The organism is Pseudomonas sp. DP-17 (assembly GCF_022380625.1).
GTDB classification, from domain to species: Bacteria; Pseudomonadota; Gammaproteobacteria; order Pseudomonadales; family Pseudomonadaceae; genus Pseudomonas; species Pseudomonas nitroreducens_A.
In genome coordinates this window covers 1-229009 of sequence record NZ_JAKSXG010000013.1, presented here as the reverse complement: position 1 = coordinate 229009, position 229009 = coordinate 1, and the positions used below count along the sequence as shown (strand labels likewise).

The following is a 229009-nucleotide window of genomic DNA, read 5'->3' as shown; positions in this document are numbered from 1 at the left end:
GGTACGTTGGCGCCGATATTGAAAACGAAGGCTTCGATAGGGCCGATGTCGCGCTCGATGGTTTCCACCAGCTCGACCACGGCCTCTTCCTTGCGCGCATCCGAGGCGTAGCCAAAGGCCTCGCCGCCTTCGGCGCGGATCTGCTCCACCAGCGGCTGCAGCTTGTCCGCCGAGCGCCGGGTGACGCAGGCGACGTAGCCTTCACGGGCGAAGCGGCGGGCGATGGCGCCGCCGGTGGCATCGCCGGCGCCGATGACCAGGACGACTTTCTTGTTCGACATTCTCGTTTCCTCCGCGGGGGGCGCTAAAGTTGGTAAACGGTCGTTAGGTAAACGGACGTTATGTTACTCTTGGCTTCATCGTCAACCGCTTCACCGGAGTCGCCCCGATGCGCTACTCAGCCACCCACAAGGAAGAAACCCGTCAGCGCCTGCTCGACAGCAGCAGCGCGCTCGCCAAGCAGGGCGGCTTCGCCAACTCTGGTGTGGACGGGTTGATGAAGGCGGTGGGCTTGTCCGGCGGGGCGTTCTACAACCACTTCGGCTCGAAGGACGAGCTGTTCGCCGCCATCGTCGAGCGCGAATTGCAGCAGAGCGTCGAACGCCTCGCCGCCAAGGGCAGGGTGCTCGACCGCGCGCGCCTGGAGCGCGCCCTGAAGCGCTACCTGAACATCACCCATGTTCAGGATGCCGGCGCCGGTTGCGCGATTCCGGCACTGGGTGCGGAGATCGCTCGCGCCGACGAGTCCGTCCGGCAGAGCGCGGAGGATGCGCTGGTGGACTTGCAGCAGGCCTGGGCCGGGGTGCTGGGTTCGTCGGAGGACGCCTGGGCCCTGCTGGCGCAATGTGTAGGTGCGCTGGTGGTGGCGCGGATGGTTGCCAGTGAGAAAACGCAGAAGGCGATCATCGAGTCGAGCCGGGGCTTCCTGCTGCGGCATCTCGACGAAAAATAGACAGCGCGCCCTGGGCAATCCCGTAGGGTGCATAACCGGGCACGGGTTATCCGCCGCGGATAACGCCATAGGCATTATGCGCCCTGCGGGTTAAATCCCGCGGATGGCGAGGTCGGCGCCGAGCAGGAGCAGCCCGCCGAAGAAGCAGCGGCGGAACGCCAGCGGGCTGATCCGCGAACGCAGCCAGGTGCCCAGGTACATGCCCGCCAGTGCTGGCAGAAGCGCCAGCAGCGACAGGCCCAGCACGTCCGCCTGCAGCAGCGAGCCGTGCTGACTGAGGGTGATCGCCAGGGCCAGCGTCGAGACGGTGAAGGACAGTCCCAGCGCCTGCACCAGGTCATCCTTCTCCAGCCCCAGGGCCTGCAGGAAGGGCACGGCGGGAATCACGAAGACGCCGGTCACGGCGGTGACGCCGCCGGTGATCACCCCGATCAGCGGCGACAGCCAGCGCTCATGCCGCGGCGCCACGCTGAAGCGCTGGTTCGACAGCCCCAGCAGTGCATAGAGGATCAGCGCGACGCCCAGCAGCGGCGTGGCCGCCAGCCAGTTTGCCCCTGCCAGCAACCAGCCCACCGCCAGCGTTCCGACGACGATGCCCACGAGCATCCCCCACAACCGCTTGAGTAGTCCGAGAAAGCGCGGGCCGGCAGCCAGTTGCCAGATGTTGGTGACGGTGGAGGGCACGACGAGAATGGCAGCCGCCTGCATCGGCGACATAACCAGCCCGAGCAGCCCGACGGCCACCGTGGGCAGGCCGAGCCCCACCACGCCCTTCACCAGGCCGGCGAGGAGGAAGGTGAGGACGATCAGTTCGAGGTGCTGGGGGAGGGCGTCGAACATGGCCGGGCCTTATTGAAAGCAAGGTCGGCAGGATACGAGGGTTTGAAAGCCATGGGGAAGCGCGGGGCTCTTGTAGGAGCGAGCTAGCTCGCGAACAAACCCCGCTGCGGGGCCGGGTTCGCGAGCAAGCTCGCTCCTACAGAAAAGCGGAGCGTACGGTGCCGGTTCAGATATTGGCCACCGGCTGATACGCCTTCGGCTTGAAGTACAGCGTCTCTCCACGGGCAAGGCCGGTCAGGCTGTCGTGGTCCTTCACCACTTCGGCCTCGATCAGCTCGTCCTGGCCGTCGACCTTGAGGGTCACCCGGGTGATCGCGCCCAGCGGGCGGATGTCGCGGACTTCGGCGGCGCGGTGTTCGGCCACTTCCGAGCGCGACAGCGAGACCTCGTGCGGGCGGAACAGCACGTGCTCGTCTCCGCCGATGTGCAGACGGTTGGAGTCGCCGAGGAAGTGGTAGACGAAGTCGCTGGCCGGGTTCTCGTAGACCTCGCCCGGCGAACCGATCTGCTCGATCACGCCCTTGTTCATCACCACGATGCGGTCGGCGACTTCCATCGCTTCTTCCTGGTCGTGGGTGACGAAAACGGAGGTCAGGTTGATCTCCTCGTGCAGGCGCGCCAGCCAGCGGCGCAGTTCCTTGCGCACCTTGGCGTCGAGGGCGCCGAAGGGTTCGTCGAGGAGCAGGATCTTCGGCTCCACCGCCAGGGCGCGGGCCAGGGCGATACGCTGGCGCTGGCCGCCGGAGAGCTGTTCCGGATAGCGGTCGGACAGCCAGTCCAGCTGCACCATGTTCAGCAGTTCGTGGACCTTCTCGGCGATGCGCGACTCACTCGGACGCTCCTTTTTCGGCTTCATGCGCAGGCCGAAGGCGACGTTGTCGAACACCGTCATGTGGCGGAACAGCGCGTAGTGCTGGAACACGAAACCGACATTGCGATCGCGCACGTCGTGCTGCGAGACGTCCTCGCCGTGGAACACGATGTTGCCGGCGTCCGGGGTTTCCAGGCCGGCGATGATGCGCAGCAGGGTGGTCTTGCCGCAGCCGGACGGGCCGAGCAGGGCGACCAGCTCGCCGCTGTGGATGTCGAGGTTGATGTCGTTCAGCGCCTTGAAGGCGTTGAAGTTCTTGCTGACGTTACGGATCTCGATGCTCATGGCGTGGCTCTCACTTATTCATCGTCAGCTTTGACTTTGGCGCGGGTCAGGCGGGACTCGCTCCACTGCTTGAGCAGCAGGATGACCAGGGCCATCAGCAGCAGCAGGGTGGCGACGCTGAAAGCGGCGACGTGGTTGTATTCGTTGTAGAGGATTTCGACGTGCAGCGGCAGGGTGTTGGTGACGCCGCGGATGTGTCCGGAGACCACCGACACCGCACCGAATTCGCCCATGGCGCGCGCGGTGCACAGCACCACGCCGTAGATCAGGCCCCATTTGATGTTCGGCAGGGTCACGTGCCAGAACATCTGCCAGCCGTTGGCGCCGAGCAGGCGCGCGGCTTCCTCTTCCTGCGTGCCCTGTTCCTGCATCAGCGGGATCAGCTCGCGGGCGACGAAGGGGAAGGTGACGAAGAGGGTGGCCAGGACGATGCCGGGCACAGCGAAGACGATCTGGATGTCGTGGTCGCTCAACCACTCGCCGAAGTAGCCCTGGGCGCCGAACAGCAGCACGTAGATCAAACCGGCGATCACCGGCGAGACCGAGAACGGCAGGTCGATCAGGGTGACCAGGATGCTCTTGCCGGGGAACTCGAACTTGGTCACGCACCAGGCGGCGGCGACGCCGAACACCAGGTTCAGCGGCACCGAGATACCCACGGCGATCAGCGTCAGCTTCAGCGCGGCCAGTGCGTCGGGTTCCAGGATGGCTTCGAAGAAGGTGCCGAAGCCCTGCTTCAGTGCCTCGCTCAGCACCACGAACAGCGGCAGCAGCAGGAACAGGGCGAAGGCCAGCCAGGCCAGTGCGATCAGGGCGCGGCGGCCCCAGACATTACCCCGGCGAGCAGCGTTGGCAGCGGCCGCGGCGGAAAGGCTTGCGGTACTCATGGCGCGCTCCTCAGGGCGTTTCGATGCGGCGTTGCAGCAGGTTGATCAGCAGCAGCAGGACGAAGGCGACCACCAGCATCAGCACGCCGATGGCGGTGGCGCCGGTGTAGTCGTACTGGTCCAGCTTGACCATGATCAGCAGCGGCAGGATCTCGGTCTTCATCGGCATGTTGCCGGCAATGAAGATCACCGAGCCGTACTCGCCGACGCCGCGGGCGAAGGCCAGGGCGAAACCGGTCAGCCAGGCGGGGAGCAACGCCGGCAGGAGTACATGGCGGAAAACCTGCAGCGGCTTGGCGCCCAGGCAGGCGGCGGCTTCCTCCACTTCACGCGGGATGTCCGCCAGCACCGGCTGTACCGTTCGCACCACGAAGGGCAGCACCACGAAGGTCAGCGCCAGGGTGATGCCCAGCGGGGTGTAGGCGATCTTCAGGCCGATCTCGGTGGCGAAGCGGCCGACCAGGCCATTGGGCGCGTACAGCGCGGTGAGCGCGATGCCGGCCACGGCGGTGGGCAGGGCGAAGGGCAGGTCGATCATCGCGTCGATGATCTTGCGCCCCGGGAAGCGGTAGCGCACCAGCACCCAGGCCAGCAGGGTGCCGATCACGCCGTTGATCAGGGCGGCGATCAGCGCGGTGCCGAAGCTCAGCTTGAGCGCGGCGATGACGCGCGGCGCGGTGATGATGGTCCAGAACTGATCCCAGGAGAGCTGGGTCGTCTTGAGGAACATGGCCCCCAGCGGAATCAGCACCAACAGGCTGAGATACACCAGGGTGTAGCCCAGAGTCAGCCCGAAGCCGGGTATGACCGGGGAGATGCGTCGCGACATTGTCTGTCCTTTCTATGAACGCGTTGAGCCCCCGCCATGGGGCGAGGGTTTTTCGTTCCGTGCGGGCTGTGCACCGGCCCGCACGGATCGGGTCGCCCGGCGCAAGGCCGGGCGGATGGCGCATTACTGCGCCTGGTAGATCTTGTCGAAGATGCCGCCATCGTTGAAGAACTTGGGCTGCGCGACTTTCCAGCCGCCGAAGTCCTTGTCGATGGTCACCAGGTTGAGTTTCGGGAACTGATTGGCGAACTCGGCAGCGACCTTGGCATCACGCGGGCGATAGAAGTTCTGCGCGGCGATGCGCTGGCCTTCTTCGCTGTACAGGTACTTCAGGTATTCCTCGGCGACCTTGCGGGTGCCTTTCTTGTCGACGGTCTTGTCGACCACGGCCACCGGCGGCTCGGCGAGGATGGACACGGACGGGACGACGATCTCGAAGTTCTCGCCGCCCTGTTCCTTCTTGGCCAGGAAGGCTTCGTTCTCCCAGGCCAGCAGCACGTCGCCAATGTTGTTGTTGACGAAGGTGATGGTCGAACCGCGGGCGCCAGTGTCCAGAACCGGCACGTGCTTGTACAGGTTCTGCACGTATTCCTGGGCTTTATCTTCGCTGCCGTATTGCTTCTTCGCCCAGGCCCAGGCGGCCAGGAAGTTCCAGCGGGCGCCGCCGGAGGTTTTCGGGTTCGGGGTGATGACTTCCACGCCCTGCTTGGTCAGGTCACCCCAGTCCTTGATGCCCTTGGGGTTGCCCTTGCGCACCAGGAACACGATGGTCGAGGTGTAGGGGGTGCTGTTGTCGGGCAGGCGGGCCTGCCAGTCGGCGGGCAGCAGCTTGCCCAGCTTGTTCAGTTCGTCGATGTCGCCGGCCAGGGCCAGGGTCACCACGTCGGCCTTCAGGCCGTCGATCACGGCGCGGGCCTGTTTGCCCGAGCCACCGTGGGATTGCTGCACGGTCAGGTCGTCGCCGCCCTGGGCCTTCCAGTGCTTGATGAAGGCGGCGTTGTAGGCCTGGTACAGCTCGCGGGTCGGGTCGTAGGAAACGTTCAGCAGTTGGGTCGCGGCGGAGACGGGGCCAGCGATCAAGGCGCTGGCCAGGGCGGCCAGGGCGAAACGGCGGATGGACATGTGCAGCTCCTGAAAAAATGCAGTTCTTTATGTTTGTTTGGCAGGGTCTTTCGGGGGAGGGGCGTTGTCAGCCGCGCATTCGTGGCTGACAGCTGCAGTACCGGTGGGGCAGTTCGGTCATGACGACGCTCCGGGTGTCCAGTCGGTCCGCCCGGGCTCAGGCAGGTTTGCCGGGGGTCTGTTGCAGGCGGAATTTTTCCTTGCGCTCGATCTGCACCACCTGGCCGTTGTGCACGGTGATCTCGACGGCGCCGAAACGCAGGCCACGCAGGGCGCTCTGCACTTCGCGCAGGATGTTGGCTTCGTCCTGGCCGTCCAGGCTACGGAGGGTTGCGCTCATGGGTATCTGCTCCTAATGGGTTGACCACCGGCCGATTCACCAACGGCGCGTGCGGTGTGAGCGCATCTTAGGCAGGAGCTGGATATTCTTAAAAATATTGTTTAAGAATTTTTATATATCCGAAAGTTTTTAGCGCGATTTCAAGCGGTGCCGCGCGGCAATTGCGCCAGCAGAACCTCAGCCGGCTGCGGCATGCCGTACCAGTAACCCTGGCCGAAGTCGCAGGCGTGGGTGAGGAGGAAGGCGGCCTGGTCGGGCCGTTCGATGCCCTCGGCGACTACCTGCAGGCCCATGCTCTGGCCCAGGGCGATCACCGCGCAGGCGATGGCGGCATCGTCGGATTCGTCCGGCAGGCCGGCGACGAAGCCCTGGTCGATCTTCAGCTTGTGCACCGGCATGCGCTTGAGGCGCATCAGCGAGGAATAGCCGGTGCCGAAGTCGTCGATGGACAGGTGCACGCCCAGCAGGCGCAGCTGGCAGAGCAGCTCCAGGGCCTGGACGAAGTTTTCCATCACCGCGCTTTCGGTGACTTCCAGCTCCAGGTGGTGCGGTTCCAGGCCGCTCTGCTCCAGGGCCAGGGCGACACGTTCCTCCAATCCGCCGCGGCCGAAGAGGCGGCTGGAGACGTTCACCGCGATGAAGTCGAGGGTGACGCCCGCGTCCAGCCACTGGCGCATCTGTCGACAGGCCTGCTCCAGCACCCAGGCGTCGATGGCGGTGATCAGGCCGCTTTGCTCGGCGACCGGGATGAACTCGCCGGGCGCGATCAGCCCTCTCTGCGGATGCTGCCAGCGCACCAGTGATTCGACGCCGACCATGCGGCCCGAGGCCAGGTCGTGCACGGGCTGGAAGTACAGGCGCAGTTCGTCGTGGTCCAGCGCGTGGCGCAGGGCGGATTCCACCTGTACGTGGGAGCGTGCGCGGGCGGTCAGCTCGGGGGTATAGAAGGCGTAGAGGTTGCGCCCGCTGGCCTTGGCCTGGAACAGCGCTGCGTCGGCGTGCTGCATCAGGTGGTCGACGTTGCGCGCATCCTCGGGGAACAGGCTGACGCCCAGGCTCACCGACATGTAGATGGTCTGCTCGTTGACCTCGAAGGGCGCGCTCATCGCTTCCAGCAGGCGCTGGGCGAGACTGCTGGCGTGGTGCGGTTGATGGCTTTCGAGAACCACGGCGAACTCGTCCCCGCCCAGCCGCGCCAGGGAACAGCGTTCGTCCAGGCAACCTTGCAGGCGGTCGGCCACGGCGCGGATCAGCAGGTCGCCGATGGTGTGGCCGAGGCTGTCGTTGATGTGCTTGAAGTGGTCGAGATCGATGCTCAGCAGCGCACCGCCGCCCTGTTCGCGTTCGGCGCGGGCCAAGGCCTGTTCGATGCGCTCGCGCAGCAACAGGCGGTTGGGCAGGCCGGTCAGCGGGTCGTGGTGCGCGAGAAAATCCAGTTCGTGCTGCGAACGCTTGAGGCTGCTGAGGTCGGAAAACACCGCGACGTAGTGGGTCAGTTCTCCCTCGTCATTACGCACGGCGCGGATGTGCTGCCATTGCGGGTACACCTCGCCGCTCTTGCGGCGGTTCCATATCTCGCCGCTCCACACGCCGTTCTCGTGCAAGGCGACCCACATGCGTTGATAGAAGGCATCGTCCTGGCGGCCGGACTTGAGCAGCGACGGCAGCCCGCCCAGCACCTCCTGGGCGCTGTAGCCGGTGATGCGCGAGAAGGACGGGTTGGTATGCACGATGATGCCCTGCGCGTCGGTCACCAGCAGGCCTTCCTGGGTGGCCTCGAACACGGCGGCGGCCTGGCGCAGATGGTCTTCATTGCTGCGCTGGTGGGTGATGTCGCGGTTGACGCCGGTCAAGCGCAACGGCTGACCGTCTTCGGCGCGGGTCAGGCGGCCGCTGCTGCGGACCCAGCGGTAGCTGCCATCGCCATGGCGAATGCGGTAGACGCATTCCAGGCGGGTGCGCAGGCCCTGGATGCAGTCCTGGTGCAGGGCGAGGACCCGCGCGCGGTCTTCCGGATGCAGGCGGTTTTCCCACAGCAGCAGGTCATCGCTCAGGTGCTCCAGGGGCAGGCCGAGCAGGTCGGCGTAACCGGGGGAGTAATGCACACGCTGGGTTTCCAGGTCCCAATCCCAGATCCCATCTTCCACAACCGCGAAAGCACGGCTCAGGCGCTGCTCTTTATCGGCCAGCGCGGCGAAGGCGGCGCGCTGCTGGCGGAAGTGCCGCCAGAGCAGGATGAACAGGACGACGAAGGTGACGACGAGGAACCCATACTTTTTCAGCTCCATGGCCCGCGCCAGCGAAGCGGGGTCGTGCAGGACATTTTGTAACCATTGGTCACTCAGCCAGACCCACAGGGAGGCGGCAACCAGGTAAACAAGACTGATGCGCAAGGCGCTGTGGCGTGGATTCATGCGGTAGTGAATTGTATTTATTGGCTGTGCTGTATAAAAAATGGCCAACTGGCCCCGTTCGTATCTAAAAGACCGGATGGTATTCCGGACCCGCTTGGTGATAATGCGGCAGTCCTTTCCCGGTAAGGCACGCCCAGCCGGGCGCAGTCCTCCATCCCTTCCGAGGTACAGTATCGTCTATGTGGTACAACGGTTTCCTTGACCTGTCGCCGTGGCAATTGGTGGCGGTCACCCTGGTCCTGACCCATATCACCATCGTCAGCGTCACAGTCTATCTGCACCGCTACTCGGCGCACCGGGCACTCGATCTGCACCCGGCGCTGCAGCACTTCTTCCGCTTCTGGCTGTGGATGACCACCGCCATGAACACCCGCGAGTGGACCGCCATCCACCGCAAGCACCACGCCAAATGCGAGACCGCCGAAGACCCTCACAGCCCGGTGTTCAAAGGCCTGGGCACCGTGCTGCGCACCGGCGCCGAGCTGTATCGCAAGGAGGCGGAGAACCCCGACACCCTGCGTATCTACGGCAAGAACTGCCCGGAAGACTGGATCGAGCGCAACGTCTATTCGCGCTACCCCATCGGCGGCATCGTGCTGATGGCGATCATCGACCTCGCCCTGTTCGGTGTGCTCGGCATGACCGTCTGGGCTGTGCAGATGATGTGGATCCCCGTGTGGGCCGCCGGCGTTATCAACGGTCTGGGCCACGCTGTCGGCTACCGCAACTTCGAGTGCCGCGACGCCGCGACCAATCTCGTGCCCTGGGGCATCCTGATAGGCGGTGAAGAACTGCACAACAACCACCACACCTACCCGAACTCGGCGAAGCTGTCGGTGAAGAAGTGGGAGTTCGACCTGGGCTGGGCCTGGATCAAGGTGTTCAGCTTCCTGCGTCTGGCCAAGGTTGCCCGCATCGCGCCTATCGCGCACCGCGTGGAAGGCAAGGGCAGCCTGGACATGGATACCGCCATGGCGATCCTCAACAACCGTTTCCAGATCATGGCCCAGTACCGCAAGCTGGTGATCGGCCCGCTGGTGAAGCAGGAGGTGGCCAAGGCCGACGAGTCGGTGCGCCATCTGTTCCGCCGCGCCAAGCGTCTGCTGTCGCGTGAAACCAGCCTGCTGGAAGAGCGCCATCATGCGCGCATCCAGGACCTGCTCGCGCAGAGCCAGTCGTTGCAGGTGATCTACGAGAAGCGCCTGGCTCTGCAGCAGATCTGGGTAAAAACCAGCGCCAACGGCCACGACATGCTTGCCGCGATCAAGCAGTGGGTACACGAGGCGGAAGCCAGCGGCATCCAGTCCCTGCGCGAGTTCGCCGAGCAACTGAAGACCTACTCCCTGCGTCCGGCCGTCTGAACGACGGAAATGTCCTGGGACGTTGAGAGATGTTTCTCAGAAAAGCCCGCCGTTCGGCGGGCTTTTCGTTTAATTTGCAGCAGGCAAGCGAAGTTTGCGGTCATAGCCCCGGTCAATGAGCGGGAGGACGCTGATACATGGATGAGAATAAATTGCCGGCCGATCAGGAAGAGGCCTTGCTGGCGCTGCTGCACAGTCGCGCCGAAGTCACGCGCCTGAAGGAGCGCGAACAGCTTTTCAGCGCGCTGCTGGCCAGCGTGAACGCAGTGCTTTGGGCCTTTGACTGGCAGTCCCAGCGCATGGTCTACGTCAGCCCGGCGTACGAGCGCATCTTCGGCCGCTCCGCCGCGCTGCTGCTGGCGGACTACAACGAGTGGCGCAACTGCATCTACCCCGATGATCTGGATTACGCCCAGAGCACCCTGCAGGAAGTGCTCGAGCGCGGCGCCATCGAGCAGCGCGAATACCGCATCCTGCGGGCCGACGGAGAAGTGCGCTGGCTCAGCGACAAGTGCTTCGTCAGCCAGCACAGCGACGCCGGCCTGCCACTGATGATCGTTGGCATCGCCGAGGACATCACCGACAAGAAGCATCTGGAAACCGAGCTGCATCGCCTGGCCACCACCGACGTGCTGACCCAGAGCAGCAACCGCCGCTACTTCTTCGACAGCGCCGAGCAGGCCTTCCGCGACTGCAAGGCCACCTCCACGCCGCTGGCCTTCCTTCTGCTGGACGTCGACGACTTCAAGAAGATCAACGACCTCTACGGCCACCAGGTCGGTGACGTGGTTCTGCAGCGCATCGCCCAGAGCGGCGCCGGTGCGCTGCGTCGCGGCGATCTGTTCGGCCGTATCGGCGGCGAGGAATTTGCCGTGCTGTTGCCCGGCTGCGACGAGAACATGGCGCGGCAGATCGGCGAGCGTCTGCAGCGGGAGGTGCAGCGTCTGCGCTTCAACGAGGCCGAGCATTTCTTCAGCGTCACCATCAGCCAGGGGCTGACGTTGCTACAGCCGGATGACCAGAATCTCTCCGCACTCTACAGCCGGGCCGACGCCGCGCTGTATCAGGCAAAGCGCACCGGCAAGGACCGCATTGTTCAGGGATGAAACACTCGGCCGGACGTCAGCGGCATCATTAATCCTTTCTGATTAATACCTTTGGCGCAGATGCGTGGCGGTCTGTTTCTGCTGTCAAAAGGCCTGTGTCGGGATTATGACGCTTTATAAATCAATGACTTAAATTCCTTGAATTGCCTTCTGTCGGAATCCTGACGTAGGAGCGCTTCCTACGTTGACATGCCTTTGTCCCCCCCACTATTACTATTCACATAGCAATATCGTGTGGTGTCTGGATGAGACACCTCAGGGAGCAGTCGCACGAGCAGTGTGTCACGGAAGATTCTGCCACCTCTTCTTCCTGTCACTTTCCTATCGCTGCCTGACAACTTCCGTCAGCATCTCGCTGCGGGAGCGCGATGGATTTTTGCTTTTTGTTTTTCCAGATTTTCGGAACTTGGCCGAAGGGCGGTAGCTTTGCCCAGCGAAAAGTAAAGGCCACTCCAGGGACGAACAGTTGATTGTCGTTAATTGAATCGGGTCAGTTCGAACTCGGGCGGTAGCCTTGTCTTCGAAAATCGCCAATGGCCCGGTGCAGAGCATCTCCTGGACTGGAGTGAGTGACGATGGCCGCTGGATTGATGGAAAACGACGGAACTTCGCGTGCCGTCGAAAGAAGCCAAAAGAGCAGCGCTTCCCGGCTGGGAAGTGTTTCGCTGGTGAAACTGTGTGAGCATGATGCTAATCCCCAAGGTATTAATAAAAAGCTTAGTTTAATTGCCGCCGTTAGTTCGAAAATTTGTTATGCCAGTGCTTCAAGCCATAGAGCAGTGTGTAACAAAACTGAACTTTTCAACGAATTTAACCTGCGTCAGACGCTGTTTGTTTCATCGCTGAAACAGCAACTTCCACCTGCTGCGGAAGTTCATCTGCAGGCGTTCGCACTCCCTTCCGAACTGACTCCCACGATCTTCCCAAGGAAGGTCCGTGCGAGCGCGGCGACCCCGCGAGTGACGGAATCCCGGCGCGAACGCCGCCGCCCTGCCGGTCGACCGCGCCGGTATCACGAGAGCCGCGCGCCGCGCCGCGCTGGGAGTCAAGGCTGATGGCCGAGCAATCACTTCGTTCGAACTATGCCTGTGTGGTCGGCGGCGCCGGCCCCGCAGGCATGGGCTTCCTGTTCAACGCCTACAAAACCGGTGCCCTGGCGAGCCTCGCGCGCGACGGCCTGCTGGTCGTGGACGCGGCACTGGCGGTCGGTCGTGGCCGGCTGGGGGACTATCACATCACTGCCAATTCGGTGGGCGATGTGTTCCTCGATTGCCTGCGCGATCCGGCGTTGCTTCCGATCTTCGCGCCCCTGGCGCACTCCTCGGCGTTCCGCGCCCTGCAGAACGACCCTCACGGCGCGCCGATGCTCACCCAGGTGGGTGAACTGCTGGCGCACGCTTCGACGCTGTTCATGCGCTACGTCACCGAGCACCTGGGTGTCGAAGTGGCGCTGGGGACGCGCATCGAGAAGATCACCGCACAGGACGACGGCAGCTTCCAGCTGGCGTTGCGCAGTGGTTCCCATGGCGTGCAGATCGACGCGGGGACTCTGGTGATGAACCTGGGTGGCCGGCAGAACCGCGAATACCTCAACTGGAGCCTGGCCGAACAGGACCTGCACCTGTCCCACGACGGCCCCACGGTCTACTCCTCCGATGCGCTGCTGAGCCTGAACCCCGCCGAGCTGGTGGAGCTGTTCGGCGACCGGGTCACTCCGGGCTGCCGCTTCACCGTGGTCGGCGGCTCCCACAGTGCCTTCTCGATCCTCGACAACCTCGCCTGCGCCCTGGATTGCCTGGGCCTGGAACAGATCACCCTGCTGCACCGCGCGCCGATCCGGCTGTTCTTCGAAAGCGTCGAGGAAGCCCGCGCAGCCGGTTACGGGGTGGACGAGGGCATGGACGTCTGCCCGGTTTCCGGCCGGGTGAACCGCTCCGGCGGCCTGCGCTACCGCGCCCACCAGGTCGGCACCGACGTGCTGTCCAAAGGGCTCGTCAGCGGCACGCGGGTGAAGGTCGAGCTGCTTTGCCTGGAAGACCGCTCGCCCGCTGTGCGCGAGCGCCTGGAGCAGTGCTGCAGCGAGGACGGCGTGATGGTCCAGGCCATCGGTTACCAGCCGTGCCTGCCGGCCCTGCGCCGCTCCAATGGGGAGCCGCTGCAGGTGCGCGAGAGCAAGGGCGGGCTGGATTCCGACGCCGCCGGCTGCCTGCGCGACCACATCGGCCGGCCGATTCCCGGCCTCTACAGCTTCGGCCTGGGCTCCGGCCTTGCGGCCAACCCGATGCTGGGCAGCGAGCGCTCGTTCGACAGCCGCATCTATGGCGTCTGGCAGTTCCACCACGACGCCAGCGGCCGGGTCATCGAGGCCATCCAGGAGCACTTGGCGAGCCGTGCGGCACAGCCCGCTCAACCCCTGGACATCGGCAGCGACGACGCTCCCTTCGCGCTATCGGCGCTGGGCTGAGCGGCGCCTGCGCCGGACCTGAATCCATAGACGGACTTTCCATCCAACAGAGGGATGCGACCGTGATCAATGTGACCAAGACCTACCTGGGCAACCTGGACAAGTTCAAGGCCTACGTGGAACAGATCTATGCCTCCGGCTGGATCACCAACCACGGCCCTTTCGTCACGGAGTTGGAAGAGCGCCTGCAGGACTACTTCGGCGTTCGCCATGTGATTCTCACCAACAACGGCACCATTGCCCTGCAGGTGGCCTATCGGGCCCTGGGCGTCACCGGCAGTGCCGTCACCACCCCCTTCAGCTTCGTTGCCACCAGCAGCACGCTGCAGTGGGAGAGCATCCGCCCGCGCTTCGCCGACATCGATGCGCGGACCTGGAACCTCGACCCTGCGCGCATCGAAGCCAGCCTTGCGCCGGATACCACCGCCATCGTCGCCACCCACGTGTTCGGTAATCCCTGTGCGGTGGAGGAGATTCAGGCGGTGGCCCAGCGCAACCGGTTGAAAGTGATCTATGACGGCGCGCACGCCTTCGGTTCGCGCTACCGCGACCGTTCGGTACTGGCCTGGGGAGACGCCACCACCCTGAGCTTCCACGCCACCAAGCTGTTCCACACCATCGAGGGCGGCGCCATCGTCACCTCCGATGACGACCTGGCGAAGCAGATCCGCCTGATGTGCAACTTCGGCATCGCCGGGGTCGACCAGATCGTCGGCCTGGGGATCAACGCCAAGCTCAACGAGTTCTCCGCCGCCATGGGCCTGTGCGTGCTCGACGATATCGACAGCATCCTCGCCCAGCGCGAGGAGATCGCCGCCCGCTACACCGCCGCGCTCAGCGGCTACTACGACCTGCAGGCCAGCGAAAGCTACGCGCGGCTGAACAACAGCTACTACCCCATCGGCCTGCGCGACGAAGCCCAGGTGCTGCGCGTGCGCACCGCGCTGAACGAGATCGGGGTCAACCCGCGGCGATACTTCTACCCGTCGCTGGACACCCTCGATTACCTCGCTCCCCAGGTGCCGCAAGTGCTGTCCCGCGAGCTGAGCCAGCGCATCCTCTGCCTGCCGCTGTATCCGGGCCTGCCCCAGGAGATCCAGCGCGCGGTGATCGAAGTGCTGCTGCTGGAAAGCGGCCGCGTCGCCGTCGCGGTGTAAGGGGACGATCATGCGTACCGCACGCTCGCTGTCGATGGTCCGCAATACCCTGCTCAATTACGCAGGGCAGGCGTACGCCATTGTCATCGGCATCCTGATCCAGCCGTTCTACCTCGGTCACCTCGGGGCTGAGGCCTACGGCCTGATCGGCTTCTTCGCGGTGCTGCAGAGCTGGTTGCTGCTGCTGGATGTCGGCCTGTCGCCCGCGCTGGTGCGCCAGGTCGCCCATGGCCGCGGCGCCGACGGCGAAGGTCAGGGCCAGGCGCGCCTGCTGCGCTCCTTCGAACTGATCCTGCTGCCGCTGACCCTCCTCAGCAGCCTCGCGGTGTGGGGCGCAAGCACCTGGATCGCCGGGCAGTGGCTCAACGTGCAGCAACTCTCGCCCCAGCTGGTGGCGCAATGCATCAGCCTGATGGGCCTGCTGGTGGCGCTGCGGCTGTACGCCACCCTGTACCGCAGTGCGCTGCAGGGCCAGGAGCTGCACGGCTTCATCAACGCGGTGAACGTGTTCATCACCACCCTGCGCTACTTCGGTGGCCTGCTGCTGGTGGCGCAGGTCAGCCAGGACCCGCTGGTGTTCTTCCAGTTCCAGGTCGCGGTGTCGCTGATCGAGGCGCTGCTGCTGGGCGGCAAGGCCTACCTGTGGATGGACGTGCGCCTGCTGACGCGCTTCTGCTGGAACACGGTGCGCCCGGTGCTGCCCTTCGCCCTGGGCATGTCCCTCACCTCGTGCCTGTGGATCGTGCTCACCCAGCTGGACAAGGTCCTGCTGTCGAATCTGCTGCCGCTGCAGCAGTACGGTTATTTCTCCCTGGTGGCGCTGATTTCCGGCGGCATCCTCACGCTGGTCAATCCGCTGGCGCAATCGCTGCTGCCGCGCATGACCATGCTGGTCGCCGAACAACGCCACGAAGACATGCAGCAGCTCTACCTCAAGGCGAACCGTTTCGTCTGTGTGCTGCTGTTCCCGATGGTTGCGGTAATCGCCGCTCATGGTCACGACCTGGTCCTGGCCTGGAGCGGCGATACCGTGGCCGCCAGCTGGTGCCGGCCGATCCTGGCCTGGTACGTACTCGGCTCAGGCCTGCTGGCGGTGGCCAGCTTCCAGTTCTACCTGCAGTACGCCCATGGCCAGTTGCGCATGCATGTCTGGTACAGCGTCGTCTCCACGCTGGTGACCGTGCCGCTGGTGGTCGCCAGCGCCTACCTCTACGGCGTGCTCGGCGTGGCGCTGTGCTGGTTCGGCCTGCGCCTGGTGTCGTTCCTGGTCTGGCCGGCGATCGTGCACCGCACCTTCGCCCCCGGCCTGCACGGCACCTGGATGCGCGACACCCTGCAGATCGCTGCGCTCAGCGCCGCCGGCCTGCTGTTGAGCGAACCCTTCTATGCGCTGCTGGCCCGCTCCGGCGAGCGCCTGTGGCTGCTGGCCGCGCTGGCCGTGTGCGGCCTGATCACCCTGTTCCTCGTGGGCGCGGGCTCTGCCCCGGCTTTGCTGCGCCTGTTCAAACCGTCCCACAAGCCGAGTGTCTAGACATGGATATCCGCTCCGAGCTGCAGATCCTTTCCAACTGGCCGGAAGACCCGAAGCCCCTGCTGAGCATCGTCTGCCTGGCCTACAACCAGGTGAACTACATCGGCCGCACGCTGGACAGCTTCCTCGAGCAGGTCACCGATTTCCGCTTCGAAGTGCTGGTCAACGATGACGCCTCCAACGACGGCACCAGCGAGCTGATCGCCGACTACGCGGCGCGCTACCCGCACATCATCAAGCCGATCTTCCACAAGGAAAACCAGTACTCCAAGGGTGTCTCCCATGGCCTGCCGGTGTTCCGCAAGTGCCGTGGCCGCTACATCGCCTACTGCGAGGGCGACGATTTCTGGACCGACCCGCGCAAGCTGCAGATCCAGGTCGACTTCCTGGAGAACAACCCGGACTACGTGATCACCTACCACGACGCCTACACCTACAACGAAGACGGCGTGATCAAGCCTCGGCAGCTCACCGGCAAGTACCGCCGCGATGCCAGCCGCCTGGACCTGCAGAAGGCCCGGCCGATCTCCACGCTGACCACCTGCTTTCGCAACGTTCTCACCGAGATGCCCGAGGAGCTGCGCACCACGCGCATGGTCGACCTGTGCTGGTGGTCGCTGCTGGGCGCCTTCGGCAAGGGCAGGTTCATCGAGGAAATCCGCCCCGCCGCCTACCGCGTGCACAAGGGCGGGATCTTCTCCATGCAGGCCGATCGCGTGCAGCAGCAGATGACCCTGCACACCTATTACTGCCTGTCGCGCTACTACCAGCGCCTGGGCAATCAGGAACTCAACGAGTACTTCCTGATGCAGGTCTGCCGGCTGTCCATGGCGGCCGTCTCGCCCATGCGCAAGGTGCAGGCCTTCCTGATGTTGATCGGCAACCACGGCGCCAACCTGCTCAAGCGGCTGAACCCGATTCAGGCGCGCTGAGCCGCGCCACCTCAATGGAGGATGGAAGTCCATGAGTGTCATGCCCCGCTCGTCCCTGGAAACGCTCCAGGACACCCGCATCGACGTTGCCGGCCTGCTGCGCCTGCTGTTCGATCACAAGAAGATGATCATTGCCGTCACCGGGCTGTTCGCGGTGCTCGGGCTCTTCTATGCGGTGGTCGCCACGCCGATCTACGTCTCCGGCGCGATGATCCAGATCGAGCAGAAGAAGAACGGCCTGAACGGCACGCCGGAGGTGATCAATCGCCCCGACTCGGTGTCGATCGCCGCCACCGAGATCGAACTGCTGAAATCCCGCGCCGTGCTGGGCAGGGCGGTCGAGCTGCTGAAGCTCGACATCATCGCCAAGCCCAGGCGCATGCCGCTGATCGGTGACTACCTGGCGCGGCACTACAAGCCCGAGGCCGGGCAGACGCTGGCCGCGCCATGGCTGGGCATGGGCGCCTACGGCTGGGGTGGCGAGCAGATCAAGGTGTTCTCCCTCGACGTGCCGGAGGAATATTTGGGCGAGCCGCTGACCCTGGTGGCCGATGGTGGTGACGCCTATCACCTGCTCAACGCCGACGACCAGTTGATCCTGCGTGGCGAGCTGAAGAAGCCGGTGATGGATAACGGCTTCAGCATCGAGGTCGACGAGCTGGTGGCGCGCCCTGGCACCGAGTTCATCGTGGCGAAGAACCGCCTGCTGACCACCACCCTGAACTACCAGAAGCTGCTCAAGGTGGCCGAGGCCGGCAAGGACTCCGGGATCATCTACATGACCCTGGAGGACCCCAACCCGCAACAGGCCGACCGCATTCTCGACAAGATCAGCCATCTCTATGTGCTGCAGAACGTCGAGCGCAGTTCCGCCGAAGCTTCGCAGCGCCTGCAGTTCCTCCGCTCGCAACTGCCGGTGGTGCGCATGGACCTGGAGAAGGCCGAAGCCGCCTACAACGCCTACCAGACCACCGCCAAGTCCGCCGACATCAGCGTCGAGACGCGCGGCGTGCTGGACCAGGTGGTGGGGATCGACAACCAGCTCTCCGAACTCAGGCTCAAGCGCGCCGAGTACGACCGCCTCTACACGCCGTCGCACCCGCTGTACCAGGCGCTGAACAAGCAGATGGGCAGCCTGGAGGACCGCAAGGCGCAACTGCAGAAACGCATCCAGACCCTGCCGGCCACCCAGCAGGAACTGCTGCGCCTGTCCCGTGACATGCAGGTCACCCGGCAGACCTACACCAGCCTGCTGAACAAGGCCCAGGAGCAGGACATCATCCGCGCCGGCACCATCGGCAACGTGCGGGTGATCGACACCGCCCAGGCCAACGTCGAGCAACCGGCCAAGCCCATGCGCAAGGTCATCGTGCTGCTCGCCACCCTGCTCGGCTTCTGCGTCGCGCTGGGCATCCTGTTCCTGCGCCAGGCCTTCTACCGTGGCGTGGAGAACCCCGAGGCGATCGAACAGCTGGGCCTCTCGGTACTTGCCGCGGTTCCCTACTCGCGGCAACAGGAGCGCCTGGAGAAGGAGCGCAAGGGCGACATCCTCGGCCACACGCCCAAGCTGCTGGCCGCATCCGCCCCGGGCGACCTGGCCAACGAGGCGATCCGCAGCCTGCGCACCAACCTGCATTTCGCCCTGCTCGAAGCGCGCAACAACGTGGTGATGCTCACCAGCCCGGCGCCGGGCGCCGGCAAGTCGTTCATCTCCAGCAACCTGGCGGCCATCGTTGCGCAAACGGGCCTGCGGACCCTGCTGATCGACGCCGACATGCGCAAGGGCTACCTGCACCGCGTGTTCGGGCTGACGCCGCGCCATGGCCTGTCCGATGCGCTGAGTTCGCACCGCCCGCTCAGCGAAGTGATCCTGCCCACCGAGGTGCCGGAGCTGGACTTCATCTCCTGCGGCTTCGCCGCGCCCAACCCGTCCGAGCTGCTGATGCACGACAACTTCGCCCAGCTGCTGCGCGATGCCTCAGCGATGTACGACCTGGTGATAGTCGACACCCCGCCGGTGCTGGCGGTGACCGACGCCGCCCTGGTCGGCCGGCTGTGCGGCATCAGCCTGCTGGTGACGCGTTTCGGCCAGAGCCCGGCGAGCGAGATCGACACCGCCCGCCGGCGCCTGGGGCAGAGCGGCATCCACCTGCAGGGCGCGATCCTCAATGGCGTGAAGCGCAAGGCCTCGACCGCGGCGTACGACTACGGCGCGTACGCCTACCGCTACGACGCCAAGGACTGAGCAGGAAATCTAGGGAAGGGATGCAGCCATGGTTCATATCGTCAGCCTCATGCAGCCGTACTTGTTCCCCTACCTGGGGTACTTCCAGCTGATCGCCGCGAGCAGTCTGTTCATTCTCGGCGACAGCCTGCAGTACACCCGGCGCGGCTGGATCAATCGCAATCGCCTGCTGGTCGGCGGGAAGATCTGGCAGTTCAGCTTCCCCCTGGAACAGGGTTCGCAGACCCAGGCGATCAACGAGCGAAGGCTGAGCGTGGAAATGCGCCTCTCCAACCAGCGTCTGCTGCACACCATCCGCCATGCGTACCACCGCGCCCCCTGCTACGGGCAGGTGATGCCGCTGCTGGAGGAGATTCTCGAACACCCCGAGCGCAACCTGTCGCACTTCGCCGAGCATTCGATCCGCCGCATCTGCCACTACCTGGGCATCGACACGCCCATGGCGCGGGTCTCCGAGCTGGACCTGGCCGAGGATATCGGCCGCGACCAGCGCCTGATCGAAGCGGTGAAGCAGGCGGGCGGCGACGTCTACCTCAATCCCGAAGGCGGCCGTCACCTGTATTCGCCCGCGGTGTTCCAGGCCCACGGGGTGGACCTGCAGTTCCTGCGCATGGACGAGCTGAGCTACCCGCAGTTCAGCCCGGATTTCGTCCCGAGCCTGTCGATCATCGACGTGCTGATGTTCAACCCACCGGACGAGATGCAGCGGCTGCTGGGCCGCTACACGCTGGAGCGGCCCGCTCCCTCGTCGGATCTGCTTGGGGAGTACGAGTCATGAGTGCCGTTTCCGCCGTAGATGCCGCGCAGTACCGCTGGTACCTGATCCAGACCAAGCCGCACCAGGAACTGCGCGCCGAGCAGAACCTCGGCCGCCAGGGCTTCTCCTGCTATCGCCCGATGGTCAAGCAGGGCAGCCGGTCGCAACCGCTGTTTCCCGGCTACCTGTTCATCCGCCTCGATCAGCAGCACGACAACTGGTTCCCGATCCGCTCCACCCGCGGCGTGGCGCGCATCGTCAGCTTCGGCGCGCAGCCGCTGGCGGTGGGTGACGAGTTGGTGGAGGGCATCCGCCTGCGCCTGGCGGCGATGCCCGAACGGCCATCCAGTGGCTTCCACCAGGGCCAGGTGGTGCGCGTGAAGTGCGCTGGCGAATGCGAGGTGGAGGCCATCTTCCTCTGCGACGACGGCGCCGAGCGTGCGCTGATCCTGCTCAACCTGCTGCAACGCGAACAACGCATCCGGGTCCCGCTCAGCCAGCTCTCGGCAGTGGGCGGCAATGAAGGCTGGCGCGCCTGAGGCACCAGGCGTTCACAGGGCCAAGTACAAGGAGGAGTGGCGAGATGACTGGATCGACCGTGCTGGTGACGCTGACCTATGGCGATCGCCTGCAATACCTGGAAGAACTGCTGGCCCGCGCCTTCCGCGAGCCGGAAATCACCCGCGCCATCGTCGTCAGCAATGCCTCGGTGGCGGAGCTGGACCAGTTGTTCCGACTCTGGCCCAACCGCGTGCAGGTCATCGAACTGGACAGCAACACCGGCTCGGCCAACGGCTACGCGGTGGGCATCGAAGCTGCGCTGAATACCGGCTGCGACTTCATCTGGCTGATGGATGACGACAACGCGCCGACGCCGGGATCGTTCCCGCTCCTCAAGCAGCGCCTGATCGATTGCGCCTTGCGCCACGGCGCCGACAACACTGCCGTGCTGGGCTTTCGCCCCACCCACCAGGCCGATGTCGTCTCCGGCGTGCCGACCCGCTTCATCGCGCCGCCGCGCTCCAGCTACTTCGGATTCCACGTCCGCCAGCTGCCCTACAAGCTCTGGCGACGCACGCCCTGGGGCAGGCCGAAGCCGCGCCCCGTGCAGCCGCTGCTGGAGCTGCCGTTCGCCTATTACGGCGGCCTGCTCGGGCATGCCGACCTGTTCCGCCGCATCGGCCTGCCACGCCGCGACCTGGTGCTCTACGCCGACGACACCGAGTACACCTTCCGCATCGGCGCCCTGGGTGGCCACCTCTACCTGGTGCCCGAGGCGGGACTGGACGACCTGGAGAACTCCTGGAACATCAAGGCGCGCACTTCCAACATCTACGAGACCTACCTGCTCGGCAGCTCCGACCTGCGTGCCTACTACGCCGCGCGCAACCAGGCCTGGTTCGACAAGAACCTGTGGGTCACCTCGCCGCTGATGTACCGCTTCAACCGCTGGGTGTTCATCCGTCTGCTGCACTTCTTCGCCCGCCGCCATCAGCGCGAAAGCCGCCTGGCCCTGCTGCTGCAGGCGATCCGCGATGGCGAGGCCGGCGCACTGGGCATGAACCGGACCTACCCACTATGAGAGTGCTGCTGCTCAACACCCTCTACGCCCCGCACATCGGGGGCGGGACGGAAGTCATGCTGCAACACATGGCCGAGGGCCTGCGCGCTCGCGGCCATGAGGTCCGGGTGCTCTGCACCGGGCCGGAGGCCGGTTTGCAGCGTGAGACGCTGGACGGTATTGCGGTGCTGCGCGCTGGCGTGCGCAACCTTTATTGGCCATTCGACGGCAAGCGCTACGGCGCGCTGAAGCGCCTCGCCTGGCATGCGCTGGACCGCTACAACGCCGGCATGCGCAACGTGCTGGCCAAGGTGCTGCGTGAAGTCGAACCGGACGTGGTGGTCTGCCACAACCTGTCGGGCTGGTCGATCTCCGCGTGGGATGCGATCCACGCCGCCGGCCTGCCCATCGTGCAGATCCTCCACGACCAGTACCTGACCTGCCCGCGCGGCGTGCGCTTCCACAAAGGCCGCCACTGCGAGCAGCAATGCGCCCCCTGCGCGCTGCTGCGGCGATCCCATGCGGCGGCCTCGCGCGAGGTCGATGCAGTAGTCGGTGTCAGTCGCTACCAGCTCAATGCGCTGCTCGAAGCCGGGTATTTCACCGGCAGCCAAGCCCATGTCGTCTACAACGGTACTCCGATGGTGGATGCGCCCATTGCACCATCAGCCACCGGGCATCGTCCGCTGCGCTTCGGCTTCATCGGCGCGCTGACGCCGAACAAGGGCGTGGAATGGTTGATCGAGCAGTTCCAGGCGCGCGGCGAGGATGCCTCGCTACTGATCGCCGGCCGTGGCGACCCGGACTACGTGAACCAGCTCAAGAGCCTTGCCGACCCGCAGCGCGTGCACTTTGTCGGCTATCGCAAGGCGGCCGAGTTCTTCGGCGAGATCGACGTCGCGGTGGTGCCCAGCCTGTCGCCGGAATCCTTCGGCCTGGTGGCGCTGGAAGCCTGCGCCCATCACCTGCCGGTAATCGCCTCGCGCATGGGCGGCCTGAGCGAAATCGTCCAGGACGAAATCAACGGCCTGCTCTGCTCGCCGGAGCAGAGCGCCTCGCTGGGCGATGCCATTGCCCGCCTGGTGCAGGACCCGGCGCTGCGCCTGCGCCTGGCCGGGCGCGCCCATGACGTCGTGGCGCCGATGCTCAGCGTGCAACGGATGCTCGACGAGTACGAAACCATCCTTCGCCACACCCTGCATACCCGCGGAGTCCAGCATGGAAATGCAATCCCCGTATCCACGCTTTGAGCTCGACCGCCGGGTGACCTTCGATCGCTCCCTGCTGGCGCTCGGGGTGCTGGTGGCGTTGCTGCTGGTGGAAACCTTCAATGGCGCGTTGCGCTTCTATACCGACCAGGCCGGCCTATCGGCCATCGTCTACCTGCCCAAGGTGGCCTGCGTCGTCGCGGTGGCCTGGGAATTGTTCACCCGCCCGCAGCAACGTGGCCTGTGGTTGCTGCTGATCCTCGCAGCGGCCTCGCTGCTGCTCGGCCGGCTGCATGGCGCCGAGTTCAAGAGTGGCTTCTTCTCGGTTTTCATCTACGCGCCACTGCTGTTCGGCCTGCTCTGCGGCCCCTACCTGGAAATGCACCGCAAGGCGCTGGGCTGGTTCATCTTCTTCTGCCTGATCGCATCCCTGCTGGGCATCGCCCTGGACCTGACCATCAACGTGCCGTGGAAGGGCTACACCTACTCCATGGGCGGCGTCGAGATCAGCGGCAACCGCTCCTGGAGCGCCTACGGCCTGGACCGCATCGCCGGTTTCTCGCGGATGTCCTCGAGCCTGGCGATGATGCTGGCGATCTTCAGCCTGTACCTGGGCTCGTTCCGCCTGGCGTTGCCGGTGCGCGGGCTGATCTACCTGATCGCGCTGGTGGGCATAGTGCTCACCACCAACAAGTCTTCCGCCGGCGCCTTCTTCTTCGCCCTGATGGTGATGAGCATCAGCCGCCAGCGCCTGCTGTTCCTGATCGCCTCGCTGCTGGTGGTACTCGGTGCGTTGCTGCTGCCGCTGTACGGCCTGTATTCGCATGTCGACCCGTACCTGGCCAGCGCCACCGGGGATAATCTGATGGGTTCGATGGTGGATCGCCTGGTCAACACCTGGCCGAACCTGATCAAGGTGATGGACTACAACGGCTGGATCTACACCGGCGCCGGGCTGGGCATGACCGGCAGCGCCTACGCAGCCTTCCCGATCTTCGGCGTCGAGCAACTGGCGGTGGCGGACAACTCGCTGCTCTACCTCTGGTGCCTGTTCGGCGTGGCCGGGGTTGCGCTCTACCTGCTGGCGGTGCCGATGCTGATGCGCCTGCAGCGCCAACCTGGCCGCGAAGCCCGCGCGCTGCTCGGCATCGCCTACTGCATCCTGCTCATCGGCTGGACCAGCGACGTGCTCGAGTCGCCGATCCCCAGCCTGTTCCTCGGTCTGGCCATCGGCCGCGCCCTGCGCCTGCCGGGCGAGACCGCGCCGCAACCGGCGCCGCGCACCCTGCGCCTGCAAGGCGGCATGCTCAGCCTGCTGGCCTGTGCGCTACTGCTCGGCGGCGTGCTGCAATCGCCGCCCGGAATGGCCAAGGAAGCGCCGGTGGAGAACCTCGGCCCGGCGGAATTCATCGTCGGCGCCAGCACCCACCAGAATATCCGCGCGGGCAACCGCGACGGCATCAATCGCCTGGCCCGCGAGGCCGGCATCCTGTCGTTCCGCGACGATGCCTACTGGTCCAGCGTCGAACGCGAGCGCGGCGTCCTGTCCATCGACGCCGCCTGGCGCGCACAACTGCGCAGCACCCGCAGCTTGGGGATAGATACGTTGCTGATCCTGGGCAACGAGAACCAGTTCTACGGCAACGCCAAGCCGCGCGACGATGCCTCCCGCGAGGGCTACCTGCGTTACGTGCGCTACGTGGCGCGCAGCTTCAAGGGACAGGTCGCCTTCTACGAAGTGTGGAACGAGTGGGACTCGGAAAACGCCACCGACAAGGACTTCAGCGACGACTACCTGACCCTGGTGCGCGCGGCCGCCAAGGTGATCCGCGAGGAAGACCCGCAGGCCAGGGTGCTCGCCGGCGCCGTCACCCTCAAGGGCATCCGCCAGGGCTTCGCCGAGCGCCTCGTTGCGGGCGGCGCTCTGGATGTCGTCGACGGCATCTCGCTGCACCCCTCGGTGTACTGCGAGGGCGAGATGTCCACTCCCGAAGGCTGGCTGAACTGGTTCCAGGGCGTGAACCGGAAGCTGGAAACCGCTGCCGGCAAACCGGTCCCGCTGTACTTCACCGAGTTCAGCTGGCCGGCCCACGAAGGCGATTGCGGCATCAGCCGCGAACGCCAGGCCGCCTACCTGGCTCGCGCCTATGTGCTTGTGCGCAGCCTGCCGAACGTGAAGGGCGCCTGGTGGTACGACCTGGTGGATGACGGCATCGACCGCACGGACATGGAGCACAACTTCGGCCTGCTCACCGCCAGTGGCCAGCCCAAGCCCGCCTACCACGCAATGGCCAGCATCGCCGACATCATCGGCCGCTACCGCTTCGTCGGCCGCGTGCCGAACGAGGACCCGAACGTCTACCTGCTGCGCTTCGCCAAGGCCAGCGAGGAAATCCTGGTGGCCTGGACCCTGGGCCACGAGCAGACCCTGAATATCACCAGCAAGCCCGGCAGCAGCGACACCCTCTGGCGCCTGGACGCCGTCGAGGGAATAGCCCGCCGCGACGGCCGGCCGGTGCCCTGGCAGTGCCCCGCAGGCGGTGGTGACTGCCAGGCCGATATCCGCATCGACGCCTCGCCCACCCTGGTGCGCAGTGCGTCGGCCCCGCAACTGTCGTTGCGCTGATTCCTGCGCGGAGAACCCGTCATGATCATCATCAATGCGCGTTTCCTCACCCAGGAGGTGAGCGGTGTCCAGCGCTTCGCCGAGCAGATCTCGCTGTCGCTGGCACGGCTGCGCAGCGACCTGCGTTTCGTCGCGCCACCCGGTGAAATCCTCCGCCCGGACATCGCCCACCAGCTGAACGTCGAGCAGATCGGCCAGCGCAGCGGGCACCTCTGGGAGCAGGTCGACCTGCCGCTGTGGCTGGCCCGTCACGGCCGGCCGCTGCTGGTTTCGCTGTGCAGCACGGCGCCGCTGGCCTATTCGAAACAGCTGGTGACGCACCACGACATCACCTACGTGCGCCATCCGCAAAGCTTCTCCTGGAAGTTCCGCGCGCTGTACCGCGTGATGATCCCGCTGATGCTGCGCCGCTCGCTGGCGCAGGTGACGGTCAGCGAGTTCTCCCGCCAGGAGATCGCCACGCACTACGGCATCGACCCCCAGGGCATCCACGTGATCGCCAATGCGGTGTCCGCCGAGTTCTGCACCGGCCTGGAGCCGACGTTGCTCGAGCGTCCCTACGTGCTGGCGGTGTCCTCGCCAGCCGCGCACAAGAACTTCGCCCGGCTGATCGAAGCCTTCCGCCTGCTCGACGACCTCGATGTGGAGCTGCGCATCGTTGGCGCCGCCAACCGCAGCTTCGTCGACGCGCAAATGCAGCAGAGCGGGCAGGGCGACCGCGTGCGCTGGCTGGGCCGGCTGGACGATGACCAACTGATCGAGCAGTACCGCAACGCCGCCGTTTTTGCCTTCCCGTCACTGTACGAAGGCTTCGGCATTCCGCCGCTCGAAGCGCAGGCCTGCGGCTGCCCGGTGGTGGCCGCCAGCAGCGCCTCTATCCCCGAGGTGCTGGGCAACTCGGTGCTGTATTTCGACCCACTGGATCCGCCGGGCATGGCCAAGGCCCTGCGCCGCGTGCTGCTCGACCACAAGTTGCGCGCGGACCTGCGCCGGCTGGGGCAGGAGAACGTGCTGCGTTACTCCTGGGATATCTCCGCACTGAGGCTCTCCAGCCTGATCGACAGCTTTCTGATGGAGCGCTCGGACTACCCGGCGCGTTTCGACGCCAAACAGATCGCCAAGCAAGGAGGCAGATCATGAAGGGCATCATCCTCGCCGGAGGCTCCGGCACGCGACTGCATCCCATCACCCTGGGCGTATCCAAGCAGCTGCTGCCGATCTACGACAAGCCGATGATCTACTACCCGCTGTCGGTGCTGATGCTCGCCGGCATCGACGACATCCTGCTCATCTGCACGCCCACCGACCTGCCGAACTTCCGCGCGCTGCTGGGTGACGGCGAACAGTTCGGGGTGCATCTGGAATACGCCGTGCAGCCCTCGCCCGATGGCCTGGCGCAGGCCTTCCTGATCGGTGCCCGGTTCATCGGCGACGACTCGGTGTGCCTGGTGCTGGGCGACAACATCTTCTACGGCCAGGGCTTCACCGAAACCCTGCGCGAGGCCGCCGCACGCACCCGTGGCGCCACCGTGTTCGGCTATCAGGTGGCCGATCCCGCACGCTTTGGCGTGGTCGAGTTCGATGCCAACGGCCGCGTGCTTTCCATCGAGGAAAAGCCCCGCGTTCCGCGCTCGAACTACGCCGTCACCGGCTTGTATTTCTACGACAACCGAGTGGTGGAAATGGCCCGCCGAATCCGCCCCTCGGCCCGCGGCGAGCTGGAAATCACCGACATCAACAACCTTTACCTGGAGCTGGGCGAACTGCACGTGAGCCTGCTCGGCCGTGGGTTCGCCTGGCTGGACACCGGCACCCACGAGTCGCTGATGGAAGCCGGCCATTTCGTGCAGACCATCGAGGAGCGCCAGGGACTGAAGGTCGCCTGCCTGGAGGAAATCGCCTTCCAGCAGGGCTGGCTCAGCGAGACGCTGCTGGCGCTGCAGGCCGAACGCCTGAGCAAGACCGGCTATGGCCGCTACCTGCAGCAACTGCTGCTGGACAAGCGGTAGTGAACCCGCACCCGGCGAGCCCGAGGAAGGCTGGCCGGCGCTGCGCCCGATAACGGACTGCGATGCAGCGGCGCCAGGAGCGGCGCCGGCAGTCGTGAGGTCATCATGCCCAACAAGACGAAAGGAATCCTGCGTGCGCACCAGTCGCTGATCTCGCTGGCGCACCGTTTGAGCGACATCCTGGTGATCGTGCTCACCGGAGTCGTACTGCTCAGCGCCGGCAGCGGCGTGCTGGACGCTCAACTCTGGGTCTCGGTGCTGCTCTGCGTGATGCTGTTCCACTGGCTCGGCGAGTTGAACCAGCTCTACGGGTCGTGGCGCGGCGAGTCGCTGCTGCGCGAGTCACTGAGCGTCACCCTCTACTGGTCGCTGGCGTTCTTCGCCGTGCTGCTGCTGGATATCTCCCTGCGCCACGTGGAGCTGGAAGAACCCCGGCGACTGGGCTGGTTCGCCGTGGCGCTGCTGATCATGGGCGGCTACCGCCTGGCCATCCGCATGCTGCTGCGCGTCGCCCGCCGCCACGGCTTCAACAGCCGCAACGTGGCCATCTACGGCACCGGCGAAGTCGGCGCAAGGCTGGCCGAGACCATCCTCGCCGCGCCCTGGATGGGCCTGCGCCTGATCGGCTTCTACGACGACCGCCCGCGGCAGATGGAGCTGGGCGAACGGGTGCCGGTGAAAGGCGATCGCCTGGCGCTGATCGAGGCCGCCCGTTCCGGGCAGATCGACAAGGTCTACCTGACCCTGCCGCTGTCCCGCGAGCCGCTGCTCAACGAGCTGATCCGCGAACTGTCCGACACCACGGTGTCGGTCTACCTGATCCCCGACCTGTTCATGTTCGACCTGCTGCACGCGCGCAGCGAAAGCATCAACGGGCTGGCCACCATCAGCATCTTCGATACGCCCATGGACGGCCCCAACGCCGTGCTCAAGCGCATCGAGGACGTGGTGCTGGCCTCGCTGATCCTGCTGCTGATCGCCGTGCCCATGCTGCTGATCGCGATTGCCGTGAAGCTCACCTCGCGCGGGCCGGTGCTGTTCCGCCAGACCCGCTACGGCATGGATGGCCGGCCCATCCGCGTCTGGAAATTCCGCAGCATGACGGTGATGGAAGACGGCGACGCCGTCATCCAGGCCTCGCGCAACGATTGCCGCATCACCCCGCTGGGCGCCTTTTTGCGGCGCACCTCGCTGGATGAATTGCCACAGTTCTTCAACGTCTTGCTCGGCGACATGTCCGTGGTCGGCCCACGCCCCCACGCCGTGGCGCACAACGAGCAATACCGGCGTCAGGTCAGCCGTTACATGCTGCGTCACAAGGTCAAGCCAGGCATCACCGGCTGGGCCCAGGTGAACGGCTGGCGTGGCGAAACAGACACCCTGGAGAAGATGCAGAAGCGCATCGAGTTCGACCTGGACTACATCGAGAACTGGTCCGTCTGGTGGGACCTGAAGATCGTCCTGCTGACCCTGTTCAAGGGTTTCGTACACCGCAATGCCTATTGAGTTTTCACACAAGCTTCAAGGAAGGATTGCCATGAAAAACCTGCTCGCTTTCAGCTTTGTAGTCGGCAGTCTGGCGCTACAAGGCTGCGTGTTCTCCCCCGGTCAGCACATGACGGATTCCGATATCCAACGCGAGGCACAGAAGGAGGGAATGAACATCACCCTCGTGCCCATCACGCCCCAGGTGCTGCAACGCCAGGAGGCCGCGTTCGCCGCCAGGCCCGGCGTACCTGCGGAGTTGCTCAACTACCGTCCGCCCCAGGAGGACTACGTGATCGGCGGCGGCGACGTGCTGCTGGTGACCGTCTGGGATCACCCGGAACTGACCAGCCCCGGCTCGACCCAGCAGATGGAAGCCAACGGCCGCGTGGTCGGCGCCGACGGCAACATCTTCTTCCCTTACGCCGGCGTGGTGCGGGCCGAAGGGCAGACCCCGGCGCAATTGCGCTCGAGCCTGGCCCGGCGGCTGGCGAACAAGGGCATAGTCGACCCGCAGGTGGACGTCACCGTGTTGCGCTATGCGAGCCAGTTCGTAGTGCTTTCCGGCGCCTTCCAGAATGGCGGCCAGGTCGAGCTGAACAACACGCCCACCACCCTGGTGCAGGCAGTCAGCAAGGCCGGTGTGATTACCGGTGAAGCGGACCTTTCCGGGCTGACGCTCAAGCGTGATGGCCGCGAATACGTGCTCGACGTCGACGCGCTGAACCGCTCCGGTTCGACCCTGAGCGGCATCTACCTGAAGAAGGGTGACCAGATCCACCTGCCCTACAACGACCGCAAGAAAGTCTATGTGGTCGGCGAGGTGGAGCGCCCGCAAGTGGTCACCTATCGCACCACCGGCCTTTCACTGCTGGAAGTACTCGGCAATGCCGGCGGCCTGGCTCCGGAAACCTCCGATGGCGACTCGGTCTACGTGATCCGTGGCAACCCGGAACCAGTCGCCGGCACTGCGCCGGGTACCTTCCAGGCGCAGGTCTTCCACCTGGAAGCCAAGCGCCCGACGGCCTATGCCCTGGCCAAGGAATTCGCCATGCAGCCGCAGGACGTGGTGTTCATCGGACCAGCCAACATCACCCGTTGGAACCGCTTCATCAGCCAGCTGCTGCCGTCGGCCAACTTCATCGGCACCAGCGCCGCGGTCGGCGGCAACTGATCGTGGCCTGCACGCTTCAGCACTGCCCGCTGTAATCGGGAATTTTCCCACGGCGGCGGGTGGATCGCTGGAATCGACTCCGCGCCGGATGGTGGCCATTATCGCCGCCATCGGGTGCAGGGACGCACCACTCCTTGGTGGACTCCACTCCACCGCTCTCCTTTGGGGCCTTCCCCTAGCACAGGGCCCCGAACCCGCCGGCGTTGCAGCGCCGGCGGGTTTTTTTTGCCCGGCATTCGGCAGCGCAGGCCGAGCCCCGGCGCAGTTTCTTACCTGTCAGCCTTTTCATACGAACTAGGTACCTCCTCAGGGAGGCGGCGTCTGACATCCAGCGTGCTACCATATATTCCTAAAAGAACTTACATAGTAATAATTAATTCTTTTTTGCTTTATCGAGCTTCTTTTATCGTGGCCCCCAGCGCTGAGTGACAGCGAAGGGGGTGGCGGTTATCCGCCAGCGAGTGGGGAGCTCGTGGCGGTTTTCCGCTGACTTTTTCTGAAGGAAATTGCTTGCAGATCGTTCCGAGTGTCGGAATGGCGGGGTGTCAGGCAGATAAGGCCGGTTGGCCTGGGGATTGCCTAGCCACTGGGGCATGCCCAGCGCATCGCCACAACAACAAGACACGAGATCCGATCCATGCCATTCCATTCTGCTGCTGCCCTCCCGCCTGCTTGCCTGCGCTCGATCCCCGTTTAGGGGAGCGCCGATACACCACCGAATTACTGCATGCCGAGCGTGCCTGACACGCCATGGCCGCTGCTTGGCCGTTCGGTCGGCTCCGCTGGAGTCAGTGGTCGTCTTGAATGGCCTGCTTTCCAAGATCAATAAAATGGGGAAATTCCAATGAAACGCCGCACTCTCACGCCATCGAGCCTCGCGCTCGCCATCGCTGCCGCAGGCCTCGCGCAATCCGCCGTTGCCGGTGGGTTCATCGAAGACAGCAAGGCCAACCTGACCCTGCGCAACTTCTACATCAATACCGACAACCGCAACGGCACCGCCGAGCCGAGCAAGCAGGAAGAATGGGGCCAGGGCTTCCTGCTCAACTACACCTCCGGCTTCACCGAAGGCACCGTCGGTTTCGGCGTCGATGCCCTGGGCCTGCTGGGCGTGCGCCTGGACAGCGGCAAGGGCACCCACTACAACCCGAACAGCACCAACTACGCTGGCACCGTGTTCCCCACCGATGGCGACGGCCGTGCCGTGGATGACTTTGCCCACCTGGGCGCCACCGGCAAGGTGAAGGTGTCCAACACCCTGCTGCAATACGGCACCCTGCTGCCCAAGCTGCCGGTCGTGACCTACAACGACGGTCGCCTGCTGCCGCAGACCTTCGAGGGCGGCCAGGTCACCTCCAACGAGTTCAAGGACCTGACCCTGCTCGGCGGCCAACTGGAGCATGCCAAGGGCCGTAACTCGAGCAACAACGAAGGCCTGTCGATCGCTGGCGCCAACAACGCCCAGACCGGCAAGTTCGTCAACAAGTTCTACTACGGCGGCGCCGACTACAAGCTGACCAAGGACCTGACGCTGCAGTACTACTACGGCAACCTGCAGGACTTCTACAAACAGCACTTCCTCGGTCTGCAACACAACTGGGCCATCGGCCCGGGCGTGCTGAAGAGCGACCTGCGCTACTTCCACAGCAGCGACGACGGCAAGAACGGCCACGACTCGAGCTACTACACCAGCGGTTACTACGGCGGCAACACCCTCAAGGGTGAAGTCGACAACCGCGCCTGGAGCGGCCTGTTCACCTACACCGTCAGCGGCCACAGCTTCGGCGCGGGCTACCAGCAGCTCAGCGGCAACAGCGACTTCCCGTTCATCAACAACGGCGACGGCGCCACGGCCTACCTGATCACCGACGTACAGATCGGCAAGTTCCTGCGCGCCGGCGAGCGCACCTGGCAGGTTCGCTACGCCTACGACTTCGCCCAGGCCGGTCTGCCGGGCCTGACCTTCCAGACGCTCTATCTGCGCGGCGACAACATCGACACCGCCCAGGGCGACAAGAGCGAGTGGGAGCGTGACATCTCCCTGGCCTACGTGATCCCGGACGGCACCTTCAAGGGCCTGGGCTTCACCTGGAAGAACGCGGCGCTGCGCAGTGGCCTGCCAGCCGCTTCCGCTGGCAATCCGGGCACTCCGACCCAGCGCGACCAGGACGAGAACCGCCTGATCGTCAGCTACACCATCCCGCTGCTGTAATTTCCCCGGCTGAAAAGAAGCCGCCGTCCTCGCAGGAGGCGGCGGCTTTTTCGTTGTGCCTGGATGCGCAACCGGAGTGCCATTTCGGTTGAAAATTCCGGCCCTCGCTCGGTGTTCTTCCGCCAGCAATCGGAGACTTCCTATTCACTTCCATGGCATGTCGTGCCCTGCCGGAAAGCCAAGCGTGAGGCTGGTCAAAGATTGCGCAACAGACCTCTTGCCGCTGGCCTATCCGCCCTGCACGCCGGAGCCATGCACTTATCGTGGCGCCGGTCGCGCGGACCGGTGGGAGAAGCCTCGAGCAGGCTTTCCGGTGAGGGTGAGTGAAATGCGCGTCGCTCGGGAGCATCTCGCTGGACGAGGACCCGGCCGGCGCCGCAATGACAAGGCGGCGTAGATCGCCCCGTCGGGTTCCTCTCCGTCACTCCTTCCCATGGTCGTCGTGACCAACATTGCCGTCATCCCTGCCGGGCGCCCTGTGCCGCTGGCCCGATGACGCACTCACGAACCTGTCATGGGGAACCGCTATGCATTGCCGCAAACTCAAACATTCGGGCCTGGCCGTGGCCATCGCTGCCGCCGGCCTGGCCCAGGTCGCCCTGGCCGACGGCTTCATCGAAGACAGCAAGGCCAGCCTCGGCCTGCGCAACTTCTACATCAACCAGGACAACCGCAACGGCTCGGCGGCGCCGAGCAAACAAGAGGAGTGGGGGCAGGGCTTCCTGCTCAACTACGCCTCCGGCTTCACCCAGGGCACTGTCGGTTTCGGCGTCGATGCGCTGGGCCTGCTGGGCGTCAAGCTCGACAGTGGCAAGGGCAAGCACTACAACCCGGACAGCAGCAACCTGGGTGGCATAGCCTTCCCCACTGACAGCCATGGCCGCGCGGTGGACGACTTCGCCAGCCTGGGGCTGACCGGCAAGGCCAAGGTCTCGCAGACCGAATTGCGCTACGGCACGTTGCAGCCCAAGCTGCCGGTGGTGACCTACAACGACGGTCGCCTGCTGCCGCAGACCTTCAGTGGCGGCCAGGTCACTTCCAACGAGTTCAAGGACCTGACCTTCGTCGCCGGCCAGCTGGAGCACATGAAGGGGCGCAACTCGAGCAACTCCGACCAGGGGCTGTCGATCGCCGGGGCGAATGCCGGCGGCAAGTCGCAGTACGCCCAGTACACCAACAAGTTCTACTACGGCGGTGCCGACTACAAGCTGGGCAAGGACACCACGCTGCAGTACTACTACGGCAACCTGAAGGACTTCTACAAGCAGCACTTCCTCGGTCTCCAGCACAACTGGGAGATCGGCGAGGGTGTGCTCAAGAGCGACCTGCGCTACTTCCACAGCAGCAGCGACGGCAAGAACGGCAGCCACGACCCGTCCTACTACACCACCGGCTACTACGGTAACGGCCTGACCCGTGGCAAGGTCGACAACCAGGCGTTCAGCGGCCTGTTCACCTATACCATCAAGGGTCACAGCATCAGTGCCGGGCACCAGGTGCTCAAGGGCGACAGTGACTTCCCGTTCATCAACGACGGCGACGGGGCTTCTTCCTACCTGAGTACCGATGTGCAGATCGGCAAGTTCCAGCATGCCGGCGAGCGCACCTGGCAGGTTCGATACGGCTATGACTTCGCGGCGCTGGGCCTGCCGGGCCTGAACTTCCAGACCATCTACCTGCGCGGCGACAACATCGATACCGCCTACGGTGACAAGACCGAGTGGGAGCGCGACATCAGCCTGGGCTACACCATCCAGGACGGTCCGCTGAAGAACCTGGGCTTCGCCTGGAAGAACGCGTCCCTGCGCAGTGGTCTGCCGGCGTCGGCCACGCCGGGTTCCGCCACGCAGCGCGACCAGGACGAGAACCGCCTGATCGTCAGCTACAGCATTCCGCTGCTGTAACCCTGCAGGGTTTCCCTCCGCAACATGAAAAGGCCGTCGCTCCTTCCGGGGCGACGGCCTTTTTACTCGCTTCAGCGAATCAGCGCTTTTGCGGCGCCGGCTGCTGCTGGGTGATGCAGTGGATGTTGCCGCCACCCAGGAGAATCTCCCGGCCGGGCACCATGACGATCTCGTGCTCGGGGAAGATGCGCTTGAGGGTCGCCTCGGCTTCGGCGTCCGCCGGGTCGTCGAAGCGCGGGGCGATGATGCCGCCGTTGACGATCAGGAAGTTGACGTAGGAGCCGGCCAGGCGGATCGACGGATCGCGCGGCTGGGTGCCGATCACCAGGTCGATGCCTTCGCACTCGGCTTCGGTGGCATGGATCGGGCCGGGGATGACGATCTTGTGCACGGTCAGCTGGCGGCCCTTGGCGTCACGGGCGGTTTCCAGCACGCGCATGGCGGCCTGGCAGCGCTCGTAGTTCGGATCGTTGACGTCGTCGGTCCAGGCCAGCAGTACTTCGCCGGGGCGCACGTAGCAGCAGAAGTTGTCGACGTGGCCGTCGGTCTCGTCGTTGAACAGGCCGTCCGGCAGCCAGATCACGGTGTCGATGGCCAGGTGCTCGCGCAGCACGGCCTCGATTTCCTCGCGGCTCATGTGCGGGTTGCGGTTGTGGTTGAGCAGGCATTCCTCGGTGGTGATCAGGGTGCCTTCGCCGTCCACGTGGATGGAGCCGCCTTCCAGCACGAAGCCTTCGGTGCGGTAGCCGTCGCAGCGCTCGATGCCGAGGATCTTGCTCGCCACCTGGTCGTCGCGGTGCCAGGGGAAGTACAGGCCGCCTTCCAGGCCACCCCAGGCGTTGAAGGTCCAGTCCACGCCGCGCACATCGCCCTGGTCGTTGATGACGAAGGTCGGGCCGGTGTCGCGCACCCAGGCATCGTCATTGCTGATCTCCACCACGCGGATGTTGGCCGCGTCGGCCAGCTGCGCGCGGGCGTTCTCGTACTGGCCGGCGGAAACGCCGACGGTCACCGGCTCGAAGCGGGCGATGGCGCGGGCCACGGCGCTGAAGGCGGCCTGCGCGGGCTTGCCGCCCAGGCGCCAGTTGTCCGGACGCTCGGGCCAGACCATCCAGGTCTGGGTCTGGGGTTCCCATTCCGCAGGCATGCGGAAGCCATCGGCGCGGGGAGTGCTGGTCAGCGTGGTCATGGGGCGGTCCTTGAGGGTTGCTTCGCAGGATGGGGCGCACGCGGATACTTATCGATGGGTATCGCTGCGCTCCTCCCATCCTACGCAATGGGTTGTGTCATTCGAGGGGGCGTCGCCGTCGAGTGCCGCGAGCGGCCAGTATAGGTCGCTCGGCAAGGCTCCGCGGCGATACGTCCACAGGTAGGAGCGTTTATAGCCGATAAAAATCGGTTTATGAAGTGCGAAATTGAAATATTTCGCCCTGCTATCCGGATTTTTATCGGATAAAAATCGATTATTTAAGGGGCGTTGGCCGTTTTGGCAGGCAGGGCGGCAGGTACAGCGAGAGGTAGGCGTCAATCACCCGCATGCCTTCTTCGGCCAGGCGCTCGGTGATTTTCCCGTGGCGTTGCACGGAGAGGGCGTAGACGCGGTCGCCCAGTTCGATGGCCAGGCTGAAGACCTCGAGGTCCTGCGGCAGGGGCGGCAGCTCGAAGTGGCGCTCGAACAGCTGGCGCATCGCCGCGCCCAGTTGCACGTCGTGCTGGCTGTCGGCCTGGGTGACTTCGGCGAGGCCGTGGCTGGCGAGGATCAGCTGCCGCGCGGCGGCGTCCTCGGCATATACGGCCAGGGTGCGCTGCTCCACCAGCCGTGCGAGGTCGCGCCAGTCGCGCAGGGCGGCGTGGTCGACGGGTTGCTCCAGGCAGGCGCGGAAGGCGGCGTGAACGTCGCTGGTCAGGCCCTGCAGCAGGGCCGGCACGCTGGGGAAGAAGTGGTAGACGGATGAGGGTGGGATCTCCGCGCGCTCGGCCACCGCGTAGATCGACAGGCCCGCCGCGCCGCTCTCGGCCAGCAGGGAGCGGGCAGCCTGGAGGATCACGTTGATGCGTGCCTGGCTGCTGGCGCGGGGCTTGCGGGTGGGAGAGGGTGCGGGCATGACGACCTCCGGAGCTGGGCGGCTATTGGACGCCAGCTCCGGGGCGCTCGGCAAGTCAGCTGCCGCCGGCGCGCAGCTTGCCCCAGACCTCGGTGATCACGGGTGCGGTCTTCTCCGGTGCGGTTTCCAGGGCGAACAGGCGGCGCTTGGTCTCCTGGTCCGGATAGAGGCCCGGCTGGTCGCGCAGGGCGGCGTCGAGGAACTGTGCCGAATCCTTGTTGCCGTTGGGGTACAGGGTGGCGGCGGTGATCTGCGCGGCGACCTTGGGTTGCATCAGGTAGTCGATGAACTTGAGTGCGAGGTCGGAGTGTTCGGCGCTGGCGGGGATCACCAGGTTGTCGATGAACAGCACCGAGCCCTCCTGCGGCACCACGAAGCGCACCGGCTGGCCGGCATTGGCCGCGCCGAGGGCGTCGCCGACCCAGGCCATGGCGACGCAGAGCTTGCCGCTGTTGAGGTCCTGGATGTAACGCTCGCTGTCGATGTAGCGCAGGTTCGGGCGCAGTTCGGCCAGCACCTCGCCGGCACGGCGGATCTGCGACGGGGCGCTGCGGGCGAAGTTGCGACCCTGGTAGTTCATCAGCACGGAGAAGGCTTCGTCCGGGGCGTCCAGCAGACTCATGCCGCAGGCCTTCAGGCGCTGGCTCTGCTGCGGGTCGAACATGACGCTCCAGCTGTCGGGCAGCTTGCCGCCGTAGGCCTTCTCCGCTTCGGGTTCGTTGATTGCCAGGCCCACGGCACCCCACAGGTAGGGCACGGCGTGCTGGTTGTTGGGGTCCACGGCGGCCAGCTTGCTCAGCAGCTGGGTGTCGAGGTGGCTGCGGTTGGGCAGCTTGCTGAAGTCCAGCGCCTGGATGCGCTTGTCGCGGATCAGCGCCGGCAGGTCGTTGTGCGAAGGTACCGCGACATCGATCTTCTCACCGCTCTCCAGGGCCTTCTTGACCTCTTCGGCGGTGCTGTAGGTCGTGTACTCGACCCGGATGCCGGTGTCCTTCTCGAAGTCCTTGAGCACTTCGGGAGCGATGTAGTCATTCCAGTTGTAGACGCGGATGACCTGGTCGGCCCAGGCGGACAGCGGGCACAACAGCATCAGAATCAAAGCGTACAGGCGTGGCATTGGCGATCTCCCTGAATGAACCACGTAATCAGCGGATGCGGCAGTCATTCGCCGCTCGATAGCGCGACAACAAAGACACGGCAGACGCGACGGACGCCCGGGCGGGCGGATGGAGCATCGCGGGCAGGCGGGTGCGGCGGCATGGATCGCTCTGGCGCCCCTCCTCGCCGTCACGATGTCGCTGTCCCCGGATGTGCCAGAGGCACAAGAAAACGCCGGCACAGGGCCGGCGTTTCGTTTACCACTTATACGGTGTGCAAGTACCAGTTGTACTCGAGGTCGGAGATCGAATACTCGAACTCCTGCATCTCATGCTCCTTGCACGCGACGAAGATGTCGATGTACTCGGGGCTGATGTACTTGTTCATCACGTCGCTGTCGTCCAGCTCGCGCAGGGCATCGCGCAGGTTGTTCGGCAGGCTCTGTTCCAGCTGCTCGTAGGCGTTGCCTTCGATCGGCGCGCCCGGCTCGACCTTATTGGTCAGGCCGTGGTGGATGCCTGCCAGTACCGCCGAGAGCAGCAGGTACGGGTTGGCATCGGCACCGGCGACGCGGTGTTCCAGGCGCACCGCTTCCGGAGTGCCGGTGGGTACGCGCAGCGCGACGGTACGGTTGTCCAGGCCCCAGCTCGGTGCGTTCGGCACGAAGAAGGCCGAACCGAAACGGCGGTACGAGTTGACGTTCGGGCAGAGGAACGCCATCGACGCCGGCAGGGTCTCCAGCACACCGCCGATCGCGTGGCGCAACGCGGCGTTCTGCTCGGGATCCTCGCTGGTGAAGATGTTCTTGCCGTCCTTGTCGAGCAGCGAGACGTGGACGTGCAGACCATTGCCAGCCTGACCCGGGTAGGGCTTGGCCATGAAGGTCGAGTCCATCTCGTGGTCGTAGGCGACGTTCTTGATCAGGCGCTTGAGCAGGACCGCGTAGTCGCAGGCCTTCAGGGCGTCGTCAACGTGGTGCATGTTGACTTCGAACTGGGCCGGGGCGCTTTCCTTGACGATGGCGTCGGCCGGGATGCCCTGGGCGCGGGCGCCGTCGATGATGTCCTGCAGGCAGTCGGCGTACTCGTCGAGGTCGTCGATGGAGTAGACCTGGACCGATTGCGGACGCTTGCCGGAAATCGGCGAGCGCGGCGGCTGCGGGCGGCCGTTCACGTTCTCCTGGTCGATCAGGTAGAACTCCAGCTCGAAGGCCGCGACGATGGTCAGGCCGATGTCGGTGAACTTCTGCACGACTTGGCGCAGCACTTCACGCGGGTCGGCGAAGAACGGCGTGCGTTCTTCCATCTCGTGCATGGTCATCAGCAGCTGCGCGGTGGGGCGCTTCTGCCAGGGTTCCATGGAGAGAGTATTGGGGATTGGGAAGCAGACGCGATCCGCGTCGCCAATGTCCAGGCCGAGGCCGGTGCTTTCTACCGTGGAGCCGGTGATGTCGAGAGCGAAGAGAGAGGCGGGGAGGTTGATGCCTTTCTCATAGACTTTGGGCAGGTTGGTGCGTTCGATGCGCTTGCCGCGGACCACACCATTCATGTCTGCAATAAGGAGGTCGACGAATTGGACCTCGGGGTGTTCCTTCAGGAACTCACTCGCTTCTTCGAGCGACACGGCACTCTGGGGTACCGACATGATGTAACACCTTTATTGTTAAAAATTTCAATCATTCGAAAGCTGAGGTGTGAGTCAATCCGAATTGGCAAGGGTTGTCAATGTCGCACCAAAGTGGGGCGCACCAGTCCTGATGGGCCGTTTTTGGGGCGTTTCGGGCCGCTTTTGTTAAGCGGAGAGCCTTTGTTGGCGGGCTGTTCAGTGGGGCGTGTTTGATTTTTTACATGGCTATTGTGTAAAAAAATGAACAAGGCTAAGCTCGGCCTCAAGCCCATAACACTTACAAACACGGGTGTCCCATGTCTCGCCTGCCGTTAATCGGCGTGTCCGCCTGCCTCAAGCAGATCGGTTCCAAACCCTACCATGTTGCTGGCGACAAATACCTCAGAGCTGTGATCTCAGGGGCCTCGGGCATTCCGTTGATCATTCCCTCCCTGGGCGATGCGATCGACCAGGAAGACATGCTGGCCGCGTTCGACGGTCTGCTCTTCACAGGCTCGGCGTCGAACGTGGAGCCTCATCATTATAGTGGCTCCGCAAGCGAAGCCGGCACTGCTCATGATTCCGCACGCGACAGTACGACGCTGCCGCTGATCCGCCGCGCAGTCTCGGCCGGAATTCCGGTGCTGGGCATCTGCCGCGGCTTCCAGGAAATGAACGTCGCCTTCGGCGGCTCGCTGCACCAGAAGGTGCACGAGGCCCCGGGCTTCATGGATCACCGCGAACCCGCGGGTGAGCCGATCGAAATCCAATATGGGCTGCGGCACGTCGTCGATGTGCAGCCGGGCGGCGTTTTCGCCGGTATCGGGCTACCCTCGCAGTTCCAGGTCAACTCTATTCACGGCCAGGGCGTTGATCGTCTGGCGCCCGGCCTTCGTGTAGAAGCTCTGGCGCCTGACGGGTTGGTTGAAGCCTTCTCCGTCGAAGGTGCGGCCTTCGCCGTCGGGGTGCAGTGGCACCCGGAATGGCAGGTCGAAACGAACCCCAACTATCTCGCTATCTTCCAGGCATTCGGCAAAGCCTGCAGCAAGAGGGCGGGGAACCGCTGAGTCCGGCGTTGGGGCCGGGCTCTCAAACCCTGAGGTCTTTATGACTAGCACGTTAGACCAGCTGAGCAGCTGGTTGAAGGAACGCAAGATCACCGAAGTGGAATGCATGATCGCCGACCTGACCGGGATTGCCCGGGGCAAGATCGCGCCGACCGCAAAATTCCTCAACGAGAAGGGCATGCGCCTGCCGGAGAGCGTTCTCCTCCAGACCGTGACCGGTGATTACGTCGAGGACGACATCTATTACGACCTGCTGGACCCGGCCGACATCGATATGGTCTGCCGCCCGGACGAGAATGCCGTATTCCTCGTCCCCTGGGCCATCGAGCCGACCGCGATGGTCATCCACGATACCTACGACAAGCTGGGCAACCCCATCGAGCTGTCGCCGCGCAACGTCCTCAAGCGCGTGCTCAAGCTGTACGCCGACAAGGGCTGGAGGCCCATCGTGGCGCCGGAGATGGAGTTCTACCTGACCAAGCGCAGCGACGATCCCGACTACCCGCTGCAGGCTCCCATCGGCCGCTCCGGTCGCCAGGAGACCGGCCGCCAATCCTTCTCCATCGACGCGGCGAACGAATTCGACCCGCTGTTCGAGGACATGTACGACTGGTGCGAACTGCAGGGCCTGGATCTGGACACCCTGATCCATGAAGAAGGCACCGCGCAGATGGAAATCAACTTCCGTCACGGCGATGCCCTGGACCTGGCCGACCAGATCGTGGTGTTCAAGCGCACCATGCGCGAGGCCGCGCTCAAGCACAACGTGGCGGCCACCTTCATGGCCAAGCCGATGACCGGCGAGCCGGGCAGTGCCATGCACCTGCACCAGAGCATCGTCGACATCAAGACAGGCAAGAACATCTTCTCCAACGCCGATGGCAGCATGAGCGAGCTGTTCCTGCACCACATCGGCGGCCTGCAGAAGCTGATCCCCGAGGCGCTGCCGCTGTTCGCCCCGAACGTCAACTCGTTCCGCCGCTTCCTGCCCGATACCTCGGCGCCGGTGAACGTGGAGTGGGGCGAGGAGAACCGCACCGTGGGCCTGCGCGTACCGGACTCCACCCCGGACAACCGCCGCGTGGAGAACCGCCTGGCCGGTGCCGACGCCAACCCCTATCTGGCCCTGGCCGCGAGCCTGCTGTGTGGCTACATCGGCATGGTCGAAGGTTTCAAACCCAGTGCCCAGGTCAAGGGCCGTGGCTACGAACGGCGTAACCTGCGCCTGCCGCTGACCATCGAGGCCGCACTGGAGTGCATGGAAGGCAGCAAGACCCTGGAGAAATACCTGGGCGACAAGTTCATCCGAGGCTACGTCGCGGTAAAGCGCGCCGAGCACGAGAACTTCAAGCGAGTAATCAGTTCCTGGGAGCGTGAGTTCCTCCTGCTTTCTGTCTGATCGGCGTGGGGTCCGGCGCGTGGCCGGGCCCCGTGTTTCTTAGAAAAGAGGTTTTATCAAGATGACTAACCAGACCAGCGCCAACACCCAACACTGGCAGGCGCTCAGCCGCGATCACCACCTGGCTCCGTTCACCGACTACAAGCAGCTGAACGAGAAGGGTGCGCGCATCATCACCAAGGCCGAAGGCGTGTACCTGTGGGACAGCGAGGGCAACAAGATCCTCGACGGCATGGCTGGCCTGTGGTGCGTGAACGTCGGCTACGGTCGCAAGGAACTGGCTGAAGTCGCCTACAAGCAGATGCAGGAACTGCCCTACTACAACCTGTTCTTCCAGACCGCCCACCCGCCGGTGCTGGAGCTGTCCAAGGCGATCGCCGATATCGCCCCCGAGGGCATGAACCACGTGTTCTTCACCGGTTCGGGCTCGGAATCCAACGACACTGTGCTGCGCATGGTCCGCCACTACTGGACCATCAAGGGTCAGCCGCAGAAGAAAGTCGTCATCGGCCGCTGGAACGGCTACCACGGCTCCACCGTCGCCGGCGTCAGCCTGGGCGGCATGAAGGCGCTGCACGAGCAGGGCGACCTGCCGATCCCCGGCATCGAGCACATCGCCCAGCCCTACTGGTTCGGCGAGGGCGGCGACATGGACCCGGAAGAGTTCGGCGTCTGGGCGGCCGAGCAACTGGAGAAGAAGATCCTCGAAGTCGGCGAAGACAAGGTCGCCGCCTTCATCGCCGAGCCCCTGCAGGGCGCCGGCGGCGTGATCATTCCGCCGAAAACCTACTGGCCGAAGATCCGCGAGATCCTCGCCAAGTACGACATCCTGTTCATCGCCGACGAAGTCATCTGCGGCTTCGGCCGTACCGGCGAATGGTTCGGTAGCCAGTACTTCGGCAACGCCCCGGACCTGATGCCGATCGCCAAGGGATTGACCAGCGGCTACGTCCCCATGGGCGGCGTGATCGTTCGCGACGAGATCGTCCATACCCTGAATGAGGGTGGGGAGTTCTACCACGGCTTCACTTACTCTGGTCACCCGGTGGCCGCCGCGGTGGCGCTGGAGAACATCCGCATCCTGCGCGAAGAGAAGATCGTCGAGAAGGTGAAGGCCGAAACGGCACCGTATTTGCAGCAGCGCTGGCAAGAGCTGGCCGACCATCCCCTGGTGGGCGAAGCCCGCGGGGTAGGCCTGGTGGCAGCACTGGAGCTGGTGAAGAACAAGAAGACCCGCGAGCGCTTCGAAGGCAAGGGTGTCGGGATGCTGTGCCGCGAGCACTGCTTCCGCAACGGTCTGATCATGCGCGCGGTAGGAGACACTATGATTATCTCGCCGCCGCTGGTGATCGAGAAATCGCAGATCGATGACCTGATCACCCTGGCGCGCAAGTGCCTCGATCAAACCGCCGCAGCCGTTCTGTCTTGAGTCTTTCACCGGACCTTTGACAGACTGCGCCTGTGCGTTGGCCAGGCTCACCGGGTGGTGACGGAAGGAGATGTCCACGCCACCCGGAACATCAAGAAAAACAACTGGAGCTACCCGCATGTTCAAGACCTTCGGCAAATCCCTGCTCGCTGTAACGCTGGCAGGCGCTGTGGCTGGTATGGCGCAGGCAGATGACAAGGTGCTGCACGTTTACAACTGGTCGGACTACATCGCGCCGGACACGGTCGACAAGTTCACCAAGGAAACCGGAATCAAGGTCGTCTACGACGTCTACGACAGCAACGAAGTGCTGGAAGCCAAGCTGCTGGCTGGCAAGTCGGGCTACGACATCGTGGTGCCGTCCAACTCCTTCCTGGCCAAGCAGATCAAGGCGGGCGTGTACCAGCCGCTGGACAAGTCCAAGCTGCCGAACTGGAAGAACCTCAACCCCGACCTGATGAAGACCCTGGAAATCAGCGACCCGGGTAACCAGTACGCCATCCCTTACCTGTGGGGCACCATCGGCATCGGCTACAACCCGGACAAGGTCAAGGCCGCGCTGGGCGACAACGCCCCGGTGGATTCCTGGGACCTGGTGTTCAAGCCGGAAAACATCCAGAAGCTGAAGGCGTGTGGCGTGAGCTTCCTCGACTCGCCGACCGAGATGATCCCGGCCGCCCTGCACTACCTGGGCTACAAGCCCGATAGCCAGGACCCGAAAGAGCTGAAGGAAGCCGAAGCGCTATTCCTGAAGATCCGTCCGTACATCTCCTACTTCCACTCCTCCAAGTACATCTCCGACATCGCCAACGGCAACATCTGCGTGGCCATCGGTTACTCGGGCGACGTGTACCAGGCCAAGGCCCGCGCTGAAGAAGCCAAGAACAAGGTCACCGTGAACTACAACATTCCCAAGGAAGGTGCCGGCGCGTTCTTCGACACCGTCGCCATTCCGAAGGATGCCGAGAACTCCGAAGCCGCGCTCAAGTGGGTCAACTTCCTCCTCGAGCCGAAGGTCATCGCCGAGATCAGCGATACCGTGTCCTACCCGAACGGCAACGCCGCCGCGACCCCGCTGGTGAGCGAGGCCATTCGCAAGGACCCGGGCATCTACCCGACCGACGAAGTGATGAAGAAGCTGTACGCCTTCCCGGACCTGCCGGCGAAGACCCAGCGTCTGATGACCCGCAGCTGGACCACCATCAAGTCCGGCAAGTAATCGGGTAGTCGCTGCCGCCTGGCGCGGCAGCAGATGGTCCGGGCAAGCGGCGGGGGAGTGCGCTCCCTCGCCCGCTACCGGCAGCAACAAACAGCTTCCATCGGTGGAATGGCTGCGCAAGCCCCCGGCGCTCTCGTGCTGATGGAGGGTTCGGCGCTATCCACGGACCGGCCGTCGAAACCCCGGCAGCAACCGACTGAAGTCGCAATAAACAACGAGAGGACTCACGTGTGCGTATTCCCTTCCGCAGAACCCTGATCGCTGCAGTCTCCGTCCTCGGCCTGGCTTCGCAGGTTCAGGCGCAGGAGACCGTCCACATCTACAACTGGTCGGACTACATCGGTGAAACCACCCTCGCCGATTTCGAGAAGGAAACCGGGATCAAGCCGGTCTACGACGTCTTCGACTCCAACGAAACCCTGGAAGGCAAGCTGCTGGCCGGTCGCACCGGCTATGACGTGGTCGTGCCGTCCAACCACTTCCTCGGTCGCCAGATCAAGGCCGGCGCGTTCCAGAAGCTGGACAAGAGCCAGCTGCCGAACTCGTCGAACCTCGATGCGCACCTGATGAAGCAGCTCGAGGCGAATGACCCGGGCAACCTGTACGGCGTGCCGTACCTGTGGGGCACCAACGGCATCGGCTACAACGTCGAGAAGGTCAAGGCCGTGCTGGGTGTCGACAAGATCGATTCGTGGGCTGTCCTCTTCGAGCCCGAGAACATGAAGAAGCTCAGCCAGTGCGGCGTCGCCTTCCTCGATTCGGGCGACGAGATGATGCCGGCTGTGCTCAAGTACCTGGGGCTGGACCCCAACAGCACCAACCCGGAGGACTACAAGAAGGTGGAAGACAAGCTGATGGCGGTGCGTCCGTACGTCACCTACTTCCATTCCTCCAAATACATTTCCGACCTGGCCAACGGCAACATCTGTGTCGCGGCCGGTTTCTCCGGTGACGTATTCCAGGCCGCCAACCGCGCCAAGGAAGCCGGCAAGGGCGTGAACATCGCCTACGCCATTCCCAAGGAAGGCGCCAACCTCTGGTTCGACATCCTCGCGATCCCGAAGGACGCCTCCAACCCGAAGGCGGCCCACGCGTTCATCAACTACCTGCTCAAGCCCGAAGTGATCGCCAAGGTCAGCGATTACGTCGGTTACGCCAACCCGAACCCCAAGGCTGGCGAATTCATGGATGAGTCCGTGCGCAACAATCCTGAGGTGTACCCACCCCAGGAGGTTCTCGACAAACTCTTCGTGCAGCATGAGCTGCCGCCGAAGGTCCTGCGCCTCATGACCCGTTCCTGGACCAAGATCAAATCGGGCAAGTAAGACGGGTTTCCCCCCATCCGTCCGCGCGGGCACGGAGCGTCGCGGAGCCCCTCGAAAGGCTCCGTGGCGCACGTAAACTGCGCCAGCCCTGAGTAATACCAAGCATGCCCGGCCGCGGGGGCCGGGCCTCTATGATTTGGGAGTTGTGGTAATGGCAATAGCCTCCGGTGCCTACAAGAAAGCCTTGAGTGGCGACCAGAAGCCGAAAGAGGTTCTGGTAAAAATCGACCGGGTCAGCAAGCAGTTCGATGAAACGCTGGCAGTGGACAGCGTGACGCTGGACATCAAGAAGGGCGAAATCTTCGCCCTGCTCGGTGGTTCGGGTTCGGGCAAGTCGACCCTGCTTCGCATGCTGGCTGGTTTCGAGCGTCCCACTGAAGGTCGCATCTTCCTCGATGGCCAGGACATTACCGACCTGCCGCCCTATGAGCGGCCGATCAACATGATGTTCCAGTCCTACGCCCTGTTCCCCCACATGAGCGTGGCGCAGAACATCGCCTTCGGCCTGAAGCAGGACGGCCTGCCCAAGGCGGAAATCGACAAGATCGTCGACGAGATGCTCAAGCTCGTGCAGATGACCCAGTATGCCAAGCGCAAGCCGCACCAGCTCTCCGGCGGCCAGCGTCAGCGCGTGGCCCTGGCCCGCTCCCTGGCCAAGCGTCCGAAGCTGCTGCTGCTCGACGAACCCATGGGCGCACTGGACAAGAAACTGCGTTCGCAGATGCAGCTGGAACTGGTGGAGATCATCGAGCGCGTGGGCGTGACCTGCGTGATGGTGACCCACGACCAGGAAGAGGCCATGACCATGGCCCAGCGCATCGCCATCATGCACCTGGGTTGCATCGAGCAGATCGGCAGCCCGATGGACATCTACGAGACCCCGGCCAGCCGCCTGATCTGCGAGTTCATCGGCAACGTCAACCTGTTCGACGGCGAGATCGTCGAGGACCTGCAGGACCACGCGGTGATTGCCTGCCCGCAGCTGGAAAACCCGATCTACATCGGCCACGGCATCAGCACCCGTGCCGAGAACAAGCGCATCACCTACGCGCTGCGTCCGGAAAAGGTCATGGTCAGCGCGCAGAAGCCGGAAAACCTCGAGCACGAAGGCTTCAACGTCGCCCAGGGCACGGTCCACGACATCGCCTACCTGGGCGGTCACTCGGTGTACTACATCAAGCTGGCCTCCGGCTTCATCGTCCAGGCCTTCATGGCCAACGCCGAGCGCCACGTCGCTCGCCCGACCTGGGACCAGCCGGTTTACATCAGCTGGTACGACGACAGCGGTGTGGTACTGCAATCATGAACATCAGCAAATCGCTCATGAAACGCCTGCCGAACGGCCGGCATGCCGTGATCGGTGTGCCGTTCTTCTGGCTGTTCCTGTTCTTCCTGCTGCCCTTCGCCATCGTGCTGAAGATCAGTCTGGCGGCAGCGGACGTGGCCATTCCGCCGTATACCGAGGTGTTCCAGTACGCCGACCAGACGCTCCAGGTCGTGATGAACCTGGGCAACTACCTGATGCTGACGGACGACCCGCTCTACATCGACGCCTACCTGGGCTCGCTGAAGATGGCGGCGATCAGCACCTTCCTGTGCCTGCTCATCGGATACCCGATGGCCTATGCCATCGCCCGCGCCAGCAAGGAAATGCAGACCGTCCTGCTGCTGCTGATCATGATGCCGACCTGGACGGCGATCCTGATCCGCGTGTACGCCTGGATGGGCATCCTGTCCAACAACGGCCTGCTCAACAGCTTCCTGATGTGGCTGGGCATCATCAACGAGCCGCTGACGATCCTGAACACCAACTTCGCGGTGTACATCGGCATCGTCTACTCGTACCTGCCCTTCATGGTCATGCCGCTCTACGCCAACCTGGTGAAGCACGACATGAGCCTGCTGGAAGCCGCGTCCGACCTCGGTGCGCGCAGCTTCACCAGCTTCTGGAAGATCACTGTCCCGCTGTCCAAGAACGGCATCATCGCCGGCTGCATGCTGGTGTTCATCCCGGCGGTGGGCGAGTTCGTGATCCCGGAACTGCTCGGCGGCCCCGAGACGCTGATGATCGGCAAGGTGCTGTGGCAGGAGTTCTTCAACAACCGTGACTGGCCGGTGGCGTCTGCCCTTGCCGTGGTGATGCTGCTGATCCTGATCGTGCCCATCATCCTCTTTAACAAGAACCAGGCTAAAGAGCTGGAGGGCAAGGTATGAACAAGCGTTGGTCGTTCTCCAACATTATGCTGGTGTTGGGCCTGCTCTTCATCTACGTGCCGATGATCATCCTGGTCATCTACTCCTTCAACGGCTCCAAACTGGTGACCGTGTGGGGCGGCTGGTCGGTGAAGTGGTACGTCGGCCTGCTGGACAACCAGCAACTGGTCGGTTCGGTGTTCCGCTCGCTGGAGATCGCCTGCTACACCGCGGTCTCCTCGGTGGCCCTGGGCACCCTGGCTGCTTTCGTGCTGACGCGCATCCCGCGCTTCCGTGGCCGCACGCTGTTCGGCGGCATGGTCACCGCGCCGCTGGTCATGCCCGAGGTGATCACCGGTCTGTCGCTGCTGCTGCTGTTCGTCGCCATGGCCCAGCTGATCGGCTGGCCGCAGGAGCGCGGCATCGTGACCATCTGGATCGCCCACACCAGCTTCTGCTCGTCCTACGTGGCGGTCGTGGTGTCGGCGCGCCTGCGCGAGCTGGACCTGTCCATCGAGGAAGCGGCCATGGACCTGGGCGCCAAGCCCTGGAAAGTGTTCATGCTGATCACCATCCCGATGATCGCCCCGTCGCTGGCGGCGGGCGGCATGATGTCCTTCGCGCTGTCGCTGGATGACCTGGTACTGGCCAGCTTCGTGTCCGGTCCTGGCTCCACCACCCTGCCGATGGAAGTGTTCTCCGCCGTGCGTCTGGGCGTGAAGCCGGAGATCAACGCCGTCGCCAGCCTGATCCTGCTGACCGTCTCGCTGTTCACCTTCTTCGCCTGGTACTTCACCCGTCAGGCCGAGGAACGACGCAAGCGCGCGATCCAGGAGGCCATGGAGTCCAACGCGACCGATTGGCAGAAGGGTTCGGCAGCCACCGCCTGACGCCGTCTTGTCGGCCGGTAGTATCCGGCGATTGTCGAACCACGGGCCACCTTCGGGTGGCCCGTGCTTTTTGCTCACACGTTATTCCGAAGTGCTTGGAAACTCGGGATTAATCGGAAAAATCCGTGGGTCGCAAAGACTCGCTCCCGGACGATTGCCAACTACGCTTGAAGTGTTCGGATGCGTTGTCCGGTCACCCCCCGAACCAGGACCGGGCCGCGTAGCCGGCAAACTACCAGTGACGCCTTATGGCACTCCGTGCGGGAGACGGCGCCCAATACAACACCCCGATCGTTATCCCTTGGGGAAATAACGCGCCAGGGAGCTTCGGCATCTCCCGCAGCACTCTTCTACAACGCACCAATGAAAAACCCCGCAGGAGCGGGGGTTTTTCATTTCTGCTGATTCTTGTCGAGGACGCTTCAGCGACGTACGGGAATCAGCCGCAGGACGCCCCTGGTGTTGGCTTTCACCTCGTTGTCGTCGTAGTGCTGGGGCAAGTACTGGCCTTCGATGTAGGCCTCTGCCTGGTCGTCATAGTGCTTGTCGAAAGGCACGCCGCTCTGGCCCACCGGGTTGATGCCCAGGCTATGGGCCGGGTCGGCGAAATCGATCAGGCGACGGGTCGACGGGCCGTAGACCACCTGCCAGGGCGCCGGGCCGACGCGGTGCGACAGGTTGTTGGGCACCTCGTGGCCGCCAGGAGCGGCGAACGGGCCGACATTGAAGAGGCGGTCCAGCGGCTTCTGCTGGCCCAGCGGGTGGCCATGGGTGAGGGTGTGCGCCTTGCCCCATTGCCACTGCTTCGAGTCCTGGCCGAGGGTGGCACGCAAGTGCGCCAGGCTGTCCTTCCAGGCGGCCTTGACGGTATCGGCGCGGGTCTCCTTCTGCGGCGTCTTGCGGTTGTCCCACCAGGGCGAATTCTCGTCGGCGGCCAAGCGCGGCAGGGCCACGTCGAGCACGCGGGTGGACAACAGGTTGTCGAAAAAGGCGTCGCCCATCTCGTCGCGCATGGCGCCGTCGGCGACCTGGTAGAGGAACTGGTTGAACACGGTGGCGGTCACCGAGTCCAGCGGATGGTCGCCCTGCCAGTTGGCCAGGCTCTCCACCAGTGCCTTCTCTTCGTCGGTTGCGGCGGCTTCGCGCAGGATCGGCAACAGCGGCTTGAGGAAGCGCGGGCCATAGCCGGTGGCGGTGTCCAGTTGCAGCGCCTGGCTGTTCTGCAGGTCCCACTTCACGGAAGTGTCGGACAGGCGCTTGTTCAACTGCTGACCGCGATCGGGCAGGTTGTAGTAACCGGGCACCGGGCGACCATTGGCCGGCACCGGCTGGAAGTTGGCAGAGACGATGTAGCCGCGCGCCGGGTTCTCTTCCTGCGGGTTTTCGCTGAAGGGATAGAAGCCGCTCTTGTCGGCCTGGCCGCTGGCGCCGTCGAGCAGGAAGTTCGGGTTGACCCCGTCCGGGCGCACCGGCAGCTGCGCCGAGGCCCACCAGCCGATATCACCCCGGGCATTGGCCCAGACCACGTTGAGGCCTGGCGACTGGATCTTCGAGGCCGCCGTGCGTGCCTTGGCCAGGGTGTCGGCGCGGTTCAGCTCGTAAAAGGCGTCGAGGATCGGGTTCCGGGTTTCCAGGAAGGCCCACCACATGGATACCGGCGTCTTGCCCGAGGCGGTGCCCAGCGCATCGTTGACCAGCGGGCCATGGGGCGAGCTGCGCAGGGTGATCTTCACCGGCGCCTCGCCCTTCACCGCGATGCTCTGCTCCTCGCTCTTGAGGTCCACCCACTGGCCGTGATACCAGACCTGGTTGGGGTTGTCCGGGTTGACCTTCTCGGCGACCAGGTCGACATCGTCGTTCTGGAACATGGTCAGGCTCCAGCCGAACTGCAGGTTGTGGCCGAGCGAGGCGAAGGGGTTGAGCGCCTGGTAGTGGCCGTACAGCTCGAAGCCCGGCGCGCTGGCCTGCATCTCGTACCACACCGCCGGCACGGCAAAGCGGATGTGCGGGTCGCCCGCCAGCAGCGGCTTGCCGCTCCTGGTGCGGCTACCGGAAACGGCCCAGGCGTTGCTGCCCTCGAACTGCGGCAGGCCGGCCTTTTCCAGTGCGGCGTGGCTCAGGCGGGCGATGGCGCTCAGGTCCTGCCAGTCGGCGGCGGCCAGCGCCTTGGGAGTCATCACGCCTTCGGGGTGCCAGTCGAGGTCGAAGACCTTCAGGTAGTCCGCGCCCAGCTCGTCGCGCACGTAGGTCAGCACCGGCTCGGTGCGGAAGGCGGCGGCGAAGCTGTAGGCCATGTAGCCGGCGACGCTGACGGTGTCCTCGGGCGTGAACGGGCGCTTGGCAATGCCGAGGACGTCGAACTCCACCGGACGCGGATGGCTGTCCTGGAACTGGTTGACGCCATCGAGGTAGGCGACCAGCGCCTTCCAGGCCGGGGAATTCTTGTCCTGCCTGGCGACGTATTCGGCGGCGTGGTCGCGGATGCGCAGGCTGCGGAACATGCGGTCGGTGTCCACCAGCTTGGGCCCGAGCACCTCGGCCAGCTCGCCGCGGGACAGGCGCCGCAGGATTTCCATCTGGAACAGGCGGTCCTGGGCGTGGACATAGCCGATCGCCCGGTACATGTCCTCCTCGCTGCCGGCCTTGATGTGCGGCACGCCGCGCTCGTCGTAGCGAACCGTGACTTCGCTGGCGAGGCCGGCCAGGGGCAATTGTCCGTCGCGTACCGGCTGCTTGCCGTGCAGGTACCAGCCGCCAGCGGCCGTTGCAGCGGCGATGACGACAGCGAGGACAGTCAAAGTGCGTTTCATGCGGCAACTCCTTGTTGTTATGGGGCGATTCTGCAGTGGTTGCCGCTCGCCGCTCATTGACCAAACATCTCTCGGCTGGAATTCTCTGGTCAATCCCAGGAGTGACCATGGCCGCCCCCGAGCTGAATTTTCCCGATACCCCGGCGCTGACCCAGTCAGCCACCCTGCGCCGCCAGCTGTACGAGGCGCTCTCGGTGCTGGGCTTCGACCCCACCGACATCTATCGCCAGGCCTTGCAGAAGGTGCGGCTTCCGCCGCCGGCGCAGAGCGGTCGCCTGGTGCACGACGACGCCCCCTTGTTCTGGACGACGCTTGACGAGATTACCGGTGACGCCGACATCGGCCTGCACCTGGGAGAGGCGATGAAGCCGCGCCTGCTGGATGTGGTCGGCTACCTGCTGATGGCCAGCAGCGACCTGCGCGAGGCGCTGCACAGCTTCCTGCGCTTCCAGCACATCCTCTCCGGCGGCTTTGCCGCGCAGATGCGCGAGGAGGGCGAGCAGGTCCGGCTGATCCTCGACCTCAACTACCTGGGCAGCAGCAACCTGCGTCAGCAGATGGAGTGCCTGATGCTGCTGTTCCTCAAGCTGCTGGCGCTGATCACCGACGACGAGTTCCGTGTCCAGGCCATCGAGTTCCGCCATCCGCAGCCGCGCCGTTTGAGCGAGCACCGACGGCTGTTCGGCCTGGCGCCGAGCTTCGGCAGGCCCAATGATGCGCTGCTGTTCGACCGCGCCCTGCTGGCCAGGCCGTCTCGCACCGGCAACCCGGTACTCCATCGTTTGCTCACCGAGCACGCGCGCGAGCAGCTGGGCACGTTGGACGAGAACGACCTGCTCAATCGCCTGCGCTACCTGATCGCAATCCGGCTGGGGGAGGGAGAGTGCACCCTGCAAAGCTGTGCGCGCGAATTGGGTGTGCGCGCCGGGCTGCTGCAGCGCAACCTGGCAAGCCGGGCGCAGACGTTCAGGGAAGTGCGCGAGGAGGTCCGCCGGCAGCGCGCCGCGCAGTTGCTGGAGCAGGGCGAGGCGATACGCGAGGTAGCGCGGGCCTGTGGTTTTGCCGAGTTGTCGCCGTTCTATCGGGCATTCAGGCGCTGGTACTCGATGCCGCCCGAGCGCTATCGCCAGCGTCTGCAGGGCGGCACCGAAGGCTGAGGGTTATTCGGCCAGCGGGATCTCGCGGCTCACTTCCAGCAGCGCCATGGCGTCGAGCTGGTCCTCGATCTGCAGGAAGCGCAGGGCGCGCTGTGGAGAGACTTCCTTGGCGATGCGCTTGAGGTACTTCTCCTTGAGGTCCTGACGGTCGTCCTGCAGCTCCAGCACCTGCTTCTGCAACTTGGCCGCGTCGTCGTTGCTTACCGAGCCGGTGTTATAGCTGTTGGCGTAGTCGATGATGATCGCCAGGGTCTGCTTGCTCAGCTTGTCCGCCTCGGTGCGGTAGCTGTTGTAGATAGGCCAGAACTTCTCGGTTTCCTGCGGGGTGAGCTTCATGTTGGCTTCGACGATGCGCTTGCGCTTGTAGTCGATGTCGGCGATGCGGTTGTTGATGGCCTGCTTGTGTTGCTCCATCACCTGTTTGCTGTTGGGCGCATCTTCGGCGTGGGCGGCCAGGGGCAGGACAAACCCGGTGGAGAGGGCGGCGCAGAAGGCGAGGGCGGAATGAAGACGCATGCGAAAAGCTCCTTGGTAGCGAGCGGCCCTTCATGGGCCGGCGAACCAAGTGTAGTCACGGATTGGCCTTCGTCTTCGTTGATGCAACTCAGTGCTTCGCACCATCCCAGGGGCAATAGCAGCCCACCGCCAGGGTGTGGGTCGCATTCACGTGGCGGCCTTGCACCAGGGCGTCGAGGATTGGTTCGATGAAACTGTTGCCCGAGGTGCACACCGCACCCTCGCTGTAGGGGCCGAAGTAGGCCAGCTTGCCCTGGGCGTCCCAGATCGCCACCGCAGGGCTGGCCGGCAGTTGTTCGGCGCCGGGCAGGGAGTCCAGCGTACGCATGGCGTTCAGCGTGTCGGGCAGATGGCCGCGGGTGCCAGGCTTTTGCACGGCGAAGAACTCCACGCCCTGCGGTCCGAAGCGCTGGATCAGCTCGCCCAGGTGCTGCTGGTTGCCGACGTTGCAGGGGCAGGCCGGATCCCAGAAGTGCACAAGGCGGATCTTGCCTGGGCCGGCCAGTTGGGCCGGCAGCATCAGGTGGTCGCCGGAAAACAGCTGCGGCTGGTGGCTGAAGGGGCGGATGAAACGGTTCTCGTACCACCAGTAGGTGGCGAGCAGCGCGCCCAGGCAGAGCGCGGCGATCAGCCAGGTGAGCAGCGGTTTTCGGCGTGAGGGCATGGCGGCGACCAGTGACAGAGTCGGTAAGATAGCCGACAAGCTTGCCACGGGGGCGGGCGCGGCAGAATATCCGGCTGCTGCACGCGCTCCTTTCGTCACCCGCCTGCCAGAAGCGAAACGCCCATGCCTGAAGCCTTCCAGCCCGATCTGCTGCGCACCCTGCTGCGACCTCTGACCGCAGAGGCGAACGAGGTCGGCATCGCGCTGTACCAGCATTTCTACGGCCTGGACCTGCACAGCCGGCATCCGGGCCTGCAGAGCCGCCTGGGCACCTTCGAGGCCGGCGGCTACCAGATTGCCGCGCAGTACTGGCGGCCGGTGCTGGCGCGCGGCACCCTCGTGCTGCTGCACGGCTATTACGACCACATGGGCCTGTACCGCCACGTGATCGACTGGGCGCTGGGCATGAACTTCGCAGTGCTTGCCTGCGACCTGCCGGGGCATGGGCTTTCCGGTGGCGCTGCAGCCAGCATCGGTGACTTCGCCGAATACCAGGTGGTGCTCGGCGCGCTGCTGGAACAGGCCCAAGCGCTGGACCTGCCGCAACCCTGGCACCTGTGTGGCCAGAGCACCGGCGGGGCGATCCTGCTGGACTACCTGCTCACCGGCGCGCCGCGCCCGGAACTGGGTCGCACCATCCTGCTGGCGCCGCTGGTGCGGCCGCGGGCCTGGGGTTGGTCGAAGTTCAGCTACCAGATGCTGCGGCCCTTCGTCGACTCGATCCCACGGCGCTTCAGCGAGAACTCCAACGACACCGAATTCCTCGCCTTCCTGCGCGACCGCGATCCGCTGCAGCCGAAGATCCTGCCCACGGCCTGGGTCGGCGCACTGGCGCGCTGGATTCCGCGCATCGAGGCGGCCGGGCACGGCGCGCAGAGCCTGCTGGTGGTGCAGGGCGACGCCGACGAGACGGTGGACTGGCGCTACAACCTGAAGGTGCTGGAAGAGAAGTTCGAGAAGATCGAATGCCTGCTGCTGACGGGCGCGCGGCACCACCTGGCGAACGAGAGCGAGACGCTGCGCAGGCGTTATTTTGATTTTCTCAGTGAGCGGATGGCTTAGCGGGGGTGAGGCGGGGGAGGGAACCAGTGTGGTCGAGGGTGTGTCCTTCACTCCTTGCGCCATGATCCTCAGGCGCCACCCTCTGTACAGCGGGTGCCATTCTAAGTGCAGAGGTTCTCGGAGTGGTCCGCATGCCGTGTAGGCTCTTTCCCATCACTGTCCGTTGTTCGACACTGCTAAGCCCGCCTTGAGGGCCGCCAGGGCAGCGCGGTAGTAATCGCGGCCAGCCGGCGACTCGCTGAAGTCGGCGAACTGGCCCAGCTCGGCATCGCTCAGGCCGCGATAGACATAGAGCAGGGTGTTGTCGAGATCGGCGCCGATCTGGCTCATCAGCTTCTGCCGCTGGCCTTCGAGCATGCCCTGGGCGCTACCACCGCCGAGCAGGCCGGGGAGCATCTGGCTCAGGCTGTCGGCGGCCACGCTGGCCAGCGCCAGGCTGACTTCGGCGCCGGCTTCGCGGGCGGGCAGAATCTGGCTCAGGCGATGGATGATCTGCTTGCGCGCCTCGCTGGCCTGCTGGCGCGGCAGGCCATTGGCGTACTTCTGCAATTGGTCGCTGCGCGTGGCCAGGGTTTCGGCGCCGGCAACCTTGCGGCCCAGGGGGGATTCGAAGAAGTTCACCGCCGCGGTGCTGTCCGGCAGGTTCTGGCGCAGGCCGTTCAAGGCGCGCTGGTCGATGTCGGCGGGGGCGAAGCGCTGGTTGCTGTTGTCCACCAGCGTCTGGTACAGCGCCGGCGGCAGGTTGCCCTGGTAGCGCTTCTGCGCCGCGTGCAGGGCGTCATTGAAGTGTGCTCGCTGTTCCGGCCAGCCGGCGGCCTGGTACAGGCGCTGGTAGTTGTCGGCCAGGGCAGGCATGCCCAGTACAAGAAGGGTGAGGGCCAGCAGTACGCGCATTGCAACTCCTTTTGGGCGGCAGGGTTCGCTCGCCGGGGACTATTGTCGGCAAGGCTTGCCCCGCTTGTCGAGACACTGGCGCCGGACGTTACAATGCGCCATGTATTTCGACGCCCATTCTCCCTCCATGCAAGGCCCCCTTCTGCAACGCATCGTTGACGACCTCGCCGAGAAGGGCTGGTCGCAGCAGGATGCCTTCCTTCCCGACGCCCTGGTCGCCCAGTTGGCGACGGAGTGTCGTGAGCGCGACGCGGCCGGCAAGCTGGCCTCCGCCGCCATCGGCCGGGGCGAGGGGCAGGCCGTGCGCGAAGGCGTTCGCGGCGACCGCATCCAGTGGCTCGAGCGCGGCCAGTCCGAGGCCTGCGACCTCTACCTGGGGGCGCTGGACGCGCTGCGCCTGCAGGTCAATCGCTCGCTGTACCTGGGCCTGGAAGACTTCGAGGGACACTTTGCGCTCTATCCGCCGGGGGCGTTCTACCAGAAGCACCTGGACCGTTTCCGCGACGATGACCGACGCGCCCTCTCCGCGGTGTTCTATCTCAACCGTGACTGGCCGGTGACCCAGGGCGGCGAGCTGCGGATGTACCTGCCCGACGAACGGACGCTGGACCTGCCGCCGTTGGCCGGCCGGCTGGTGGTGTTCCTCTCCGCCGAGTTCCCCCACGAAGTGCTGCCGGCCAGCCACGAGCGCCTGTCGCTCACCGGCTGGTTCCGCCGCCGCGGTGATGCCCCGCTCTGAGCTGTCAGTGCCCCCAGATCTTCAGTGTGCCGCTGATGTCCTGGATGTCGCGGACTTCGATGCTTCCCAGCTTTCCGCCGCCCACGTAGAGATCGCCGGCCACGCGCAGGCGGATGGTCTGCGACGGCAGCCCGCTGGCATTGAGCTGCTGGTTGATGGTGGTCAGGTCGGGCAGGGTCAGCGCCAGTTGCTGCTGGCCGCCGGCACCCTGCACCACGTCCACCTGCAGGGTCGGCTGCTCGATGCCGAAGATCGGCAGGCTCAGGCCCAACTGCGCGGGCCCGTAAGGCAGGCCGCCGCCACGTCCGTCGGGGCAGTCGCCGGCGCTCACGCAGCCGTTGTCGATGAACACGTTGCGCAGCGAGACACTGCCGCCGTCATCCTTCCACTCCACGCTGTCCATACGTGCCAGCACGTCGGCGCGGATGCTGATGCCGTCCTGGCCGGTGACAGCGCCCAGGCGCTCATTGTCCAGCGCCTGGAGCTCGGCAAAGGCGAAGGGCAGGTAGGACAGCGCGGCAAAGGTGGCGGTGCAGAGCAGGATGCGGGGCATGACGGAGGCTCCATGGCGATTGGCCGATGCGCGAGTCTGGGTGGCGGCCCGTCGCGCAGCCAGTGCCGGGCGGCTGTTCCCGTCGAAGGTTGTGCCCAGGCAGGCACCGACGACCGGTACGCCGCTCAAGAACCCGACTTTCGGCAGGCCGGAAACCTGTTGCGACAGACGCGCCGATGAAAGTTGCGTTACCCGGCGTGACCGGAAAACGGCGAGCGGCTAGTCTGTCCCCTTCCAAAAGGGAGTGATTCGCCCATGCAGAAGGTTCTCGTCAGCCGCTGCCTGCTTGGCCATCGCGTTCGCTACGATGGCGGCGCGCACGGGCCGTTCGACCTGCTATCGCGCTGGCTGGACCAGGGGCGGGTGGTCGCGCTGTGTCCGGAAGTCGCCGGCGGCCTGCCGACGCCCCGCGCTCCGGCGGAGATCCCCGGCGGCCAGGGCATGGCGGTGCTGGAGCGGGCGCGCCCGGTGATGACGGTGGAGGGCGAGGATGTCAGCGACGCCTTCCTGCTCGGCGCCGAGGAAGCCATGGCGCTGGTGCGCCGCCACGACATCCGCCTGGCGGTGCTCAAGGCGCGCAGCCCTTCCTGCGGCAACCGCGAGAACTACGACGGCAGCTTCAGTGGCCGGAAGGTCGCGGGCGAAGGCGTCACTGCCGCTGCCCTCAAGCGCATGGGCGTGCTGGTGTTCAGCGAGGAAGAGCTGGATGCCGCCGCCGTCTGTCTGGCCGGGCTGGAAGCCGGAGGCTAGAGCGGCCGCCGACACTCGAAGATGCACTATTTTCCTTGAGCCTTGCGTCCTGGCGCCTATGCTTGTGCGTTCCATGCGGAACGGCGAGACCGGCCTGAGCGGGCCCTTCGCCTTTTCGATTTCCATGTAGAAGGAGAAGAACATGAGAACCCTGCTGCCTTGCCTGGGCCTTGCCGCGCTGCTCGCCGGCACCTCTGCCGTTGCCGCCGATATCCCACGCACCCCGGCTCCGGAAGGCGCGAAGGTGTACTTCATCGAGCCGGCCGACGGCGCCACGGTGGACAAGACCTTCACCGTCAAATTCGGTCTCAAGGGCATGGGCGTCGCGCCGGCCGGCGTGGATTCGCCGGCCACCGGCCACCACCACCTGCTGATCGACCTCAAGGAGCAGCCGGCGATGAATATGCCGCTGCCCATGACCGAACAGATCAAGCACTTCGGCAAGGGGCAGACCGAGACCCAGGTGACCCTGCCACCGGGCAAGCACACCCTGCAACTGCTGGTGGGTGACAAGAACCACGTACCGTTCGACCCGCCGGTGGAGTCGCAGCAGATCACCGTCAACGTCAAATGACGGGAGAACGCTTCAACGGCGGGCTGACATACGCGTAGGAGCGGACTCTGTCCGCGATAGGTTCGCCACGCGCCGGATACCGATCGCGGACGAAGTCCGCTCCTACGTGGCGTTGAACTCCGTGCGATTGAAACGAAAAAAGGAGGCCCGAAGGCCTCCTTTTTTCTTACCACGGGCAGCGCTTAGAACAGCACGCGGCTGCGGATGGTGCCGTTCACGTGCTGCAGCTTCTCCAGCGCCAGGTCCGAGTACTCGGCGTCGACGTCGATCACCACGTAGCCGACCTTGTCGTTGGTCTGCAGGTACTGGCCGGAGATGTTGATGCCGTTGTCGGCGAACACCTTGTTGATTTCGCTCATCACACCCGGGATGTTCTCGTGGATGTGCAGCAGGCGGTGCTTGCCCGGGTGCGACGGCAGGGCCACTTCCGGGAAGTTGACCGAGGACACCGAGGTACCGTTGTCGCTGTACTTGACCAGCTTCTCGGCCACTTCCAGGCCGATGTTGGCCTGGGCTTCGGCGGTGGAACCGCCGATGTGCGGGGTCAGGATCACGCGATCCAGGCCGCGCAGCGGGCTTTCGAACTCGTCGTCGTTGGACTTGGGCTCGACCGGGAATACGTCGATGGCGGCGCCGATCAGGTGCTCGTCCTTGATCGCGGCGGCCAGGTGGTCCAGTTCGACCACGGTGCCACGGGCGGCGTTGATCAGGATGCCGCCCTTCTTGATGGCGCGGATTTCCTTCTCGCCGATCATCCACTGGGTGGACGGCAGCTCCGGCACGTGCAGCGAGACGATGTCGGACATGCCGAGCAGCTCGTGCAGGTTGCCGACCTGCTGGGCGTTACCCAGCGGCAGCTTGGTCACGGTGTCGTAGAAGAACACCTGCATGCCCAGTGCTTCGGCCAGGACCGAGAGCTGGGTGCCGATCGAGCCGTAGCCGACGATGCCCAGCTTCTTGCCGCGGATCTCGAAGGAGTTGGCGGCGGACTTGATCCAGCCGCCGCGGTGGCAGGAAGCGTTCTTCTCCGGAATGCCGCGCAGCAGCAGGATGGCCTCGGCCAGCACCAGTTCGGCCACCGAACGGGTATTGGAATAAGGCGCGTTGAACACGGCGATGCCGCGCTCGCGGGCTGCGTTCAGGTCGACCTGGTTGGTGCCGATGCAGAAGCAACCCACGGCGATCAGCTTCTTGGCAGCGTCGAAGACTTCTTCGGTCAGCTGGGTGCGGGAGCGGATACCGATGAAGTGGGCATCGGCAATCTTTTCCTTCAGCTCGTCACCGGACAGAGCGGTCTTGAGGTACTCGATGTTGGAGTAGCCGGCCGCCTTGAGGGTGTCGACGGCGTTCTGGTGCACGCCTTCAAGGAGAAGGAATTTGATCTTGCTCTTGTCGAGAGAAGTCTTGCTCATCTGCTTTGAACCTGTAGTCCCGGGATGTGGCGAGAAATTGAACAGCTCAGGCCGGACCGGCCGGTGCCAGGCTTGGCGCCAGGTGGCGATCTGCGTGGGGTGCGTATGCTAGCATGTTCTCCCTTTTCCTTGCCCGGTTGCGACCTGAGCTGTTCTCAGGACGACCATGAACCATTTGAGAGTTCCTCCAATGACCCGCGACGCCCTGATCGAATCGCTCAAGCCCCTGCTGGATGCCGGGAAGCTGCTGACAGACGCCGATTCCCTCGACACCTACGGCAAGGATTGGACCAAGCATTTTGCCCCGGCGCCCCTGGCGATCGCCTTCCCCAAGAGCACCGAGCAGGTCCAGGCCATCGTCCGCTGGGCCAATGAGCACAAGGTCGCGCTGGTTCCATCCGGTGGTCGTACCGGCCTGTCCGCCGCCGCTGTCGCGGCCAACGGCGAAGTGGTCGTGGCTTTCGACTACATGAACAAGGTGCTGGAATTCAACGAGTTCGATCGCACCGTGGTCTGCCAGCCGGGCGTGATCACCAAGCAGCTGCAGACCTTCGCCGAAGAGCACGGCCTTTACTATCCGGTGGACTTCGCATCTTCCGGTTCCAGCCAGATCGGCGGCAACATCGGCACCAATGCCGGCGGGATCAAGGTCATTCGCTACGGCATGACCCGCAACTGGGTGGCCGGTCTGAAGGTCGTCACCGGCAAGGGCGACCTGCTGGAGCTGAACAAGGACCTGATCAAGAACGCCACCGGCTACGACCTGCGCCAGCTGTTCATCGGCGCCGAAGGCACCCTGGGCTTCGTGGTCGAGGCCACCATGCGCCTGGAGCGCCAGCCGAAGAACCTCACCGCGATGGTCCTGGGGACCCCGGACTTCGATTCGATCATGCCGGTGCTGCACGCCTTCCAGAACAAGCTGGACCTGACCGCCTTCGAGTTCTTCTCCGACAAGGCCCTGGCCAAGATCATGGCCCGTGGCGACGTGCCGCCGGCCTTCGAGACCGACTGCCCGTTCTATGCCCTGCTGGAATTCGAGGCGAGCACCGAGGAAGTGGCCAACGAGGCGCTGGCGACTTTCGAACATTGTGTAGAGCAGGGCTGGGTCCTCGATGGCGTGATGAGCCAGAGCGAGCAGCAGCTGCAGAACCTGTGGAAGCTGCGCGAGTACATCTCCGAGACCATCTCCCACTGGACGCCGTACAAGAACGACATCTCCGTCACCGTCGGCAAGGTCCCGGCCTTCCTCAAGGACATCGACGACATCGTCGCGGCCAACTACCCCGATTTCGAAGTGGTCTGGTTCGGCCACATCGGCGATGGCAACCTGCACCTGAATATCCTCAAGCCCGAGAATCTGACCAAGGACGAGTTCTTCGCCAAGTGCGCGACCGTCAACAAGTGGGTCTTCGAGACCGTGCAGAAGTACAACGGCTCCATCTCCGCCGAACACGGCGTGGGCATGACCAAGCGCGACTACCTGGGGTACTCTCGCTCGGAGGCTGAAATCGGCTACATGAAGGCGGTCAAGGCGGTGTTCGACCCGAACGGGATCATGAACCCTGGCAAGATCTTCGCCGAGTAAGTCGCGTCATCCAGAAGGGCCGGCACTTGGGATAGAGGGGCCGGCCCTTTGCACATCAGCGTCACGGGAAGTGGCGCGTGCGCCGGCAGGATGCGGGCAACCGCGAGGGATCACGTGCCCCGCGCGGATCATCTCTTCCATGCGTTCAGGAGTCGGTCATGAGTTACCAGCACCAGTATGTCGATGGCACCCCGATCCATTTCACCCTGGGCAAGGTGGTCTGTGTCGGCCGCAACTACGCGGAGCACGCCAAGGAGCTGAACAACCCGGTACCGACCGAGCCGCTGCTGTTCATCAAGCCGGGCTCCTGCACCGTGTCGCAGGCCGGTGGTTTCTCCATCCCCGAGGACCGTGGCTCGGTGCACTACGAGGCGGAAATCGCCGTGCTGATCGGCAAGCCGCTCTCGCGCAAGCCGAGCGCCGAGGAGGTGCTGGACGCCATTTCCGGCTACGCCCCGGCCCTGGACCTGACCCTGCGCGACGTGCAGGCCAGGCTGAAGGAAAAGGGCCTGCCCTGGGAGCTGGCCAAGTCCTTCGACGGCGCCTTCGTGCTGGCGCCCTTCGTCAGCGCCGACCATTTCCCGGACCCGACCGACATCGGCATCCGTCTGGTGATCGACGGCGAAGTCCGCCAGGACGGCAACAGCCGTGACATGCTCAATCCCATCGTGCCGCTGATCCAGCACATCTGCGGGCACTTCTCGCTGCAGCCGGGCGACGTGGTCTCCACCGGCACTCCGGTCGGCGTCGGCCCGCTCAAGAGCGGCAGTGAGGTGGTGCTGGAACTTCCCGGCGCCAGCCGATTCGAAAGCCGCGTGCTTTAACACCGTTGTCCCGCCGAAGGCCGCCGTTTGTGCGGCCTTCGCTTGTTGCGGGGCACCTCGCCGTGCTGACCAACAAGAGTCGTCATGACCATGTCCATTCTTCGCCCTCGCTGGCTGCTGCTGGCCCTGCTGTTCATCCTGGTGGTGCTCGGCTACCTGACGTCCCGCTTCCACTGGGATGACCGCGCCCGCCTCTGGTTGCGCGAGCAGGACACCAGCGCCCAGGCCCGCTCGGAAAGCGTCTGGCTGCCCGGCTACCGCGCGGTAATCCAGGCCAAGCCGCTCAAGGGTGGCCTCGAGGGGCAGGAGACCTCCGACCTGGCCTACAACCCGGTGACCCGCACCCTGTTCACCGTCACCGGAAAGAAACCGCTGCTGGCCGAGCTGTCGCTCACCGGTGACGTTCTGCGGGTGATCCGCCTGCTGGGCATGTCCAACCCGGAAGGCGTGGCGGTGCTGGAGAACGGCAATATCGCCGTGACCGACGAGCGCCAGAATTCCCTGACCATCTTCCAGGTCGACCCGCAGACCCGAGAGCTGAGCACCGCGAAGCTGTCCAGCTTCGACCTCGGCCCACGTGGCAAGAAGAACAAGGGTATCGAAGGGATCGCCTGGGACCCGCGTCAACATCGCCTGGTGCTTGGGCAGGAGCGCGACCCGCTGGCGCTCTTCAGTCTCGCCAGCAACGGCGGTCCACATCTGAGCGGAGCCCTGCAGCCGCTGCCCAGCGACCTGCTGATGACCAATGTCTCGGCGCTGAGCATCGACCCGCGCACCGGGCACACCCTGGTGCTGTCGGCGGAGTCGCACCTGCTGCTGGAGCTGGACGAGAAAGGCGAGCCGATCAGCTTCATCAGCCTGCTCGGCGGACTCAACGGCCTGGAGAACCGCATCCCGCGCGCCGAGGGCGTGGCCATCGACGAGCAGGGGACCATCTACATGGTGAGCGAGCCGGACCTGTTCTACGTGTTCAAGCGCGAGGCGGAGCCTCCCAAGGCGGATTGATCTGGAGCGGGGGCAGAAATGTTCGGTGGCTTTAAGGTTGGGTTAAGTCCGGATTCAGGCTGATTTCAGTCATCGGTCCTAAGCTGACCCCATCGAAAACGCCGCAGGAGGCACCTACATGAAACTGACTCACCTTCCGCTGATCGCCGCCGTTGGCCTGTTCTCCACCGTCACCTTCGCCGCTGGCGGCTATACCGGCCCGGGCAGCGATGCCCAGCCCGCCGCTGCTGCCGCCGGCCAGATCACCACGGTGAAAAAGGCCCAGGCCGCCGCCGATGACACCAAGGTCGTGCTCGAAGGCACCATCACCAAGCGTATCAGCAGCGAGCACTACGAGTTCAAGGACGCCACCGGCAGCATCCAGGTCGAGATCGACAACGACGATTGGCCGGCCGGCACCTCGGTTTCCGAGAACACCAAGGTTCGTCTGACCGGTGAGGTCGACCACCACAAGGTCAAGCCCACCGACATCGATGTGGACCGCGTGGAAATCCTCCAGTAATCGCGCGCCAACGAAAAAGCCGCGCCGGGAATCCCCCTCCCCGGCGCGGCTTTTTGCATTTACTGGACGGCGTTGATTCGCTGGAAGACGCTCCGCCGCCTCTCCCTAAAGGGAGAGGGGACTGAGTGGCATCAAGCGAAACTCCGAGATGAGCTGCAGCGCCGAACGGCTCCCTCTCCCTTCGGAGCGGGGCGCGCAGCCAGGGCTGGGGAGAGGGGCTCTCAGGCCCGCGGCAAGGGCTCAGGCGTTCGATCCCACAGCACCTCAACCGATGCTTTCAAACCCCTGCAGCACGTTGATCGCGTTGATACCGATCTCTTCCACCGCGTAACCGCCTTCCATCACGAACAGGGTCGGCAGGCCCAGCTTGCCGATGGCCTCGCCCATGCGCAGGTAGTCCGGGCTGTCCAGCTTGAACTGGGAGATCGGGTCTTCCTTGTAGGTGTCCACGCCCAGCGAGACGATCAGCACGTCGGGCTTGTACGCCGAGATCTGCCGGATCGCCGCCTGCAGTGCCAGGCTCCACACCGACCAGTCGCTGCCCGAGGCCAGCGGATAGTTGAAGTTGAAGCCTTCGCCCACGCCCTGGCCCTTCTCGTCGGCGTAGCCGAGGAAGTACGGGTACTCGAAGCGCGGGTCGCCGTGGATCGAGGTGAACAGCACGTCGGCGCGGTCGTAGAAGATGTCCTGGGTGCCGTTGCCGTGGTGGTAGTCGACGTCGAGGATGGCCACGCGGTTGGCGCCCTGGTCGAGGATCGACTGGGCGGCGATGGCCGCGTTGTTGAAGAAGCAGTAGCCGCCCATGAAGTCCGCCGAGGCGTGGTGGCCCGGCGGGCGGCACAGCGAGAACACCGAGCGCGCGCCCTTGGCCAGTTCGGCCTGGCCGGTCATCGCTACGTTCACCGAGCTGAGCACCGCCTGCCAGGTGCCGGCGGTGATTGGCGCACCGGCGTCCAGGCTGTAGTAGCCCAGGCGGCCGTCGATGCTGTCGGGCTCCTTCTGCCGCAGGCGGCGGGTCGGCCAGCAGATCGGCAGCATGTCGTGGGTCCGGCCGGTGGCCAGCCAGTCGCGCCAGGCATGCTGCAGGAACCGCACGAAGCCTTCGCTGTGCACCCTCAGGATGGGTTCCAGGCCGAAATCGCGCGGGGCCTGGATGTCGCCCAGTTTCACCGCCTTGGCCCGGTCCAGCACCATGTCGGCACGGCTGGGCTTTTCGAAGCAGGGGGTGAATTGGCCGCCGATCAGCTCATGCTGACCGTGGTGCAAGCGATGGTCGTCGGTGTAGATCGTCAACATCACGCGCTCCTGAGGGCGCCTCCGGGCGCCCGTTGGGTTCTGGATAGCTCTGCCGTCAGGCGTTTTCCTCGAAATTCACAGTCGGCGCCTTGCGACGGAAGCCGCCGGTATGCACCGCCAGGTAGGCGAAGCCGACCGCGAACCAGCTCAGGCCGACGACCAGCGTCAGCTGCGAGAGGCTGGTCCACAGCCACAGGGTCAGGCACAGGCCGATGAACGGGATGGCTCCGTACAGCAGGACGTTCTTCGCCCCGCGGCGGCGCTCGACGCCCAGGTAGGTGCGGATCACCGCCAGGTTGACCACGGAGAAGGCCACCAGCGCGCCGAAGCTGATCATCGATGCGAGGGTGGTCAGGTCCAGCACGATGGCCAGCAGGGACACGGCGGAGACCACCAGGATCGCCACCACCGGGGTCTGGAAACGTGCGTGCAGGACGCCGAACAGGCTACGCGGCAGGATGCCGTCACGGCCCATGGTGAAGATGATGCGCGACACCGAGGCCTGGGACGCCAGCGCCGAGCCGATGCAGCCGGCGATGTAGGCGGAGGTGAAGAAGTTGCCGAGGAACTGGCCACCGGCCTTGAGCATCACCTCGTTGGCCGCCGAGTCGGCGTTCTGGAACACGCTGCCGGGGAACACCAGCTGGCTGATGATCGCCAGCAGGGTGAACATCAGGCCGGCGATCACGGTGGTGATGATGATCGCGCGGGGGATGTCACGGCGCGCGTCGCGGGTTTCCTCGGCCATGGTCGAGACCGCGTCGAAGCCCAGGAACGACAGGCACAGCACCGCGGCGCCGGCCATCAGCGGGGCGAAGCCGGGCTGGCTGCCATCACCGACGAAGGGCAGGCTGAAGTCGATCGCCGCGCCGCCGGACAGTGTCTTGATCGACATGACCACGAACACCACGATGAACACCAGTTGCGCGCCGACTATGACGTTGCTCATGCCGGCGACCTGGCTGATGCCGACCACGTTGAGCACGGTGACCAGGGCGATGGAGGCGACCACGAACATCCAGGCCGGGATTTCCGGGAAGGCGATGTTCATGAACAGGCCGATGAGCAGGTAGTTGATCATCGGCAGGAACAGGTAATCGAGCAGCAGCGACCAGCCGGACAGGAAGCCGACCACGGGGCCGAAGCTCAGGCTGGTGTAGGAGTATGCGGAGCCGGAGATCGGGTACTTGCGCACCATGAAGCTGTAGGAGGCTGCGGTGAACAGCATCGCCAGCAGGGTGATCAGGTAGGCGGTGGCGGTACGGCCGCCGGTCATCTCGGTGACCACGCCGTAAGTGGTGAACATGGTCAGCGGGACCATGTAGACCAGGCCGAAGAAGACCAGGGCGGGGAGGCCCAGGACGCGTTTCAGGCGGGCGTCGGCGCTGGCCGGGGTGCCCTGTCGGGTGATCTGTGGAGTGCTCTTTGGAGTAGGCGCAGTACTGGCGCTGTGTTGGCTGGCCATGGGGATTCCTCGCGATTTTATGGTTGTCGTGCGGGCGGGCGGCGTTCGGTGGCCGTCCTGATGTCGTCGGCTTGCGGCTCAGCCGCAGCGCTGACGACGCGCGAGGAATGAGGGTGTTTTCTGCAGGGTGACGCAAAAGCTGGTCATGGGCGTTCTCGGGGCATTTGTTCTTGTGGATAACGCGCTCGCGTTCCCTCGGGATTTCCCTGCGCCATCTGTGATGGTGCAAGGGCTGGCCGCCTTTCCAGCCGCTCCCTGCGCGAGCCGCCCGACTCTAGCAACCGAGGGTGCCGGGCAGAACCCTGCAAAGGGTCAAAAAGGGATCGAAATGGCCAAACTGGCTGTCAGGGTCACCCGGCGCGCACCGCCGCGCCGGGTGACCTCTCGGTCATTTCTTCAGCTTGGTCCAGACCTTGGAGCGCAGCTGCAGGGCCTTGGGCGAGCAGAGCTTGAAGGGCTTCAGGCGATCCAGCTTGTCCGCCGGGGTGTTGATCGCCGGGTCGTCGAACAGCTCCTTGTCCATGAACTTGTCCGAGCCTTCGATCGCGTTGTTGTACTTGGCGAAGTTGGAGGCCAGGGCGATGTTCTCAGGCTGCATCATCCAGTTCAGGAAGGCATGGGCCTCCTTGATGTTGGTGGCGTCCTTGGGAATGGTCAGGTTGTCGATGAACAGGCGCACGCCTTCCTTGGGATAGACGTAGACCAGGCTGGCGCGCTGGGCGTGGGCGCGGTGGAAGGCGCCGTTCCATTGCTGGTGCATGGAGACTTCGCCGGCGGCCATGCGTTCGATGGTGCCGTCGCTGTTGTACATGGCCAGCATGGGTTTCTGCTTGAGCAGCAGGTCCTGGATCTTCGCCGCCTCTTTCGGGTCCTCGGTGCACTCGTCGACGCCCAGGTAATAGGACGCCGGGGCGTACAGCTCCTCGATGGAGTTGAGCGCGACGACCTTGCCTTTCAGCTCCGCCGGCGGCTCGAAGAACGGTTTCCAGCTTTCATCCAGCTTGCCGCCGGGGACCTTGGCGCTGTCGTAGCTGTAGCCGGTGGTGCCCCACAGATAGGGCACGGAGTAGTCGTGGCCCGGGTCGTAGGTCAGGGTCTTGAACTTGTCCTTCAGGTTGGCCAGGTTCGGCAGCTGCGACTTGTCGAGCTTCTGCAGCAGGCCTTCCTTGACGAAGATCTCGATGAAGCTGTCCGACGGCACGACCACGTCATAGGCGCCGCCACCGGCTTTCAGCTTGGCCAGCAGGGTTTCGTTGCTGTCGTAGGAGTCGAGGGTGGCGTGGATGCCGGTGTCCTTCTCGAACTTCTTCAGCAGTTCCGGCGGGAAGTAGTCGGACCAGTTGGCGAAGTGCAGGGTGCCTTCTGCGTGGGCGCTGCCGGCCAGCAGCAGGCTGGCGGCGACGAGCGCGCGGGCGATGGGGGTACGGCGGAATTTCATCGGTGAAGCTCCTTGCAATGTTGTTTTGTTTGGCGGCAGGAGGTCAGCGGCGACGCTGGCCGACGTAGTACGACAACGCAACGAACGCGATGGAAATCAACAGTATTATTGAAGATATGGCGTTGATCTTCGGGGAAATCCCCATTCGGATGGAGCTGAAGATGTACACCGGCAGGGTGGTGGCTCCGGCACCGGCGACGAAGTAGGTGATGACGAAGTCGTCCATCGAGATGATGAACGCCAGCATCGCCCCGGACACGATCCCCGGCGTCAGCAGGGGGAAGGTCACCTTCCAGAAGGTCTTCCACGGCGAGGCATAGAGGTCCGCCGCCGCTTCCGCCAGCCGTGGGTCCATGCCTTCGAGGCGGGCGCGGATCGGCAGGTAGGCGAAGGGAATGCAGAACACGATGTGCGCCAGCAGGATGGTGAACAGCGACAGCTTCAGGCCGATGAAGGCGAAGAACATCAGGGTCGCCACGGCGGTGACGATCTCCGGCACCAGCAGCGGCAGGCCCAGCACACCGCTCATCAGCGTCTGCCCACGGAACGAGCGACCGCGCATGCCCAGCGCGGCGAGCGTGGCCAGGGTAGTGGCAACCACGGTGGCCAGGGTGGCGACGATCAGCGAGTTCTTCGCCGCGCGCAGGATCTCCGGGTCATCCGCGACGACCGAGTACCACTTCAGGCTGAAGCTTTCCCACAGCGTGGCTGACTGGCCGCTGTTGAAGCTCAGCACCACCAGCACGAAGATCGGGATGTAGAGGAAGGCGAAGAACAGCCAGGCGGCGGGCCGGACCCCGGTGAAGCGCCAGAGCGGGTTGGCCGACTTCATGGATGACCTCCCGACGCGCCCTGTTTGAACCGCATGCTGTAGATCATCATCGCCAGCAGCACGAAGGCCAGCAGGGCGAAGGACAGCGCCGCGCCGAACGGCCAGTTGTGCGCCGTGCCGAACTGCAGCTGGATCAGGTTGCCGATCATCAGCGACTTACCGCCTCCAAGCAGCTCGGGAATGATGTAGCTGCCCAGCGAGGGGATGAACACCAGGATGCAGCCGGCGACGATGCCGGGCATGGCCAGCGGGATGATGATCCGCTTGAGCGCCTTCCAGCGGTTGGCGCCCAGGTCGAAGGCCGCTTCCACCAGGCGCCAGTCCATCTTCTCAAGGCTCGTGTAGATGGGCAGGACCATGAACGGCAGGTAGGTGTAGAGCAGGCCGATGATCACCGCGTTGTCGGTGTAGAGAATGCCCAGCGAGGCGTCGGAAAAGCCCAGCCCGTGCAGCCCTTCGTCGATCAGCCCGCCGTTGCGCAGCAGCAGCATCCAGGCATAGACCCGCACCAGCAGGTTGGTCCAGAACGGCACCGTGACCAGGAACAGCAGCAGGTTGCGCCGGCGTTCGTCCTGCAGCGCCAGGTACAGCGCGGTGGGGAAGCCGATCAGCACGCAGCCCAGGGTGGTCAGGATCGACAGCCAGAACGAGCGCTGGAAGATGCCCAGGTAGTCGGCGTTGAACGACAGGCTGTCGTCCAGGTCGCGCTCCCAGAGGAAGTTGATATAGGCCTCGACGGTGTGCTGGCCCCACTTCACGCCGCCATAGTCGCCCGGTGCCTGGATCGACACGGCGAACATGATGCCCAGCGGCAGGACCAGGAACACGATCAGCATGATCATCGCCGGGCTGGTCAGGGCCAGGCGATTGAACAGGGATCTGCGTTCCGCTTGTGCGCGCAGTGTACTCATTCGGCCAGCACCCGGATGGCGGTGGCGGGAACGCGGACCCGCACCCGCGCGCCGGGCGCGTGGGTGGAAAGGGCGCCGTCGCGGTTCTGCTGACGGACCCGGAAGCCGCCTTGACCGGCGACATTGAGGTGGTACACGGTGTCGGTGCCGACGTAGACGATGTTCTCGACTACGCCTTCGAGCTGGCCGTCCTGCGCGAGCTCGGTGCGTTCGGGGCGGATCGCCAGGGTTACCTTGCCAGGCAGGGTGGTGGCGGCCGGCAGCAACTGGCCGTCGGGCAGGCGCACGCTGTCGCCGCTGGATTCCCCTTCGAGGAAGTTGGTCTCGCCGATGAAGTCGGCCACCAGGCGGTTGACCGGTGCCTCGTAGATCTCGGTGGGGGTGCCGATCTGCATGACCTTGCCGCGACTCATCACCGCGATGCGGTCGGACATGGTCAGGGCTTCTTCCTGGTCGTGGGTGACGAAGATGAAGGTGATACCGGTCTCGTGCTGCAGGCGCTTGAGCTCGATCTGCATTTCCTTGCGCAGCTTCAGGTCCAGCGCGGAAAGCGATTCGTCGAGCAGCAGCACCTTGGGCCGGCTGGCCAGGGCGCGGGCCAGGGCGATGCGCTGTTGCTGGCCGCCGGAGAGCTGGTCGGCGCGGCGCTTGCCGACGTCGGGCAGGCGCACCAGGTCGAGCATCTTCTGCACGGTGGCGTCGATGTCGCTGCGTTGCTTGCCCTGCATTTCCAGGCCGAAGGCGATGTTCTGGGCTACGGTCATGTGCGGGAACAGGGCGTAGCTCTGGAAGACGGTATTGACCGGGCGCTTGAAGGGCGGAAGGCCTTCCATCGCGTCGCCATACAGGCGAATGCTGCCGGAGGAGGGTTGTTCGAAGCCGGCGATCAGTCGCAGCAAGGTGGTCTTGCCGCAGCCGGAGGGGCCGAGGAGGGTGAAGAATTCGTTGGCGCGGATTTCCAGTGACACGTCGTCCAGGGCCTTGAGGCCTTGTCCGGGTGTACCGAACTCCATGCATATCCGCTCGATGGTGATCGCGCTGGTCATGCTCGTACCATGCAGTTAAGCAGTTGTTATTGTTGAGGTTTTACGGTTTCTAGGACCGTTTCACCTAGCTGCGGATTGATAATGACCAAGCGGCCCGATGCGCAGAACGATAGATCAGGCCAATAAGGGATAAATCAGGCCAAGTTGAAAATGCACTCTGACATGCTGGATTTCGGGCGTCAGCGGATTGCTGTGCTGGACGATCTGGGGGCGTGGAGGTGGTGAGAAACAATGGGTGTGGCAGGTTGCACGATGGGTGGAGCCTAGGCGATACCCATGCTGGCGGTGCCGGGCTGATGGGTATCGCTTCGCTCCACGCCATCCTACGAGGCGGGCTGGGCATCAGCCTCGGTACAAGCTCGGACTCGCCCCGCTCCAGCGCTGGAAGGCATGCCGGAAGCTGGCCGTCTCGCTGTAGCCCAGCTGTTCGGCAATCAGGTAGATCGGCAGGTCTGTGTCCTTGAGCAGCTGCCGTGCGCGGTCGAAGCGCACCTCGTCGAGCACCTGCTGATAACTGGTGTTCTGCTGCTGCAAATGCCGCCGCAGGGTACGGGTGGAGCGGTGCAGGTGGCGCGCCACGCTGTCCAGGCTGGCGGTGGCCGGCAGGTGACTGGCCAGGTGCTGGCGCAACTGGTCGATCACATCGCCACGGGCGCTGAGCATCCCGCTCATGCGCAGGCACTGCTGCACGCCGTTGTGGCAACTGACAGGGTCGGCCAGTGGCAGCGGCCGGTCCAGCAGCGCCGGGCTGAAGCACAGGGCGCTGGTGGGGGCGCCGAAATCCACCGGGCAGCCCAGGCGCTCGGTGTAGGTCTCCGCATGCAGCGGCGGCCGGTAAGCCAGCAGCAGGCGCCGAGGACGTACCGACTCGCCGAGCAGGTCGCGGATCACCGTCAGCAGCGAGGTCAGGCACAGCTCGGTGTTGAACACGGTCAGCTCCGGCGCGTAGCGGTAGCCGTCGGCGGTCAGGTGGACTTCGTCGCCCTGCGGCGTCAGCGCCAGGCGGAAGTAGGTGCCGAGCAGCTCGGGAAAGGACAGCGCCAGTTGCAGCGCATCGCGCAGGGTGCGGCTGGCGAGCATGCTGTAGCCGAGGATGCCGTACGCCGAGACGTGCATGCGCAGGCCGAGGTAGAGGCCCAGTGCCGGATCGTGGTGGCAGTTGAGTGCGTTGGCAAAGACCCGCAGTTCCTGCGCGTGGGTGATCAGCTTTTCCGGCGTCAGCAGGTCCGCCTCGCCGATGCCGCTGCCTTCCAGCAGCTTAGGGCGCGATACGCCGGCGTGGTGCAGCACCTCGGTCGCCAGCACCACGGTGTGCAGGGTCGCCTGCTGGCGTTGTTCGGGGAGCAGGTGCTGGGCCATCTGTATGCCTCTTACGAAAGGTCTGCCGACGGTCTTGCGCTAACCTGACTCTAGCCTGCCGGCAGTTCCAGGTGACCTTTAAGCTTGGCTTCAGGCGCTGCTGTCACTCTGCCACGCCACTCCCCCGTTCGAGTCTTCCATGCGCCAACTGCTCAAACCCCGCCGTCTTTTCCTGCTCCTGGCACTGCTGGCCCTGGCCGCTCTGCTTGCGCTGGGCCAGAGCTTCCGGGTCTACGAGCGCGCCTGGTTCAAGCTCAATGAATGGCTGCACGCCGCCGAGTGGCAGGAAAAGTCCATCTGGCTGCCCGACTACCGCGTGGTGCTGGAGGCCCAGCCGATCGAGGGACTGGATGACGACGTCTCGGCGCTGACCTACGACCCGGACCGCCAGACCCTGTTCACGGTGACCAACCAGCGTCCGCAGATCATCGAGCTGTCGCTGGAGGGCAAAGTGCTGCGCAAGATCGATCTGCATGGCTTCGGCGACACCGAGGCCATCGAGTACATCAGTCGCAATGTCTATGTGATCACCGATGAAACCCACCAGCGGCTGATCCGTGTGGAATTGCGCGATGACACCCGGGAGCTGCACGTCGAAGACGCCCAGCAACTCGCCCTGGCGCTGGGGCGTGGCGGCAACAGCGGTTTCGAAGGGCTGGCCTATGATTCGGTGGGCAAGCGCCTGTTTGTCGCCAAAGAGCGCAAGCCGGTGCATATCTACGAAGTGCGCGGCTTCCCCTACGAGCAGACGGAGCAGCCCATTGCCGTCCATGTCGTGGAAGACCTGCAGCACAACCGCAACCTGTTCGTCCGCGACCTTTCCAGCCTGCAGTACGACGAGCGCAGCGGGCACCTGCTGGCTCTGTCCGACGAGTCGCGGCTGGTACTCGAGCTGAGCGCCGATGGTGAGCCGATCAGCTCCCTCTCGCTGTTGCGCGGGATGCAGGGATTGCGGCGCAGCGTGCCGCAGGCCGAAGGCATTGCAATGGACGACCAGGGCACTTTGTACGTGGTCAGTGAACCGAATCTCTTTTATGTCTTCCGAAAGTCGCCGTCATTGGAGTCTCAGTAACAAAGGAGATACAGTGGCCGCCTTCCGAATCCTAAGTAGTGGCGTTGAGCCGGGATTGGGCCATGAATGTCATTCAAGAGGCGCTGATCAATCGGCGTCTGAAAAAATCCCTCGCCGGGCATCAGTGCCGCCTCGCCGGTGGCATCAAGTCACTGCGTGACGGTGCGCGCCTGTCGTTGGAGCCGGGCGTGAAGATCGGCAAGGCGAAGATCTACTCCACCGACCTGGAAATCGGCGCCTACACCGATATCGTCAGCGGCAGCGAGTTTCGCCACGTCTCGCGCATCGGACGCTATTGCTCGATCGCCACCGAAGTGGTGATCGGCCAGGCGCGCCAATCGCACCCCATCGACTGGCTGACCACCCATCACTTCGCTTCCAACCCCAGATTGATCAACCGCCCGATCAAGCGCGACCACCCCTACCGCCCGGTGGTGATCGGCCATGACGTGTGGATCGGCCGCGACGTGCTGATCCTCGACGGCGTCAAGATTGGTACAGGGGCCATCATTGGCGCGCAGTCGCTGGTGAACAGCGATGTACCGCCCTACGCCATCGTTGCCGGGACGCCGGCGCGGGTGATTCGCTATCGCTTCGAGCCGGAGGTCATCGAAGGCCTGTTGGCCAGTCGCTGGTGGGACTTGCCGCTGGACGTCCTGGGCGAGCTTCCGCTGGATGATCCACAAGCCTGTCTGGTGGCCCTGGAAAAAATAACACCGCCAGCGGCTGTTCGTCCGCGACGTCTGCAGATTGCTTCGGAGCCCTTCCGACTTCGAGTGATGCCGGCGGAGCCGGCTCAGTCCGCGTCGCTGACCGATGCCTCCGACACATGACGCCAGGCAGTTGCCGCTGAAGCAGGCCGGCGAGCCCGATTACGGCCCGCTGCACAAGAAGCGCGAGACGCCCCGGAGGGCGCCTCGCTCAGCATCGATCAGAACTGCCACTGCACGCCGAGGGAGTAGGACGCCTGGCTGCCTTCGCTGTGGGCGAAGCGCGAGTTGGCCTCGGCGAACACGCCCAACTGCTCGGTGACTGCCAGCAGGGCGCCGGCCTGGGCGCGCCCGAAGTCCTTGTCCACGTCGCCCAGGTCAGCGTTACGGGTGCGGCCATCGCCCAGGGCGGTCAGCGCGATATCGTCCAGGCGGCCGTCTGCCAGTTCCTTCACCCAGCGCACGCTGGCATAGGGCTGCACGGCCATGCGGTTGCCCAGCGGCAGCTCGCCGCGCAGGCCCCAGCCGAGGCTGGCTTCTACCGAATCGTAGTCCTGCTTCTCATAGCCCAGCGCAGTACGCAGGTCGTCGTCCTCGTTGAAATCGTCGATCTTGTAGTGCACGTAGTCCAGCCCGCCTTGCGGCCCGGTCTTGATGCCGGCGATGTCGAAGTCATAGCCGCCGTCGACCCGTGCGCCCCAGAACCAGGCGTTGGTATCGCCGTCGATGCGCTGGTCGAGCAGCACCGGGCCGTTCTTCGCCTTCAGGTACACCGAACGCTTGCCGTCGAAGTCGGCATAGCCTGCGCTCAGCTCGCCGCCCAGCCAGACCGGACCGCCATCGTTGAGCAGGCCGTAGAGACCCAGCTGCCAGGTTTCCGCTTCCAGGCGGGCGCTGTGGTCCAGGTTGTCGCGGCTGCGCTGGAAGCTCAGGCTGCCGCCGACGGTCACGGCCTCGCTGGCGCGATAGTCGCCCAGCAGGTTGACACCGGCGCGGTGCGAGCGCGGGTCTCCGGGCATGTCGAAGCCGCTTTCGGGGGTGGTTTCGCCTTCGACGCCGACGGCACCGTCGAAGCTGCCGACTGGGCGGGAAGTGCCCAGCAGCGTCAGCCACCGGCGGTCGTGCAGGCGGGTCAGGGCCAGGTGCTGGCGCTGCAGCTGGTCTTCCATCTGCCGGGCCATGGCGCCACCGGAGGCGGTGGACGCGAGCAGGTCGGCGTTGGTCAGCTCCAGCACCAGTCGCGTGAGCAAGCGGGAGAAGTCGCGCAGACGCTGGTCGATGCGCTCCTGGCCGAAGGCGCCGGTGAGGACCTGCTCGTTGTCCAGGGTCGGGTTGTGCCAGGTGGCACCGCCGGGAATGGCGGGGTTGTCGGTCTGCACATAGCCATCCAGGTCGCCCAGCTCCCAGTTGGTGGCCTCGATGAACAGCACCGGGACGTTCAGCCCTTCGAAGCTTTCGCCGTCGCTGCAGCATCCGGTGCCGGCGGGATATTCCTCGTTCAGGCCAGGGTTGGTGAACAGCGGAATCTTCAGTTCCTGGGCGATGCGCAGGAGCTGGTCGCGGTAGGCGCCCAGTGCGGGGTTGTCGACGCTGTTGAAGCCGGCGTGGGCGTACATCCTGTCGCCGGTAATGAGACTGTCGAGGTTGATCATGCCCAGCAGGTTGCTGCGCTGCTCGTCGCTCAGGGAGGCGACGTAGGCGCGCGAACCGCGCAGGCCTTCCTCTTCGGCGCCGAAACCGACCACTTCCAGGCCGTTCTCCAGGGCGATGCCGCCCAGGTTGCGGGCGATCTCCGTCAGCACGGCGGCGCCCGAGCCGTTATCGTCCAGGCCCTGCAGTGTGGGGCGGCCGTAGTAGGTGTCGTAGTGGGCGCCCAGCACCACGTACTGGCCACTGCTGCCCGGAGCGCTGGCGATGACGTTCTGCGAGCTGCGGTTGCCGGCCCAGGTGAAGTCCTGGACCTGCGTCTGGTAGCCGAAGCCCAGGCGCGACTGCATCAGCGCGGTGGCGCCGGCGAAGCTGGCGGTACCGCGGTAACGGCCGGGGTAATCGTTGATCAGGGTGTCGAGGGTATCCCCGGCGTATTCCCCGTATTCGTAGGCATTGGCGTCGATCGCCCGCGCAGCGCAGCCCAGGCTGACCGCAACGGCTAAGGGTTTGAACACGGCACTTTCCTCTGTGTCGATTGGAATCGCATCGGTCTTCGATGCGTGCGGCGGAGGAAAGCAGGATGTGGACCGGTTCGCCGGAGATGGGCGGAATTTGACGCTTCAGTATCCGAGGGTGTCGCGCCACTGTAACAATAGCGATACACGACCGGCGGATAGGCCGGCCGTGAAAGGCCTGCGCGCGGGGGCGCTCACCAAGTCAGTGCGTTATCAGGTGTCGTCGCTGATCGGCGCTTCGGGTGCATAGCGTTTTACCGCTGTCACCCCGGCGTCGGCGGTGGCCTTGCTGGCGTACATCTGGCTCTGCCCGACGACCTGGCCGTTGCTGGCCTTGAGCACGAAGTAATGCTTGCCGTTGCTGGCGACCTTGATCTCGAAGGCGCCCTCGCGCTGGGAGTTGCTGCGCACTGACTCGATGCCGCCCACGGCCGAAGGCTTGGCCTTGTAGAGCTCGCTGGTCAGGACGATCTCGCCATTGCTGGCGTGGAGGTTGAAGAGGAACTGGCCATCACTGGCCTTCTTCAGATGATACTTGGCGGCCATGCTGCATCTCCTTGCGGAAGGACTCGGTCATCCCAGCGTAGACGGCAGCAGGCGCTCTGGAAGGCGCCATCCGGCGGATGGCGCCTCGCGGGCTCAGACCTTGAGCGTCTTCACGCCTTCAGCGGTGCCCAGCAGCAGCAAATCAGCCGGGCGTGCTGCGAACAGGCCGTTGGTGACCACGCCGACGATGTTGTTGATGGCTTCTTCCAGTTGCACCGGGCTGTCGATGCGCAGGTTGTGCACGTCGAGGATGATGTTGCCGTTGTCGGTCAGCACGCCCTCGCGGTACACCGGGTCGCCGCCCAGCTTCACCAGCTGGCGCGCCACGTGGCTGCGGGCCATGGGGATGACTTCCACCGGCAGCGGGAAGCCGCCGAGGATCGGCACCAGCTTGCTGGCGTCGGCAATGCAGATGAACTGCTTGGCGACCGCCGCGACGATCTTCTCGCGGGTCAGCGCCGCGCCGCCGCCCTTGATCAGCTCCAGGCGCTCGTTGGTCTCGTCGGCGCCATCGACATAGAACTCCAGCTCGCTGACGGTGTTCAGGTCGTAGACCGGGATGCCGTGGCCCTTCAGGCGCTGGGCAGTGGCTTCGGAGCTGGCCACGGCGCCGTCGAACTCGGCCTTGTGCTTGGCCAGCAGGTCGATGAAGAAGTTGGCGGTGGAGCCGGTGCCCACGCCGACGATGCTCTTGCTGTCGAGGTGCGGAAGGATGTGGTCGACGGCGGCCTGGGCCACTGCCTGCTTGAGCTGATCCTGGTTCATGGCGAAGGGTCTTCTTACCTGGCTGGGCGCGAAAGCGCCGGGGAATAGTCGAGAGGGCGGATTATAGCGGCCCGGGGCGCGCCGGTGTTGCGCCGCCGGGCAACTGTTACGGTCATCTGCGCGCGGATTGTTCGGTGGCCCGCGCCGCGCCCGCTGGAGTAGACTCGCGGTTCCTCGAAAAGCCGCCGATATAGCCCTTCCGATGCTCGAACACTACGTCAAGAAGATCCTCACCTCGCGTGTCTACGACGTTGCCGTGGAAACGCCCCTGCAGCCCGCCCGCCAGCTCTCCGAGCGCCTGGGCAACCAGGTTCTGCTCAAACGCGAAGACCTGCAGCCGGTGTTTTCCTTCAAGATTCGCGGCGCCTACAACAAGCTGGCGCAGCTGAGCCCGGAAGAACTCGCCCGCGGCGTCGTCACCGCCTCCGCCGGCAACCATGCCCAGGGCGTGGCGCTGGCCGCCCGCGAGCTGGGCATCAAGGCCACCATCGTGATGCCGCGCACCACGCCGGAGCTCAAGGTCCAGGGCGTGCGCGCCCGTGGCGGCAAGGCCGTGCTGCACGGCGATGCCTTCCCCGACGCGCTGGCGCATTCGCTGAAGCTGGTGGAAGAGAAGGGCTACGTCTACATCCACCCCTACGACGATCCGGACGTGATCGCCGGCCAGGGCACCGTGGCGATGGAAATCCTCCGCCAGAATCCGGGCCGCATCGACGCGATCTTCGTGCCGGTCGGCGGCGGCGGCCTGATCGCCGGCATCGCCGCCTACGTCAAATACCTGCGCCCGGAGATCAAGGTCATCGGCGTCGAGCCGGACGACTCCAATTGTCTGCAGGCCGCCATGGCTGCCGGCGAGCGCGTGGTGCTCGGCCAGGTCGGGCTGTTCGCCGACGGCGTCGCCGTGGCACAGATCGGCAAGCACAACTTCGAGTTGTGCAAGGACTACGTCGACGAGGTGATCACCGTCAGCACTGACGAGATCTGCGCGGCGATCAAGGACATCTACGACGACACCCGTTCGATCACCGAACCTGCCGGCGCGCTGGCGGTGGCCGGGATCAAGCGGTACGTCGAGCGCGAAGGCGTGAAGGGCGAGACCCTGGTCGCCATCGATTCGGGCGCCAACATCAACTTCGACCGCCTGCGCCACGTGGCCGAGCGTGCGGAGCTGGGCGAGAAGCGCGAAGCGATCATCGCCGTGACCATCCCCGAGCGCCCGGGCAGCTTCAAGGCCTTCTGCGAGGCCATCGGCAAGCGCCAGATCACCGAGTTCAACTACCGCTACAACACCGACAGCGAGGCGCACATCTTCGTTGGCGTGCAGACGCATCCGGAAAACGACCCGCGCGCGGCGCTGGTGCAGCAGCTGCAGGACCAGGGCTTCCCGGTGCTGGACCTGACCGACAACGAGCTCGCCAAACTGCACATCCGCCACATGGTCGGCGGCCATTCGCCGCGCGTTTCCGGCGAGCAGGTGTTCCGCTTCGAGTTCCCCGAGCGCCCCGGGGCGCTGTTCAACTTCCTCAACCGCCTGGGCGGCCGCTGGAACATCACCCTGTTCCACTACCGCAACCACGGCGCCGCCGACGGTCGCGTAGTCGCGGGCCTGCAGGTGCCGGAAGAAGAGCGTCACCTGGTGGCGGCCGCGCTGGAAGAGATCGGCTACCCCTACTGGGACGAGACGGACAACCCGGCTTACCGCCTGTTCCTCGGCTGAGGACCAGGCCGGGGCGGCGCGACTGCTGCTAGGCTTGTCGCATCGCCGCCTTCTTCACAGGGAATTGAAATGGAAAGCCTGCAGACCTTGCGCATCCTCCACGGCATCGCCGCCGTGCTGCCCTTCCTCGCCATCATCGGCCTGGCCTGGTACGGCTGGCGCAGCTGGCGTGGCGGTGACGCCGGGGTGATCGCCAAGGCGCTGCAGCGCATCGGCCTGATCGGCTGGGTGCTGGTCGCCGGCAGCGTCGCCAGCCTTCCGGTCAGCGGCTATCGCATGGTGCAGACCCTCGGCTGGCCACTGGGCCAGACCTGGTTACTGGGCAGCGCCTGCCTGCTGATCGTCGCGACGATCTTCTGGCTGCTGTTCACCACCCGCCTGTGGCGCATCCGCGACCTGGCGCTGGCGGCGCAGGGCAGCGGCGAACCGATTGCTGCCGGTGCGGCGCGGCAGTGGAAGGTCGGCCTGGCCTTCTTCGCGCTGGCGCTGCTGTGCGTGATCGCCATCCTGGTGCTGATGATCGGCAAACCGGTGTGATGCCCGCCGCGTGAACCTCTACCTGCTGCTCAAGACCCTGCACATCCTGTCTTCCACGCTGCTGTTCGGTACCGGGCTGGGTTCGGCCTACTACAGCTGGCGCGCCTGGCGCAGCGGCAACCTGGAAGCCATCCGCATCACCTTTCGCCACCTGGTCACCGCCGACTGGCTGTTCATCGCCACCACGGCGGTGTTCCAGCCGCTGAGTGGCATCGCCATGGCGCACATGGCCGGCTGGCCGCTGGATTCGGGCTGGTTGCTGTGGAGTCTGGGGCTTTATGTGTTCGCGGGCGCCTGCTGGCTGCCGGTGGTCTGGCTGCAGATCCGCGTGCGGAACATGGCTGAGGCCGCGCACCGGGAAGGCGCTGCGTTGCCGCCACGAGCCTTCCTCTATATGCGCTGGTGGTTCGCCCTGGGTTGGCCGGCGTTCCTGGCCTTCCTGGCGATCTTCTACCTGATGGTCAACAAGGGCTTCTGACGGCTCAGCGCAGGCTGATCACCGGCCAGCCGCGCTCAAGGGCGACGGCGCGCAGGGTGTCGTCGGGGTCCACCGCTACCGGGTTGGATACTCGTTCCAGCAGCGGCAGGTCGTTGCGCGAGTCGCTGTAGAAGTAGGCGTCGTCCAGCTTCAGGCCGGTCTCTTCGAGCCAGCGGTCGAGGCGGGTCACCTTGCCGCCCTGGAAGCAGGGCACGTCGAAGGTGCGGCCGGTGTAGAGGCCGTTGTCCATCTCACATTCCGTGGCGATCAGGGTTTCCACGCCCAGGCGTTCGGCGATCGGCCCGGTGACGAAGCGGTTGGTGGCGGTGATGATCACCAGCTTGTCGCCGGCGTCGCGGTGCTCGGCCAGCAGCGCCTCGCCCTTGGCCAGGACGATGGGCTCGATCACTTCCTCCATGAACTGGCGGTGCCAGATGGCCAGCTGCTCCAGGCTGTTGCGGCTCAGGATCGCCTGGGTGAAGGCCTGGTAGGCGAATACGTCGAGGGTGCCGGCCATGTAGTCGGCATAGAAGGCATCGTTGCGCGCCTGGTACTCGCCAGCATCCACCAGCCCCCGCTGGCACAGCCATTCGCCCCAGCTGTGGTCGCTGTCGCCAGCCAGGAGGGTGTTGTCGAGATCGAAGAGAGCCAGTCGCACGATGGATTACCGCCAGTTGCCAATACGGAAAAGTCGCCTAGAGTAACGGCTTTTGCCCACCTGGCACAGGACGCCGAAGCCCGCGTTGCCGCTGTCACAAGCTTTGTGGAACAATGCGGGCACACGCGATTTCGAGGATGTACCGCCGTGATCGATCCCGATGGTTTTCGCCCCAATGTCGGCATCATCCTTTGCAACGATGTCGGACAGGTATTGTGGGCACGGCGCATCAACCAGGAAGCCTGGCAATTTCCCCAGGGCGGCATCAACGCCCGCGAAACCCCTGAGGAAGCGCTGTACCGCGAACTGAACGAAGAAGTCGGCCTGGAAGAGCAGGACGTCAAGATCCTCGCCTGTACCCGGGGCTGGCTGCGTTACCGCCTGCCGCAACGCCTGGTGCGTACCAACAGCCAGCCGCTGTGCATCGGGCAGAAACAGAAGTGGTTCCTTCTACGCCTGACCGGCGAGGAAAGCCGGGTGCGCATGGATGTGACCGGCAAACCCGAATTCGACGGCTGGAAATGGGTGAGCTACTGGTACCCGCTGGGCCAGGTCGTGACCTTCAAGCGCGAGGTCTACCGCCGGGCACTGAAGGAATTGGCACCGCGCCTCCTGGCGCGCGACTAGCACGAAGTTCAAGGAGTTAGACCCCCACGCCATGCTCAACACGCTGCGTAAGATCGTCCAGGAAGTGAACTCCGCCAAGGACCTCAAGGCGGCGCTGGGCATCATCGTGCAGCGCGTGAAGGAGGCGATGGGCACCCAGGTGTGCTCGGTCTACCTGCTGGACCCGGAGAGCAACCGCTTCGTGCTGATGGCCACCGAGGGCCTGAACAAGCGCTCCATCGGCAAGGTCAGCATGGCGCCCAACGAGGGCCTGGTCGGCCTGGTCGGCACCCGCGAGGAGCCGCTGAACCTCGAGAACGCCTCCGAACACCCCCGTTACCGCTACTTCGCCGAGACCGGCGAGGAACGCTACGCCTCCTTCCTCGGCGCGCCGATCATCCACCACCGCCGGGTGATGGGCGTTCTGGTCGTGCAGCAGAAGGAGAAGCGCCAGTTCGACGAGGGCGAGGAAGCCTTCCTCGTCACCATGAGCGCGCAGCTCGCCGGTGTTATCGCCCACGCCGAAGCCACCGGCTCGATCCGCGGACTGGGCAAGATGGGCAAGGGCATCAGCGAAGCCAAGTTCGTCGGCGTCCCCGGCGCGCCCGGCGTGGCCGTGGGCAAGGCCGTGGTGGTCCTGCCGCCGGCTGATCTCGAAGTGGTCCCGGACAAACCCATCGACGACGTCGAGGCCGAGGTCGAGCGCTTCAAGCAGGCGCTGGAATCGGTCCGCGAAGACATGCGCAACCTCTCCAGCAAGCTGGCCACCCAGCTGCGCAAGGAAGAGAGGGCGCTGTTCGACGTCTACCTGATGATGCTCGATGACGCTTCCATCGGCCTCGAAGTCAAACGCATCATCCGCACCGGCCAGTGGGCACAGGGCGCCCTGCGCCAGGTGGTCATGGAGCACGTGCAGCGCTTCGAACTGATGGACGACGCCTACCTGCGCGAGCGCGCATCGGACGTCAAGGATATCGGCCGGCGCATCCTGGCCTATCTCCAGGAAGAGCGTAAGCAGTCGCTGACCTACCCCGACCAGACCATCATCGTCAGCGAGGAGCTGTCGCCGGCCATGCTCGGCGAAGTGCCCGAAGGCAAGCTGGTGGGCCTGATCTCGGTGCTCGGCTCGGGCAACTCCCACGTCGCCATCCTCGCCCGCGCCATGGGTATCCCCACGGTGATGGGCGCGGTCGACCTGCCGTATTCCAAGGTCGACGGCATCGACCTGATCGTCGACGGCTACCACGGCGAGATCTATACCAACCCCTCGCCGCAGCTGGTCAAGCAGTACGGCGAAGTGGTCGCCGAAGAGAAGGAACTGAGCAAGGGCCTGGCCGCGCTGCGCGAGCTGCCCTGCGAGACGCTGGACGGCCATCGCATGCCACTGTGGGTCAACACCGGCCTGCTGGCGGACGTGGCGCGCGCCCAGGAACGCGGCGCCGAGGGTGTCGGGCTGTACCGCACCGAAGTGCCGTTCATGATCAACGACCGCTTCCCCAGCGAGAAGGAGCAGCTCGCCATCTACCGCGAGCAGCTCTCCGCCTTCCACCCGCTGCCGGTGACCATGCGCACCCTGGACATCGGCGGCGACAAGGCGCTGTCCTACTTCCCGATCAAGGAAGACAACCCCTTCCTCGGCTGGCGCGGTATCCGCGTCACCCTTGACCACCCGGAAATCTTCCTGGTGCAGACCCGCGCCATGCTCAAGGCCAGTGAAGGCCTGGACAACCTGCGCATCCTGCTGCCGATGATCTCCGGCACCCACGAGCTGGAAGAGGCGCTGCACCTGATCCACCGCGCCTGGGGCGAGGTGCGCGACGAAGGCGTCGACATCCCCATGCCGCCGATCGGCATGATGGTGGAGATCCCCGCGGCCGTGTACCAGACCCGCGAACTGGCGCGCCAGGTGGACTTCCTCTCGGTCGGTTCCAACGACCTGACCCAGTACCTGCTGGCGGTGGACCGCAACAACCCGCGGGTTGCCGATCTCTACGACTACCTGCACCCGGCCGTGCTGCAGGCGTTGAAGAAGGTGGTCGACGACTCCCACGCCGAAGGCAAGCCGGTGAGCATTTGCGGAGAAATGGCCGGTGATCCGGCTGCCGCCGTGCTGTTGATGGCCATGGGCTTCGATTCGCTCTCGATGAACGCCACCAACTTGCCTAAGGTTAAATGGCTGCTGCGCCAGATGACCTTGTCCAAGGCTCGCGAACTGCTCGGCCAACTGATGACCTTCGACAACCCGCAGGTCATCCACAGTTCGCTGCACCTGGCTCTGCGCAACCTGGGGCTGGGCCGTGTGATCAACCCGGCGGCGACCATCCAGGCCTGACGCTGCAGCAGCCCCTGGCGAAAGACCCCTGACGGATACGTGCATCACTGCAGGGCGGATGAAGAATCAAGGCTGGAAAACCGGCCGGGACGCAGCTTATGGAAAAGCTCGACCAAAATCCCTGCACACAAACCAGCGACAGCGCCCGTACCCTGCGCTATGCCCTGAGCATCGTCAGCGATGGCATCTGGGACTGGGACATCCGCACCAATCACGTCACCCGCAGTCCGGGCTGGTACGCCATGCTGGGCTATGACCCGGGCAGTCTTCCGGAAAATGTCATCACCTGGCACGAGATCATTCATCCCGATGATTTCGAACGGGTCATGTTCGCCTTCGATGCCTATGTGCAAGGTCGCAGCGGCGTCTACCGCGAGGAGTACCGCTGCCGCTGCCAGGATGGCAATTATCTGTGGGTCAGCGACCACGGGCGCTTCTTCGAATTCGACGCCGATGGCAAACCGACGCGGATGATCGGCGCGCACCGCAACATCCATGAGCGCAAGCTCGCGGAACTGGCATTGCAGGAAAAGAACCACGAACTGCACCAGCTCAACCTGAGCCTGGAGTACCTGGTGCTGCAGCGCACCGAGGCCTTGCGCCAGGCCAACCAGGCGCTGGCCGAGCAGGCTGCCGTCGCCCAGCGCCTGGCCGAGATCGATCCGCTGACGCAGATCGCCAACCGTCGGCGCTTCGAGCAGCAGATGCACGCCGAATGGCAGCGCCTGCAGCGCCATGGCCATGGTTGCTCACTGATGATGTTCGACCTGGACCACTTCAAGCGCATCAATGACAGTCTCGGCCATCAGGCCGGCGATCGCGTGCTGGTGGCGGTCGCCGAAGTGGTGCGGCGGCGCCTGCGCGAGGAGGACTGCTTCGCCCGCTGGGGCGGCGAGGAATTCATCGTGCTGCTGCCGGAAACCACCGGCGAAGCGGCGCGGGAGCTCGCCGAACGGCTGCGCCTGAGCCTGCGCCGGGCGGATGTTTCCCTGCCGACGCAACTCACCGCCAGCTTCTCGGTGACCCAGATGCAGCCCGGCGAAGACCTGATGGTGATGATGCGCCGGCTGGATGACGCGCTGTACCGTGCCAAGCGCCAGCGCGACTGCATCGTCGTCTGCTAGAGGGTCAGGGCAACCTCGCCCAGCCGCGCGCCGCTGGGGCCGAAACTGTGCTCCAGCAGGTCGCGGCGGCCGTCGTCGTGGACGATCAGCGCGGTGCTGGCGCGGGTGCCGTAGGTTGGGCTGGCGATGAACACGCTTGAGAGCAGGCGCTCGGTGGCCAGGCCGACGCCGGTTTCCGGCAGCTCCGCATCATCGGGCTGGCGGTTGTCTGCCAGCAATCCGACCAGTGTGCGGGTGTCAGGCCTGTCGAGCGCGGTTTCCAGCGCACTGCGCGCACGGGTCAGCTTGGGCCAGGGGGTGTTCAGCGCGGCATTGGACAGCCCGTGCACACCCGGCGCCACTGCCACCGGCGGACCGACGCGCGGGTTGAAGTAGCAGAGTTGCGCACTGTCGCCTACCAGCAGGTTGAAGCCGCTGTAGTCCGAAGCGCGGCGGGCGACCTGCTGCAGGTACTCCAGCGGTGATTGGCGGCCCTGCAGGTAAGCCGCCACCAGCTCGCCGCGGGAGCGCGGGCCCAGCGGTTGGCCGGGGTCGCGCACGTTGGTCAGGGCGGCGAAGCGGCCCTCCGGCGCCACGCCCAGCCAGGTGCCGCCGGCCTCCAGGTCACGGCCGGCGTAAAGGCCTGGGTATTCTTCCCAGGCCGCCAGCGGCAGGGCCGGGCGGGCGTAGAATTCATCGCGGTTGGCCGCGACGATCAGGGGCGTGGCGTGGCCGGGACGCCAGGCGAAGACGATCAGGCACATGGGGCGAACTCCGTAGTGTGCCCGCAGTCTATCAACATCCGCCGAAGACCCGGAGTGGCTGGAGCGCCCCGGAGCCTTCGGCTACCATGCCCGCTTTATTGGCCGAGGTTGCCCATGGAGTTCGTGCTCTACCTGGTGCTTGGCGCCTGCGCTGGCGTGCTCGCCGGCCTGTTCGGCGTCGGCGGCGGGTTGATTATCGTCCCGGCGCTGGTGTTCAGTTTCACCGCCCATGGCTTCTCACCCGATGTGCTGACCCAGATGGCGGTGGGCACTTCGCTGGCAACCATCATCTTCACCTCGATCAACTCGATCCGCGAACATCACCGCCGTGGCGCCGTGCTCTGGCCGGTATTTGCCTGGATGACCGTCGGCATTCTGGTCGGCGGCGCGCTGGGCGCGGTCACCGCGTCGAAGATCCAGGGGCCGGTGCTGCAGAAGATCATCGGCAGCTTCGCCATCCTGGTGTCGATCCAGATGGCGCTGGGCCTGCAGCCCAGGGGCGAGCGAGGGCTTCCCGGGCGGTTCGGCCTGGGCGTTGCTGGCGGTGTGGTGGGCTGGGCGTCGGCGATCTTCGGCATCGGCGGCGGCTCGCTGACCGTGCCTTTCCTGTCCTGGCGGGGCGTCTCCATGCAACAGGCGGTTGCGACTTCCTCGGCTTGCGGCCTGCCGATTGCCATCGCCGGCGCGATATCCTTCGTCGCGGTCGGCTGGCACAACGAAAAACTGCCGGAGCTGAGCCTGGGTTTCGTCTACCTCCCGGCACTGGTGGGCATTGCCGTCACCAGCATGTTCTTTGCCCGCATCGGGGCGCGGCTGGCGCATCGCCTGCCGGCGAAAGTCCTGAAGCGTTTGTTCGCCCTGCTGCTGTTCAGCGTGGGCTTGAGTTTCCTGATCTGATTCCTGCTAGGAGAAGCGGATGCTGCCTTATCCACAGATCGACCCGGTTGCCTTGTCGCTCGGGCCGCTGAAAATCCACTGGTACGGCCTGATGTACCTGATCGGCATCGGCGGCGCCTGGCTGCTGGCGTCGCGCAGGCTGAAGGATTTCGACCCGACCTGGACCAAGGAGAAGCTCTCCGACCTGGTGTTCTGGGTGGCCTGCGGCGTGGTCCTTGGCGGTCGCCTGGGCTACGTGCTGTTCTATAACCTGGACGAGTACATCGCCAATCCGACGCTGATCTTCGAGGTGTGGAAGGGCGGCATGTCGTTCCACGGTGGCCTGATCGGCGTGATGCTGGCCACCTGGTGGTTCGGCAAGCGCAACAACAAGAGCTTCTTCCAGCTGATGGATCTGATCGCGCCGCTGGTGCCGATCGGCCTGGGCGCCGGGCGCATCGGCAACTTCATCAACGGCGAGCTGTGGGGCAAGGTGACCGACGTGCCCTGGGCGATGGTCTTCCCCACCGGCGGCCCTGAGCCGCGCCACCCGTCGCAGCTGTACCAGTTCGCGCTGGAAGGCGTGGCGCTGTTCGTGGTGCTCTGGCTGTTCACCCGCAAGCCACGCCCGACGGCCTCGGTGTCCGGCCTGTTCGTGCTGTGCTACGGCATCTTCCGCTTCATCGTCGAGTTCGTCCGCGTGCCGGATGCCCAGTTGGGCTACCTGGCGTGGGGCTGGCTGACCATGGGCCAGGTGCTGTGCGTGCCGATGGTCCTGGGCGGTATCGGGCTGATGGTCTGGGCCTACCGCCGCGCCCCGGTGCAGCCGGCCGCGAGCTGAGCATCGCCTTAACAAAAAAGCCCGCCGAATGGCGGGCTTTTTTGTCAAGGCGGAAAATCCGTTGCCATCGACTGCTAAGCGACCGGCTCCACGATCAGCAGCACGCCATCCTGCCCGATCACCCGCACCGGCGCGCCTGCCGGCAAATCCGGCCCGCTGACCAGCCAGACGCTGTCGCCGACGCGAATCTTGCCGCGACCGCCGACGATGCCGTCGTGCAGGGCGAACTGCCGGCCGACCAGCTCGCTGCCGCGGCGGTTGAGGCTGGAGGGGGCGGCCTGGCGCTTGTTGAGGCGCTGGTGGTTCCACCAGTACAGCGCGGTGAGGATCGCCAGCACGCCGAAGGCCAGGCACTGCCAGACCCAGTCCAGACCCGGCACGAGGAAGGAGAGCACGCCGGTCAGCGCGGCGGCGATACCGATCCACAGCAGGTAGCCGCCGGCGCCGAAGATTTCCAGGATCAGCAGGACGATGCCCAGGCCCAGCCAGTCCCAGAAACCGAGGTTCTGGAGAAAGGCGGCCATCAGCTGCGGCCCTTGGTTTCGCCGAAGGTAGCCTTGACGATCTCGCCGATGCCGCCGACCGCGCCGATCACCTGGCTGGCTTCCAGCGGCATCAGCACGATCTTGCTGTTGTTGGAGCTGGCCAGCTGGCCGAGGGCGTCGACGTACTTCTGTGCGACGAAGTAGTTGATCGCCTGCACGTTGCCGCTGGCGATGGCTTCGGAGACCACCTGGGTCGCCTTGGCCTCGGCCTCGGCCTGGCGCTCGCGGGCTTCGGATTCGAGGAAAGCCGACTGGCGCAGGCCCTCGGCTTCGAGGATCTGTGCCTGCTTCTTGCCCTCGGCGGTGAGGATTTCAGCGGCGCGGCGGCCTTCGGCTTCGAGGATCTGCGCACGCTTCAAGCGCTCGGCCTTCATCTGGCTGGCCATGGCTTCCACCAGGTCGGCCGGCGGGCTGATGTCCTTGATCTCGATGCGGGTGACCTTCAGGCCCCAGGGCGCAGTGGCCTCGTCGACGGTGCGCAGCAGGCGTTCGTTGATCGCGTCGCGCTGGCTGAGCATGTGGTCCAGCTCCATGGAGCCGAGCACGGTGCGGATGTTGGTCATCACCAGGTTGCGCACGGCGTTTTCCAGCCCGCTCACTTCATAGGCCGCCTGCGCCGCGTCGACCACCTGGAAGAAGCACACGGCGTCGATCTGCACGATGGCGTTGTCGGCGCTGATGGCCTCCTGCGGCGGCACGTCGAGCACGCGCTCCATCATGTTGATCTTCTGGCCGACGCGATCCACCACCGGGATGATGATGCTCAGGCCCGGCTTCAGGGTGACGGTGTAGCGGCCGAAGCGCTCGATGGTCCATTCGTAGCCCTGGGGCACGACCTTGAACCCCATGAGGACGATAACGATGGCGAGAATGACGAAGAGCAGGGCGACGCTGCCGATTTCCATGCAAAGGACTCCTTGTCTGGCGTGGATAGGGGAGAATCGAGTGTAACCGGCACGCCAGGCTGGCATGCAGGAAAGTGCAGCAGTCGCCCGGCGACTTTTCTCAAGCGACTGACGGGCGGCTTACTTCTGCTCGCTTTGCGGCGTCACCCTCAGCACTTCCTCGATGGTCGTCAGGCCGGCCGCGACCTTCTGCGCACCGGACAGCCGCAGGCTGCGCATGCCTTCCTTGAAGGCCTGGCGGCGCAGCGGGATGAGGTCGGTGTCGGCGGTGATCAGCTCCTTCAGCGATTCGCTCAGCAGCATGATCTCGTAGACCCCGGCACGTCCCCGATAGCCAGTGTCGCGGCACTCCAGGCAACCCACCGCCTGGTGCGCGCCGGTGGGCAGCGGGGCGTTCCACGGGCGGGTGACTTCCTGCCAGTCCTCCTCGCGCAGCTCCATCGGCGCCTTGCAGTGCGGGCACAGGGTGCGCACCAGGCGCTGGGCCATGACGCCGAGCACGGTGGCGCGGATCAGGTAATAGGGCACGCCCAGTTCCAGCAGGCGGGTGATGGCAGTGGGCGAGTCGTTGGTGTGCAGGGTGGACAGCACCAGGTGGCCGGTGAGCGCCGCCTGGATCGCCATCTCGGCGGTCTCCAGGTCTCGGATCTCGCCGACCATGATGATGTCCGGGTCCTGGCGCAGCAGGGCGCGTACGCCGCTGGCGAAGGTCAGGTCGATGTTGTGCTGCACCTGCATCTGGTTGAACGAGGGCTCGATCATCTCGATCGGGTCCTCGATGGTGCAGAGGTTCACCTCGTCGGTCGCCAGCTGTTTGAGCGTGGTGTAGAGCGTGGTGGTCTTGCCCGAACCCGTGGGGCCGGTGACGAGGATGATGCCGTTTGGCTGGCTGGTCATGCTCTCCCAGCGGCGCAGGTCGTCGGGAGAGAAGCCGAGTTGGTCGAAGGACTTGAGCAGTACCTCCGGGTCGAAGATGCGCATCACCATCTTCTCGCCGAAAGCCGTTGGCAGGGTCGACAGGCGCAGCTCCACCTCGGCGCCTTCCGGGGTCTTGGTCTTCACCCGGCCGTCCTGCGGCTTGCGCTTCTCGGCAACGTTCATGCGGCCCAGGGATTTCAGGCGGCTGACCACCGCCATGGTGACCTGCGGCGGAAACTGATAGACGTTGTGCAGCACGCCGTCGATACGAAAGCGCACCGTGCCCTGCTCGCGGCGCGGCTCGATGTGGATGTCGCTGGCGCGCTGCTGGAAGGCGTACTGGAACAGCCAGTCGACGATGGTGACGATGTGCGCATCGTTGGCATCGGGCTCCTGGTCGGTTGCGCCCAGGTTGAGCAACTGTTCGAAGTTGCCGACGCCGCTGATCTTCTGGTCCTTGGCGGTGGCGCCGCTGACCGATTTGGCCAGGCGGTAGAACTCCACGGTGAAGCGCTGGATGTCCACCGGGTTGGCCACCACGCGCTTGATCGGACGCTTGAGCACATGGGTGAGGTTGCTCTCCCAGGCGTGCACGAAGGGCTGCGCGCTGGCGATGGTGACCTCGTCCGGGCTCACCGCCACCGCGAGGATCTGGTGGCGCTGGGCGAAGGCGTAGGACATCAGCGGCGTCAGTGCGGCGACGTCGATCTTCAGCGGGTCGATGCGCTGGTAGGGCTGGCCGGAGAAGTCCGCCAGCCAGTGCACCAGGGTCTCCAGGTCCAGCTTGCGCCCCGGCCGCTGGCGGTCTTCCACCTGCTGCGCGGCGAGGAATTCCAGCGGGTGCTGCTGGTTCTTCACCGCGCTGCGGCGGATCGCCAGGCACTGTTCCGCGTCGTTCTGGTCGACGCGGCCCTGGGTGACCAGCTCGCGCAGGATATCGCCCAGGTCGAGCAGGCGATCCTGGGCGGATGGGGCAAAGACGGACATGCGGACTCCTGTTGGTCGTGGCGGGAGCGGCTTAGCTGCAGGAGCGAGCAGGCTCGCTCCTGCAGAGAGCGGTGACGCGCCGCTCTACTGAAGGTTATTTCAAAAGCGCCTTCCACGGCTTGAGGGTCAGCACAGTATGGGCCTGGGCGGCGAGGGCATCCAGGCGCCCCTCGGCGTCGGGAGTGACGAGCAGCTCCTGCAGCTTGGCCAGTTCGCCGTACAGGCGGTCGGTTTCCGGCAGCTCCAGCACGCCGCGCGCCAGGCGCAGCCAGACCAGCATGCGCTGCAGTCGCGGCAGCTGGTCGGCGAGCACTTCGGGCAGTTGCTGGGCGCGTTGCAGCGGCATGGCCTGGGCCTCTTCGGCCAGGGTGCGTTGCAGCCACTTGCCGACGGCGGAGCCGCCGAGGCGGTTGGCGCGGTCGTTGCGCTCGAGGGTCCAGGCCTTGCCCAGCAGCCAGCGCGAGGTGCTCAGGGAGAACTGACCCCAACGCACGTTGGCCAGTTCCTCAAGGAAGGCGGCGGGCATCTGCTGGCGCACGGCATCGTCGTGGCGACCCTGTTCGATGCGCGGCTGCCAGTCGGCGATCAACGCGTCGAGGGCTGCGCGCAGCTCGCGGGTGCTGGCGCGCGGCACGGCCTGGCCGAGGCTGCCGAGCAGGGCGCGCAGGTCGACCAGCTGCTGCAGCCAGCTTTCCAGCAGGCTCCAGTGGCCGTTGAAGCGGTACTGCTCGGCCAGGCGCTGGCTGCTGCCCAGGAGCGACCAGGACAGTGCGGCGAAGGCGCCGTCCAGCGGGGTTTCGTGCAGCAGCTTCTGGGTGTCGGGCTGGATGCTGTAGCTGGCCGGGTCGAACAGGCGGTAGCCGCGCTCGGCCTTGCTGATGTCGCAGGGCATCAGCGCCAGGTCCGCGGCCAGTTCGATGGCCAGTTCCAGCAGCGCCTCGGGCTCGCCCTGGCGCAGTTCCAGTTCCAGCTCGCAGATTTCTTCTTCCTGCTTGCCGGCGACGACCTTGCCCAGGTCCAGCGCGGCCTCGATCACCACCTTGGCCTTGCCGCGGCCCCAGGCGATCTCGGCGCGCTGGCGGGTGAAGTCGGTGCTGAAGATCGGCTTCAGGCTCTTCTTGTCCAGGTCGGCCAGGGCGGCCGGCCAGCACTGGTCGTCGAGCTTCTTCAGGTCGAGCTTGTTCTTCTCCAGGTACCAGTCCCACTCGTTGCGCTCGGACAGGCCTGCCACGCTCTGGCCACGGGTCTTCAGGGTCTGGATGAACTGCTCGCCGTCCTTGCGCATGCGCAGCGCCACACGGGCGCGGGCCAGGTCGCGGGCGGGAGTGTCGTAGTACTGGTTGAACAGCTCGCGGGGCTCCCAGCCGGATTTATTGCGCTTCTTCAGCGCCGGGTGCTCGCGCAGTGCTTCGAGGGTCTCGCGACTGGCGCGCAGTTTGATTTCGGTTTCTTTCTGCATGGCGGGGTCCGGTTCAGAGCGGTCGCGCCCGGTTCTTCGAGCGGCCTTGCGGGGGGCAAGGCGACGGGCGCAAAAAAAGACGTCAGAGCCATGCAGTTTACAGGACTTCGGCGTTCCTGCCGGGCGCCGCGAGGTTTTACCGCGCCGCGGCATGGTCCATAGTGGGGATAAATCTTCCGGAGGACGCCATGCCGTTGCCGCCGCTCAAACAACGCTTCGCACAGTTGATCGCGAGCCCGTCCGTCAGTTGCACCCAGCCGGCCCTGGACCAGTCCAACCGCCCGGTGATCGAGCTGCTGGGCAACTGGCTGGTGGACCTGGGCTTCGCCTGCGAGATGCAGCCGGTGTCGCCGGGCAAGTTCAACCTGGTCGCCACCCTGGGCAGCGGCCCCGGCGGCCTGGTGCTGGCCGGGCACACCGATACCGTGCCCTACGACGAAGCCTTGTGGAAAAGCGACCCGCTGGGGTTGACCGAGCGCGACGGGCGCTGGTTCGGCCTGGGCTCCTGCGACATGAAGGGCTTCTTCGCCCTCGTCATCGAAGCCCTGCTGCCACTGCTGGAGCAGCCGTTCAAGCAGCCGCTGATCGTCCTCGCCACCTGCGACGAGGAAAGCTCCATGGCCGGCGCGCGCGCCCTGGCCGAGGCGGGGCGGCCGCTGGGCCGTGCGGCGGTGATCGGCGAGCCGACCAATCTCAAGCCGATCCGCCTGCACAAGGGCGTGATGATGGAGCGCATCGACATTCTCGGGCAGAGCGGCCATTCCTCCGACCCGAGCCTTGGGCGCAGCGCGCTGGAGGCGATGCAGGCGGTGATGGGCGAGTTGCAGGGCCTGCGCAGCCAATGGCAGCAGGAATTCAACAACCCGCAGTTCAGCGTGCCGCAGCCGACCCTGAACCTGGGGTGCATCCACGGCGGCGACAACCCCAACCGCATCTGCGGCCAGTGCGCGCTGGAGTTCGACCTGCGCCCGCTGCCGGGCATGGCTCCGGAGGCTCTGCGCCAGGCCATTCGCGAGCGGCTCAGGCCCATCGCCGAACGCCACGCGGTGAAGATCGACTACGCGCCGTTGTTCCCCGCCGTGCCGCCCTTCGAGGAACCGGAACAGAGCGAACTGGTGCGGCTGGCCGAAAGTCTGACCGGGCACACGGCACAAGCGGTAGCCTTTGGCACCGAAGCACCGTATCTTCAGCAGCTCGGCTGCCAGACCCTGGTGCTGGGCCCCGGCGATATCGCCTGCGCCCACCAGCCGGACGAACACCTCGAGCTCGACCGCATCGAGCCCTGCGTGGACCTGCTGCGCGGACTGATCCGTCATTACTGTCTGTAAGACGGTTCCTGACGTCGGATACTGTTGATGAAGAGTTGCCTGTAGAGCGCCCCCGACAACGGGCCCGACCTATCCCAGAGGAGAAACCTGTCGATGTTCCTGCGACGACGATAACCGCGCCGCCCCTGGCCGTGCTCCGGCCGCATCCGACAGATTTCCGCCCACTCGAACGACAGGCTTTTCAAGCAATGCACGACTACGTCAACTGGCTGCGCCACGCCTCGCCCTACATCAACTCGCACCGGGACTGCACCTTCGTGGTGATGCTCCCCGGCGAGGGCGTCGAAGACCCCAATTTCGGCAATATCGTCCACGACCTGGTGCTGCTGCACAGCCTGGGCGTGCGCCTGGTGCTGGTCCATGGTTCGCGCCCGCAGATCGAGGCGCGCCTGGCCTCCCACGGGCTGGCGCCGCGCTTCCACCGTGGCCTGCGGGTTACCGATGCGCCGACCCTGGATTGCGTGATCGATGCCGTCGGCAGCCTGCGCATTTCCATCGAGGCGCGCCTGTCCATGGACATGGCCGCCTCGCCCATGCAGGGCTCGCGCCTGCGAGTGACTGCCGGCAACTTCGTCACTGCGCGGCCGATCGGTGTGGTCGACGGCATCGACTACCACCACACCGGCGAAGTGCGGCGAATCGACCGCAAGGGCATCAACCGCCAGCTCGACGAGCGCAGCATCGTGCTGCTCTCGCCGCTGGGCTATTCGCCCACCGGTGAAATCTTCAACCTCGCCTGCGAGGACGTGGCCATGCGCGCGGCCATCGACCTGGGCGCGGACAAGCTGATCCTGTATGGAGCCGAGCGCGGCCTGATGGACGACGCCGGCAAGCTGGTGCGCGAGCTGCGCCCGCAGCAGGTGCCGGCGCACCTGGAACGCCTGGGAGCGAGCTACCAGGGCGAGCTGCTGGATGCGGCTGCCCAGGCCTGCCGTGCGGGTGTACGCCGCAGCCATATCGTCAGCTACACCGAAGACGGTTCGCTGCTCAGCGAACTCTTCACCCGCACCGGCAACGGCACGCTGGTGGCCCAGGAGCAATTCGAACAGCTGCGCGAAGCCGGCATCGAGGACGTGGGCGGGTTGCTGGAACTGATCCGTCCGCTGGAGGAGCAGGGCATCCTGGTGCGCCGTTCCCGCGAGGTGCTGGAACGCGAGATCGAGCAGTTCAGCATCGTCGAACGCGAAGGGCTGATCATCGCCTGCGCGGCGCTCTATCCCATCGCCGATTCGGACTCGGGCGAGCTGGCTTGCCTGGCGGTGAACCCGGAGTATCGCCATGGCGGACGCGGTGACGACCTGCTGGAACGCATCGAGCAGCGCGCGCGCAACCTCGGCCTGAAGACGCTCTACGTCCTCACCACCCGTACCGCCCACTGGTTCCGCGAACGCGGTTTCCAGCCCAGCAGCGTAGAGCGCCTGCCGGCGGCGCGGGCGTCGCTGTACAACTACCAGCGTAATTCGCAGGTGTTCGAGAAGAGCCTCTGATCAGCTTTTCGCCTGCAGCCTCACCGAGTGCCTGATCTGCACATTCAGCGGCAGGGTCTTGCGGGGTAGTGCCGGGGCCCGGTGTTGGCGCAGCCGTTCGCTGCCATCGAGCCAACCGGCTTCCCAGCTGGCGGCGAGGACGTCATGAGCGGGGCGGCGGGGCTGGCGCTCGAGCAGCGCTTCCAGATAGCCCTGCTGGTAGGCGGTCTCCAGTTGCTGGAGAGTCCAGGGAGATGAAGGGGAAGACATGCATCGCTTTCCTGAGGCTTGCGCGGATCGCGCCGGCCGTGCCGGTCGCGATCCGCAGGGAGGAAGATTTTCTCCCTGTCCTCAGAGGATGCCGATCAGAACTCTATGAGCTGCGTGTCAGCGATTTCTTGCAGCGTCAGACGCTGATCAAGCCCAGGATGCTCGCCTGGTAGGCAGCAACGAAGGTGTCGAAGTCGCCTTCGGGCTGCTTCTCCAGTTCTGCCTGTTCAGCCAGTGATTGGCTGGCCATGCCTTCGAAGCGCGCCTGCTCCTCAGCCGACAGCGGTTCGCTGTGCAGCGTTTCGGCGTGCTGTCGGCTGTAGCGCAGGGCGAAGGCTTCGAAGCTCTCGCCACGCTCGCGCATTTCCGCCAGGACCTTCGCCGAAGGCGTCAGGTCCGAATCGGCCACCTTGGCGCGCTGCTCGGCCAGGCTCTGTGCGTGCAGGCTGCTGCCGTTGGCACGGTCGAGCAGGTCGATGATCGGCGCGATGGCGTCGAGCAGGGCACCTGCCCAGTCCTTCATCTCGACCGGCTGGCCGCCGCGCTCCAGTTTCAGGCCCGGGCGGCGACCTTCCTTGACCACCTTGAGGAAGTTGCTGGTGGCCGAGCCGCACTCGCAACCGCCCAGCGGCGGGCTGTCGGAGAGTGCGCAGTAGAGCAGGAAGGCATCGAGGAAGCGGGCCTCGGTGACGTCGATGCCCAGCGGCAGGAAGGGATTGATGTCCAGGCAACGCGCTTCGACGTACTGCACGCCACGGGCCATCAGCGCCTGGATCGGGCGCTCGCCGGTATAGGTGACGCGTTTGGGGCGGATGCTCGAGTAGTACTCGTTCTCGATCTGCAGGATGTTGGTGTTGAGCTGCACCCACTCGCCATCGACCTTGGTGCCGACCTTCTCGTACGGCGCGTACGGCGTGCTCACTGCGCGGCGCAGGCTGTCGATGTAGCTGTCCAGGTCGTTGTAGCAGGGCGTCAGGCCGGCCTGGGCGTTGTTCTGGTAGCCCAGGTCGCTCATGCGCAGGCTGGTGGCGTAGGGCAGGTAGAGGGTGTGCTCGTCGAAGGCTTCCAGGCCGTGCGGGCGACCGCGCAGGAAGCCGGCGTCCAGGGCAGGCGATGCGCCGAACAGGTACATCAGCAGCCAGCTGTAGCGGCGGAAGTTGCGGATCATCGCGATGTAGCGGTGCGACTGGAAGTCCCGCGCGCTCTTCTCGCTGCCTTCCTCCTGGCGCAACAGCTCCCAGAGGCCCTCGGGCAGGGAGAAGTTGTAGTGGATACCGGCGATGCACTGCATGGTCTTGCCGTAGCGCAGCGCCAGGCCCTTGCGGTAGACGTATTTCAGGCGGCCGATATGCGAGCTGCCGTAGCGGGCGATCGGGATGGTCTCTTCATCCGGCAGCTCGCAGGGCATGGACGGGCTCCACAGGTATTCGCCGTCGAGCTTGCCGCTGGCGAAACGGTGGATTTCACCCAGCTCGTCCAGGGTCTTCTCGACGCTGGTGGAGGTCGGGGTGATGAACTCCAGCAGCGACTCGGAGTAGTCGGTGGTGATCTGCGGGTTGGTCAGCGCCGAGCCCAGGGCACGCGGGTGCGGGGTCAGGGCGAGCTTGCCGCGTTCATCGACGCGCAGGCATTCGCGCTCGATACCGTGCAGGCACTGGGTGAGCAGGGACAGGTTGGCGGCATCGCCAAGCAGGGCCAGGCGGCGGGAGAGTTGGTCGCTCAAGTTGGAAGTCCTTCACACGGCAATCGCCCCACTATGGGGGTGGACTGGGCGGTCTACAAGGGGAGAACAACCGGCGTGGTCGCCTGGCTTTATCGAGGCGCTGCGCCGGCGCCCGCAAATCCTGGGCTCCGGCGTACAGCATAGGTCAGTTGTCGCGGTGCGAATTACAGCTGGGCGAAGGTGCCTTGTCCCTTGGCGACCAGCTTGTCGCCCTGGTGGATGTCGGCCTCCACCACCAGCGAGCGGCGCCCGGCGTGCAGGACTTTCGCCACACAACGCACTTCGCCCTCGGCGACCGCGCGGATGTAGTTGATCTTGCATTCCAGGGTGACGCTCTGCCGGTCGAAACCATGGGCGCTGGAGCAGGCCAGGCCCATGGTCATGTCCATCAGCGTGAAGAGCGCGCCGCCGTGCATGACGTTGCCGCGATTGCGCAGGTGCTCGGCCATCGGCAGCAGCACCTCGGCTTCGCCGTCAGCGACACGGATCGGCTGCACGCCGATGGTTTCGCTGAAGCGGCTGATCATCAGCTCGCGCGCGGGCATCTCGCTCATGGACCTTCCTTACTTCTTCTTCAGTTGCTTGGCGTTGGCGAACAGGGAGGCCATCGCGTTGCTCGCCGGTGCCTTCTCCTGCTGGCGCGGGGCAGCGCTGCGCTCACCGCGCGGCGCGCCGTTGCCGGGACGACCGCCGCCACGCGGACCGTCGACTTTTTCGCCGGGGGTATCGCCCATGCGCATGGACAGGCCGACGCGGTTGCGCGGAATGTCCACCTCCATGACCTTGACCTTGACGATGTCACCGGCCTTGACCACTTCGTACGGGTCCTTGACGAACTTCTCCGACAGCGCGGAGATGTGCACCAGGCCGTCCTGGTGGACGCCGATGTCGACGAAGGCACCAAAGTTGGTGACGTTGGTGACAACGCCTTCGAGCACCATGCCGGGGACGAGGTCCTTCAGGCTCTCGACGCCGTCCTGGAACTCGGCGGTCTTGAACTCCGGGCGCGGGTCGCGGCCAGGTTTGTCCAGTTCCTTGAGAATGTCGGTGACGGTGGGCAGGCCGAACTGCTCGTCGGTGAACTTCTTCGGGTCCAGGCGCTTGAGGAAACCCGAGTCGCCGATCAGCGAGCGCACGTCGCGACCGGTATCGGCGGCGATGCGCTGCACCAGCGGGTAGGTTTCCGGGTGCACCGCGGAGGCATCCAGCGGATTGTCGCCGTTCATCACGCGGAGGAAGCCGGCGGCCTGCTCGAAGGTTTTCTCGCCCAGGCGGCTGACTTTCTTCAGCTCGTCACGGGTCTTGAAGGCGCCGTTGGCGTCGCGGTGCGAGACGATGTTCTGCGCCAGGGTGCTGTTGAGGCCGGAGATGCGCGCCAGCAGGGCGGCGGACGCAGTGTTCACGTCCACGCCGACGGCGTTCACGCAGTCTTCCACCACGGCGTCCAGGCTGCGCGCGAGCTGCAGCTGGGACACGTCGTGCTGGTATTGGCCGACGCCGATGGATTTCGGCTCGATCTTCACCAGTTCGGCCAGCGGGTCCTGCAGGCGGCGGGCGATGGACACGGCGCCGCGCAGCGAGACGTCCAGCTCCGGGAATTCCTTGGCGGCCAGCTCGGACGCCGAGTACACCGAGGCGCCGGCCTCGCTGACCATGATCTTGGTGCACTTGAGCGCCGGGTACTTCCTGATCAGCTCGGCGGCCAGCTTGTCGGTCTCGCGGCTGGCGGTGCCGTTGCCGATGGCGATCAGCTCCACCTGGTGCTTGGCGCACAGCGCGGCGAGCACGGCGATGGTCTGGTCCCACTGGTTCTTCGGCGCGTGCGGGTAGACGGTGGCGGTGTCCAGCAGCTTGCCGGTGCCGTCGACCACGGCGACCTTCACGCCGGTGCGCAGGCCCGGGTCGAGGCCCAGGGTGGCGCGCGGGCCGGCCGGAGCGGCCAGCAGCAGGTCGTGCAGGTTGCGCGCGAAGACGTTGATCGCCTCGGCGTCTGCGCCGTCGCGCAGCTCGCCCAGCAGGTCGGTTTCCAGGTGGGTGTAGAGCTTGACCTTCCAGGTCCAGCGCACCACTTCGGCCAGCCACTTGTCAGCGGGGCGGCCCTGGTTGGAGACGCCGAACCGCTCGCCGATCATGACTTCACAAGGATGCGAGGTGCCCGGCAGCTCTTCGCCGACCTTCAGGGCGACGCTCAGGATGCCTTCGTTGCGGCCACGGAAGATCGCCAGGGCGCGGTGCGACGGGGCGTTCTTCAGCGGCTCGTCGTGCTCGAAGTAGTCGCTGAACTTGGCGCCTTCGGTTTCCTTGCCCGGCACCACGCGCGCGGTGAGGGTGGCGTTGTCCTTGAGGAAGCCGCGCAGACGGTCCAGCAGGGTGGCATCCTCGGCGAAGCGCTCCATCAGGATGTACTTGGCGCCTTCGAGTACGGCGCGGGTGTCGGCGAAGCCTTTCTCGGCATCGACGAAGCGTGCGGCTTCGGTTTCCGGGGCCAGGCCCGGGTCATTGAACAGCGCGTCGGCCAGCTCGCCCAGGCCGGCTTCCAGGGCGATCTGGCCCTTGGTGCGGCGCTTCTGCTTATACGGCAGGTAGAGGTCTTCGAGGCGGGTCTTGGTGTCGGCGAGCTTGATCTCGCGGGCCAGTTCCGGGGTCAGCTTGCCCTGTTCCTCGATGCTGGCGAGGATCGCGCCACGGCGGTCTTCCAGCTCGCGCAGGTAACGCAGGCGCTCTTCGAGCATGCGCAGCTGGGTGTCGTCCAGGCTACCGGTGACTTCTTTGCGGTAACGGGCGATGAAGGGGACGGTGGAGCCTTCATCGAGCAGGGCGACGGCAGCGGCGACCTGCTGCGGTTGAACGCGGCCGGAGGGCAGTGCGGAAAGCTCTTCGGCGATACGGGTGTTGATGCTGTCCATGAATCCACCTGGTGAAACCAACGAAATACGGGGCTGGGCTGCCGCGCCGTGGCGCTTGGCAGGCGTCTATGACAACGCCCCGCCGCAAAAGCGCCGCATTATACCCACGACAATTTCACCGGGCGCGCGACTGGTCGGGGAAAAATCTGCTAACAATGGACAGGCCGTGATGCGCGGCTGCTGGGCGATAATGCCCGCCGAATCAGATTCTGGGAGTTTCCATGAGCAACGCTGCCACCCTGCCGGAAGGCGAAAAGATCCTCGTGGTCGATGACGACGCGCGCCTGCGTCGTCTGCTGGAACGCTTCCTCGATGAGCAGGGTTACCGTGTCCGCGCCGTCGAAAACACCGAGCAGATGGACCGCCTGCTGGCCCGCGAGCTGTTCCAGCTGGTGGTGCTGGACCTGATGATGCCCGGCGAGGATGGCCTCTCCGCGTGCAAGCGCCTGCGCGAGTCGAACAACCAGATCCCGATCATCATGCTCACCGCCAAGGGCGACGAATCCAGCCGTATCTCCGGCCTGGAACAGGGCGCCGACGACTACCTGGCCAAGCCCTTCAACCCGCGCGAGCTGCTGGCGCGGATCAAGGCCGTGCTGCGCCGCCAGGCGCCGCTGGTCCCGGGCGCGCCGGCAGGCGAGGATGAGGTCGTCACCTTCGGCGACTACGAACTGCACCTGGCCACCCGCGAGTTGAAGAAGGGCGAGGAAGTGCACATGCTCACCACCGGTGAGTTCGCCGTGCTCAAGGCCCTGGTGCAGCACGCCCGCGAGCCGCTGACCCGCGACAAGCTGATGAACCTGGCCCGCGGCCGCGAGTGGGACGCCCTGGAACGCTCCATCGACGTGCAGATTTCCCGCCTGCGCCGGCTGATCGAGCCCGACCCGTCCAAACCGCGCTACATCCAGACCGTCTGGGGCGTGGGTTACGTGTTCGTGCCGGATGGCGCCGCCCGCAAGTGATTGACCCCGCCGGGGCGAAGCCCTTCGCCCCGGCCGTTCGTGTTCCCCTGGTAACGCCCTCTTGAAGACACCCCTCTGGTTCCCGCAAAGCTTCTTCGCCCGCACCCTCTGGCTGGTGCTCATCGTCGTGCTGTTCTCCAAGGCGCTGACCCTGGTCTACCTGCTGATGAACGAAGACATGCTGGTCGACCGCCAGTACAGCCACGGCGCGGCGCTGACCGTGCGCGCCTACTGGGCGGCGGACGAGAAATCGCGCGAGGCCATCGCCCAGTCCGCCGGGCTGAAGTGGGCGCCCCACGAGCAGGGACAACCGGAGGAAGTGCACTGGCCATACACGGAAATCTTCCAGCGGCAGATGCGCATGGAACTGGGCATCGACACCGAGACCCGCCTGCGCATCCACCATCCGTCGATGCTCTGGGTGCGCGCACCGACCCTGGGCGACGGCTGGATCGGCGTACCGCTGTACCCGCACCCCTTGCGCGGCCAGCAGATCTGGAGCGTGCTGGGATGGTTCCTCGGCATTGGCCTGTTGTCCACTGCGGCGGCCTGGATCTTCGTGCGGCAACTTAGCCAGCCGCTCAAGCGCCTGGTCTTCGCTTCCCGCGAGTTCGGCAAGGGGCGCAGCGTGCGCCTGCCGCTGGGGCAGGAAACCCCCAGCGAGATGGCCGAGGTGTACCGCGCCTTCAACCAGATGGCCGACGATGTGGAGCAGGCCGGGCGTGAGCGCGAGCTGATGCTCGCCGGTGTCTCCCATGACCTGCGCACGCCGCTGACGCGCCTGCGCCTGTCGCTGGAGCTGATGCCTGAAAGCGACCGCGAGATGGTCGAGGACATGGTCCGTGACATCGAGGACATGGATGCCATCCTCGATCAGTTCCTTGCCTTCATCCGTGATGGCCGCGACGAACCCGTGGAGGAGGGCGACCTCGCCGACCTGATCCGCGAAGTGGCCGATGCCTTCAACCAGACCGGCAACCGCGTGCGCCTGTGCCTGGAGACCCTGCCGCTGTTCCGCTTCCGCCGGGTGTCGATCAAGCGCCTGCTGGGCAACCTGATCGAGAACGGCCTCAACCACGGCGGCGGCAAGGTCGAAGTGGCGGCCCACGTGGCCGGCGGCGGCGGTGCGCCCTACGTGGTGCTGAGCGTGCTGGACCGAGGCACCGGAGTTGACCCGCAGGAGCTGGAAAACATCTTCAATCCCTTCTTCCGCGGCGACAAAGCCCGTGGCGGCAAGGGCACCGGTCTGGGGCTGGCCATCGTCAAGCGCATCGCCGAACAGCACGGCGGTAGCATCGAACTGCGCAACCGCGAGGGCGGTGGCGTGGAAGCGCGCGTCTGCCTGCCGCTCGGCCTGCTGCTACCGCGCAACGCGCATTAATCCCAGCGCAGGGCCTTGCCTTCCAGCACTGCCCGGCGCCCGTAGGGCCAGGCGCGGTTCTGCGCGCCGTGGCCGCTGGGCAGGCCGTGGTAGAGCGGAACGCCCAGCTGCGCGGCGTATTCGGCGAAGATTTCTTCCAGGCTGTGGGCCACGCCCTTGCGCGGACAGTCGGTGAAGGTACCGAGGCAGATCGCGCCCAGGCGCGCGCCACCCAGGCTGTTCAGCAGCTGCCACAGGCTGCGCTCGATGCGGTAGTAGGGCTCGCCGACGTCTTCGAGGATCAGGATCGCGCCGTCGGGGGCGTACAGCGCGCCTTCGGTGCCGGCCATGCAGGCCAGCGCGGTGAGGTTGCCGCCGATCAGTTCGCCGTTCACCGCCGCCTTCGGCCCCGCCAGATGCTGCACCGCCAGTTTGCCGCGAGCGCCGGCCAGTACGTGGCTGATCGACGCCAGCGAAGCCAGGCGCTCACGCTGCTCGCTGGGCACGCTCAGCGGTTGCAGGCCCAGCCCGGTGGCGACCATGCCGTGGATCGCCGGCAGGCCGTGGCGGTGGAAGGCGCTGAGGAGGATAGAAATGTCCGAGAAGCCGATCAGCGGGCGCGGCGAGGCGGCCTTCAGGCGCTGCCAGTCGAGTTGCGGGATGAGTTGTCCACAGCCGTAGCCGCCGCGCAGGCACCAGACGGTGCTGACGTCTTCCAGCTCGAAGGCGGCGTGGAAGTCTTCCAGACGTTGCTCCGGCGTGCCGGCCAGGTAGCGGTAGCGGGCGTCGGCGTGCTGGCCCAGGTGGTAGTCGATGCCCTGCACCTCCAACTGGCGCAAGGTGGCTTCCAGCACTTCTTCGGCAATGGCGGACGCCGGTGCAACGAGGGCGACGCGGCCTTCGATGGGCGACCATTTGAGTTCAGCGTGGGGGCGGGCGGGGGGCATGGGAGCATCCGATAGCGGTGGAGAGACCCTGTAAGAGCGAGCTTGCTCGCGAAGGGTTCAGCATGGCAACGATGGCGGGAGGTTCGCTCCCGCAGGGCGAACAAAGCGGAACGCTTTATCCGCCGTGATGCGCATGGAGTGAGGCGGTTCGCGAGCAAGCTCGTTCCTGCATGAGACAGGAGCCCGGCTCACCCCTTGCCTTTGGTTCTGGCCAGGTGCGGCCCGCCATTCTTCTCCAGGTACTCGATGATCACCCCGGCGATGTCCTTGCCGGTGGTGGTCTCGATGCCTTCCAGGCCCGGCGAGGAGTTCACCTCCATCACCAGCGGCCCATGGTTGGAGCGCAGGATGTCGACGCCAGCGACGTGCAGGCCCATCACCTTGGCGGCGCGAATGGCGGTCATGCGCTCTTCCGGGGTGATCTTGATCAGGCTGGCGCTGCCGCCGCGGTGCAGGTTGGAGCGGAACTCGCCGGCCGCGGCCTGGCGCTTCATCGAGGCGATCACCTTGTCGCCGACCACGAAGCAGCGGATGTCGGCGCCGCCGGCTTCCTTGATGTACTCCTGCACCATGATGTTGTGCTTGAGCCCCATGAAGGCCTCCAGCACGGATTCGGCGGCCTTCTCCGTCTCGCAGAGCACCACGCCGATGCCCTGGGTGCCTTCCAGCAGCTTGATCACCAGCGGCGCGCCGCCCACCATTTCGATCAGGTCCGGCACGTCATCGGGGGAGTGGGCGAAGCCGGTTACCGGCAGGCCGATGCCCTTGCGCGAGAGCAGTTGCAGCGAGCGCAGCTTGTCGCGGGAGCGGGCAATGGCCACCGATTCGTTGAGGGGAAAGACGCCCATCATCTCGAACTGGCGCAGCACGGCGCAGCCATAGAAGGTCACCGAGGCGCCGATGCGCGGGATCACCGCGTCGAAACCTTCCAGCGGCTTGCCGCGGTAATGGATCTGCGGCTTGTGGCTGGCGATGTTCATGTAGGCGCGGAGGGTGTCGATCACCACCATCTCGTGGCCGCGTTGCTGCCCGGCCTCCACCAGCCGACGGGTGGAATACAGGCGCGGATTGCGCGACAGCACAGCAATTTTCATTGATCACCTGGAAGGGTGGCGGGAACCATGATGAGGGGTTTGTCTTGCACGTAGGTGAGGCCGGGGTTGACTACCAGCTGGCCCTGCACCAGGGCCTTGGAGCCCAGCAGCACGCGGTAGCGCATGGTCTTGCGGCAGGCCAGGGTGAACTCCACCGACCAGGCGCGGTCGCCCAGGGCCAGCAGGGTGCGGATCACATAGCGGGTCTGGGCCTGGCCGTTGGAGCTCTTGATGGTTTTCATCGTCACCACCGGCGCTTCGCAGCGATGGCGACGCTGCACCTGGGTGCCCAGGTGGGCGACGAAACGCACCCAGTCCTGGCCGTCGCGCTGGAACGGCACGATGTCGCTGGCATGCAGGCTGGAGGTACTGGCGCCGGTGTCGATCTTCGCGCGCAGGCCGACCATGCCCAGTTCGGGCAGGGCGATCCATTCGCGCAGACCAATTACCGACAGCTGGTCGAAAGTCTTCAAGGCTGGTGTCCCCGGCGTTTGCCGGCATTCTAGTCAGGCCGCTTGTGCCCCGCCAGCGGGGCGCGGGGTACACTCTCAGACCCGCATGACGAGGTTGTGAAGTGAGCGAAAAAGACGACGACAAGGTCCGCCTGGACAAGTGGCTGTGGGCGGCGCGCTTCTACAAGACCCGCTCCCTGGCCAAGGAAGCCATCGATGGCGGCAAGGTGCATTGCCGGGGCGAGCGCTGCAAGCCGGGCAAGGAGCCGAAGGTTGGCGAGGAGTATGTGATCCGCACCGGCTTCGACGAGCGCACCGTGGTGGTGAAGGCGCTGTCGATGGTGCGCCGTGGCGCGCCCGAGGCGCAGTTGCTCTATGAAGAGACCGCCGACAGTGTGAAGCGTCGCGAGGAGGCTTCGGCCATGCGCAAAGCGGGGGCGCTGGGCGTGCAGACCGACGGGCGGCCGACCAAGAAGCAGCGCCGCCAGCTGTTCAGCTTCCGCGATCAGGAGTGAGCTGGCAGCTCGACCAGCAGTTGGCCGTCAGCGGCCTTCAGGCTCAGCTGTGACCAGTTCGGCACCACGGCGCGCACGCGCGGATCGAAGGCGCTGCCGGTGCCGATCTGGATCACCTGGCAGCCGGCGTCCAGCGCGCTCTGCACGCCGGCCGGGGCGTCTTCGAAGGCCAGGCAGTCCTGCGCCGCCATGCCCAGACGCTCGGCGCCCAGCCGGTAGGGTTGAGGGTCCGGCTTGCCGGCGCTGACGTCATCGGAACCGACCAGCACATCCGGCAGCGGCAGGCCGCAGATCGCCAGGCGCTCCAGGGCGACTCGGCGACTGGCGGAAGTCACCACGGCCCAGGGCTGACCGACCAGCGCCCCGAGGAACAGGTCGGCCCCGGCCACGATCGCCGAACCCTGCATGGCGTGCTCGAACTCCAACTGATTCAGTGCCAGTAACTCGGCTGCCATGTCCAGGTGCGGTGCGACCTGCGCAATGGTGTCCTCGGAACGCATCCCATGGCAGATGGACAGCACCGCGTCCAGCGGCACGCCATGGCGCTGGCACCAGATTCCCCAGACCAGTTCGACGGCGGCGGTGGATTGCACCAGGGTGCCATCCATGTCCAGCAGGATGGCGCGGGTTTCGATCAGCATGGCGGGGCGAGTTCCTGGAGGGGTTCCGGTCGGGGAGAGCGATGATGCTCCATTGACCACGACGAAACACGGAAGATCGCTGTGGGATAAATCCCGATGCTCGCCTTGAAAGCAACGGCCCGCGCGCCAGGCGGAGCGCCGGCCAGTGGCTCAGGCCGCGATGACGCTCAGGCGGTTGACCAGCGGAATTCTCGCGGCCAGGCGGAACAGCGGATCGGTCCAACGCATCAGGGTGGCACTGCCAACCGCAGCGAACGGCGTGAAGCAGCTCCAGGCCAGGGCCACCAGCGCCATCTGCAGGCCGCCGATGTAGTCGTCCTGGCCCCAGTGTGCACCGGCCACCAGACGCGGCAGCATGAACAGCAGCGCCAGGCCCCAGATCACCACCCATTGCAGGGCGTTGCGGGCGAACAGGGTGAGGAACAGTGCCCAGATCAACAGCACCGAGGCGTGGTCACCGGGGAAGCTGCGAGCGGATTCGTCCTTCACCTCGAACACGGTGTTCTGCCACTGCGGGTAGAAATTCTCCAGGCGCACGGCGTCCGGCGCAACGGCCGAGATACTCGCGTGCTGCCAGCCCAGCTTGTGGGCAATCTTGGCGTAGAGGATGCGCACCACCACCAGTACCACGGCCGCACATAAAAAGCCGAAGGTCGCCGCGCGGACCTGGGTGGCCTTGAAGATCCAATCGCCACGGATCAGCAGCAGCAGCAGGATCACGCCCACCAGCAGGTCGAATGGTCGGGTGCTCGCCACCGCCCAGGTCAGGCGCCAGGCTTCGTGGGTTGCCAGTGGCTGGTTGAGCAGGCTGAACAGACTGAAATCGAACAGGTCCATCGCGCTGCGAGCGGGCTCCCAGAGCCATAGCAGGAGCAGGACAGTCGCCAGCAGATGACAGGCGATGAAGGGCTTCCAGGACCAGGTGGCTTGGAACGGCGTGGTTTTGTCCATAAAATCGATACCCCCTTACGGAACCACCCGATTGTGGGTGGGTGCTGCAAAGCGCGCTTTATAGGCCTTTGCCATCAACTTGTCATTCATTTGTGCCTATCGCAGCGTTGTGCCAAGCATGTCTCAGATCGATCAAAGTCAGCGTTTCCTGTTCGACAACACCGATGTTCGCGGTGAGCTGGTGGAGCTGGAACGCAGCTTCGCCGAAGTGCTGGCCAAGCATCCCTATCCGCAGCCGGTCGCCCAGCTGCTGGGAGAAATGCTAGCTGCCGCCGCGCTGTTGTGCGGCACCCTCAAGTTCGACGGCCTGCTGGTGTTGCAGGCGCGCTCCAGCGGCGCCGTGCCGCTGCTGATGGTCGAATGCTCCAGCGATCGCGAAGTGCGTGGCCTGGCCCGCTACGACGCGGACGCCATTGGCGATACCGCCGGCCTCGCCGAGCTGATGCCCCATGGCGTGCTGACCCTCACGGTCGACCCGAAGAACGGCAAGCGCTACCAGGGCATCGTGCCGCTGGAAGGCGCGACCCTGGCGGACTGCCTGTCGACCTATTTCGCCACGTCCGAGCAGCTGCCGACCCGTTTCTGGCTCAATGCCGACAGCCGTCGCGCCCGTGGCCTGCTGCTGCAGCAGTTGCCGGCCGACCGCCAGCGCGACGCGGAATCGCGGGAAGCGGCCTGGCAGCACGTCACCACCCTGGCCGACACCCTGACCGCCGAGGAACTGCTGGGCCTGGACAACGCCACCGTGCTGCACCGCCTGTTCCACGAGGATGACGTCCGTGTGTTCGATCCGCAGCCGCTGGTGTTCCGCTGCAGTTGCTCGCGGGAACGCTCGGCCAACGCGCTGGTCAGTCTTGGGCAGGAAGACGCCGAGCGCCTGCTGGCCGAGGAGGATGGCGAGATCGTCATCGACTGCCAGTTCTGCAACCAGCGCTATCGCTTCGACGGCTCCGACGTTGCCCAGCTGTTCTCGGGTGGCGGAAGCCAGACACCGTCAGAAACCCGCCATTGACCGCATCGATTTGTCCGATAGCCGAACCAATGGCGCTCTCGCCAGATCAGAGGCTGCACGAGAACAGTTCTTTTCTGGCATAATCCCGCGACTTTTTTCCGCGGTAGTGGGAATAGAAAGTCACTACGCAATGTTTGGAGGACTCGGCTTCGGCCGACGGGGACCCACATGACGCAAGCCAATAAAGCCGTTTACACCGACATCAGCGTTGCCCAACTGGTCGAGGAAGCCATTCGCCGCGGCGAAGGCGAACTCGCCGACAACGGCTCGCTGGTCGTTCGTACCGGCCACCGCACCGGCCGCTCGCCTGCCGACCGTTTCATCGTCGAAGAGCCGGGCAGCAAGGATTCCATCGCTTGGGGCGCCATCAACCGTCCGTTCCCGGCCGACAAGTTCGATGCCCTGTGGGACCGTGTCCAGGCCTTCAACAACGCCCAGGACCACTTCGTATCCCACGTCCATGTAGGCTCGGCCCACGACCACTACCTGGCCGTGAAGATGACCACTGCCACCGCCTGGCAGAACCTGTTCGGCCGTGCCCTGTTCATCGAGCCCGAGCAGTACAACCCGGCCGGCCGCGAAGAGTGGCAGGTCCTCAACGTCGCCAACTTCGAGTGCGTGCCCGAGCGTGACGGCACCAACTCCGATGGCTGTGTGATCCTCAACTTCGCCCAGAAGAAGGTGCTGATCGCCGGCATGCGCTATGCCGGTGAGATGAAGAAGGCCATGTTCGGCGTGCAGAACTACCTGCTGCCGGAGAAAGACGTGCTGCCGATGCACTGCGCCGCCAACATCGGCGAAGCCGGCGACGTGACCCTGTTCTTCGGTCTGTCGGGCACCGGCAAGACCACCCTGTCCGCCGATGAAAGCCGCTACCTGATCGGCGACGACGAGCACGGCTGGGGCGAAGGCGTTGTGTTCAACATCGAAGGCGGTTGCTATGCCAAGTGCATCGACCTGTCCGAGAAGAACGAGCCGGTCATCTGGAAAGCCATCAAGTTCGGCGCCGTGCTGGAAAACGTCGTCCTCGACGAGAACCGCACCCCGGACTACGCCGATGACAGCCTGACCCAGAACTCCCGCGCGGCCTACCCGCTGGAGAACGTCGAGAAGCGTTCCGAGAAGAACCTCGGCGGCGAACCGAATGCCGTGATCTTCCTGACCTGCGACCTGACCGGCGTTCTGCCGCCGGTGTCGATCCTGAACAACGAACAGGCGGCCTACCACTTCCTGTCCGGCTACACCGCGCTGGTGGGTTCCACCGAAATGGGTTCGGGCGGCGGCATCAAGTCGACCTTCTCCACCTGCTTCGGCGCACCGTTCTTCCCGCGTCCGGCCGGCGTCTACGCCGAGCTGCTGATCAAGCGCATCAAGGCCTTCGGCTCCAAGGTCTACCTGGTCAACACCGGCTGGACCGGCGGTGGCTACGGCGTTGGCAAGCGCTTCAACATCCCGACCACCCGTGGCGTGATCGCTGCCATCCAGAGCGGTGCTCTGATCGGCGCCGAGACCGAGCACCTGGACATCATCAACCTGGACGTGCCCAAGGCCGTTCCGGGCGTCGAGACCGTCCTGCTCAACCCGCGCAACACCTGGGAAGACAAGGCTGCCTACGACGAAGCCGCCAAGGGCCTGGCCAGCAAGTTCATCGAGAACTTCAAGAAGTTCGACGTGAGCGAAGCCATCAAGAACGCCGGCCCGCAGCTGTAAGCGAGCCCGTTCTGGAAAGAGCCGCCTTCGGGCGGCTTTTTCATTGGTGCCTCGGAACGGTCCTGCTCCAAGGTGCTCTTCGTAGGAGCGAGCTTGCTCGCGAACCGGAGTTGGGCTGTTCGCGAGCAAGCTCGCTCCTACAATGGACGTCCCTAGGCTCACGGGATCGTCCATGACAGGCAAGGGAGTTATCCACATGTACGACACCCTCGAACGCGTCTTCGGCTTCCGCCAGTTCCGCCCCGGCCAGGAGGCGGCGGTCAGTGCGGTGCTCGCCGGGCGCTCGGCGGCGGCGATCTTCCCCACCGGCTCGGGCAAGTCGCTGTGCTACCAGCTGCCGGCGCTGCTGTTGCCGCACCTGACCCTGGTGGTCTCGCCGCTGCTGGCGCTGATGCAGGACCAGTTGGCCTTCCTCGCCCGTCACGGTATTGCCGCCGCCAGCATCGATTCGGCGCAGAGCCGTGAGCAGACCGCGCAGACCATGGCGCGGGCGCGCAGCGGCGAGTTGAAGGTGCTGATGATCTCGGTGGAGCGCCTGAAGAACGAGCGCTTCCGCAACTTCATCAGTGAGGTGCCGATTTCCCTGCTGGTGGTGGACGAGGCGCACTGCATCTCCGAATGGGGCCACAACTTCCGCCCTGACTACCTGAAGCTGCCGGACTACCAGAAGCAGTTCCGCATACCCCAGGTATTGCTGCTGACCGCCACGGCGACGCCGGCGGTGATCGCGGACATGCGCAGCAAATTTGCCATCGCCGAGACTGATGTGGTCACCACCGGCTTCTACCGCGCCAACCTCGATCTGCAGGTCGAGCCGGTGGCCAGCGCCGCCCGCCGTGCGCGGCTGGTGCAGTGGCTGGGCGAGCGCGCCGGGCAGCCGGCCATCGTCTACGTCACCCAGCAGAAGACCGCCGAGGAAGTCGCCGCGCACCTGGCCGAGCGCGGCATTCCCGCCTGCGCTTACCACGCCGGGATGGAACACCCGGAGCGCGAGGGCATCCAGCGCCGCTTCATGGAGGGCCGGCTGAACTGCATCGTCGCCACCATTGCCTTCGGCATGGGCATCGACAAGAGCAACATCCGCCAGGTTGTGCATTACGACCTGCCCAAGTCGCTGGAGAACTACAGCCAGGAGATCGGCCGCGCCGGCCGTGACGGCCAGCGCTCGGAATGCCTGGTGCTGGCCAACCGCGACAGCCTCAATGTGCTGGAGAACTTCGTCTACGGCGACACGCCCGAGCGCGAAGGCATCCGCCTGGTGCTGGAGGAGATTCGCCAGGCGCCGAACGCGCAGTGGGAAACCATGCTGGTGCCATTGTCCGACCAGTCAAACATTCGCCAGCTGCCGCTGAAAACACTACTGGTGCAGCTGGAGCTACGCGGCATCATCGCTCCGCGTTTCGCCTATTTCGCCGAATATCGCTACAAGCTTCTGATAGATTCCACCGAGCTGCTGGGGCATTTCGAAGGTGAGCGGCGGCAGTTCGTCGATGCCATCCTCACCACCTCGGCCCGCGCCAGGACCTGGGCGACACTGGATTTCGATGCTCTCTACAGCCGCCACGGCGCCGAGCGCGCGCGGGTGGTGAAGGCGCTGGACTACTTCCAGGAGCGCGGCTGGGTGGAGCTGGAAAGCAAGCAGATGACCGAGGTCTACTCGATACGCGACGCGACCTTCGCTGTGGACGAGTTGAGCGACGAACTGCACCGCTACTTCAAGCGCCACGAAGACAGCGAGATCGCCCGCATCGGCGCCATGCTTGAATTGCTCGGCAGCGCGGAGTGCCTGAGCTGGCGCCTGGCCCAGTACTTCGGCGACCAGCAGGCGCCGCGCCACTGCGGGCACTGCTCGGTCTGCGCCGGCCGCATCGCCCGGCTGCCGGAGCCGCCCGCGCTGCCGCCGCTGGACGGGCAGTCGCTGCACAATCGCTGCGCCGCCTTCCTGGAGAAATACCGCAGCGCCCGAGGTCTTGCGCCCAGCGCCGACTGCGTGACGCGCTTCCTCTGCGGCATCAGCGTGCCGGCTTTCACCCGCCTGCGCGCCCGCACGCTGCCGGGCTACGCGACGCTGGAGGACTACCCCTACGCCCAGGTGCGCGACTGGGTGCAGGCGCAACTGTGATCGCCTGCAGACGTCGGGGCCACGCACGACTAAAGGTCGGCGTGATGCCGGCGGGGCTCCTTGTAGGGTGAGGGGAGGAAATTCCTCCTAGACTCACCAGGCACTGCCTGCCTACCGGCCGAGGAGCCCCCGCATGTCCGTCGAGCACCTGGATGTACTGATCATCGGCGCCGGCCTGTCCGGCATTGGCGCCGCCTGTCACCTGCAGAAGCAGTGTCCCGGCAAGTCCTACGCCATCCTCGAAGGCCGCGAGGCCATGGGCGGTACCTGGGACCTGTTCCGCTACCCCGGCATCCGCTCCGACTCGGACATGTACACCCTGGGCTACAACTTCAAGCCCTGGACGGACCCCAAGGCCATCGCCGACGGCCCGTCGATCCTCAGCTACATCCGCGAGACCGCCCGCGAATACCGTGTCGAGGACAAGGTGCGCTACCGCCACCGCGTGCTCAAGGCCGACTGGGACAGCGCCAGTGCGCGCTGGAACCTCACCGTGCAGCGTGGCGACGAGGACGAGCCGGTGCGCATGAGTGCGCAGTTCCTCTTCATGTGCACCGGTTACTACCGCTACGACGCCGGCTACACCCCGGACTTCCCCGGGCGCGAGAGCTTCGCCGGGCAGGTCATCCACCCGCAGCTGTGGCCGGAGAATTTCGACTACAGCGGCAAGCGCGTCGTGGTGATCGGCAGCGGCGCGACCGCCGTCACGCTGATCCCCTCGCTGACCGACAAGGCCGCCCACGTCACCATGCTGCAGCGCTCGCCGTCGTATGTGATCACCCTGCCGGCGAAGGACCCGATCTCCAACTTCCTGCGTCACTTCCTGCCGGAGAAGTGGGTGTACCGTCAGGCGCGGGCGCGCAACGTGACCATGCAGATGATCTTCTTCATGGCCTCCAAGGCGTTCCCCGGCGCGGTGCGCAAGCTCATGCTCAAGCTGGCCAACCTGCAGCTGGGCAAGGATTTCGACATGCGCCATTTCAGCCCGCGCTACAAACCGTGGGATGAGCGCGTGTGCTGCGTGCCAGACGGAGACCTGTTCAAGGCGCTGCGCCAGGGCCGCGCCTCGGTGGTCACCGACCACATCGAGCGCTTCACCGAGAAAGGCATCCTGCTCAAGTCCGGGCAGGTGCTGGAAGCGGACGTGATCGTCACCGCCACCGGGCTGGACCTGGTGATGTTCGGCGGTGCGGAACTGGCCATCGATGGCAGGCCCTTCGACGTCACCCAGAGCATGGGCTACCGCGGCATCATGCTGCGCGACCTGCCCAACCTCGCCGCCATCGTCGGCTACACCAACGCCAGCTGGACGCTCAAGGCCGACCTTTCCAGCGAATACTTCTGTCGCCTGATCAACCACCTCGACGCCATCGGCATGCGCCAGTGCACGCCGCGCCAGACGCACGGTTCGGTGAAGGAAGAGCCCTTCCTCAACCTCAACTCCGGCTATATCCAGCGCGCCGCCGACCGCATGCCCAAGCAGGGCGACCGCACGCCGTGGAAGCTCTACCAGAACTACGCGCTGGACCTCGCCCTGCTGCGCTTCGGCAAGGTCGAGGATGGTTATCTGAGCTTCACCTCGCCCAAGCAGCGCCACGCCGCGGCGGCACCGGTGGAAGCGCTGGAGAGCTGATACTCGCGACGGCGCTCGAGGTGACGGGCGCCGTTTCATCGACAGTCTGGATAGACATTATCGATACGCCGCTCTGCAACGCAGCGTCCTCCCGGCTTACCATGCGCGCCATTCCCGTCCATGCCAGCCAGAGGATTTTTCCATGCTGATCGAAGATGCCATCCGCAGCCGCCGTTCCATTCGTGGTTTCGACACTTCCTACGTGATGAGCCGCGAGGAGAAGGACGCCCTGCTGCAGCAGGCGCTGCTCGCTCCCACCTCCTTCAACCTGCAGCACGTGCGCCTGGTGGAAGTCAGCGATCCGCAGCTGCGTGCACAAATCCGCGAAGCCGGCTGGGACCAGGTGCAGATGACCGACGCCTCGATGCTGGTGATCGTCTGCGCGCAGGTCGACAGCTGGGAGAAGAACGCCGAACGCGTGTGGGACGGCGCCCCGGCTGAAGTGAAGAACTACATGGTCGGCGCCATCGACGGCTACTACAGAGGCAAACCGCAGACCCAGCGCGACGAAGCCATGCGCAGCAGTGGCCTGGTGGCCCAGACCCTGATGCTCGCCGCCCGTGGCCGCGGCCTGGACAGCGTTCCCATGGTCGGCTTCGACTTCGACGCCGTGGGCAAGCTGATCAACCTGCCGGCCAACCATGTGATCGGCCTGATGATCGCCGTGGGCAAACAGGCGGTGGAAGCTAAACCGCGCATCGGCCGACTGCCGCTGGAAGAGACGATCATTCGCGATCGTTTCTGATCCTCACGAAACGCGCCTCCGGGCGCGTTTTCTCTTGCTCTTCGTAGGATGGGTATCGCTCCGCTCCACCCATCCTACGTCGTGCTTCGTATTACTCGGGAGCGGAGTCCGCTATCCGTTCGATCAGCCATTGCAACGCCGTATCCCGTTCGCGCTGGGCGAGATACACCAGCTCCAGGTGAAACTGCCCCACGTCGAATGGCAGCTCCAAGACCTGCAACGGCAGCAACTCGGCAAAGTACAGGGCCAGCCGTGTCGGCAGCACCGTCAGCAGATCCGTGGTTGCCACCAGGTGCGCCGCCTGCAGGTAGTTCGGCGTGGTGTAGGCGATTTCCCGCTTGAGTCCCTGGCTGGCCAGCCACTGGTCGACCATGCCCTTGGTCTGCCCGCCGGAGACCCACAGGTGCCGCTGGCGGAGGAAGGTCTCCAGATCGATCCCGCCGTCTACCTGCGGATGTCCGCGCCGGGCCAGCAGGCGCAGCGTCTCGCTCGCCCAGGGGCGGCGCTGGAAGCGTGCCGGCAGCTCCTCGAAGCGCCCCAGCACCAGGTCGAGGTTGCCCTTGTCCAGCGCCTCGGCGGGCAGCGTCGGGGTCAGGTGCTGGATCGTGAGGCCAATGCCCGCAGCCAATGCCCCCACCCTTTGGAGCAGGTGCGGCATGCACAGTGCCTCGGCATAGTCGGTCAGCGCCAGGGTGAAGCGCTGACGGCTGCGCGCCGGGTCGAAGGTATCGCCGCCGGCCAGGCTCTGGCCGATGCGCTGCAGGGCGTCGCGGATCGGCGCTTCCAGCTCCAGTGCCCGCGGCGTCGGCTGCATCGCACGGCCCACGCGCACCAGCAGCGGGTCATCGAGCAGTTCACGCAGGCGGTTGAGCGCGTTGCTCACCGCCGGCTGGCTCAGCGACAGGCGCTCCGCCGCACGGGAGACGTTGCGTTCGCGCAGCAGCGCATCCAGCACCCGCAGCAGGTTGAGGTCGAAGGTATTCATATTCATCGGCTGAATGCCACTTATCACAACTCAAAATTTCAAAAATAGTACCGCCTTCCCTAAGGTGAGTGGTCTTCAAACGAGCGTTTCAGGCTGACAAGAGGAACAACATGAGCCAGAACATCCGCATCGCCAGCGCCGCCGTCATCGGCGCCGGCACCATGGGCCGGGGCATTGCCATGTGTCTGGCGAACGCCGGCGTGCAGGTCCTGTGGCTGGACAACAACCCGCAGATGCTCACCCAGGCCCTCGGCGCCGTGGCCGATACCTACGCCCACAACGTGCGCCAGGGCCGCATCGACGAGGCCGAAGCCGCCCGCCGCCGTGCGCGCATCTCCCAGGTGGCGAACTATGCGGCGATCCGCGAGGTGGACCTGGTGATCGAGGCGGTGTACGAGAACCTCGAGCTCAAGCAGTCGATCTTCCGCGAGCTGGATGCGGCGCTGAAACCCTCGGCGATCCTGGCTTCCAACACCTCCTACCTGGATGTCGACGCGATTGCCGCAGTGACCTCGCGGCCATCCCAGGTGCTCGGCCTGCACTTCTTCAGCCCGGCGCACATCATGAAGCTGCTGGAGATCGTGCGCGGCGCGAAGACCGCTCCCGCCGTGCTCGAAGCAGCCCTGGAACTGGGCGAGCGCATGGGCAAGGTCAGCGTGGTGGCCGGCAACTGCCATGGCTTCATTGGCAACCGCATGCTGGAGAAGTACGTCCAGGAGTCGCGCCGGCTGATCCTCGAAGGCTCGCTGCCGCACCAGGTGGACGCAGCGATCCAGGGCTTCGGCTTCGCCATGGGGCCGTTCCGCATGTTCGACGTAGTCGGCATCGACCTCGAGTGGCGCGCCCGCGAGCTGGCCGGCAAGGGCCAGGACGCGCCGACCGTGCAGGTGGACAACCGCCTGTGCGAGATGGGCCGCTTCGGCCAGAAGAGTGGCAACGGCTTCTACCACTACGAGCCGGGCAGCCGCCAGGCCGAGCACGACCCGGAAGTCGACGCCCTGGTAGTGCGCGAATCCGAGCGTTTGGGCTACCAGCGCCGCGAAATCGGCGCCGAGGAAATCCTCGAGCGCTGCCTGCTGGCGCTGGTCAACGAAGGCGCGAAGATCCTCGACGAAGGCATCGCCTCTACCAGCGCCGACATCGACACCGTTTACCTCAATGGTTATGGCTTCCCCAAGGACAAGTCCGGCCCAATGGCTTGGGCCGATTCCCAGGGCCTGCAGAGCGTGCTGGCACGCCTGCGTGACCTGGCCGGCGAGCACGGCGCGCACTGGCAGCCGGCCGCGCTGATCGAGCGCCTGGCCGCCGCCAATGGCCGCTTCGCCGACGTAAAACAGGAGCACTGAACATGAGTTACCAGGCACCCCTGCGCGACATGCGCTTCGTCCTTCACGAGCTGTTCGATGTCAGTGCCCACTGCGAGCTGCTGGGCAACGGCCTCGACCGCGAGCTGATCGACGGCGTGCTGGAAGAAGGCGCGCGCTACACCGGCGAAGTGGTCGCCCCGCTGAACCGCAACAGCGACGAGCAGGGCGCAACCCTGCTCAACGGCGAAGTCACTACCCCGGAGGGTTTCCGAGAGGCTTACCGGCAGTATTGCGACAACGGCTGGGCGAGCATGACCGGGCCGACCGAGTTCGGCGGCCAGGGCTTCGCGCAGATGGTTTCGGCCAGCTTCCATGAGATGCTGATGGCCGCGTCACTGTCTTTCCGCGTCTATTCCGGCCTGACCGAAGGCGCGGTGCTGGCGCTGTACAAGCACGGCGCGCCGGAGTTGCAGCGCGACTACCTGGCGAAGATGGTCAGCGGCGTGTGGAGCGGCACCATGTGCCTCACCGAGCCCCAGGCCGGCACCGACCTGGCCCTGCTGCGCACCCGCGCCGAGCCGCAGGCGGACGGGAGCTACCGTGTCAGTGGCAGCAAGATCTTCATCAGCGGCGGCGAGCAGGACCTCTCCGAGAACATCGTCCACCTGGTACTGGCGCGCCTGCCGGATGCGCCGGCCGGGGTGAAGGGCATCAGCCTGTTCCTCGTGCCCAAGTTCATCGCCAACGCCGACGGAACACCGGGCGCGCGCAACTCCCTGAGCTGCGGCGCCATCGAGCACAAGATGGGTATCAAGGGCGCGTCTACCTGCGTGATGAACTTCGACGGCGCCACCGGCTGGCTGATCGGCCAGGCCAACCAGGGCCTGGCGTGCATGTTCACCATGATGAACGATGCGCGCTTCCAGGTCGGCCTGCAGGGCCTGGGTATTGCCGAGCGCTCCTGCCAGGGCGCGCTGGCCTACGCCCGCGAACGTCTGCAATCCCGTGCGCTGACCGGTGCAGCCGAGCCGTCCAAGGCCGCCGACCCGATCATCGTCCACCCGGATGTAAGGCGCATGCTGCTGACCCAGAAGACCCTCACCGAAGGTTGCCGGATGGTGTCCGCGCTCTGCGCCCGCGAACTGGACCTGGAGCACGGCCATCCCGAGGCGGACGCCCGCAAGGCGGCAAGCAAGCGCGCGGCGCTGCTGATCCCCATCGTGAAGTCGTTCTTCACCGATGTCGGCCAGGAGGTCTCCAGCCTTGGCGTGCAGGTCTACGGCGGCCACGGCTACATCCGCGAGTGGGGCATGGAGCAGCTGATGCGCGACAGCCGCATCACCCAGATCTACGAAGGCACCAATGGCATCCAGGCGCTCGACCTGATCCGCCGCAAGCTGCTGGGCGACGGCGGTGCGGAGCTGAGCGCGCTGATCGGCGAACTGGTGGCTGTCTGCGAAACCGTCGGTGCGCGCACTGAACTGGCGGGCCTGGCGGAAACCGTGCGCCAACGCCTGCTGGAGTGGCGCAGCCTGACCGACGACGTGATCGCCGCCTGCCAGCGCGACCCGCAGGAAATCGGTGCTACTTCGGTGGACTTCCTGCAGTACTGCTCCTACGTGCTGCTCGCCGGACTCTGGGTGCAGGCTGCCGGCGTGGCCCAGGCGAAGCTGGCGGCCGGCGAGGGCGACGCGGACTTCTACCGCGCCAAGCTCGCCAGCGCCGAGTTCTACGTCAAGCGCATCCTGCCGCGCGCCAGCATGCACCGCGAAGCCCTGCTGGGTGGAGCGGATTGCCTGATGGGGCTGGATGCGGAGCACTTTGCTTTCTGATGCCCGGTTCAGGTGCCGCGCTCTTGCCCGCAGCGGGCACAGAAGCGCGCCTGGGGTGCCAGTCCATCGCCACAGCCTGAGCACAGGGTGGGTTTCTGGGAGGCGCCGCAGCGCTGGCAATAGAGGGCGTCCGGCGTAATGGCCGCCCGGCATTGCGCGCAGGGCGTGGTCGGTGCTGCCGCCGGTCGTGGCGGCGCATCCCGACAGTCCGGCGCATCGTAGTTGCCGTGGCCGCCGCCATGACGGCCGCCGTACCCGCGGCGACCATGATGCCCACCCATCATCAAACGTTCGAGCCAACCCATGATGTACCTCCAGTTTCCCGTCGTGGGGTGGAGTCATTGAGCAGCCTGTAGTTGCTACAGGGTCAAGGTTCGGGAGTGTGAGCGGAGATTTCGCCAAAGAGCGTCCAAGAAAAAACGCCGCGCCGGTTATCCCGGAGCGGCGTTTTTTCTTGAGCGGTAACAGGCTCAGGCCCGTTCCCACACTTCGAACGCGTAGGCCGGCGTCTCGCCTTCCGCGTCGTGCTCGATGCTCGACGCCAGGTGCCACTGGCTCGTGTTCACTTCCGGGAAGTGCGCATCGCCTTCCGGGCTCAGACCCACGCGGGTCAGGTACAGGCGTTCGGCGCGGCCCAGGGCTTCACCGTAGAGTTGCGCACCGCCGATCAGCATCAGCTCGTCGGCTTCCTCTTCCCTGGCCCACTGCTCGGCGCGCTCCAGGGCGGCGTCGAGGCTGGTGAAGACTTCCGCGCCTTCGAGCTTGAGGCCCGCCTGGCGGGTGACCACGATGTTCAGCCGACCCGGCAGCGGACGGCCCAGCGAGTCCCAGGTCTTGCGGCCCATGATCACCGGCTTGCCCAGGGTCATCGCCTTGAAGTGCTTGAGGTCCTGCGGCAGGTGCCAGGGCAGGCGGTTGTCGACGCCGATCACGCGGTTCTCGGCAAGGGCGGCGATCATCGCCAGGGGCAGGGCTTCGGACATCGTGACTCCAGTGGTGAACATCAGCGGGAACTCCCGTTGCCAGAGGATACCAGTCGCACCTCCCCGGTGGGACCGGAGGGCGGAACGCGCATGAAGAAGGTGCCGTCTTCGTTGACCTGGGTGATGCCAGTGGCCAGTACCTTGCGGTAGTCCTTGAGGTTGAAGGCCAGCGTCTGGTCCGGTTGCTCGGCCTTGAGCAGCACCTGGGAATAAGTGATGAGGATCTCGAAGATCTTCAGGTCGCCCGACTGCAGCCAGATGTACGACTGACCGGCCTGGCGCGGCGGTTCGAAGGCCAGCGAGGCGGCGCCCGGATTGGGCACGAACTTCAGGTGCAGGCCCTTGGCGTCCAGCCAGCTGGATTCGACACGCCCGCCGATGCCCACCAGCGGGAAGACCTGGTGGTAGTTCAGGTGCATCACGTTGTCCTGCAGCACCGCGCCGGGGCGCTCCAGTGTCACCAGCGAATCCAGGCGCAGGCCCACCAGGCTCATGGCGCCGTAGCTGGGCACGCCGAGCACCTTCACGCTGTCGGGCTGGTAGTCGAGGTTGTCGCCGTCGAGCTTCACCGTGCCGGAGAGCTTGAGCGGCAGCCAGGGCCCGACACCCAGCGGCTGCACCTCGCCGGAGACCAGCAGGCGGTCGCCTTCGACGCTGAGCTTGAAGTCGCGCAGCATGGTTTCCGGGTAGGCGAGGATGTGCTGGTTGAACAGGTTGGCGAGCTGCTCGGGGCTGAGTATCACCTCGCCCTCGGAGACCTCGATGCGCATAGCCTGCGGGCGGTCGAAGTCGATCGGCTCGCCGGCCTTGAGTGGCACCAGCCAGCCCTTGAGCTGCGGGCTGTGGAAGCCGACGCCGCCCTGGAAATACATGTCCACGTTATTGAGCAGGATGCCCACGCCGTCCTGGCCGGAATCACGCAGTCCGCCGGGGCGGCTGGCCTTGAATTCCGGTGCCGGCGGCGTCTGCTGGAACCAGCCCTGGCGCAGCACGCCCAGTTCGCGCTGCTGCTTGTCGATGGCGCTCTCGGCGGCAGCCTGGCCGGCCAGCGCGAGGCAGAGCAGGGAGGCGAGGAGGGTTCTCATAGGGCTTTCTCCTCCGGGGCGGGCGCTTTGACCGGCGAGACCGCGATGTGCACCATGCCGTCCTCGCGCAGGCGGATTTCGCCGTACTGCAGCTGGCGGCGGTAGTCGTAGAGGTTGAACAGCAGCGGTGCGTCGGGGCTCAGGCTGGTGAACAGCGCGTAGGCCTTCACCAGAATGGTCCGCGCCATCTTGATGTCGCCGCCCTCGATGAACATGTAGCTCTGTGGCGCCTTGAGCTGCGGCCATTTCAGCTCGGCCAGGTCGCTGCCCAGCAGCAGGTCCATGCCGCCGTCGGCCAGCTTCAGGCTGCGGACGGTGAAGTCCAGGCGCGGCGGCGGGAACAGGCCGTCGAGGTCGACCAGGATACGGTTGCCGATCAGCTGCATGTGCGCGGTGTGCAACTGCAGCACTTCGGACATCTCGATGGAGGCGGCGGTCAGCGAGGGCGTGACGTCCACGTTGTCGACGAAGATTCGCTGCGGCACCAGTGCCACCTTCAGCGGCCCGGCCTGCTCGATCCCGGTGATCATCCGCAGCGGTCGCCAGCGCCCCTTGCGCAGCAGTTCGCCGTGGACTTCCTGGCCGTCGGCGCGGGTGCTGAGCCTGAGGTTGCGAACCGGCGCCTTGGCGTTGCGCAGCTCCTCGTTGAGCAGACTGGCGAGGGTGGCGTCGGCGACGAAGATATCCCCGGCCTGGATGCGCGCGACCATGGACTTCGGGTCGTCGAGCATCAGCGGCGTGCTGCTACCTGCTACCGGGCTCATCTGGATCAGCATCCTGCGGATGAAGAAGCCGATGTCGTCGTGCAGGCGGAAGTCGGTCTGGCTGATCCACAGTTGCGAGGTGTTGCTGGCGGACTGCCGGGCGCTGACGTCGGCGCCCAGCTGGCGCGGCGGCACCGCCTGCATCAGCGGGGTGTCCGGGCCCCAGTCGGAGGGGCGCACCGGTGGCGTTTCCACCGCCGCCGCGGTGGCGGCGGCGAACAGCAGGGGCAAGGCACTGAGCAGCGAGCGCAGCATGGCGAGGCCTCATTGTTGTTTTTATAGGGGCAGTGCTATCGGCTGAGTCTGAGGCTGGCCGCGCGCGGCGAGAGCCCCTCCTTGGTTTGGTTGACGCCACCGGGTGTTACCGGCGGTGCCGGGACGTGGCGGCGAGCAGCGGTTATCCTTGGTGCCGAATACCGATTGCCGGAGAACCCGTGAGCGAGTCCGCCCTCCAATCCCTGTGGCTGTGCGAGGCCGTGCGCCTGCGCGAGGAACAGGTCGGCCCCCTGGAAGACAGCGAAGCCAACCGCCGCGCCATCGTTGGCGGTGGCGACCTCGCGCAGCGCCTGCAGCACCGCGCGCTGCTGCTGGCCGAACGCGACGGCCAGCGCGCCGCCCTGCGCACCTGGACCCAGGGGGCGCGCCTGTCGATCTACCTGCTGCTGGCCCTGGCGCTGTTCACCGGCGGCGGCCTGGCCTTCGCCGCGCTGGGTGACGGCCAGCGCCCGGTGAATGTGTTCTGGGCCCTGGCCAGCCTGCTCGGCCTGCACCTGCTTACGCTGATGGGCTGGACTCTGGCCTTCTTCGCTGGCGGCGAGGCCGCCGGTGCGCTCGGCCGCCTGTGGCTGTGGCTGAGCGGCAAGCTCGCCCGCGACGCCCAGGCCGCGCAGCTGGGGCCGGCCCTGCTGGTGTTGCTGGACCGCCAGAAGCTGACCCGCTGGGCGCTCGGCCTGCTGGTCCACGGCCTGTGGTTCGTCGCACTCACGACCGCGCTGGGCGTGATGCTGGCGCTGCTGGCGACGCGGCGCTACGGCTTCGTCTGGGAAACCACCATCCTCGGCGGCGACACCTTCATCGCCCTGACCCACGGCCTCGGCGCGCTGCCGTCGCTGCTCGGCTTCCCGCAGCCGGATTCGGAGCTGGTGCGCGCCAGCGGCGATGCCCTGGTGGCCAGCGAGAATGCGCGACACGCCTGGGCCGGCTGGCTGGTCGGCATCCTGCTGGTCTACGGCGTACTGCTGCGCGGCGCGCTCTGGCTGCTCTGCCTGTGGCACTGGAAGCGCGGGCGTGCGCAGCTGGCGCTGGACGTCTCGCTGCCCGGCTACGCCTTGCTGCGCGAACGGCTGATGCCGGCCAGCGAGCGCCTGGGTGTCAGCGATGCCGCGCCGGACGAACTGGTCGAGCCGCAGGCGCGAGCACCGGCGTCCACTGCCGACGGCGCGCTGCTGGTCTCCATCGAACTGCTCGACCGGCCGAACTGGCCACCCAAGCTGCCGGAGAACATCGCCAACGCAGGCGACCTCGACGACGGCGCCCAGCGCCGCCGCCTGTTGGAACAACTCACCCGCTACCCGCCGGCGCGCCTGGTGATCGCCTGCGACCCGCGCCGCTCGCCGGATCGCGGCACCCTGGCGCTGATCGCCGAACTCTCGCGCTGCGCCGCTGCGACCCGCGTCTGGCTGCTGCAGGCGCCGGCTGGCGAGGCGCTGGATGCCGAGCGCCTGGGTGACTGGCATGTCGCCGTCGACCGCCTGCAATTGCCGCACACCTCGGCGTCGCCGCTGGGCTGGCTGGAGACCGGGCATGACTGATGCGCTGAAGCTGGCCGTGGTCGGCCACACCAATGTCGGTAAGACTTCCCTGCTGCGCACCCTGACCCGCGATGTCGGTTTCGGCGAGGTGTCCCATCGCCCGAGCACCACGCGCCATGTGGAAGGCGCGCGGCTGTCGGTGGACGGCGAGCCGTTGCTGGAACTGTACGACACGCCGGGCCTGGAGGATGCCATCGCCCTGCGTGACTTCCTCGATGGACTGGAACGCCCCGGCGAGCGCCTGGACGGCCCGGAGAAGCTGCGTCGCTTCCTCGAGGGCAGCGAAGCCCGCGGCCGCTTCGAGCAGGAAGCCAAGGTGGTGCGTCAGTTGTTGGCCTCCGACGCTGGCCTCTACGTGATCGATGCCCGCGAGCCGGTGCTGGCCAAGTACCGCGATGAACTGGCCGTACTCGCCGCCTGCGCGCGCCCGCTGCTGCCGGTGCTCAATTTTGTCGCCAGTCCGCAGCACCGCGAGGAACAGTGGCGCGAGGCGCTGTCGCGTCTTGGACTGCACGCGCTGGTGCGTTTCGACAGCGTGGCGCCGCCGCTGGATGGCGAGCGCCGGCTATACGAAAGCCTGGCTCTGCTGCTGGAGCGTGCGCGCCCGCAGCTGGATCGGCTGGTGGCCGATCACGAAGCCCAGGCCGTGGCCCGCCGCGAGGCCGGTGCGCGGCTGATCGCCGAACTGCTGGTGGATGTTGCCGCCTGCCGCCAACTGGTGCCGGCCGGCGATGCCGCCGTGCGCGCCGCCACCGAGGCGCTGCGCAATCAGGTGCGCAAGCGCGAAGACACTTGTGTGAAGGCGCTGCTCAGCCTCTACGCCTTCCGCAAGGATGATGCCCGCGCAGCTGATCTGCCCCTGCTCGATGGGCGCTGGGGCGATGACCTGTTCAACCCCGAAACCCTGCGCCAACTGGGCATCCGCCTGGGCGGCGGCGTTGCGGCCGGCGCGGCGGCGGGGGCAGGGATCGATCTGCTGGTCGGCGGCCTTACCCTCGGCGCGGCCACTGCGCTGGGCGCCATCGCCGGCGGCGCCTGGCAGACCGTCGGGCACTACGGCCAGCGCCTGCTGGGCAAGCTCAAGGGCAGCCGCGAGCTGTCGGTGGACGACAGCGTGCTGCGTCTGCTGGCGCTACGGCAGCGGCAACTGCTGGCGGCCTTGCAGATGCGCGGGCATGCGGCGGTGGAGGCGATCCAGGTGCAATCGCCCGAAGACAAGCAGTGGCGCGAGGGCAAGTTGCCCGAGGCGCTGCGCAAGGCGCGGGCGCATCCGGAGTGGTCGAGCCTCAATGGTCGCCGACGCAGCGAAAAAACCGAGCGGCAGGAAGCAGTGGCGCAGTTGGCGATCCAGTTGCTCGAGCCGTAGGCACGGTACGGCGGCGGTTCGCGAGCAAGCTCGCTCCTACAGGGGCGCCGCTCTTTTGTAGGCGCGAGCTTGCTCGCGAACCTGCAAGGCACGGTGCCATGCGGTTCGCGAGCAAGCTCGCTCCTACAGGTTTGAACCCGGAGCACGCGTCGTCGAGCTCATCGGCGGATAACCGCAAGCGGTTATCCGCCCTACGTTTTCAACAAGATCGAGGTCCCCATGACCGACAGCTACTGGCTGCGCAATATCCGTCCGCTGGGCAATGCCGCGGAAGACTTCCTTATCCTTGACGGTCGCATCGCCGACCGTCGCCCCGCCGACACCGCCTCGCTGCAAGCGGACGACATCGACGGTGCCGGCCAGCTCCTGCTGCCGCCGCTGGTAGAGAGTCACTGCCACCTGGACAAGACCCTCTGGGGCCAACCCTGGCGCCCCAACAGCGCCGGCCCCACGCTCAAGGACTACATCGCCAACGAACGCCGCGTCCTGCGCGAGATCGAAGCGCCGATTGCCGAACGTGCCGGCGCGTTGCTGGAGCAGTGCATCGCCCGTGGCTCATTGACCTTCCGCTGCCACGTGGACATCGACCCCGAGCTGGGCCTGCGCCATGTGGTCGCGATGCAGGCGCTGCGCGAGCGGTACGCTGATCTGATCGACATGCAGTTCGTGGTCTTCCCGCAGACGGGCCTGGTGAGCCGCCCTGGTACCGCCGAGCTGATGCGCGAAGCGATGAAGCTGGGCGTGGAAAACGTCGGCGGCCTCGACCCCTGTGGCATCGATGACGACCCCATCGCCCAGCTGGATATCGTCTTCGGCCTCGCCGTGGAATTCGGCCGTGGCGTCGATATCCACCTGCACGACAAGGGTGAGCTGGGCCTCTGGCAGATCGCTCGCATCGCCGATTACACCGAGCGCCACGGCCTGCAGGGCAAGGTGATGATCAGTCACGCCTACTGCCTGGGCATGGCACCTTGGGAGCAGGTCGAGCCACTGGCCGAGCGGCTCTCCGAGCTGGGCATTTCCCTGATGAGCTCCGCCCCGGCCGATACCCCGGTGCCGCCGTTCCTCGCCCTGCGCGAAGCTGGTGTGAACCTGTGCCTGGGCAGCGACGGCATCCGCGATGCCTGGTCGCCCATGGGCAACGGCGACATGCTCGAACGCGCCATGCTGCTGGCCTTCCGCTTCGACCTGTGCAAGGACGACGACCTGGCCGCCGCCTTCGCTGCCGCCACTGCTAACGGCGCTCGAGCGCTGGGCCGGGAGCCGGCGCGCATCGAGGTCGGTGCGCCAGCGGACTTCCTCCTGCTGCCGGTCGAAACCCTCGGCGAGGCCGTGGTCGCGCGCCCGGCCCAGCGCCAGGTGTTCAAGGCCGGCAAGCTGATCGCCGAGCATGGCCGTCCTGTGGAGTCGCGCCGGTGAGCAATCCCCGCATCGGCCTGAAAGCCAGTTTCGTGGTCGGCTTTGATGGTCAGCAGCACGTGCTCTGGCGCCACGGCGAAGTGGTGTTCGAGGACGGCAGAATCCTCTTCGTCGGGCGCGGCTTCCCCGGCGAAGTCAGTCAGTGGATCGACTATGGCCACGCACTGATAGGCCCCGGCTTCATCGACCTCGACGCCCTGGGCGACCTCGACTCCACGGTGCTCACTCTCGACAACGGCGCCGAGTGGAAGATGGGCCGCGTGTGGTCCGAGGACTACCTGCGCGCCGGGCCGACCGAGTGCTACAGCCCGGACGAGGAGCTGCTCAAGTACCGCTACGCCTTCACCCAGCTGATCCGCAACGGCATCACCACCGCCATGCCGATCACTTCCATGTACTACCGGCGCTGGGCCGAGCACTACGACGAATTTGCCGGGGTCGCCGAGCTGTCTGGCGAGCTGGGCCTGCGCACCTATCTGGGGCCCTGCTACATGAGCGGGATGACATACGCCCGCGCCGACGGCACCCCTGCGCAGCACTGGGACGAAGCCGCCGGCCTCGCCGGACTGAAAGAGGCGGAGCGCTTCTTCCACGACTTCGACGGCGCCCACGACGGCCTGGTACGCGGTGCGCTGCTGCCGGACCGCATCGAAACCTGCACGCCCGCTTTGCTGGAGCGCACCGCCGCCGTGCAGCGCGAACTGAACGCACCGCTACGCCTGCACTGCTGCCAGTCGCGCTACGAAGTGGAACTGGTGCGCCGCCTGCGCGAAAAGTCCTCGCTGCAGTGGCTCGACAGCTACGGCCTGCTCAACCCGCGCAGCGTGCTGCCCCACGGCATCCTGCACAGTGGCGGTGACGAACTGCAGCGCCTGGCTGACAGCGGCACGAGCCTGGTGCATTGCCCGGTGGTGTTCGCCCGCGAAGGCGATGCGCTGGACTCCTTCGGCGCCTACCGCGCGCGCGGGATCAACCTCGCCATGGGCACCGACACCTTCCCGGCGGACATGCTCGACAACCTGCGCCAGGGCCTGAATATCGCGCGGGTGAAGGAGGGCGATGCCGAACACACGCGCATGCTCGACCTGTACAACGCCGCCACCCTCGGCGGTGCACAGGCGCTGGGTCGTGACGACCTTGGCCGCCTCGCCGTCGGCGCCCGCGCGGACATCACCGTGTTCCGCCTTGGCGACTTCCATCAGGGCCCGTTCTTCGACCCGCTGAAGAACCTGTTCACCGCCGGCCGCGGCGACGACTGCATCGCCAGCTTCATCGATGGCCGCAGCGTGATGCAGGACGGCCAGGTGATCGGCGTCGACTACGCCGACCTGCAGCGCTGCGCTGATGCGCTGTTCCAGAAGCAGATGCAGCACCACGCCGAGCGCGCCTTCGGTAACCCGCCGTGGCGCACGCTGTTCCGTTCCGCGATTCCCTTTGCCGATTCGTACAGCACCGCCGCACCGTTGCTCAACGCCCACGCACCCACTGCTTCGTGAAGGATCACCCCATGCTCAGCTTCGATTTCCAGCAGCTTTCTGCCCGCGAGAAATACAAGATCCTCATCGGCAGCGTGGTACCCCGGCCCATCGCCCTGGTCACCACCGTCGACGCCGAGGGGCGCGTGAACGCGGCGCCCTTCAGCTTCTTCAACGCCCTCTCTGCCGACCCGCCGATCCTCGCCCTGGGCGTGGAGAACTACAGCGACCTGAGCCCGAAGGACACCACGCTGAACATCCGGCAGAACCAGGAATTCACCGTGAACATCGTCTCCGACGCCCTGGTTGAAGCCATGAATGTCTGCGCCGTGCCCTTCGAACCGGGCTTCGACGAACTGGTCGCGGCCGGCCTCACCGCCATCCCCGGTAGCCGTGTCGGCTGCCCGCGCATCGGCGAGGCGCCGGTGGCGCTGGAGTGTCGGCGGATGATGGCGCTGTCCATCGGCCAGTCGCGGGAGATCATCCTCGGCGAAGTGCTGATGGCCCATGTGCGCGACGATCTGATCGACCCGGCCACGCTCTACATCGACCAGCTCGGCCTCGATGCCATCGGCCGTATGGGCGGACACGGCTATGCGCGCACACGGGACTATTTCGACCTGCCGACGCGTTCGTTGAAGCAATGGATGGAGGCTCCCGGCGCAGGACAGCGCCTCTGGCTCGAAACCGAAGAGCTCGCCTGAACCCTTGTAGGGGGGGGGCTTGCTTGCGAACCCGCCCAACGCCGAATTTTCCGGTGAATTCGTTCGCCAGCAGGCTCGCTCCGACACAAGACGTTCCGCAGAAATGAAAGCGCCCGGCATCCTGCCGGGCGTTTTCATTTCACTTCAACACTTACTGCTGATGCAGCTTCCACGCATCCCCGTGGGGAGCGGTGCCCTTGTCGTACGGGCGGAACAGGGTCATGTAGGCCAGGCCCAGGACGATCACGATACCGCCCACCAGGATGATCCCGTAGTTCAGGTACCAGGGCGCGTCCGGCGTGCGCGGCCAGGACATGTTGACGATGGCCAGGACTCCGTAGGTCAGCGCCAGGATGTTCACGATCCAGCCCCAGTTGCCCAGGGTGAAGGCGCCGCTGGGCTTCCAGCCACGTGCGCGGGCGAAGAGGGCGCCGCCGACGATCATCTGGAACGACAGGTAGATGCCGATGGCGGCGAAGCTCACCACCATGGCGATGGCGTTCTGCAGGTAGAAGCCGGCGCAGACGATCACGCTGGGGATCACGCCGCAAGCGATCAGCGCGGCGACCGGTACGTGGGTGTTGGGCGACAGGCGCTTGAGCAGGCCGCTGCCCATCACCATCTCGTCGCGGGCGTAGGAGTACAGCAGGCGGCTGGCGGCGGCCTGCAGGCTGAGCACGCAGGAAACGAACGAGACGATGATCACCGCCATCACCAGGCGAGCGCCGGTTACGCCGAACGCGTTGTCGAGGATGGTGGTCATCGGGTCCTTGTCGGCGCCGGAAATCACCGCCTGCATGTCCGGTACCGCGAGGATCAGCGCCAGGGCGGCGAAGATGGCTGCGCCGCCGCCGATCCAGATGGTCATGCGCATGGCCTTGGGAATACGACGGCTGGGGTTCGGGGTTTCCTCGGCGACGTCACCGCAGGCCTCGAAACCGTAGTAGAGGAACATCCCCGCCAGCGAGGCGGTGAGGAAGGCCGGCCAGTAGCTGCCGTCGATGCGGATGTCGAAGGTGTTGAACAGCACCGAGAACGGCTGATGGCGCTCGAAGATCAGCAGGTAGGTGCCGATCACCAGCGCGCCGAGCAGTTCACAGATGAAGCCGAACATCGCCACGCGGGCCAGCAGCTTGGTGCCGGAGAGGTTGAGCAGGGTAGCAATCACCGTCAGCGCCAGGGCAACGAAGGTGTTGGTCACCGGCGTGGACTCGAAGCCGAGCAGGGTGGCGATGTACGGGCCGGCGCCCAGGGCCACGGCGGCGATGGTTACGCACAGCGACACCGAGTAGATCCAGCCGACCATCCATGCCCAGCGCTTGCCCACCAGGCGTCGGGCCCAGGGATACACGCCACCGGAGATGGGGAATTGCGAGACCACTTCGCAGAAGATCAGGCACACCAGCAGTTGCCCGATGCCCACCAGCAGGTAGGACCAGAACATCGGCGGGCCGCCGGCGGCCAGGCACAGGCCGAACAGGGTGTATACGCCGACCACCGGCGAGAGGTAGGTGAAGCCCAGGGCGAAGTTCTGCCAGAGGGTCATGCTGCGTTCGAAATTGGAGGTGTAGCCCAGCGCGCGGAGTTGCTCCGCGTCGCGGTCCAGGGCAATGCCTGGCTGGATCGGACTGTTCATCGTGGTTGTCCTGTTTGAGGTTTTCGCGTCGGCAGTGCAACGGAAAGCGTTGTTGTTATTGTTCGGCGCGGGACCTGGCCGCGCGCCGTCTTCCTACAAACCTCAGGCCTGGTCGGTTACAGCTTGATCCAGGTGGCTTTGAGCTCGGTGTACTTGTCGAAGGCGTGGAGCGACTTGTCGCGACCGTTGCCCGACTGCTTGAAGCCGCCGAAGGGCGCAGTCATATCACCGCCGTCGTACATGTTCACCCACACGCTGCCGGCGCGCAGGGCGCGGGCGGTGAGGTGGGCCTTGGAGATGTCGCGGGTCCAGACCGCCGCCGCCAGCCCGTATGGGGTGTCGTTGGCGATGCGAATGGCCTCCTCGGCGTCCTCGAACTCGATGACCGAGAGCACCGGGCCGAAGATTTCCTCGCGGGCGATCTTCATGGCGTTGCTCACGCCATCGAACAGGGTCGGCTCGACGTAGGTGCCGCCGGTTTCCTCCAGCACGCGCTTGCCGCCAGTGAGAATCTTCGCGCCTTCGTCCTGGCCGGCCTGGATGTAGCCCAGCACCTGCTCCAGTTGGCGGCCGTCGACCAGCGCGCCGACGTTGGTTTCCGGGTCCAGCGGGTGGCCGGCCTTCCAGCCCTTGAGCGCCTCGACCACCAGCGGCAGGAATTTCGCCTTGATCGACTTCTGCACCAGCAGGCGCGAGCCGGCGGTACACACTTCGCCCTGGTTGAAGGCGATGGCGGCTGCCGCCGCATCGGCGGCGGCCTGAAGGTCCGGCGCATCCTCGAAGACGATGTTCGGGCTCTTGCCGCCGGCTTCCAGCCAGACGCGCTTCATGTTCGATTCGCCGGCATAGACCATCAGTTGCTTGGCGATCCTGGTGGAGCCGGTGAACACCGCGGTGTCCACGTCCATGTGCAGCGCCAGGGCCTTGCCGACGGTGTGGCCGTAGCCCGGCAGCACGTTCAGCACGCCGGCAGGGATACCTGCCTCAATGGCCAGCTGGGCGATGCGGATAGCGGTCAGCGGCGAGCGCTCCGACGGCTTGAGGATCACCGAGTTGCCGGTGGCCAGCGCCGGGCCGAGTTTCCAGGCAGCCATCATCAGCGGGAAGTTCCACGGCACGATGGCGGCGACTACGCCCACCGGCTCGCGGGTGACCAGGCCGAGCTGGTCATGGGAGGTGGCGGCCACTTCGTCGTAGACCTTGTCGATGGCCTCGCCGCTCCAGCGCAGGGAATCGGCGGCGCCCGGCAGGTCGACGTTCAGCGAGTCGCCGATGGGCTTGCCCATGTCCAGCGTCTCCAGCAGTGCCAGTTCCTCGGCGTGCTCTTCCAGCAGCGTGGCGAAGCGGATCATCACCGCTTTGCGGGTGGCAGGGGCTTCCCGCGACCAGACGCCGGAATCGAAAGTGGCGCGGGCACTCTGCACGGCACGCTCGGCGTCGGCGGCGTCACAGCTGGCGACCTTGGCCAGCAGGCGGCCATCCACCGGGCTGATGCAATCGAAGGTTTCGCCGGAAGCGGCGCCAAGGTACTCGCCCTGGATGAAGGCGCGGCCCTCGATCTTCAGGGCCTTGGCGCGGGCTTCCCATTCGGCGCGGGTTGGCTGGCTCATGCGTATCGCTCCTCGTTCTTGCTGTTGTGGGCGGAGACGGCCTGCGGACCGTCGCTGGCAAATACATTTGAAACCATATCTTATGTTTTTGCGGTTGCCAATACGGGGCGAAAAATGAGCGTTTGAAAGGGGTTTTCGTGGCAAAAGGCCTTGCTGAAAGTCCTGAAAGCGATTTAAAAATATGAAGACATAGTTTTGCGCGAAGCCGCAGGCGGGCTTGCCGGTAGACTTCGCCATCCTCTCCGGAACAGGAATATTCCGCGCTGGATGCGTCCTTGCTCCGCGCACTGCTGCCTATGAACGAATTCAGGAAAGTCCGCCCCGCCAGTTTCATGCGCCTGCGCCAGGAAGGGCGCACCGAGGAAGTCGCGCGCCGGCTGGTGGAAATGGTCGACCTCGGCCTCTACGCCGAAGGCGAGCAGTTGCCCAGCGAAAGCGAGTTGGCGATGCAGTTCGGCGTCGCCACCGTGACCCTGCGCGATGCCCTGGCGGAATTGCGCGAACGTGGCGTGATCGAGACCCGGCGCGGGCGCAACGGTGGCAGTTTCGTCTGCTCGCCGCAGCACACTTCCGAGGATGCCCTATTGGGGCAGCTGCGCCAGATGAGTGCGCTGGAGCTGCGTGACCTGGGTGACGAACACGTCGCCATCGCTGGCTCTGCCGCGCGCCTCGCCGCACAGCGCTCCACATCCGACGAGCAGGCGCGCATCGCTCAGTACCTCGATGCCCTGGCCAGCGCGACCACCCGGCAGGAACAGCGCCGTGCCGACGCGCGCTTCCATATCGAGATAGCCGTCGCTGCGCAGTCCGTGCGCCTCACCCACGCGGAGACGCGCCTGCAGGCGGAAATCGGCGAATGGCTGTGGCTGCCGGTAGATGGCTTCCCTGGCGCGGCGGTCATCGGACAGGAGCATCGCGCGATTCTCGAAGCGATCAGCGCCGGGGATTCGAACCTGGCCGGCGCGCTGGCCGAAGCCCACGTCACCCGCGGCATCAAGCGGTTGATCAACCTGCGTCTGAGCCTGCTGGCCGATGATGGCTGACTGGCACAGCGCTTGCTGTTTTCACGGAGCGCCCGGCAGGGCGCGCGCAATGACTTACCGAACCGACTCTGCGGGCCGCTCTGGCTCGCTTGATAACAAGAACAGCGAGGCCCCGGTCATGTCCAGCAATCAACCTGCGGATGAATTGCAGCGCTGCGCCCAGCGTATCGACGCTTCCATCCGTAACGTTTTCCAGCGCCTTGACGAGCTGGCAAGCGACGTCGTGGCGATCTGGCGCACGCTGGCAGAGGAAGGCAAGCGCCCGTCCTCCAAGGACCTCGGCGCCCTGCGCCCGCGCATCCAGCATGACCTGACCGATGACGGCACGCGCCTGCATGGCACCGGCGTGGTGATCGAGCCGGGCGAGCTGGCCGACCAGGAGATGTACCTGGAGTGGTGGTACCACGGCCGCGGCGACAAGGTCGTGCCCATGAGCCTGAACTTCAACCGGCGCAGCGAAAGCTTCTACAACTACCTCAACATGCCCTGGTTCTCCCGCCCACGCGCCAGCGGAGAACCCTCGGTAGTCGGGCCCTTCGTCGACCTCTATGGCACCGACCTGTACATCCTCGCCTTCTCCGTGCCGATTCAGGTGGAAGGCCGCTTCATCGGCGTAGCCGCCGCCGACATCGCCTTGCACGAGTTCGAAGGCGTGCTGCTGGGCAGCCTGATGCAGATGGGCCATGAGGCCCTGGTGGTGAACGGTGAAGGGCGGGTCGTTGCTGCCAATACCGCCAACTGGTTCACCGGCGACCTCGCCCGACGCACGCTGGCGCGCGATGCGCAGGGGCGCGAGCAGGAGCTGGCGGCGTCCTTCTCGCACTGGGCGGTCATTGAACGACCGCTGAACCGTCGTCTCGCCGGCGCCGCCTGAGGCTGCCAAACGCTGCGTAAACGGCTAGGCTAGGGCGGTTCCCTCATCGACGGATACCGCCATGAGCCAGTCGCTCGACACCCTCTCCGATTTCGAACCCTTGAGTGCAGTGGATGCCCGCGTTCTCGGGTGCCTGATCGAAAAGCAGCTCACCACCCCCGAAGCCTACCCGCTGACCCTTAACGCCCTGGTCACCGCGTGCAACCAGAAGACCAGCCGTGACCCGGTGATGAACCTCACCCCCGGCCAGGTCGGCCAGTCCCTGCGCCACCTTGAGGGCCGCGAGATGACCCGCCTGGTCATGGGCAGTCGCGCCGACCGCTGGGAGCAGCGGCTGGACAAGGCGCTGGAATTGGTGAAGCCGCAGGTGATCCTGCTCGGCCTGCTGTTCCTGCGCGGCCCACAGACCCTCAACGAACTGCTTACCCGCAGCCAGCGCATGCACGACTTTGATGATACAGAAGAAGTCCGTCACCAGCTCGAACGCCTCGCTGGCCGCGGCATAGCCGTGCAGCTTGAGCGCCAGGCCGGCCAACGTGAAGACCGCTACATGCACCTGCTGGGCACCGAGGAAGACCGCGAGGCCGCCATCGCCTCCAGCGGCAGCCGCTCCTCCAGCGAACGCAGCGATGCTGGTGGCCATGACGAAGGGCGTCTGGTTGAGTTGGAAGGCCGCATCGCGGCGCTCGAAGAACGCCTCGCGCTGCTGGAGCTGGGGATCTCCCGAGATTGATTCGGAAGATTCTTCTGACGAGCCGACCAAGGTCGGCCTTTCAGCCCGCTAATCCCGCGATAATATTTGCCGTCGATAGTTACGCTTTCCCCCGCTTCGCCCCGGAGTACCCCATGAGTCGCAAACCCTCCCAGGCCCAGCTGAGCGCCGTGCTCAGCCAGCTCACGGAAACCGACTTCAAATCCATCGGCGACCTCACTGGTCCCCGCGAAGCCAACCTCTTTGCCATCCGCGAACTGTTCCGCCAGGGACTGATCAAGGGCGTACTGATCGACGACCCCCTCGGCGCCGAAGACGACGACGGCCCCCTGCTGTGCAACGCCGAACGGCTTCGCCTGCGCAAGCCTTGCGTGGAAGTGGTGACGGAGGAACAGGCCCAACCGCTGATGCCGCGGCTGGGATTCCTGACGCTCTAGGCAAATCGCGGCCAAGAAAAAAGGCGCTGGGCTTGAGGCTCAGCGCCTTTTTCTTTGGATTTGGTGGAGCCGGGGGGATTTGAACCCCCGTCCGCCAGTTCTCCGCTGTCGGTTCTACATGCTTAGCCATCTCTATTAGGTTAACTCCTTGCGGCCCGAGTGGCAGGGCGCTTGGAGCGAGCTGTATGAGTTTTAGCCGTTACGTCTACAGCGAACTTGGCGGCGATCCTGTTCTATATGACAGACCTAATCTTCGGGTTTACAGGCATCCCCTAGGGTCTGCTAGCGGCACTTAGGCTGCTAGGGCGTAGTTGTCGTCGTTGGCAACTATAAAGTTGTGGCAGCTGATTTACGAGAACTGTCACCTACTCGGCATGCCCCTCGAGTTTTGTTACCGGCGTCGAATCCTAATCGGCCCCAAAACCTTTCAAGGTCGAGGTCCATTCTACGGTAAAGCCGCCCCGATAGCCACCCGGGGCGGCGCAAGGTGTTGTCAGGCCAGGAATTTCAGCACGGCTTCGGCCACGGCCTCGGAGGAGGCGGGGTTCTGCCCGGTGATCAGGCCGCGGTCTACCTCGACGTGGCTCTGCCAGTCGGGGCCCTTGCTGTAGCGAGCGCCGTTGGCCTTGAGCATGTCCTGGACGAGGAAGGGCACCACGTCGGTAAGGCCAACAGCGTCTTCCTCGCTATTGGAGAAGCCGGTGACGTGCCGGCCCTGCACGAGCGGCTGGCCATCCAGGCCGCGCGGGTGGCGGAACACGGCCGGAGCGTGGCAGACAGCGGAGACGGTCTTGCCGCTGGAGTGGAAGGCCTCGATCAGCGCTACCGAGGTGCGGTCCTCGGCCAGGTCCCAGAGCGGGCCGTGGCCGCCGGGGTAGAACAACGCGTCGTAGTCGTCGGCTTTCACTTCGCTGAGCTTCACGGTGTTGGCCAGCGCGGCCTGGGCTTCGCTGTCCTGGCGGAAGCGCAGGGTGGCTGGGGTCTGGGCGCCTTCCTCGTCGCTCTTGGGGTCGAGCGGCGGCTGGCCGCCCTTGGGCGAGGCCAGGGTCAGGCTGGCGCCGGCATCCTTGAACACATAGTAGGGCGCGGCGAACTCCTCGAGCCAGAAGCCGGTTTTCTTGCCGGTGTTGCCGAGCTGGTCGTGGGAGGTCAGGACTACCAGGATTTTCATGCTCACTCCTTCGGCGTATCGCTAGTCGTGCGGCTGCCGCCGAAACGGCAGCCCGGACTGTCAGTGTAGGCAATGAGCCGACCGCGTCAGCGCGACAGGGTGATACCCAGATAGGCGGCGTACAGCACGCCGTTGAGCATGAGTACCCAGATGGGCAGGCCAGCGCCGCGCTGGGCGTTGATCCGCAGCCAGAGCGCAGCGCCGAGGGTGACGAGCACGCCAGTGAGGACCTCGATTCGCGGCTCCCAAGGCGTGAGCAAGATGCCGATGGCGGGCAGCAGGGTGCCCTGGAACACCATGGCGCCGCTGATATTGCCGAAGGCCAGGGTGTCCTTGCCGCGGCGCACCCAGAGGATGCTGTTGATCTTCTCCGGCAGTTCGGTGGCGATGGGGATGATCAGCAGCGACAGCAACAGGGCAGAGATGCCCAGGATGTGCGACAGGCCTTCCACGCCATGGATGAAGCCCTTGGCGCCCAGCACCAGCAGCGCCAGGCCCAGCAACAGTTGCAGCAGGATGCTGGCGAGGTTGGTCGGCAGGCCGATGCGCGACAGGTACATGCGGTGGTCGGCTTCGGTGCCGTGGCCGTCTTCCACCAGGCCTTGCGATGCGCGCAGGGTCAGTGTGATGTAGCCGATGTAGGTGAGCACCAGCAGCATGCTGAGGGCGATGCGTACGCCGCGCAGTTCGGCCGGCACGAACATGGCGATGGCGGCGAAGCTGAAGGCCACCAGGAAAAAGTTCAGGTCGCGCTGCAGGCCGGTACGCTCGGGACGGATGCGTCCGAGCAGGCCGCGCCCGCGCCAGGCGAAGCAGGCCATCAGGCAGGTGGACAGGGTGGAGAGCATCAGCGGTGCGCCGAGGATCGCGCCGACACCGACTTCCTCGTTGAGGTTGACGTTGCTGGTGCCGGCGAACAATGCCAGCAACGGGATCAGGGTTTCCGGAAGGGCGGTGCCGACGGCAGCGAACAGCGAACCGGTGACGCCTTCGGAAATTCCCAGGCGCTCGCCGAAGTGTTCCAGGGCGTTAGTGAAGAGTTCGGCGGCGATCAGGATCACCAGCAGCATGCCGAGCAGTTCGAGAAGGAAGGTCAGCATGCGCGCGGCTCCAGGCGGGTGGAGCGAAGAGTGGGGTGGTGAATCACGGTGAAGCTCCCGGCCGGTGTAGTACCCATGACCACGCATCTCCCCGGCCGTTGCGGAGATCCCGTGGTCAAAGGTCTTGCCAGGCTCAGCTGCTGGCGACGCCATGGCCTGTGGGCCAAGTGTGTTGACGTCGCCCCCGTTCACGAAACGGTCGGCTACTCCCCAATGACGCCGCGCATTCTAGCGGATTGGCCGGGCAGCTCAACCCGGGCGTCACCAGGTATCGATCAGTGGGCGCTTTTTCCCCTGGCGCGGAGCAGGCCTGGGCGTCGATGCCAGCCCGCGCAGCAGCCAGCGGCGGGTGTCGGCCGGGTCAATGACGTCGTCGATCTCCAGGTAGCTCGCCATGTTCAGCCCCTTGCCGTTGCGGTAGGCGGCGGCCACCAGCTTGTCGAAGAGCTTTTGCCGTTCCTGCACGTCCTCGATGGCGGCCAGCTCCTTGGCGTAGCCAAGCCGAATCGCTCCCTCCAATCCCATGGCGCCGAACTCGCCGCTGGGCCAGGCCACGGTGAACAGCGCGGCGTGGAAGCTTCCGGCGGCCATGGCCTGCGCGCCGAGGCCGTAGCCCTTGCGCAGGACCACCGTGAAGAAGGGCACGGTCAGGCTCGCGGCAGTGACGAACATCCGTGAGACGTGGCGCACGGTGCCGGTCTTCTCTGCTTGCGGGCCGACCATGAAGCCGGGGGTGTCGCACAGCGAGATGATCGGCAGATCGAAGGCATCGCACAGTTGCATGAAGCGCGCGGCCTTGTCGCCCGCCTCGGCGTCGATGGCGCCTCCCAAATGCATGGGGTTGTTGGCAATCAGGCCGAAGGGCTTGCCCTCGATACGCACCAGCGCGGTGACCATGCCGGCGGCGAAATGCCGGCGCAGCTCCAGCACCGAACCGCTGTCGGCCAGTTGCTCGATGACCTGGCGGATGTCGTAGACGCGCAGGCGGTTCTCCGGCACCGCGTGGCGCAGCAGGCGCTGGTCGGCGCACTGCCAGTCTGGAGTGTCGCCCTGGAAATAGGCGAGGTACTGGCGGGCGATGCGGGTGGCTTCAGCCTCGTCTTCCACCAGGACGTCGATTACGCCGTTGGCGCTCTGTACGTCGCTGGGGCCGACTTCCTCGGGGGCGAACCTGCCCAGGCCGCCGCCCTCGATCATTGCCGGGCCGGCCATACCCAAGCTGGTATCGCGGGTGGCGATGATCACGTCGCAGCAGCCCAGCAGCGCCGCGTTGCCGGCGAAGCAGCGGCCGGAGACCACGCCCACCAGCGGCACCAGTCCGGAGAGTCGCGCCAGGCCGACGAAGCTCATGTTGTCCAGTCCCGCCACGCCGACGAAATCGGTGTCGCCCGGACGCCCGCCGCCACCTTCCGCGTAGAGCACCAATGGGATGCGCCATTGCTCGGCGAGGTGCAGCATGCGGTCGGTCTTCTTGTGGTTCATCACGCCCTGGGTACCGGCAAACACCGTGTAGTCGTAGGCCAGCACGAGGCAGCGCGCCTTGTCGTCGCCGAACTGCGCAGCGTTGATGCTGCCCAGGCCGCTGACCAGGCCGTCGGCGGGGCTGCTGGCGATCAGTTCCTCGACGCTGCGGCGACGGCGCTGTGCAGCGATGGCCAGCGCGCCGTACTCGATGAAGCTGCCGTCATCGAGCAGGTCGGCGAGGTTCTCGCGGGTGGTGCGCTTGCCGATCTTGTGGCGCTTGGCGACAGCCTCCGGACGTCGCTCGTCAAGGCCGATGGCGTGGCGCTCAATGACTTCGGCGAGGTCGGCGCGGAGGGCGTCGAGATCGATGGAGGTGCTGGTTTGATGGTCCTGCGCCTCGATATCCGCGGGCTCGACGAACAGCAGCGCGTCTCCCTCGCCGAGGCTGTCGCCCGGGGTGGCGGCGAGGCTGTGGACGATGCCACTGGCGCTGGCTTTCACTTCGAATTCCATCTTCATCGCCTCGACGACGGCGATGGCCTGGCCCTGGGCGACCGCATCGCCAGGGGCCACGCTCAGGCTGACCAGTACGCCTGCGCTGGGCGTAGCAAGCGGGAGGCACCCGGATGGCACTTCGGTGGTGCGCTGGGCTGGCGCGGTTGCACCGGCATGGCTGAAGAAGCGGTGCGGATGCGCATGCTGTTGTGCACCCAGTAGTGTGGCCAGGTGTTCTTCGATATAGCGGGTGGTGACCTGGTTGTCGGCCACTGCGCTCTGGCGCAGCAGATTGAGCAGCAGAGGGATGTTGCTCGCCACGCCTTCGAGGCGGAACTCACACAGAGCACGGTAAGCGCGCTGCACCAGTTGTGGATAACCACCGTTGCCGTGGACGATCAGCTTGGCCAGCAGCGAGTCGTAGCCGGCGCTGTTGCGGTAGCCGGCATAGCCGTAGCCATCCACGCGCAGACCGGGGCCGCTGGGCGGCTCGTAGGCGCTGAGGGTGCCGCAGGCGAGGTGGGGCGTGCCGTCGCTGGCGATGCTCTCCAGGTTGATCCGCAGTTGCAGGGCGTGGCCGCGTGGCGCCGGAATCTCGGCCTGGGTCAGGTTCAGTTCGGCGAGGCTGGCGCCGGCGGCGATGCGCAGTTGTGCCTGGACCAGGTCGATGCCGGTCACCGCTTCGGTGATGGTGTGTTCCACCTGCAGGCGTGGGTTGGCTTCCATGAATACGAAGTCGCCGCTGTCCTCGTCGATCAGGAACTCGAAGGTGCCCAGGCCTCGATAACCCACCGTTTCGGCCAGTCGCACGGCGGCGGCGAGGATGGCGCCGCGCAGGCGTGGGTGCAGGTTGGGGCTGGGGGCGATCTCCAGCAACTTCTGGTGGCGCCGCTGCAGGGTGCAGTCGCGTTCCCACAGGTGGCTGACGGTGCGGCCGTCGCCGATCACCTGCACCTCGATATGGCGGGCGCGCTGGATGAGGTGCTCGACGTACAGACGATCATCGCCAAAGGCAGCCCGGGCTTCGGCCTGGCAGCGGGCGTAGGCGTCAGTGATTTCCTCGAGGCTTCCCACCGCGCGCATGCCGCGTCCGCCGCCCCCGGCGAGGGCCTTGATCATCATGCTGGAGCCGGCGGGCAGTTCGCGGAAGAAGCGTTCGGCGTCCTCCAGGGAAGTGGCGCGGTTGCTGCCGGCAGCCAGTGCGACGCCGTGGTCGCGGGCCAGGTCGCGGGCGCGGGCCTTGTCGCCGAAGACGTCGAGCGCTTCTGCCGAGGGGCCGACGAAGGTGAGCCCGACGGCTTCGCAGCGGCGGGCGAAGCCGGCGTTCTCGGAAAGGAAGCCATAGCCCGGATGCACCGCATCGCAGCCGTGGGACTGAGCGATGTCGATGATCTGCTGCTGGTCGAGATAGGCGCTGGCGCCACGCCCTTTCAGGGCTGCGGCGTGGTCGGCCTGTCGTGTATGCAGCGAGGCGGCGTCGTCCTCGGCGAAGATCGCCAGCGTCTGGATTCCCAGCTCGGCAGCGGCGCGGGCAATACGGATGGCGATCTCGCCACGGTTGGCGATGAGCAGGCGGGTGACGGGCATGGCGATTCCGTTTTTGCTTCTTGTGGTCGGGAATCGCACCATCTTAGGGAGCGGGCGGGGCGGGGGAATGAACCAAGGCCTTGCGAATGGCGCAGGCTTCGTCTGCCTTATGGGCGGCGACCGGCTCGATGGCCGGTCGTCGCGACCGAGATCACCCGTTGGCTCCACCGTCGCCGGTGTTGTCCTTGAGCAGCTTGAGGGCTTTTTCGGTGTGCGCGATGCATTCCTTGGTGTTGCCGGCGGCCTGGGCCTGGGCGGCCTTTTCCTGCAGACGCATGGCCTGTTCCTGGGCTTGGGTGTTATTGGTGGTGGTTTTTACCGCGTCGTCGACTTTCTGCAGGTTGGTGCTGCACAGGTCGTCAGCAAAGGCCGGCGAGGCCAGCAGGGCGGCGGTAATGAGCAGGGCGGCGCGTTTCATGGCAGTTCTCCTGTCACGTTTGACCGATGGTCGGCGGACCGCATTAGCGGGTCGTACAGGGTGGACTGCGAATTTTTGCGCCGGGTTCAGAGTATTTGCCCAACGGTTGTCGGAAGCTCGACGCAGACGCCCAGGCCGGAGCCATCCAGACCCAGGTGCAGCGAGATGCGCCCGCGGTGGATCTCCACGATGCGTTTGACGATGGGGAGCCCCAGTCCGCTGCCGTTGCTGCTGGCGACGTTCGGGCTGCGATAGAAGCGAGTGAAGATCGCCGCTTGCTCGGCCGGGGCCACACCGGGGCCGTTGTCGCGCACCCAGAGGACCAGGCGATCGTGGTCGACCTCCAGGCTGACAGCCACGCGGCCGCCTTCGGGGGTATAGCGCAGGGCATTGCCGACCAGGTTGGTCAACATCACCCCAAGCCATGCGGCAACGCCACGCAGTTTGGCATCCTGGCTGTCCAGCGTCAGGTCGATCCGCTTGTCGATGGCCTGCGGCGCGAGGTCGGCGATGGCATCTTCGGCCAACAGCCGCAGGTCCACCGGGGCGAAGATTTCGTGCAGCTCTTCGGCATCGAGCCGCGCCAGCAGCAGGATCTGTTCCATCAGGGCGCTGATCCTCTCGACGCTGCGACTGACCTGCTGCAGACCATGGGCATGGGCTGCGGGATCGGACGAGCGCAACGCGACCTGGGCGTGTGTACGCAGGCTGGCCAGTGGCGTGCGGATTTCATGGGCGGCGTCGCTGGTCAACCGTCGCTCGGCCTCCATTGCCGAGTTCAGGCGCTCCAGCAGCAGGTTCAGCTCGTTGACCAGGCTGTGTACTTCCACCGGCGCCCGGCTCAGGGCCAGCGGATGGAGACTGTGGGCGCCGCGCTGGTGGACCTGCTCGATCAGGCTGCGCAATGGCGCCAGGCCCTGGCGCACGCCGAACCACACCAGCACGCCGAACAAGGGCAAGGCCAGCAGCAGTGGGAAGAGGGCGCTGAACAGCAGCAGGTGCAACGTCTTGTGGCGATAGTGCAGGTTCTCGAAGACCCAGATGCGCACTTCATCGGCCCCGGGCGTGTGCATCTGCAGGACGCGCCAGTTGACCTCGCCGCTGTACAGGTCGGAGAAGCCCGGTGGCTGCGCTTCTATGCCTTCGGGCGGTCTGCGCGTGGCAAGCAGCGGTTGGCCGCGGTACCAGATGGCGTAACCGAGGGTGGCTTCGCGGCGGACCAACGGCAGCCCTTCGATGGCCTTGCGGCTGCGGGCGAGGATTTCCATCGCGTCGCTGGACTGCGGGTCGATGGCGTCGGCGACATCGATCAGGCTCAGGGCGGCCTGGCCGAAGTCGATCATGTCCTGATCGTAGAGGCGGTCCACCTGCTCGCGGGTCAGGTGGTAGGTGAACAGGCCGGCCGCCAGCCACAGCAGGGAAACGCCGCCGATCAATGTCAGCAGCAGGCGGCGGCTGATGGAGCCGGCGCGGCGCGTGGTACTCAAGGCTGGGGCGCACCTTCCGGGCGGTCGATGCCGTAGCCGATGCCGCGCACGGTGCGGATCAGGCTGTTACCCAGCTTGCGCCGCAGGTGGTGGATGTGGACTTCGATGGCGTTGCTTTCCAGATCGCCGTCCCACCCATAGAGCGCTTCCACCAGGCGGGCTCGCGACAGCACCTTGCCGCGCTGTTCCAGCAGCAGGCGCAGCAAGGCGTACTCGCGGGGCGCGAGGTCGACCGGCGCGCCCGCCAGGCTGACCTTGTGGGTAGCCGGGTCCAGTGCCAGTTCGCCGTGTTGCAGCAGCGGCGCGGCGCGGCCCGTATGACGGCGGGTGAGGGCGCGGACGCGGGCGAGCAGTTCGTCGAGGTCGAAGGGTTTGGTCAGGTAGTCGTCCGCGCCCGCGTCGAGGCCGGCCACGCGGTCTGCCACCTTGTCGCGCGCGGTAAGGATCAGCACCGGTGTCAGGTCGCCGCGCCGGCGCAGGCTGCGCAGGACTTCCAGGCCGTCCTTGCGTGGCAGGCCGAGGTCGAGAACCAGCAAGTCGAACTCGTCGGTGGACAGCGCCTGATCGGCGGCTACGCCATCGCTCACCCAGTCCACGGTGTCGCCTTCCAGGCCAAGCCCGGAGCGGATGCCGTCGCCCAGCAACTGGTCGTCTTCTGCCAACAGGATTCTCATCGATGCCCCCTCAGCCGGCTCTGTGCAGCAGGATAGCCGGCGCCACTCATTTCGGGCAGAGGGTGGCGGCAGCGGATTAAGGCGCAGTTAACGAGTGAGGCGCGTTGCAGGGCGGATAACCTGGAACAGGTTACCCGCCGCCGGAGATGGCGGCGGATAACGCTGGGAGCGTTATGCGCCCTGCGGTTGGGTCACCGTTGGGCGGGCGCGGGTCACGCGATCCACCAGGTAGACCACGCCGCGATAATCGATGCCGCCATGGGCGGACAGGCCGATCTCGCAGGTGCGGCTGGTGGAGACGCCTTCCTCGCAATACTGCACCGCGTCCTTGAGCGTGCGCAGCGAGTGTGCGTTCAGCTCGGGCGTGGTGAAGCCCTTGTCGCCAGCGAAGCCGCAGCAGTGAATGCCCTCGGGGACTATTACTTCGCGGGTGCAGCGCTTGACCAGATCGATCAGCGCCTGGCTTTCGCCCAGGTGCTGGGTGCTGCAGGTGACGTGTACGGCCACCGGCTTGTCCTGCGGTTGGAAGTCCAGGCGCTCGACCAGGTGGGTGCGGATGAATTTCACCGGGTCGTAGATCTTCAGCCGGTCGTCCGCCAGCTCCTGTACCAGGCGCAGGGTGCAGGGGCTGGTGTCGCAGTAGATCGGGTCGAGGCCGCCACGGCTGGCGCGCAGCAGTTCGGCGAGCATCTCGTCGCGCTTGGCGTCGGCTTGGCTCTTGTAACCCTTGGATGCGAATGGCTGACCGCAGCAGAGATTGTCGGCGTTGTCCGGGAAGACCACCTGGTAGCCGGCCTTCTCCAGCAGTTGGCGGGTCTTGTCGATCAGCGGCACCTGCTCTTCGTCCGCCGCCGCCGGGCCCATGGCCCGGGACACGCAGGCGGTGAGGTAGACGACGCGCGGCTTGCCGTTATCCACAGGCTGCGACGGGGCTGCGAGACGCACGGGCTGCGGCATGGCCGGCGTCCACTGCGGTACGCGACCCTTGCTGGCATGGCTGATGGAGGCGCTGAGACGAGCCAGTCGCGGTGCGCCGAGCAGCATGCGCGCACCGTTGGCAGCATGCAGCATGAACTTCGCCCCCTTGAGGGCAGTGGCGAAATTGCGCGCGAGCCAGGTGGCGGCGCCGGCGTGATGCGTATCCACGCTGCGCAGCTTGCGGATCAGCTCGCCGGTGTTGATGTTCACCGGGCAGCGCTGGGCGCACAGGCCGGTGGCGGCGCAGGTGTCGATGCCCTGGTACTGGTAGTCGCGCTCAAGCTGCGTGGTGTCGATGCCGGCGCGGCGCCTGGCCTGGATGTCGCGCCACATGACGATGCGCTGGCGCGGGCTCAGGGTCAGCCCCTTGGACGGGCAGACCGGCTCGCAGAAGCCGCATTCGATGCACTTGTCGACGATCTCGTCGGCGGCGGGCAGTGGCTTGAGGTTCTTCAGGTGCAACTGCGGATCGTCGGTCAGCACCACGTCGGGGTTGAGGATGCCGGTGGGGTCGAGCAGTCGCTTCAACTGCCACATCAGCTGGTAGGCATCATGGCCCCATTCCAGCTCGACGAAGGGCGCCATGTTGCGCCCGGTGCCGTGCTCGGCCTTGAGCGAGCCGCCGTATTCCACTGCGACCAGATGTGCGACGTCGTCCATGAAGGCCGAGTAGCGCGCAATCTGCTCAGGCGATTCGAAGCCCTGGGTGAAGACGAAGTGCAGGTTCCCTTCCAGTGCATGGCCGAACAGGATGGCTTCGTCGTAGCCATGCTTGTCGAACAGCTCGATCAGGCGGTTGACGCCTTCGGCCAGCTGTTCGACGGGGAAGGTGACGTCCTCGATGATCACCGTGGTGCCGGTCTCGCGTACCGCACCGACAGCCGGGAAGGTGTCTTTGCGGATGCGCCAGAGCTGGTTGTAGACCACCGGGTCTTCGCTGAAATCAACCTGCTTCTCCACCGGGTAATCGACGATGGAGGCCATGATCTGCTCAAGCTGTTCGTGCAGCAGCGACTGGGTCGCCGCGCGGGATTCGATGAGCAATGCGCAGGCCCCTGCTGAAAGGCTCTTCACCCACTCGGGCATGCCCTGCATGTTCTGAACCGAGCGCAGGCTGCGGCGGTCCAGCAGCTCCACGGCGGACACCGGCTGCTGCTTGAGGACGGTCACGGCCTTGCAGCAGGTCTCCACGTCGGGGAAGACGATCAGCGCGCTGGCCTTGTGCGGGTGGTCCGGCACGGTGTCGTAGGTCACCGCGCTGATGAAGCCCAGCGTGCCCTCGGAGCCGACCATCAGGTGGGTCAGGATATCCAACGGCTCGTCGTAGTCGACCAGCGCGTTCAAGGACAGGCCGGTGGTGTTCTTCAGGCGGTACTTGTGGCGGATCTTCGCGGCCAGCTCGGTGTTGGCGCGGGTCTGCCGGGCCAGCTCGGCGAGCTGGTCGAGCAGCGCGCCGTGGCTTTCGCGGAAGGCTGCGAGGCTGTCCGGCAACTCGCTGTCCAGCAGCGTGCCGTCGGCCAGCAGCAGGCGCATGCCGGCCAGGGTGTGGTAGCTGTTCTGCGCGGTGCCGCAGCACATGCCGCTGGCATTGTTGGCGACGATCCCGCCGATCTTGCAGGCGTTGATCGAGGCCGGGTCCGGGCCGATCTTGCGGCCGAACGGAGCGAGCCAGGCGTTGGCCTGCGCACCGATGACGCCGGGCTGCAGGCGGATCTGCGTGCCGCCGTCGCGGATGTCACGGCCGTTCCAGTTGTCTCCCAGCACCAGCAACACCGAGTCGCTCACGGCCTGGCCGGAGAGGCTGGTGCCGGCGGCGCGGAAGGTTATCGCCACCTGATTGGCGTGGGCGGCCTTGAGCAGGGCGGCGACTTCGTCTTCGCTCTCGACTCGGATCACCAGTTTGGGGATCAGCCGGTAGAAGCTGGCGTCGGTGCCGAAGGCCAGGGTCGAGAGCGGGTCGTCAAAGCGGCGCTCGCGAGGGATCAGGTGTTCTACCGTGTCGAGGAATGCGGCAGGGAGACTCATGGCGGCTCCAGTCATCATCGGTGAGCGTGGACCGCTGGACGGTCCATCGGTGTTCTTCTATCGAGTGCGCCAAAGCGCTTTCTTACTGGAGGTGCGAGCCAGCTCGCACCTGCCCAGAGCTGGGCTTACGCGCCCAATTCGCGCACCAGCGAGTCGCGGGTGATCTCGCTGATGGTCTTGGCGCCGGTGAGCACCATGGCCACGCGCATTTCCTTTTCGAACAGGTCCAGCAGGTTCTTCACGCCCGCTTCGCCATGGGTCGCCAGGGCGTAGAGGAAGGCGCGGCCGATGAGCACGGTGTCCGCGCCCAGGGCGATCATGCGCACCACGTCCAGGCCGTTGCGGATGCCGGAGTCGGCGAGGATCTTCAGGTCGCCTTTCACCGCATCGGCGATGGCCGGCAGGGCGCGGGCGCTGGAGAGCACGCCATCAAGCTGGCGGCCGCCGTGGTTGGATACGACGATGCCGTCGGCGCCGAATTTCACCGCGTCCTTGGCGTCTTCCGGGTCGAGAATGCCCTTGATGATCATCGGTCCGTCCCAGAATTCGCGGATCCACTCCAGGTCCTTCCACGAAATCGACGGGTCGAAGTTCGCGCCCAGCCAGCCGATGTAATCGGCCAGGCCGGTGGGGTTGCCACGGTACTTGGAGATGTTGCCCAGGTCGTGGGGCTTGCCCAGCAGGCCGACGTCCAATGCCCAGGACGGGTGGGTCATGGCCTGCCAGACGCGGCGCAGCGGCGCGTTCGGGCCGCTCATGCCGGAGTGGGCATCCCGGTAGCGCGCGCCGGGTACCGGCATGTCGACGGTGAACACCAGGGTCTTCACGCCGGCGGCCTTGGCGCGCTCGAGGGCGTTGCGCATGAAGCCGCGATCCTTCAGCACATAGAGCTGGAACCACATGGGCCGGTCGATGGCTGGGGCGACCTCCTCGATGGGGCAGACCGACACTGTGGACATCGTGAACGGAATGCCTTTCGCGGCGGCCGCGCGGGCTGCCTGCACTTCACCGCGCCGGGCGTACATGCCGGTCAGGCCGACCGGGGCCAGGGCGAGAGGCATGCTCAACGTCTCGTCGAACAGCTTCGTCTCAAGACTCAGTTCGGACATGTTCTTCAGCACGCGCTGGCGCAGGGCGATGCCCGCCAGGTCGTCGACGTTGTTGCGCAGGGTGCGCTCGGCGTAGGCGCCGCCGTCGGCGTAGTGGAAGAGGAACGGCGGCAGCTTGCGTTGGGCTGCGGCGCGGTAGTCGGTAGAGGCGGAGATGATCATGGGCTCTTCCGTTTTGAGAGAAAGAAATTGAATCGAGCGAGCTGGAGCGAGACAAGGCGGAAATGGCCGAAGGAGCGGAGCCTACAACTGTAGGTGAGCATGGCTCGCTCCACTCGCCCCTTCGGGCCCGCACTGGCGTGCTTTGGCTGCAGGCGGCTCTACGAGGCCATTTCCAACGCAGTATCGCCGACCCGCAGCCGATCAGCGCTCGGTCAGTGCACCAGCATGCCGGTGAAGATGTAGGCCTGGGCCAGGGTGATCAGACCCACGATGGCGGCGAACATCAGGCTGTGCTTGAGCGTGAAGCGGAACAGGTCGGATTCCTTGCCGACCATGCCGGTGGCGGCGCAGGCCACCGCGATGGACTGCGGCGAGATCATCTTGCCGGTCACGCCGCCACTGGTATTGGCGGCGACCAGCAGAGTGTCGTTGACGCCGATCTGGTGCGCGGTGGTGGACTGCAGCGAGCTGAACAGGGCATTGGAGGAGGTATCCGAGCCGGTCAGGAACACACCCAGCCAGCCGAGGAACGGCGAGAAGAACGGAAAAGCCGCGCCGGTGCCGGCCAGGACCAGTGCCAGGGTGGTGGACATGCCCGAGTAGTTGGTGACGAAAGCAAAGGCCAGCACCATGCCGATGGAGAGAATCGGCCATTTCAGCTCGATCAGGGTCTCCTTGAAGGTGGTCAGACCAGTTTTCGCACCGATGCGCAGGATGAACATCGAGACCACGGCGGAAAGGAAGATCGCGGTGCCGGTGGCCGAGACCGGGTCCAGCTTGAACACCGCGGCGATCGGCGTCGGGTTGGCGACAATGGGCGCGGTCTTCACCACCAGTTGGTCCAGGTGCGGGATGGGGAAGTTGAACACCAGGTTGTACAGCGCGCCGCCCGGAGCGAAGAGCGCCTTGAACGGCTTCAGGGTCCAGATGGTGACCAGCACGGTCAGCACCAGGAAGGGCGACCAGGCCTTGAGGATCTCGCCGAAGCTGTAGGGCGACGGCTCGGTACCGCGCGGGCCGCTGCCGCCCAGGACAGCGGCGCCGCCAGCGGTGGCGACTACTTCACGCTCGCCGGCCGGTTGCCAGACCTTGAGGAACAGTGTCAGGCAGATCAGGCTGACCAGGGCGGAGGTGATGTCCGGCAGTTCCGGGCCGATGAAGTTGGAGGTGAAGTACTGGGTGATGGCGAAGCTGCCGCCGGCGACCAGCGCGGCCGGCCAGGTTTCCTTGACGCCCTTGAATCCGTCCATCATGAACACCAGCCAGAACGGCACGAGGATCGACAGGAAGGGCAGTTGGCGGCCGGTCATGGCGCCGATCTTGAAAGCGTCGATGCCAGTGACCTGGCCCGCGACGATGATCGGGATGCCCAGCGCGCCGAAGGCCACCGGCGCGGTGTTGGCGATCAGGCACAGGCCGGCGGCGTACAGGGGGTTGAAGCCCAGGCCGACCAGCAGGGCGGCGGTGATCGCCACCGGTGCGCCGAAGCCCGCGGCCCCTTCGAGGAAGGCGCCGAAGGAGAAGCCGATCAGCAGCACCTGCAGGCGCTGGTCGCCGGTGATCGACAGCACTGAGCTGCGGATCACCTCGAACTGGCCGCTCTTGACCGTGAGTTTGTAGAGGAACACCGCCGCGACGATGATCCAGGCGATCGGCCACAGGCCATAGGCGAAGCCATAGCCGGCAGCGGCGATGGCCATATCGGCGGGCATGCCGAAGGCGGCGATGGCGATGATGATCGAGAGGGCGAGGGTGATGCTGCCGGCGACGTGGCCCTTGAGGCGGAACACGGCGAGGGCGAGGAAGAAGAACACGATCGGGATGACGGCGACCAGCGCGGACAGGCCGAGGCTGCCGAGCGGGGTGTAGATCTGCTGCCAGGTTTGCATCTGGTTGGCTCCCTAATTGTTTTTGGGTGGAGGGCCTGGTTGCCGGTCGGGCGATTCCGATGCGCTTGTGGCGCGTTGGGCAGGTCGGACGACTGATCGCGGCTTATTTTTCGTGAACTGTTGTGGTTCGGTTCGGCTTTCGGTAAATTGGTAAGACCAATTTACAAAGGCGAGCGCTAAGGGTAAAAGCCCTGCTGGCGGCATGTCAATTTGCTGCTCTGCGACTTTTGTCGAGCGTGATCGGAAAAGCGAAGTACTCGTGCTGTTGGGCGCGGCGCTGCGCAGGTTGGGGCGAACTGCGCAGATCGCGAGCTAGAGCGGGATATCGGGAGGGGACACCCACATGAGTTTTGGTCAGGTCAAGCAGCGCCGTCTGTCGGACGACATTGTCGAACGGCTGGAAGCGATGATCCTCGAGGGCACCCTCAAGGCCGGCGAGCGTCTGCCCGCCGAGCGCGTGCTGGCCGAACAGTTCGGAGTGTCGCGACCCTCATTGCGTGAGGCGATCCAGAAGCTCGGTGCCAAGGGCCTGCTGGTCAGTCGCCAGGGCGGTGGCAACTACGTCAGCGAGGGGCTGGGCTCGATGTTCAGCGACCCGCTGCTGCAATTGCTGGAAAGTAATCCGGAGGCGCAGCGCGACCTGCTCGAGTTTCGCCATACCCTGGAAGGTTCCTGCGCCTTCTACGCGGCGCAGCGTGCGACAGAGGTGGACCACCAGCGCCTGAAGCAGGCCTTCGATACCCTGCAGGATTGCTATCAGCGGGTGGGCAAGGTCAGTCGTGCGGAAGAGGGCGCGGCGGACGCGGCCTTCCACCTGGCCATTGCCGAGGCCAGCCACAACGCCGTATTGCTGCACACCATTCGCGGCCTGTTCGACCTGCTCAAGCGCAACGTGGTGACCAATATTGGCGGGATGTACGCGCAGCGCGACGAAACTCGCGAGCAGCTGATGCGCCAGCACCGCGAGTTGTACGAGGCGATCATCGGCGGGCACGCCGAAGCGGCGCGGGAGATTTCCCAGCGGCATATCGACTACGTGCAGGAAGTGCTGGCCGAGGTGCAGGCTAAGGAATTGCGCCTGCAACGGGCACAGCGACGCCAGGGGGCGGTGGACGCCTGATCGGCAGCGCGCCCTCAGGCGAGGGCGCGACAGGCTTCAGTCGTCCTTGCCGTGACGAATGGCGCGCTGGATTTCCCGGTCGGAGTCGCGCTCCTTCTCGGTGCCGCGCTTGTCGTACTCTTTCTTGCCCTTGGCCAGTGCGATCTCGCACTTGATCAGGTGCTTCTTCCAGTACATCGACAGCGCGACGCAGGCGTAGCCCTTCTGTTGCACGGCACCGAACAGCTTGCCCAGCTCGCGCTTGTGCAGCAGCAGCTTGCGCGTGCGCACCGGGTCGGCGATGACGTGGGTGCTGGCAGTGGTCAGCGGCGTGATGTGGCTGCCCAGCAGCCAGGCTTCGCCATCCTTGAGCAGCACGTAGCTGTCCACCAGCTGCGCCTTGCCGGCGCGCAGGCTTTTCACTTCCCAGCCGGCCAGGGCGACGCCCGCCTCGAAGCGCTGCTCGATGAAGTAGTCGTGCAGAGCCTTCTTGTTCTGCGCGATGGTCCCCGAAGGGTGTTTCTTCTGTTTAGCCATAGGCCGCGCATTATAGGGAGTCCCTCGCCGCGCCGCTATCGGGACAGCGTGTGACGGCATGCAAGCTTGAGGGTGCGTGGCTAATCTCGGAGAATGCGCGCTGTTTTTTTGATCGGCGGGCATCGATTGCGGTCAGATGCCCCACAACACAAAGCGAGAAGTCTATGAGCACGCATATCCAGCGTTCGGCACTGTTGCCCTATCCGGCGAAGGCGCTGTACGACCTGGTCAATGATGTGGCGCGCTACCCGGAATTCCTGCCCTGGTGTTCGGCGTCCACCGTGCTGGCGGCAAGCGATACGACCATGCGCGCCGAGCTCACCGTGGCCAAGGGCAGCATCACCCAGCGCTTCACCACCCGTAATGTGCTGGTGCCCGGGCAGAGTATCGAGATGAACCTGGAGGAAGGTCCGTTCACCCAGCTGCACGGCGTGTGGACCTTCAAGGCCTTGGGCGACAAGGCCTGCAAGATCTCCCTCGACCTGACCTTCGACTACGCCGGCGCGTTGGTGAAGGCTACCCTTGGCCCGCTGTTCACCCAGGCGGCAAACACCATGGTCGACGCCTTCTGCCAGCGTGCCAAGCAGTTGCATGGCTGAGTCCGCGAGCATCGCCATCGAAGTGGTGTACGCCTTGCCGGACAAGCAGGCGCTGCTGCGCCTGAGTGTCCCGCGCGGCACGCGGATGCGCGAGGCCGTGGAGCTTTCCGATATCGCCTCGCAGTTTCCGGGGCTGGATGTTTCGAACTGCCCGCTGGGCATCTTCGGCAAGGCCGTGGCCAGGCCGGAGGAGCGCGTGCTGCAAGAGGGAGAGCGGGTGGAGATCTACCGGCCGCTGATCGCCGATCCCAAGGAGGTCCGCAAGCAGCGCGCCGCGCGCGCCAAGGCGGCACGCGGCTGATATTGCTGGGTAGGATCGCAGGCAACAAAAAGCCCGGCATTGGCCGGGCTTTTTCGTTGGAGCGAATCCCTTACTGCGGATCCTTGTCCAGCGGCTCGGGAGTCGGGATCGGTACGGTTTCCACCTGGTCGACTTCCTTCTGGATCTGCTCTTCCACGGAGCCGGGCTTGGCTGGTTCGTCCTTGGGCTGTTCGGGCTGCTGCTGCGGAGCCTCCGGAGCCAGCGGCGGAGCAACGCCATCCTTGCCGAGGATCGACTCGTCGCGGCTCACGCCGGGCATGAAGTCGCCATTGAGGCCGATCAATTGGTCGTTTTCACCGAAGAACAGGCTCATACGCTCCTGCTGGCGCTGACCGCCGCCGGGCTGGATGCTGTAGAGGTAGTCCCAGCGATTGGGGTGGAAGGTGTCCACGATCAGGGGGTTGCCCATGATAAACCGCACTTGGCGCCGGGTCATTCCGGGCTTCAACTGGTCTATCATGTCCTGCGTTACAACGTTGCCCTGCTGGATGTCGATCTTGTAGACCCCCGGGAACGAGCAACCGGCGAGTGCGGCGAGTCCCAGCCCGAAAGCGAGACTGGTCAGCATGAGCTTGGCGTTTTGCATCAAGGGGTGACTTCCACTATCTTGGCTGAGCGACGAAATCCCGATCATACCTGTATTGAGAGATGCTGCGAAGCATTCCGCGCCGAGAAAGCACACATGGTTGAAAATAGCGAACTGCGCAAAGCCGGACTTAAGGTCACACTGCCGCGCGTGAAGATCCTCCAGATGCTCGATTCCGCCGAGCAGCGCCACATGAGCGCAGAGGACGTATACAAGGCGCTGATGGAGGCAGGCGAGGACGTTGGCCTGGCCACCGTCTACCGTGTCCTGACCCAGTTCGAAGCCGCCGGCCTGGTGGTGCGCCACAACTTCGACGGCGGCCATGCCGTCTTCGAACTGGCCGACAGCGGTCACCATGACCACATGGTTTGCGTCGATACCGGCGAAGTCATCGAGTTCATGGACTCGGAAATCGAAAAACGCCAGAAGGAGATCGTTCGCGAGCGCGGCTTCGAGCTCGTCGATCACAATCTGGTGCTCTACGTGCGCAGGAAGAAGTAAGCGTACGCGGATGCAGAAACGGCGCACCCTTGGGGCGCCGTTTTCGTTTGTGCAGCTTTGTCTGTAGGAACGAGCTCGCTCGCGAGCCGCACGACGCCGGTTAGCTCTGTTCGTGAGTCCGCTCCCGCGCGGGGAGTGTCAGCTTTGCACGGCGGAGTCGACCATCTTGCGCGCGTGGGCCAGGGATTCCTTGGTCAGGTCGACGCCGCCGAGCATGCGGGCGATTTCCTCGATACGCTCGGCTTTCTTCAGGTTGGCCACGGCGGTGCGGGTCTCGCTGGTGTCGCGGTCCTTGTGCACGAACAGGTGCTGATGCCCCTGGGCGGCGACCTGCGGCAGGTGGGTGACGGTCAGCACCTGGCCGCGATCGCCCAGGCGACGCAGCAACTGGCCGACCACTTCGGCGGTGGGGCCGCCGATACCGACGTCCACCTCGTCGAAGACCAGGGTAGGAATGCGCGAGGTCTGTGCGGTGATCACCTGGATCGCCAGACTGATACGTGACAATTCGCCGCCCGAGGCGACCTTGGCCAGGCCCTTCATCGGTTGGCCGGGGTTGGCGCTGACCAGGAATTCCAGGTGTTCCAGGCCGCTGACCTGCGGCTCGTCCGAGCTGCTCTGACGCAATTCGATGGCGAAGCGCCCGCCGGGCATGCCCAGGCGCTGCATTTCCACTTCAACGGCCTTGGCCAGCTTGGGCGCGGCTTCCTGGCGGATGCGGCTGAGCTCGTCGGCCTTCTCCTGATAGTGGCGGGCGTAGGCGGCCAGTTCGTCGCCCAGGCGCTCCACGGCTTCGTCGTCGGCGTTCAGCGCCTCCAGTTCGTCCAGCAGGCGCTGCTGCAGGTCCTGCAGTTCGTGGGGCTGTACGCGGTGCTTGCGCGCGAGGCTGTAGATGGCGTCCAGGCGCTCTTCCAGTTGTTGCAGGCGCATGGGGTCGGCATCGAAGTGATCGACGAAGCGGTTCAGCTCGCCGATGGCTTCCTCCACCTGGATCTGCGCACTGGAGAGCAGATTCACCGCTTCGCCCAATGCGGCTGGCTGGCTCTGGAAGGCGGTGAGGCGATTAAGGCTGGAGGTCAGCGCAGAAAGCACGTTGCCGGCATCGTTCTCGCTGCATAGCTCGACGACCTGACGGCAAGCCGCGATCAGGCTTCCCGCATTGCTCTGGGTCTTGTGTTCGGCTTCCAGCGTCTCCAGTTCGTTGTCACCCAGGCCTAGATTTTCCAGCTCCTCCAATTGGTAGCTGAGCAACTGGTGGCGGGCGCGCTGTTCGTCGCCATTGCGCGACAGGCGGTCCAGTTCCTGGCGGGTCTGCTTCCAGCGCTGCGCGGCGAGGTGCACCTGGCGCGCGAGGTCCTGACTGCCGGCGTATTCATCGAGCAGGCGGCGGTGGGTGTCGGCCTTGAGCAGCGACTGGTGTTCGTGCTGGCTGTGGATGTCGATCAGCAGCTCGCCCAGGTGCTTGAGGTCGCCCAGCGGGCAGGGTGTGCCGTTGATGTAGGCGCGGGAGCGACCTTCAGCGGTGATCACGCGGCGAAGGATGCACGGACCGTCCTGTTCCAGATCGCGCTCGGCGAGCCAGTCGCGAGCTTCGGCAATCGCGCTGACATCGAAGCTGGCGAGAATGTCGGCCTTGTCCGAGCCGGGGCGCACCACGCCGCTGTCGGCGCGGTCGCCCAGGGCAAGGCCGAGGGCATCGAGCATGATCGACTTGCCGGCACCCGTTTCGCCGGTGATCACGGTCATGCCGGCGGCGAGCTCGAGATCGAGGTGCTCGACGATGGCGTAGTTGTGCACAGACAAATGAACCAGCATGGATGGCGGCTCCGTAGGTAGGTCTGGTTATTTATACAGTATTTTTTGCCGCTGGCAATTCTCCTTCGTCGGCGGTGAGTGGTGTACTTGCAGTCCCGGCCCTTGAAGTCAAAAAAAGCCGCCCCATATACACGGCAGAGCCGCGGACCATTGGGTTCGCCTTGTTTTCAAAGGCTTATTTTCTTTTTAGGAGAGTGGCATGTCTGACGAACAACAGACTCAGGATTCCCAGTTCAACGAGCAGCCGGACACCGGCGCTGCCGGGGATCTGAACGCCCGCGTGCTGGAGTTGGAAGAACAGGTCGCCGCAGCGAAGGACCAGAGCCTGCGCGCTGTCGCCGAATTGCAGAACGTCCGCCGTCGTGCCGAGCAGGACGTGGAGAAAGCGCACAAGTTCGCCCTGGAGAAGTTCGCCGGCGACCTGCTGCCGATCGTCGATACCCTCGAGCGCGCGCTGGAGATGTCGAACCCGGAAGACGAAGCGATCAAGCCGATGCGCGAAGGCATCGAGCTGACGCTGAAGATGTTCCACGACACCCTCAAGCGCTACAGCCTCGAGCCGGTCGACCCGCACGGCGAGCCGTTCAACCCCGAACACCACCAGGCCATGGCCATGGAAGAGAGCATCCGTCTCGAGCCGGGCAGCGTGGTCAAGGTGTTCCAGAAGGGCTACCTGCTCAATGGTCGCCTGCTGCGCCCGGCCATGGTTGTGGTCAGCAAGGCACCGGAACAAACTCCGCCTTCGATCGACGAGAAGGCTTGAAATCCACCACCCGGTCCCCATCTGGGTAATCAACCGAGCCAAAGACCCGCAACAGGGTCAGCGCGGAATCTAATTTCTGGAGAGTGAAATATGGGCAAAATCATTGGTATCGACCTGGGGACCACCAACTCCTGTGTGTCCATCCTGGAGAACGGTAACGTCAAGGTCATCGAGAACGCCGAAGGCGCTCGTACCACCCCGTCGATCATCGGTTACGCCAACGACGGCGAAATCCTGGTCGGTCAGCCGGCCAAGCGCCAGGCCGTGACCAACCCGAAGAACACCCTGTACGCGGTGAAGCGCCTGATCGGCCGCCGTTTCGAAGAAGACGTCGTACAGAAAGACATCAAGATGGTGCCGTACGCCATCGTCAAGGCTGACAACGGCGACGCGTGGGTCGAGGCCAAGGGCCAGAAGATGGCTCCGCCGCAGGTCTCCGCCGAAGTCCTGAAGAAGATGAAGAAGACCGCCGAGGACTACCTGGGCGAGCCGGTCACCGAAGCGGTCATCACCGTTCCGGCCTACTTCAACGACAGCCAGCGTCAGGCCACCAAGGATGCCGGCCGCATCGCCGGTCTGGACGTCAAGCGCATCATCAACGAACCGACCGCGGCGGCGCTGGCCTACGGCCTGGACAAGGCCAAGGGCGACCACACCATCATCGTCTATGACCTGGGCGGCGGTACCTTCGACGTTTCGGTGATCGAAATCGCCGAAGTCGATGGCGAGCACCAGTTCGAAGTACTGGCCACCAACGGTGACACCTTCCTGGGTGGTGAAGACTTCGACCTGCGCCTGATCGACTACCTCGTCGAAGAGTTCAAGAAAGAGTCCGGCATGGACCTCAAGGGCGACCCGCTGGCCATGCAGCGCCTGAAGGAAGCTGCCGAGAAGGCCAAGATCGAGCTGTCCTCGACCCAGCAGACCGACGTCAACCTGCCTTACGTCACCGCTGACGCCTCCGGCCCGAAACACCTGAACGTCAAGGTGTCCCGCGCCAAGCTGGAATCCCTGGTGGAAGACCTGGTCAGCCGCACCATCGAGCCGTGCCGCGTTGCACTGAAGGACGCAGGCCTCGACGTCTCGAAGATCGACGAAGTGATCCTGGTCGGCGGCCAGACCCGCATGCCGCTGGTGCAGAAGACCGTTGCCGAGTTCTTCGGCAAGGAAGCGCGCAAGGACGTCAACCCGGACGAAGCCGTTGCCATGGGCGCTGCCATCCAGGGCGCCGTGCTCGCTGGCGACGTGAAGGACGTGCTGCTGCTCGACGTCACCCCGCTGACCCTGGGTATCGAAACCCTCGGTGGCGTGATGACCGCGCTGATCGACAAGAACACCACCATTCCGACCAAGAAGTCGCAGGTGTTCTCCACCGCCGATGACAACCAGGGCGCCGTGACCATTCACGTGCTGCAGGGCGAGCGCAAGCAGGCGGCGCAGAACAAGTCGCTGGGCAAGTTCGACCTGGCCGACATCCCGCCGGCTCCGCGCGGTGTGCCGCAGATCGAAGTGACCTTCGACATCGACGCCAACGGCATTCTGCACGTCGGCGCGAAAGACAAGGCCACTGGCAAGCAGCAGTCCATCGTGATCAAGGCCTCTTCGGGTCTGTCCGAGGACGAGATCCAGCAGATGGTCCGCGACGCCGAGGCGAATGCCGAGGAGGACCGCAAGTTCGAGGAGCTGGCTGCTGCCCGCAACCAGGGTGACGCGCTGGTCCACGCGACTCGCAAGATGGTTACCGAGGCTGGCGACAAGGCCACCGCCGAGGAGAAAGCCGCCATCGAGAAGGCGCTGGGCGAGCTGGAAGTTGCCGTGAAGGGCGACGACAAGGCCGAGATCGAAGCGAAGATGAATGCGCTGTCCCAGGCGTCCACTCCGCTGGCGCAGAAGATGTACGCCGAACAGCCGCAGCCGGGTGCTGCCGCGCAGGGCGAGGCCGCTGACGACAAGGCTGGCGACGATGTCGTCGACGCCGAGTTCGAAGAGGTCAAGGAGAACAAGTAAGCCGCGTGCTTGCTTCCGCTCCGGCGCACCGACCAGCGTGTCGGTGCGCATGAAACGTCACGCGGGGGCTTGCTCCCGCGTTGGCGTGTCTGGGGGAGAGGTTTTTAAGGTGCGAAGAATTTATGGCCAAACGTGATTTTTACGAGGTACTGGGTGTCGAGCGTGGCGCCAGCGAGGCGGACCTGAAGAAGGCCTATCGCCGGCTTGCCATGAAGTTCCACCCGGACCGCAATCCCGGCGACAAGGAGGCCGAGGACAAATTCAAGGAGGCCAACGAGGCGTATGAGGTCCTGTCCGACGCCAGCAAGCGTGCGGCCTATGACCAGTATGGCCATGCCGGCGTCGACCCGCAGATGGGCGGCGGTGGTGCGGGCTTCGGTGGTGCGAGCTTCTCGGACATCTTCGGTGATGTCTTCAGCGACTTCTTCGGCGGCGGTGGCGGCCGCGGCGGCTCCCGTGGCGGCCCGGCCCGCGGCGCGGACCTGCGCTATACCCTCGATCTCGATCTGGAAGATGCGGTTCGCGGCACCACCGTGACCATCCGCGTTCCGACTCTGGTCGGCTGCAAGACCTGCAGCGGCAGCGGCGCCAAGCCCGGCACCACGCCGGTCACCTGTACCACCTGCGGTGGTATCGGCCAGGTTCGCATGCAGCAGGGCTTCTTTTCGGTGCAGCAGACCTGCCCGCGTTGCCATGGCAGCGGCAAGATGATCACCGACCCCTGTGGCTCCTGCCACGGCCAGGGCCGTGTGGAGGAGCACAAGACCCTGTCGGTGAAGGTGCCGGCCGGTGTCGATACCGGTGACCGCATCCGCCTCACCGGCGAAGGCGAAGCCGGTGCCCATGGCGGCCCGGCGGGCGACCTGTACGTGGTGGTGAATGTGCGCGAGCACGACATCTTCCAGCGCGACGGCAAGCACCTGTACTGCGAAGTGCCGATCAGCTTTGCGGACGCCGCCCTGGGGGGCGAGCTGGAAGTGCCGACCCTGGATGGGCGGGTGAAGCTGAAGATCCCCGAGGGCACCCAGACCGGCAAGCTGTTCCGCCTGCGCGGCAAGGGTGTTGCCCCGGTGCGCGGTGGCGGTGCTGGCGACCTGATGTGCCGCGTCGTCGTCGAGACTCCGGTCAATCTGGACAAGCGTCAGCGCGAGCTGCTGGAGGAGTTCCGCAACACCCTGCAGGGCAACTCTTCTCACTCGCCAAAAGCCAGTGGCTGGTTCGAAGGCATGAAGCGCTTCTTCGACGATCTATGATGCAAGGCCCCGGCGGTGCGAATCGCCCGGGGCTTTTTTAGCTTTGGAGCTGTTTGATATGCGACGTATAGCCGTAATGGGCGCCGCCGGGCGCATGGGCAAGACTCTGATCGAGGCGGTCCAGCAGACCAATGGCAGCGCGGGCCTGACCGCCGCGGTCGATCGTCCGGACAGTACCCTGGTGGGTGCGGACGCCGGCGAGCTGGCGGGCCTGGGTCGTATCGGCGTGCCGCTGTCGGGGGACCTGTCCAGGGTGGTCGACGAGTTCGACGTGCTGATCGACTTCACCCACCCGACCGTGACCCTGAAGAATCTGGAAGTCTGCCGCAAGGCCGGCAAGGCCATGGTTATCGGCACCACCGGTTTCTCCGCGGCGGAGAAGGAGTTGCTGAATGAGGCGGCGAAGGACATCCCGATCGTCTTTGCGGCGAACTACAGCGTCGGCGTGAACCTCTGCCTGAAGCTGCTCGACACCGCCGCCCGCGTGCTGGGTGACGATGTGGATATCGAGATCCTCGAGGCCCACCACCGCCACAAGGTCGACGCGCCGTCCGGCACCGCGCTGCGCATGGGCGAAGTGGTCGCCAATGCGCTGGGCCGTGATCTGGAAAAGGTGGCCGTGTACGGCCGTGAAGGCCAGACCGGGGCTCGTCCGCGCGAGACCATCGGTTTTGCCACCGTGCGGGCAGGCGACGTGGTGGGCGATCACACCGTGCTGTTCGCTGCCGATGGCGAGCGCGTGGAGATCACTCACAAGGCATCGAGCCGAATGACCTTCGCCCGGGGTGCCGTGCGTGCCGCGCAATGGCTGGAAGGGCAGGCCAATGGCCTGTACGACATGCAGGACGTTCTGGGCCTTCGCTGAGCGGCATGGCCGTACGTCGTGCAAAAGGTGGACCATGATGTCGCATTTCTGTAAACTACAGCTTTAGTGTGTCCACTAAAAGTAGCGCAGCATGATCACATAAAAAGCGGGATGACTTCTTCTGATGTCATCCCGCTTTTTTACAATCTGCGCACGCCCAGCCAGGCTTGAACTACGGGAGGTCTTCTTGACTAAGCCAGCCATACTTGCACTTGCCGACGGCAGCGTTTTTCGCGGTGAAGCCATCGGCGCCGACGGCCAGACCGTCGGAGAGGTGGTGTTCAACACCGCCATGACCGGCTACCAGGAAATCCTCACCGATCCTTCCTACGCCCAACAGATCGTTACCCTGACCTACCCGCACATCGGCAACACCGGCACCACGCCGGAGGACGCCGAGTCGAACAAGGTCTGGGCCGCCGGCCTGATCATCCGTGACCTGCCGCTGCTGTCCAGCAGCTGGCGCGACAAGCAGTCCCTGCCGGACTACCTGAAAGCCAACGGCACAGTTGCCATCGCTGGCATCGATACCCGTCGCCTGACCCGCATCCTGCGCGAGAAGGGTTCGCAGAACGGCTGCATCCTGGCAGGCCCCGACGCCACCGAGGAAAAAGCCCTCGAACTGGCGCGCGGCTTCCCGGGCCTGAAAGGCATGGACCTGGCCAAGGTCGTTTCCTCCGGCGAGCGCTATGAGTGGCGCTCCAGCGTGTGGAACCTGGAAACCGACAGTCATCCGGAAATCGCCGCCGCCGACCTGCCGTACCACGTGGTCGCCTACGACTTCGGCGTGAAGCTGAACATCCTGCGCATGCTGGTCGCCCGCGGCTGCCGCTTGACCGTCGTGCCGGCGCAGACCCCGGCCAGCGAAGTGCTTGCCCTGAATCCGGACGGCATCTTCCTCTCCAACGGCCCTGGCGACCCTGAGCCGTGCGACTACGCCATCCAGGCCATCCGCGAGTTCCTCGACACCGAGACGCCGATCTTCGGCATCTGCCTGGGCCACCAACTGCTGGCCCTGGCTTCCGGCGCCAAGACCCTGAAGATGGGCCACGGCCACCACGGTGCCAACCACCCGGTGCAGGACCTTGATTCGGGCGTGGTGATGATCACCAGCCAGAACCACGGTTTCGCGGTCGACGAAGGCAGCATGCCGGCCAATCTGCGCGCGACCCACAAGTCGCTGTTCGACGGCACCCTGCAGGGAATCGAGCGCACCGACAAGGTGGCCTTCAGCTTCCAGGGGCACCCGGAAGCCAGCCCTGGTCCGCACGACGTGGCTCCGCTGTTCGACCGCTTCATCGCGGCGATGGCCGAGCGCCGCTGACGCCGGCCTGCTGCGAACCAGACGCAAGAGGTAGAAGAAGATGATGCCGACCCTGGGAATCACCGATCTCTGGACCTACGTCCTGGGTACGTTGTTCATCGTCCTGCTGCCGGGGCCGAACTCGCTGTTCGTCCTCGCCACCGCCGCCCAGCGCGGCGTGGCCTCGGGCTACCGGGCGGCGAGCGCGGTGTTCCTCGGCGATGCGATCCTGATGTTCCTGTCGGCGCTGGGGATCGCCTCGGTCCTCAAGGCCGAGCCGATGTTGTTCCTGGGCCTGAAGTACGTCGGTGCCGCTTACCTGTTCTATCTGGGTATCGGCATGCTCCGTGGCGGTTGGCAGAAACTGCGCCAGCCCCTCTCGGAAGCTGCGGCTCCGGCCAAGGAAGTCGACGTCAACCAGCCGTTCCGCAAGGCGCTGCTGCTGAGCCTGTCCAACCCCAAGGCGATCCTCTTCTTCGTTTCCTTCTTCATCCAGTTCGTCGACCCGGGATACGCCTACCCCGGCCTGTCGTTCCTGGTACTGGGCACGATCCTCGAGATCCTCAGCGCCCTGTACTTGAGTTTCCTGATTTTCTCCGGTGTGCGTCTGGCGGCCTGGTTCCGTCGGCGGCAACGGCTGGCTGCCGGCGCCTCGAGTGGTGTCGGCGCCCTGTTCGTCGGCTTTGGCGTGAAGCTGGCCAGCGCAACCCTATCCTGAATATTGCAACGAGAGTCCCATGCCCAAGCGTACAGACATCAAGAGCATCCTGATCCTCGGCGCCGGCCCGATCGTCATCGGCCAGGCCTGCGAGTTCGACTACTCCGGCGCACAGGCCTGCAAGGCCCTGAAGGAAGAAGGCTTCCGTGTCATCCTGGTGAACTCCAACCCGGCCACCATCATGACCGATCCGGCCATGGCCGACGCCACCTACATCGAGCCGATCAAGTGGCAGACCGTCGCCAAGATCATCGAGAAGGAGCGCCCTGACGCGCTGCTGCCGACCATGGGCGGCCAGACCGCTCTGAACTGCGCCCTGGACCTGGAGCGCCACGGCGTGCTCGAGCAGTTCGGCGTGGAAATGATCGGCGCCAACGCCGACACCATCGACAAGGCCGAAGACCGCTCTCGCTTCGACAAGGCCATGCGCGACATCGGCCTGGCCTGCCCGCGCTCGGGCATCGCCCACAGCATGGAAGAAGCCTACGGTGTGCTGGAGAAGGTCGGTTTCCCCTGCATCATCCGTCCGTCCTTCACCATGGGCGGCACCGGCGGCGGCATCGCCTACAACCGCGAAGAATTCGAAGAAATCTGCGCCCGTGGCCTGGACCTGTCGCCAACCAACGAGCTGCTGATCGACGAATCGCTGATCGGCTGGAAGGAATACGAGATGGAGGTTGTCCGCGACAAGAAGGACAACTGCATCATCGTCTGCGCCATCGAGAACTTCGACCCGATGGGCGTGCACACCGGTGACTCCATCACCGTGGCGCCGGCGCAGACCCTCACCGACAAGGAATACCAGATCATGCGCAACGCCTCGCTGGCGGTGCTGCGTGAAATCGGCGTGGAAACCGGTGGTTCCAACGTGCAGTTCGGCATCTGCCCGAACACCGGCCGCATGGTCGTGATCGAGATGAACCCGCGCGTATCGCGTTCCTCGGCGCTGGCTTCCAAGGCCACTGGCTTCCCGATCGCCAAGATCGCCGCCAAACTGGCCGTCGGCTACACCCTCGACGAACTGCAGAACGACATCACCGGCGGCCGCACCCCGGCGTCGTTCGAGCCGGCGATCGACTATGTCGTCACCAAGATCCCGCGTTTCGCCTTCGAGAAATTCCCGAAGGCCGACGCCCGCCTGACCACCCAGATGAAATCCGTGGGTGAAGTCATGGCCATCGGCCGCACCTTCCAGGAGTCCGTGCAGAAAGCCTTGCGCGGCCTGGAAGTCGGCGCCACCGGTTTCGATCCGAAGCTGGACCTGAACGATCCGGAAGCCGAGAGCATCCTCAAGCGCGAGCTGACCGTGCCCAATGCCGACCGCATCTGGTACGTCGCCGATGCCTTCCGTGCCGGCAAGAGCATCGCCGAAGTCTTCGACCTGACCCGAATCGACGAGTGGTTCCTGGTGCAGATCGAAGACCTGGTCAAGGACGAAGAGCGCGTGAAGACCCTGGGTCTGTCCGCCATCGACCGCGACCTGATGTACAAGCTCAAGCGCAAGGGCTTCTCCGACGCCCGCCTGGCCAAGCTGCTCGGCGTGACCGAGAAGAACCTGCGCAGCCATCGCCAGAAGCTCAAGGTGCTGCCGGTGTACAAGCGCGTGGACACCTGCGCCGCCGAATTCGCCACCGACACCGCCTACATGTACTCGACCTACGAGGAAGAGTGCGAAGCCAATCCGTCGACTCGCGACAAGATCATGATCCTGGGCGGCGGTCCGAACCGTATCGGCCAGGGCATCGAGTTCGACTACTGCTGCGTACACGCCGCGCTGGCGATGCGTGAAGACGGTTACGAGACCATCATGGTCAACTGCAACCCGGAGACCGTCTCCACCGACTACGACACTTCCGACCGCCTGTACTTCGAGCCGGTAACGCTGGAAGATGTGCTGGAAATCGTCCGCGTCGAGCAGCCCAAGGGCGTCATCGTGCAGTACGGCGGCCAGACCCCGCTGAAACTCTGCCGCGCCCTGGAAGAGGCCGGCGTACCGATCATCGGCACCAGCCCGGACGCCATCGACCGCGCCGAAGACCGCGAGCGCTTCCAGCAGATGGTCCAGCGCCTGAACCTGCGCCAGCCGGCAAACGCCACTGCGCGCAGCGAAGACCAGGCCCTGGAGCTGTCGAAGAACATCGGCTACCCGATGGTGGTGCGCCCGTCCTACGTATTGGGCGGCCGTGCGATGGAAATCGTTTATCAGGAAGAAGAGCTCAAGCGCTACATGCGCGAAGCCGTGAAGGTTTCCAACGACAGCCCGGTGCTGCTGGACCGCTTCCTGAACTGCGCCATCGAAGTGGACATTGATGCGGTGTGCGACGGCGAGACCGTGGTGATCGGCGCGATCATGCAGCACATCGAACAGGCCGGCGTGCACTCCGGTGACTCCGCCTGCTCGCTGCCGCCGTACTCGCTGCCCGAGCACATCCAGAACGAGATCCGGGAGCAGGTCAAGAAAATGGCCCTGGAGCTCGGCGTAGTCGGTCTGATGAACGTGCAGATGGCCGTGCAGGGCGAAGATATCTACGTGATTGAGGTGAATCCGCGCGCGTCCCGTACCGTGCCGTTCGTCTCCAAGTGCATCGGCGAATCCCTGGCGAAAGTTGCGGCCCGCGTCATGGCTGGCAAGTCCCTGGCCGAAGTCGGCTTCACCCAGGAGGTGATCCCGCCGTACTATAGCGTCAAGGAAGCGGTGTTCCCGTTCGCCAAGTTCCCGGGCGTCGACCCGATCCTCGGCCCAGAGATGAAATCCACTGGCGAGGTGATGGGTGTCGGCGACAGCTTCGGTGAGGCCTTCGCAAAAGCCCAGCTGGGTGCCAGCGAAATCCTGCCGAACGCCGGTTGCGCCTTCATCAGCGTCCGCGAGGACGACAAGCCGCAAGCCGTTCAGGTCGCTCGCGACCTGGTCGCGCTGGGCTTCGAAGTGGTTGCCACTGCCGGCACCGCCAAGGTGATCGAGGCCGCCGGTCTGCCGGTGCGTCGCGTGAACAAGGTGACCGAGGGCCGTCCTCACGTGGTCGACATGATCAAGAATGACGAAGTCACCCTGATCATCAACACCACCGAAGGCCGCCAGTCCATCGCTGACTCGTATTCCATCCGTCGTAACGCCCTGCAGCACAAGATCTACTGCACCACCACCATCGCGGCGGGTCAGGCGATCTGTGAGGCGCTCAAGTTCGGTCCCGAGAAGACCGTTCGCCGTCTGCAGGATCTCCATGCAGGAATCAACGCATGAGCAAATTTCCAATGACCGTCCAGGGCGCTCGCGCCCTGGAAGAAGAGCTGAAATACCTGAAGACCGTGCTGCGCCCGCAGATCACCCAGGCCATCGCCGAAGCGCGTGAGCTGGGCGACCTGAAGGAAAACGCCGAGTACCACGCAGCCCGTGAGCAGCAGGGCATGTCCGAAGCTCGCATCCGCGACATCGAAGCCAAGCTGTCCAACGCGCAGATCATCGACGTGACCACCATTCCGCACAGCGGCAAGGTGATCTTCGGTACCACCGTCGATATCGCAAACGTGGAGACCGACGAGACGGTGACCTACCAGATCGTCGGCGACGACGAGGCGGACATCAAGAACAGCAAGATCTCGGTCAACTCGCCGATCGCCCGTGCGCTGATCGGCAAGACTGAGGGCGACGCCGTCCTGGTGAAAACGCCGGGTGGCGACGTCGAGTACGAGATCGTTGAAGTCCGCCACGCCTGATCGACCCTCCCTGAAAGCAGGCACCATCAGTTGGCTGCTGGCCCAGACATTCTGGGTCGGCGGCCTCTGGCTGCTTCAGTTCGTGGTATTGCCGGCGCTGGACAAGATCGGCCTGGCGCCTTTGTTGGTGGAGTCAGTCGCTGACGCGTTGAAACCCCTGTTGCTGGGTTTTGCCGGCTTCTGCGTCGTATTGCAGGCTCTGGTGCTCTGGCTGGCGCGCGGGAGCGCTGCCTTCATCCGTGAATCGCGGGGGCAGTTGCTGTTGACCGTATTGGTGATGGTGGCGGCTTATTTCCTGGTGCGCCAGGTAGCGCCGGACGCTCAGCGCTGGCTGCTGTTCAACTATCTGGTGGTGGCGCTGTGCGGTCTGCTGCTGGTGCTGCAACCGGCGCCCGGGCGGGGCGAGCGGAACTGACGCGGCGGAGCCTTGCTGGCTCCGCGTTGCCGGTCTTGACTGTCAGAGTCCGCTGAAGCGGCTGATGTTCGACAGGTTCTTGTTCGGCTTGGGATTGCGGCGATAGATCAGCGCCATCTTGCCGACGGACTGAACCAGTTCGCAGCTGCCCGTCTGGCAAAGTTCGTCGATCAGCGCACGACGATCATCGCGTTCGGCGATGCGGAACTGCACCTTGATCAGTTCATGATCGTTGAGCGCACGCTCAAGCTCGGCCATTACACCTTCCGAAAGACCGTTTTCAGCAACGGTCAATACGGGTTTCAGGTGATGCCCGATAGATTTGAACTGCTTTTTCTGCTCCTGAGAGAGCGCCATAATCTGACCCCTGGGAAAAAAGGCGGATATTCTACCCGAGTTTCGGTTATACCGGGATGCCGCTCAGACGAGGTAATACGTGGCCCGTTCCAAGACTAGCCATCGCTGGCTGAAAGAACATTTCGACGATCCTTACGTGAAGATGGCACAGCGCGACGGCTATCGCTCGCGCGCCAGCTACAAGCTGCTGGAGATCCAGGAGAAGGATCGCATCCTGCGCCCCGGCATGACCGTGGTCGACCTCGGCGCAGCGCCAGGCGGCTGGTCGCAGGTCACCAGCCGGGTGATTGGCGACAAGGGCACCCTGATCGCTTCGGACATCCTGCCGATGGACAGCATCCCGGACGTCACCTTCATTCAGGGTGATTTCACCGAGGACGAGGTCTTCGCCCAGTTGCTCCAGGCTATCGGAGAAAATCCGGTAGACCTTGTGATTTCGGATATGGCCCCCAATATGAGTGGACTGCCCGCCGTGGACATGCCGCGTGCCATGTTCCTCTGTGAGCTTGCCCTGGACCTGTGCACCCGTGTGCTGCGCCCGGGCGGCGATTTCCTGATCAAGATTTTCCAGGGTGAGGGTTTCGACGCTTACCACAAGCAGGTTCGCGAGAACTTCGAGAAGGTGCAGATGCGCAAACCGCTGTCGTCTCGCGATCGTTCGCGTGAGCAGTATCTGCTCGCACGGGGCTTTCGCGGCGCCTAGACTGGAATGATTGGGCCGGCCTCCGGTCTATGCCTTGCAGGTTTTGCTTGTACCGGTGAAGGCCGGGGTTCATAAAGGGTTACAGACGGCGTCTGCCTGGCGGCGGGCGTTGTGTAGTAATTTTGGCCGGAAGGAGTCTGGCCGTCGTGAGAAGCGGTTTCCAGGGCGGAGCCGGCTTCAGAGGGTAGTCAATTGAACGACATGGCAAAGAACCTGATTCTGTGGCTCATCATCGCGGCGGTACTCGTCACTGTGATGAACAACTTCTCCAGCCCGAGCGAGCCGCAGACGCTCAACTATTCCGACTTCATCCAGCAGGTGAAGGACGGCAAGGTCGAGCGCGTGACCGTCGACGGCTATGTCATCACCGGCAAGCGCCAGGATGGTGACACCTTCAAGACCATCCGCCCGGCGATCCAGGACAACGGCCTGATCGGCGACCTGGTCAACAATAACGTGGTTGTCGAAGGCAAGCAGCCCGAGCAGCAGAGCATCTGGACCCAGTTGCTGGTCGCGAGCTTCCCGATCCTGGTGATCATCGCGGTCTTCATGTTCTTCATGCGCCAGATGCAGGGCGGCGGCGGCGGCCGCGGCGGGCCGATGAGCTTCGGCAAGAGCAAGGCCCGCCTGTTGTCGGAAGACCAGGTCAAGACCACCTTTGCCGACGTTGCCGGTTGCGACGAGGCCAAGGAAGAAGTCAGCGAACTGGTGGAATTCCTCCGCGATCCGGGCAAGTTCCAGCGCCTGGGCGGTCGTATCCCACGCGGCGTGCTGATGGTCGGCCCGCCCGGTACCGGTAAGACCCTGCTCGCCAAGGCGATCGCCGGCGAAGCCAAGGTGCCGTTCTTCACCATTTCCGGTTCGGACTTCGTGGAAATGTTCGTCGGCGTGGGTGCCTCGCGCGTTCGCGACATGTTCGATCAGGCCAAGAAGCACGCGCCCTGCATCATCTTCATCGACGAGATCGACGCCGTCGGCCGCCATCGTGGCGCTGGCCTGGGCGGCGGTCACGACGAGCGCGAACAGACCCTCAACCAGTTGCTGGTGGAGATGGACGGCTTCGAGATGAATGACGGCATCATCGTCATCGCCGCGACCAACCGTCCGGACGTACTCGACCCCGCGCTGCTGCGTCCGGGCCGCTTCGACCGCCAGGTGGTGGTCGGTCTGCCGGATATTCGTGGCCGCGAACAGATCCTGAAAGTGCACATGCGCAAAGTCCCCCTGGGCGACAACGTCGATCCAGCCGTGATTGCGCGCGGTACCCCGGGCTTCTCCGGTGCCGATCTGGCCAACCTGGTCAACGAGGCCTCGCTGTTCGCCGCCCGCTCCAACAAGCGCATCGTCGACATGCGTGAGTTCGAACTGGCCAAGGACAAGATCATGATGGGCGCCGAGCGCAAGACCATGGTCATGTCCGAGAAGGAGAAGAAGAACACCGCGTTCCACGAAGCCGGCCACGCCATTGTCGGTCGTCTGGTTCCGGAGCACGATCCGGTCTACAAGGTTTCCATCATTCCGCGCGGTCGCGCCTTGGGTGTGACCATGTTCCTGCCGGAAGAGGACCGTTACAGCCTGTCCAAGCGTGCCCTGGAAAGCCAGATCTGCTCGCTGTTCGGCGGCCGCATCGCCGAAGAGATGACCTTGGGCTTCGAAGGCGTGACCACCGGCGCCTCCAACGACATCATGCGTGCCACCCAGTTGGCGCGGAATATGGTGACCAAGTGGGGTCTGTCCGAGAAGCTCGGTCCGCTGATGTACGCGGAAGAGGAGGGCGAGGTCTTCCTCGGCCGCAGCGCCGGTGGCCAGCACTCGAATATTTCGGGTGAGACCGCCAAGCTGATCGACCAGGAAGTGCGGCGCATCATCGACGACTGCTACGGCACCGCCAAGCGGTTGCTGGAAGAGAACCGCGACAAGCTCGACATGATGGCCGACGCGCTGATGAAGTACGAAACCATCGATGCCGATCAGATCGACGACATCATGGCTGGCCGCACTCCGCGCGAGCCCCGTGACTGGCAGGGCGGCAACTCCGGTTCCTCCGGCAACGCTGCCGCGCCGCGCGAGGAAGGTCGCCAGGAAAACCCGATTGGCGGGCCCGCCGGCGAACACTGAGAGCACTGAATGAGTTCGTTGTACCACCCGACCCGGTTGCCTTGCGGCAACCGGGTTCTTGATTTAAGCCGCCCGCACGTCATGGGCATCCTCAATGTCACTCCTGATTCCTTCTCCGACGGCGGGCGCTTCAACCGGCATGATGCTGCGTTGCGTCACGCGGCGGAGATGGTCGCGGCCGGCGCCACGCTGATCGATATCGGCGGTGAGTCGACGCGCCCAGGCGCTCGTGTGGTTTCGCCGACGGAGGAGTTGGAGCGCGTCGCTCCGGTGGTCGATGCCATTGCTCGCGAGCTGGATGTGGTGATTTCGGTGGATACGTCCACACCGGCCGTCATGCGCGAGACTGCTCGTCTCGGAGCGGGCCTGATCAATGATGTGCGCTCCCTGCAGCGTGATGGCGCCCTGGATGCGGCCGTCGATACCGGGCTCCCGGTGTGCCTGATGCACATGCGTGGCGAGCCGGGGAACATGCAGGACGACCCGCGTTACCCGGATATCCTTCAGGAGGTCCGTGGCTTCCTCGAGGGGCGCATCGCGGTGTGCGAATCCGTAGGCATTGTCCGACAACGGATTGTCATCGATCCTGGCTTCGGTTTTGCCAAGACGCAGAGCCATAACCTCAACCTGTTCCGGCAGATGGGCCGGTTGATGGACCTGGGGTGCCCGCTGTTGGTAGGCGTCTCGCGCAAGAGCATGGTCGGTCGCGCACTTGAGCGCGAGGTCGGCGAAAGACTTTATGGCAGCCTTGCGCTCGCCGCTCTGGCGGTGACCAAGGGGGCTAGCATTATCCGGGTGCACGATGTGGCCCAGACCGTTGACGTAGTGCGAATGATCCACGCGGTGGAAAGCGCAACAGAAGGAGAACAGGCATGAGCAGGAAGTACTTTGGTACCGACGGGATCCGTGGGCGCGTTGGTACTCCCCCGATCACGCCGGACTTCGTGCTCAAGTTGGGCTGGGCTGTGGGCATGGCCTTCCGTCAGCAGGGCAAATGCCGAGTGCTGGTGGGCAAGGACACGCGCATTTCCGGCTACATGTTCGAGTCCGCGCTGGAGGCTGGCTTGTCCGCTGCCGGCGCCGACGTGATGCTGCTCGGCCCCATGCCGACTCCCGGTATTGCCTACCTGACGCGCACCTTCCATGCCGAAGCCGGTATCGTCATCAGTGCCTCGCACAATCCGCATGACGACAACGGCATCAAGTTCTTCTCCGGCCAGGGCACCAAGCTGCCCGACGAGGTCGAGCTGATCATCGAGGAGCTCCTGGACGCGCCGATGACCGTGGTCGAGTCCGCCCGCCTGGGCAAGGTCTCGCGGATCAACGATGCGGCTGGCCGCTACATCGAGTTCTGCAAGAGCAGCGTACCCTCGAACACCAGCTTTGCCGGTTTGCGCATCGCGCTGGATTGCGCTCATGGCGCGACCTACAAGATTGCCCCCAATGTTTTCCGGGAGCTGGGTGCCGAAGTGTTCGTTATCGGTGCCGAGCCCAACGGCCTCAACATCAACGACAACTGTGGCTCTACCCATATGGGGGCGCTCCAGGAGGCCGTGCTGGCCCAGCACGCTGACATCGGCATTGCCTTCGACGGCGATGGCGATCGCGTGATGATGGTCGACCATACCGGCACCATCGTCGATGGCGACGAGATTCTCTACCTCATCGCGCGCGACATGCTCGACCGCGGCAAGCTGCATGGCGGCGTGGTCGGGACCCTGATGAGTAACCTGGGCCTCGAGCTGGCGCTTCAGGATCTTCACATTCCGTTTGCTCGCGCCAAGGTGGGCGATCGCTACGTGATGTCCGAGCTGCAGTCGCGCAACTGGCAGCTGGGCGGCGAAAACTCCGGCCATGTGGTCTGCTGCCAGCACACCACGACGGGTGACGCGATCATCGCGGCGCTGCAGGTGCTCATGGCGCTGAAAACCCGCGGCCAGAACCTGGCCGAGGCGCGGATGGGTATTCGCAAGTGCCCGCAGGTGCTGATCAATGTACGCTTCGCTGGTGGTGTCGATCCTCTGGAGCATCCGGCGGTTAAGGAAGCTTGCGCCAAGGTGACCCAGGAAATGGCCGGGCGCGGGCGCGTGCTGCTGCGCAAATCCGGCACCGAGCCGCTGGTGCGAGTGATGGTCGAGGGCGACGAGGAAGCTCGCGTTCGCGCTTACGCCGAACAGCTGGCAAAAGTCGTTACAGAGGTATGTGCTTGATTTCTCTTGTCAGTTCCAAAAGCGTCGAGTAATATCTGCGCCCACTTTGCTCAGCGAGGTACAGCATGCGTCGACCCTTGGTGGCCGGTAATTGGAAAATGCACGGTACCCGCTCCAGCGTAACGGAGCTGATCAAAGGCCTGCGTCAACTGGCTCTTCCTACAGGTGTCGATGTGGCGGTGTTCCCGCCTTGTCTGTACATCAATCAGGTCGTGCAAGGCCTGGATGGAAAGACGGTTGCCGTCGGTGCGCAGAATTGCGCGGTTGAGCCGATGCAGGGTGCCTTGACGGGCGAGATCGCAGCCAGCCAGTTGGCAGATGCGAACTGCTCCCTGGTGCTGGTGGGTCACTCCGAGCGTCGCCTGATCCTGGGTGAAAGCGATGGCGTGATCAGCCGCAAGTTTGCAGCGGTTCAATCGTGTGGCCTGGTTCCGATCCTGTGCGTGGGTGAAACCCGCGAGCAGCGTGAGGCGGGCAAGACTCTTGAAGTTGTCGGGCGCCAGTTGGGCTCGGTGATCGAAGATCTCGGTGTTGGGGCTTTCTCCCGCGCTGTTGTGGCTTACGAGCCGGTGTGGGCGATTGGGACGGGGCTGACCGCTTCTCCCGAGCAGGCCCAGGAAGTACATGCGGCGATTCGCGCGCAGATCTCGGCGGAAAACGCAGAGGTGGCCCGCGGCCTTCGTCTCCTGTATGGCGGTAGTGTCAAGGCCGCCAATGCTGTCGAACTTTTCGGCATGCCGGATATCGATGGGGGGCTCATTGGTGGGGCTTCCCTGAATGCAGATGAGTTCGGTGCGATCTGTCGCGCCGCAGGAAACTGAAGATGCTGGAAACAGTTGTAATCGTGATTCACCTGCTGATGGCGCTGGGTCTGGTTGTGCTGGTCCTGCTTCAGCAAGGCAAGGGTGCCGACGCCGGTGCGTCGTTTGGTGCTGGCGCCTCGGGTACCGTTTTCGGTAGCCAGGGTTCCGCTACCTTCCTGAGTCGTTTCACCGCTGTGTTGGCAGCAGTTTTTTTTATTACCAGCTTGGGTTTAGCGTATTTTGCTAAAGAAAAAGCTGATATAATTCGTCACGCCGGGCTTCCTGATCCGGCAGTGATGGAGCAAAAGCAGGAACAAGCTCCGGCAGCTAGCGACGTGCCGGGCGCGCAAGGGCAGCCTCAAGCCCCTGCAGGCGGTAACGGCGACGTTCCGGCGGCTCCTGAGCAGAAGTAAGCAGGCAAGAGTTTTTGCCGAGGTGGTGGAATTGGTAGACACGCTACCTTGAGGTGGTAGTGGCCATAGGCTGTAGGGGTTCGAGTCCCCTCCTCGGTACCATATACGAAAAGGCCCGCAACGCGGGCCTTGTCGTTTCGGTGTTTCGGTTGACCTGGAAGGGGCTCAACCGTATAATTTCGCACCAGCTTTGACGCGGGATGGAGCAGTCTGGTAGCTCGTCGGGCTCATAACCCGAAGGTCGTTGGTTCAAATCCAGCTCCCGCAACCAGTTTGGCAGAGCCCCTTTTCAGGGGCTTTTTGCTAGCTGGACAGTCCGCGCCGCCGGTTCAGGGCGGTCCTTAAGGGATGGGCGTTTCGCCCATTTTTTGTTTCTACAGCATACGCGAGGCGATCAGGTGTCGAGCAAGCTAGAACAGTTGCAGGCCTTGTTGGCCCCTGTGGTAGAGGCGCTCGGCTATGAGTGCTGGGGCCTGGAGTTCATTTCCCAAGGTCGCCATTCCCTGCTCCGGGTTTATATCGATCGTCCGGAAGGCATCCTGATCGATGACTGCGAAATCGTCAGTCGTCAGGTCAGCGGCATCCTGGACGTGGAAGATCCGATCAGTGGCGAGTACACCCTCGAGGTGTCGTCGCCCGGTATGGATCGGCCGCTCTTCACTCTCGAACAGTTCGCCCGCTACGTCGGCGAGCAGGTGAAGATCAAGCTGCGCACGCCCTTCGAACGGCGTCGCAATTTCCAGGGCATTCTCCGTGGTGTGGAGGAGCAGGATGTGGTGGTCCTGGTAGACGACCATGAATACCTGCTGCCGGTCGACTCGATCGACAAGGCCAACATCATCCCCCGATTTGAGTGAGCCGCCAGAGCGCGGATTCCAATGGATTGAAAGGCGAGGCGTACGATGAGCAAAGAAGTACTGCTGGTTGTTGAGTCGGTATCCAACGAGAAGGGTGTACCGCCTGGCGTGATTTTCGAAGCGCTGGAGCTGGCCCTGGCGACCGCGACCAAAAAGCGTTTCGAGGACGAGGTTGACCTGCGCGTGGAAATCAACCGCGCCAACGGCAACTACGAAACTTTCCGTCGCTGGACCATCGTCGAAGACGAGGACTACTCCAACCCGGCATCGGAACTGACCGTCGAGGACGTGCAGGAAGAGCACCCCGGCATGAAAGCCGGCGAGGTCATCGAAGAGAAGATCGAATCCATCGAGTTCGGCCGTATCGCCGCACAGACCGCCAAGCAGGTCATCGTGCAGAAGGTTCGCGAAGCCGAGCGCGCCCAGGTGGTTGATGCCTACCGTGAGAAGGTCAACGAGATCATCTCCGGCACCGTCAAGAAGGTCACCCGTGACAACGTGATCGTCGATCTGGGCAACAACGCCGAAGCGCTGCTGGCCCGCGACCAGATCATCCCGCGTGAAACCTTCCGCGTCGGCACCCGCGTGCGCGCCCTGCTCAAGGAAATCCGCAGCGAGAACCGTGGCCCTCAGTTGATCCTGTCGCGTACCGCGCCGGAAATGCTGATCGAGCTGTTCCGTATCGAAGTACCGGAAATTGCCGAACAACTGATCGACGTGATGGCCGCTGCCCGCGATCCGGGTTCGCGCGCCAAGATCGCCGTTCGCTCCAAGGACAAACGTATCGATCCGCAGGGCGCCTGCATCGGTATGCGTGGTTCCCGCGTCCAGGCCGTCTCCGGCGAGCTGGGCGGCGAGCGTGTGGACATCGTCCTCTGGGACGACAACCCCGCGCAGTTCGTGATCAACGCCATGGCCCCGGCCGAAGTGGCGGCGATCATCGTCGACGAAGATACCCACACCATGGATATCGCCGTTGCCGAGGACAACCTGGCGCAGGCCATTGGCCGCAGTGGCCAGAACGTCCGTCTGGCCAGCCAGCTCACCGGCTGGACCCTGAACGTGATGACCGAGGCCGATATCCAGGCCAAACAGCAGGCTGAAACTGGCGACATCCTGCAGCGCTTCGTCGACGAGCTGGATGTCGACGAAGAACTCGCCCAGGTCCTGGTGGAAGAAGGTTTCACCACCCTGGAAGAGATCGCCTACGTACCGATGGAAGAGATGCTCAGCATCGACGGCTTCGACGAAGACATCGTCAACGAGCTGCGCTCGCGTGCCAAGGACCGCCTGCTGACCAAAGCCATCGCCACTGAAGAGAAACTCGCCGACGCACAACCTGCCGAAGACCTGCTCAGCCTCGATGGTATGACCAAAGAGCTGGCCGTGGACCTGGCACTGCGTGGCGTAACCACCCGTGAAGATCTTGCCGAGCAATCCATTGACGATCTGCTCGACATCGACGGCATGGACGAAGAGCGTGCCGGCAAGTTGATCATGGCCGCCCGGGCCCATTGGTTCGAGTAAGCATTCGCGGCCTGAGGAGAGAAGTGCATGACGCAAGTCACGGTGAAAGAACTGGCCAAGACGGTCGATACGCCGGTGGAGCGCCTGCTGCTGCAGATGCGCGAAGCGGGTCTGCCCCATAACGATGCCGAGCAGGTAGTGACCGACAGCGAGAAGCAAGCGCTGCTGGCCCACCTGAAAGGCAGCCACGGTGATCGCGCGGATGAGCCGCGCAAGATCACCCTGCAACGCAAGACCACCTCGACCATCCGGGTCGCTGGCAGCAAGACTGTCAGCGTCGAGGTTCGCAAGAAGAAGACCTACGTCAAGCGTGATCCCGAGGAGCTCGAGGCCGAGCGCCAGCGCGAGCTGGAAGAGCAGCGTGCCGCTGAGGAAGCGGCGCGTCTGAAGGCCGAGGAAGAGTCTCGCCAGCGTGCTGCCGAGGAAGAGGCCCGCCGTCAGGCGGACGCCGCTCGCCAGGCCAGCAGCGCTGCGCCTGCCGCTGCAGCTCCGGCTGCTACCGAAGCGCCCCGCGCTGCGGCTCCCGCCCCGGCTGCGCCGGCCGCTGCTGCTCCTGCTGCGGATGACCGCAAGAAGGAAGAAGTACGCCGCGCGCCCAAGCGCGACGACGAGGATGAGCGCCGTGATCGCAAGCATGCCCAGCATCGCCCGTCGATCAAGGAAAAGGAAAAGACCACGGCGCCGCGCGTCGTGCGCAGCGGTGGTGGCGACGACGACGACAGCTTTGGCCGTCGTGGCGGTGGCCGCGGCAAGGGCAAGCTGAAGAAGCGTAACCAGCACGGGTTCCAGAGCCCGACAGGACCGATTGTGCGTGAAGTGAATATCGGCGAGACCATCACCGTGGGCGAGCTCGCCGCCCAGATGTCGGTGAAGGGTGCCGAGGTCGTCAAGTTCATGTTCAAGATGGGCACCCCGGTGACCATCAACCAGGTGCTCGACCAGGAAACCGCCCAGCTGATCGCCGAAGAACTCGGCCACAAGGTCAAGCTGGTCAGCGAGAACGCCCTGGAAGAGCAACTGGCCGAATCCCTGAAATTCGTCGGTGAGGCAGTATCCCGCGCGCCGGTCGTGACCGTGATGGGCCACGTCGACCACGGCAAGACCTCGCTGCTCGACTACATCCGTCGTGCCAAGGTGGCAGCTGGCGAAGCCGGCGGTATCACCCAGCACATCGGCGCCTACCACGTGGAAACCGACCGCGGCATGGTCACCTTCCTCGACACCCCTGGCCACGCCGCGTTCACCGCGATGCGTGCCCGTGGTGCCCAGGCCACCGACATCGTCATCCTCGTGGTGGCAGCGGACGACGGCGTGATGCCGCAGACCCAGGAAGCCGTACAGCACGCGAAAGCGGCTGGCGTGCCGATCGTGGTCGCGGTGAACAAGATCGACAAGCCCGACGCCAACCCGGACAACATCAAGAACGGCCTGGCCGCTCTGGACGTGATTCCGGAAGAGTGGGGCGGCGATGCTCCGTACGTGCACGTCTCCGCCAAGCTGGGTACCGGCGTCGACGAGCTGCTCGAAGCGGTACTGCTGCAAGCTGAAGTGCTGGAGCTCAAAGCCACTCCGTCGGCCCCGGGCCGTGGCGTGGTGGTCGAGTCCCGCCTGGACAAGGGCCGTGGCCCGGTAGCCACCGTGCTGGTTCAGGACGGTACCCTGCGTCAGGGCGACATGGTCCTGGTCGGCGTGAACTACGGCCGCGTTCGTGCGATGCTCGACGAGAACGGCAAGCCGATCAAGGAAGCCGGTCCGTCCATTCCGGTCGAGATCCTCGGCTTGGATGGCACCCCGGATGCCGGCGACGAGATGACCGTGGTTGCCGACGAGAAGAAGGCCCGCGAAGTCGCTCTGTTCCGTCAGGGCAAGTTCCGCGAAGTGAAACTGGCTCGTGCCCACGCCGGCAAGCTGGAAAACATCTTCGAGAACATGGGCCAGGAAGAGAAGAAGACCCTCAACATCGTGCTCAAGTCCGATGTCCGTGGTTCGCTGGAAGCCCTGCAGGGCTCGCTCAGTGGCCTGGGCAACGACGAAGTGCAGGTCCGCGTGGTCGGTGGTGGCGTTGGTGGTATCACCGAGTCCGACGCCAACCTGGCGCTGGCCTCCAATGCGGTGCTGTTCGGCTTCAACGTCCGTGCCGATGCGGGTGCGCGCAAGATCGTCGAGTCCGAAGGCCTCGACATGCGTTACTACAACGTGATCTACGACATCATCGAAGACGTCAAGAAAGCCCTGACCGGCATGCTCGGCAGCGATGTTCGCGAGAACATCCTGGGTATCGCCGAAGTGCGTGACGTGTTCCGTTCGCCGAAGTTCGGCGCCGTCGCCGGCTGCATGGTCACCGAGGGACTGGTGCACCGCAACCGTCCGATCCGCGTACTGCGCGATGACGTGGTCATCTTCGAAGGCGAGCTGGAATCCCTGCGTCGCTTCAAGGATGACGTGTCCGAAGTGCGTGCCGGCATGGAATGCGGTATCGGCGTTAAGAGCTACAACGACGTCCGCGTCGGCGACAAGATCGAAGTATTCGAGAAGGTCGAAGTCGCTCGTACTCTGTAAGAGTATTCGAGCGTGAACGCAGCGCCCGGGCCAGCTAGACAGCTGCCCCGGGCGTTTGCCGCTTATACGGATTCGCCTTCAACCGTATGACGTCGTTGGGAAGCCTTGCCGTGCTGGAGCACCGTATCCGGCTTCCCGCCCGGTCAACCGGTCGAATTCAAACCCGTAATTGATGCCGGAGCCTTGGGCTCGGGTAAGCAGGTTAGAAAAATGGCAAAAGAGTACAGCCGTACCCAGCGTATCGGCGACCAGATGCAGCGCGAACTGGCGCTGCTGATCCAGCGTGAAATCAAGGACCCCCGCCTGGGCCTGGTGACCATCACCGGCGTGGATGTGGCCCGTGACCTGTCCCATGCCAAGGTGTACGTCACCGTGATGGGCCAGGACGACAACGCCGAAGTGGTGAAGCAGAACACCAGCATTCTCAACGATGCCGCGGGTTTCCTGCGCATGCAGCTGGGCAAGGCGATGAAGCTGCGTACCGTGCCGCAACTGCACTTCAGCTATGACGCCAGCATCCGCCGTGGTGCGGAACTTTCGGCGCTGATCGAGCGCGCGGTGGCTGAAGATCGCCGCCATGACGGCGGCTCCGAGGAGTAAGCCGTGGCGCAGGTCAAACGCATCCGCCGCGCGGTCAACGGCGTGCTGATTCTCGACAAGCCGCTGGGCATGAGTTCCAACCAGGCCCTGCAGAAGGTGCGCTGGCTGCTCAACGCCGAGAAGGCTGGCCACACTGGTAGTCTCGATCCGTTGGCTACCGGCGTGCTGCCGCTTTGCTTCGGCGAGGCGACCAAGTTCTCGCAGTACCTGCTCGACGCCGACAAGGCCTACGAGACGATTGCCAAGCTGGGCGTCACGACCACCACCGCAGATGCCGAGGGCGAGGTGGTCGAGCAGCGCGAGGTGACCAGCGGTCGGGAGGCCATCGAGGCCCTGCTGCCGCGCTTCCGTGGCGATATAGAGCAGGTGCCGCCGATGTACTCGGCGCTGAAGAAGGATGGCCAGCCACTGTACAAGCTGGCCCGTGCAGGAGAGGTAGTGGAGCGCGAGGCGCGTTCTGTTACTATTGCGCGCCTGGATTTGCTTGCCTTCGAGTCGCCCTGTGCGACCTTGGCCGTTTCCTGCAGCAAGGGCACCTACATTCGCACCCTGGTCGAAGACCTCGGTCGCGAGCTTGGGTGCGGCGCACACGTCGCCGCCTTGCGCAGGACCCAGGCAGGTCCCTTCCAGTTGAACCAGTCGGTGACGCTGGAGGAGCTCGAGAAAGCCCATGCCGAGGGTGGCAACGAAGCCCTCGACCGCTTCCTGTTGCCGGTGGATGCCGGCCTGGAGCACTGGCCGCTGTTGCAGTTGTCCGAGCACAGCGCCTACTACTGGCTGCATGGTCAGCCGGTACGCGCCCCGGATATGCCGAAGTTCGGCATGCTGCGGGTGCAGGATCATGAAGGCCGCTTCATCGGCATCGGTGAAGTAGTCGAAGACGGGCGCCTGGCGCCGCGTCGACTGATTCGGTCTTAAGGCCGAAACCGAGGGTGGCTGTCAGCAGGCACGGTCACTCCTCTTACTATGAACACAGGGAGAAGTCCCTGGCCTGTTACCTCAGAGGAAGCCCCATCATGGCACTGAGCGTCCAAGAAAAAGCCCAGATCGTTAACGAGTACAAGCAAGCTGAAGGCGACACCGGTTCCCCGGAAGTGCAGGTTGCACTGCTGTCCGCCAACATCAACAAGCTGCAGGACCACTTCAAGGCCAACGGCAAAGACCACCACTCCCGTCGTGGCCTGATCCGCATGGTCAACCAGCGTCGTAAGCTGCTGGATTACCTGAAGAGCAAGGACACCTCTCGTTACAGCGCCCTGATCGGTCGCCTGGGCCTGCGTCGCTAAGACGGCAAGCCTGAAGTGGGAAGCTGGGAGTCCGGGGTCGATGGGCGGTGTAAACCGCTCATCGGCTCTGGCTCCCGGCTTTCTCGCTTTTACAGGGAATGAAATCGGGTCCGACTCCCGGCATTTCCACGATTTCCCCCAAGGCAACTAAAGAGAAGGTAGAGAAACCGTGAACCCGGTAATCAAGAAATTCCAGTTCGGTCAGTCGACCGTAACCCTCGAGACTGGCCGCATCGCCCGCCAGGCCACCGGTGCCGTCCTGGTCACCATGGACGACGTCACCGTGCTCTGCACCGTCGTCGGTGCCAAGCAGGCCGACCCGAGCAAGAGCTTCTTCCCGCTCTCCGTGCACTACCAGGAGAAGACCTACGCAGCCGGCCGTATCCCCGGTGGCTTCTTCAAGCGTGAAGGCCGTCCTTCGGAGAAGGAAACCCTGACCTCGCGCCTGATCGACCGTCCGATCCGCCCGCTGTTCCCCGAAGGCTTCATGAACGAAGTGCAGGTCGTCTGCACCGTCGTTTCCACCAACAAGAAGTCCGATCCGGACATCGCCGCCATGATCGGTACCTCCGCCGCCCTGGCGATCTCCGGCATTCCCTTCGCCGGTCCGATCGGTGCTGCCCGCGTTGGCTTCCACCCGGAAATCGGCTACATCCTCAACCCGACCTACGAGCAGCAGCAGAGCTCCAGCCTCGACATGGTCGTTGCCGGTACCTCCGACGCCGTGCTGATGGTTGAATCCGAAGCCGACGAGCTGACCGAAGACCAGATGCTGGGCGCTGTTCTGTTCGCCCATGAAGAATTCCAGGCCGTCATCCGCGCCGTCGCTGAGCTGGCTACCGAAGCCGGCAAGCCGAGCTGGAACTGGACCGCCCCGGTCGAGAACACCGCCCTGGTCAATGCCATCAAGGCCGACTTCGGTGCTGCCATCTCCGAGGCCTACACCGTTACCGTCAAGCAGGACCGTTACGCGGCCCTGGACGCCCTGCGCGAGCAGGTTGTCGCCAAGTTCGCCGGTGAAGGCGAAGGCCAGTTCGCCGCGGGTGACGTCAAGGAAGCCTTCGGCCTGCTGGAATACCGCACCGTTCGCGAGAACATCGTCAACGGCAAGCCGCGTATCGATGGCCGCGACACCCGCACCGTTCGCCCGCTGAAGATCGAAGTCGGCGTACTGGGCAAGACCCACGGCTCTGCACTGTTCACCCGTGGCGAAACCCAGGCCCTGGTCGTTGCAACCCTCGGCACCGCCCGTGACGCCCAGCTGCTCGACACCCTTGAAGGCGAGCGCAAGGATCCCTTCATGCTGCACTACAACTTCCCGCCGTTCTCGGTAGGCGAGTGTGGCCGCATGGGCAGCGCAGGCCGTCGTGAAATCGGCCATGGCCGTCTGGCCCGTCGCAGCGTTGCCGCCATGCTGCCGAGCCAGGACGAGTTCCCCTACACCATTCGTGTGGTTTCCGAGATCACCGAGTCCAACGGTTCCAGCTCCATGGCTTCCGTCTGCGGTGCTTCCCTGGCCCTGATGGACGCCGGTGTGCCGGTCAAGGCGCCGGTTGCCGGTATCGCCATGGGTCTGGTGAAGGAAGGTGACAAGTTCGCCATCCTGACCGACATCCTGGGTGACGAAGACCACCTGGGCGACATGGACTTCAAGGTTGCCGGTACCGACAAGGGCGTTACTGCCCTGCAGATGGACATCAAGATCAACGGCATCACCGAAGAGATCATGGAGATCGCCCTGGGCCAGGCCCTGGAGGCTCGCCTGAACATCCTCGGCCAGATGAACCAGATCATCGCCGCTCCGCGCGCCGAGCTGTCGGAAAACGCTCCGACCATGATCCAGATGAAGATCGACACCGACAAGATCCGCGACGTCATCGGCAAGGGCGGCGCCACCATTCGCAGCATCTGCGAAGAGACCAAGGCCTCGATCGACATCGAGGACGATGGCAGCGTGAAGATCTACGGCGAAACCAAGGAAGCTGCCGAGGCCGCCAAGCAGCGCGTCCTGGGTATCACCGCGGAAGCCGAGATCGGCAAGATCTACGTCGGCAAGGTCGAGCGCATCGTGGACTTCGGCGCCTTCGTCAACATCCTGCCGGGCAAGGATGGTCTGGTGCACATCTCGCAGATCAGCGACAAGCGCATCGACAAGGTCACCGACGTTCTGCAGGAAGGCCAGGAAGTCAAAGTCCTGGTTCTCGACGTGGACAACCGTGGCCGCATCAAGCTGTCCATCAAGGACGTCGCCGCTGCTGAAGCCTCTGGCGTGTAAGCGGACGGTGAAGTGAAAGAGGGCCCCTTGCGGGCCCTCTTTTTTTGCCTTGAGAATGCGCCATTCGCCGATCTCGCCCAAGGATGCCCCGAGATGGACAAGCGTTACTGCCACTATCACAGTGCACAGCCCGCGACATGGCATTGCCAGCCGTGCGAGCGCCATTACGGTGACTGCTGCATTCCCCTCAACGCCGACGCTCCGGAGTACGCTCCGGCGTGCCCGCTATGTCGCGGCCATCTGCGCTTCCTGGGTGCGGCGAACACCGCGCAGCCCTTCTGGGAGCGCCTGCCGAACTTCTTCGCCTACGGTTTCCAGGCCGGGCCGCTGGCCTTCTGTGCCCTGCTGGCATTGGCCTGCGTGTTCATGCCGGCGGTCTTCCTGCTCTGGATCGCCCTGCTCAGCGTGGCGACCAAGTATCTGCACAGCGTGATCGAGGCAGCGAGCTTCGGCGGCCAGGACGCTCCGGGCCTTCTCGAGGCCTTCAGCGCCGATAGCCTGCGCACCTTTTTCCAGCAACTGGCGGTATTCCTGATTGCCCTCGTGCTGCTCTGGCTGGCGGCCGATTTCCACAGCGAGGCGATCTACTGGGCAGCCAACATCGCCATCGTGCTGGTGCTGCCGGCGAGCATCATTCGCCTGTCCCTGGACAAGAGCCTGGGCGCGGCGCTCAGTCCCGGCGAGGTGGGGCAGGTGATCGCGGCCATGGGCTGGCGTTACCTGATCCTCTGCGCGTTCCTGTTCATACTCTGGCAGTCGCCTACCTACGTGGGCTGGCTGCTGTCCCACGGCCTGCCAAGAGTGGTGATGGTGCCAGTGGTGGCCGGCCTGACGGGATATTTCAGCGTGGTGATGTGCGCCATGATGGGCTATGCCGTCTTCCAGTATCAGGGCGAACTGGGCTACGTATCCGCCGGTGACGATGCGCCTGCTGGCTTCGCCGCGCCGGAATGGCACCGTCGCAAGGCGCTGGCGGAGGCAGAGGTGCGGGTGAAGGAAGGGCAGACCGGCGCCGCCCTGGAGATTCTCGTGGCCGCCCTGCGCGAAGGGCGCCAGGACCTCAAGCTGAACGAGCGCTACCACCAGCTGCTGTTTGCCCTCGGCGAGCGTGCGGAATGCCTGAACCATCTGCCGCATTACCTGGGGCTCGCCAGTCGTCTCAATCCGCACCTCGCCGCCAGCGCCTTTCTTAATGCCAGGCAGTTGCAGGCGGATTACCTGCCGGAAGACCCGGCCGTCTGCGAACGCATCGCCGAGGTGCTGATCGAGCGCCACAAGGCCCGCGAGGGGCTGAGTCTGCTGCGGAACCTGCACAAGCGCTTCCCTGAGTATCCGGGCATCCCACGCGCCTACTTGATGGCCGCGCGGGCGTTTTCAGAGGAGCTGGGGCAGGTGCAGCCGGCACAACAGCTGTTGGCTTTCATTCGCCAACGTTATCCCGCTTTCGAGCAGATGGGCGAGGTGGTCCAGCTCGAATCCGTGTTGGCGAAGCTGGACAAGAAATCCGGTTGAAAGCCGTGCAACTTGCATGAAGCGCAGCGGCAGTTTATGCAAAGTGCAACCGCTCCGCTTTTGTCGGATATTTTTAAATTTTTGATTTAAAAGGCTTTTCTTGGGTTTTGGAAATTGGCACAGCGCTTGCGATATCCCTTGTGCAACTGCTGCCAGGCACGGTCGCAGTTTTCCAATAATTCAGGAGAAACCGCCATGAAACGTTTCAACAAACTGGCTCTTGCCGCTGCCACTGCAACCGCCCTGAGCTTCTCGTTCGCCAACTCGGTGTTCGCCCAGCCGACGACCCTGGCCGCCAACGATACAGTTCAGAAGACTGAAGAGGCGGTTTCCGACACCTGGATTACCAGCAAGGTGAAATCCAGTCTGATCGCTGACAAAGACATCAGCGGCACCAACATCAAGGTCGAGACCAACAAGGGTGTGGTGTCCCTGTCCGGCAACGTCAAATCCGATGCCGAGAAAGAACTTGCCATCAAGACTGCCAAAGGTATCAAGGGCGTGACCGCTGTGTCCGCCGATGGCCTCAAGTCGGTCGAGTAAGGGCACGACTCCCCATTCAAACTTCAAGAGGAGGAACGCCATGAACACTGACGTTATCAAAGGCAAGTGGAAGCAGCTTTCCGGCTCGCTCAAGGAAAAGTGGGGCAAGCTTACCGACGACGACCTGCAGGCGGCGGACGGACACGCTGAGTACCTGGTAGGCAAACTGCAGGAGCGCTACGGCTGGACTCGCGAAAAGGCGGAAGAGGAAGTCCGCGATTTCAGCAGCCGCCTGTAGCGCCCAGACACAGGGATGGTCCAAGCCCCGCCGGTTCGCCGGCGGGGCTTTTTGTTTTGCGTCAGGGAGCGAGGTGCTGCTGGTAGATCGTCAATTGACGCGTCGGATCGGCTTCCGGGTAATGCTGGCGGAGAAAGCGCGAGAGCTCCCGCACCGCCTGCACTTCACCTCGCTGGCCCATCTGCTTGGCCAATTGGAGGGTCAGGCCCGGCAGTGAGTCGGGCAACTGGCCGGAGCGTGCCAGGCGGCGCCAGCTGTGCAGTGCTTGCGAGGTTTCATTGCGTTGCAACAACTTGCGCAGCAGGTGTAGCTGGATCGCTGGGTGCGAGAGCAGGGCTGCATCGCTCGCGGCGCTATCGGCGGCAAGCCGGCGCAGCAGGGCATCGGCGCCAGGGGAGGGGGGCAAGGCGAACAGTTGCTTGAGCGTCTCGCTCATCAGCGCCCGGTCCTGTCGGCCCTTGGCTATGCCGTACAGGCGCTCGACCAGCACCGGGCGACCGGGAAACTGCTGCAGCAGTTGTGGTCCACGCGCAGCGGCCTGATCGAGGGCAAATCGGCCAATCATCTCGTCCAGCGCTGCCAGGGCGCGCTTGAACGACGCATCCGGGTCCTGCTTTGCCAGGTACGCCTCGTCCACCGGCATCCGCCCCAGCTTGCGCGGCAGCCAGACGGCGAGGAAGCCGGACACCAGACCACCGATATGCGCGTAGTAATTCACATGGTCTGCTGCGCGGATCAGCCCGAACAGCTCCTTGCCCAGCCAGAGCGGCAGGATCCACAACGCAGGGGCCTTGAGGTAGCCCATCAGCGGGCCGAGCCAGTAGAAGAACTGGATACGACGCAGGCCGTAGACGCCGATGTACATGCCCATCAGACCGGAGATGGCGCCCGAGGCGCCGATACCCGGTACCCAGGACGGATCGAGCGCCCACCACAGCAGCCCGGAGCACAGGCCGCTGAGCAGGTAGAGGCCCAGGTACGTGGCCCGTCCGAGCGCGGCCTCCAGGGCAAAGCCGAAGATGAACAGGAACACCATATTGCCGGCCAGGTGCCAGAAGCTGCCGTGGAGGAACATCGAACCGAACAGGCCCTGCACGGTGAAGCGCTCGGGGATGAAGCCGAAACGCAGGCTGCTGGTCTGGTCGCGGGCCGTTTCGGCCCTGGCGCGCGCTGCCTGCCACGCGGCGTCCCGCTGGAAAGCCGGCAGGGCGCGCAGTTCATGGCCGAACTCGAGATCCGAAAGCACCAGCCAGGCCAACTGCTGGCGGGGCAGGGCCTCGAGCGCGCGTTGCTGATCGGCCTCCAGCCGGTCGCGGCGCTCCAGCGAGGCGCTGAAAAGCGGGCGTTCATGGCCGAGCAGGTCCTGGGCGAGATACACGCGCACCGCCTCTTCGCGCCGGGTGCTGTCGCCACCCTGGTAGCCGAAGTAGATCAATACGTTGATGACGATCAGCAGCAGCGTGATGACGGGAGGTTTCTTCCAGTCCAGCGGGTGCTCGGCGGGGACGATGACCATGGCGACCGTTCCTTGGCCCGGATGGCGTGAATGCTTCAGAGGCGGCGAGACTAGCACCTCGCCAGTACGCCTGTCAGTTGCCGCTGCGCTTGCTTTGGATGTCGCTCAGGCGGTTGCCCTCGAAGCGCACGAAATACAGCATGCCGCTCCAGGGGCCGTAGATCCATTCTTCCACGGCCACTTCCATGGACTCGCCGTACCGGTAGCCGGGCACCTGCTTGTAGCCCAGGAAGGAGCGGCTGACCGGCTCGCCGCAGCGGCTGAGTACGTCACTGGAGACATCACCGGTGCTGATCAGCTTGCTGTTGCAGCGCAGGCTGGCGGCCTGGGTGGCGGTGGCCGTAAAGGCGAGCGGCAGCAGGAGTGCAACGACGCGCAGAAGGGAGGTCGTTTTCAATTGCGTTTGAACTCGATGCTTTTGAGCTTGTTGGCTTCGAAGGTGAGGATGTAGCTGGTGCCGTTGCGTGGGCCGTAGACCCATTCCTCGACCCGGTATTCGCGGCGGTCGTACCCACCCAGGGTATAGCCGACTTCATCACGATGATCCGGCGCGCCGCATTTCTGTTCGACTTCCCAGGCGCGGTCGCCCGCATCGATCAGGGAACTGCCGCAACGCATGCTTTCCGCCTGGGCGCCCGCCGCGCAGAGCAGCAGGGCGCAGGACATCCAGGTCAGGGCTTTCATCGAACGACTCCTCACTCGCTGTCGAGGTGAAGCTGGGTGGCCACGCTGCCACCATTCTCCGCTTCGCCGAAGCTGACGTCGATGAGGTAGATGCGGTCGTCACCCAGACCGCCCTTGGCGACCAGGTAGTCTTTCACCTGAGTCGCACGCTCCTGGCCCAGCTTGCGCAGCAGCAACTGGCTATCGCTCCAGGAGTCGAGCACGGCCTGGCGCATCTTCACGGAGCGTTCATCCTTGCTCAGTTGCTGCCACTCCTGGGGGGGTTGCTTCTTCAGGCGCGCCCGGTAGACGCCCTCGAGCAGCACCGGTTGCAGGTCCTCCGGTACCTCCAGCTGGCTGACATCGCTGGGCACCTTGTCGCCGCGGCGCTGCAACATGCTGTAGTAGTTCTTCTGGTATTCCTGTTTCAGGCGCTTGTCGGCCAGCAGCGGGCCGTCGCTGGCGGCCGCGGCGACACCTTCGACTTCCAGCTTGAGCGCAGGGCGTTGCTTGAGCGCTTCGGCCAGCTTGTCCAGGTTGCCCTGGGCATTGGCGTCCAGTTCGCTGGAGCCGGGGGCGAACACCACGTTGCTCAGGTCCGGGCCGCCGGAGCCGCCTGCCAGGCCGGCGATGAAGTTGAACGGTGCCTGCACCGCGCGCACCACCAGATTGCGAAGGGTCTGCCAGACGATGGGCATGACGCTGAACTGCGGGTTGTTCAGGTCGCCTTCCACCGGCAACTGGATGTCAATGTTGCCGTTGGCGTCCTTGAGCAGGGCGATCGCCAGTTTCACCGGCAGATCCACGGCGTCCGGGCTGTCGACCTTCTCGCCCAGTTGCAGGTGTTCCACCAGCACCTTGTTGTCGGCCTTGAGCTTGCCCTGGGTGATCTGGTAATGCAGGTCGAGGTTGAGCCGACCCTTGCGGATGCGGTAGCCGGCGAACTTGCCGGAGTAGGGCGTCAGGGTGGTCAGCTCGACGCGTTTGAAGCTGGTGGCGATGTCCAGCTTCTCCAGCGGCGAGAAGGGGTTGAGGCTGCCCTTGATGGTGACTGGCGCGTACTTGTCGACCTTGCCCTTCACATCCACCGAGGCCGGTGCCGGGTTGCGGTTGTCGATGGTGCCGATCTCGCCTCCCAGCTGCTGGATGGCCGTGGCGAAATCCGGGCGCAGGGTCAGGTCGGCGAAGTTGGCCGAGCCGTTGTTGATCTTCACACCGCCGATGCGGATGCCCAGCTCCTTGCCGCCGCCGCTGGAGCCGCTGGTTTTGCTGGCGGGCGCGGAAGATTCCGGCTGCTTGATGATCAGCTCGCTGACGTTGGTGCTGCGGTCCTCGTTGATGATGAAGCGCGCGTAGGGCTCTTCCAGCGACACGGTCTGAATCACCAGGCTGTCGCCATGCTTGTAGGCCAGGCCGTCGAGGGTCAGCTTGGTCCATTTGACGAAGTCGCGGCTTTTGAGGGTGTCCAGCGTATGCAGCTGGGTCACCTGGGCGCTGCCGTTGACGCTGAAGGCCAGCGGGTCGGTGCCCTTGAGGTCGACGTCCAGATCGCTGGCGAGCAGGCCGCTGCGCAGCTCCAGGCGGATGAAAGGGTCGATGTAGGCCTGGGCGATGCGCAGGTCGATCTCCCGGGTCGATACCTTCAGCCTGGCGCTGACCGGATTGGGGATGACCTGGCCACTGGCTTCGATCTGGCCGCGCGGGCCCAGGCCTGTCTTCAGTTTGAGCTGCAGCGGCGAGGTCAGGCCGCTGTCGAGGTTCTGCAGGTCAAGGTCCAGCGGACCGACCTCAAGGTTGACCGGCTTGCCCGGTGCGCGATCGGCCAGGTGGGCCTTGTAGCCGCGCAGCTGGGTGTCGCGCAAAACGACATGCCATGGCTTCGGCGGCTCGGCTGGTTTGCTCTCCTCGGCCGTCTGCGCAGGCTGGTCGGCTTCGGCGACCTTGGCTTCCGGATTGGCCTCCGGTTGGGATGGAACTGCCGGTTTGGCGGGTTCGGTTTGGGCCGTCTTGGCAGGAGCACTGGGCGTGGCTTCCGGTTGCTCATTCGAGGCCTGCTGTTCCTTGGCGGGCTGCACAGGTGCCATTGTGGTGGGGGCAGGCTCGGGAGCGGCCTGCGCCTGCGGCGTGGGCTCCTCGGGGCGCTTGTAGGGTTTGAAGTTGGCGAAGAGTTTCTGCCAGTCCAGCTGGCCGTCCTTTTCGCGCGCCGCCCAGGCTTCCAGACCCTGACTGCGAATCTGGCCGACCACCACTTCCTGCTTGGCAAGGTCGAGGGTGGCCTCGGCCACATCGAGGCTGGCGAGTTTGGCCAACGGTTTGCCTTCGGGAGAGGAAAGGTCGAGGTCGCGCAGCTTGATAGCGGTCTTGTCCAACAACAGCTGGGTGTCCTTCGACAGGTCCAGGCGGTAGTCGGAGGCGAGGCTGAGCACGCCATTGTTGAGATTCAGCGGCGCGTTATCTCTTACGTAGGGCCACCACGCCTTCAGTGGCACTCCATCGAGGGTAAAGCTGCCTTTCGAGGTGAAGGGGACGATGCTCAGATCGCCCTTCCAGTCGAGCTTGCCGCCGTGAGGGCCGGTAGCGACCAGGGTCATTTCGGCGCCGTCGTCCGGCAGGGTGCTGAGGTTGTGCAGTTCGAAGCCCATCGGATCGAAGACGAACTCCACGGGTTCGCTGGGACGACGGTCGAGGAAATGCAGGCTGCCTTCGGCCAGGCGGATGCGGTCGATACGCAGCGGGAAGGGATCGCTTGGCTCCTCCCGGGCAGGCGCAGGTTGGCTGGGCGGCAACTTGAACAGCCTGGTGAGGTTCAGCGTGCCGTTCTCGGCGAACAGCAGTTCGGTGTGCGGTGCGTCCAGCTCGACGTCGGCGAGGTGCAGCCTGCGTTTCCACAGGCTGTCGAGTTCGAGGTTGGCGTAGAGCCGCCGGAAGCGAACCTGCTCCCGACCCTCGTCGCCCAGGTGCAGGCCCCAGAGCGTGAGCTCGAGGCTGAACGGATTGAATTCGATGCGCTCCAGGCGTGCCGGAACGGTCGAGTAGTCAGCCAGTTGCTGGTTGGCTATTCGCAGTCCTACGCCAGGCAGGATGAGGAAGCCCAGCAGGCAATAGAAGAGGACCAACAGCACTACCGCGCCGATGGCGCGTTTCAATCCTTTGGGCATGGCGAGAGTCGTTTCCGTCGTGACGTGCCGCATGAGTATGGCACGGCTGTGATTCTTCGATTCGATAGTCGCCTTCGGACGCAGTTTTCAGTGATGTCTGTCAGTCGTTCAAGCGATGGGTGCGGGCAAATTCCACCAGGTCCACGAGGCTTTCCAGGTTCAGCTTCTCGAGAATACGTGTCTTGTAGGTGCTGACGGTTTTCTGGCTGAGGAACAGCTCTTCGGCGATGTCCTTGTTGCTCATGCCCCTTACCAGGCTGCGCAATACGACCAGTTCCCTGGGGGTGAGGCTGGCCACCGGGTCGGTGTTCTTGTCGATGCTCAGTGCCTTTTCCGGGAAGCACCGATAGCCCGAAACCAACATGCGAGCCGCATTGAGGATGGCACTGGTGTCCTTGTTCTTGCTGACGAAGCCGTGCGCACCCGCCGCTTCGACCTTGCTCGAATAAAGACGTTCATCCTGGGAGCTCAGCACCAGCAGGCGGATGTTCTCGTCGAAGATATGGATACGCGCCAGTAGATCGAGGCCGTCCATCCCCGGCAGGTTGAGGTCGAGTATCACGAGGTCCGGACGTTCCTTGCGGACTGCATCCAGGCCGCCATGGCCATCGGCCGCTTCGCGTGCCACTTCGAACTGCGGATCCTGTTCGAGCAGCGAGCGGATGGCCAGGCGCATCGCGGGGTGATCCTCGATCAGCACCACACGTTTCTTCATAGCTGACTCCCTGAGTCCAAATGATTTGCGCGCATTGATCTTGAAGATAGACCAGTTGATCAAGTACCTACGGAATATTCCTATGCGTAGGACCGAAAGCATGCGGGAAATCAAGTTGGGAGGGGGTTGCCGTGCCAGCGTGCGCGGAGACTTGCTGCGCAGAGTGAATTCTGCACAGCAAGTCCGAGGTTGTTACCGCTCCAGAGCTAGCGCCACGCCTTGTCCACCGCCGATGCAGAGCGTCGCGAGGCCTTTTTTCACGTCGCGGCGCAGCATTTCGTGCAACAGGGTGACAAGCACGCGGCAGCCCGATGCGCCGATGGGATGACCAAGGGCGATGGCGCCACCGTTCACATTCACCTTCGAAGCATCCCAACCCAGTTCCTTACCCACGGACAGTGCCTGGGCGGCGAACGCCTCGTTGGCTTCGATCAGGTCCAGGTCGGCGAGCTGCCAGCCGGCCTTTTCAAGGCAGCGGCGGGTGGCCGAGACCGGGCCGATGCCCATGATGGCCGGGTCGACCCCGGCATTGGCATAGGCGGCAATCCTGGCGAGTACGGGCAGGCCCAATTCGCTTGCCTTGGCGGCGCTCATCAGCAGCACGGCGGCGGCGCCGTCATTGAGCGTGGAAGCGTTGCCGGCGGTGACGCTGCCGTCTTTCTTGAACGCCGGCTTGAGCTTGGCCAGGGATTCGGCAGTGGTGCCGGCGCGCGGCTGCTCGTCGGTATCGAAGCGCAGCGGGTCGCCCTTGCGCTGGGGTATCTCGATGGCCGTGATCTCGGCCTTGAAGCGGCCCGCTTCGATGGCTGCGCTCGCCTTGCGCTGCGAGTCGGCGGCGAAGGCGTCCTGCTCCTCGCGGCTGATGCCGTACTTTTCCACCAGGTTCTCGGCAGTGATGCCCATGTGGTAGTCGTTGAAGGCGTCCCACAGACCGTCCTGGATCATGCTGTCGATCAGCTTGGCGTGCCCCATGCGCAGGCCGGTGCGGGCGCCGGGCATGACATAGGGGGCGAGGCTCATGCTTTCCTGGCCGCCGGCGATGACGATGTCGGCATCGCCGCAGCGGATGGCTTGAGCAGCGAGGTGCAGTGCCTTGAGGCCGGAACCGCAGACCTTGTTGACCGTCATCGCCGGTACGCTGTTGGGCAGGCCGGCGGCGATCGACGCCTGGCGCGCCGGGTTCTGGCCGGCACCGGCGGTCAGGGTCTGGCCGAGGATCACCTCGTCGACCCGCGCAGGGTCCAGGCCGGTCTGTTGCAGCAGGTTGCGAATCACCGCAGCACCCAGCTCATGGGCCGGCAGCGCGGAGAGAGAGCCCTGGAAGCTGCCGATGGCGGTACGGGTGGCAGCGACAATGACGACTTCTTGCATGACACGAATCCTCTGTCGGGAGCGGCGGGGCCGCAGCGAACGGCCATGGTTGCATGCCCGCCGCCGGCTCACCACCCTCCGAACCGGGTAGTCACGTTTCAGCGCAGGGGTGGTAACCCCATGCGCCGGCGAGCGCGATGCAGAGAGCCATTGCGTACCGCCCAGCGCAGCAAGGGCACGCTGCGGCGCACGCTCGAGCGGATCAGTTGACGTTGCAGGCTGCCCAGGCTCAGGCCGAGTTGATCCGTGGCCCATTCCGGTAGCAGGTCGATGCCGGCGCGCATCATGAGTATGCCGAAAGGCTTGGCGAGGAAGCTGGGGGCGGGGGCGTTGAACAGTACGTTGACCACTTCGCGGGTGCGTTCGTCGCAGCGCAGCTGCGGGCGCATGCGTTGCAGGTAAGCCGCTACCTCGGCGCGCGAGCGTGGCACGTTACGCGCGCCGAGACGCTCGGCGATCAGCGCGATCTCGTTGTAGTAACGGTCCTGCTCTTCCTCGGAAAGGTCCGGATTCAAGTACCGCAGGTGTGAGGCGAGGAAGCAGCTGACTTCGGCGACGTGCACCCAGGTCAGCAAATCCGGGTCGCTGGCCGCATAGGACGTGCCGTCGGGCAAGGTGCCGTGGACGCCTTCGTGGATGCGTCGCACCCGCTCGATCAGTTTTTCGGCGTCATTGCGCGAACCGTAGGTGGTGGCGGAAATGAACTGCCCGGTGCGGCGCAGGCGGCCGAGCATATCAGCGCGGAAATTGGAGTGGTCCCAGACGCCGCCCAGGGCGGCCGGATGCAACATCTGCAGGAGCAGGGCGCTGATGCCGCCGATCAGCATCGAGCTGAAGTCACCGTGGACCTTCCAGCTGACGGAGTCCGGCCCGAACAGGCCGGGGTCGCCCTTGGGCGACTCGAAGTCGACCCCGCCCAGGGCGAGGCCGGTCAGGCTCAGTACCTGGCTTTCGATATGACGGCGGACAGTTTCCATGATGACGGACAGGCCTCGGGGCAAGGACGACAGGTCTGTTCTCTAAACCTAGCATCTTTGCACCCGCGGCCTGTAGCGCGCATCAACGGTTGAGGCGGTTGTCGATCAGCCCCTGAACCACGCTGGGGTCGGCCAGGGTCGAGGTGTCGCCGAGGTTCTCCAGTTCGTTGCAGGCGATCTTGCGCAGGATGCGCCGCATGATCTTGCCCGAACGGGTCTTGGGCAGGCCCGGCGCCCACTGCAGCATCTCCGGCTTGGCGAAGCTGCCGATCTCCTTGCTCACCAGGGCCAGCAGCTCCTGCTTCAGGGTGTCGCTGGGCTCGATGCCGTTCATGGTGGTGACGAAGGCGTAGATACCCTGACCCTTGAGGTCGTGGGGGTAGCCGACCACCGCGGCCTCGGCGACCGAGTCGTGCAACACCAGCGCGCTCTCCACCTCGGCGGTGCCGATGCGGTGCCCGGAAACGTTGATCACGTCGTCCACGCGGCCGGTGATCCAGTAGTAACCGTCCTCGTCGCGGCGCGCGCCGTCGCCGGTGAAGTAATAGCCCGGGTAGGGCTTGAAGTAGGTGTCGATCATCCGCTGGTGATCGCCATAGACGCTGCGGATCTGGCTGGGCCAGCTCGCCTTGACGGCCAGCACGCCGGAACCGGGGCCGGTGATTTCCTTGCCCTGTTCGTCCAGCAGCACCGGCTGCACGCCGAAGAAGGGGCGGGTGGCGGAGCCCGGCTTGAGGTCGGTGGCGCCGGGCAGCGGGGTGATCAGGATGCTGCCGGTCTCGGTCTGCCACCAGGTGTCGACTATGGGGCAGCGTTTTTCGCCGACCACCTCGTAGTACCACTCCCAGGCTTCCGGGTTGATCGGTTCGCCTACCGAGCCGAGCAGGCGCAGGCTGTTGCGCTGGGCTTTGCGCACCGGCGCATCGCCTTCGCGCATCAGCGCGCGGATGGCGGTGGGCGCGGTGTAGAAGATGTTCACCTGGTGCTTGTCGATCACCTGCCAGAAGCGCGAGGCGTCGGGGTAGTTCGGCACGCCCTCGAACATCAGGGTGGTCGCGCCGTTGGCCAGCGGGCCGTAGACGATGTAGCTGTGGCCGGTGACCCAGCCCACGTCCGCGGTGCACCAGTAGATGTCGCCTTCGTGGTAGTCGAATACGTACTTGTGGGTCATCGCCGCGCCCAGCAGGTAGCCGCCGGTGGTGTGCAACACGCCCTTGGGCTTGCCGGTGGAGCCTGAGGTGTAAAGGATGAACAGCGGGTCCTCGGCGTCCATCGGCTCGGGCGCACAGTCCTCGCTGGCCTCACGCAGGGCCTCGTGATACCAGATGTCGCGGCCTTCGACCCAGGGGATTTCGCCCTGGGTACGCTCGACCACCACCACGGTGGAGACGTTCGGGCAGTCCGCCAGGGCCTTTTCGACGTTCTTCTTCAGCGGGATGTACTTGCCGCCGCGCACGCCTTCGTCGGCGGTGATCACGGTGCGGCAGTCGGCATCGTTGATGCGATCGCGCAGGGCATCCGGGGAGAAGCCGCCGAATACCACCGAGTGGATCGCTCCGATCCGTGCGCAGGCCAGCATGGCGTAGGCGGCTTCCGGAATCATCGGCATGTAGATGCAGACCCGGTCGCCTTTCTCCACGCCGCGGCTCTTGAGCACATTGGCCAGGCGGCAGACGTGGCTGTGCAGCTTGCGGTAGGTGATGTTGGCGGATTCGGCCGGGTTGTCGCCTTCCCAGATGATTGCGACCTGCTCGCCGCGCTGTTCCAGGTGGCGATCGATGCAGTTGTAGGTGACGTTGAGCTGGCCGCCCTTGAACCAGGTGGCCTGGCCCTTGGCGAGGTCGCCGTGATGTACCGAGTGCCAGGGCTTGAACCAGTCGAGGAAGGCCTTGGCCTGCTCGCCCCAGAAGGCTTCCGGGTCGTCTACCGACTGCTGGTAGAGGCGCTGGTAGGCGTCGTTGTCGAGGTAGGCACGCTTGCGCACGGCCTCCGGCACGGGGTGAAGGCTGATCTCATGCATGGGGAATCCTTGTTGTTGTTTAGCCGAGATGCCTCAAGGGTGCATCCAAGGCCAGGCGGGTTCAAGGGTTGTCCATGTTGTTTCGACGCGCCAGCGGGACGGATCGTTCAGGCGGGGCATATTCTAGCTGGGCGGCGACCAGGCGCCGGGTCGATTCGCCGTAGCGCCGGGCAATGGCGTCGAGTGTGTTGTCCAGAGTCTGGATCGCGGTACTGTCGAGCGCCGGCAGGCGGGAAAGGTCATCCGTCGGGTCTGGAAGGAACAACAGGCCGCCGAGACTGGTGACCGGCTGTGCAGCGTGACCCCTTGCTTCGGTGCGGAAAGTTCGCGCCCAGGCATCCGTGGCCAGGGCCAGGCTGACCTCATCGAAACCGGGCTGCAGCGGGACGCTGAGGGTTTCGTGGCTCCAGACGGCGAGGTAGTTTCCAGCTGCGACCAGGTAGTCGCTGGTTCCCAGGGCAAAGCGCTGGCTGTCGTGGCGGGGCGACCAGTCCCGCATGCCGAACTCTCTGGCGAGCGCGGCGGCCTTGGGTTTGCCCGAGATGGCTTCCACCAGCGCGAGCGATACCGGTAGCGCAGCGGTAACACCGGAAGTGGTGACCACCTGGCCATCGACTACATAGCGGCGATTTTCTTCCCAACGAGCGTCGGGATAGTCCTCCAGGCGCTGACTGCGCGAGTACCAGTGGCCCGTGGCGCGCCGTCCGTGCAACAACCCGGCATTGCCCAGTACCAGCACGCCGTCGCAGATGCCGACGATGGTTGCACCCTTGCTGGCCTGTTGCTGGACGAAGGCCAGCAGCGCGGAATCTTCGCTGTCATGCACGGCGGGCACGATCAGGTAGTCCGCGCCCTGTGGATAGCGCTGCGTGAAGGCTTCCAGGGTGGCCTGTGGCTGGAGTCTCAGGGCCGGCATCAGGTGCACCGGGCCGGAGGCGGTGGCGAGGGCGAACACTTCCGCCACGCCTGAGCGGCGCAGTACGCCGAGCGGGACGACGTAGTCCGCCAGCTCGGTCATGTTGTTCTGGGCGACGACGGCAATGACCGGGCGTTCGCGGCCGAAGCGGGGTTGATAGGGCGCAAGCGTCTCATCGTCAGCCTGGACGGGAACGCAGAGAAGCAGGAAGAAAAACAGCAGGAAGGTGCGCATGATCGTCTCCGGGATGGGATTTCCATGCTGCAGCACAGACCTCTGTCACTTCTGACGCTGATGGTTGAATATCTGCCAATCGTCTGCGATGGATTTGCCTCGATGAACGCTCCTCACCGCGTGCTGATAGTGGTCTTCCCGGACTTCCAGTTGCTCGACGCCACCGGGCCGGCCGACGTGTTCGCGGCAGTGGACGAGCATTTGCCGATCAATACCCGCCACGCTTACCAGCTTGAGGCGATATCTCCCGGTGGCGGCCTGGTTCGCTCCAGCACCGGGCTGGAATTGGCCACCCGGGGGTTGCCAGAGCCGCAGGAGGCAGCGGGTAGCACCCTGCTGGTAGCGGGCGGTTTCGGAGTACAGGCAGCCATGCAGAAGGGCGACGTTGCGCGCTGGCTGGCGCAGGCGGAGCCCCACGCCGCACGCTGTGGTTCGGTGTGCACCGGGGCCTTCCTGCTGGCGCAGGCGGGGCTGCTGGATGGCCGGCCGGTGGTAACCCACTGGCGCTACGCCGAATTATTACAGCGACTGTTTCCGCGCTTGCGGGTGATGCACGACGCACTTTTCGTCCGCGACGCGAAGTTCTACAGCTCCGCCGGTGTGACTGCCGGGATGGACCTGTGCCTGAGCCTGGTGGAGGAGGATCACGGCCGCGAGCTGTCGCTGCGGGTTGCCCGGGGATTGGTGATGTATCTGCGCCGCCCGGGCGGGCAACGCCAGTTCAGTGCCGAACTGTTGGCGCAGCAGGCGCCGCCGGGCGGGCAGATGGAGCGCCTGGTGGAGTGGCTGCGGGAGCGGCTGGCTCAGCCGCTCGATGTCGAGGACATGGCGGCGTGGATGGCCATGTCCTCGCGCACCCTGCATCGGCATTGCCAGGCGGAGGTGGGCATGACGCCGGCGAAGCTGCTGCTGCAGTTGCGTCTGGAAAAGGCCAGTCAGTTGCTGGAGGCGGGAGAGTCGTCGCTCAAGCGCGTGGCGCAGCACGCGGGCTTTGGCAGCGAGTACAACTTGCGACGCGCCTTCGTGCAGGCGCTGGGCGTGACGCCCGGGGAATACCGGCAGCGCTTCTGCCGCTAGAAGTGGGACGGATGCGCAGGCGCGCACCCGTCCGCTTCGCCGTCAGCCGCGGTGACGACCGCGGAAGAAGTCGATCAGACCCTGGGTGGAACCGTCCTCGGCGGCGCTTTCCTCGCTGCCGACCAGGCGGCCGTAGACGGCCTTGCCCAGTTCCTTGCCCAGTTCCACGCCCCACTGGTCGAAGGCGTTGATGCCCCAGAGGATGCTCTGTACGTAGACCTTGTGCTCGTACATGGCGATCAGCGCGCCCAGGCGGCGGGCGCTGATGCGCTCCATGACCAGGGTGTTGCTCGGCCGGTTGCCCGGAATCACCTTGTGCGGCGCCAGGCGCTGCACTTCGGCTTCGTCCACGCCTTTCGCGCGCAACTCGGCTTCGGCTTCAGCGCGGCTCTTGCCGACCATCAGCGCCTGGCTCTGCGACAGGCAGTTGGCGTACAGCCACTGGTGGTGATCGGCCACCGGGTTGTAGCTGGAAACCGGGACAATGAAGTCGGCCGGTATCAAGTGGGTGCCCTGGTGGAGCAACTGGTGGTAGGCGTGCTGGCCGTTACAGCCCACGCCGCCCCAGATCACCGGGCCGGTGCCGGCGGAAACCGGCGAGCCGTCCTGGCGCACGCTCTTGCCGTTGGACTCCATGTCCAGCTGCTGCAGGTGGTCGGTGATGTTCCGCAGGTAGTAGTCATAGGGCAGGATCGCGTGGCTGCGCGCGCCCCAGAAGTCGCCATACCAGACGCCGAGCAGGCCCAGCAGCACCGGGATGTTCTTCTCGAACGGCGAGGTGAGGAAGTGCTGGTCCATGCTGTAGGCGCCGGACAGCAGCTCCTTGAAGTTGTTGATGCCCACCGACATGGCGATCGGCAGGCCGATGGCCGACCACAGCGAGTAACGGCCGCCGACCCAGTCCCACATCGGGAACACGTTCTGCGGGCGGATGCCGAAGGCCGCGGCGGCCTCCTTGTTGCTGGATACCGCGATGAAGTGACGGTACAGCTCCGCCTCGCTGCCGCCCTGTGCCAGGTACCAGGCGCGGGCGGCCTGGGCGTTCTTCAACGTCTCCAGGGTGCTGAAGGATTTCGACGAGACGATGAACAGCGTGGTCTCGGCGTTGAGCTTGGCGGTCATCTCACGGAATTCGCTGCCGTCGATATTCGCCAGGTAGTGGCAACGCACGCCTTTCTGGGCGAAGGGCAGCAGCGCTTCGGAAACCAGCTGCGGGCCGAGGAAGGACCCACCAATGCCGATGTTCACCACGTCGGTGATCGGCTTCTCGGTGTAGCCGCGCCAAAGGCCGTTGTGCACGGCGGCGACCAGCTCGGTCATCTGGTGCAGCACGCGGTGCACTTCGGGCATCACGTCCTGGCCTTCCACCATCACCTTGTCGCCAATCGGACGGCGCAGCGCGGTATGCAGCACCGGGCGGCGCTCGGAGGCGTTGATCACTTTGCCATCGAACATCGCCTGGATAGCTTCACCGAGCTTCGCTTCTTCCGCGAGCTTGACCAGCAGGTTCAGGGTGTCCTGGCGAATCAGGTTCTTGGAAAAGTCGAGGAACAACCCACAGGCGCTCAGGGAGAAGCGCTTGAAGCGCTCCGGGTCCTGGGCGAACGCCTCGCGCATGGTGAAGTTCTGCAGTTCCTGGCGGTGAGCGGCCAGCGCCTGCCAACTGTTCAGTTTGGTGGCGTCCAGCGGGGTGAGGTGGTGTTCCATGACATACCTTCGGGTAAGACGTGCGTGTTGAACGAGCTTTCGAACTTGAAAAAAGCCCGGTGGTTCCGGGCTTTTCTTGTCGGTCAGGCGAGCTGGACCGGGATCGCGTTGCTGGTATGGCTCAGCTCGTTGCCCGGTGCCATGTACAGCATGCGCGGCTGGTAGCCTTCCAGCTCGGCGTCACTGAACTGAGCGTACGCGCAGATGATCACCCGGTCACCCACCTTGGCCTTGTGGGCGGCGGCGCCGTTGACGGAAATCATCCGCGACCCTTCCTCGCCACGGATGGCGTAGGTGGTAAAGCGTTCGCCGTTGTCGACGTTGTAGATCTGGATCTGTTCGTACTCGCGGATACCGGCGAGGTCGAGCCATTCGCCGTCGATGGCGCAGGAGCCTTCATAGTCGAGCACTGCGTGGGTGACTTCAGCGCGGTGCAGTTTGGCTTTGAGCATGATGCTCTGCATGGCGTGGCTCCTGTTTTTCTTCTGGTCAAGGAGAGCGTGGCGAGTATGCCCGAGCACCCGAAGTCGCTCAATGCCGCGACTGGCGCGGCTTCGAGGCGAAAATTCGGGTCTCGGGCGGGGAATCAGTCGATGTGGAAGGCGAGGTTGTCGATCAGCCGGGTGCTGCCCAGGAAGGCGGCAACCAGAATCACCAGCTGATGATCCTGAGCCGTGGCAGGGCGCAGTCCGGCGGATTCGCGGGCTTCGAGGTAATCGATGCGCAAGCCCGCCGCTTCGATTTGCTGGCGCCCTTCAGCCAGCAGCGCGGGGTAGTCGCGCTCGCCGTGGCGGATACGCTCGGCCAGTTGCTTCAGGGTGCGCTGCAGCACGGGGGCGACGGCGCGCTGCTCCTCGGTGAGGTAACCGTTGCGCGACGACAGGGCGAGGCCGTCCTCGGCGCGTACGGTCGGCTCGCCGAAGATCTGGATGGGCAGATTGAGGTCGCGCACCAGCTTGCGGATCACTGCCAGTTGCTGGAAGTCCTTCTCGCCGAACAGCGCCATGTCGGGCTGGACCATGTTGAACAGCTTGCACACCACCGTGGCGACGCCGTCGAAGTGGCCTGGACGGCTTCCGCCACAAAGCCCTTCGGAGACGCCGGTGACATGCAGCCTGGTCTGGCCCTCCATGCCGTCGGGGTACATTTCCTCGACGGTGGGGGCGAACAGCAGGTGGCAGCCGGCGCCGAGCAGCTTTTCCTGGTCGGCGGCGAGGGTGCGCGGGTACTTGTCCAGGTCTTCGCTGGGGCCGAACTGCAGCGGGTTGACGAAGATGCTCGCTACCACGAAGTCGGCGCGCTGGCTGGCCTTGGTCACCAGCGCGGCGTGGCCGGCGTGCAGGTTGCCCATGGTCGGCACCAGCGCGATGCGCTTGCCTTCGCTACGCGCGCGCGCCACCGCGGCGCGCAGCTCGCGAACTGTCTTGACTGTATTCATCAGGCGAAACCGTGCTCCGGGCCGGGGAAAGTGCCGTCCTTCACAGCCTTCACATAGGCGGCGAAGGCGGACTGGATGTCAGGCTGGCCGTCGAGGAAGTTCTTCACGAACTTTGGCGAACGGCCGGACAGCGACAGGCCCAGCATGTCGTGCATCACCAGCACCTGGCCGTCGGTGCCGGCACCGGCGCCGATACCGATGACCGGGATCTTCACCGCTTCGGTGATTTCCTGGGCCAGCGCGGACGGTACGCACTCCAGCAGCAGCATGGCGGCACCGGATTGCTCCAGGGCGATGGCGTCGGCACGCAGCTGGCGCGCCTGGGCTTCCTGGCGCCCCTGGACCTTGAAACCGCCGAACAGGTTGACCGCCTGCGGGGTGAGGCCCAGGTGCGCACACACCGGGATGCCCATCTGGGCCAGGCGGGTGATCGGCTCGGCGAGCCAGGCGCCACCCTCGAGCTTGACCATGTGGGCGCCGGCCTGCATGACCTTTACCGAGTCGCGCAGGAGCTGGTCCAGCGAGGTGCCGGATTCGAATGGCAGGTCGGTGACGATCAGCGCGCCCTTGTTGCCGCGCTTCACGGCGGCGGTGTGGTAGGCCATGTCCTCAACGGTCACCGGCAGCGTGCTGTCGTGACCTTGCAGCACCATACCCAGGGAGTCACCGATCAGCAGCATTTCGGCACCGGCCAGGCTGGCGGTGTGGGCGAAAGTGGCATCGTAGGCGGTCAGCATCGCGATCTTTTCGCCGCTTTGCTTGAGACCTTGCAGGGTGGTCAGGGTGACATCAGGCATGAAAGTGTCCTCGGTTCTGCGCCGGGCAGGGGCAAACGGGGCCCTATAGTCCGGATCGAAAAAGGCTAAGTCAATTGCAGGTGTTACCGGACTGTTACGGCGTTACTGCCAGTGCGCCCCACGCCTGGGGCGCAGCATGCCTCAGGACAGGCGCTCGAGACCGCTGAACGGACAGGCGGCGAGCAGCTCGGGCAGGGTACGCCCGTCAGGGAAGCGCAGTTGCGGGGCGAGGTCCGCCAACGGGTAGAGCACGAAGGCGCGGGCTTGCATGTGGTAATGCGGCACCTTCAGGCGCGGCTCGTCGATCAGGCGATCGCCGAACAGCAGGATATCGAGATCGAGGGTGCGCGGGCCCCAGCGTTCGTCCTTGCGTACTCGGCCTTGCTCCAGCTCGATGGCCTGCAGGGCGTCCAGCAGCGGGAGCGGCTCAAGATCGGTATCCAGCGCGGCCACGGCGTTGACGTAGCGCGGCTGGCCTGGCGGTCCCAGCGGATCGCTGGCGTAGAGTGGGGAGACCACCGCCACCTTGGTGGCGGGGATCTGCGACAGCGCTTTCAGCGCGGCTTCCAGCTGCTGGCGCGGCTCGGCAAGGTTGCTGCCGAGCCCGATGTACACGCGCTCGCTCATTCGCTGCTGGCGCCTTCGGTGCGCGGACCGCGGCGACGACGGTTGCTGCCGCCACGGCGGCGTTTGCGCGTTGCCGCGGTGCCCCCTTCTTCCTGCTGGCTGGCCAGGTTGCGGATCATGCCGCGGCGTTCGCCATCGCTGGCCTCCTGGTAATCGGTCCACCAGTCGCCCAGGCCGCCAGTTTCCTCGCCGGCGCTTTCGCGCAGCAGGAGGAAGTCGTAGCCGGCGCGGAAGCGCGGGTTCTCCAGCAACAGGTCGGCTTTCTTGCCCTGGCGGCGCGGCAGGCGTTCCTGCATGTCCCAGATCTCGCGGATCGGGATGGTGAAGCGCTTGGGCACTGCGGTGCGGCGGCATTGCTCGAGGATCAGCTCATGAGCAGCTTCCTGCATCGCCGGAATTGGAGGCATGCCACGGTCCTGAAGCTTCAGCACGCGGGCCGGCAGGGCCGGCCAGAGCAGCGCGGCGAACAGGAAGGCCGGGGTGACCGGCTTGCCCAGGCGGATGCGCTCGTCGGTGTTGGCCAGGGCCTGGCGCATCAGCTTGCCGGCGTACTCGGGGTCGTCCTTCAGCGCCTTGGCGCTCGCCGGGAACAGCGGGGCGAACAGGTCGTACTCGTTGAGCAGCTCGAAGGTGCGCTCGGCCTTGCCGCTAAGGAACAGCTTGAGGATTTCGTCGAACAGGCGGGCGGAAGGAATCTCGTTGAGCAGCGGCGCCAGGCGGCGAATCGGCGCGGCGCTGTGCTTCTCGATCTCGAAGTCCAGCTTGGCGGCGAAGCGCACAGCGCGCAGCATACGCACCGGGTCTTCGAGGTAACGCTGCTCGGGGTCGCCGATCAGGCGGATCAGGCGGTTGCGGATGTCGCGCACGCCATGGGCGTAATCGAGGATGCGCTCGCCGGTGACGTCGAAGTACAGGGCGTTGATGGTGAAGTCGCGACGCTGGGCGTCGTCTTCCAGGGTGCCGTAGACGTTGTCGCGCAGGATGCGACCGGCCTCGTTGCGGGAGGCGTGGACGTTATCGGTGTCGTCGTCTTCGGTGACCGGATGGTTGGCGCGGAAGGTGGCAACCTCGATGATCTCGCGGCCGAAATGGACGTGGACCAGCTTGAACCGGCGGCCGATCACCCTCGCGTTGCGGAATTCGGCCCGCACCTGCTCAGGGGTGGCGCTGGTGGCCACGTCGAAGTCCTTGGGCGGAATACCCAGCAGTGGGTCTCGTACGCCTCCGCCAACGATGTATGCCTGGTAGCCGGCCTTGGTCAGGCGCTCCACGACGTTCACCGCGTTCCTGCTGAACTGTTCCCGCCGCAGCGAGTGCTGATGATTGCCAACGACTTCCGGAGTGGTGCGGACAGCGCGCGGACGGCGCAGTGGGGATCGGATGGACTGGATCAGCTTTTTCAGCATGTGTGCACTATCGGGAATAGGTGTATGGATGGCATACGCAGGTCTCGGCAAGCCGCCTGATTACGGTGTTTCCTGGAGAATAGCGGGTGTCTGCCGCTGCCTTGAAACAAATGGCAGCAAATCGAATGCCGTCTGCGCCGCGGCGATTCTAGCATCGTGGGGTGGGATGATGAAGAAAAGTGAAGAAAGGGACTTGCGGGGAGAGCGCGGGAGGGTGTAGCGAAAGCTACTGGGGGAGCCGAGGCTCCCCCCCAAATAGGTGCGTGCTTTGTTTTTATTATGATTACCGGGCTTGTTGTTTTTGTTTGTAGACCCGACCCTCGAAGCTACCTGCTTCGGGGAACCTTCCACACTTGGAAGGTGTTCAATAGCAAACGGATTGCTTTGGTCGCTGAGTGAGCAATGATCTTGCGATCCAACCAGTTTTGCGTGCTGTCTCAAGACAGTTTTATTCTTCTTGACTGGTTGCAGGACTGGTCCCGACGGCTACCCTTCTCCAAAAGAATCAGTTAGCTGCGCCTCCGCGATCTTGTTTTTGTTGTGCTGGAGTCGTTTCGTCTTGTTCTTATTGTGAGTGGTCGTGCTTGTTATTGTTGTTGTACCAATAACAAAGCAGATGCCGTGCCAACTTTTGCGATTCCTTATTTTTCAAGGGTTTGCGAGGATTCGCCCTCGAGCGGCGGGCACAAAAAAGCCGGGTTCCCGTTACCGATGAACCCGGCTTCTGTTACGGAGCATGTCCGCGGTAACAGTGTGAAACGTCTTACGAATCGGCCGATGCCCCGGACTTGCGACGCGGGATGCCCAGGCGCTGGCGACGTTCCCAGAGGCATTTGCGGCTGATACCCAGCTTGCGGGCCAGCTCGGTCTCGGTCATGTGGTCCTGGTGCTCGAGGACGAAGTGCTGGAAGTAGTCCTCCAGCGACAGGTCCTCGGTGGGCTCGTGGTTGCTGGCGCTGCCGTTGGTGGGGCGCAGGTCGCCGTCGTCGCCGAAGTCGTCGTCCAGGTCATCCAGTTCGATATCGATGCCCAGCAGGTCGGCGGGGATTTCCTGGCCTTCGCTGAGGATCACCGCGCGCTCGATGGCATTCTCCAGTTCGCGCACGTTACCCGGCCACGGGTAGTGACGGATGGCCTGTTCGGCCTCGTGGGAGAAGGTCAGCGCCGGGCGCCCCATCTGGGAGCACTGGCGCGCCAGGAAGGAGCGGGCAATTTCCATCACGTCGGGGCCGCGCTCGCGCAGGGGCGGAAGCTTCAGCGAGATGACGTGCAGGCGGTAATAGAGGTCTTCGCGGAATTGGCCGGTCTTGGCCAGCATCTTCAGGTCGCGGTGGGTCGCGGCGATCAGGCGGACGTCGACCTTCTGCGACTGTACCGAGCCGACCCGGCGGATCTCGCCTTCCTGCAGCACGCGCAGCAGACGCGCCTGGGCTTCGAGCGGCAGCTCGCCGATCTCGTCGAGGAACAGGGTGCCGCCGTCGGCCGCTTCCACCAGGCCCGCACGGCCTGCGCTGGCGCCGGTGAACGCGCCTTTCTCGTGGCCGAACAGTTCGGATTCGATCAGGGTTTCCGGGATCGCCGCGCAGTTCACCGAGATCAGCGGCGCCTTGGTGCGCTTGGACAGGTTGTGCAGCGCACGGGCGACCAGTTCCTTGCCGGTACCGGATTCGCCCTGGATCAGCACATTGGAGTCGGTGGGTGCGACCTTGCGGATCTTGGTGTAGAGCTCCTGCATGGGCGCGCAGGAGCCGATGATGCCGATCTCGCCGTCTGCGGGGGCGGTGTTACCGCTGCTACGCTCGGCGGCCTTGGCGTTACCGCGGGCTTCGGGAGCGTTACGGTTCTCCTGGCGATCCTTGAGGATGCGCGCCACGGCCTGGAGCATCTCGTCGTGGTCGAAGGGCTTGGCGATGTAGTCCACCGCACCCATCTTCATCGAGTCCACCGCCGAGCGCAGGCTGGCATAGCTGGTCATGATCAGCACCGGGGTGCCCTGGGCCAGCTTGATCAGTTCGGTGCCGGGTGCGCCGGGCAGCCGCAGGTCGCTGACGATCATGTCGAACGACGGAATGCTGTAACGCTCCTGTGCTTCCTGCACCGAGCCAGCCTCGCTGACCTGGTACTGGTTGCGCTCGAGCAATCGTCGCAGGGCGGAACGGATGATGGTTTCGTCTTCGACGATGAGGATATGTGCCATGTATTCAGCTCTCTCGACGTGCTCGTTTACTGCTCGGCCGTCGGGCCAGGATGCCGCGGCAAGGTGACGCTGATGCGGGTTCCGCATTCGCGTTCGGGGTCAGCCGGGCTGTCTATGGTGATTTGCCCATAATGCTCTTCCACGATCGAATAGACCAGTGCGAGGCCCAGGCCGGTCCCCTTGCCCGGGTCCTTGGTGGTGAAGAAGGGCTCGAACAGGCGGTCGATGATCGACTTGGGAATTCCGCTGCCTTCGTCCTCGACGATCAGGTCGATGGTCTGCTCGCTAGCCTCGCTGCGTACGCGGATCGCGCCGTTGGGCGGAGAGGCGTCGCGAGCGTTGGACAGCAGGTTGATCAGTACCTGCGCCAGGCGCTGGGAGTCGCCTTCCACCCAGTGTTCGGGGTTGCACAGGTTGAAGAACTGCACGTCGACGCTGCGTTTGTTCAGCGACAGCAGGCCGATGGCTTCCTGGGCGACGTCCGCCAGGCATACCGGTTCGGCTGCGACCTGTTTGCCGCCGGCGTGGGCGAAGCTCATCAAGGACTGCACGATACGCGATACGCGCTTGGTCTGTTCGAGGATCTGCCCGCTGATCTCGGTCAGCTCGCCGTCGCCTTCGCGCTCTTCCCGCAGGTTTTGCGCCAGGCAGGCGATTCCGGTGATGGGGTTGCCGATCTCGTGGGCGACACCGGCGGCCAGGCGGCCAATGGAGGCGAGGCGTTCGGAGTGGATCAGCTTGTCTTCCAGGGACTGGGTTTCGGTGAGGTCTTCGACCAGCAGCACCAGACCACTGTTACCGGGCGCGAGGGGCTCCTCGATCGCCGCCTTGTGCAGGTTCAGCCAGCGGGTCTGGCCCTCGATGGACAGGCGCTGCTTGTGCAGGTGCTCGTCGGGGGCGTCGATGAAACCTTCCAGCAGGCCGCGCCAGGGATCGGGCAGGGCGGCCAGGCGCGAGCCGACCACGCGTTGTGCGCTGACCCCGGTGAGCTCTTCGATGGCGCGGTTCCACATGAGGATTTCCTGATCCTTGGCCAGCGAGCAGACGCCCATGGGCAGGTCCTGCAGGGTCTGGCGGTGGTAGCGGCGCAGCGTATCGAGCTCGGCGGCAAGGCCGGTGAGCCGGGAGTGGTAATCCTCCAGCCGGCTCTCGATGAAGTGGATGTCTTCGGTGACGTAGCTTTCGCTGTTGGCCTTGTAGGGCAGGAAGGTTTCCACCATGTCCTGCGCCACGCTGGGGCCCATCAGGCCGGAAAGGTTGGCTTCTATGCGGTCGCGCAGACGGCGCAAGGCGTAGGGGCGGCGCTCGTCGAAGGGCAGGTGCAGGTCGCGCAGCGCCTGTTCCACTTCGCGCTGGGCGGTCTTCGCACCCAGTGGCTTGGCCAACTGGCTGGCGAATTCCTGCGGGGAGACGGCGATCAGCTCGCGGCGCTGCGGGCGGCGCACATTGTCGACAGCGCAGGCTTCGGCGGCGCCTTTCTCTTCATCGCTGGCTTCGGTGAACAGCGAGACGAGGGTGAACACCAGCACGTTGGCCGCCAGCGAGGCCAGCGCCGCAAGGTGCCAGGTGGTGTCGTCGAGCACGTACAGCGAGTTGAACATCGGTACGTAGATGCTCTGCAGGTTCGCCACCAGCGGGGTAAGCATGGTTGCGCCCCACACCAGCATGCCCGCCACGAGCCCTGCGATGAAGCCGCGGCGGTTGGCGGTGGGCCAGTAGAGCACGGCCAGTGCGCCGGGGAGGAACTGCAGGGTGGCGACGAAGGAAACTATCCCCAGGTTCGACAGGTCCTGCTCGGCGCCCAGCACCAGGTAGAAGGCATAACCGGCCATGATGATCGCAGCGATCAGCGCGCGACGGGTCCACTTCAGCCAGCGGTAGATGTTGCCTTCGGCCGGCGGCTGGTAGAGCGGCAGCACCAGGTGGTTGAGCACCATGCCCGAGAGCGCCAGCGTCATCACGATGATCAGCCCGCTGGCGGCGGAGATGCCGCCGATGAAGGCGGTCAGGGCCAGGGCCGGGCTGTCCACCGAGATGCCCAGGCCGAGGGTGAAGTATTCCGGGTTGGTCGAGGCGCCCAGGTGCAGGCCGGCCCAGAGGATCGGTGGCACCGCCAGGCTCATCGGCAGCAGGAACAACGGCAGGCCCCAGCTGGCGCTGAGCAGCGAGCGAGGGTTGAGGTTTTCCGTGAAGGTCATGTGGAACATGTGCGGCATCACGATGGCCGCGGCGAAGAACACCAGCAGCAACGTGCGCCACGGCCCTTCGGCCAACGGGGTGTGCAGGGTGCTCAGTGCCTCCTGGTTCTGCAGCAGCCAGACTTCCAGGCCGTCCGGGCCGCCGAACACGCCGTAGAGGGCGAACAGGCCGATGGAGCAGAGCGCCACCAGCTTCACCAGCGATTCGAAGGCAATCGCCATCACCAGCCCTTCGTGGCGCTCACGGGTGGCGATATGGCGGGCGCCGAAGAGGATGGCGAACAGGGTGATCAGCGCACAGAAGGCCAGTGCCGCGCGGTTGGGCTCGGATTCGCGGGTGAGGATGCTGATCGAGTCGGTCACCGCCTGGATCTGCAGCGCCAGCATTGGCAGCACGGCGATCAGCATGAACAGTGTGGTCAGTGCACCGGCCCAGGTACTGCGGAAGCGGAAGGCGAACAGGTCGGCCAGCGACGACAGCTGGTAGGCCCGCGTGATCCGCAGGATCGGATAGAGCAGCACCGGCGCGAGCAGGAAGGCGCCGGAGACGCCCAGGTAGATCGCCAGGAAGCCGTAGCCGTACTGGTAGGCCAGCCCGACCGTGCCATAGAAGGCCCAGGCGCTGGCGTACACGCCCAGCGACAGGGTGTAGATCAGCGGATGGCGCACCAGCCGGCGCGGGATGAAACCGCGCTCGGTAATCCAGGCGACGCCGAACAGGACCATCAGGTAGGAGGCGCTGATCAGGATCAGCTGGGTGAGGCTAAAGCTCGTCAGCATCGCGCTGGCTCTGCAGGATGAAGGTGACGACGATCAGGATCAGCCACAGCAGATACGGGCGGTACCAGGCGCCGTGGGGATCGATCCACCAGTCCATGATGGCCGGTGAGAACAGGTAGATGCCCACGACCAGGAGCAACACCAGTCGGTAGATGTACATGTCGTCTCTCTCTGGGTTCGGCGGGCAGGCTACCTGTGCACACAGTTGCCGGCAAGCCGGCCGCCGGTGGGGACAGGTACAAGTTTAGAGCTGTGCGTCTTCCAGCGTCAGGCTGTGGGGGATGGCGTTGGCATCCCAGTGCAGGATGCCCCATGCGAGCACCTCGTGCGGCGTGGCTTGAAGCAGCTCGGTGGGTGGCTTCTGTCCCAGTGCTTTCAATGCGCGCACCAGTAGCGGAGCAGCCTGGTCGGCTTCCAGTGGTGGCGAGCGGTAGGACTTGCCCAGCTTGTGGCCGTCGGGCTGGACGATCAGCGGTACGTGCAGGTAACGCGGGGCGGCGATGCCCAGCAGTTCCTGCAGGTAGAGCTGGCGCGGGGTGTTGTCCAGCAGGTCGGCGCCGCGAACGATGTCGGTCACACCCTGCCAGGCATCATCCAGCACCACGGCCAACTGATAGGCGAACAGGCCGTCGCGGCGGCGGATGATGAAGTCGCCAACCTCGCGGCCCAGGTGCTGGTGGAATTCGCCCTGCAGGCGATCGGTGAAGTGGTAGTCGAGCTCCGGCACGCGGATGCGGATGGCGACCTCGCCGTGCCAGTCGTGCTGGGCATCGCGGCAGGTGCCGGGATAGATGCCGTTGCTGCCTTCGAGCTGCTTGCGCGAGCAGGTGCAGGCATAGGCCAGGCCGCTGCGCAGCCATTGCTCGACCTGCGCGGCGTAGGCGGCGTGACGCTCGCTCTGGCGTTCCACCGGCCCGTCCCATTCGAAGCCGTAGCGTTCGAGTGTCTCCAGGATGGCCGCCTGGGCGCCAGGCATTTCCCGCGGCGGGTCGAGGTCTTCCATGCGCACCAGCCACTTTCCGCCTGCCGCACGCGCATCCAGGTAGGAGGCCACGGCGGCGACCAGCGAGCCGAAGTGCAGGTAGCCGCTGGGTGTGGGGGCGAAGCGTCCGACGTAGCGGGAAGCGGGCATGGAGCCTCTCTGCTGGAAGGTTATCTACAAGGCACAGAAACGAAACGGGGCGCCGCAGCGCCCCGTTCCGGTTCAACCAGGCTCAGGAGCCCAGCTGCTTTTCCTTGATTTCCGCCAGGGTCTTGCAGTCGATGCACAGGGTGGCGGTGGGGCGGGCTTCCAGACGGCGGATGCCGATCTCGACGCCGCAGGAATCGCACCAGCCGTAGTCGTTGTCTTCGATCAGCTGCAGGGTCTCGTCGATCTTCTTGATCAGCTTGCGCTCGCGGTCGCGGGCGCGCAGCTCGAGGCTGAACTCTTCTTCCTGGCTGGCACGGTCGGCCGGATCCGGGAAGTTCGCCGCTTCGTCCTGCATGTGGTGCACAGTGCGGTCCACTTCTTCCATCAGCTCAACTTTCCATTTGTTGAGGATGGAGGTGAAGTGCGCGCGCATGCGATCGCTCATGTACTCCTCGCCCTTGGTTTCCTGGTAGGGCTCGAAGCCACGAATCAGTTGGCTGCTCTGTTGCTTTGCTTTGGTGGGCATGGATGACCGCCTCTCACTCTCGCTAATCCTCTCGCGGATGGTCCCTCTCCGGCACCGCCGGCCCCGCGCTCGCAGCGGGCGAACTTACCAGAACGATAACCGCGATGCTACTCCCGGTTATCGAGCCTGCCAGTACCCGCACATGACCTGATCGCCAGGTCCGCGACCCACCGGTCATCGCCAGTGGGCTTTTCTGCAAACCTGAGCAGGATCGTCGGCGTTCGCCAGACGAAGCCTGCAAGTTCCGGGAAGCTGCGCATTGCAGGCGCGGCTGCCCAGAATTCATCAGTGGCCTGTTAGAATCCCGGCTCTGTCGCAAAGTTCGGAATATTCCATGGCCACCACCTTCAGTGCGCGCAGCCGCGCCATCGAACCCTTCCACGTCATGGCGCTGCTGGCGCGGGCCAACGAGCTGCAGGCCGCGGGCCACGACGTCATCCACCTGGAGATCGGCGAGCCGGACTTCACCACCGCCGCGCCCATCGTCGAGGCGGGGCAGAAGGCCCTGGCAAATGGTCACACGCGCTATACCGCCGCACGTGGCCTGCCGGCGCTGCGCGAAGCCATCGCCGGCTTCTACGCCCAGCGCTACGGCCTGTCGATCGATCCGCAACGCATTCTCGTCACACCCGGCGGCTCCGGCGCCCTGCTGCTGGCCAGCAGCCTGCTGGTGGACCCGGGCAAGCATTGGCTGCTGGCCGATCCGGGCTATCCGTGCAACCGCCACTTCCTGCGCCTGGTGGAAGGCGCTGCGCAACTGGTGCCGGTGGGGCCGGAGAGCCGTTACCAGCTCACCCCGGAACTCATCGAACGGCACTGGGATCAGGACAGTGTAGGCGCTCTGGCCGCATCGCCGGCGAATCCTACGGGCACCCTCTTGCACAAGGATGAGCTCGCGGCGCTGTCTTTGGCGCTCAAGGCGCGCGGTGGTCATCTGGTGGTGGATGAGATCTACCACGGTCTGACCTACGGCATCGAAGCGCCCAGCGTGCTGGAAGTGGATGACGACGCCTTCGTCCTCAACAGTTTCTCCAAATATTTCGGCATGACCGGCTGGCGCCTGGGGTGGCTGGTGGCTCCGCAAGAAGCGGTGGGTGAACTGGAAAAACTGGCGCAGAACCTCTACATCAGCGCACCGAGCATGGCCCAGCACGCAGCGCTGGCCTGCTTCGAGCCGGCGACCCTGGCGATCCTCGAAGAGCGCCGCGAGGAGTTCCGTCGCCGCCGCGACTACCTGCTGCCGGCGCTACGCGAACTGGGCTTCGGTATCGCGGTGGAGCCGGAGGGCGCCTTTTATCTGTATGCGGATATCAGCGCCTTCGGCGGCGACGCCTTCACCTTCTGCCAGCACTTCATCGAGACCGAGCACGTGGCCTTCACGCCGGGCATCGACTTCGGGCGTTACCAGGCGTCGCACCATGTGCGTTTCGCCTACACGCAGAGCGTCGAACGCCTGCAGCAGGCAGTGGAGCGCATCGCCCGCGGCCTGAAGACCTGGCATACCTGATGCGCTTCGAGCCTGCGCTGATCGAGGCGCGCCTGATCAAGCGCTACAAACGCTTCCTGGCGGACATCGAAACCGCCAGCGGCGAGCAGCTCACCATCCACTGCCCGAATACCGGCTCGATGCTCAACTGCATGAGCGAGGGCTGCCGGGTCTGGTTCAGCCGCTCCGATGACCCCAAGCGCAAGCTGCCGGGGACCTGGGAACTGGTGGAAACCCCACAGGGTCGCCTGGCCTGCGTGAACACCGGACGGGCCAACCGGCTGGTGGAAGAAGCGCTGCTCGCCGGACGGGTGGCTGAACTCGCCGGCTTCGACGAGCTGCGCCGCGAAGTGGCCTACGGGCAGGAGAACAGTCGCGCCGACTTCCGCCTGATGTACGCCGGCAAGCCGGTGTACGTGGAAGTGAAGAGCGTGACGCTGGGTTTCGACGGCACCACGGTCGCGGCCTTCCCCGACGCTGTTACCCAGCGCGGCGCGAAACACCTGCGCGAACTGGCGGCGCTGGCGCGCGACGGCATGCGTGCGGTGCTGCTGTATGCGGTGAACCTGTCGGATATCGAAGCGGTGCGCCCGGCGATGGAGATCGATCCGGCCTACAACTCTGCGCTGGCGGAGGCACATACCGCCGGGGTGGAAGTGCTGGCGTATGGGGCAAGGATCGATACGCAGGAGATATGCCTGGAGCGGCCGTTGAAGGTCTTGCTGTAGCCCCGGCGCTCGGGTTGTCCGCAGGCAGGCTCGCTTCTCTACGCACACACCCAGGGACTCTTCGTAGGAGCGAGCTTGTTCGCGAACCCGTCCGAAATCCGTGTTACCCGTGAGCGCCGACCGGCGCTTCCAGCCAGATACCTTGCTCATCCTCCCGACAGGGCAGCGCCTCAAGCACATCCCCCAGGCACGGCCCCTGGATGCACTCGCCGGTCTCGATCAGGAAGAGTGCGCCATGGTGGCCGCATTGCAGCAGGCGGCCGCTGCCATCGAGATACTGCTCGGCATCGTAGCCCAGCGGGATCTCCCGATGCGGGCAGCTGTTGCGATAGGCGTAGACGCGACCCCGGCGGCGCACGGCGAAGAGGTTCAGGCCAGCGGCCTTGAAGCCCCGGCTCTGGCCTTCAGCCAGTTCATGCGGGGCGCAGAGCAGGATCATGCGGTTTTTCCATTCGGGTACGGCATCACAGGCGGACATTATCCGCGCGGCGACGTCGACACCGGAAGAGGGCGCACCTCCGTGTGCTGAAGTCGTGCTGTTCGACGCTGAGCGAATGCGTTGCTTCGAAAACGGCACAGACCTTAAGCTTGGTCGGAATTTAATGCAAATAATTATCAAATAGATTTCAGGATTTTCCTGTGGCAAGGTTCGCCCATGCCGCGGCGCCGCGGCCCCTTCGAGCGAGGAAAACTGCGATGAATACCCTGACTGCACGCGCGCTGCTGGCCGGCCTCTGCATCGCTGCCACTAGCGCCTTGGCCGAACCGTTGCCGCAACGCTGGGTGAGCGCGGGCGGCTCGTTGAGCGAATGGGGCGTCGCCCTGGGTGGCGAGGCCAAGCTGGTGGGTGTCGACACCACCAGCCTGCACCCCGCATCGCTCCAAGCACTGCCGAAGATTGGCTACCAGCGGCAACTGACCGCCGAAGGCATCCTCGAGTTGAAGCCGGACATCCTGCTGGGCAGCGAAGAGATGGGGCCGCCACCGGTGCTGCAACAATTGCGTGCTGCTGGTGTGCGGATCGAGACCCTGTCGGCCAAGGCTGATGAGAACACCCTGCGCGACACCCTTCAGCGCCTGGGCGAACTGCTCGGTGCGCCGGACAGGGCCAGGCAGATGGCGACCGACTTCGACGCACGCCTCGTCGCCCACAGCGCCTGGGTGAAGAAGGCCCAATCCGCACAAACCGAGCCCGGCGTCGTTCTGCTGGTCGGGCACGCCGGAGGCAATCTGCTGGCGGCCGGGCAGGACACTTCCGGTGACTGGCTGATCCAGCACGCCGGCGGCCGGAACCTGGCGACCCACAGTGGTTACAGGGCGCTGTCGACCGAAGCCCTCGCCGCGCTGAACCCGCAGGTGCTGGTGCTCAGTGATCGCGCCCTGGACGGTGACCAGGCCCGCGCCGCTCTGACCCGGCAGAACCCCGGGCTGGCGTCGACCCGCGCGCTGCGTGACGGCCGCGTGCTGGTGCTTGACCCGACCCTGCTGGTCGGTGGCCTGGGGCCGCGCATCCCCGACGGGCTGGCTAGCCTCTCCCGGGCCTTTTATCCTTCCGCCCAGGCCCTGAACACGGAAAGTCGTCCTTGACCCGGATCGTTACCGCTCGACCGCTGTTTCTGTTCCTCGGTTTCCTCCTGCTGCTGGTCGTCTGGCTCTCGCTGGCTCTCGGGCCGGTGAGTTTGCCGCTGGGCGATACGCTACGCGCGCTGGCGTACATGCTCGGGTTGCCCGTCTCCGTTGATGGTCTTGGTCAGGCCGAGTTGATCGTCGGGCAGATTCGACTGCCGCGTACCCTGCTGGGTATAGCTACCGGCGGTGTGCTGGCTCTGGCTGGCGTGGCGATGCAGGGGCTGTTCCGCAACCCGCTGGCCGATCCCGGCCTGATCGGTGTTTCCAGCGGCGCCGCGCTGGGGGCTGCGATCGCCATTGTCTTCGGTGCGTCCTTCGGTGGCTTGCCGGAGGCTTTGGCTCCTTACCTGCTGTCTGCATGCGCCTTTACTGGCGGCCTGCTGATAACGGCGCTGGTTTACCGCTTAGGGCGTCATAACAGCCAGACCAGCGTGGCGACCATGCTGCTCGCCGGCGTCGCACTGACCGCGCTGGCGGGGGCGCTGATCGGCCTCTTCACCTATCTCGCGGATGACGCCACGCTGCGTACGCTGACGTTCTGGAACCTCGGCAGCCTTAATGGCGCGAGCTACCCGCGGCTGTGGCCGCTGCTGCTGATCACCCTGCTGGTGGCCTGCTGGCTGCCGCGCCGGGCGAATGCCTTGAATGCGATGCTGCTGGGCGAATCCGAAGCGCGTCACCTGGGCTTCGATGTCGAGCGGCTGAAAGTCGAACTGATCCTTTGCACCGCGCTGGGCGTTGGGGCGGCAGTGGCCGCCGCCGGGATGATCGGCTTCATCGGTCTGGTGGTGCCGCACCTGCTGCGCCTGATCGTCGGCCCGGATCATCGCGTTCTGCTGCCAGCCTCGATGTTCGGAGGTGCAATCCTGCTGCTACTCGCCGACCTGATCGCGCGGCTGGCGTTGGCGCCGGCGGAACTGCCGATCGGCATCGTTACCGCGCTGATCGGCGCCCCGTTCTTCCTTTACCTGCTGATCCGGGGGCGTTGCTGATGCTGTGTGCAGACAAGCTGCTGGTGAAGCGCGGCACGCAGACCGTCCTGCAGGAGGTGAGCGTGACGCTGCAGCCGGGCGAAGTGCTCGGCGTCCTCGGTCCTAACGGTGCGGGCAAGAGCACCCTGCTCGGCGCGATGAACGGTGAGCTGCCGCTGGCCGGTGGATCGGTGAATCTCGACGGTCGCCCGCTGGAGTCCTGGCAAGGTACCGAGCGAGCCCGCCGGCTGGCCGTACTGCCGCAATCTTCCTCGCTGAGCTTCGCGTTCCCCGTTGAGGCCGTAGTGGGTTTCGGGCGCTTGCCCCACGCTAGTGGCCGTCAGCGCGACGAGGAAATCATCCGCGAAGCCATGGCCGCCGCCGACGCCTCGCACCTGGCCGGGCGCAGCTACCTGGCGCTCTCCGGCGGTGAACGCCAGCGGGTCCACCTTGCCCGCGTGCTGGCGCAACTCTGGCCGGGAGGAACGGAGCAGGTGCTGCTGCTGGATGAGCCGACCTCGGCCCTCGACCCGCTGCACCAGCACACCACGCTGCAGGCGGTGCGTGATTTCGCCGGGCGCGGCGCGGCGGTGCTGGTGATCCTGCACGACTTGAACCTGGCGGCGCGATACTGTGATCGCCTGTTGCTGCTGCACGAGGCGCGCGCGCATCTGCTCGGCACGCCGCACGAAGTGCTGCAGGCCGAGCCGCTGCGCACGGTCTTCGGCCTCGAGGTGCTGGTGCAGGAGCATCCGGAACGCGGCCATCCGCTGATCATCGCGCGCTGAAAGGAGTCGCCATGAACAAGGTCCTGCTGGTCCCGCTGCTGGCTTTCCTGGCCGCCTGCCAGAGTCAGGTGGCGGCGCCGCCGCTGCCGGTCTGGCAGAGTCCGGACGGGCGCGACAGTGCCGAGCTGGGCGTGATCCGCGACTTGCGCAGCGGTGAACGGCTTTCGCCGGCACAACTGCTCGATCAACTGGCTGCCGCACAGCGGGTGATAGTCGGCGAGCAGCACGACAACCCCGATCACCATGCACTCGAGCTCTGGCTGGCGCGCGCACTGGCCGAGCGCCGTCCGAGTGGCAGCGTGCTACTGGAGATGCTCAACCCTGATCAGCAGGGCGCTGTCGCCGCTGTCCAGTCTGCGGCGGCAAAGGGCGCTACGCCGATCGACCTGATCGGTGCGCTGCACTGGCAGCCGGGCTGGGATTGGTCGCAGTACGGTCCGTTGGTGACCTGGTTGGTGAAACAGCCGCCGCCGCTGCTGGCGGCCAATCTGGATCGCAGCGAGGTCGTGGACATCTACCGGAGCAAGCCCCAATTGCAGGGACCAGCCTCCACGGCCGCTCCGGTGCGCGATGCACTGCTGCAGGACATCCGTGATTCCCATTGTGGCCTACTGCCGGACAGCCAGCTGCCGGCGATGCTGGCCGTGCAACAACAACGTGACCGGCGCCTGGCCGAGCGCTTGAAGGCCGCGCCAGAACCTGCCCTGCTGATTGCCGGCGGCTTCCATGCGCGCCGCGATCTCGGCGTTCCTCTGCATTTGCAGGACCTGGATGCCGCTCAAGGGCTGAAGGTGGTGATGCTGGCGGAAGTAGGCAGGGCGGTGGAGCCGGCGCAAGCGGATTTTGTCTGGTACACACCGGGGCAGCCGCCGAAGGATTACTGTGCGCAGATGCGCGGCAGCAATTGAAAGGGCCGAAAGGTCCTTTTTCAGGGGGGTGTGAATGACGGCGGCGCCGAAAATCGCGGGCAAAAAAAGACCCGGCAAAGTGCCGGGTCCAAACCGTGATTAGCCTGATGAGGAGATAATCTGAAGAGTCCGACTGCGTGGTCTCTCGAGCTTATCCTACTGGCCTCGTAGCCAGCGATGTAATAATAACCATTATCATTTGAGAGTCAACACCTTTTCTTCGCACTATCCGAAGAATTTTTCGGTGGCCAGGAAGTCGCTGCGCGGAGGAAAAAATCGAGGCAAAAAAAAGACCCGGCAAAAGTGCCGGGTCGAAACCGTGATTAGCCTGATGAGGAGATAATCTGAAGAGTCCGACTGCGTGGCCTCTTGAGGTTATCGATCTGGCCTCGCGACCAGATGACTCAATAATAATCATTATCATTTGAGAGTCAACCTCTTTTCTGCGGATTTTTTCTCGCCTGCGAAATTCGCCCTGCGTCAACGAAAAAGCCCGGCGCTGGGCCGGGCTTTTCGCAAGAAAGCGGATCAGTCGGGCTGGCGTTGCAGCCGCAGCTGGGTGACTTCCTTGTTCAGCAGGTCGATGCGACGCGCCATGCCTTCGATGAGGCTGTGGGCAATGCGCGGGTTGCTCTGCATCAGGCTGAGGAACTGGTCCTTGGGGATCACCATCACGGTGCATGGCTCGCTGGCGATCACCGAGGCGCTACGCTTCTCGCGGGTGAACACGGCCATGGCGCCGAAGATCTCGTCCTTCTGCACATCGCCAACCTTCTGCCCGTCGACGAAGGCTTCGGCGTGGCCCTCGATGATGATGAACACATGCTCGGCATCGTCACCCTGCTGGATCAGCTGGGCGCCGGCGGCAAAGTGCTGGAATCCGGTGGCCGGGCGAATCTCCGGCTGCTTGAGATGCGCCAGGGCATCCGATAGCAGGGCGGTGTGGCCGATCAGGTAGTGCAGGAACTGCTCCTGACGCTGTTCGTGGTCGTGGATATGGCGAAACACTTCGCTGCGCGAATAGGGGATCAGGCACAGCGGCTCTTCGCTGACGTAGCGGCAGGGCGGCAGTTCGATACCCTGGCGCAAGCCGACCAGGTCGCCTTCCTGCAGGTAGAACAGCGGGCGTTCATCCACCAGGGCATGGACCAGGCCGTTCTCGATGAGGAACAGGTGCTTGCCGGGCAGCTCGCCTTCCAGATCGTCGGAACGCTCCAGGCGGATGGCCTCGCCAGCGGGTTCCAGGCCGGCGAGCAATTGCGCCGGAATGCCCTGCAGGCGATTGATCAGGCGATCGGCGTAAGCAGGTTGTTCACCGAGTAGGTACATGGCCGTAATTCCTTGATATGGCGGCGATCGAGGGCGCACGAAGGGCCCTGAGACCATAAGCGGACAGGCACCTTGCGTAAACATTTTCCCACAGAGCTTGTGAGCTAGCTCTTGTTACGCGCGGGAAATGTCTCTAACTCGCCAAGAAGGGCGGCCTTGTGCGCAGCGGGCAGGTCGTTCCAGTGAACGTCCAGTAGCGCGCCTTCGATGGCATAGAGCAGCACCTTCGACGCGCGGAAGCCCCGTGCTCGCACGGCCCGGTACGCGCCGACCGCCCCCAGGCGACGCAGGTCGCTGGCGCTGTGGATGCCAACGGCGTGCAGCCATTGGGCGGAGGTCTTGCCTAGGTTCTTCAGGTGCAGCAGTTCGTCGTTCATCGTCTGTCCTTGCGATGGGCGCGATGGGTGCCAGGTCTTGAAGGGGCCGAGAACTGCTCGTAGCGGCCGGACACACAGGAAGTGTAGCGGTGGCTGGGAAAAACGTGGCTTTGTGATATCGCCGAGAATGCGGGGCAGGGCAAGGTCGTGGAAGTCGGCCGGGCGGTGTAGCCATTGGCCGGGCGTCGCACAGGGCGACCCCGGCCAATAGGCAGTGGATCAGAGGCCGGGCAGGCGCTGGCGGATGCTGGCGACCAGGGCATCGAGGCTGGCAGCGTCGGGCGTGTCCACACGCTTGCTGTGCTGCTGCTCCTCGGCACTGAGCTCGTCGCGACTGGCCAGTTGCGCCTGGATGACTTCCAGGGTCGCGTCGGACGGGTCGCTGCCTTCGCTCTGGCGCTGCGCCAGCCAGCCAGCGATCACCGCTTCAGGTGCCTGGCAGTCGAGGATGAGGAAGGGCACGCCGGTTTCCTCGGCGATTTCCCACGCGGCAGCGCGCTGCTCGCGCTTGAGGAAGGTCGCGTCCAGAACGACGGGGTAGCCGGCGCGCAGGATGTCCACCGCCAGCTCGTTCAGGCGCTGGTAGGTCGCGCGGGTGGCGTCGGCGTCGTAGATGCCGCCCTTGAGCTGACCTTGCTGATCGACTTTCTGCTCGCCGAACAGGCGCTTGCGCTCCACGTCCGAGCGCAGGCGAATGGCGCCCAGCGCTTCCACCAGGCGCAACGCGACCTGGCTCTTGCCGACCGCCGAAACGCCCTGGGTCACGGCCAGGAAGCGCGACGGGATGGCGCTGTAGCTTTCCGCGAGGTTGGCGTAATTGCAGTACTGGCGCAGGGTGGCGGCCTTCTGCACGGCGTCGGTCTGGTGCGCCAGGCTGAACAGCGCGATCTTGGCGCGGACCAGGGCACGGTAGGCCTTGTAGAAGTTCAGCAGTGCCAGCGACTGGTAGTCGCCGGTGTATTCCAGGTACTGGCTGACGAAGCGTCGCGACAGACACTTCAGGCCGCGGTCTTCCAGGTCCATGGCGAGGAAGGCGTAGTCGGCGGTGACGTCGGTGAAGCGGAACGGCTCGTTGAACTCGATGCAGTCGAACAGCACGACCTTGCCATCGATGATCGCGGCGTTACCCAGGTGGATGTCGCCGTGGCATTCGCGGATGAAGCCGTTCGCCTTGCGCTGCTCGAACACGCCATGCAGGCGCTCGAAGCTGGACTCGGCCCAGGCTTGCAGGGCGTCGAGTTGCAGCAGGTCGGCCTTGTCCGAAAGCATCGGGCGGATCTGTTCGAAGTTCTGCCGTACCGGCGCCATGCAGGCTTCGGGCGTACCCAGCGGGTGCGCGGCAGGGACGACCGGGGTGCGCAGGTGGAAATCGGCGATCTGCTTGGCCAGGCCGTCGATATGCTCGGCGCCCAGTTCTCCGCGGGCTTGCACTTCGCTGAGCAGTTGGCTCTGCGGGAATTCGCGGCACTGGATCATGTACTCGATGGCCGGACCGTCACCGCCCAGCTGCGGAGCGGACTCGCTGCCGGTAATGGCGATCACGTCGAGGTACAGGCCATCGGTCAGGCGCTGGTTAAGGCGCAGTTCTTCCTCGCAGAAGTGCTTGCGCTGAGCGAGGTCGGTGAAGTCGAGGAAGCCGAAATTCACCGGCTTCTTGATCTTGTAGACGTAGGCACCAGTGAGCAGCACCCAGGAAATGTGGGTTTCGATGACCCGGAAACCGCCGACCGGATGGGGGAAAAGGGCGGGGTTCTGCAGGGCTGCGAGTAAGGTCTGGCTCACGTGATGTCCTTTCCGGTCGATTTTTTGAGGTGGGCATTATGGCGGCTGGGTCGGCAGGTGCAAACTCTGCGGCCTCCCGGCAACCAAATGGCCATGTCGGGGTCATAGCTCGGCCACTGCCGTTTCCGCGAGATGCGCGGCAGTTCGCATCAAGCCCGGACGCCCACTGGAGTGGCGTCTGTCCCCTGTGGATAAAGTACGTATAATGCGCCGCCATGACGCGTCCCCGATCTTCCAAATCCCGTAAAAAAAGCGGCAAATCGTCGCCTGCCATACGCAAGTGGCTGGGCTGGGCACTCAAGCTCGGCCTGGTTGGCGTAGTGGTGCTGGCCGGTTTTGCCGTGTACCTCGATGCGGTTGTCCAGGAGAAATTCTCCGGCAAGCGCTGGACCATTCCCGCCAAGGTGTACGCCCGCCCGCTGGAGCTGTTCGTCGGCCTGAAACTGGGCAAGGACGATTTCCTGCGTGAGCTGGACGCCTTGGGCTATCGCCGTGAAGCCACGGTGGCCGGTCCCGGCGCCGTGTCGGTGGCCGGCAATGCGGTCGACCTCAACACCCGCGGCTTCCAGTTCTATGAGGGCGCCGAACCCGCGCAGCGCATTCGTGTGCGCTTCTCGGGCAATTACGTCGCCGGCCTGAGCCGCGCCAACGGCGGCGACCTGGCGGTTGCACGCATGGAGCCGCTGCTGATCGGCGGCCTGTACCCGGCGCACAATGAAGACCGCATCCTGATCAAGCTCGACCAGGTGCCGCCGTACCTGATCGATACCCTGGTTGCCGTGGAGGACCGCGACTTCTGGAGCCATCACGGGGTATCGGTCAAGTCCATTGCCCGTGCCGTATGGGTCAACGCCAGCGCCGGGCAGTTGCGCCAGGGCGGCAGTACGCTGACCCAGCAGTTGGTGAAGAACTTCTTCCTGACCAACGAACGCAGCCTGTCGCGCAAACTCACCGAAGCCATGATGGCGGTGCTGCTGGAGCTGCATTACGACAAGCGCGAAATCCTCGAGGGTTACCTCAACGAGGTGTTCCTCGGTCAGGACGGCCAGCGCTCGGTGAACGGCTTCGGCCTCGCCAGCCAATACTTCTTCAGCCAGCCACTGTCGGAGCTGAAGCTGCCGCAGGTGGCCTTGCTGGTCGGCATGGTGAAGGGGCCTTCCTACTACAACCCGCGGCGCAACCCGGAGCGCGCGCTGGAGCGCCGCAACGTGGTGCTCGACGTGCTCGCCGAGCAGGGCGTGATCAGTGTCGACGAAGCCGCTGCCGCCAAGCAGGCGCCGCTGGGTGTGACCCGCCAGGGCAGCATGGCCAACAGCTCCTACCCGGCCTTCCTCGATCTGGTGAAGCGTCAGCTGCGCGAGGATTACCGCGACGAGGACCTGACCGAGGAAGGCCTGCGCATCTTCACCAGCTTCGACCCCATCCTGCAGATGAAGGCCGAATCCGCCGTCAGCGAAACCTTCAAGCGCCTGGAAGGGCGCAAGGGCGTCGCTGAAACCGAAACCGCGATGGTCGTGACCAATCCGGAAACCGGTGAGATTCAGGCATTGCTCGGCAGCCGCGACCCGCGCTTTGCGGGCTTCAACCGAGCCATCGACGCGGTGCGGCCGATCGGCTCGCTGGTCAAGCCGGCGGTCTACCTGACCGCTCTTGAGAAACCGAGCCAGTACACCCTGACCAGTTACATCCAGGACCAGCCGTTCCAGGTGAAGGGCAAGGATGGCCAGGTCTGGACGCCAAAGAACTACGAAGGCACCGCCAACGGCACCATCTTCCTCTACCAGGGGTTGGCCCGTTCGCTGAACCTGTCCACCGCCAGACTGGGTCTCGACCTGGGCGTGCCGAACGTCCTGAAGACGCTGGAGCGCCTGGGCGTGTCGCCGAACTGGCCGGCCTATCCGTCGATGCTGCTGGGGGCCGGGGCGCTGAGCCCGATGCAGGTGGCGACCATGTACCAGACCATCGCCAGCGGTGGTTTCAATACGCCGCTGCGCAGTATTCGCAGCGTGCTGGCGGCCGACGGGCAGCCGCTCAAGCGCTATCCGTTCCAGGTCCAGCAGCGCTTCGATCCGGGTGCCATCTACCTGCTGCAGAGCGCCATGCAGCGCGTGATGCGCGAAGGTACCGGTCGCTCGGTCTACAACCAGCTGCCGGCGTCCCTGACGCTGGCGGGCAAGACCGGTACCACCAACGATTCCCGCGACAGCTGGTTCTCCGGTTTCGGTCAGGACCTGCTGGCAGTGGTGTGGATCGGCCGCGACGACAACGGCAAGACGCCGCTGACCGGCGCCACCGGCGCGCTGCAGATCTGGACCAGTTTCATGCGCAAGGCCGACCCCGCGCCGCTGGACATGCCGATGCCGGAAAACGTCGTACAGGCCTGGGTTGATCCGCATACCGGACAGGGCACTGATGCCAGCTGCCCAGGGGCCGTGCAGATGCCTTATATTCGTGGAAGCGAGCCTGCGCCTGGCGCAGGTTGCGGAAACCAGACGCCGGCCGGCGAAGTCATGGACTGGGTGCGCGGCTGGCTGAACTGATGCAAGAGGATTGGAAGTGAGAAAAGCTTGGTTTGCAGCGTCGGCGACTCTGGCGCTTCTGTCCGGTTGTGCGACTCCGCAGCACGGTGCGATTCCCGTGCAGGACTCCGGTACCTCCGTTTCCAACTCGGAACGTGTCGGCCGCAGCGGTGGCAACGCCCAGGCGCCGGTACGTGCCGGCGCAGGCCAGAGCATCCCCCAGGGGGACTCCGGCGTGACCGTGATGGTGCCGCAGGATGCCGGCATGGCGCCGATCCAGACCTTCCCGGCACAGACCGGCGCCGCGCCTATCAGCACCGCGCCGATGACCACGGCGCCGGGCGGCACCGGCTCGCCTTATTCCTCGCAGCAGCCGATCTCTACCAGCGGCGGCATCACCTCCAGCGGTGGCTTCCAGTCGCAGACCTACCAGCAGCCGGTCTACCAGACGCAACAGACCGCCCCGGCGAAACAGGGCAGCAGCTACCAGGGGCCGTCAGGGATTCCGTCCAGCAATTCCGGCCTGGCGGCGGACGAGCAACTGGATGGTCCTGTGCTTGCGCTGCTGACCTCCGCCTCGCAGCAGCAGGGCGGTGGTGATCTGAACGGCGCTGCCGCGAGCTTGGAGCGTGCCCAGCGCATCGCTCCTCGGGAGCCGCAGGTGCTCTACAAGCTGGCCCAGGTTCGTCTGGCCCAGGGCGATGCCGCGCAAGCCGAACAGGTCGCGCTGCGTGGCTTGTCGCTGGCCAACGGTCGCCCGACCATGCAGGCCAGCCTGTGGGACTTGATCGCCAAGTGCCGTGACCAGCAGGGTAACGCCGCTGGTGCAGCCGAAGCGCGCCAGAAAGCCAAGGTAACCCTCTGATGGACGGGCGCGTGCTCGCCATCGCCGACCAGTTGCTGCTGATCGAGCGGGAGCTGCGTGCAATCGGGATGTGGGGAAGCGAAAGCCCGTCGACGGACAGGCTTTCCAGCGTCGAGCCCTTCTGCGTGGATACGCTGGCGCTGGAAGAATGGCTGCAGTGGATCTTCCTGCCGCGGATGAAGTTGATCATCGAGAGCGGCGCAGACCTGCCCAGTGCTTCGGGCATCCGCGCCATCGCGGAAATGGCGTATGCCAACGAAGGCGCGCGCGTTGCTGCGCTGCTGGACGCGCTGGGCGCCTTCGATCAGTTGATCAGCCCGGCGCCCTGAGGGGCGTCAGTTGCAGTTCTCGCGGATACTCTTCTCGCTGCCCGCGATGCGCGCCTGGCGCTCTTCTTCAGTGATCCGGCGCAGCTCGCCATTGCCGTCATCCACGCGGATGCGCGGGTTGTTCTTCAACTGAGCTACATCATTACGCAGCTTGTCGCACTGCTTGAGGCGCTCGGCTTCCTGCTGCGCCACTTCCTGGCGGACCTTTTCATCGGCGGCCTTCTGCTTTTCGTCCGCGCTGGGCGGAAGCGTCGGCTTGGTGGCGGCAGGCGGCGGGAAGTTGCTGCTGGCCTTGGGTGGTGCGGAGTTGGTGTTCACCGTTGCGGCATCGGTGCCTTCGGGCGGCTGAGCGCCGAAGTGGGTGACGCCCTGGGCGTCGACCCATTTGTAGACCTGCGCGGCCATCACGGTCGGTGCCAGTGCGAGCAGCAGGCTGCCCATGAAAATCGTCCGTCGCATGCGTTGTCGGTCCTTGGGGTGCGGAGTCTGCCGGTAACTATAACCAAAACGTGCGCGTATTCACTCTGAGAAAGTTCACATCCCCGCGTCATTCAAAGCCATATATGGCTTGACTTGCCCGCCTCGTTTCAGAAGAATCCAAGGTTCGCTGCAGTGGGCCGGCCGCAAGCTGGTTTTACTCGGCAGACAAGAGGTGCTACCCGCGCCGCAAAGTTTCACCCTGTTTCGCGTTACCTCGCGCTGGGTGGAGGCTCTCCGTAACACAAACAGGAGCGTCTCCAGGTTCTGCTCTATCGGCAGTCGACGTAGCCGGCGATTACATTCGCCCATGTCTGCCGGGCAGCCATCCAAGTCGGTCCCCCACGTTGGGGGTTTCCGTATATAGCGTTCTAGAGGTGACAACGTGGAACTTTTATCCGGCGCTGAAATGGTCGTCCGCTCCCTGCGTGACGAAGGCGTTAAGTACATCTACGGGTACCCGGGCGGTGCCCTCCTGCATATCTACGACGCTCTCTTCAAAGAGAACGAAGTCACCCACATCCTGGTTCGCCACGAACAGGCCGCCACCCACATGGCCGACGGCTATGCGCGCGCCACCGGCAAGCCGGGCGTGGTGCTGGTGACCTCCGGTCCCGGCGCGACCAATGCCGTCACCGGCATCGCCACTGCCTACATGGACTCCATCCCGATGGTGGTGATCTCCGGCCAGGTGGCGAGCAACATGGTCGGCACCGACGCCTTCCAGGAAACCGACATGGTCGGTATCTCGCGTCCGATCGTGAAGCACAGCTTCATCATCAAGCACCCGTCGGAGATCCCTGAGGTCATCAAGAAGGCCTTCTATATCGCCCAGTCCGGCCGTCCCGGCCCGGTGGTGATCGATATTCCGAAGGACATGGGCGATCCGACCCAGAAGTTCGAGTACAACTACCCGAAGAAGGTCAAGCTGCGCTCCTACAGCCCGGCGGTCCGTGGCCACTCCGGTCAGATCCGCAAGGCCGCCGAGATGATGCTGGCCGCCAAGCGCCCGATCATCTACGCCGGTGGTGGCGTGATCATGGGCAATGCCGCCGAGCCGTTGACCGAAGTCGCGCGCATGCTCAACGTGCCGGTCACCAACACCCTGATGGGGCTGGGTGGCTATCCGGGTACCGACCGCCAGTTCGTCGGCATGCTCGGCATGCACGGCAGCTACACCGCGAACCTCGCGATGCACCACGCTGACGTGATCTTCGCCGTCGGTGCACGGTTCGACGATCGCGTGATCAACGGCGAGACCGCTGCCAAGTTCTGCCCGAACGCCAAGATCATCCACGTCGACATCGACCCGGCTTCGATCTCCAAGACCGTGAAGGCCGACATCCCGATCGTCGGCCCGGTGGACAGTGTCCTGACCGAAATGGTCGCGATCCTCAAGGAAATCGGCGAGACCCCGAACAAGGAAGCCCAGGCTGCCTGGTGGAAGCAGATCGAGGAATGGCGCGGCAGTCGTGGCCTGTTCCCGTACAACATGGGCGACGGCAGCATCATCAAGCCGCAGACCGTGATCGAGACTCTCTGCGAGGTCACCCACGGTGATGCTTTCGTCGCTTCCGACGTGGGCCAGCACCAGATGTTCGCGGCGCAGTACTACCGCTTCAACAAGCCCAATCGCTGGATCAACTCCGGCGGCCTGGGCACCATGGGCTTCGGCTTCCCGGCTGCCATGGGCGTGAAGCTGAACTTCCCCGAAGCCGACGTCGCCTGCGTGACCGGTGAAGGCAGCATCCAGATGAACATCCAGGAGCTGTCCACCTGCCTGCAGTACGACCTGCCGGTGAAGATCGTCAACCTGAACAACGGTGCGCTGGGCATGGTCCGCCAATGGCAGGACATGCAGTACAACAGCCGTTATTCGCACTCCTACATGGAATCGCTGCCGGACTTCGTCAAGCTGGCTGAAGCGTATGGCCACGTCGGCATGCGCATCACCGACCTGAAGGACCTGAAACCGATGATGGAAGAAGCCTTCGCGATGAAGAATCGCCTGGTGTTCCTCGACATCCAGGTCGATACCAGCGAGCACGTCTACCCGATGCAGATCCGCGGTGGTGCGATGCGCGACATGTGGCTGAGCAAGACGGAGCGTACCTGATCATGCGACACATCATTTCCCTGCTGCTGGAAAACGAACCCGGCGCGCTCTCCCGCGTGGTCGGTCTGTTCTCCCAGCGCAACTACAACATCGAAAGCCTGACCGTCGCCCCGACCGAGGATCCGACGCTGTCGCGCCTGACCCTGACCACCGCCGGTCAGGATGAGGTCATCGAGCAGATCACCAAGAACCTCAACAAGCTCATCGAGGTGGTAAAACTGGTGAATCTCTCGGAGAGCGCGCACATCGAGCGCGAGCTGATGCTGGTGAAGGTGAAGGCCACCGGCGCCCAGCGCGCCGAGGTCAAGCGCACCACCGACATCTTCCGCGGGCAGATCGTCGACGTCACCAGCAGCGTCTACACCGTGCAGCTGGCGGGTACCAGCGACAAGCTGGACAGCTTCATCCAGGCCATCGGCACCGCGTCGATCCTTGAAGTCGTCCGCAGCGGCGTCACCGGCATTGCCCGTGGCGACAAGACTCTCAGCATCTGATTTGAAATACGGCCCACGAGGCCAACTGACAGGGGATTACCCAAATGCGCGTTTTCTACGATAAAGACTGTGACCTCTCCATCGTTCAGGGCAAGAAAGTTGCCATCATCGGTTACGGTTCCCAGGGCCACGCCCACGCCTGCAACCTGAAAGACTCCGGCGTCGACGTTACCGTCGGCCTGCGTGCGGGTTCTTCTTCTGTTGCCAAGGCTCAGAACCACGGCCTGAAAGTTGCCGAAGTGGCCGAAGCCGTTGCCGCTGCCGATCTGGTCATGATCCTGACCCCGGACGAATTCCAGGGCCGCCTGTACAAGGACGAGATCGAGCCGAACCTGAAGAAGGGCGCTACCCTGGCCTTCGCTCACGGCTTCTCCATCCACTACAACCAGGTCGTACCGCGCGCTGACCTCGACGTGATCATGATCGCGCCGAAGGCCCCGGGTCACACCGTTCGCTCCGAGTTCGTCAAGGGCGGCGGCATCCCTGACCTGATCGCTATCTACCAGGACGCTTCGGGCAATGCCAAGAACGTCGCCCTGTCCTACGCCTGCGGCGTCGGCGGCGGCCGTACCGGTATCATCGAAACCACCTTCAAGGACGAGACCGAAACCGACCTGTTCGGCGAGCAGGCCGTTCTGTGCGGCGGTTGCGTCGAGCTGGTGAAAGCCGGTTTCGAAACCCTGGTCGAAGCCGGTTACGCTCCGGAAATGGCCTACTTCGAGTGCCTGCACGAACTGAAGCTGATCGTTGACCTCATGTACGAAGGCGGCATCGCCAACATGAACTACTCGATCTCCAACAACGCCGAATACGGCGAGTACGTGACCGGCCCGGAAGTCATCAACGCCGAATCCCGTCAGGCCATGCGTAATGCTCTGAAGCGCATCCAGGACGGCGAATACGCGAAGATGTTCATCTCCGAAGGCGCCACCAACTACCCGTCGATGACCGCCAAGCGCCGCAACAACGCCGCTCACGGCATCGAAGTCATCGGCGAGCAACTGCGCGCCATGATGCCGTGGATCGCTGCCAACAAGATCGTCGACAAGACCAAGAACTAAGGTCCTTTCGACAAACGAGGAAACGCGGCGCTTGCCGCGTTTTTTCGTTTAGGGGCGGTGATCTGGTATAAAGCGAGGGCGCCGAATGGTTCTACGCACTAGCGTGTTCCGGCGAATTTCAGCCTCAACGAGTTCTCAAGGAATCGTCCATGAGTGAAGGTCACGAGGAGCCGAACAAGGCTTCCGACACCGAAGAAAGCCTGCTGCCTATCGATGAGCACATCGAGGAGGGGCATGACGCAGAGGGTCGCAAGGTTCGTCATCGCGGTATCTACCTGCTGCCCAATCTGTTCACCACCGCGGCACTGTTCACCGGCCTGTACGCCATCATCAATGCCATGAACGGCGATTTCTCCAACGCCGCCATCGCCATCTTTGTCGCCATGGTCCTCGACGGCCTGGACGGTCGCGTGGCCCGCCTCACCAATACCCAAAGTGCCTTCGGTGCCGAGTACGACTCGTTGTCCGACATGGTTGCCTTTGGTGTCGCTCCGGCGCTGGTTGCCTTCGAGTGGGCGCTTAGCAGCCTGGGCAAGGTCGGCTGGATGGTCGCCTTCATCTATGTGGCGGGTGCTGCACTGCGTCTGGCGCGTTTCAATACCCAGGTGGGCAAGGCCGACAAGCGCTACTTCATCGGTCTGGCCAGCCCGGCTGCGGCGGCGCTGGTTGCCGGTACGGTGTGGGCGTTCGCCGATTTCGATGTGCAGGGCGCCAAGGTTTCCCTGCTGGTTGCGCTGATGGTCGCTGCCGCCGGCATGCTGATGGTCAGTAATATCAAGTACTACAGCTTCAAGGATCTCGACCTGCGTGGCCGCGTGCCATTCATGGCGATTCTGGTGGTGGTGCTGGCATTCGCCGTGGTCTTCACCGATCCGCCGCGCATCCTGCTCCTGCTGTTCCTTGCATACGCCACTTCCGGCCCGGTGCAATACTTGTTGCAATTGCGCCGTCGCAAGCAGCCGCCTGCCGTGTAATTTCCAGCGGGCTCCGCAGTCTACTGGCGTATAACAGCCAGTCGTTGCGGAGCCCGTCATGCTGATCAAGTCGTCCTGCCTGTCCGATTGCCACGAATCGGAAGTCACTCCCGAATCCCTCTATCTGTCCCGTCGCCACTTCCTCGGCGGTGCGATGGCGGCTGCCGCTTTGTCCGGATTGCCGTGCCTGAGTCTTGCCGAAAGCGGTCGCTATGCCGATGTCACCGAGGCGCCTGCACCGTACTGGCTGGCCGAAAAGTTGTCCGCTACCCGCTGGGATGCCGTAACGGTAAAAGATGAGTCCATCACACCGTTCAAGGACGCGACTACCTACAACAACTTCTACGAGTTCGGCCCCGACAAGGGCGATCCCGCTGCCAATGCCGGTGCCCTGAAGACCGAGCCGTGGTCGGTGGTGATCGATGGGGAGGTGGGCAAGCCCGGAAAGTATGGGCTCGAGGACTTCATCAAGCCTTATCAACTGGAGGAGCGTATCTACCGGCTGCGCTGTGTCGAAGCCTGGTCGATGGTTATTCCCTGGATAGGCTTCCCGATTTCCGATCTGATCAAGCGCGTGGAGCCGACCAGCAAAGCGAAGTACGTACGCTTCGAAACGCTGGTGGATCGCAAGGACATGCCGGGTGTGCAGTCCAACTTCGCGCTGATCGACTGGCCCTATGTGGAGGGGCTGCGTATGGACGAGGCAATGCATCCGTTGGCGATATTGGCGGTCGGCATGTATGGCCGGGTACTGGCGAACCAGAACGGTGCGCCGCTTCGCTTGGTAGTGCCGTGGAAGTATGGTTTCAAGGGCGCCAAGTCCATCGTGCGGATCAGCTTCGTTGAAGAGCAGCCGAAGACCACCTGGCAAAGCCTGGCTTCTGACGAGTACGGCTTTTATGCCAACGTAAATCCGACTGTGGATCATCCCCGCTGGAGTCAGGCGCGCGAGCGTCGTTTACCCAGTGGACTATTCAGCCCCAATGTTCGTCCCACTCTCATGTTCAACGGCTACGCCGATGAAGTCGCTTCGCTCTATGCGGGCATGGACCTGAGGAAGGATTACTGATGCGCTATCCGTTCTGGCGGGCCGGAGTTTTTCTGGCTGCGCTGCTGCCGCTGCTCTATTGGCTGTATCAAGCTTGGATCTTCGATCTCGGTCCGGACCCGGGCAAGGCATTGGTCGACCGGCTGGGGCAGGGGGGGCTGATCCTGTTGCTCATTACCCTGGCCATGACTCCCCTGCAGAAGATCACTCGCTGGGGTGGTTGGATACAGGTCCGGCGGCAACTTGGGCTATGGTGCTTCACCTATATAGTGCTGCACCTGAGTGCCTATGCGGTGTTCGTCCTGGGATTGGACTGGGCGCAGTTGGGTATCGAATTGCGCAAGCGGCCCTACATCATTGTCGGGTTCACTGCCTTTCTGGGGCTGTTGTCGCTGGCCGTTACCTCCAACCGCTACAGCATGCGAAAGCTGGGGACGGGCTGGAAGAAGCTGCATCGCCTGATATATGTCATCCTCGGTCTGGGATTGCTGCATATGCTGTGGGTCGTGCGGTCCGATCTGGAGCGTTGGGCGATCTATGCAGCCATAGGCTTGATCCTGATGCTGCTACGGACGCCGCCGGTGGCCCGTCGTCTGCCACTGCTGAGAGGCCGCCTGGCAGCTAATTGAAGAAAGTTTAAATTAGTCGTTGACGGCCCATTTAAACTCCCTATAATGCGCACCACTCCCAGCGACGAAGCGCTGAAAGAACTTGAAAATCAAGTACTTACAGAGATTCGAAGTTGAGAGTGGTGGT

The 229009-nt window shown here is 64.8% G+C and carries 201 protein-coding genes, 2 tRNA genes, 1 other RNA gene and 1 riboswitch (1 of these 205 cut by a window edge); of the genes, 115 read left to right on the top strand and 89 right to left on the bottom strand.

Annotated elements, in window-relative coordinates:
• A protein-coding gene (locus tag MJ122_RS21295; RefSeq protein WP_239745952.1) for an SDR family oxidoreductase crosses the window boundary here: on the bottom strand, positions 1–281 show its 5' end (the start). Its footprint begins 448 nt before the window's first position; only the first 281 of its 729 coding nucleotides appear in the window; its start codon is at positions 279–281; the stop codon falls past the left edge of the window.
• A gap of 107 nt (positions 282–388) precedes the next feature.
• On the opposite strand from MJ122_RS21295, the gene MJ122_RS21290 reads away from it, so the two are divergent.
• A complete protein-coding gene (locus MJ122_RS21290) occupies positions 389–952 on the top strand; it encodes a TetR/AcrR family transcriptional regulator (protein WP_239745951.1) in 564 nt (187 codons plus the stop codon).
• A 90-nt stretch (positions 953–1042) separates the two neighbouring features.
• Here the strand turns inward: MJ122_RS21290 and MJ122_RS21285 are convergent, their stop codons facing one another.
• From MJ122_RS21285 to MJ122_RS21255, 7 genes are all read right to left on the bottom strand, one after another.
• Complete coding sequence (locus MJ122_RS21285; protein ID WP_239745950.1) at positions 1043–1792, bottom strand: sulfite exporter TauE/SafE family protein; 750 nt, start codon at positions 1790–1792, stop codon at positions 1043–1045.
• Between the two features lie 166 nt (positions 1793–1958).
• A complete protein-coding gene (locus MJ122_RS21280) occupies positions 1959–2948 on the bottom strand; it encodes a sulfate ABC transporter ATP-binding protein (RefSeq protein ID WP_239745949.1) in 990 nt (329 codons plus the stop codon).
• Between the two features lie 14 nt (positions 2949–2962).
• Entirely contained in the window at positions 2963–3835 is an 873-nt protein-coding gene (gene cysW, locus MJ122_RS21275) for a sulfate ABC transporter permease subunit CysW (RefSeq protein WP_088419979.1), read from the bottom strand.
• 10 nt (positions 3836–3845) lie between these two features.
• Positions 3846–4664 carry a sulfate ABC transporter permease subunit CysT gene (cysT, locus tag MJ122_RS21270; RefSeq protein WP_017520777.1) on the bottom strand — a complete coding sequence of 273 codons (819 nt, stop codon included), beginning with the start codon at positions 4662–4664 and terminating at the stop codon, positions 3846–3848.
• A 123-nt stretch (positions 4665–4787) separates the two neighbouring features.
• Entirely contained in the window at positions 4788–5786 is a 999-nt protein-coding gene (locus tag MJ122_RS21265; protein WP_088419981.1) for a sulfate ABC transporter substrate-binding protein, read from the bottom strand.
• A gap of 157 nt (positions 5787–5943) precedes the next feature.
• Positions 5944–6126 carry a sulfur starvation response protein OscA gene (gene oscA / locus MJ122_RS21260; protein WP_088419983.1) on the bottom strand — a complete coding sequence of 61 codons (183 nt, stop codon included), beginning with the start codon at positions 6124–6126 and terminating at the stop codon, positions 5944–5946.
• A gap of 140 nt (positions 6127–6266) precedes the next feature.
• On the bottom strand, positions 6267–8540 hold the full coding sequence (locus MJ122_RS21255; protein WP_239745948.1) for a GGDEF and EAL domain-containing protein: 2274 nt from the start codon (positions 8538–8540) through the stop codon (positions 6267–6269).
• A 179-nt stretch (positions 8541–8719) separates the two neighbouring features.
• Between MJ122_RS21255 and desA the strand changes: the two genes are divergently transcribed.
• The 19 genes from desA (at position 8720) to MJ122_RS21160 (ending at position 34272) form a co-directional block, all read left to right on the top strand.
• The gene (gene desA, locus MJ122_RS21250) at positions 8720–9901 is read left to right on the top strand and encodes a delta-9 fatty acid desaturase DesA (RefSeq protein ID WP_239745947.1); all 1182 of its coding nucleotides are present in this window, start codon (positions 8720–8722) and stop codon (positions 9899–9901) included.
• A gap of 137 nt (positions 9902–10038) precedes the next feature.
• Positions 10039–11007 (top strand): sensor domain-containing diguanylate cyclase, encoded by a 969-nt coding sequence (locus MJ122_RS21245; protein WP_088419987.1) that lies wholly within the window; start codon positions 10039–10041, stop codon positions 11005–11007.
• A gap of 575 nt (positions 11008–11582) precedes the next feature.
• A complete protein-coding gene (locus MJ122_RS21240; protein WP_239745946.1) occupies positions 11583–12062 on the top strand; it encodes a hypothetical protein in 480 nt (159 codons plus the stop codon).
• Entirely contained in the window at positions 12062–13471 is a 1410-nt protein-coding gene (locus tag MJ122_RS21235; RefSeq protein ID WP_239745945.1) for a hypothetical protein, read from the top strand. Before MJ122_RS21240 ends, MJ122_RS21235 begins: the two co-directional genes overlap by 1 nt.
• A gap of 62 nt (positions 13472–13533) precedes the next feature.
• A complete protein-coding gene (locus MJ122_RS21230) occupies positions 13534–14628 on the top strand; it encodes a DegT/DnrJ/EryC1/StrS family aminotransferase (protein ID WP_088419991.1) in 1095 nt (364 codons plus the stop codon).
• Positions 14629–14638: 10 nt separating this feature from the next.
• On the top strand, positions 14639–16159 hold the full coding sequence (locus tag MJ122_RS21225; RefSeq protein WP_239745944.1) for an oligosaccharide flippase family protein: 1521 nt from the start codon (positions 14639–14641) through the stop codon (positions 16157–16159).
• Positions 16160–16161: 2 nt separating this feature from the next.
• A complete protein-coding gene (locus MJ122_RS21220; RefSeq protein WP_088419995.1) occupies positions 16162–17091 on the top strand; it encodes a glycosyltransferase in 930 nt (309 codons plus the stop codon).
• Positions 17092–17122: 31 nt separating this feature from the next.
• Complete coding sequence (locus MJ122_RS21215; protein WP_239745943.1) at positions 17123–19336, top strand: polysaccharide biosynthesis tyrosine autokinase; 2214 nt, start codon at positions 17123–17125, stop codon at positions 19334–19336.
• A 28-nt stretch (positions 19337–19364) separates the two neighbouring features.
• Complete coding sequence (locus MJ122_RS21210) at positions 19365–20114, top strand: WbqC family protein (RefSeq protein WP_239745942.1); 750 nt, start codon at positions 19365–19367, stop codon at positions 20112–20114.
• A complete protein-coding gene (rfaH, locus tag MJ122_RS21205) occupies positions 20111–20632 on the top strand; it encodes a transcription/translation regulatory transformer protein RfaH (protein ID WP_088420001.1) in 522 nt (173 codons plus the stop codon). The genes MJ122_RS21210 and rfaH overlap by 4 nt, the downstream gene beginning before the upstream one ends.
• Positions 20633–20676: 44 nt before the next feature.
• On the top strand, positions 20677–21675 hold the full coding sequence (locus tag MJ122_RS21200) for a glycosyltransferase (RefSeq protein ID WP_239745941.1): 999 nt from the start codon (positions 20677–20679) through the stop codon (positions 21673–21675).
• Positions 21672–22904, top strand: coding sequence for a glycosyltransferase family 4 protein (locus MJ122_RS21195; RefSeq protein ID WP_239745940.1), 1233 nt, complete (start codon positions 21672–21674; stop codon positions 22902–22904). Before MJ122_RS21200 ends, MJ122_RS21195 begins: the two co-directional genes overlap by 4 nt.
• Positions 22873–25488: a hypothetical protein gene (locus MJ122_RS21190; protein WP_239745939.1), complete on the top strand. Its 2616-nt coding sequence runs from the start codon at positions 22873–22875 to the stop codon at positions 25486–25488. Before MJ122_RS21195 ends, MJ122_RS21190 begins: the two co-directional genes overlap by 32 nt.
• Before the next feature lie 21 nt (positions 25489–25509).
• Positions 25510–26628 carry a glycosyltransferase family 1 protein gene (locus tag MJ122_RS21185; RefSeq protein ID WP_239745938.1) on the top strand — a complete coding sequence of 373 codons (1119 nt, stop codon included), beginning with the start codon at positions 25510–25512 and terminating at the stop codon, positions 26626–26628.
• The gene (rfbA, locus tag MJ122_RS21180; protein ID WP_088420011.1) at positions 26625–27497 is read left to right on the top strand and encodes a glucose-1-phosphate thymidylyltransferase RfbA; all 873 of its coding nucleotides are present in this window, start codon (positions 26625–26627) and stop codon (positions 27495–27497) included. The genes MJ122_RS21185 and rfbA overlap by 4 nt, the downstream gene beginning before the upstream one ends.
• 105 nt (positions 27498–27602) lie before the next feature.
• Positions 27603–29003, top strand: a complete 1401-nt coding sequence (locus MJ122_RS21175; protein WP_239745937.1) for an undecaprenyl-phosphate glucose phosphotransferase — start codon at positions 27603–27605, stop codon at positions 29001–29003.
• Between the two features lie 31 nt (positions 29004–29034).
• Positions 29035–30156, top strand: coding sequence for a polysaccharide biosynthesis/export family protein (locus MJ122_RS21170; protein ID WP_088420014.1), 1122 nt, complete (start codon positions 29035–29037; stop codon positions 30154–30156).
• Between the two features lie 844 nt (positions 30157–31000).
• On the top strand, positions 31001–32368 hold the full coding sequence (locus MJ122_RS21165; RefSeq protein WP_239745936.1) for an OprD family porin: 1368 nt from the start codon (positions 31001–31003) through the stop codon (positions 32366–32368).
• A gap of 527 nt (positions 32369–32895) precedes the next feature.
• The gene (locus tag MJ122_RS21160; protein WP_239745935.1) at positions 32896–34272 is read left to right on the top strand and encodes an OprD family porin; all 1377 of its coding nucleotides are present in this window, start codon (positions 32896–32898) and stop codon (positions 34270–34272) included.
• Between the two features lie 79 nt (positions 34273–34351).
• On the opposite strand, the gene aguA is transcribed toward MJ122_RS21160, so the two are convergent.
• From aguA to MJ122_RS21140, 4 genes are all read right to left on the bottom strand, one after another.
• Complete coding sequence (aguA, locus tag MJ122_RS21155) at positions 34352–35461, bottom strand: agmatine deiminase (RefSeq protein WP_088420020.1); 1110 nt, start codon at positions 35459–35461, stop codon at positions 34352–34354.
• 274 nt (positions 35462–35735) lie between these two features.
• Positions 35736–36377, bottom strand: coding sequence for a TetR/AcrR family transcriptional regulator (locus tag MJ122_RS21150; RefSeq protein ID WP_239745934.1), 642 nt, complete (start codon positions 36375–36377; stop codon positions 35736–35738).
• Between the two features lie 55 nt (positions 36378–36432).
• Positions 36433–37494: a polyamine ABC transporter substrate-binding protein gene (locus tag MJ122_RS21145; RefSeq protein WP_239745933.1), complete on the bottom strand. Its 1062-nt coding sequence runs from the start codon at positions 37492–37494 to the stop codon at positions 36433–36435.
• A 245-nt stretch (positions 37495–37739) separates the two neighbouring features.
• A complete protein-coding gene (locus MJ122_RS21140) occupies positions 37740–39119 on the bottom strand; it encodes a glutamine synthetase family protein (protein ID WP_017520803.1) in 1380 nt (459 codons plus the stop codon).
• 278 nt (positions 39120–39397) lie between these two features.
• Between MJ122_RS21140 and MJ122_RS21135 the strand changes: the two genes are divergently transcribed.
• The 8 genes from MJ122_RS21135 (at position 39398) to MJ122_RS21100 (ending at position 48602) form a co-directional block, all read left to right on the top strand.
• The gene (locus tag MJ122_RS21135; RefSeq protein WP_088420026.1) at positions 39398–40147 is read left to right on the top strand and encodes a gamma-glutamyl-gamma-aminobutyrate hydrolase family protein; all 750 of its coding nucleotides are present in this window, start codon (positions 39398–39400) and stop codon (positions 40145–40147) included.
• A gap of 40 nt (positions 40148–40187) precedes the next feature.
• The gene (locus tag MJ122_RS21130) at positions 40188–41546 is read left to right on the top strand and encodes a glutamine synthetase family protein (RefSeq protein ID WP_088420028.1); all 1359 of its coding nucleotides are present in this window, start codon (positions 40188–40190) and stop codon (positions 41544–41546) included.
• A gap of 61 nt (positions 41547–41607) precedes the next feature.
• A complete protein-coding gene (locus MJ122_RS21125) occupies positions 41608–42975 on the top strand; it encodes an aspartate aminotransferase family protein (RefSeq protein WP_239745932.1) in 1368 nt (455 codons plus the stop codon).
• A 118-nt stretch (positions 42976–43093) separates the two neighbouring features.
• A complete protein-coding gene (locus MJ122_RS21120; RefSeq protein WP_088420032.1) occupies positions 43094–44194 on the top strand; it encodes a polyamine ABC transporter substrate-binding protein in 1101 nt (366 codons plus the stop codon).
• A 236-nt stretch (positions 44195–44430) separates the two neighbouring features.
• Positions 44431–45519 (top strand): polyamine ABC transporter substrate-binding protein, encoded by a 1089-nt coding sequence (locus tag MJ122_RS21115; protein ID WP_345772983.1) that lies wholly within the window; start codon positions 44431–44433, stop codon positions 45517–45519.
• Between the two features lie 151 nt (positions 45520–45670).
• Positions 45671–46825 (top strand): polyamine ABC transporter ATP-binding protein, encoded by a 1155-nt coding sequence (gene potA / locus MJ122_RS21110; protein WP_017520809.1) that lies wholly within the window; start codon positions 45671–45673, stop codon positions 46823–46825.
• Between the two features lie 26 nt (positions 46826–46851).
• Positions 46852–47733: an ABC transporter permease subunit gene (locus MJ122_RS21105; protein ID WP_085988864.1), complete on the top strand. Its 882-nt coding sequence runs from the start codon at positions 46852–46854 to the stop codon at positions 47731–47733.
• Entirely contained in the window at positions 47730–48602 is an 873-nt protein-coding gene (locus tag MJ122_RS21100; RefSeq protein ID WP_017520811.1) for an ABC transporter permease subunit, read from the top strand. The genes MJ122_RS21105 and MJ122_RS21100 overlap by 4 nt, the downstream gene beginning before the upstream one ends.
• A gap of 422 nt (positions 48603–49024) precedes the next feature.
• Here MJ122_RS21100 and MJ122_RS21095 read toward each other — a convergent pair whose 3' ends face one another.
• Positions 49025–51412 (bottom strand): penicillin acylase family protein, encoded by a 2388-nt coding sequence (locus MJ122_RS21095; protein ID WP_239745930.1) that lies wholly within the window; start codon positions 51410–51412, stop codon positions 49025–49027.
• Positions 51413–51519: 107 nt separating this feature from the next.
• Between MJ122_RS21095 and MJ122_RS21090 the strand changes: the two genes are divergently transcribed.
• The gene (locus tag MJ122_RS21090) at positions 51520–52569 is read left to right on the top strand and encodes an AraC family transcriptional regulator (RefSeq protein ID WP_239745929.1); all 1050 of its coding nucleotides are present in this window, start codon (positions 51520–51522) and stop codon (positions 52567–52569) included.
• 3 nt (positions 52570–52572) lie between these two features.
• Here the strand turns inward: MJ122_RS21090 and MJ122_RS21085 are convergent, their stop codons facing one another.
• Together MJ122_RS21085 and MJ122_RS21080 are read right to left on the bottom strand one after the other, a co-directional pair.
• The gene (locus MJ122_RS21085; RefSeq protein WP_017520814.1) at positions 52573–53085 is read right to left on the bottom strand and encodes a hypothetical protein; all 513 of its coding nucleotides are present in this window, start codon (positions 53083–53085) and stop codon (positions 52573–52575) included.
• Between the two features lie 88 nt (positions 53086–53173).
• Positions 53174–53749, bottom strand: a complete 576-nt coding sequence (locus MJ122_RS21080; RefSeq protein WP_088420042.1) for a DUF6436 domain-containing protein — start codon at positions 53747–53749, stop codon at positions 53174–53176.
• Between the two features lie 123 nt (positions 53750–53872).
• Here MJ122_RS21080 and MJ122_RS21075 point away from each other — a divergent pair, with 123 nt between their 5' ends.
• Positions 53873–54811: an alpha/beta hydrolase gene (locus tag MJ122_RS21075; protein WP_239745928.1), complete on the top strand. Its 939-nt coding sequence runs from the start codon at positions 53873–53875 to the stop codon at positions 54809–54811.
• 153 nt (positions 54812–54964) lie between these two features.
• On the opposite strand, the gene MJ122_RS21070 is transcribed toward MJ122_RS21075, so the two are convergent.
• Positions 54965–55705, bottom strand: a complete 741-nt coding sequence (locus MJ122_RS21070) for a hypothetical protein (protein WP_239745927.1) — start codon at positions 55703–55705, stop codon at positions 54965–54967.
• A 100-nt stretch (positions 55706–55805) separates the two neighbouring features.
• Here MJ122_RS21070 and MJ122_RS21065 point away from each other — a divergent pair, with 100 nt between their 5' ends.
• Positions 55806–56444 carry a 2OG-Fe(II) oxygenase gene (locus MJ122_RS21065; protein ID WP_239745926.1) on the top strand — a complete coding sequence of 213 codons (639 nt, stop codon included), beginning with the start codon at positions 55806–55808 and terminating at the stop codon, positions 56442–56444.
• A gap of 4 nt (positions 56445–56448) precedes the next feature.
• Here MJ122_RS21065 and MJ122_RS21060 read toward each other — a convergent pair whose 3' ends face one another.
• Positions 56449–56997: a DUF6160 family protein gene (locus tag MJ122_RS21060; RefSeq protein ID WP_239745925.1), complete on the bottom strand. Its 549-nt coding sequence runs from the start codon at positions 56995–56997 to the stop codon at positions 56449–56451.
• A 255-nt stretch (positions 56998–57252) separates the two neighbouring features.
• Between MJ122_RS21060 and MJ122_RS21055 the strand changes: the two genes are divergently transcribed.
• Positions 57253–57747, top strand: coding sequence for a DUF523 domain-containing protein (locus MJ122_RS21055; protein WP_088420052.1), 495 nt, complete (start codon positions 57253–57255; stop codon positions 57745–57747).
• 142 nt (positions 57748–57889) lie between these two features.
• On the top strand, positions 57890–58321 hold the full coding sequence (locus MJ122_RS21050) for a DUF4399 domain-containing protein (protein ID WP_088420054.1): 432 nt from the start codon (positions 57890–57892) through the stop codon (positions 58319–58321).
• A gap of 182 nt (positions 58322–58503) precedes the next feature.
• On the opposite strand, the gene serA is transcribed toward MJ122_RS21050, so the two are convergent.
• Positions 58504–59733, bottom strand: coding sequence for a phosphoglycerate dehydrogenase (serA, locus tag MJ122_RS21045; RefSeq protein WP_045215566.1), 1230 nt, complete (start codon positions 59731–59733; stop codon positions 58504–58506).
• 190 nt (positions 59734–59923) lie between these two features.
• Between serA and MJ122_RS21040 the strand changes: the two genes are divergently transcribed.
• The 4 genes from MJ122_RS21040 to MJ122_RS21025 all read left to right on the top strand — a co-directional run bounded on the left by MJ122_RS21040 (position 59924) and on the right by MJ122_RS21025 (position 63649).
• The gene (locus tag MJ122_RS21040; RefSeq protein WP_088420056.1) at positions 59924–61318 is read left to right on the top strand and encodes an FAD-binding oxidoreductase; all 1395 of its coding nucleotides are present in this window, start codon (positions 59924–59926) and stop codon (positions 61316–61318) included.
• A 158-nt stretch (positions 61319–61476) separates the two neighbouring features.
• A complete protein-coding gene (locus tag MJ122_RS21035) occupies positions 61477–62142 on the top strand; it encodes a fumarylacetoacetate hydrolase family protein (RefSeq protein WP_239745924.1) in 666 nt (221 codons plus the stop codon).
• Positions 62143–62226: 84 nt separating this feature from the next.
• The gene (locus tag MJ122_RS21030) at positions 62227–63147 is read left to right on the top strand and encodes an SdiA-regulated domain-containing protein (RefSeq protein ID WP_239745923.1); all 921 of its coding nucleotides are present in this window, start codon (positions 62227–62229) and stop codon (positions 63145–63147) included.
• A gap of 118 nt (positions 63148–63265) precedes the next feature.
• Positions 63266–63649 (top strand): NirD/YgiW/YdeI family stress tolerance protein, encoded by a 384-nt coding sequence (locus tag MJ122_RS21025; protein ID WP_239745922.1) that lies wholly within the window; start codon positions 63266–63268, stop codon positions 63647–63649.
• 264 nt (positions 63650–63913) lie between these two features.
• Here MJ122_RS21025 and MJ122_RS21020 read toward each other — a convergent pair whose 3' ends face one another.
• From MJ122_RS21020 to MJ122_RS20990, 7 genes are all read right to left on the bottom strand, one after another.
• A complete protein-coding gene (locus MJ122_RS21020) occupies positions 63914–64945 on the bottom strand; it encodes a histone deacetylase family protein (RefSeq protein WP_017520827.1) in 1032 nt (343 codons plus the stop codon).
• Positions 64946–65000: 55 nt separating this feature from the next.
• Positions 65001–66410 carry an APC family permease gene (locus tag MJ122_RS21015; protein WP_088420064.1) on the bottom strand — a complete coding sequence of 470 codons (1410 nt, stop codon included), beginning with the start codon at positions 66408–66410 and terminating at the stop codon, positions 65001–65003.
• Between the two features lie 388 nt (positions 66411–66798).
• Positions 66799–67848: an extracellular solute-binding protein gene (locus tag MJ122_RS21010; protein ID WP_017520829.1), complete on the bottom strand. Its 1050-nt coding sequence runs from the start codon at positions 67846–67848 to the stop codon at positions 66799–66801.
• A 43-nt stretch (positions 67849–67891) separates the two neighbouring features.
• Positions 67892–68680, bottom strand: coding sequence for an ABC transporter permease (locus MJ122_RS21005; protein ID WP_045215587.1), 789 nt, complete (start codon positions 68678–68680; stop codon positions 67892–67894).
• Positions 68677–69591 carry an ABC transporter permease gene (locus MJ122_RS21000; protein ID WP_239745921.1) on the bottom strand — a complete coding sequence of 305 codons (915 nt, stop codon included), beginning with the start codon at positions 69589–69591 and terminating at the stop codon, positions 68677–68679. The genes MJ122_RS21005 and MJ122_RS21000 overlap by 4 nt, the downstream gene beginning before the upstream one ends.
• On the bottom strand, positions 69588–70637 hold the full coding sequence (locus tag MJ122_RS20995; protein ID WP_239745920.1) for an ABC transporter ATP-binding protein: 1050 nt from the start codon (positions 70635–70637) through the stop codon (positions 69588–69590). Before MJ122_RS20995 ends, MJ122_RS21000 begins: the two co-directional genes overlap by 4 nt.
• A 342-nt stretch (positions 70638–70979) precedes the next feature.
• The gene (locus MJ122_RS20990; protein WP_239745919.1) at positions 70980–71996 is read right to left on the bottom strand and encodes an AraC family transcriptional regulator; all 1017 of its coding nucleotides are present in this window, start codon (positions 71994–71996) and stop codon (positions 70980–70982) included.
• Between the two features lie 139 nt (positions 71997–72135).
• Between MJ122_RS20990 and MJ122_RS20985 the strand changes: the two genes are divergently transcribed.
• Both MJ122_RS20985 and MJ122_RS20980 read left to right on the top strand, forming a co-directional pair.
• A complete protein-coding gene (locus MJ122_RS20985; RefSeq protein ID WP_088420072.1) occupies positions 72136–73068 on the top strand; it encodes an SdiA-regulated domain-containing protein in 933 nt (310 codons plus the stop codon).
• Between the two features lie 62 nt (positions 73069–73130).
• Complete coding sequence (locus tag MJ122_RS20980) at positions 73131–73901, top strand: CatB-related O-acetyltransferase (RefSeq protein WP_239745918.1); 771 nt, start codon at positions 73131–73133, stop codon at positions 73899–73901.
• A 98-nt stretch (positions 73902–73999) separates the two neighbouring features.
• Here the strand turns inward: MJ122_RS20980 and MJ122_RS20975 are convergent, their stop codons facing one another.
• The 3 genes from MJ122_RS20975 to rpiA form a co-directional block, all read right to left on the bottom strand.
• Positions 74000–75943: an autotransporter domain-containing protein gene (locus tag MJ122_RS20975; protein WP_239745917.1), complete on the bottom strand. Its 1944-nt coding sequence runs from the start codon at positions 75941–75943 to the stop codon at positions 74000–74002.
• Positions 75944–76156: 213 nt separating this feature from the next.
• Positions 76157–76489, bottom strand: coding sequence for a YegP family protein (locus MJ122_RS20970; protein ID WP_239745916.1), 333 nt, complete (start codon positions 76487–76489; stop codon positions 76157–76159).
• Positions 76490–76582: 93 nt separating this feature from the next.
• Positions 76583–77254 carry a ribose-5-phosphate isomerase RpiA gene (rpiA, locus tag MJ122_RS20965; RefSeq protein ID WP_088420080.1) on the bottom strand — a complete coding sequence of 224 codons (672 nt, stop codon included), beginning with the start codon at positions 77252–77254 and terminating at the stop codon, positions 76583–76585.
• Positions 77255–77444: 190 nt separating this feature from the next.
• On the opposite strand from rpiA, the gene ilvA reads away from it, so the two are divergent.
• From ilvA to MJ122_RS20950, 3 genes are all read left to right on the top strand, one after another.
• A complete protein-coding gene (gene ilvA / locus MJ122_RS20960) occupies positions 77445–78971 on the top strand; it encodes a threonine ammonia-lyase, biosynthetic (RefSeq protein ID WP_088420422.1) in 1527 nt (508 codons plus the stop codon).
• A 69-nt stretch (positions 78972–79040) separates the two neighbouring features.
• Positions 79041–79508, top strand: a complete 468-nt coding sequence (locus MJ122_RS20955) for a DUF2269 domain-containing protein (protein ID WP_239745914.1) — start codon at positions 79041–79043, stop codon at positions 79506–79508.
• Between the two features lie 10 nt (positions 79509–79518).
• Positions 79519–79986 carry a DUF2269 domain-containing protein gene (locus tag MJ122_RS20950; RefSeq protein WP_239745913.1) on the top strand — a complete coding sequence of 156 codons (468 nt, stop codon included), beginning with the start codon at positions 79519–79521 and terminating at the stop codon, positions 79984–79986.
• A 4-nt stretch (positions 79987–79990) separates the two neighbouring features.
• Here the strand turns inward: MJ122_RS20950 and MJ122_RS20945 are convergent, their stop codons facing one another.
• Entirely contained in the window at positions 79991–80644 is a 654-nt protein-coding gene (locus MJ122_RS20945; RefSeq protein ID WP_239745912.1) for an HAD family hydrolase, read from the bottom strand.
• 147 nt (positions 80645–80791) lie between these two features.
• Between MJ122_RS20945 and MJ122_RS20940 the strand changes: the two genes are divergently transcribed.
• The 3 genes from MJ122_RS20940 (at position 80792) to MJ122_RS20930 (ending at position 84706) form a co-directional block, all read left to right on the top strand.
• Positions 80792–81271 carry an RNA pyrophosphohydrolase gene (locus MJ122_RS20940; RefSeq protein WP_017520843.1) on the top strand — a complete coding sequence of 160 codons (480 nt, stop codon included), beginning with the start codon at positions 80792–80794 and terminating at the stop codon, positions 81269–81271.
• 31 nt (positions 81272–81302) lie between these two features.
• Entirely contained in the window at positions 81303–83582 is a 2280-nt protein-coding gene (gene ptsP, locus MJ122_RS20935; protein WP_017520844.1) for a phosphoenolpyruvate--protein phosphotransferase, read from the top strand.
• A 98-nt stretch (positions 83583–83680) separates the two neighbouring features.
• Positions 83681–84706 (top strand): sensor domain-containing diguanylate cyclase, encoded by a 1026-nt coding sequence (locus MJ122_RS20930; RefSeq protein WP_088420088.1) that lies wholly within the window; start codon positions 83681–83683, stop codon positions 84704–84706.
• Here MJ122_RS20930 and MJ122_RS20925 read toward each other — a convergent pair.
• Entirely contained in the window at positions 84703–85449 is a 747-nt protein-coding gene (locus MJ122_RS20925; RefSeq protein WP_239745911.1) for an NRDE family protein, read from the bottom strand. The genes MJ122_RS20930 and MJ122_RS20925 overlap by 4 nt on opposite strands.
• A gap of 114 nt (positions 85450–85563) precedes the next feature.
• Between MJ122_RS20925 and MJ122_RS20920 the strand changes: the two genes are divergently transcribed.
• Both MJ122_RS20920 and lgt read left to right on the top strand, forming a co-directional pair.
• On the top strand, positions 85564–86346 hold the full coding sequence (locus tag MJ122_RS20920; RefSeq protein WP_088420093.1) for a sulfite exporter TauE/SafE family protein: 783 nt from the start codon (positions 85564–85566) through the stop codon (positions 86344–86346).
• Between the two features lie 19 nt (positions 86347–86365).
• A complete protein-coding gene (gene lgt, locus MJ122_RS20915; protein ID WP_239745910.1) occupies positions 86366–87166 on the top strand; it encodes a prolipoprotein diacylglyceryl transferase in 801 nt (266 codons plus the stop codon).
• Positions 87167–87240: 74 nt separating this feature from the next.
• Here lgt and MJ122_RS20910 read toward each other — a convergent pair whose 3' ends face one another.
• The 4 genes from MJ122_RS20910 to MJ122_RS20895 form a co-directional block, all read right to left on the bottom strand.
• The gene (locus MJ122_RS20910) at positions 87241–87690 is read right to left on the bottom strand and encodes an NfeD family protein (protein ID WP_239745909.1); all 450 of its coding nucleotides are present in this window, start codon (positions 87688–87690) and stop codon (positions 87241–87243) included.
• The gene (locus MJ122_RS20905) at positions 87690–88616 is read right to left on the bottom strand and encodes an SPFH domain-containing protein (protein WP_239745908.1); all 927 of its coding nucleotides are present in this window, start codon (positions 88614–88616) and stop codon (positions 87690–87692) included. The genes MJ122_RS20910 and MJ122_RS20905 overlap by 1 nt, the downstream gene beginning before the upstream one ends.
• 120 nt (positions 88617–88736) lie before the next feature.
• Complete coding sequence (locus MJ122_RS20900) at positions 88737–90521, bottom strand: GspE/PulE family protein (RefSeq protein WP_017520851.1); 1785 nt, start codon at positions 90519–90521, stop codon at positions 88737–88739.
• Positions 90522–90615: 94 nt separating this feature from the next.
• Entirely contained in the window at positions 90616–91980 is a 1365-nt protein-coding gene (locus MJ122_RS20895; RefSeq protein ID WP_088420101.1) for an inorganic triphosphatase, read from the bottom strand.
• 188 nt (positions 91981–92168) lie between these two features.
• Here MJ122_RS20895 and argE point away from each other — a divergent pair, with 188 nt between their 5' ends.
• Together argE and argA are read left to right on the top strand one after the other, a co-directional pair.
• A complete protein-coding gene (gene argE, locus MJ122_RS20890) occupies positions 92169–93308 on the top strand; it encodes an acetylornithine deacetylase (protein WP_088420103.1) in 1140 nt (379 codons plus the stop codon).
• Positions 93309–93496: 188 nt separating this feature from the next.
• Positions 93497–94795: an amino-acid N-acetyltransferase gene (argA, locus tag MJ122_RS20885; RefSeq protein WP_017520854.1), complete on the top strand. Its 1299-nt coding sequence runs from the start codon at positions 93497–93499 to the stop codon at positions 94793–94795.
• On the opposite strand, the gene MJ122_RS20880 is transcribed toward argA, so the two are convergent.
• From MJ122_RS20880 to MJ122_RS20865, 4 genes are all read right to left on the bottom strand, one after another.
• Positions 94796–95044 (bottom strand): hypothetical protein, encoded by a 249-nt coding sequence (locus MJ122_RS20880; RefSeq protein WP_197698128.1) that lies wholly within the window; start codon positions 95042–95044, stop codon positions 94796–94798.
• Positions 95045–95180: 136 nt separating this feature from the next.
• Positions 95181–96767, bottom strand: coding sequence for a glutamate--cysteine ligase (gene gshA, locus MJ122_RS20875; protein ID WP_088420107.1), 1587 nt, complete (start codon positions 96765–96767; stop codon positions 95181–95183).
• A gap of 164 nt (positions 96768–96931) precedes the next feature.
• Positions 96932–97321: a PaaI family thioesterase gene (locus tag MJ122_RS20870; protein WP_088420109.1), complete on the bottom strand. Its 390-nt coding sequence runs from the start codon at positions 97319–97321 to the stop codon at positions 96932–96934.
• A gap of 9 nt (positions 97322–97330) precedes the next feature.
• The gene (locus MJ122_RS20865; protein WP_239745907.1) at positions 97331–99673 is read right to left on the bottom strand and encodes a Tex family protein; all 2343 of its coding nucleotides are present in this window, start codon (positions 99671–99673) and stop codon (positions 97331–97333) included.
• Between the two features lie 221 nt (positions 99674–99894).
• On the opposite strand from MJ122_RS20865, the gene ompR reads away from it, so the two are divergent.
• Together ompR and MJ122_RS20855 are read left to right on the top strand one after the other, a co-directional pair.
• The gene (gene ompR, locus MJ122_RS20860; RefSeq protein WP_017520858.1) at positions 99895–100635 is read left to right on the top strand and encodes a two-component system response regulator OmpR; all 741 of its coding nucleotides are present in this window, start codon (positions 99895–99897) and stop codon (positions 100633–100635) included.
• Positions 100636–100696: 61 nt separating this feature from the next.
• Positions 100697–102016 carry an ATP-binding protein gene (locus MJ122_RS20855; RefSeq protein ID WP_239745906.1) on the top strand — a complete coding sequence of 440 codons (1320 nt, stop codon included), beginning with the start codon at positions 100697–100699 and terminating at the stop codon, positions 102014–102016.
• Here the strand turns inward: MJ122_RS20855 and MJ122_RS20850 are convergent.
• From MJ122_RS20850 to MJ122_RS20840, 3 genes are all read right to left on the bottom strand, one after another.
• A complete protein-coding gene (locus tag MJ122_RS20850; protein ID WP_239745905.1) occupies positions 102013–102942 on the bottom strand; it encodes an LD-carboxypeptidase in 930 nt (309 codons plus the stop codon). The genes MJ122_RS20855 and MJ122_RS20850 overlap by 4 nt on opposite strands.
• Before the next feature lie 188 nt (positions 102943–103130).
• Positions 103131–104036: a 30S ribosomal protein S6--L-glutamate ligase gene (gene rimK, locus MJ122_RS20845; protein WP_038803545.1), complete on the bottom strand. Its 906-nt coding sequence runs from the start codon at positions 104034–104036 to the stop codon at positions 103131–103133.
• A complete protein-coding gene (locus tag MJ122_RS20840; RefSeq protein ID WP_268744101.1) occupies positions 104033–104476 on the bottom strand; it encodes an ATP-dependent zinc protease in 444 nt (147 codons plus the stop codon). Before MJ122_RS20840 ends, rimK begins: the two co-directional genes overlap by 4 nt.
• 134 nt (positions 104477–104610) lie before the next feature.
• On the opposite strand from MJ122_RS20840, the gene MJ122_RS20835 reads away from it, so the two are divergent.
• Positions 104611–105003, top strand: coding sequence for a S4 domain-containing protein (locus MJ122_RS20835; RefSeq protein WP_088420115.1), 393 nt, complete (start codon positions 104611–104613; stop codon positions 105001–105003).
• Here MJ122_RS20835 and MJ122_RS20830 read toward each other — a convergent pair.
• Positions 104994–105644 carry an HAD-IA family hydrolase gene (locus MJ122_RS20830; protein WP_239745904.1) on the bottom strand — a complete coding sequence of 217 codons (651 nt, stop codon included), beginning with the start codon at positions 105642–105644 and terminating at the stop codon, positions 104994–104996. The genes MJ122_RS20835 and MJ122_RS20830 overlap by 10 nt on opposite strands.
• A gap of 150 nt (positions 105645–105794) precedes the next feature.
• Positions 105795–106595 carry a phosphatase PAP2 family protein gene (locus MJ122_RS20825; RefSeq protein ID WP_239745903.1) on the bottom strand — a complete coding sequence of 267 codons (801 nt, stop codon included), beginning with the start codon at positions 106593–106595 and terminating at the stop codon, positions 105795–105797.
• A 118-nt stretch (positions 106596–106713) separates the two neighbouring features.
• Between MJ122_RS20825 and hslO the strand changes: the two genes are divergently transcribed.
• The 5 genes from hslO to MJ122_RS20800 all read left to right on the top strand — a co-directional run bounded on the left by hslO (position 106714) and on the right by MJ122_RS20800 (position 113817).
• Positions 106714–107607 carry an Hsp33 family molecular chaperone HslO gene (hslO, locus tag MJ122_RS20820; protein ID WP_088420121.1) on the top strand — a complete coding sequence of 298 codons (894 nt, stop codon included), beginning with the start codon at positions 106714–106716 and terminating at the stop codon, positions 107605–107607.
• Positions 107608–107775: 168 nt separating this feature from the next.
• Complete coding sequence (locus MJ122_RS20815) at positions 107776–109317, top strand: phosphoenolpyruvate carboxykinase (protein ID WP_239745902.1); 1542 nt, start codon at positions 107776–107778, stop codon at positions 109315–109317.
• Between the two features lie 196 nt (positions 109318–109513).
• Positions 109514–111439, top strand: a complete 1926-nt coding sequence (locus MJ122_RS20810) for an ATP-dependent DNA helicase RecQ (RefSeq protein WP_239745901.1) — start codon at positions 109514–109516, stop codon at positions 111437–111439.
• A gap of 133 nt (positions 111440–111572) precedes the next feature.
• Entirely contained in the window at positions 111573–113072 is a 1500-nt protein-coding gene (locus tag MJ122_RS20805; RefSeq protein WP_239745900.1) for an NAD(P)/FAD-dependent oxidoreductase, read from the top strand.
• 142 nt (positions 113073–113214) lie between these two features.
• On the top strand, positions 113215–113817 hold the full coding sequence (locus MJ122_RS20800; protein WP_088420127.1) for a nitroreductase family protein: 603 nt from the start codon (positions 113215–113217) through the stop codon (positions 113815–113817).
• 91 nt (positions 113818–113908) lie between these two features.
• Here the strand turns inward: MJ122_RS20800 and MJ122_RS20795 are convergent, their stop codons facing one another.
• Positions 113909–114808 carry a LysR family transcriptional regulator gene (locus MJ122_RS20795; RefSeq protein ID WP_239745899.1) on the bottom strand — a complete coding sequence of 300 codons (900 nt, stop codon included), beginning with the start codon at positions 114806–114808 and terminating at the stop codon, positions 113909–113911.
• Between the two features lie 104 nt (positions 114809–114912).
• On the opposite strand from MJ122_RS20795, the gene MJ122_RS20790 reads away from it, so the two are divergent.
• Positions 114913–116148 carry a 3-hydroxyacyl-CoA dehydrogenase gene (locus MJ122_RS20790; RefSeq protein ID WP_239745898.1) on the top strand — a complete coding sequence of 412 codons (1236 nt, stop codon included), beginning with the start codon at positions 114913–114915 and terminating at the stop codon, positions 116146–116148.
• A gap of 2 nt (positions 116149–116150) precedes the next feature.
• Entirely contained in the window at positions 116151–117941 is a 1791-nt protein-coding gene (locus MJ122_RS20785) for an acyl-CoA dehydrogenase C-terminal domain-containing protein (protein ID WP_239745897.1), read from the top strand.
• Between the two features lie 8 nt (positions 117942–117949).
• Here the strand turns inward: MJ122_RS20785 and MJ122_RS20780 are convergent, their stop codons facing one another.
• From MJ122_RS20780 to MJ122_RS20765, 4 genes are all read right to left on the bottom strand, one after another.
• Positions 117950–118246, bottom strand: coding sequence for a zinc ribbon domain-containing protein (locus MJ122_RS20780; RefSeq protein ID WP_239745896.1), 297 nt, complete (start codon positions 118244–118246; stop codon positions 117950–117952).
• Positions 118247–118411: 165 nt separating this feature from the next.
• A complete protein-coding gene (locus MJ122_RS20775) occupies positions 118412–118924 on the bottom strand; it encodes a dihydrofolate reductase (protein WP_239745895.1) in 513 nt (170 codons plus the stop codon).
• Between the two features lie 20 nt (positions 118925–118944).
• Positions 118945–120009: a hypothetical protein gene (locus MJ122_RS20770; RefSeq protein ID WP_239745894.1), complete on the bottom strand. Its 1065-nt coding sequence runs from the start codon at positions 120007–120009 to the stop codon at positions 118945–118947.
• Entirely contained in the window at positions 120006–121028 is a 1023-nt protein-coding gene (locus tag MJ122_RS20765; protein ID WP_239745893.1) for a hypothetical protein, read from the bottom strand. The genes MJ122_RS20770 and MJ122_RS20765 overlap by 4 nt, the downstream gene beginning before the upstream one ends.
• Before the next feature lie 179 nt (positions 121029–121207).
• Between MJ122_RS20765 and MJ122_RS20760 the strand changes: the two genes are divergently transcribed.
• From MJ122_RS20760 to MJ122_RS20740, 5 genes are all read left to right on the top strand, one after another.
• Positions 121208–122584, top strand: coding sequence for a DUF2868 domain-containing protein (locus MJ122_RS20760; RefSeq protein WP_239745892.1), 1377 nt, complete (start codon positions 121208–121210; stop codon positions 122582–122584).
• The gene (locus tag MJ122_RS20755; RefSeq protein WP_239745891.1) at positions 122577–123950 is read left to right on the top strand and encodes a GTPase/DUF3482 domain-containing protein; all 1374 of its coding nucleotides are present in this window, start codon (positions 122577–122579) and stop codon (positions 123948–123950) included. The genes MJ122_RS20760 and MJ122_RS20755 overlap by 8 nt, the downstream gene beginning before the upstream one ends.
• Before the next feature lie 219 nt (positions 123951–124169).
• Entirely contained in the window at positions 124170–125369 is a 1200-nt protein-coding gene (locus MJ122_RS20750) for an amidohydrolase family protein (RefSeq protein ID WP_239745890.1), read from the top strand.
• Entirely contained in the window at positions 125366–126865 is a 1500-nt protein-coding gene (locus MJ122_RS20745) for an amidohydrolase family protein (RefSeq protein WP_239745889.1), read from the top strand. Before MJ122_RS20750 ends, MJ122_RS20745 begins: the two co-directional genes overlap by 4 nt.
• Positions 126866–126876: 11 nt before the next feature.
• Entirely contained in the window at positions 126877–127548 is a 672-nt protein-coding gene (locus MJ122_RS20740) for a flavin reductase family protein (protein ID WP_239745888.1), read from the top strand.
• 151 nt (positions 127549–127699) lie between these two features.
• Here MJ122_RS20740 and MJ122_RS20735 read toward each other — a convergent pair whose 3' ends face one another.
• Positions 127700–129184 (bottom strand): amino acid permease, encoded by a 1485-nt coding sequence (locus tag MJ122_RS20735; protein ID WP_088416355.1) that lies wholly within the window; start codon positions 129182–129184, stop codon positions 127700–127702.
• A gap of 116 nt (positions 129185–129300) precedes the next feature.
• Positions 129301–130794 carry an aldehyde dehydrogenase gene (locus MJ122_RS20730; protein ID WP_239745887.1) on the bottom strand — a complete coding sequence of 498 codons (1494 nt, stop codon included), beginning with the start codon at positions 130792–130794 and terminating at the stop codon, positions 129301–129303.
• A gap of 332 nt (positions 130795–131126) precedes the next feature.
• Here MJ122_RS20730 and MJ122_RS20725 point away from each other — a divergent pair, with 332 nt between their 5' ends.
• From MJ122_RS20725 to MJ122_RS20710, 4 genes are all read left to right on the top strand, one after another.
• Entirely contained in the window at positions 131127–131837 is a 711-nt protein-coding gene (locus tag MJ122_RS20725; RefSeq protein ID WP_239746035.1) for an FCD domain-containing protein, read from the top strand.
• A 118-nt stretch (positions 131838–131955) separates the two neighbouring features.
• On the top strand, positions 131956–132711 hold the full coding sequence (locus tag MJ122_RS20720) for a cache domain-containing protein (RefSeq protein ID WP_088416357.1): 756 nt from the start codon (positions 131956–131958) through the stop codon (positions 132709–132711).
• 61 nt (positions 132712–132772) lie between these two features.
• Positions 132773–133444: a YceH family protein gene (locus MJ122_RS20715; RefSeq protein ID WP_239745886.1), complete on the top strand. Its 672-nt coding sequence runs from the start codon at positions 132773–132775 to the stop codon at positions 133442–133444.
• Positions 133445–133557: 113 nt separating this feature from the next.
• Complete coding sequence (locus MJ122_RS20710) at positions 133558–133860, top strand: hypothetical protein (RefSeq protein ID WP_239745885.1); 303 nt, start codon at positions 133558–133560, stop codon at positions 133858–133860.
• 61 nt (positions 133861–133921) lie between these two features.
• Here the strand turns inward: MJ122_RS20710 and ssrA are convergent.
• The 10 genes from ssrA to MJ122_RS20660 all read right to left on the bottom strand — a co-directional run bounded on the left by ssrA (position 133922) and on the right by MJ122_RS20660 (position 148419).
• Positions 133922–134279, bottom strand: a transfer-messenger RNA (tmRNA) gene (gene ssrA, locus MJ122_RS20705).
• Positions 134280–134353: 74 nt separating this feature from the next.
• Positions 134354–135031 carry a type 1 glutamine amidotransferase domain-containing protein gene (locus MJ122_RS20700; RefSeq protein ID WP_239745884.1) on the bottom strand — a complete coding sequence of 226 codons (678 nt, stop codon included), beginning with the start codon at positions 135029–135031 and terminating at the stop codon, positions 134354–134356.
• 86 nt (positions 135032–135117) lie between these two features.
• Positions 135118–136131: a sodium:calcium antiporter gene (locus tag MJ122_RS20695; RefSeq protein ID WP_239745883.1), complete on the bottom strand. Its 1014-nt coding sequence runs from the start codon at positions 136129–136131 to the stop codon at positions 135118–135120.
• 52 nt (positions 136132–136183) lie between these two features.
• A riboswitch (yybP-ykoY riboswitch) is annotated at positions 136184–136355 on the bottom strand.
• A 37-nt stretch (positions 136356–136392) separates the two neighbouring features.
• The gene (locus tag MJ122_RS20690; protein ID WP_239745882.1) at positions 136393–139677 is read right to left on the bottom strand and encodes a carboxyl transferase domain-containing protein; all 3285 of its coding nucleotides are present in this window, start codon (positions 139675–139677) and stop codon (positions 136393–136395) included.
• A 151-nt stretch (positions 139678–139828) separates the two neighbouring features.
• Positions 139829–140095: a hypothetical protein gene (locus MJ122_RS20685; RefSeq protein WP_017518972.1), complete on the bottom strand. Its 267-nt coding sequence runs from the start codon at positions 140093–140095 to the stop codon at positions 139829–139831.
• An 86-nt stretch (positions 140096–140181) separates the two neighbouring features.
• A complete protein-coding gene (locus tag MJ122_RS20680; RefSeq protein WP_239745881.1) occupies positions 140182–141582 on the bottom strand; it encodes an ATP-binding protein in 1401 nt (466 codons plus the stop codon).
• The gene (locus tag MJ122_RS20675; protein WP_088416364.1) at positions 141579–142256 is read right to left on the bottom strand and encodes a response regulator; all 678 of its coding nucleotides are present in this window, start codon (positions 142254–142256) and stop codon (positions 141579–141581) included. The genes MJ122_RS20680 and MJ122_RS20675 overlap by 4 nt, the downstream gene beginning before the upstream one ends.
• Before the next feature lie 171 nt (positions 142257–142427).
• Entirely contained in the window at positions 142428–145259 is a 2832-nt protein-coding gene (locus MJ122_RS20670; protein ID WP_239745880.1) for an FAD-binding and (Fe-S)-binding domain-containing protein, read from the bottom strand.
• Positions 145260–145384: 125 nt separating this feature from the next.
• Positions 145385–146530 (bottom strand): FMN-dependent L-lactate dehydrogenase LldD, encoded by a 1146-nt coding sequence (gene lldD / locus MJ122_RS20665; protein WP_239745879.1) that lies wholly within the window; start codon positions 146528–146530, stop codon positions 145385–145387.
• A gap of 212 nt (positions 146531–146742) precedes the next feature.
• Positions 146743–148419 carry a lactate permease LctP family transporter gene (locus tag MJ122_RS20660; protein ID WP_088416367.1) on the bottom strand — a complete coding sequence of 559 codons (1677 nt, stop codon included), beginning with the start codon at positions 148417–148419 and terminating at the stop codon, positions 146743–146745.
• A gap of 343 nt (positions 148420–148762) precedes the next feature.
• On the opposite strand from MJ122_RS20660, the gene MJ122_RS20655 reads away from it, so the two are divergent.
• Positions 148763–149539: an FCD domain-containing protein gene (locus MJ122_RS20655; RefSeq protein ID WP_088416368.1), complete on the top strand. Its 777-nt coding sequence runs from the start codon at positions 148763–148765 to the stop codon at positions 149537–149539.
• A gap of 36 nt (positions 149540–149575) precedes the next feature.
• Here MJ122_RS20655 and smpB read toward each other — a convergent pair whose 3' ends face one another.
• Positions 149576–150055 carry an SsrA-binding protein SmpB gene (gene smpB, locus MJ122_RS20650; protein WP_017518965.1) on the bottom strand — a complete coding sequence of 160 codons (480 nt, stop codon included), beginning with the start codon at positions 150053–150055 and terminating at the stop codon, positions 149576–149578.
• 164 nt (positions 150056–150219) lie between these two features.
• On the opposite strand from smpB, the gene MJ122_RS20645 reads away from it, so the two are divergent.
• Positions 150220–150654, top strand: a complete 435-nt coding sequence (locus MJ122_RS20645; RefSeq protein WP_088416369.1) for a type II toxin-antitoxin system RatA family toxin — start codon at positions 150220–150222, stop codon at positions 150652–150654.
• Positions 150647–150955, top strand: coding sequence for an RnfH family protein (locus MJ122_RS20640; RefSeq protein WP_239745878.1), 309 nt, complete (start codon positions 150647–150649; stop codon positions 150953–150955). Before MJ122_RS20645 ends, MJ122_RS20640 begins: the two co-directional genes overlap by 8 nt.
• Before the next feature lie 70 nt (positions 150956–151025).
• Here the strand turns inward: MJ122_RS20640 and MJ122_RS20635 are convergent, their stop codons facing one another.
• Positions 151026–151562: an outer membrane protein assembly factor BamE gene (locus MJ122_RS20635; RefSeq protein ID WP_017518962.1), complete on the bottom strand. Its 537-nt coding sequence runs from the start codon at positions 151560–151562 to the stop codon at positions 151026–151028.
• Positions 151563–151658: 96 nt separating this feature from the next.
• Between MJ122_RS20635 and fur the strand changes: the two genes are divergently transcribed.
• Positions 151659–152063, top strand: coding sequence for a ferric iron uptake transcriptional regulator (gene fur / locus MJ122_RS20630; RefSeq protein ID WP_088416371.1), 405 nt, complete (start codon positions 151659–151661; stop codon positions 152061–152063).
• Positions 152064–152201: 138 nt separating this feature from the next.
• Here the strand turns inward: fur and recN are convergent, their stop codons facing one another.
• Positions 152202–153878, bottom strand: a complete 1677-nt coding sequence (recN, locus tag MJ122_RS20625; RefSeq protein WP_088416372.1) for a DNA repair protein RecN — start codon at positions 153876–153878, stop codon at positions 152202–152204.
• A gap of 199 nt (positions 153879–154077) precedes the next feature.
• Between recN and grpE the strand changes: the two genes are divergently transcribed.
• The 9 genes from grpE to MJ122_RS20580 all read left to right on the top strand — a co-directional run bounded on the left by grpE (position 154078) and on the right by MJ122_RS20580 (position 164916).
• Entirely contained in the window at positions 154078–154641 is a 564-nt protein-coding gene (grpE, locus tag MJ122_RS20620) for a nucleotide exchange factor GrpE (RefSeq protein WP_017518960.1), read from the top strand.
• 90 nt (positions 154642–154731) lie between these two features.
• Positions 154732–156648 (top strand): molecular chaperone DnaK, encoded by a 1917-nt coding sequence (dnaK, locus tag MJ122_RS20615; RefSeq protein WP_017518959.1) that lies wholly within the window; start codon positions 154732–154734, stop codon positions 156646–156648.
• A gap of 122 nt (positions 156649–156770) precedes the next feature.
• Positions 156771–157901 (top strand): molecular chaperone DnaJ, encoded by a 1131-nt coding sequence (dnaJ, locus tag MJ122_RS20610; RefSeq protein WP_088416373.1) that lies wholly within the window; start codon positions 156771–156773, stop codon positions 157899–157901.
• A 58-nt stretch (positions 157902–157959) separates the two neighbouring features.
• Positions 157960–158766 carry a 4-hydroxy-tetrahydrodipicolinate reductase gene (gene dapB / locus MJ122_RS20605; protein ID WP_026079048.1) on the top strand — a complete coding sequence of 269 codons (807 nt, stop codon included), beginning with the start codon at positions 157960–157962 and terminating at the stop codon, positions 158764–158766.
• Between the two features lie 187 nt (positions 158767–158953).
• A complete protein-coding gene (carA, locus tag MJ122_RS20600) occupies positions 158954–160090 on the top strand; it encodes a glutamine-hydrolyzing carbamoyl-phosphate synthase small subunit (protein ID WP_088416374.1) in 1137 nt (378 codons plus the stop codon).
• Between the two features lie 43 nt (positions 160091–160133).
• Positions 160134–160787: a leucine efflux protein LeuE gene (leuE, locus tag MJ122_RS20595; protein ID WP_088416435.1), complete on the top strand. Its 654-nt coding sequence runs from the start codon at positions 160134–160136 to the stop codon at positions 160785–160787.
• A gap of 19 nt (positions 160788–160806) precedes the next feature.
• On the top strand, positions 160807–164028 hold the full coding sequence (gene carB / locus MJ122_RS20590) for a carbamoyl-phosphate synthase large subunit (RefSeq protein ID WP_017518954.1): 3222 nt from the start codon (positions 160807–160809) through the stop codon (positions 164026–164028).
• Positions 164025–164501, top strand: coding sequence for a transcription elongation factor GreA (gene greA, locus MJ122_RS20585; protein WP_017518953.1), 477 nt, complete (start codon positions 164025–164027; stop codon positions 164499–164501). Before carB ends, greA begins: the two co-directional genes overlap by 4 nt.
• A gap of 10 nt (positions 164502–164511) precedes the next feature.
• Positions 164512–164916, top strand: coding sequence for a DUF4149 domain-containing protein (locus MJ122_RS20580; protein WP_239746034.1), 405 nt, complete (start codon positions 164512–164514; stop codon positions 164914–164916).
• Between the two features lie 42 nt (positions 164917–164958).
• Here MJ122_RS20580 and MJ122_RS20575 read toward each other — a convergent pair whose 3' ends face one another.
• Positions 164959–165273: a YhbY family RNA-binding protein gene (locus tag MJ122_RS20575; RefSeq protein ID WP_239745877.1), complete on the bottom strand. Its 315-nt coding sequence runs from the start codon at positions 165271–165273 to the stop codon at positions 164959–164961.
• Positions 165274–165352: 79 nt separating this feature from the next.
• Here MJ122_RS20575 and rlmE point away from each other — a divergent pair, with 79 nt between their 5' ends.
• The 18 genes from rlmE to MJ122_RS20485 all read left to right on the top strand — a co-directional run bounded on the left by rlmE (position 165353) and on the right by MJ122_RS20485 (position 182917).
• Entirely contained in the window at positions 165353–165976 is a 624-nt protein-coding gene (gene rlmE / locus MJ122_RS20570; protein WP_017518950.1) for a 23S rRNA (uridine(2552)-2'-O)-methyltransferase RlmE, read from the top strand.
• Between the two features lie 201 nt (positions 165977–166177).
• Positions 166178–168094: an ATP-dependent zinc metalloprotease FtsH gene (gene ftsH / locus MJ122_RS20565; RefSeq protein ID WP_088416377.1), complete on the top strand. Its 1917-nt coding sequence runs from the start codon at positions 166178–166180 to the stop codon at positions 168092–168094.
• A gap of 9 nt (positions 168095–168103) precedes the next feature.
• Positions 168104–168970, top strand: coding sequence for a dihydropteroate synthase (gene folP, locus MJ122_RS20560; protein ID WP_239745876.1), 867 nt, complete (start codon positions 168104–168106; stop codon positions 168968–168970).
• Positions 168967–170304 carry a phosphoglucosamine mutase gene (gene glmM / locus MJ122_RS20555; RefSeq protein ID WP_088416379.1) on the top strand — a complete coding sequence of 446 codons (1338 nt, stop codon included), beginning with the start codon at positions 168967–168969 and terminating at the stop codon, positions 170302–170304. The genes folP and glmM overlap by 4 nt, the downstream gene beginning before the upstream one ends.
• A 65-nt stretch (positions 170305–170369) precedes the next feature.
• Complete coding sequence (gene tpiA, locus MJ122_RS20550) at positions 170370–171125, top strand: triose-phosphate isomerase (RefSeq protein WP_026079042.1); 756 nt, start codon at positions 170370–170372, stop codon at positions 171123–171125.
• Between the two features lie 2 nt (positions 171126–171127).
• Positions 171128–171520 carry a preprotein translocase subunit SecG gene (gene secG / locus MJ122_RS20545; RefSeq protein ID WP_017518945.1) on the top strand — a complete coding sequence of 131 codons (393 nt, stop codon included), beginning with the start codon at positions 171128–171130 and terminating at the stop codon, positions 171518–171520.
• Positions 171521–171536: 16 nt separating this feature from the next.
• Positions 171537–171622, top strand: a tRNA-Leu gene (locus MJ122_RS20540).
• Positions 171623–171714: 92 nt separating this feature from the next.
• Positions 171715–171791 (top strand) — tRNA-Met (locus tag MJ122_RS20535).
• A gap of 127 nt (positions 171792–171918) precedes the next feature.
• On the top strand, positions 171919–172377 hold the full coding sequence (rimP, locus tag MJ122_RS20530) for a ribosome maturation factor RimP (protein ID WP_026079041.1): 459 nt from the start codon (positions 171919–171921) through the stop codon (positions 172375–172377).
• 45 nt (positions 172378–172422) lie between these two features.
• Positions 172423–173904 (top strand): transcription termination factor NusA, encoded by a 1482-nt coding sequence (nusA, locus tag MJ122_RS20525; RefSeq protein WP_017518943.1) that lies wholly within the window; start codon positions 172423–172425, stop codon positions 173902–173904.
• A gap of 27 nt (positions 173905–173931) precedes the next feature.
• Positions 173932–176463: a translation initiation factor IF-2 gene (infB, locus tag MJ122_RS20520; protein ID WP_239745875.1), complete on the top strand. Its 2532-nt coding sequence runs from the start codon at positions 173932–173934 to the stop codon at positions 176461–176463.
• A gap of 210 nt (positions 176464–176673) precedes the next feature.
• Positions 176674–177063 (top strand): 30S ribosome-binding factor RbfA, encoded by a 390-nt coding sequence (gene rbfA, locus MJ122_RS20515; protein WP_239745874.1) that lies wholly within the window; start codon positions 176674–176676, stop codon positions 177061–177063.
• A gap of 3 nt (positions 177064–177066) precedes the next feature.
• On the top strand, positions 177067–177981 hold the full coding sequence (gene truB, locus MJ122_RS20510; protein WP_239745873.1) for a tRNA pseudouridine(55) synthase TruB: 915 nt from the start codon (positions 177067–177069) through the stop codon (positions 177979–177981).
• A 98-nt stretch (positions 177982–178079) separates the two neighbouring features.
• Positions 178080–178349: a 30S ribosomal protein S15 gene (gene rpsO, locus MJ122_RS20505; RefSeq protein WP_017518939.1), complete on the top strand. Its 270-nt coding sequence runs from the start codon at positions 178080–178082 to the stop codon at positions 178347–178349.
• A gap of 169 nt (positions 178350–178518) precedes the next feature.
• Positions 178519–180624: a polyribonucleotide nucleotidyltransferase gene (gene pnp, locus MJ122_RS20500; RefSeq protein ID WP_088416383.1), complete on the top strand. Its 2106-nt coding sequence runs from the start codon at positions 178519–178521 to the stop codon at positions 180622–180624.
• A 93-nt stretch (positions 180625–180717) separates the two neighbouring features.
• Entirely contained in the window at positions 180718–182136 is a 1419-nt protein-coding gene (locus tag MJ122_RS20495) for a DUF4013 domain-containing protein (RefSeq protein ID WP_239745872.1), read from the top strand.
• A 195-nt stretch (positions 182137–182331) separates the two neighbouring features.
• Positions 182332–182679 (top strand): BON domain-containing protein, encoded by a 348-nt coding sequence (locus tag MJ122_RS20490; RefSeq protein WP_017518936.1) that lies wholly within the window; start codon positions 182332–182334, stop codon positions 182677–182679.
• A gap of 40 nt (positions 182680–182719) precedes the next feature.
• Positions 182720–182917, top strand: coding sequence for a CsbD family protein (locus tag MJ122_RS20485; RefSeq protein ID WP_017518935.1), 198 nt, complete (start codon positions 182720–182722; stop codon positions 182915–182917).
• Positions 182918–182978: 61 nt separating this feature from the next.
• Here MJ122_RS20485 and MJ122_RS20480 read toward each other — a convergent pair whose 3' ends face one another.
• From MJ122_RS20480 to MJ122_RS20440, 9 genes are all read right to left on the bottom strand, one after another.
• The gene (locus MJ122_RS20480; protein WP_239745871.1) at positions 182979–184433 is read right to left on the bottom strand and encodes a rhomboid family intramembrane serine protease; all 1455 of its coding nucleotides are present in this window, start codon (positions 184431–184433) and stop codon (positions 182979–182981) included.
• Between the two features lie 73 nt (positions 184434–184506).
• Positions 184507–184830, bottom strand: a complete 324-nt coding sequence (locus MJ122_RS20475) for a DUF2845 domain-containing protein (RefSeq protein ID WP_239745870.1) — start codon at positions 184828–184830, stop codon at positions 184507–184509.
• Positions 184827–185117, bottom strand: coding sequence for a DUF2845 domain-containing protein (locus MJ122_RS20470; RefSeq protein WP_239745869.1), 291 nt, complete (start codon positions 185115–185117; stop codon positions 184827–184829). Before MJ122_RS20470 ends, MJ122_RS20475 begins: the two co-directional genes overlap by 4 nt.
• An 11-nt stretch (positions 185118–185128) precedes the next feature.
• Positions 185129–188254: a DUF748 domain-containing protein gene (locus tag MJ122_RS20465; protein WP_239745868.1), complete on the bottom strand. Its 3126-nt coding sequence runs from the start codon at positions 188252–188254 to the stop codon at positions 185129–185131.
• Positions 188255–188354: 100 nt separating this feature from the next.
• Positions 188355–188969, bottom strand: a complete 615-nt coding sequence (locus tag MJ122_RS20460; protein WP_045216783.1) for a response regulator transcription factor — start codon at positions 188967–188969, stop codon at positions 188355–188357.
• A 192-nt stretch (positions 188970–189161) separates the two neighbouring features.
• Positions 189162–190340, bottom strand: coding sequence for an acetyl-CoA C-acetyltransferase (locus MJ122_RS20455; RefSeq protein WP_239745867.1), 1179 nt, complete (start codon positions 190338–190340; stop codon positions 189162–189164).
• A gap of 98 nt (positions 190341–190438) precedes the next feature.
• Positions 190439–191317: an oxygenase MpaB family protein gene (locus tag MJ122_RS20450; protein WP_088416388.1), complete on the bottom strand. Its 879-nt coding sequence runs from the start codon at positions 191315–191317 to the stop codon at positions 190439–190441.
• 82 nt (positions 191318–191399) lie between these two features.
• A complete protein-coding gene (acs, locus tag MJ122_RS20445) occupies positions 191400–193337 on the bottom strand; it encodes an acetate--CoA ligase (protein WP_088416389.1) in 1938 nt (645 codons plus the stop codon).
• A 61-nt stretch (positions 193338–193398) separates the two neighbouring features.
• On the bottom strand, positions 193399–194487 hold the full coding sequence (locus tag MJ122_RS20440; protein ID WP_239745866.1) for a DJ-1/PfpI family protein: 1089 nt from the start codon (positions 194485–194487) through the stop codon (positions 193399–193401).
• A gap of 102 nt (positions 194488–194589) precedes the next feature.
• On the opposite strand from MJ122_RS20440, the gene MJ122_RS20435 reads away from it, so the two are divergent.
• Entirely contained in the window at positions 194590–195564 is a 975-nt protein-coding gene (locus MJ122_RS20435; RefSeq protein WP_239745865.1) for a helix-turn-helix domain-containing protein, read from the top strand.
• A 42-nt stretch (positions 195565–195606) separates the two neighbouring features.
• Here the strand turns inward: MJ122_RS20435 and pgi are convergent, their stop codons facing one another.
• From pgi to dksA, 11 genes are all read right to left on the bottom strand, one after another.
• Complete coding sequence (pgi, locus tag MJ122_RS20430) at positions 195607–197271, bottom strand: glucose-6-phosphate isomerase (RefSeq protein ID WP_088416391.1); 1665 nt, start codon at positions 197269–197271, stop codon at positions 195607–195609.
• A gap of 83 nt (positions 197272–197354) precedes the next feature.
• Positions 197355–197735 (bottom strand): aspartate 1-decarboxylase, encoded by a 381-nt coding sequence (gene panD, locus MJ122_RS20425; protein ID WP_017518923.1) that lies wholly within the window; start codon positions 197733–197735, stop codon positions 197355–197357.
• 122 nt (positions 197736–197857) lie between these two features.
• Positions 197858–198709 carry a pantoate--beta-alanine ligase gene (panC, locus tag MJ122_RS20420; RefSeq protein ID WP_088416392.1) on the bottom strand — a complete coding sequence of 284 codons (852 nt, stop codon included), beginning with the start codon at positions 198707–198709 and terminating at the stop codon, positions 197858–197860.
• Complete coding sequence (gene panB, locus MJ122_RS20415) at positions 198709–199506, bottom strand: 3-methyl-2-oxobutanoate hydroxymethyltransferase (protein WP_239745864.1); 798 nt, start codon at positions 199504–199506, stop codon at positions 198709–198711. The genes panC and panB overlap by 1 nt, the downstream gene beginning before the upstream one ends.
• Positions 199507–199647: 141 nt before the next feature.
• The gene (folK, locus tag MJ122_RS20410; protein WP_239745863.1) at positions 199648–200133 is read right to left on the bottom strand and encodes a 2-amino-4-hydroxy-6-hydroxymethyldihydropteridine diphosphokinase; all 486 of its coding nucleotides are present in this window, start codon (positions 200131–200133) and stop codon (positions 199648–199650) included.
• Positions 200130–201539 carry a polynucleotide adenylyltransferase PcnB gene (locus MJ122_RS20405; protein WP_239745862.1) on the bottom strand — a complete coding sequence of 470 codons (1410 nt, stop codon included), beginning with the start codon at positions 201537–201539 and terminating at the stop codon, positions 200130–200132. Before MJ122_RS20405 ends, folK begins: the two co-directional genes overlap by 4 nt.
• A 763-nt stretch (positions 201540–202302) precedes the next feature.
• On the bottom strand, positions 202303–203736 hold the full coding sequence (locus MJ122_RS20400) for a sigma-54 dependent transcriptional regulator (RefSeq protein WP_088416396.1): 1434 nt from the start codon (positions 203734–203736) through the stop codon (positions 202303–202305).
• Positions 203737–203762: 26 nt separating this feature from the next.
• The gene (locus tag MJ122_RS20395) at positions 203763–206714 is read right to left on the bottom strand and encodes a sensor histidine kinase (protein ID WP_026079038.1); all 2952 of its coding nucleotides are present in this window, start codon (positions 206712–206714) and stop codon (positions 203763–203765) included.
• Positions 206698–206874, bottom strand: a complete 177-nt coding sequence (locus MJ122_RS20390) for a hypothetical protein (RefSeq protein ID WP_015478907.1) — start codon at positions 206872–206874, stop codon at positions 206698–206700. Before MJ122_RS20390 ends, MJ122_RS20395 begins: the two co-directional genes overlap by 17 nt.
• Before the next feature lie 84 nt (positions 206875–206958).
• Positions 206959–207846: a tRNA glutamyl-Q(34) synthetase GluQRS gene (gluQRS, locus tag MJ122_RS20385; RefSeq protein WP_239745861.1), complete on the bottom strand. Its 888-nt coding sequence runs from the start codon at positions 207844–207846 to the stop codon at positions 206959–206961.
• Positions 207847–207928: 82 nt separating this feature from the next.
• Positions 207929–208372 carry an RNA polymerase-binding protein DksA gene (gene dksA, locus MJ122_RS20380; RefSeq protein WP_015478905.1) on the bottom strand — a complete coding sequence of 148 codons (444 nt, stop codon included), beginning with the start codon at positions 208370–208372 and terminating at the stop codon, positions 207929–207931.
• Between the two features lie 334 nt (positions 208373–208706).
• Between dksA and MJ122_RS20375 the strand changes: the two genes are divergently transcribed.
• Complete coding sequence (locus MJ122_RS20375; RefSeq protein ID WP_239745860.1) at positions 208707–209879, top strand: pyridoxal phosphate-dependent aminotransferase; 1173 nt, start codon at positions 208707–208709, stop codon at positions 209877–209879.
• The gene (gene sfsA, locus MJ122_RS20370) at positions 209879–210586 is read left to right on the top strand and encodes a DNA/RNA nuclease SfsA (protein WP_088416400.1); all 708 of its coding nucleotides are present in this window, start codon (positions 209879–209881) and stop codon (positions 210584–210586) included. The genes MJ122_RS20375 and sfsA overlap by 1 nt, the downstream gene beginning before the upstream one ends.
• Before the next feature lie 103 nt (positions 210587–210689).
• Here sfsA and MJ122_RS20365 read toward each other — a convergent pair whose 3' ends face one another.
• Positions 210690–211025 carry a Rieske 2Fe-2S domain-containing protein gene (locus MJ122_RS20365; protein WP_239745859.1) on the bottom strand — a complete coding sequence of 112 codons (336 nt, stop codon included), beginning with the start codon at positions 211023–211025 and terminating at the stop codon, positions 210690–210692.
• A 257-nt stretch (positions 211026–211282) separates the two neighbouring features.
• Here MJ122_RS20365 and MJ122_RS20360 point away from each other — a divergent pair, with 257 nt between their 5' ends.
• The 4 genes from MJ122_RS20360 to MJ122_RS20345 are packed head-to-tail and all read left to right on the top strand — an operon-like array spanning position 211283 to position 214882.
• Positions 211283–212173, top strand: coding sequence for an ABC transporter substrate-binding protein (locus MJ122_RS20360; protein WP_239745858.1), 891 nt, complete (start codon positions 211283–211285; stop codon positions 212171–212173).
• A 50-nt stretch (positions 212174–212223) separates the two neighbouring features.
• Complete coding sequence (locus tag MJ122_RS20355; protein ID WP_239746033.1) at positions 212224–213207, top strand: iron chelate uptake ABC transporter family permease subunit; 984 nt, start codon at positions 212224–212226, stop codon at positions 213205–213207.
• Positions 213207–213974: a heme ABC transporter ATP-binding protein gene (locus MJ122_RS20350; protein ID WP_239745857.1), complete on the top strand. Its 768-nt coding sequence runs from the start codon at positions 213207–213209 to the stop codon at positions 213972–213974. The genes MJ122_RS20355 and MJ122_RS20350 overlap by 1 nt, the downstream gene beginning before the upstream one ends.
• A gap of 11 nt (positions 213975–213985) precedes the next feature.
• Complete coding sequence (locus MJ122_RS20345) at positions 213986–214882, top strand: ChaN family lipoprotein (RefSeq protein WP_239745856.1); 897 nt, start codon at positions 213986–213988, stop codon at positions 214880–214882.
• A 528-nt stretch (positions 214883–215410) separates the two neighbouring features.
• Here the strand turns inward: MJ122_RS20345 and MJ122_RS20340 are convergent.
• The 3 genes from MJ122_RS20340 to MJ122_RS20330 form a co-directional block, all read right to left on the bottom strand.
• Positions 215411–216211 (bottom strand): cyclic nucleotide-binding domain-containing protein, encoded by an 801-nt coding sequence (locus MJ122_RS20340; RefSeq protein ID WP_017516318.1) that lies wholly within the window; start codon positions 216209–216211, stop codon positions 215411–215413.
• A gap of 104 nt (positions 216212–216315) precedes the next feature.
• On the bottom strand, positions 216316–216588 hold the full coding sequence (locus MJ122_RS20335) for a TfoX/Sxy family protein (protein ID WP_017516319.1): 273 nt from the start codon (positions 216586–216588) through the stop codon (positions 216316–216318).
• 219 nt (positions 216589–216807) lie between these two features.
• On the bottom strand, positions 216808–218370 hold the full coding sequence (locus MJ122_RS20330) for a bifunctional aminoglycoside phosphotransferase/ATP-binding protein (protein WP_239745855.1): 1563 nt from the start codon (positions 218368–218370) through the stop codon (positions 216808–216810).
• Positions 218371–218585: 215 nt separating this feature from the next.
• On the opposite strand from MJ122_RS20330, the gene mrcB reads away from it, so the two are divergent.
• Genes mrcB through MJ122_RS20315 form a run of 3 tightly spaced genes read left to right on the top strand, consistent with a single transcriptional unit; the run spans position 218586 to position 222083 of the window.
• Positions 218586–220910, top strand: a complete 2325-nt coding sequence (gene mrcB, locus MJ122_RS20325) for a penicillin-binding protein 1B (protein WP_239745854.1) — start codon at positions 218586–218588, stop codon at positions 220908–220910.
• A gap of 16 nt (positions 220911–220926) precedes the next feature.
• Positions 220927–221754, top strand: a complete 828-nt coding sequence (locus MJ122_RS20320) for a tetratricopeptide repeat protein (RefSeq protein WP_239745853.1) — start codon at positions 220927–220929, stop codon at positions 221752–221754.
• Positions 221754–222083, top strand: coding sequence for a YqcC family protein (locus MJ122_RS20315; protein ID WP_017516323.1), 330 nt, complete (start codon positions 221754–221756; stop codon positions 222081–222083). The genes MJ122_RS20320 and MJ122_RS20315 overlap by 1 nt, the downstream gene beginning before the upstream one ends.
• 6 nt (positions 222084–222089) lie before the next feature.
• On the opposite strand, the gene MJ122_RS20310 is transcribed toward MJ122_RS20315, so the two are convergent.
• Positions 222090–222542, bottom strand: coding sequence for a DUF4124 domain-containing protein (locus tag MJ122_RS20310; RefSeq protein WP_172419159.1), 453 nt, complete (start codon positions 222540–222542; stop codon positions 222090–222092).
• Positions 222543–222945: 403 nt separating this feature from the next.
• On the opposite strand from MJ122_RS20310, the gene MJ122_RS20305 reads away from it, so the two are divergent.
• The 6 genes from MJ122_RS20305 to msrQ all read left to right on the top strand — a co-directional run bounded on the left by MJ122_RS20305 (position 222946) and on the right by msrQ (position 228882).
• On the top strand, positions 222946–224676 hold the full coding sequence (locus tag MJ122_RS20305; RefSeq protein ID WP_088416410.1) for an acetolactate synthase 3 large subunit: 1731 nt from the start codon (positions 222946–222948) through the stop codon (positions 224674–224676).
• A gap of 2 nt (positions 224677–224678) precedes the next feature.
• The gene (gene ilvN / locus MJ122_RS20300; RefSeq protein ID WP_017516326.1) at positions 224679–225170 is read left to right on the top strand and encodes an acetolactate synthase small subunit; all 492 of its coding nucleotides are present in this window, start codon (positions 224679–224681) and stop codon (positions 225168–225170) included.
• Between the two features lie 44 nt (positions 225171–225214).
• Entirely contained in the window at positions 225215–226231 is a 1017-nt protein-coding gene (gene ilvC, locus MJ122_RS20295) for a ketol-acid reductoisomerase (RefSeq protein ID WP_017516327.1), read from the top strand.
• Positions 226232–226380: 149 nt separating this feature from the next.
• The gene (pssA, locus tag MJ122_RS20290; RefSeq protein WP_017516328.1) at positions 226381–227205 is read left to right on the top strand and encodes a CDP-diacylglycerol--serine O-phosphatidyltransferase; all 825 of its coding nucleotides are present in this window, start codon (positions 226381–226383) and stop codon (positions 227203–227205) included.
• A 58-nt stretch (positions 227206–227263) separates the two neighbouring features.
• A complete protein-coding gene (msrP, locus tag MJ122_RS20285) occupies positions 227264–228274 on the top strand; it encodes a protein-methionine-sulfoxide reductase catalytic subunit MsrP (protein ID WP_239745852.1) in 1011 nt (336 codons plus the stop codon).
• Complete coding sequence (msrQ, locus tag MJ122_RS20280) at positions 228274–228882, top strand: protein-methionine-sulfoxide reductase heme-binding subunit MsrQ (RefSeq protein WP_239745851.1); 609 nt, start codon at positions 228274–228276, stop codon at positions 228880–228882. The genes msrP and msrQ overlap by 1 nt, the downstream gene beginning before the upstream one ends.
• Positions 228883–229009 lie beyond the last annotated feature (127 nt).

Bases quoted from the DNA above. Each gene is read 5' to 3' on its own strand.
- MJ122_RS21150 (WP_239745934.1), bottom strand. From the start codon at position 36,377: ATGCCCGCACCCTCTCCCACCCGCAAGCCCCGCGCCAGCAGCCAGGCA.
- MJ122_RS20465 (WP_239745868.1), bottom strand. From the start codon at position 188,254: ATGCCCAAAGGATTGAAACGCGCCATCGGCGCGGTAGTGCTGTTGGTC.
- aguA (WP_088420020.1), bottom strand. From the start codon at position 35,461: ATGACCACGCTGACCAGCACTCCCCGCGCCGATGGCTTCCGCATGCCT.
- MJ122_RS21010 (WP_017520829.1), bottom strand. From the start codon at position 67,848: ATGAAATTCCGCCGTACCCCCATCGCCCGCGCGCTCGTCGCCGCCAGC.
- MJ122_RS20925 (WP_239745911.1), bottom strand. From the start codon at position 85,449: ATGTGCCTGATCGTCTTCGCCTGGCGTCCCGGCCACGCCACGCCCCTG.
- MJ122_RS20800 (WP_088420127.1), top strand. From the start codon at position 113,215: ATGCTGATCGAAGATGCCATCCGCAGCCGCCGTTCCATTCGTGGTTTC.
- MJ122_RS20730 (WP_239745887.1), bottom strand. From the start codon at position 130,794: ATGAGCCAGCCAACCCGCGCCGAATGGGAAGCCCGCGCCAAGGCCCTG.
- MJ122_RS20640 (WP_239745878.1), top strand. From the start codon at position 150,647: ATGGCTGAGTCCGCGAGCATCGCCATCGAAGTGGTGTACGCCTTGCCG.
- MJ122_RS21285 (WP_239745950.1), bottom strand. From the start codon at position 1,792: ATGTTCGACGCCCTCCCCCAGCACCTCGAACTGATCGTCCTCACCTTC.
- serA (WP_045215566.1), bottom strand. From the start codon at position 59,733: ATGAGCAAGACTTCTCTCGACAAGAGCAAGATCAAATTCCTTCTCCTT.
- MJ122_RS21060 (WP_239745925.1), bottom strand. From the start codon at position 56,997: ATGCCCCGCATCCTGCTCTGCACCGCCACCTTTGCCGCGCTGTCCTAC.
- folK (WP_239745863.1), bottom strand. From the start codon at position 200,133: ATGAGCGAGCGCGTGTACATCGGGCTCGGCAGCAACCTTGCCGAGCCG.
- mrcB (WP_239745854.1), top strand. From the start codon at position 218,586: ATGACGCGTCCCCGATCTTCCAAATCCCGTAAAAAAAGCGGCAAATCG.
- hslO (WP_088420121.1), top strand. From the start codon at position 106,714: ATGTCTCAGATCGATCAAAGTCAGCGTTTCCTGTTCGACAACACCGAT.
- MJ122_RS20930 (WP_088420088.1), top strand. From the start codon at position 83,681: ATGGAAAAGCTCGACCAAAATCCCTGCACACAAACCAGCGACAGCGCC.
- MJ122_RS21210 (WP_239745942.1), top strand. From the start codon at position 19,365: ATGGTTCATATCGTCAGCCTCATGCAGCCGTACTTGTTCCCCTACCTG.
- oscA (WP_088419983.1), bottom strand. From the start codon at position 6,126: ATGAGCGCAACCCTCCGTAGCCTGGACGGCCAGGACGAAGCCAACATC.
- rpiA (WP_088420080.1), bottom strand. From the start codon at position 77,254: ATGAACCAGGATCAGCTCAAGCAGGCAGTGGCCCAGGCCGCCGTCGAC.
- rimK (WP_038803545.1), bottom strand. From the start codon at position 104,036: ATGAAAATTGCTGTGCTGTCGCGCAATCCGCGCCTGTATTCCACCCGT.
- MJ122_RS20400 (WP_088416396.1), bottom strand. From the start codon at position 203,736: ATGGCACATATCCTCATCGTCGAAGACGAAACCATCATCCGTTCCGCC.
- MJ122_RS20990 (WP_239745919.1), bottom strand. From the start codon at position 71,996: ATGGCCCAGCACCTGCTCCCCGAACAACGCCAGCAGGCGACCCTGCAC.
- MJ122_RS20795 (WP_239745899.1), bottom strand. From the start codon at position 114,808: ATGAATATGAATACCTTCGACCTCAACCTGCTGCGGGTGCTGGATGCG.
- leuE (WP_088416435.1), top strand. From the start codon at position 160,134: ATGCCGACCCTGGGAATCACCGATCTCTGGACCTACGTCCTGGGTACG.
- MJ122_RS20905 (WP_239745908.1), bottom strand. From the start codon at position 88,616: ATGGAAATCGGCAGCGTCGCCCTGCTCTTCGTCATTCTCGCCATCGTT.
- MJ122_RS20980 (WP_239745918.1), top strand. From the start codon at position 73,131: ATGAATGTCATTCAAGAGGCGCTGATCAATCGGCGTCTGAAAAAATCC.
- MJ122_RS20895 (WP_088420101.1), bottom strand. From the start codon at position 91,980: ATGCAGAAAGAAACCGAAATCAAACTGCGCGCCAGTCGCGAGACCCTC.
- MJ122_RS21040 (WP_088420056.1), top strand. From the start codon at position 59,924: ATGACCCGCGACGCCCTGATCGAATCGCTCAAGCCCCTGCTGGATGCC.
- MJ122_RS21015 (WP_088420064.1), bottom strand. From the start codon at position 66,410: ATGGCCAGCCAACACAGCGCCAGTACTGCGCCTACTCCAAAGAGCACT.
- MJ122_RS20735 (WP_088416355.1), bottom strand. From the start codon at position 129,184: ATGAACAGTCCGATCCAGCCAGGCATTGCCCTGGACCGCGACGCGGAG.
- MJ122_RS21140 (WP_017520803.1), bottom strand. From the start codon at position 39,119: ATGTCGGTACCCCAGAGTGCCGTGTCGCTCGAAGAAGCGAGTGAGTTC.
- MJ122_RS20690 (WP_239745882.1), bottom strand. From the start codon at position 139,677: ATGCCCGTCACCCGCCTGCTCATCGCCAACCGTGGCGAGATCGCCATC.
- tpiA (WP_026079042.1), top strand. From the start codon at position 170,370: ATGCGTCGACCCTTGGTGGCCGGTAATTGGAAAATGCACGGTACCCGC.
- MJ122_RS20870 (WP_088420109.1), bottom strand. From the start codon at position 97,321: ATGAGCGAGATGCCCGCGCGCGAGCTGATGATCAGCCGCTTCAGCGAA.
- MJ122_RS20655 (WP_088416368.1), top strand. From the start codon at position 148,763: ATGAGTTTTGGTCAGGTCAAGCAGCGCCGTCTGTCGGACGACATTGTC.
- MJ122_RS20910 (WP_239745909.1), bottom strand. From the start codon at position 87,690: ATGGCCGCCTTTCTCCAGAACCTCGGTTTCTGGGACTGGCTGGGCCTG.
- MJ122_RS20635 (WP_017518962.1), bottom strand. From the start codon at position 151,562: ATGCAAAACGCCAAGCTCATGCTGACCAGTCTCGCTTTCGGGCTGGGA.
- MJ122_RS21070 (WP_239745927.1), bottom strand. From the start codon at position 55,705: ATGCGCGTACTGCTGGCCCTCACCCTTCTTGTACTGGGCATGCCTGCC.
- MJ122_RS21005 (WP_045215587.1), bottom strand. From the start codon at position 68,680: ATGAAGTCGGCCAACCCGCTCTGGCGCTTCACCGGGGTCCGGCCCGCC.
- MJ122_RS21165 (WP_239745936.1), top strand. From the start codon at position 31,001: ATGAAACGCCGCACTCTCACGCCATCGAGCCTCGCGCTCGCCATCGCT.
- MJ122_RS21020 (WP_017520827.1), bottom strand. From the start codon at position 64,945: ATGTTGACGATCTACACCGACGACCATCGCTTGCACCACGGTCAGCAT.
- MJ122_RS21130 (WP_088420028.1), top strand. From the start codon at position 40,188: ATGACTAGCACGTTAGACCAGCTGAGCAGCTGGTTGAAGGAACGCAAG.
- lgt (WP_239745910.1), top strand. From the start codon at position 86,366: ATGCTGCCTTATCCACAGATCGACCCGGTTGCCTTGTCGCTCGGGCCG.
- sfsA (WP_088416400.1), top strand. From the start codon at position 209,879: ATGCGCTTCGAGCCTGCGCTGATCGAGGCGCGCCTGATCAAGCGCTAC.
- rpsO (WP_017518939.1), top strand. From the start codon at position 178,080: ATGGCACTGAGCGTCCAAGAAAAAGCCCAGATCGTTAACGAGTACAAG.
- MJ122_RS20790 (WP_239745898.1), top strand. From the start codon at position 114,913: ATGAGCCAGAACATCCGCATCGCCAGCGCCGCCGTCATCGGCGCCGGC.
- MJ122_RS20955 (WP_239745914.1), top strand. From the start codon at position 79,041: ATGGAAAGCCTGCAGACCTTGCGCATCCTCCACGGCATCGCCGCCGTG.
- MJ122_RS20710 (WP_239745885.1), top strand. From the start codon at position 133,558: ATGAGTCGCAAACCCTCCCAGGCCCAGCTGAGCGCCGTGCTCAGCCAG.
- dksA (WP_015478905.1), bottom strand. From the start codon at position 208,372: ATGCCCACCAAAGCAAAGCAACAGAGCAGCCAACTGATTCGTGGCTTC.
- MJ122_RS20850 (WP_239745905.1), bottom strand. From the start codon at position 102,942: ATGCCCCCCGCCCGCCCCCACGCTGAACTCAAATGGTCGCCCATCGAA.
- MJ122_RS20440 (WP_239745866.1), bottom strand. From the start codon at position 194,487: ATGCGCACCTTCCTGCTGTTTTTCTTCCTGCTTCTCTGCGTTCCCGTC.
- MJ122_RS21095 (WP_239745930.1), bottom strand. From the start codon at position 51,412: ATGAAACGCACTTTGACTGTCCTCGCTGTCGTCATCGCCGCTGCAACG.
- panD (WP_017518923.1), bottom strand. From the start codon at position 197,735: ATGCAGAGCATCATGCTCAAAGCCAAACTGCACCGCGCTGAAGTCACC.
- MJ122_RS20810 (WP_239745901.1), top strand. From the start codon at position 109,514: ATGTACGACACCCTCGAACGCGTCTTCGGCTTCCGCCAGTTCCGCCCC.
- carB (WP_017518954.1), top strand. From the start codon at position 160,807: ATGCCCAAGCGTACAGACATCAAGAGCATCCTGATCCTCGGCGCCGGC.
- ompR (WP_017520858.1), top strand. From the start codon at position 99,895: ATGAGCAACGCTGCCACCCTGCCGGAAGGCGAAAAGATCCTCGTGGTC.
- MJ122_RS21120 (WP_088420032.1), top strand. From the start codon at position 43,094: ATGTTCAAGACCTTCGGCAAATCCCTGCTCGCTGTAACGCTGGCAGGC.
- MJ122_RS20880 (WP_197698128.1), bottom strand. From the start codon at position 95,044: ATGTCTTCCCCTTCATCTCCCTGGACTCTCCAGCAACTGGAGACCGCC.
- rfbA (WP_088420011.1), top strand. From the start codon at position 26,625: ATGAAGGGCATCATCCTCGCCGGAGGCTCCGGCACGCGACTGCATCCC.
- MJ122_RS21280 (WP_239745949.1), bottom strand. From the start codon at position 2,948: ATGAGCATCGAGATCCGTAACGTCAGCAAGAACTTCAACGCCTTCAAG.
- MJ122_RS20340 (WP_017516318.1), bottom strand. From the start codon at position 216,211: ATGTACCTACTCGGTGAACAACCTGCTTACGCCGATCGCCTGATCAAT.
- MJ122_RS20755 (WP_239745891.1), top strand. From the start codon at position 122,577: ATGACTGATGCGCTGAAGCTGGCCGTGGTCGGCCACACCAATGTCGGT.
- MJ122_RS20670 (WP_239745880.1), bottom strand. From the start codon at position 145,259: ATGAGTCTCCCTGCCGCATTCCTCGACACGGTAGAACACCTGATCCCT.
- MJ122_RS20995 (WP_239745920.1), bottom strand. From the start codon at position 70,637: ATGACCAGCGCGATCACCATCGAGCGGATATGCATGGAGTTCGGTACA.
- MJ122_RS21090 (WP_239745929.1), top strand. From the start codon at position 51,520: ATGGCCGCCCCCGAGCTGAATTTTCCCGATACCCCGGCGCTGACCCAG.
- MJ122_RS20830 (WP_239745904.1), bottom strand. From the start codon at position 105,644: ATGCTGATCGAAACCCGCGCCATCCTGCTGGACATGGATGGCACCCTG.
- MJ122_RS20865 (WP_239745907.1), bottom strand. From the start codon at position 99,673: ATGGACAGCATCAACACCCGTATCGCCGAAGAGCTTTCCGCACTGCCC.
- MJ122_RS20575 (WP_239745877.1), bottom strand. From the start codon at position 165,273: ATGGCGCTCTCTCAGGAGCAGAAAAAGCAGTTCAAATCTATCGGGCAT.
- MJ122_RS20970 (WP_239745916.1), bottom strand. From the start codon at position 76,489: ATGGCCGCCAAGTATCATCTGAAGAAGGCCAGTGATGGCCAGTTCCTC.
- ilvN (WP_017516326.1), top strand. From the start codon at position 224,679: ATGCGACACATCATTTCCCTGCTGCTGGAAAACGAACCCGGCGCGCTC.
- MJ122_RS20470 (WP_239745869.1), bottom strand. From the start codon at position 185,117: ATGAAAGCCCTGACCTGGATGTCCTGCGCCCTGCTGCTCTGCGCGGCG.
- MJ122_RS21000 (WP_239745921.1), bottom strand. From the start codon at position 69,591: ATGAGTACACTGCGCGCACAAGCGGAACGCAGATCCCTGTTCAATCGC.
- MJ122_RS21125 (WP_239745932.1), top strand. From the start codon at position 41,608: ATGACTAACCAGACCAGCGCCAACACCCAACACTGGCAGGCGCTCAGC.
- recN (WP_088416372.1), bottom strand. From the start codon at position 153,878: ATGCTGGTTCATTTGTCTGTGCACAACTACGCCATCGTCGAGCACCTC.
- gluQRS (WP_239745861.1), bottom strand. From the start codon at position 207,846: ATGCCCGCTTCCCGCTACGTCGGACGCTTCGCCCCCACACCCAGCGGC.
- fur (WP_088416371.1), top strand. From the start codon at position 151,659: ATGGTTGAAAATAGCGAACTGCGCAAAGCCGGACTTAAGGTCACACTG.
- MJ122_RS20685 (WP_017518972.1), bottom strand. From the start codon at position 140,095: ATGAAACGCGCCGCCCTGCTCATTACCGCCGCCCTGCTGGCCTCGCCG.
- MJ122_RS20335 (WP_017516319.1), bottom strand. From the start codon at position 216,588: ATGAACGACGAACTGCTGCACCTGAAGAACCTAGGCAAGACCTCCGCC.
- MJ122_RS20700 (WP_239745884.1), bottom strand. From the start codon at position 135,031: ATGAAAATCCTGGTAGTCCTGACCTCCCACGACCAGCTCGGCAACACC.
- MJ122_RS20350 (WP_239745857.1), top strand. From the start codon at position 213,207: ATGCTGTGTGCAGACAAGCTGCTGGTGAAGCGCGGCACGCAGACCGTC.
- MJ122_RS20490 (WP_017518936.1), top strand. From the start codon at position 182,332: ATGAAACGTTTCAACAAACTGGCTCTTGCCGCTGCCACTGCAACCGCC.
- MJ122_RS20480 (WP_239745871.1), bottom strand. From the start codon at position 184,433: ATGGTCATCGTCCCCGCCGAGCACCCGCTGGACTGGAAGAAACCTCCC.
- MJ122_RS21255 (WP_239745948.1), bottom strand. From the start codon at position 8,540: ATGAATCCACGCCACAGCGCCTTGCGCATCAGTCTTGTTTACCTGGTT.
- MJ122_RS20765 (WP_239745893.1), bottom strand. From the start codon at position 121,028: ATGCTGCGCTCGCTGCTCAGTGCCTTGCCCCTGCTGTTCGCCGCCGCC.
- smpB (WP_017518965.1), bottom strand. From the start codon at position 150,055: ATGGCTAAACAGAAGAAACACCCTTCGGGGACCATCGCGCAGAACAAG.
- rbfA (WP_239745874.1), top strand. From the start codon at position 176,674: ATGGCAAAAGAGTACAGCCGTACCCAGCGTATCGGCGACCAGATGCAG.
- MJ122_RS20715 (WP_239745886.1), top strand. From the start codon at position 132,773: ATGAGCCAGTCGCTCGACACCCTCTCCGATTTCGAACCCTTGAGTGCA.
- cysW (WP_088419979.1), bottom strand. From the start codon at position 3,835: ATGAGTACCGCAAGCCTTTCCGCCGCGGCCGCTGCCAACGCTGCTCGC.
- secG (WP_017518945.1), top strand. From the start codon at position 171,128: ATGCTGGAAACAGTTGTAATCGTGATTCACCTGCTGATGGCGCTGGGT.
- MJ122_RS21145 (WP_239745933.1), bottom strand. From the start codon at position 37,494: ATGCCACGCCTGTACGCTTTGATTCTGATGCTGTTGTGCCCGCTGTCC.
- msrP (WP_239745852.1), top strand. From the start codon at position 227,264: ATGCTGATCAAGTCGTCCTGCCTGTCCGATTGCCACGAATCGGAAGTC.
- MJ122_RS20375 (WP_239745860.1), top strand. From the start codon at position 208,707: ATGGCCACCACCTTCAGTGCGCGCAGCCGCGCCATCGAACCCTTCCAC.
- MJ122_RS20815 (WP_239745902.1), top strand. From the start codon at position 107,776: ATGACGCAAGCCAATAAAGCCGTTTACACCGACATCAGCGTTGCCCAA.
- MJ122_RS21170 (WP_088420014.1), top strand. From the start codon at position 29,035: ATGAAAAACCTGCTCGCTTTCAGCTTTGTAGTCGGCAGTCTGGCGCTA.
- MJ122_RS21025 (WP_239745922.1), top strand. From the start codon at position 63,266: ATGAAACTGACTCACCTTCCGCTGATCGCCGCCGTTGGCCTGTTCTCC.
- MJ122_RS21065 (WP_239745926.1), top strand. From the start codon at position 55,806: ATGTATTTCGACGCCCATTCTCCCTCCATGCAAGGCCCCCTTCTGCAA.
- MJ122_RS20395 (WP_026079038.1), bottom strand. From the start codon at position 206,714: ATGCTGACGAGCTTTAGCCTCACCCAGCTGATCCTGATCAGCGCCTCC.
- MJ122_RS20920 (WP_088420093.1), top strand. From the start codon at position 85,564: ATGGAGTTCGTGCTCTACCTGGTGCTTGGCGCCTGCGCTGGCGTGCTC.
- MJ122_RS21085 (WP_017520814.1), bottom strand. From the start codon at position 53,085: ATGCGTCTTCATTCCGCCCTCGCCTTCTGCGCCGCCCTCTCCACCGGG.
- MJ122_RS20365 (WP_239745859.1), bottom strand. From the start codon at position 211,025: ATGATCCTGCTCTGCGCCCCGCATGAACTGGCTGAAGGCCAGAGCCGG.
- MJ122_RS21055 (WP_088420052.1), top strand. From the start codon at position 57,253: ATGCAGAAGGTTCTCGTCAGCCGCTGCCTGCTTGGCCATCGCGTTCGC.
- greA (WP_017518953.1), top strand. From the start codon at position 164,025: ATGAGCAAATTTCCAATGACCGTCCAGGGCGCTCGCGCCCTGGAAGAA.
- MJ122_RS21075 (WP_239745928.1), top strand. From the start codon at position 53,873: ATGCCTGAAGCCTTCCAGCCCGATCTGCTGCGCACCCTGCTGCGACCT.
- panC (WP_088416392.1), bottom strand. From the start codon at position 198,709: ATGAATACAGTCAAGACAGTTCGCGAGCTGCGCGCCGCGGTGGCGCGC.
- MJ122_RS20485 (WP_017518935.1), top strand. From the start codon at position 182,720: ATGAACACTGACGTTATCAAAGGCAAGTGGAAGCAGCTTTCCGGCTCG.
- MJ122_RS20770 (WP_239745894.1), bottom strand. From the start codon at position 120,009: ATGAGAACCCTCCTCGCCTCCCTGCTCTGCCTCGCGCTGGCCGGCCAG.
- desA (WP_239745947.1), top strand. From the start codon at position 8,720: ATGTGGTACAACGGTTTCCTTGACCTGTCGCCGTGGCAATTGGTGGCG.
- dapB (WP_026079048.1), top strand. From the start codon at position 157,960: ATGCGACGTATAGCCGTAATGGGCGCCGCCGGGCGCATGGGCAAGACT.
- nusA (WP_017518943.1), top strand. From the start codon at position 172,423: ATGAGCAAAGAAGTACTGCTGGTTGTTGAGTCGGTATCCAACGAGAAG.
- ftsH (WP_088416377.1), top strand. From the start codon at position 166,178: ATGGCAAAGAACCTGATTCTGTGGCTCATCATCGCGGCGGTACTCGTC.
- MJ122_RS20315 (WP_017516323.1), top strand. From the start codon at position 221,754: ATGGACGGGCGCGTGCTCGCCATCGCCGACCAGTTGCTGCTGATCGAG.
- dnaJ (WP_088416373.1), top strand. From the start codon at position 156,771: ATGGCCAAACGTGATTTTTACGAGGTACTGGGTGTCGAGCGTGGCGCC.
- MJ122_RS20780 (WP_239745896.1), bottom strand. From the start codon at position 118,246: ATGGGTTGGCTCGAACGTTTGATGATGGGTGGGCATCATGGTCGCCGC.
- rfaH (WP_088420001.1), top strand. From the start codon at position 20,111: ATGAGTGCCGTTTCCGCCGTAGATGCCGCGCAGTACCGCTGGTACCTG.
- folP (WP_239745876.1), top strand. From the start codon at position 168,104: ATGAGTTCGTTGTACCACCCGACCCGGTTGCCTTGCGGCAACCGGGTT.
- MJ122_RS20985 (WP_088420072.1), top strand. From the start codon at position 72,136: ATGCGCCAACTGCTCAAACCCCGCCGTCTTTTCCTGCTCCTGGCACTG.
- MJ122_RS20740 (WP_239745888.1), top strand. From the start codon at position 126,877: ATGCTCAGCTTCGATTTCCAGCAGCTTTCTGCCCGCGAGAAATACAAG.
- potA (WP_017520809.1), top strand. From the start codon at position 45,671: ATGGCAATAGCCTCCGGTGCCTACAAGAAAGCCTTGAGTGGCGACCAG.
- MJ122_RS20675 (WP_088416364.1), bottom strand. From the start codon at position 142,256: ATGAGAATCCTGTTGGCAGAAGACGACCAGTTGCTGGGCGACGGCATC.
- MJ122_RS20660 (WP_088416367.1), bottom strand. From the start codon at position 148,419: ATGCAAACCTGGCAGCAGATCTACACCCCGCTCGGCAGCCTCGGCCTG.
- MJ122_RS21160 (WP_239745935.1), top strand. From the start codon at position 32,896: ATGCATTGCCGCAAACTCAAACATTCGGGCCTGGCCGTGGCCATCGCT.
- MJ122_RS21245 (WP_088419987.1), top strand. From the start codon at position 10,039: ATGGATGAGAATAAATTGCCGGCCGATCAGGAAGAGGCCTTGCTGGCG.
- MJ122_RS20645 (WP_088416369.1), top strand. From the start codon at position 150,220: ATGAGCACGCATATCCAGCGTTCGGCACTGTTGCCCTATCCGGCGAAG.
- MJ122_RS20805 (WP_239745900.1), top strand. From the start codon at position 111,573: ATGTCCGTCGAGCACCTGGATGTACTGATCATCGGCGCCGGCCTGTCC.
- MJ122_RS21190 (WP_239745939.1), top strand. From the start codon at position 22,873: ATGGAAATGCAATCCCCGTATCCACGCTTTGAGCTCGACCGCCGGGTG.
- MJ122_RS20750 (WP_239745890.1), top strand. From the start codon at position 124,170: ATGACCGACAGCTACTGGCTGCGCAATATCCGTCCGCTGGGCAATGCC.
- MJ122_RS20725 (WP_239746035.1), top strand. From the start codon at position 131,127: ATGCGCCTGCGCCAGGAAGGGCGCACCGAGGAAGTCGCGCGCCGGCTG.
- MJ122_RS20900 (WP_017520851.1), bottom strand. From the start codon at position 90,521: ATGTCCGTCTTTGCCCCATCCGCCCAGGATCGCCTGCTCGACCTGGGC.
- MJ122_RS21035 (WP_239745924.1), top strand. From the start codon at position 61,477: ATGAGTTACCAGCACCAGTATGTCGATGGCACCCCGATCCATTTCACC.
- MJ122_RS21080 (WP_088420042.1), bottom strand. From the start codon at position 53,749: ATGCCCTCACGCCGAAAACCGCTGCTCACCTGGCTGATCGCCGCGCTC.
- MJ122_RS21030 (WP_239745923.1), top strand. From the start codon at position 62,227: ATGACCATGTCCATTCTTCGCCCTCGCTGGCTGCTGCTGGCCCTGCTG.
- cysT (WP_017520777.1), bottom strand. From the start codon at position 4,664: ATGTCGCGACGCATCTCCCCGGTCATACCCGGCTTCGGGCTGACTCTG.
- MJ122_RS21240 (WP_239745946.1), top strand. From the start codon at position 11,583: ATGGCCGCTGGATTGATGGAAAACGACGGAACTTCGCGTGCCGTCGAA.
- MJ122_RS20345 (WP_239745856.1), top strand. From the start codon at position 213,986: ATGAACAAGGTCCTGCTGGTCCCGCTGCTGGCTTTCCTGGCCGCCTGC.
- pssA (WP_017516328.1), top strand. From the start codon at position 226,381: ATGAGTGAAGGTCACGAGGAGCCGAACAAGGCTTCCGACACCGAAGAA.
- MJ122_RS20450 (WP_088416388.1), bottom strand. From the start codon at position 191,317: ATGGAAACTGTCCGCCGTCATATCGAAAGCCAGGTACTGAGCCTGACC.
- MJ122_RS20825 (WP_239745903.1), bottom strand. From the start codon at position 106,595: ATGGACAAAACCACGCCGTTCCAAGCCACCTGGTCCTGGAAGCCCTTC.
- MJ122_RS21215 (WP_239745943.1), top strand. From the start codon at position 17,123: ATGAGTGTCATGCCCCGCTCGTCCCTGGAAACGCTCCAGGACACCCGC.
- MJ122_RS20310 (WP_172419159.1), bottom strand. From the start codon at position 222,542: ATGCGACGGACGATTTTCATGGGCAGCCTGCTGCTCGCACTGGCACCG.
- MJ122_RS21220 (WP_088419995.1), top strand. From the start codon at position 16,162: ATGGATATCCGCTCCGAGCTGCAGATCCTTTCCAACTGGCCGGAAGAC.
- MJ122_RS21290 (WP_239745951.1), top strand. From the start codon at position 389: ATGCGCTACTCAGCCACCCACAAGGAAGAAACCCGTCAGCGCCTGCTC.
- MJ122_RS20435 (WP_239745865.1), top strand. From the start codon at position 194,590: ATGAACGCTCCTCACCGCGTGCTGATAGTGGTCTTCCCGGACTTCCAG.
- ilvC (WP_017516327.1), top strand. From the start codon at position 225,215: ATGCGCGTTTTCTACGATAAAGACTGTGACCTCTCCATCGTTCAGGGC.
- MJ122_RS20360 (WP_239745858.1), top strand. From the start codon at position 211,283: ATGAATACCCTGACTGCACGCGCGCTGCTGGCCGGCCTCTGCATCGCT.
- lldD (WP_239745879.1), bottom strand. From the start codon at position 146,530: ATGATCATCTCCGCCTCTACCGACTACCGCGCCGCAGCCCAACGCAAG.
- MJ122_RS21185 (WP_239745938.1), top strand. From the start codon at position 25,510: ATGATCATCATCAATGCGCGTTTCCTCACCCAGGAGGTGAGCGGTGTC.
- acs (WP_088416389.1), bottom strand. From the start codon at position 193,337: ATGCATGAGATCAGCCTTCACCCCGTGCCGGAGGCCGTGCGCAAGCGT.
- MJ122_RS20390 (WP_015478907.1), bottom strand. From the start codon at position 206,874: ATGTACATCTACCGACTGGTGTTGCTCCTGGTCGTGGGCATCTACCTG.
- msrQ (WP_239745851.1), top strand. From the start codon at position 228,274: ATGCGCTATCCGTTCTGGCGGGCCGGAGTTTTTCTGGCTGCGCTGCTG.
- MJ122_RS20695 (WP_239745883.1), bottom strand. From the start codon at position 136,131: ATGCTGACCTTCCTTCTCGAACTGCTCGGCATGCTGCTGGTGATCCTG.
- MJ122_RS21100 (WP_017520811.1), top strand. From the start codon at position 47,730: ATGAACAAGCGTTGGTCGTTCTCCAACATTATGCTGGTGTTGGGCCTG.
- MJ122_RS20720 (WP_088416357.1), top strand. From the start codon at position 131,956: ATGTCCAGCAATCAACCTGCGGATGAATTGCAGCGCTGCGCCCAGCGT.
- MJ122_RS20405 (WP_239745862.1), bottom strand. From the start codon at position 201,539: ATGCTGAAAAAGCTGATCCAGTCCATCCGATCCCCACTGCGCCGTCCG.
- MJ122_RS20495 (WP_239745872.1), top strand. From the start codon at position 180,718: ATGGACAAGCGTTACTGCCACTATCACAGTGCACAGCCCGCGACATGG.
- MJ122_RS21225 (WP_239745944.1), top strand. From the start codon at position 14,639: ATGCGTACCGCACGCTCGCTGTCGATGGTCCGCAATACCCTGCTCAAT.
- MJ122_RS21200 (WP_239745941.1), top strand. From the start codon at position 20,677: ATGACTGGATCGACCGTGCTGGTGACGCTGACCTATGGCGATCGCCTG.
- argA (WP_017520854.1), top strand. From the start codon at position 93,497: ATGCACGACTACGTCAACTGGCTGCGCCACGCCTCGCCCTACATCAAC.
- MJ122_RS21050 (WP_088420054.1), top strand. From the start codon at position 57,890: ATGAGAACCCTGCTGCCTTGCCTGGGCCTTGCCGCGCTGCTCGCCGGC.
- grpE (WP_017518960.1), top strand. From the start codon at position 154,078: ATGTCTGACGAACAACAGACTCAGGATTCCCAGTTCAACGAGCAGCCG.
- MJ122_RS21235 (WP_239745945.1), top strand. From the start codon at position 12,062: ATGGCCGAGCAATCACTTCGTTCGAACTATGCCTGTGTGGTCGGCGGC.
- MJ122_RS20455 (WP_239745867.1), bottom strand. From the start codon at position 190,340: ATGCAAGAAGTCGTCATTGTCGCTGCCACCCGTACCGCCATCGGCAGC.
- infB (WP_239745875.1), top strand. From the start codon at position 173,932: ATGACGCAAGTCACGGTGAAAGAACTGGCCAAGACGGTCGATACGCCG.
- glmM (WP_088416379.1), top strand. From the start codon at position 168,967: ATGAGCAGGAAGTACTTTGGTACCGACGGGATCCGTGGGCGCGTTGGT.
- MJ122_RS21135 (WP_088420026.1), top strand. From the start codon at position 39,398: ATGTCTCGCCTGCCGTTAATCGGCGTGTCCGCCTGCCTCAAGCAGATC.
- panB (WP_239745864.1), bottom strand. From the start codon at position 199,506: ATGCCTGATGTCACCCTGACCACCCTGCAAGGTCTCAAGCAAAGCGGC.
- MJ122_RS21175 (WP_239745937.1), top strand. From the start codon at position 27,603: ATGCCCAACAAGACGAAAGGAATCCTGCGTGCGCACCAGTCGCTGATC.
- dnaK (WP_017518959.1), top strand. From the start codon at position 154,732: ATGGGCAAAATCATTGGTATCGACCTGGGGACCACCAACTCCTGTGTG.
- MJ122_RS20775 (WP_239745895.1), bottom strand. From the start codon at position 118,924: ATGTCCGAAGCCCTGCCCCTGGCGATGATCGCCGCCCTTGCCGAGAAC.
- MJ122_RS21195 (WP_239745940.1), top strand. From the start codon at position 21,672: ATGAGAGTGCTGCTGCTCAACACCCTCTACGCCCCGCACATCGGGGGC.
- MJ122_RS20460 (WP_045216783.1), bottom strand. From the start codon at position 188,969: ATGAAGAAACGTGTGGTGCTGATCGAGGATCACCCCGCGATGCGCCTG.
- argE (WP_088420103.1), top strand. From the start codon at position 92,169: ATGCCGTTGCCGCCGCTCAAACAACGCTTCGCACAGTTGATCGCGAGC.
- MJ122_RS21265 (WP_088419981.1), bottom strand. From the start codon at position 5,786: ATGTCCATCCGCCGTTTCGCCCTGGCCGCCCTGGCCAGCGCCTTGATC.
- MJ122_RS20785 (WP_239745897.1), top strand. From the start codon at position 116,151: ATGAGTTACCAGGCACCCCTGCGCGACATGCGCTTCGTCCTTCACGAG.
- ptsP (WP_017520844.1), top strand. From the start codon at position 81,303: ATGCTCAACACGCTGCGTAAGATCGTCCAGGAAGTGAACTCCGCCAAG.
- pgi (WP_088416391.1), bottom strand. From the start codon at position 197,271: ATGGAACACCACCTCACCCCGCTGGACGCCACCAAACTGAACAGTTGG.